Source organism: Clostridium formicaceticum (genome assembly GCF_001854185.1).
Classification (GTDB): domain Bacteria; phylum Bacillota; class Clostridia; order Peptostreptococcales; family Natronincolaceae; genus Andreesenella; species Andreesenella formicacetica.
In genome coordinates, this window is record NZ_CP017603.1 from 3,860,589 (window position 1) to 4,091,274 (window position 230,686).

Annotated in this window: 217 protein-coding genes, 2 pseudogenes, 2 riboswitches and 3 other annotated features (2 of these 224 only partly in view); of the genes and pseudogenes, 37 read left to right on the forward strand and 182 right to left on the reverse strand. The window is 35.0% G+C overall.

Features of this window, described 5'->3' with window-relative positions:
• The 5 genes from BJL90_RS18055 to BJL90_RS18075 form a co-directional block, all read right to left on the reverse strand.
• Nucleotides 1–548: the beginning of a hypothetical protein gene (locus tag BJL90_RS18055; protein ID WP_070971343.1), read on the reverse strand. 1,387 nt of this gene lie to the left of the window's left edge; only the first 548 of its 1,935 coding nucleotides appear in the window; its start codon is at nucleotides 546–548; the stop codon falls past the left edge of the window.
• Nucleotides 549–599: 51 nt separating this feature from the next.
• Nucleotides 600–794, reverse strand: coding sequence for a response regulator (locus BJL90_RS18060; protein ID WP_070971347.1), 195 nt, complete (start codon nucleotides 792–794; stop codon nucleotides 600–602).
• Nucleotides 795–1,012: 218 nt separating this feature from the next.
• Nucleotides 1,013–1,303, reverse strand: coding sequence for a hypothetical protein (locus BJL90_RS18065; protein ID WP_070973392.1), 291 nt, complete (start codon nucleotides 1,301–1,303; stop codon nucleotides 1,013–1,015).
• 335 nt (nucleotides 1,304–1,638) lie between these two features.
• A complete protein-coding gene (locus BJL90_RS18070) occupies nucleotides 1,639–2,376 on the reverse strand; it encodes an MBL fold metallo-hydrolase (protein WP_070971350.1) in 738 nt (245 codons plus the stop codon).
• 57 nt (nucleotides 2,377–2,433) lie between these two features.
• Nucleotides 2,434–3,708, reverse strand: coding sequence for a tetratricopeptide repeat protein (locus BJL90_RS18075; protein ID WP_070971352.1), 1,275 nt, complete (start codon nucleotides 3,706–3,708; stop codon nucleotides 2,434–2,436).
• A 257-nt stretch (nucleotides 3,709–3,965) separates the two neighbouring features.
• Here BJL90_RS18075 and BJL90_RS18080 point away from each other — a divergent pair, with 257 nt between their 5' ends.
• From BJL90_RS18080 to BJL90_RS18095, 4 genes are all read left to right on the forward strand, one after another.
• Nucleotides 3,966–4,832, forward strand: coding sequence for a ComEC/Rec2 family competence protein (locus BJL90_RS18080; protein WP_070971354.1), 867 nt, complete (start codon nucleotides 3,966–3,968; stop codon nucleotides 4,830–4,832).
• Nucleotides 4,833–5,155: 323 nt separating this feature from the next.
• Nucleotides 5,156–6,166, forward strand: a complete 1,011-nt coding sequence (locus BJL90_RS18085) for a hypothetical protein (RefSeq protein WP_070971359.1) — start codon at nucleotides 5,156–5,158, stop codon at nucleotides 6,164–6,166.
• Nucleotides 6,167–6,218: 52 nt separating this feature from the next.
• Nucleotides 6,219–7,433: an alanyl-tRNA editing protein gene (locus BJL90_RS18090; RefSeq protein WP_070971362.1), complete on the forward strand. Its 1,215-nt coding sequence runs from the start codon at nucleotides 6,219–6,221 to the stop codon at nucleotides 7,431–7,433.
• Between the two features lie 21 nt (nucleotides 7,434–7,454).
• A complete protein-coding gene (locus tag BJL90_RS18095; RefSeq protein ID WP_070971365.1) occupies nucleotides 7,455–7,934 on the forward strand; it encodes a phosphatidylglycerophosphatase A family protein in 480 nt (159 codons plus the stop codon).
• 127 nt (nucleotides 7,935–8,061) lie between these two features.
• On the opposite strand, the gene BJL90_RS18100 is transcribed toward BJL90_RS18095, so the two are convergent.
• Nucleotides 8,062–9,648: a DEAD/DEAH box helicase gene (locus tag BJL90_RS18100; protein WP_070971368.1), complete on the reverse strand. Its 1,587-nt coding sequence runs from the start codon at nucleotides 9,646–9,648 to the stop codon at nucleotides 8,062–8,064.
• A gap of 246 nt (nucleotides 9,649–9,894) precedes the next feature.
• On the opposite strand from BJL90_RS18100, the gene BJL90_RS18105 reads away from it, so the two are divergent.
• Nucleotides 9,895–10,275: a hypothetical protein gene (locus tag BJL90_RS18105; protein ID WP_070971372.1), complete on the forward strand. Its 381-nt coding sequence runs from the start codon at nucleotides 9,895–9,897 to the stop codon at nucleotides 10,273–10,275.
• Nucleotides 10,276–10,369: 94 nt separating this feature from the next.
• On the opposite strand, the gene BJL90_RS18110 is transcribed toward BJL90_RS18105, so the two are convergent.
• Nucleotides 10,370–10,729 (reverse strand): spore coat protein, encoded by a 360-nt coding sequence (locus BJL90_RS18110; protein WP_070971375.1) that lies wholly within the window; start codon nucleotides 10,727–10,729, stop codon nucleotides 10,370–10,372.
• Entirely contained in the window at nucleotides 10,729–10,977 is a 249-nt protein-coding gene (locus BJL90_RS18115; RefSeq protein WP_070971377.1) for a hypothetical protein, read from the reverse strand. Before BJL90_RS18115 ends, BJL90_RS18110 begins: the two co-directional genes overlap by 1 nt.
• A 146-nt stretch (nucleotides 10,978–11,123) precedes the next feature.
• Between BJL90_RS18115 and BJL90_RS18120 the strand changes: the two genes are divergently transcribed.
• Entirely contained in the window at nucleotides 11,124–11,327 is a 204-nt protein-coding gene (locus tag BJL90_RS18120) for a heavy-metal-associated domain-containing protein (RefSeq protein ID WP_070971380.1), read from the forward strand.
• A 95-nt stretch (nucleotides 11,328–11,422) separates the two neighbouring features.
• Here the strand turns inward: BJL90_RS18120 and BJL90_RS18125 are convergent, their stop codons facing one another.
• The gene (locus tag BJL90_RS18125; RefSeq protein WP_070971382.1) at nucleotides 11,423–12,505 is read right to left on the reverse strand and encodes a PRK06851 family protein; all 1,083 of its coding nucleotides are present in this window, start codon (nucleotides 12,503–12,505) and stop codon (nucleotides 11,423–11,425) included.
• Nucleotides 12,506–12,914: 409 nt separating this feature from the next.
• Here BJL90_RS18125 and BJL90_RS18130 point away from each other — a divergent pair, with 409 nt between their 5' ends.
• Nucleotides 12,915–14,261 (forward strand): sodium-dependent transporter, encoded by a 1,347-nt coding sequence (locus BJL90_RS18130; RefSeq protein ID WP_070971384.1) that lies wholly within the window; start codon nucleotides 12,915–12,917, stop codon nucleotides 14,259–14,261.
• A gap of 71 nt (nucleotides 14,262–14,332) precedes the next feature.
• Here the strand turns inward: BJL90_RS18130 and BJL90_RS18135 are convergent, their stop codons facing one another.
• From BJL90_RS18135 to BJL90_RS18235, 22 genes are all read right to left on the reverse strand, one after another.
• Entirely contained in the window at nucleotides 14,333–15,673 is a 1,341-nt protein-coding gene (locus tag BJL90_RS18135) for an ABC transporter permease (RefSeq protein WP_070971387.1), read from the reverse strand.
• Entirely contained in the window at nucleotides 15,666–17,717 is a 2,052-nt protein-coding gene (locus BJL90_RS18140; protein WP_070971390.1) for a COG1361 S-layer family protein, read from the reverse strand. The genes BJL90_RS18135 and BJL90_RS18140 overlap by 8 nt, the downstream gene beginning before the upstream one ends.
• On the reverse strand, nucleotides 17,707–18,414 hold the full coding sequence (locus BJL90_RS18145) for an ABC transporter ATP-binding protein (RefSeq protein WP_070971393.1): 708 nt from the start codon (nucleotides 18,412–18,414) through the stop codon (nucleotides 17,707–17,709). Before BJL90_RS18145 ends, BJL90_RS18140 begins: the two co-directional genes overlap by 11 nt.
• 146 nt (nucleotides 18,415–18,560) lie before the next feature.
• Nucleotides 18,561–19,088: a nitroreductase family protein gene (locus tag BJL90_RS18150; protein WP_070971396.1), complete on the reverse strand. Its 528-nt coding sequence runs from the start codon at nucleotides 19,086–19,088 to the stop codon at nucleotides 18,561–18,563.
• Between the two features lie 140 nt (nucleotides 19,089–19,228).
• A complete protein-coding gene (locus tag BJL90_RS18155; protein ID WP_070971399.1) occupies nucleotides 19,229–20,212 on the reverse strand; it encodes a permease in 984 nt (327 codons plus the stop codon).
• Between the two features lie 18 nt (nucleotides 20,213–20,230).
• Nucleotides 20,231–20,545, reverse strand: a complete 315-nt coding sequence (locus BJL90_RS18160) for an ArsR/SmtB family transcription factor (protein WP_070971402.1) — start codon at nucleotides 20,543–20,545, stop codon at nucleotides 20,231–20,233.
• Between the two features lie 247 nt (nucleotides 20,546–20,792).
• The gene (locus tag BJL90_RS18165; RefSeq protein ID WP_070971404.1) at nucleotides 20,793–21,485 is read right to left on the reverse strand and encodes a cytochrome c biogenesis CcdA family protein; all 693 of its coding nucleotides are present in this window, start codon (nucleotides 21,483–21,485) and stop codon (nucleotides 20,793–20,795) included.
• Nucleotides 21,482–22,021 (reverse strand): thioredoxin family protein, encoded by a 540-nt coding sequence (locus BJL90_RS18170; protein ID WP_070971408.1) that lies wholly within the window; start codon nucleotides 22,019–22,021, stop codon nucleotides 21,482–21,484. The genes BJL90_RS18165 and BJL90_RS18170 overlap by 4 nt, the downstream gene beginning before the upstream one ends.
• Before the next feature lie 226 nt (nucleotides 22,022–22,247).
• A complete protein-coding gene (locus BJL90_RS23100) occupies nucleotides 22,248–22,376 on the reverse strand; it encodes a hypothetical protein (protein ID WP_257786390.1) in 129 nt (42 codons plus the stop codon).
• Nucleotides 22,377–22,499: 123 nt separating this feature from the next.
• A complete protein-coding gene (locus tag BJL90_RS18175; protein ID WP_070971410.1) occupies nucleotides 22,500–22,844 on the reverse strand; it encodes an ArsR/SmtB family transcription factor in 345 nt (114 codons plus the stop codon).
• Between the two features lie 107 nt (nucleotides 22,845–22,951).
• Nucleotides 22,952–24,151, reverse strand: coding sequence for a tungsten cofactor oxidoreductase radical SAM maturase (locus tag BJL90_RS18180; protein WP_070971413.1), 1,200 nt, complete (start codon nucleotides 24,149–24,151; stop codon nucleotides 22,952–22,954).
• Nucleotides 24,152–24,684: 533 nt separating this feature from the next.
• On the reverse strand, nucleotides 24,685–25,308 hold the full coding sequence (locus BJL90_RS23200; RefSeq protein ID WP_335617807.1) for an aminotransferase class V-fold PLP-dependent enzyme: 624 nt from the start codon (nucleotides 25,306–25,308) through the stop codon (nucleotides 24,685–24,687).
• Between the two features lie 317 nt (nucleotides 25,309–25,625).
• The gene (locus tag BJL90_RS18190; RefSeq protein ID WP_070971416.1) at nucleotides 25,626–27,257 is read right to left on the reverse strand and encodes a methyl-accepting chemotaxis protein; all 1,632 of its coding nucleotides are present in this window, start codon (nucleotides 27,255–27,257) and stop codon (nucleotides 25,626–25,628) included.
• 208 nt (nucleotides 27,258–27,465) lie between these two features.
• Nucleotides 27,466–28,014, reverse strand: coding sequence for an ANTAR domain-containing response regulator (locus BJL90_RS18195; protein WP_236904950.1), 549 nt, complete (start codon nucleotides 28,012–28,014; stop codon nucleotides 27,466–27,468).
• A 103-nt stretch (nucleotides 28,015–28,117) separates the two neighbouring features.
• Nucleotides 28,118–29,452 (reverse strand): type I glutamate--ammonia ligase, encoded by a 1,335-nt coding sequence (gene glnA, locus BJL90_RS18200; protein WP_070971422.1) that lies wholly within the window; start codon nucleotides 29,450–29,452, stop codon nucleotides 28,118–28,120.
• Between the two features lie 213 nt (nucleotides 29,453–29,665).
• The gene (gene gatB / locus BJL90_RS18205; RefSeq protein WP_070971424.1) at nucleotides 29,666–31,099 is read right to left on the reverse strand and encodes an Asp-tRNA(Asn)/Glu-tRNA(Gln) amidotransferase subunit GatB; all 1,434 of its coding nucleotides are present in this window, start codon (nucleotides 31,097–31,099) and stop codon (nucleotides 29,666–29,668) included.
• Nucleotides 31,100–31,101: 2 nt separating this feature from the next.
• Nucleotides 31,102–32,574, reverse strand: a complete 1,473-nt coding sequence (gene gatA / locus BJL90_RS18210) for an Asp-tRNA(Asn)/Glu-tRNA(Gln) amidotransferase subunit GatA (RefSeq protein ID WP_070971427.1) — start codon at nucleotides 32,572–32,574, stop codon at nucleotides 31,102–31,104.
• Between the two features lie 10 nt (nucleotides 32,575–32,584).
• On the reverse strand, nucleotides 32,585–32,869 hold the full coding sequence (gatC, locus tag BJL90_RS18215; RefSeq protein ID WP_070971430.1) for an Asp-tRNA(Asn)/Glu-tRNA(Gln) amidotransferase subunit GatC: 285 nt from the start codon (nucleotides 32,867–32,869) through the stop codon (nucleotides 32,585–32,587).
• 10 nt (nucleotides 32,870–32,879) lie between these two features.
• Nucleotides 32,880–34,169 carry an aspartate--tRNA(Asn) ligase gene (gene aspS / locus BJL90_RS18220; protein ID WP_070971433.1) on the reverse strand — a complete coding sequence of 430 codons (1,290 nt, stop codon included), beginning with the start codon at nucleotides 34,167–34,169 and terminating at the stop codon, nucleotides 32,880–32,882.
• Nucleotides 34,170–34,290: 121 nt separating this feature from the next.
• Nucleotides 34,291–34,548: a binding site (T-box leader), on the reverse strand.
• Between the two features lie 82 nt (nucleotides 34,549–34,630).
• Complete coding sequence (ilvN, locus tag BJL90_RS18225; RefSeq protein ID WP_081562090.1) at nucleotides 34,631–34,927, reverse strand: acetolactate synthase small subunit; 297 nt, start codon at nucleotides 34,925–34,927, stop codon at nucleotides 34,631–34,633.
• Nucleotides 34,920–36,605 carry a biosynthetic-type acetolactate synthase large subunit gene (gene ilvB / locus BJL90_RS18230; RefSeq protein WP_070971436.1) on the reverse strand — a complete coding sequence of 562 codons (1,686 nt, stop codon included), beginning with the start codon at nucleotides 36,603–36,605 and terminating at the stop codon, nucleotides 34,920–34,922. The genes ilvN and ilvB overlap by 8 nt, the downstream gene beginning before the upstream one ends.
• Before the next feature lie 63 nt (nucleotides 36,606–36,668).
• Nucleotides 36,669–36,918: a binding site (T-box leader), on the reverse strand.
• 347 nt (nucleotides 36,919–37,265) lie between these two features.
• Complete coding sequence (locus tag BJL90_RS18235; protein ID WP_070971440.1) at nucleotides 37,266–38,510, reverse strand: RNA-guided endonuclease InsQ/TnpB family protein; 1,245 nt, start codon at nucleotides 38,508–38,510, stop codon at nucleotides 37,266–37,268.
• A 172-nt stretch (nucleotides 38,511–38,682) separates the two neighbouring features.
• Between BJL90_RS18235 and tnpA (BJL90_RS21610) the strand changes: the two genes are divergently transcribed.
• Nucleotides 38,683–38,904 carry an IS200/IS605 family transposase gene (gene tnpA, locus BJL90_RS21610; protein WP_081562272.1) on the forward strand — a complete coding sequence of 74 codons (222 nt, stop codon included), beginning with the start codon at nucleotides 38,683–38,685 and terminating at the stop codon, nucleotides 38,902–38,904.
• An 84-nt stretch (nucleotides 38,905–38,988) separates the two neighbouring features.
• Here tnpA (BJL90_RS21610) and BJL90_RS18240 read toward each other — a convergent pair whose 3' ends face one another.
• On the reverse strand, nucleotides 38,989–39,309 hold the full coding sequence (locus BJL90_RS18240) for a hypothetical protein (protein ID WP_070971442.1): 321 nt from the start codon (nucleotides 39,307–39,309) through the stop codon (nucleotides 38,989–38,991).
• 461 nt (nucleotides 39,310–39,770) lie between these two features.
• Nucleotides 39,771–40,011: a binding site (T-box leader), on the forward strand.
• Between the two features lie 145 nt (nucleotides 40,012–40,156).
• Between BJL90_RS18240 and BJL90_RS18245 the strand changes: the two genes are divergently transcribed.
• Nucleotides 40,157–41,572: a sodium:solute symporter family protein gene (locus tag BJL90_RS18245; RefSeq protein ID WP_070971444.1), complete on the forward strand. Its 1,416-nt coding sequence runs from the start codon at nucleotides 40,157–40,159 to the stop codon at nucleotides 41,570–41,572.
• 43 nt (nucleotides 41,573–41,615) lie between these two features.
• Here the strand turns inward: BJL90_RS18245 and BJL90_RS18250 are convergent, their stop codons facing one another.
• The 11 genes and pseudogenes from BJL90_RS18250 to uxuA all read right to left on the reverse strand — a co-directional run bounded on the left by BJL90_RS18250 (nucleotide 41,616) and on the right by uxuA (nucleotide 51,838).
• Nucleotides 41,616–42,566: a hypothetical protein gene (locus tag BJL90_RS18250; RefSeq protein WP_070971446.1), complete on the reverse strand. Its 951-nt coding sequence runs from the start codon at nucleotides 42,564–42,566 to the stop codon at nucleotides 41,616–41,618.
• A gap of 437 nt (nucleotides 42,567–43,003) precedes the next feature.
• Nucleotides 43,004–43,387, reverse strand: a complete 384-nt coding sequence (locus BJL90_RS18255) for an oligopeptide/dipeptide ABC transporter ATP-binding protein (protein ID WP_070971450.1) — start codon at nucleotides 43,385–43,387, stop codon at nucleotides 43,004–43,006.
• Nucleotides 43,344–43,652: an oligopeptide/dipeptide ABC transporter ATP-binding protein gene (locus tag BJL90_RS18260; RefSeq protein WP_070971452.1), complete on the reverse strand. Its 309-nt coding sequence runs from the start codon at nucleotides 43,650–43,652 to the stop codon at nucleotides 43,344–43,346. The genes BJL90_RS18255 and BJL90_RS18260 overlap by 44 nt, the downstream gene beginning before the upstream one ends.
• 26 nt (nucleotides 43,653–43,678) lie before the next feature.
• Nucleotides 43,679–44,149, reverse strand: coding sequence for an ATP-binding cassette domain-containing protein (locus BJL90_RS18265; RefSeq protein ID WP_081562091.1), 471 nt, complete (start codon nucleotides 44,147–44,149; stop codon nucleotides 43,679–43,681).
• Between the two features lie 419 nt (nucleotides 44,150–44,568).
• Entirely contained in the window at nucleotides 44,569–45,489 is a 921-nt protein-coding gene (locus tag BJL90_RS18270) for a DUF4846 domain-containing protein (protein WP_335617808.1), read from the reverse strand.
• A 100-nt stretch (nucleotides 45,490–45,589) separates the two neighbouring features.
• A pseudogene (locus tag BJL90_RS18275) lies at nucleotides 45,590–46,708 on the reverse strand (nickel-dependent putative hexonate epimerase); the annotation flags it as partial.
• A gap of 15 nt (nucleotides 46,709–46,723) precedes the next feature.
• Nucleotides 46,724–46,900: a hypothetical protein gene (locus BJL90_RS22860; protein WP_236904952.1), complete on the reverse strand. Its 177-nt coding sequence runs from the start codon at nucleotides 46,898–46,900 to the stop codon at nucleotides 46,724–46,726.
• A 134-nt stretch (nucleotides 46,901–47,034) separates the two neighbouring features.
• Nucleotides 47,035–48,054 carry a zinc-binding alcohol dehydrogenase family protein gene (locus tag BJL90_RS18280; protein WP_070971459.1) on the reverse strand — a complete coding sequence of 340 codons (1,020 nt, stop codon included), beginning with the start codon at nucleotides 48,052–48,054 and terminating at the stop codon, nucleotides 47,035–47,037.
• 107 nt (nucleotides 48,055–48,161) lie between these two features.
• Nucleotides 48,162–49,589: a GntP family permease gene (locus tag BJL90_RS18285; protein WP_070971462.1), complete on the reverse strand. Its 1,428-nt coding sequence runs from the start codon at nucleotides 49,587–49,589 to the stop codon at nucleotides 48,162–48,164.
• A gap of 85 nt (nucleotides 49,590–49,674) precedes the next feature.
• Nucleotides 49,675–50,526, reverse strand: coding sequence for an SDR family oxidoreductase (locus BJL90_RS18290; RefSeq protein ID WP_070971466.1), 852 nt, complete (start codon nucleotides 50,524–50,526; stop codon nucleotides 49,675–49,677).
• A gap of 265 nt (nucleotides 50,527–50,791) precedes the next feature.
• A complete protein-coding gene (gene uxuA, locus BJL90_RS18295) occupies nucleotides 50,792–51,838 on the reverse strand; it encodes a mannonate dehydratase (protein ID WP_070971469.1) in 1,047 nt (348 codons plus the stop codon).
• 543 nt (nucleotides 51,839–52,381) lie between these two features.
• Between uxuA and BJL90_RS18300 the strand changes: the two genes are divergently transcribed.
• Nucleotides 52,382–53,086 carry a GntR family transcriptional regulator gene (locus tag BJL90_RS18300; RefSeq protein WP_070971472.1) on the forward strand — a complete coding sequence of 235 codons (705 nt, stop codon included), beginning with the start codon at nucleotides 52,382–52,384 and terminating at the stop codon, nucleotides 53,084–53,086.
• 131 nt (nucleotides 53,087–53,217) lie between these two features.
• On the opposite strand, the gene BJL90_RS18305 is transcribed toward BJL90_RS18300, so the two are convergent.
• Nucleotides 53,218–54,726 (reverse strand): DUF1846 domain-containing protein, encoded by a 1,509-nt coding sequence (locus BJL90_RS18305; protein ID WP_070971476.1) that lies wholly within the window; start codon nucleotides 54,724–54,726, stop codon nucleotides 53,218–53,220.
• Between the two features lie 396 nt (nucleotides 54,727–55,122).
• On the opposite strand from BJL90_RS18305, the gene BJL90_RS18310 reads away from it, so the two are divergent.
• On the forward strand, nucleotides 55,123–55,692 hold the full coding sequence (locus tag BJL90_RS18310) for a YdcF family protein (RefSeq protein WP_070971480.1): 570 nt from the start codon (nucleotides 55,123–55,125) through the stop codon (nucleotides 55,690–55,692).
• Nucleotides 55,693–55,831: 139 nt separating this feature from the next.
• Here BJL90_RS18310 and cydC read toward each other — a convergent pair whose 3' ends face one another.
• The 28 genes from cydC to BJL90_RS22180 all read right to left on the reverse strand — a co-directional run bounded on the left by cydC (nucleotide 55,832) and on the right by BJL90_RS22180 (nucleotide 93,422).
• The gene (gene cydC / locus BJL90_RS18315; RefSeq protein ID WP_156778848.1) at nucleotides 55,832–57,616 is read right to left on the reverse strand and encodes a thiol reductant ABC exporter subunit CydC; all 1,785 of its coding nucleotides are present in this window, start codon (nucleotides 57,614–57,616) and stop codon (nucleotides 55,832–55,834) included.
• Nucleotides 57,609–59,357 carry an ABC transporter ATP-binding protein gene (locus BJL90_RS18320; protein ID WP_070971483.1) on the reverse strand — a complete coding sequence of 583 codons (1,749 nt, stop codon included), beginning with the start codon at nucleotides 59,355–59,357 and terminating at the stop codon, nucleotides 57,609–57,611. The genes cydC and BJL90_RS18320 overlap by 8 nt, the downstream gene beginning before the upstream one ends.
• Before the next feature lie 93 nt (nucleotides 59,358–59,450).
• Entirely contained in the window at nucleotides 59,451–60,398 is a 948-nt protein-coding gene (locus BJL90_RS18325; protein ID WP_070971485.1) for an oligopeptide/dipeptide ABC transporter ATP-binding protein, read from the reverse strand.
• Complete coding sequence (locus tag BJL90_RS18330; RefSeq protein WP_070971487.1) at nucleotides 60,391–61,335, reverse strand: ABC transporter ATP-binding protein; 945 nt, start codon at nucleotides 61,333–61,335, stop codon at nucleotides 60,391–60,393. Before BJL90_RS18330 ends, BJL90_RS18325 begins: the two co-directional genes overlap by 8 nt.
• 57 nt (nucleotides 61,336–61,392) lie before the next feature.
• Complete coding sequence (locus tag BJL90_RS18335; protein ID WP_081562273.1) at nucleotides 61,393–62,292, reverse strand: ABC transporter permease; 900 nt, start codon at nucleotides 62,290–62,292, stop codon at nucleotides 61,393–61,395.
• Nucleotides 62,279–63,229, reverse strand: coding sequence for an ABC transporter permease (locus BJL90_RS18340; protein ID WP_070971490.1), 951 nt, complete (start codon nucleotides 63,227–63,229; stop codon nucleotides 62,279–62,281). The genes BJL90_RS18335 and BJL90_RS18340 overlap by 14 nt, the downstream gene beginning before the upstream one ends.
• Nucleotides 63,230–63,453: 224 nt before the next feature.
• The gene (locus BJL90_RS18345) at nucleotides 63,454–65,040 is read right to left on the reverse strand and encodes an ABC transporter substrate-binding protein (RefSeq protein WP_081562094.1); all 1,587 of its coding nucleotides are present in this window, start codon (nucleotides 65,038–65,040) and stop codon (nucleotides 63,454–63,456) included.
• 352 nt (nucleotides 65,041–65,392) lie between these two features.
• Entirely contained in the window at nucleotides 65,393–66,307 is a 915-nt protein-coding gene (locus BJL90_RS18350) for a DMT family transporter (RefSeq protein ID WP_070971497.1), read from the reverse strand.
• A gap of 241 nt (nucleotides 66,308–66,548) precedes the next feature.
• Nucleotides 66,549–67,310, reverse strand: coding sequence for a 2-dehydro-3-deoxy-D-gluconate 5-dehydrogenase KduD (gene kduD, locus BJL90_RS18355; protein ID WP_070971499.1), 762 nt, complete (start codon nucleotides 67,308–67,310; stop codon nucleotides 66,549–66,551).
• 50 nt (nucleotides 67,311–67,360) lie between these two features.
• Nucleotides 67,361–68,665, reverse strand: coding sequence for a TRAP transporter large permease (locus tag BJL90_RS18360; protein WP_070971501.1), 1,305 nt, complete (start codon nucleotides 68,663–68,665; stop codon nucleotides 67,361–67,363).
• 20 nt (nucleotides 68,666–68,685) lie between these two features.
• Nucleotides 68,686–69,186: a TRAP transporter small permease gene (locus BJL90_RS18365; RefSeq protein WP_070971505.1), complete on the reverse strand. Its 501-nt coding sequence runs from the start codon at nucleotides 69,184–69,186 to the stop codon at nucleotides 68,686–68,688.
• A 39-nt stretch (nucleotides 69,187–69,225) separates the two neighbouring features.
• Nucleotides 69,226–70,242 (reverse strand): TRAP transporter substrate-binding protein, encoded by a 1,017-nt coding sequence (locus tag BJL90_RS18370; RefSeq protein WP_070971508.1) that lies wholly within the window; start codon nucleotides 70,240–70,242, stop codon nucleotides 69,226–69,228.
• 43 nt (nucleotides 70,243–70,285) lie between these two features.
• Nucleotides 70,286–71,128, reverse strand: coding sequence for a 5-dehydro-4-deoxy-D-glucuronate isomerase (gene kduI / locus BJL90_RS18375; RefSeq protein WP_070971511.1), 843 nt, complete (start codon nucleotides 71,126–71,128; stop codon nucleotides 70,286–70,288).
• Between the two features lie 59 nt (nucleotides 71,129–71,187).
• Nucleotides 71,188–71,874 carry a GntR family transcriptional regulator gene (locus tag BJL90_RS18380; RefSeq protein WP_070971514.1) on the reverse strand — a complete coding sequence of 229 codons (687 nt, stop codon included), beginning with the start codon at nucleotides 71,872–71,874 and terminating at the stop codon, nucleotides 71,188–71,190.
• Nucleotides 71,875–72,105: 231 nt separating this feature from the next.
• Nucleotides 72,106–74,859 carry a calcium-translocating P-type ATPase, PMCA-type gene (locus BJL90_RS18385; protein WP_070971517.1) on the reverse strand — a complete coding sequence of 918 codons (2,754 nt, stop codon included), beginning with the start codon at nucleotides 74,857–74,859 and terminating at the stop codon, nucleotides 72,106–72,108.
• Nucleotides 74,860–75,068: 209 nt separating this feature from the next.
• A complete protein-coding gene (locus BJL90_RS18390) occupies nucleotides 75,069–75,650 on the reverse strand; it encodes a TerD family protein (protein ID WP_070971520.1) in 582 nt (193 codons plus the stop codon).
• Nucleotides 75,651–75,688: 38 nt separating this feature from the next.
• Entirely contained in the window at nucleotides 75,689–76,294 is a 606-nt protein-coding gene (locus BJL90_RS18395; RefSeq protein ID WP_070971523.1) for a TerD family protein, read from the reverse strand.
• A gap of 114 nt (nucleotides 76,295–76,408) precedes the next feature.
• Complete coding sequence (locus tag BJL90_RS18400) at nucleotides 76,409–76,990, reverse strand: TerD family protein (RefSeq protein WP_070971526.1); 582 nt, start codon at nucleotides 76,988–76,990, stop codon at nucleotides 76,409–76,411.
• Nucleotides 76,991–77,007: 17 nt separating this feature from the next.
• The gene (locus tag BJL90_RS18405) at nucleotides 77,008–78,081 is read right to left on the reverse strand and encodes a toxic anion resistance protein (protein WP_070971529.1); all 1,074 of its coding nucleotides are present in this window, start codon (nucleotides 78,079–78,081) and stop codon (nucleotides 77,008–77,010) included.
• Between the two features lie 27 nt (nucleotides 78,082–78,108).
• Nucleotides 78,109–79,734, reverse strand: a complete 1,626-nt coding sequence (locus tag BJL90_RS18410) for a YceG family protein (RefSeq protein WP_070971531.1) — start codon at nucleotides 79,732–79,734, stop codon at nucleotides 78,109–78,111.
• Nucleotides 79,735–80,130: 396 nt separating this feature from the next.
• Nucleotides 80,131–81,579, reverse strand: coding sequence for an alanine/glycine:cation symporter family protein (locus tag BJL90_RS18415; protein WP_070971534.1), 1,449 nt, complete (start codon nucleotides 81,577–81,579; stop codon nucleotides 80,131–80,133).
• Nucleotides 81,580–82,005: 426 nt separating this feature from the next.
• On the reverse strand, nucleotides 82,006–82,986 hold the full coding sequence (locus BJL90_RS18420) for a sigma-54 interaction domain-containing protein (RefSeq protein WP_070971537.1): 981 nt from the start codon (nucleotides 82,984–82,986) through the stop codon (nucleotides 82,006–82,008).
• Between the two features lie 403 nt (nucleotides 82,987–83,389).
• Nucleotides 83,390–84,817 (reverse strand): S-layer homology domain-containing protein, encoded by a 1,428-nt coding sequence (locus BJL90_RS18425; protein WP_070971541.1) that lies wholly within the window; start codon nucleotides 84,815–84,817, stop codon nucleotides 83,390–83,392.
• Between the two features lie 5 nt (nucleotides 84,818–84,822).
• Nucleotides 84,823–85,461, reverse strand: coding sequence for an ECF transporter S component (locus BJL90_RS18430; protein ID WP_081562095.1), 639 nt, complete (start codon nucleotides 85,459–85,461; stop codon nucleotides 84,823–84,825).
• A gap of 32 nt (nucleotides 85,462–85,493) precedes the next feature.
• The gene (locus tag BJL90_RS18435) at nucleotides 85,494–87,155 is read right to left on the reverse strand and encodes an ABC transporter ATP-binding protein (RefSeq protein WP_070971548.1); all 1,662 of its coding nucleotides are present in this window, start codon (nucleotides 87,153–87,155) and stop codon (nucleotides 85,494–85,496) included.
• A complete protein-coding gene (locus tag BJL90_RS18440) occupies nucleotides 87,128–88,048 on the reverse strand; it encodes an energy-coupling factor transporter transmembrane component T family protein (RefSeq protein ID WP_070971551.1) in 921 nt (306 codons plus the stop codon). The genes BJL90_RS18435 and BJL90_RS18440 overlap by 28 nt, the downstream gene beginning before the upstream one ends.
• A 13-nt stretch (nucleotides 88,049–88,061) precedes the next feature.
• On the reverse strand, nucleotides 88,062–89,012 hold the full coding sequence (locus tag BJL90_RS18445) for a DUF4430 domain-containing protein (protein WP_070971554.1): 951 nt from the start codon (nucleotides 89,010–89,012) through the stop codon (nucleotides 88,062–88,064).
• A gap of 15 nt (nucleotides 89,013–89,027) precedes the next feature.
• A complete protein-coding gene (locus BJL90_RS22180; protein WP_169824241.1) occupies nucleotides 89,028–93,422 on the reverse strand; it encodes an S-layer homology domain-containing protein in 4,395 nt (1,464 codons plus the stop codon).
• A 252-nt stretch (nucleotides 93,423–93,674) separates the two neighbouring features.
• Nucleotides 93,675–93,863: riboswitch (cobalamin riboswitch) on the reverse strand.
• Between the two features lie 222 nt (nucleotides 93,864–94,085).
• Between BJL90_RS22180 and BJL90_RS18450 the strand changes: the two genes are divergently transcribed.
• Nucleotides 94,086–96,668 (forward strand): RyR domain-containing protein, encoded by a 2,583-nt coding sequence (locus tag BJL90_RS18450; RefSeq protein WP_070971557.1) that lies wholly within the window; start codon nucleotides 94,086–94,088, stop codon nucleotides 96,666–96,668.
• Nucleotides 96,669–96,828: 160 nt separating this feature from the next.
• Here the strand turns inward: BJL90_RS18450 and BJL90_RS18455 are convergent, their stop codons facing one another.
• The 21 genes from BJL90_RS18455 to BJL90_RS18555 all read right to left on the reverse strand — a co-directional run bounded on the left by BJL90_RS18455 (nucleotide 96,829) and on the right by BJL90_RS18555 (nucleotide 122,632).
• Nucleotides 96,829–97,356 carry a DUF2284 domain-containing protein gene (locus BJL90_RS18455; RefSeq protein WP_070971560.1) on the reverse strand — a complete coding sequence of 176 codons (528 nt, stop codon included), beginning with the start codon at nucleotides 97,354–97,356 and terminating at the stop codon, nucleotides 96,829–96,831.
• A 92-nt stretch (nucleotides 97,357–97,448) separates the two neighbouring features.
• Complete coding sequence (locus BJL90_RS18460; protein ID WP_070971563.1) at nucleotides 97,449–98,549, reverse strand: ABC transporter ATP-binding protein; 1,101 nt, start codon at nucleotides 98,547–98,549, stop codon at nucleotides 97,449–97,451.
• Between the two features lie 71 nt (nucleotides 98,550–98,620).
• On the reverse strand, nucleotides 98,621–99,412 hold the full coding sequence (locus BJL90_RS18465) for a carbohydrate ABC transporter permease (RefSeq protein ID WP_070973403.1): 792 nt from the start codon (nucleotides 99,410–99,412) through the stop codon (nucleotides 98,621–98,623).
• A 19-nt stretch (nucleotides 99,413–99,431) separates the two neighbouring features.
• Nucleotides 99,432–100,160 carry a carbohydrate ABC transporter permease gene (locus tag BJL90_RS18470; RefSeq protein WP_205684248.1) on the reverse strand — a complete coding sequence of 243 codons (729 nt, stop codon included), beginning with the start codon at nucleotides 100,158–100,160 and terminating at the stop codon, nucleotides 99,432–99,434.
• Between the two features lie 186 nt (nucleotides 100,161–100,346).
• Nucleotides 100,347–101,666 carry an ABC transporter substrate-binding protein gene (locus BJL90_RS18475; RefSeq protein WP_070971570.1) on the reverse strand — a complete coding sequence of 440 codons (1,320 nt, stop codon included), beginning with the start codon at nucleotides 101,664–101,666 and terminating at the stop codon, nucleotides 100,347–100,349.
• Nucleotides 101,667–101,668: 2 nt separating this feature from the next.
• Complete coding sequence (locus BJL90_RS18480) at nucleotides 101,669–102,247, reverse strand: glycerol-3-phosphate responsive antiterminator (protein ID WP_169824242.1); 579 nt, start codon at nucleotides 102,245–102,247, stop codon at nucleotides 101,669–101,671.
• A 16-nt stretch (nucleotides 102,248–102,263) separates the two neighbouring features.
• Nucleotides 102,264–103,061 (reverse strand): HAD-IIA family hydrolase, encoded by a 798-nt coding sequence (locus BJL90_RS18485; protein ID WP_070971575.1) that lies wholly within the window; start codon nucleotides 103,059–103,061, stop codon nucleotides 102,264–102,266.
• A gap of 326 nt (nucleotides 103,062–103,387) precedes the next feature.
• Nucleotides 103,388–104,290 carry a radical SAM protein gene (locus BJL90_RS18490; protein WP_070971578.1) on the reverse strand — a complete coding sequence of 301 codons (903 nt, stop codon included), beginning with the start codon at nucleotides 104,288–104,290 and terminating at the stop codon, nucleotides 103,388–103,390.
• Nucleotides 104,291–104,302: 12 nt separating this feature from the next.
• Nucleotides 104,303–105,577 carry a coproporphyrinogen-III oxidase family protein gene (locus tag BJL90_RS18495; RefSeq protein ID WP_070971582.1) on the reverse strand — a complete coding sequence of 425 codons (1,275 nt, stop codon included), beginning with the start codon at nucleotides 105,575–105,577 and terminating at the stop codon, nucleotides 104,303–104,305.
• A 31-nt stretch (nucleotides 105,578–105,608) separates the two neighbouring features.
• The gene (locus BJL90_RS18500; RefSeq protein ID WP_070971585.1) at nucleotides 105,609–106,052 is read right to left on the reverse strand and encodes a helix-turn-helix transcriptional regulator; all 444 of its coding nucleotides are present in this window, start codon (nucleotides 106,050–106,052) and stop codon (nucleotides 105,609–105,611) included.
• Nucleotides 106,053–106,206: 154 nt separating this feature from the next.
• Nucleotides 106,207–107,340, reverse strand: coding sequence for a trans-sulfuration enzyme family protein (locus tag BJL90_RS18505; protein ID WP_070971588.1), 1,134 nt, complete (start codon nucleotides 107,338–107,340; stop codon nucleotides 106,207–106,209).
• Between the two features lie 3 nt (nucleotides 107,341–107,343).
• Nucleotides 107,344–108,501 (reverse strand): trans-sulfuration enzyme family protein, encoded by a 1,158-nt coding sequence (locus BJL90_RS18510; RefSeq protein ID WP_070971591.1) that lies wholly within the window; start codon nucleotides 108,499–108,501, stop codon nucleotides 107,344–107,346.
• A 132-nt stretch (nucleotides 108,502–108,633) separates the two neighbouring features.
• Nucleotides 108,634–108,734: riboswitch (SAM riboswitch) on the reverse strand.
• A gap of 353 nt (nucleotides 108,735–109,087) precedes the next feature.
• The gene (xylB, locus tag BJL90_RS18515; RefSeq protein ID WP_070971593.1) at nucleotides 109,088–110,560 is read right to left on the reverse strand and encodes a xylulokinase; all 1,473 of its coding nucleotides are present in this window, start codon (nucleotides 110,558–110,560) and stop codon (nucleotides 109,088–109,090) included.
• Nucleotides 110,561–110,587: 27 nt separating this feature from the next.
• Nucleotides 110,588–111,628 carry an NAD(P)-dependent alcohol dehydrogenase gene (locus BJL90_RS18520; protein WP_070971596.1) on the reverse strand — a complete coding sequence of 347 codons (1,041 nt, stop codon included), beginning with the start codon at nucleotides 111,626–111,628 and terminating at the stop codon, nucleotides 110,588–110,590.
• 89 nt (nucleotides 111,629–111,717) lie between these two features.
• Complete coding sequence (locus tag BJL90_RS18525; protein ID WP_070971599.1) at nucleotides 111,718–112,713, reverse strand: sugar ABC transporter substrate-binding protein; 996 nt, start codon at nucleotides 112,711–112,713, stop codon at nucleotides 111,718–111,720.
• Nucleotides 112,714–112,782: 69 nt separating this feature from the next.
• Nucleotides 112,783–113,772, reverse strand: coding sequence for an ABC transporter permease (locus BJL90_RS18530; RefSeq protein ID WP_070971602.1), 990 nt, complete (start codon nucleotides 113,770–113,772; stop codon nucleotides 112,783–112,785).
• Nucleotides 113,773–113,787: 15 nt separating this feature from the next.
• Nucleotides 113,788–115,284 (reverse strand): sugar ABC transporter ATP-binding protein, encoded by a 1,497-nt coding sequence (locus BJL90_RS18535; protein WP_070971605.1) that lies wholly within the window; start codon nucleotides 115,282–115,284, stop codon nucleotides 113,788–113,790.
• A 304-nt stretch (nucleotides 115,285–115,588) separates the two neighbouring features.
• The gene (locus BJL90_RS18540; RefSeq protein WP_070971608.1) at nucleotides 115,589–117,208 is read right to left on the reverse strand and encodes a response regulator transcription factor; all 1,620 of its coding nucleotides are present in this window, start codon (nucleotides 117,206–117,208) and stop codon (nucleotides 115,589–115,591) included.
• A 39-nt stretch (nucleotides 117,209–117,247) separates the two neighbouring features.
• Nucleotides 117,248–119,020: a sensor histidine kinase gene (locus tag BJL90_RS18545; protein ID WP_070971611.1), complete on the reverse strand. Its 1,773-nt coding sequence runs from the start codon at nucleotides 119,018–119,020 to the stop codon at nucleotides 117,248–117,250.
• A gap of 24 nt (nucleotides 119,021–119,044) precedes the next feature.
• Complete coding sequence (locus BJL90_RS18550) at nucleotides 119,045–120,595, reverse strand: extracellular solute-binding protein (protein WP_070971614.1); 1,551 nt, start codon at nucleotides 120,593–120,595, stop codon at nucleotides 119,045–119,047.
• A 306-nt stretch (nucleotides 120,596–120,901) separates the two neighbouring features.
• Nucleotides 120,902–122,632 (reverse strand): methyl-accepting chemotaxis protein, encoded by a 1,731-nt coding sequence (locus BJL90_RS18555; protein WP_070971618.1) that lies wholly within the window; start codon nucleotides 122,630–122,632, stop codon nucleotides 120,902–120,904.
• A gap of 259 nt (nucleotides 122,633–122,891) precedes the next feature.
• Here BJL90_RS18555 and BJL90_RS18560 point away from each other — a divergent pair, with 259 nt between their 5' ends.
• A complete protein-coding gene (locus tag BJL90_RS18560; protein ID WP_070971621.1) occupies nucleotides 122,892–123,476 on the forward strand; it encodes a pentapeptide repeat-containing protein in 585 nt (194 codons plus the stop codon).
• 66 nt (nucleotides 123,477–123,542) lie between these two features.
• On the opposite strand, the gene BJL90_RS18565 is transcribed toward BJL90_RS18560, so the two are convergent.
• Nucleotides 123,543–124,442, reverse strand: coding sequence for a LysR family transcriptional regulator (locus tag BJL90_RS18565; RefSeq protein WP_070971624.1), 900 nt, complete (start codon nucleotides 124,440–124,442; stop codon nucleotides 123,543–123,545).
• A gap of 111 nt (nucleotides 124,443–124,553) precedes the next feature.
• Between BJL90_RS18565 and BJL90_RS18570 the strand changes: the two genes are divergently transcribed.
• The gene (locus tag BJL90_RS18570) at nucleotides 124,554–125,591 is read left to right on the forward strand and encodes a YeiH family protein (protein WP_070971628.1); all 1,038 of its coding nucleotides are present in this window, start codon (nucleotides 124,554–124,556) and stop codon (nucleotides 125,589–125,591) included.
• 125 nt (nucleotides 125,592–125,716) lie between these two features.
• On the opposite strand, the gene BJL90_RS18575 is transcribed toward BJL90_RS18570, so the two are convergent.
• The 6 genes from BJL90_RS18575 to BJL90_RS18600 form a co-directional block, all read right to left on the reverse strand.
• Nucleotides 125,717–127,168, reverse strand: coding sequence for a phospholipase D family protein (locus tag BJL90_RS18575; protein ID WP_070971631.1), 1,452 nt, complete (start codon nucleotides 127,166–127,168; stop codon nucleotides 125,717–125,719).
• Between the two features lie 111 nt (nucleotides 127,169–127,279).
• On the reverse strand, nucleotides 127,280–129,094 hold the full coding sequence (locus tag BJL90_RS18580) for a MutS-related protein (protein WP_070971634.1): 1,815 nt from the start codon (nucleotides 129,092–129,094) through the stop codon (nucleotides 127,280–127,282).
• Between the two features lie 88 nt (nucleotides 129,095–129,182).
• The gene (locus BJL90_RS23320) at nucleotides 129,183–129,407 is read right to left on the reverse strand and encodes an AMMECR1 domain-containing protein (RefSeq protein ID WP_070971637.1); all 225 of its coding nucleotides are present in this window, start codon (nucleotides 129,405–129,407) and stop codon (nucleotides 129,183–129,185) included.
• On the reverse strand, nucleotides 129,380–129,841 hold the full coding sequence (locus tag BJL90_RS18590; RefSeq protein WP_070971640.1) for a class III extradiol dioxygenase subunit B-like domain-containing protein: 462 nt from the start codon (nucleotides 129,839–129,841) through the stop codon (nucleotides 129,380–129,382). Before BJL90_RS18590 ends, BJL90_RS23320 begins: the two co-directional genes overlap by 28 nt.
• A 300-nt stretch (nucleotides 129,842–130,141) precedes the next feature.
• Nucleotides 130,142–130,672: a cyanase gene (cynS, locus tag BJL90_RS18595; RefSeq protein ID WP_081562098.1), complete on the reverse strand. Its 531-nt coding sequence runs from the start codon at nucleotides 130,670–130,672 to the stop codon at nucleotides 130,142–130,144.
• Between the two features lie 58 nt (nucleotides 130,673–130,730).
• The gene (locus BJL90_RS18600) at nucleotides 130,731–131,129 is read right to left on the reverse strand and encodes a pyridoxamine 5'-phosphate oxidase family protein (RefSeq protein ID WP_070971643.1); all 399 of its coding nucleotides are present in this window, start codon (nucleotides 131,127–131,129) and stop codon (nucleotides 130,731–130,733) included.
• Between the two features lie 126 nt (nucleotides 131,130–131,255).
• Between BJL90_RS18600 and BJL90_RS18605 the strand changes: the two genes are divergently transcribed.
• Nucleotides 131,256–131,606, forward strand: coding sequence for a winged helix-turn-helix transcriptional regulator (locus BJL90_RS18605; RefSeq protein ID WP_070971645.1), 351 nt, complete (start codon nucleotides 131,256–131,258; stop codon nucleotides 131,604–131,606).
• A gap of 31 nt (nucleotides 131,607–131,637) precedes the next feature.
• On the opposite strand, the gene BJL90_RS18610 is transcribed toward BJL90_RS18605, so the two are convergent.
• Complete coding sequence (locus BJL90_RS18610; RefSeq protein WP_070971648.1) at nucleotides 131,638–131,961, reverse strand: AzlD domain-containing protein; 324 nt, start codon at nucleotides 131,959–131,961, stop codon at nucleotides 131,638–131,640.
• The gene (locus tag BJL90_RS18615) at nucleotides 131,951–132,676 is read right to left on the reverse strand and encodes an AzlC family ABC transporter permease (protein WP_070971652.1); all 726 of its coding nucleotides are present in this window, start codon (nucleotides 132,674–132,676) and stop codon (nucleotides 131,951–131,953) included. The genes BJL90_RS18610 and BJL90_RS18615 overlap by 11 nt, the downstream gene beginning before the upstream one ends.
• A 114-nt stretch (nucleotides 132,677–132,790) precedes the next feature.
• On the opposite strand from BJL90_RS18615, the gene pdxR reads away from it, so the two are divergent.
• Nucleotides 132,791–134,299, forward strand: a complete 1,509-nt coding sequence (gene pdxR / locus BJL90_RS18620) for a MocR-like pyridoxine biosynthesis transcription factor PdxR (RefSeq protein WP_070971655.1) — start codon at nucleotides 132,791–132,793, stop codon at nucleotides 134,297–134,299.
• 67 nt (nucleotides 134,300–134,366) lie between these two features.
• Here pdxR and BJL90_RS18625 read toward each other — a convergent pair whose 3' ends face one another.
• Nucleotides 134,367–135,251, reverse strand: a complete 885-nt coding sequence (locus tag BJL90_RS18625) for a LysR family transcriptional regulator (RefSeq protein ID WP_070971658.1) — start codon at nucleotides 135,249–135,251, stop codon at nucleotides 134,367–134,369.
• A gap of 121 nt (nucleotides 135,252–135,372) precedes the next feature.
• Here BJL90_RS18625 and BJL90_RS18630 point away from each other — a divergent pair, with 121 nt between their 5' ends.
• Entirely contained in the window at nucleotides 135,373–136,563 is a 1,191-nt protein-coding gene (locus BJL90_RS18630) for a coenzyme F420-0:L-glutamate ligase (protein ID WP_070971661.1), read from the forward strand.
• Nucleotides 136,564–136,712: 149 nt separating this feature from the next.
• Here the strand turns inward: BJL90_RS18630 and BJL90_RS18635 are convergent, their stop codons facing one another.
• From BJL90_RS18635 to BJL90_RS18645, 3 genes are all read right to left on the reverse strand, one after another.
• On the reverse strand, nucleotides 136,713–137,546 hold the full coding sequence (locus tag BJL90_RS18635; RefSeq protein WP_070971664.1) for a deoxyribonuclease IV: 834 nt from the start codon (nucleotides 137,544–137,546) through the stop codon (nucleotides 136,713–136,715).
• A 62-nt stretch (nucleotides 137,547–137,608) separates the two neighbouring features.
• The gene (locus BJL90_RS18640; protein ID WP_070971667.1) at nucleotides 137,609–137,944 is read right to left on the reverse strand and encodes a GyrI-like domain-containing protein; all 336 of its coding nucleotides are present in this window, start codon (nucleotides 137,942–137,944) and stop codon (nucleotides 137,609–137,611) included.
• Between the two features lie 327 nt (nucleotides 137,945–138,271).
• Entirely contained in the window at nucleotides 138,272–138,721 is a 450-nt protein-coding gene (locus tag BJL90_RS18645) for an Lrp/AsnC family transcriptional regulator (protein ID WP_070971670.1), read from the reverse strand.
• A 132-nt stretch (nucleotides 138,722–138,853) separates the two neighbouring features.
• Here BJL90_RS18645 and BJL90_RS18650 point away from each other — a divergent pair, with 132 nt between their 5' ends.
• Entirely contained in the window at nucleotides 138,854–139,270 is a 417-nt protein-coding gene (locus BJL90_RS18650; protein WP_070971678.1) for a carboxymuconolactone decarboxylase family protein, read from the forward strand.
• A 33-nt stretch (nucleotides 139,271–139,303) separates the two neighbouring features.
• Here the strand turns inward: BJL90_RS18650 and BJL90_RS21630 are convergent, their stop codons facing one another.
• The 4 genes from BJL90_RS21630 to BJL90_RS18665 all read right to left on the reverse strand — a co-directional run bounded on the left by BJL90_RS21630 (nucleotide 139,304) and on the right by BJL90_RS18665 (nucleotide 141,164).
• Nucleotides 139,304–139,501 (reverse strand): hypothetical protein, encoded by a 198-nt coding sequence (locus BJL90_RS21630; RefSeq protein ID WP_081562099.1) that lies wholly within the window; start codon nucleotides 139,499–139,501, stop codon nucleotides 139,304–139,306.
• 340 nt (nucleotides 139,502–139,841) lie between these two features.
• Nucleotides 139,842–140,474: a class I SAM-dependent methyltransferase gene (locus tag BJL90_RS18655; RefSeq protein ID WP_236904953.1), complete on the reverse strand. Its 633-nt coding sequence runs from the start codon at nucleotides 140,472–140,474 to the stop codon at nucleotides 139,842–139,844.
• A complete protein-coding gene (locus tag BJL90_RS18660) occupies nucleotides 140,458–140,811 on the reverse strand; it encodes a flavodoxin family protein (RefSeq protein ID WP_070971681.1) in 354 nt (117 codons plus the stop codon). The genes BJL90_RS18655 and BJL90_RS18660 overlap by 17 nt, the downstream gene beginning before the upstream one ends.
• Nucleotides 140,812–140,825: 14 nt before the next feature.
• Nucleotides 140,826–141,164, reverse strand: coding sequence for a hypothetical protein (locus tag BJL90_RS18665; RefSeq protein WP_070971683.1), 339 nt, complete (start codon nucleotides 141,162–141,164; stop codon nucleotides 140,826–140,828).
• Nucleotides 141,165–141,448: 284 nt separating this feature from the next.
• Between BJL90_RS18665 and BJL90_RS18670 the strand changes: the two genes are divergently transcribed.
• Nucleotides 141,449–141,820, forward strand: coding sequence for a GNAT family N-acetyltransferase (locus tag BJL90_RS18670; protein WP_070971685.1), 372 nt, complete (start codon nucleotides 141,449–141,451; stop codon nucleotides 141,818–141,820).
• Between the two features lie 77 nt (nucleotides 141,821–141,897).
• On the forward strand, nucleotides 141,898–143,109 hold the full coding sequence (locus BJL90_RS18675; protein WP_070967132.1) for an IS256 family transposase: 1,212 nt from the start codon (nucleotides 141,898–141,900) through the stop codon (nucleotides 143,107–143,109).
• 672 nt (nucleotides 143,110–143,781) lie between these two features.
• Here BJL90_RS18675 and BJL90_RS18680 read toward each other — a convergent pair.
• The 8 genes from BJL90_RS18680 to BJL90_RS18720 form a co-directional block, all read right to left on the reverse strand.
• Nucleotides 143,782–144,351 carry a hypothetical protein gene (locus tag BJL90_RS18680; protein ID WP_070971687.1) on the reverse strand — a complete coding sequence of 190 codons (570 nt, stop codon included), beginning with the start codon at nucleotides 144,349–144,351 and terminating at the stop codon, nucleotides 143,782–143,784.
• 142 nt (nucleotides 144,352–144,493) lie between these two features.
• On the reverse strand, nucleotides 144,494–144,697 hold the full coding sequence (locus BJL90_RS18685; RefSeq protein ID WP_070971690.1) for a GyrI-like domain-containing protein: 204 nt from the start codon (nucleotides 144,695–144,697) through the stop codon (nucleotides 144,494–144,496).
• Between the two features lie 682 nt (nucleotides 144,698–145,379).
• Nucleotides 145,380–146,282 (reverse strand): DUF4367 domain-containing protein, encoded by a 903-nt coding sequence (locus BJL90_RS18695; RefSeq protein WP_070971695.1) that lies wholly within the window; start codon nucleotides 146,280–146,282, stop codon nucleotides 145,380–145,382.
• 2 nt (nucleotides 146,283–146,284) lie between these two features.
• Nucleotides 146,285–146,821, reverse strand: coding sequence for an RNA polymerase sigma factor (locus BJL90_RS18700; RefSeq protein WP_070971698.1), 537 nt, complete (start codon nucleotides 146,819–146,821; stop codon nucleotides 146,285–146,287).
• 650 nt (nucleotides 146,822–147,471) lie between these two features.
• Nucleotides 147,472–148,110, reverse strand: coding sequence for a class I SAM-dependent methyltransferase (locus BJL90_RS18705; RefSeq protein WP_070971702.1), 639 nt, complete (start codon nucleotides 148,108–148,110; stop codon nucleotides 147,472–147,474).
• Nucleotides 148,111–148,250: 140 nt separating this feature from the next.
• Nucleotides 148,251–148,667 (reverse strand): RrF2 family transcriptional regulator, encoded by a 417-nt coding sequence (locus BJL90_RS18710; protein ID WP_070971712.1) that lies wholly within the window; start codon nucleotides 148,665–148,667, stop codon nucleotides 148,251–148,253.
• A gap of 392 nt (nucleotides 148,668–149,059) precedes the next feature.
• On the reverse strand, nucleotides 149,060–149,242 hold the full coding sequence (locus BJL90_RS18715) for a resolvase (RefSeq protein WP_070971715.1): 183 nt from the start codon (nucleotides 149,240–149,242) through the stop codon (nucleotides 149,060–149,062).
• 68 nt (nucleotides 149,243–149,310) lie between these two features.
• Nucleotides 149,311–149,595 carry a hypothetical protein gene (locus BJL90_RS18720; RefSeq protein WP_070971718.1) on the reverse strand — a complete coding sequence of 95 codons (285 nt, stop codon included), beginning with the start codon at nucleotides 149,593–149,595 and terminating at the stop codon, nucleotides 149,311–149,313.
• 155 nt (nucleotides 149,596–149,750) lie between these two features.
• Between BJL90_RS18720 and BJL90_RS22865 the strand changes: the two genes are divergently transcribed.
• Both BJL90_RS22865 and BJL90_RS18730 read left to right on the forward strand, forming a co-directional pair.
• Nucleotides 149,751–150,194 (forward strand): transposase family protein, encoded by a 444-nt coding sequence (locus BJL90_RS22865; protein ID WP_070971194.1) that lies wholly within the window; start codon nucleotides 149,751–149,753, stop codon nucleotides 150,192–150,194.
• Nucleotides 150,187–151,482: an ISL3 family transposase gene (locus BJL90_RS18730; RefSeq protein ID WP_236904954.1), complete on the forward strand. Its 1,296-nt coding sequence runs from the start codon at nucleotides 150,187–150,189 to the stop codon at nucleotides 151,480–151,482. The genes BJL90_RS22865 and BJL90_RS18730 overlap by 8 nt, the downstream gene beginning before the upstream one ends.
• 295 nt (nucleotides 151,483–151,777) lie before the next feature.
• On the opposite strand, the gene BJL90_RS18735 is transcribed toward BJL90_RS18730, so the two are convergent.
• Nucleotides 151,778–152,965 (reverse strand): IS256 family transposase, encoded by a 1,188-nt coding sequence (locus tag BJL90_RS18735; protein WP_081562100.1) that lies wholly within the window; start codon nucleotides 152,963–152,965, stop codon nucleotides 151,778–151,780.
• Between the two features lie 73 nt (nucleotides 152,966–153,038).
• On the opposite strand from BJL90_RS18735, the gene tnpA (BJL90_RS18740) reads away from it, so the two are divergent.
• The 3 genes from tnpA (BJL90_RS18740) to tnpC all read left to right on the forward strand — a co-directional run bounded on the left by tnpA (BJL90_RS18740) (nucleotide 153,039) and on the right by tnpC (nucleotide 155,419).
• The gene (gene tnpA, locus BJL90_RS18740) at nucleotides 153,039–153,377 is read left to right on the forward strand and encodes an IS66 family insertion sequence element accessory protein TnpA (protein WP_081561990.1); all 339 of its coding nucleotides are present in this window, start codon (nucleotides 153,039–153,041) and stop codon (nucleotides 153,375–153,377) included.
• Entirely contained in the window at nucleotides 153,371–153,721 is a 351-nt protein-coding gene (gene tnpB, locus BJL90_RS18745) for an IS66 family insertion sequence element accessory protein TnpB (protein WP_070963578.1), read from the forward strand. The genes tnpA (BJL90_RS18740) and tnpB overlap by 7 nt, the downstream gene beginning before the upstream one ends.
• A gap of 72 nt (nucleotides 153,722–153,793) precedes the next feature.
• Nucleotides 153,794–155,419, forward strand: coding sequence for an IS66 family transposase (gene tnpC, locus BJL90_RS18750; RefSeq protein ID WP_081562101.1), 1,626 nt, complete (start codon nucleotides 153,794–153,796; stop codon nucleotides 155,417–155,419).
• A gap of 336 nt (nucleotides 155,420–155,755) precedes the next feature.
• Here the strand turns inward: tnpC and BJL90_RS23205 are convergent, their stop codons facing one another.
• The 13 genes from BJL90_RS23205 to xerA all read right to left on the reverse strand — a co-directional run bounded on the left by BJL90_RS23205 (nucleotide 155,756) and on the right by xerA (nucleotide 168,142).
• Nucleotides 155,756–155,956, reverse strand: a complete 201-nt coding sequence (locus tag BJL90_RS23205) for a HepT-like ribonuclease domain-containing protein (RefSeq protein WP_472235463.1) — start codon at nucleotides 155,954–155,956, stop codon at nucleotides 155,756–155,758.
• A 120-nt stretch (nucleotides 155,957–156,076) separates the two neighbouring features.
• A complete protein-coding gene (locus BJL90_RS18760) occupies nucleotides 156,077–156,367 on the reverse strand; it encodes a nucleotidyltransferase family protein (protein WP_070971721.1) in 291 nt (96 codons plus the stop codon).
• 207 nt (nucleotides 156,368–156,574) lie between these two features.
• Nucleotides 156,575–157,903: a group II intron reverse transcriptase/maturase gene (gene ltrA / locus BJL90_RS18765; protein WP_070971724.1), complete on the reverse strand. Its 1,329-nt coding sequence runs from the start codon at nucleotides 157,901–157,903 to the stop codon at nucleotides 156,575–156,577.
• A gap of 622 nt (nucleotides 157,904–158,525) precedes the next feature.
• Nucleotides 158,526–159,350 (reverse strand): creatininase family protein, encoded by an 825-nt coding sequence (locus BJL90_RS18770; RefSeq protein ID WP_070971728.1) that lies wholly within the window; start codon nucleotides 159,348–159,350, stop codon nucleotides 158,526–158,528.
• 348 nt (nucleotides 159,351–159,698) lie between these two features.
• Nucleotides 159,699–160,340: a lactate utilization protein gene (locus BJL90_RS18775; protein WP_070971731.1), complete on the reverse strand. Its 642-nt coding sequence runs from the start codon at nucleotides 160,338–160,340 to the stop codon at nucleotides 159,699–159,701.
• A 247-nt stretch (nucleotides 160,341–160,587) separates the two neighbouring features.
• On the reverse strand, nucleotides 160,588–160,821 hold the full coding sequence (locus BJL90_RS22870; RefSeq protein ID WP_236904955.1) for a group II intron maturase-specific domain-containing protein: 234 nt from the start codon (nucleotides 160,819–160,821) through the stop codon (nucleotides 160,588–160,590).
• A gap of 53 nt (nucleotides 160,822–160,874) precedes the next feature.
• Nucleotides 160,875–161,915 carry a group II intron reverse transcriptase/maturase gene (gene ltrA, locus BJL90_RS18780; protein WP_236904956.1) on the reverse strand — a complete coding sequence of 347 codons (1,041 nt, stop codon included), beginning with the start codon at nucleotides 161,913–161,915 and terminating at the stop codon, nucleotides 160,875–160,877.
• A gap of 686 nt (nucleotides 161,916–162,601) precedes the next feature.
• A complete protein-coding gene (locus BJL90_RS18785; protein ID WP_070971735.1) occupies nucleotides 162,602–162,991 on the reverse strand; it encodes a retropepsin-like aspartic protease in 390 nt (129 codons plus the stop codon).
• A 1-nt stretch (nucleotide 162,992) separates the two neighbouring features.
• Nucleotides 162,993–163,235, reverse strand: a complete 243-nt coding sequence (locus BJL90_RS18790; RefSeq protein ID WP_070971738.1) for a hypothetical protein — start codon at nucleotides 163,233–163,235, stop codon at nucleotides 162,993–162,995.
• 335 nt (nucleotides 163,236–163,570) lie between these two features.
• Nucleotides 163,571–164,011, reverse strand: coding sequence for a GNAT family N-acetyltransferase (locus BJL90_RS18795; protein ID WP_070971741.1), 441 nt, complete (start codon nucleotides 164,009–164,011; stop codon nucleotides 163,571–163,573).
• A 239-nt stretch (nucleotides 164,012–164,250) separates the two neighbouring features.
• Complete coding sequence (ltrA, locus tag BJL90_RS18800; RefSeq protein ID WP_070971744.1) at nucleotides 164,251–165,597, reverse strand: group II intron reverse transcriptase/maturase; 1,347 nt, start codon at nucleotides 165,595–165,597, stop codon at nucleotides 164,251–164,253.
• A 749-nt stretch (nucleotides 165,598–166,346) separates the two neighbouring features.
• A complete protein-coding gene (locus BJL90_RS18805; RefSeq protein ID WP_070971747.1) occupies nucleotides 166,347–166,871 on the reverse strand; it encodes a hypothetical protein in 525 nt (174 codons plus the stop codon).
• Between the two features lie 251 nt (nucleotides 166,872–167,122).
• A complete protein-coding gene (xerA, locus tag BJL90_RS18810; protein WP_236904957.1) occupies nucleotides 167,123–168,142 on the reverse strand; it encodes a site-specific tyrosine recombinase/integron integrase in 1,020 nt (339 codons plus the stop codon).
• A 382-nt stretch (nucleotides 168,143–168,524) separates the two neighbouring features.
• Here xerA and BJL90_RS18815 point away from each other — a divergent pair, with 382 nt between their 5' ends.
• Nucleotides 168,525–168,869 carry a hypothetical protein gene (locus BJL90_RS18815; protein WP_070971753.1) on the forward strand — a complete coding sequence of 115 codons (345 nt, stop codon included), beginning with the start codon at nucleotides 168,525–168,527 and terminating at the stop codon, nucleotides 168,867–168,869.
• A gap of 646 nt (nucleotides 168,870–169,515) precedes the next feature.
• Here BJL90_RS18815 and BJL90_RS18820 read toward each other — a convergent pair.
• Both BJL90_RS18820 and BJL90_RS18825 read right to left on the reverse strand, forming a co-directional pair.
• Nucleotides 169,516–170,574 carry a GIY-YIG nuclease family protein gene (locus BJL90_RS18820; RefSeq protein WP_081562102.1) on the reverse strand — a complete coding sequence of 353 codons (1,059 nt, stop codon included), beginning with the start codon at nucleotides 170,572–170,574 and terminating at the stop codon, nucleotides 169,516–169,518.
• 53 nt (nucleotides 170,575–170,627) lie between these two features.
• Nucleotides 170,628–171,413, reverse strand: a complete 786-nt coding sequence (locus BJL90_RS18825; RefSeq protein WP_070971759.1) for a hypothetical protein — start codon at nucleotides 171,411–171,413, stop codon at nucleotides 170,628–170,630.
• 73 nt (nucleotides 171,414–171,486) lie between these two features.
• Between BJL90_RS18825 and BJL90_RS18830 the strand changes: the two genes are divergently transcribed.
• The 4 genes from BJL90_RS18830 to BJL90_RS18845 all read left to right on the forward strand — a co-directional run bounded on the left by BJL90_RS18830 (nucleotide 171,487) and on the right by BJL90_RS18845 (nucleotide 175,827).
• Complete coding sequence (locus BJL90_RS18830; RefSeq protein WP_070971762.1) at nucleotides 171,487–172,689, forward strand: hypothetical protein; 1,203 nt, start codon at nucleotides 171,487–171,489, stop codon at nucleotides 172,687–172,689.
• An 86-nt stretch (nucleotides 172,690–172,775) separates the two neighbouring features.
• Nucleotides 172,776–173,450, forward strand: a complete 675-nt coding sequence (locus tag BJL90_RS18835) for a response regulator transcription factor (RefSeq protein ID WP_070971765.1) — start codon at nucleotides 172,776–172,778, stop codon at nucleotides 173,448–173,450.
• On the forward strand, nucleotides 173,447–174,805 hold the full coding sequence (locus BJL90_RS18840; RefSeq protein ID WP_070971768.1) for a sensor histidine kinase: 1,359 nt from the start codon (nucleotides 173,447–173,449) through the stop codon (nucleotides 174,803–174,805). The genes BJL90_RS18835 and BJL90_RS18840 overlap by 4 nt, the downstream gene beginning before the upstream one ends.
• A gap of 188 nt (nucleotides 174,806–174,993) precedes the next feature.
• Nucleotides 174,994–175,827 (forward strand): carbohydrate-binding domain-containing protein, encoded by an 834-nt coding sequence (locus BJL90_RS18845; RefSeq protein ID WP_169824243.1) that lies wholly within the window; start codon nucleotides 174,994–174,996, stop codon nucleotides 175,825–175,827.
• Between the two features lie 96 nt (nucleotides 175,828–175,923).
• Here BJL90_RS18845 and BJL90_RS18850 read toward each other — a convergent pair whose 3' ends face one another.
• The 16 genes from BJL90_RS18850 to BJL90_RS18920 all read right to left on the reverse strand — a co-directional run bounded on the left by BJL90_RS18850 (nucleotide 175,924) and on the right by BJL90_RS18920 (nucleotide 193,917).
• Nucleotides 175,924–177,231 carry a DUF4179 domain-containing protein gene (locus tag BJL90_RS18850; protein WP_070971775.1) on the reverse strand — a complete coding sequence of 436 codons (1,308 nt, stop codon included), beginning with the start codon at nucleotides 177,229–177,231 and terminating at the stop codon, nucleotides 175,924–175,926.
• The gene (locus tag BJL90_RS18855; protein WP_472234845.1) at nucleotides 177,218–177,796 is read right to left on the reverse strand and encodes an RNA polymerase sigma factor; all 579 of its coding nucleotides are present in this window, start codon (nucleotides 177,794–177,796) and stop codon (nucleotides 177,218–177,220) included. The genes BJL90_RS18850 and BJL90_RS18855 overlap by 14 nt, the downstream gene beginning before the upstream one ends.
• A 318-nt stretch (nucleotides 177,797–178,114) precedes the next feature.
• Nucleotides 178,115–180,364: a M56 family metallopeptidase gene (locus tag BJL90_RS18860; RefSeq protein WP_070971781.1), complete on the reverse strand. Its 2,250-nt coding sequence runs from the start codon at nucleotides 180,362–180,364 to the stop codon at nucleotides 178,115–178,117.
• 42 nt (nucleotides 180,365–180,406) lie between these two features.
• Nucleotides 180,407–180,805 carry a BlaI/MecI/CopY family transcriptional regulator gene (locus BJL90_RS18865; protein WP_081562104.1) on the reverse strand — a complete coding sequence of 133 codons (399 nt, stop codon included), beginning with the start codon at nucleotides 180,803–180,805 and terminating at the stop codon, nucleotides 180,407–180,409.
• Nucleotides 180,806–181,331: 526 nt separating this feature from the next.
• The gene (locus BJL90_RS18870; protein ID WP_070971785.1) at nucleotides 181,332–182,492 is read right to left on the reverse strand and encodes a metallophosphoesterase; all 1,161 of its coding nucleotides are present in this window, start codon (nucleotides 182,490–182,492) and stop codon (nucleotides 181,332–181,334) included.
• Between the two features lie 443 nt (nucleotides 182,493–182,935).
• A complete protein-coding gene (locus BJL90_RS22875) occupies nucleotides 182,936–183,148 on the reverse strand; it encodes a hypothetical protein (RefSeq protein ID WP_156778855.1) in 213 nt (70 codons plus the stop codon).
• Between the two features lie 760 nt (nucleotides 183,149–183,908).
• Nucleotides 183,909–185,135: an NAD(P)/FAD-dependent oxidoreductase gene (locus BJL90_RS18875; protein ID WP_070971788.1), complete on the reverse strand. Its 1,227-nt coding sequence runs from the start codon at nucleotides 185,133–185,135 to the stop codon at nucleotides 183,909–183,911.
• Nucleotide 185,136: 1 nt separating this feature from the next.
• Entirely contained in the window at nucleotides 185,137–185,583 is a 447-nt protein-coding gene (locus tag BJL90_RS18880; protein WP_070971790.1) for a 4Fe-4S dicluster domain-containing protein, read from the reverse strand.
• Nucleotides 185,584–185,649: 66 nt separating this feature from the next.
• Nucleotides 185,650–187,527: an anaerobic carbon-monoxide dehydrogenase catalytic subunit gene (gene cooS / locus BJL90_RS18885; RefSeq protein WP_472235465.1), complete on the reverse strand. Its 1,878-nt coding sequence runs from the start codon at nucleotides 187,525–187,527 to the stop codon at nucleotides 185,650–185,652.
• A gap of 151 nt (nucleotides 187,528–187,678) precedes the next feature.
• Nucleotides 187,679–188,092 carry an RrF2 family transcriptional regulator gene (locus BJL90_RS18890; RefSeq protein ID WP_070971796.1) on the reverse strand — a complete coding sequence of 138 codons (414 nt, stop codon included), beginning with the start codon at nucleotides 188,090–188,092 and terminating at the stop codon, nucleotides 187,679–187,681.
• Between the two features lie 266 nt (nucleotides 188,093–188,358).
• Entirely contained in the window at nucleotides 188,359–189,090 is a 732-nt protein-coding gene (gene tatC / locus BJL90_RS18895) for a twin-arginine translocase subunit TatC (protein ID WP_169824244.1), read from the reverse strand.
• 36 nt (nucleotides 189,091–189,126) lie between these two features.
• Nucleotides 189,127–189,324, reverse strand: coding sequence for a twin-arginine translocase TatA/TatE family subunit (locus tag BJL90_RS18900; protein ID WP_070971801.1), 198 nt, complete (start codon nucleotides 189,322–189,324; stop codon nucleotides 189,127–189,129).
• A gap of 3 nt (nucleotides 189,325–189,327) precedes the next feature.
• A complete protein-coding gene (gene tatC, locus BJL90_RS18905) occupies nucleotides 189,328–190,059 on the reverse strand; it encodes a twin-arginine translocase subunit TatC (RefSeq protein WP_070971804.1) in 732 nt (243 codons plus the stop codon).
• 323 nt (nucleotides 190,060–190,382) lie between these two features.
• Entirely contained in the window at nucleotides 190,383–190,955 is a 573-nt protein-coding gene (locus tag BJL90_RS18910; protein ID WP_070971807.1) for a class I SAM-dependent methyltransferase, read from the reverse strand.
• 24 nt (nucleotides 190,956–190,979) lie between these two features.
• On the reverse strand, nucleotides 190,980–193,259 hold the full coding sequence (locus BJL90_RS18915) for a spermine/spermidine synthase domain-containing protein (RefSeq protein ID WP_070971810.1): 2,280 nt from the start codon (nucleotides 193,257–193,259) through the stop codon (nucleotides 190,980–190,982).
• A 214-nt stretch (nucleotides 193,260–193,473) separates the two neighbouring features.
• On the reverse strand, nucleotides 193,474–193,917 hold the full coding sequence (locus BJL90_RS18920; protein ID WP_070971813.1) for a hypothetical protein: 444 nt from the start codon (nucleotides 193,915–193,917) through the stop codon (nucleotides 193,474–193,476).
• Nucleotides 193,918–194,148: 231 nt separating this feature from the next.
• On the opposite strand from BJL90_RS18920, the gene BJL90_RS21640 reads away from it, so the two are divergent.
• The gene (locus tag BJL90_RS21640; RefSeq protein ID WP_081562105.1) at nucleotides 194,149–194,322 is read left to right on the forward strand and encodes a YgaP family membrane protein; all 174 of its coding nucleotides are present in this window, start codon (nucleotides 194,149–194,151) and stop codon (nucleotides 194,320–194,322) included.
• A gap of 94 nt (nucleotides 194,323–194,416) precedes the next feature.
• Here the strand turns inward: BJL90_RS21640 and BJL90_RS18925 are convergent, their stop codons facing one another.
• Together BJL90_RS18925 and lgt are read right to left on the reverse strand one after the other, a co-directional pair.
• Nucleotides 194,417–194,695, reverse strand: coding sequence for a CC/Se motif family (seleno)protein (locus BJL90_RS18925; RefSeq protein WP_070971816.1), 279 nt, complete (start codon nucleotides 194,693–194,695; stop codon nucleotides 194,417–194,419).
• Between the two features lie 20 nt (nucleotides 194,696–194,715).
• Complete coding sequence (gene lgt, locus BJL90_RS18930) at nucleotides 194,716–195,558, reverse strand: prolipoprotein diacylglyceryl transferase (protein WP_070971819.1); 843 nt, start codon at nucleotides 195,556–195,558, stop codon at nucleotides 194,716–194,718.
• A gap of 481 nt (nucleotides 195,559–196,039) precedes the next feature.
• Between lgt and BJL90_RS18935 the strand changes: the two genes are divergently transcribed.
• Both BJL90_RS18935 and BJL90_RS18940 read left to right on the forward strand, forming a co-directional pair.
• Nucleotides 196,040–196,777 (forward strand): cytochrome c biogenesis CcdA family protein, encoded by a 738-nt coding sequence (locus tag BJL90_RS18935; RefSeq protein ID WP_205684249.1) that lies wholly within the window; start codon nucleotides 196,040–196,042, stop codon nucleotides 196,775–196,777.
• A gap of 50 nt (nucleotides 196,778–196,827) precedes the next feature.
• Nucleotides 196,828–197,391, forward strand: coding sequence for a hypothetical protein (locus tag BJL90_RS18940; protein ID WP_070971824.1), 564 nt, complete (start codon nucleotides 196,828–196,830; stop codon nucleotides 197,389–197,391).
• 198 nt (nucleotides 197,392–197,589) lie between these two features.
• On the opposite strand, the gene BJL90_RS22200 is transcribed toward BJL90_RS18940, so the two are convergent.
• The 9 genes and pseudogenes from BJL90_RS22200 to BJL90_RS18980 all read right to left on the reverse strand — a co-directional run bounded on the left by BJL90_RS22200 (nucleotide 197,590) and on the right by BJL90_RS18980 (nucleotide 208,552).
• Nucleotides 197,590–197,748 (reverse strand): hypothetical protein, encoded by a 159-nt coding sequence (locus tag BJL90_RS22200; protein ID WP_156778857.1) that lies wholly within the window; start codon nucleotides 197,746–197,748, stop codon nucleotides 197,590–197,592.
• Between the two features lie 75 nt (nucleotides 197,749–197,823).
• Nucleotides 197,824–199,299 (reverse strand): sensor histidine kinase, encoded by a 1,476-nt coding sequence (locus BJL90_RS18945; RefSeq protein ID WP_070971827.1) that lies wholly within the window; start codon nucleotides 199,297–199,299, stop codon nucleotides 197,824–197,826.
• A 92-nt stretch (nucleotides 199,300–199,391) separates the two neighbouring features.
• A complete protein-coding gene (locus tag BJL90_RS18950) occupies nucleotides 199,392–200,081 on the reverse strand; it encodes a response regulator transcription factor (protein ID WP_070971830.1) in 690 nt (229 codons plus the stop codon).
• A 278-nt stretch (nucleotides 200,082–200,359) separates the two neighbouring features.
• On the reverse strand, nucleotides 200,360–200,983 hold the full coding sequence (locus BJL90_RS22470) for a hypothetical protein (protein ID WP_070971833.1): 624 nt from the start codon (nucleotides 200,981–200,983) through the stop codon (nucleotides 200,360–200,362).
• A gap of 134 nt (nucleotides 200,984–201,117) precedes the next feature.
• Nucleotides 201,118–201,930 carry a formate dehydrogenase accessory protein FdhE gene (locus BJL90_RS18960; protein ID WP_236905096.1) on the reverse strand — a complete coding sequence of 271 codons (813 nt, stop codon included), beginning with the start codon at nucleotides 201,928–201,930 and terminating at the stop codon, nucleotides 201,118–201,120.
• Nucleotides 201,931–201,970: 40 nt separating this feature from the next.
• A complete protein-coding gene (locus BJL90_RS18965) occupies nucleotides 201,971–202,807 on the reverse strand; it encodes a 4Fe-4S dicluster domain-containing protein (RefSeq protein ID WP_070971839.1) in 837 nt (278 codons plus the stop codon).
• A 2-nt stretch (nucleotides 202,808–202,809) separates the two neighbouring features.
• A pseudogene (gene fdnG, locus BJL90_RS18970) lies at nucleotides 202,810–205,203 on the reverse strand (formate dehydrogenase-N subunit alpha); the annotation flags it as partial.
• Between the two features lie 12 nt (nucleotides 205,204–205,215).
• Nucleotides 205,216–205,818, reverse strand: coding sequence for a hypothetical protein (locus tag BJL90_RS23325; protein ID WP_472234850.1), 603 nt, complete (start codon nucleotides 205,816–205,818; stop codon nucleotides 205,216–205,218).
• Nucleotides 205,819–206,182: 364 nt separating this feature from the next.
• Nucleotides 206,183–208,552, reverse strand: coding sequence for an S-layer homology domain-containing protein (locus BJL90_RS18980; protein ID WP_070971848.1), 2,370 nt, complete (start codon nucleotides 208,550–208,552; stop codon nucleotides 206,183–206,185).
• Nucleotides 208,553–208,921: 369 nt separating this feature from the next.
• Between BJL90_RS18980 and BJL90_RS18985 the strand changes: the two genes are divergently transcribed.
• Nucleotides 208,922–210,061 carry a glycoside hydrolase family 18 protein gene (locus BJL90_RS18985; protein ID WP_070971851.1) on the forward strand — a complete coding sequence of 380 codons (1,140 nt, stop codon included), beginning with the start codon at nucleotides 208,922–208,924 and terminating at the stop codon, nucleotides 210,059–210,061.
• Nucleotides 210,062–210,201: 140 nt separating this feature from the next.
• On the opposite strand, the gene BJL90_RS18990 is transcribed toward BJL90_RS18985, so the two are convergent.
• From BJL90_RS18990 to BJL90_RS19055, 20 genes are all read right to left on the reverse strand, one after another.
• Nucleotides 210,202–212,679, reverse strand: coding sequence for a heavy metal translocating P-type ATPase (locus BJL90_RS18990; RefSeq protein WP_070971854.1), 2,478 nt, complete (start codon nucleotides 212,677–212,679; stop codon nucleotides 210,202–210,204).
• A 15-nt stretch (nucleotides 212,680–212,694) separates the two neighbouring features.
• Nucleotides 212,695–212,862, reverse strand: coding sequence for a hypothetical protein (locus tag BJL90_RS22475; RefSeq protein WP_169824245.1), 168 nt, complete (start codon nucleotides 212,860–212,862; stop codon nucleotides 212,695–212,697).
• 361 nt (nucleotides 212,863–213,223) lie between these two features.
• A complete protein-coding gene (locus BJL90_RS22205) occupies nucleotides 213,224–213,364 on the reverse strand; it encodes a hypothetical protein (RefSeq protein WP_156778858.1) in 141 nt (46 codons plus the stop codon).
• An 18-nt stretch (nucleotides 213,365–213,382) separates the two neighbouring features.
• Nucleotides 213,383–214,084 carry a TIGR01906 family membrane protein gene (locus BJL90_RS18995; protein WP_070971857.1) on the reverse strand — a complete coding sequence of 234 codons (702 nt, stop codon included), beginning with the start codon at nucleotides 214,082–214,084 and terminating at the stop codon, nucleotides 213,383–213,385.
• A gap of 132 nt (nucleotides 214,085–214,216) precedes the next feature.
• Nucleotides 214,217–214,771, reverse strand: a complete 555-nt coding sequence (locus BJL90_RS19000) for a hypothetical protein (protein ID WP_070971861.1) — start codon at nucleotides 214,769–214,771, stop codon at nucleotides 214,217–214,219.
• 164 nt (nucleotides 214,772–214,935) lie between these two features.
• Nucleotides 214,936–215,172 (reverse strand): DUF2933 domain-containing protein, encoded by a 237-nt coding sequence (locus BJL90_RS19005; RefSeq protein WP_070971864.1) that lies wholly within the window; start codon nucleotides 215,170–215,172, stop codon nucleotides 214,936–214,938.
• Between the two features lie 20 nt (nucleotides 215,173–215,192).
• Nucleotides 215,193–215,327, reverse strand: coding sequence for an LDCC motif putative metal-binding protein (locus tag BJL90_RS22970; RefSeq protein ID WP_250637586.1), 135 nt, complete (start codon nucleotides 215,325–215,327; stop codon nucleotides 215,193–215,195).
• 54 nt (nucleotides 215,328–215,381) lie between these two features.
• A complete protein-coding gene (locus BJL90_RS19010) occupies nucleotides 215,382–215,996 on the reverse strand; it encodes a class I SAM-dependent methyltransferase (RefSeq protein WP_070971867.1) in 615 nt (204 codons plus the stop codon).
• Between the two features lie 14 nt (nucleotides 215,997–216,010).
• Nucleotides 216,011–216,184 (reverse strand): Spo0E family sporulation regulatory protein-aspartic acid phosphatase, encoded by a 174-nt coding sequence (locus BJL90_RS21650; protein ID WP_081562108.1) that lies wholly within the window; start codon nucleotides 216,182–216,184, stop codon nucleotides 216,011–216,013.
• A gap of 446 nt (nucleotides 216,185–216,630) precedes the next feature.
• Nucleotides 216,631–217,701, reverse strand: a complete 1,071-nt coding sequence (locus BJL90_RS19015; RefSeq protein ID WP_070971870.1) for a hypothetical protein — start codon at nucleotides 217,699–217,701, stop codon at nucleotides 216,631–216,633.
• A 260-nt stretch (nucleotides 217,702–217,961) separates the two neighbouring features.
• On the reverse strand, nucleotides 217,962–218,600 hold the full coding sequence (locus BJL90_RS19020) for a response regulator (protein ID WP_169824246.1): 639 nt from the start codon (nucleotides 218,598–218,600) through the stop codon (nucleotides 217,962–217,964).
• Nucleotides 218,601–219,169: 569 nt separating this feature from the next.
• Nucleotides 219,170–219,409 carry a DUF2933 domain-containing protein gene (locus tag BJL90_RS19025; protein ID WP_070971873.1) on the reverse strand — a complete coding sequence of 80 codons (240 nt, stop codon included), beginning with the start codon at nucleotides 219,407–219,409 and terminating at the stop codon, nucleotides 219,170–219,172.
• Between the two features lie 20 nt (nucleotides 219,410–219,429).
• On the reverse strand, nucleotides 219,430–219,561 hold the full coding sequence (locus BJL90_RS22975; protein ID WP_250637587.1) for an LDCC motif putative metal-binding protein: 132 nt from the start codon (nucleotides 219,559–219,561) through the stop codon (nucleotides 219,430–219,432).
• Nucleotides 219,562–219,580: 19 nt separating this feature from the next.
• On the reverse strand, nucleotides 219,581–219,754 hold the full coding sequence (locus tag BJL90_RS22210) for a Spo0E family sporulation regulatory protein-aspartic acid phosphatase (RefSeq protein ID WP_156778859.1): 174 nt from the start codon (nucleotides 219,752–219,754) through the stop codon (nucleotides 219,581–219,583).
• 469 nt (nucleotides 219,755–220,223) lie between these two features.
• Nucleotides 220,224–220,865 (reverse strand): uracil-DNA glycosylase, encoded by a 642-nt coding sequence (locus tag BJL90_RS19030; RefSeq protein ID WP_070971876.1) that lies wholly within the window; start codon nucleotides 220,863–220,865, stop codon nucleotides 220,224–220,226.
• 282 nt (nucleotides 220,866–221,147) lie between these two features.
• On the reverse strand, nucleotides 221,148–221,624 hold the full coding sequence (locus tag BJL90_RS19035) for a LeuD/DmdB family oxidoreductase small subunit (protein ID WP_070971879.1): 477 nt from the start codon (nucleotides 221,622–221,624) through the stop codon (nucleotides 221,148–221,150).
• 8 nt (nucleotides 221,625–221,632) lie between these two features.
• Complete coding sequence (locus BJL90_RS19040) at nucleotides 221,633–222,946, reverse strand: 2-hydroxycarboxylate transporter family protein (protein ID WP_070971882.1); 1,314 nt, start codon at nucleotides 222,944–222,946, stop codon at nucleotides 221,633–221,635.
• 289 nt (nucleotides 222,947–223,235) lie between these two features.
• Complete coding sequence (locus tag BJL90_RS19045; protein WP_070971885.1) at nucleotides 223,236–223,916, reverse strand: response regulator; 681 nt, start codon at nucleotides 223,914–223,916, stop codon at nucleotides 223,236–223,238.
• Complete coding sequence (gene dcuS, locus BJL90_RS19050) at nucleotides 223,894–225,519, reverse strand: DcuS/MalK family sensor histidine kinase (protein ID WP_070971888.1); 1,626 nt, start codon at nucleotides 225,517–225,519, stop codon at nucleotides 223,894–223,896. Before dcuS ends, BJL90_RS19045 begins: the two co-directional genes overlap by 23 nt.
• A gap of 366 nt (nucleotides 225,520–225,885) precedes the next feature.
• Entirely contained in the window at nucleotides 225,886–227,688 is a 1,803-nt protein-coding gene (locus BJL90_RS19055) for a flavocytochrome c (RefSeq protein ID WP_070971889.1), read from the reverse strand.
• A gap of 366 nt (nucleotides 227,689–228,054) precedes the next feature.
• Between BJL90_RS19055 and BJL90_RS19060 the strand changes: the two genes are divergently transcribed.
• The 3 genes from BJL90_RS19060 to BJL90_RS19070 all read left to right on the forward strand — a co-directional run bounded on the left by BJL90_RS19060 (nucleotide 228,055) and on the right by BJL90_RS19070 (nucleotide 230,384).
• Nucleotides 228,055–228,633, forward strand: coding sequence for a TetR/AcrR family transcriptional regulator (locus tag BJL90_RS19060; RefSeq protein ID WP_070971893.1), 579 nt, complete (start codon nucleotides 228,055–228,057; stop codon nucleotides 228,631–228,633).
• 486 nt (nucleotides 228,634–229,119) lie between these two features.
• On the forward strand, nucleotides 229,120–229,479 hold the full coding sequence (locus tag BJL90_RS19065; RefSeq protein WP_070971897.1) for a hypothetical protein: 360 nt from the start codon (nucleotides 229,120–229,122) through the stop codon (nucleotides 229,477–229,479).
• Nucleotides 229,480–229,481: 2 nt separating this feature from the next.
• The gene (locus BJL90_RS19070; RefSeq protein WP_070971900.1) at nucleotides 229,482–230,384 is read left to right on the forward strand and encodes a radical SAM protein; all 903 of its coding nucleotides are present in this window, start codon (nucleotides 229,482–229,484) and stop codon (nucleotides 230,382–230,384) included.
• Between the two features lie 50 nt (nucleotides 230,385–230,434).
• Here BJL90_RS19070 and BJL90_RS19075 read toward each other — a convergent pair whose 3' ends face one another.
• A protein-coding gene (locus BJL90_RS19075; protein ID WP_169824247.1) for a DUF401 family protein crosses the window boundary here: on the reverse strand, nucleotides 230,435–230,686 show its 3' portion. It continues 945 nt past the right edge of the window; 252 of the gene's 1,197 nt are visible here — the last part of the coding sequence; its start codon lies off the right edge, out of view — the gene reads right to left on this strand; it ends in the stop codon at nucleotides 230,435–230,437.

The following is a 230,686-nucleotide window of genomic DNA, read 5'->3' on the forward strand; positions in this document are numbered from 1 at the left end:
AGCAATAAAAACAATGAAAGAACAATAACCCATACCAATAAAATATTAAGACTACTGTTAAGGGAAATATAACCTTCTCTTGGAAAAGCTCCTCCATACTTATCTACAAGATCCTGTTTGAACTTTATAATATCTTCTTTTTTTCCTATAACCCGATATGTATTAATTTTAGAAATATCGGGAATATCTTCAAAAGGATAAATCTGTATAGAAGATTTACCTAAGAAAATACTATCGAAAGTACCAGGAACAATATCTGAATTTTTACTTAAATATGTTTTTATGCCATCAGTACCATATATGGATATGTTTTCCAAAAGAGCGTTTTCAATTTTACGATCTACTACAAAAACTTGTATATTATGCTTATTTGCTGAACTATAAATATCAGAAATCATTTCACTTTGAGTGGTATTTTTTTGCAAATAATATGTTACATAGGGATATTCTGTTTCAAACCCATTTATGTTCCATACATAGGTTTCTCCAATAAAAACTAATACAATAATAGTTAATAGTATGCTTGTAATATATTTTGCTATTTTCATTTTAATTACCTCTCTGTATATTCCTAAATTATCTCTCAAATACTTTTGTATTCAGGGTTTTTGATTATTCTTCAAAATAGATATCTGGATAGAATAGACAAGCTGGATTGTTTCTTGTTCTAATGTTTTTATTGCTTCTTCCCCAGTGATGGCTTCAAATATTTTTATGTCTATATCCAAGCTTTTAAGCATTCTAACTAAATTACTTCTTTCAACATAATTATCTTCAACTACAAGGATATTCATTGTAATTCTCCTACTCTGCATTTTCATTGATAAACATTGACATATTTTTAACATTTAAAAGTCTTAATAAAATACTAGCATAATTTAATATAGTTTAAATAAAAAATCGACAAAATGTTAAAATAGTCGGTGAAATACTACGCAAAATCAGCGAAAATCACACATAAAAAAAGACGGCATCCTTTAAGATAATACCGTCTAATGTTTTCCTTTATTATTTATTCATACCTTACATAATCAGATAAAGTTTCTGCTTTCGTATGATCGTTTCCTTCATAGCTTAATAAGGCTTTGATATTAATCGTATGGTTATTTTTATCGTACTTGATCTCTATATGATCTGGTCTTCCGTCGTCTTGATGTAATTGAAGAAATTGCTTTAAAATGGTTTCTGCTGCTTCATTATTTACATCCTCATAAATCTGTAGGTATTCTTTTTCTGGTATTTCCAAATAAAGATCATATCCTGCTTCATGTTTCACCCTTCGGTCTGATACACTCTCTAGCACGCTATCCACACCTTCCTCTTTAAAATCATTGCATGTGTTTAGGCAAATTTATCCTTCGGTGTATTGCTAAGACTCCCACTTCTTAAAGTGGGAGATCAAGCACTACATCTTCGAAGTAAATTCGGCTACAATTCAGTGGGCATAAAAATACCCTCTGAATTAAGTCTCATTTTATAGCTTAGATCCTTATACTTGAATTTTAACAGTCGGTTATTCTTGGTTAAAAAAACATAGTCATGAAGCTTAAATATATGTTTCATATATTAAGATTCATAGGAGCCTATCTATATTTTCCCCTATTTTTAAGAAGATATGAAAATAAGAAGAAATGAAAATTATATAAAATAGCACTTTCCTTCTTCCGCTGGCTGTAGAATATGTGGGAATACTTCTTTTGCCTCTTCTACTACATCTGCTACAGCAATTTCCGGTAAAAAGTGGGTTAACACCATTTTCTGTACATCTGCCTTTACAGCAATTTCCGCTGCCTGTCGTCCAGACAAGTGTGGTACATTTTCATTCATATGTTTATGCAAAACATTTGCTTCACATAGCAACAAGTTACTTCCCTTTACAAAATCCACAAATCCATCAAAATACTTCGTATCACCAGAATAAACAAATTTTTTCCTGTCTTTTTCAAATGCCATTGCATAGCATTCCAAGGGATGATCCGTTTTCTTAAAGGTAACTCTAATCGTATTTACATTGACCTCTGTACCTTCATGAATGATATTGCGCACAAAAGCACCTTCATACTGAATTCTTTCATATTCTTCTGAAGGATTCGCTGGTAAGTATATGGGAATAGGTTTTTCTAACCTTCCAAACATTTGCTTTATCTTGATGGCATATCTCATCACCATTAGATCACTCATATGGTCAGGGTGCATATGGCTAATAAATATAGCATCTAATTTGCTTAAATCATTGCAGTGATTTAACAATTTTGAGAATACGCCATTACCACAATCAATAAGAATTTTTGTTTCTTCATCTTGTAGCAAATATCCTGAACAAGCACCGCTTGCCTTTGGATAAGGTCCATAACATCCCAATACAGTTAGTTTCAAAGAAACGCCTCCTAACTTTTGTTATTCTATTTTTAGTATTGACTTTTGTCATAAAACTTAGTACGCATGAGACTTATTATTAGATTTTTTCAGCAGCTTTATAGCATCATGAATAGGTCTATAATAAGGCATAATACTTCTGGCCTTATATAAATGCCATGTAGCCTTTTCTATATTATCGGTTCGAGAATAAATTAAACCTAATTGATATTGTCCATAGCCGTTTTCCGGCATGCTTTCTACTAAAAGCTTTGTATACTTAAAAGCTAACTTCATTTCTTTTAGCTTGAAGAAATAGATTTGACCAATACTTAATAGTAGATAGGCATCTTTAGGACTATAGATTAATGCTTTCCTATAATGATGTATAGCTTCTTTATAGCTTTCTTCTTCGTAGTAGCAATCTCCAATTCCAGTATAAATATCTAGTTTAAAATCATCAATCATCGGATGCTTTCCTATTTTTAAAGCCCTCTGGTAACAATCTATAGCACTTTTATTATTTTCAATCTCATAAAGTATATCTCCCATCAATTTCCAGAAATAAGGATTGTTTGGATGCTTATCTAGTACCTTTCTTAAAAAATCAATGGCATACTCATAACTACCAATATTAATTAAAGCAATGACTAAGTTGCTAATAAGATACTGATTTTCTGGGCTCTTCTTCAGTGCCTCTTTGCAGATATGAAAAGCCTCCTCCTCCATGTTGTTGATAATGTAAAAACTACTCATATTTAAATAGGGTTCAATAGAATTTGGTTGTAGTGCGGCTTGTATCTTCAAGGTTTTTATTGCCTTGCCAATATTCCCAGTATTTTCATACAAATAAGCTAACTCCTCCAATATATAATATCGCTTATACTTCTTGAGAAAAAATGGATTATACTTAAAAAATAGGATTAATCCTTTATAAGCAATGTCAATTCTATCAAATCTCATATGACTCTTAATCTCTTGGTAAAATAACTTCCAAGCTTCGGCATCACTTTCTCTGCTTAATAGATTATATTTATTTAACCACTTTGTCTCCATCTCCTTTAGAGGCAGATTTTCCTTTGGATAAAACACGTGATGATTTATCTGCTTTGTATCTGTAGCAGCTACTAACTCACTGTAGATTTTTTTACCATTTAAATCCTTATGAAAATAAATTTCTAACCAAAATCCTGGGATATTTCTGTACCTATTTCTAAACTTTATACTCTTTATCCCAGGAATATCACGGGATATAACAGTACTTTTTTCTATCTTTACCCTATTTATCTGAAAGTGTTTATAAACAAACTGTATTCTTTCATTTTTATCAGGAAAAAAAATATTTAATATCATCCTAAGCCCTCCTTTAGGAGTAAGTTGCTTTTTCTTATATATAATACTATACCATAAAAAAAATATTAACAGTAAAAATTTAAAATTAAATTGTTTTGCTTCTATAAGAAGTATAATATATAGATATACGTTTTTAAACTTGAATTTTTATATAGTATCAAAAGTATAGGGGCGCGCATCTATATACACTGTAGCTGTTAAAGTCCAAGCTCGCAAAGATGTATCTATCATGATGATGCACAAAAGGGGGATTCTTTATGCTATTTGTGAAGAGAAAATTACAGATATTGCTGCTATTTGTATTTCTGATCTGCCTGCTTACAGCCTGTACTGTCACTGACCAAGATAATGCTTTATCGATACATATAATCGATGTGGGACAAGGAGACAGCATTTTAGTAAAAACCCCTCATGGGAAAATTATGCTCATTGACGGAGGAGAAGCTTCTTTTGGAAGGTCTGTTGCTTCCTATTTAAAGAAAAATAAGGTGAAAAAGATAGATGTATTGGTTGGTACCCACCCCCATGCCGATCATATCGGAGGACTTATTGATGTCGTGCAAAATTTTGAAATAGGCCAATTTTATATGCCTAAAAAAGAACACACCAGTAAAACCTTTGAAGATCTTTTAGAAAAAGCTCAATCTAAAGGCTTAAAGATTACAGCGGCAACCAACGATATTGCCATAGCTTTCGATGAGGATATTACACTACATTTTTTAGGTCCTCTTAAGGATTATGGAGACAATTTAAATCTTTGGAGTGTTGTTATAAAAATGGATTATAAGGAAAAGTCCTTTTTATTTACAGGAGACTTAGAGGAACTAGGGGAAGATGATTTACTAGCTACCTATGATAAAAACTTTTTGAAATCCCAGTTTTTAAAGGTAAGTCATCATGGTAGTAGTACTTCCTCCAGCGAGGGCTTTTTACAGGTGATACAGCCAAAAGTAGCCGTTATCTCCTGTGGTAAAGGTAATAGTTATGATCATCCTCATAAAGAGGTTATAGAGAGACTACGAAGCCTTAATACTTCTATCTATAGAACAGATTTACAAGGAACGGTTGTTATAAAGAGCGATGGTCTTAAAATCTGGTCCTATCAGAAACCCTATGGTTACTAAATCTCTTTATTACCTATACAATGTTTTCTTATAAATATAATATAAAGAGAAAAAAAGAAAAAGGTGGAAATCGGTGCCACCTTTTTTTGTCTATCATAAATTTGTATGATAGGCTTTTTATTTAAATATGTGCGTCGTGGTTACTATCTAATTTCTACAAAAAAATACAAAATCCTTTTTTTTGCAACAAAAAATATTTAAAATCTTAAATTGTGAGAAGATTTAATAACGTATCCCTTACTATATTAAAATTCATAGCCGTATGTCTATGGGAAAATAAATTATTTTTGATAAAGTAACATATAATTTATAGAGGTGATCCTATGAAAAACAAATTAGCAGGTTTTATTATTTTTATCTTTATAACATTACTATCTTTTTGTACTTATCATTTTTTTCAATCTCCCAAAGCCGTGGCTACTTTTCAATCCTATAGCTCCCCTTCTCATAAAATCGATAAGACATTAGTAGAACTTTCTAAAAGCGAAGACCTTGCTACAAAAAAAGAAGCTGAAAAAAATATCGCTCGTATTACTTTAACCGCCATTGATTATGAAAAATGGCAGGAATTTATTGACTATATCGATGTAAAAGTTTATACAGAAAATGTATTGCCCTTACCATCTCAGCAGTTAATTGTGGCGTTAAATTTATCGAAAGACCTAGCAGTCGTTGTAGTTTTTGAAGCTGTTTCTGATGAGTACATTTTTCATAATAAAATAGAAGGTATTGTTCCAGTAGATAAAATAGAGTTTTTGTCTAACCCTTCCCATCCCTATAAAATGATGGTGGTTTATCAGACCTTAGATGAAAGCGTTGGTGCCTTTTTTTTAGAAAAATATTTGGAAGTTTATTTGTATGATAACAATGAATTTATAAACGCTTGGAAAAGATCCTTATACTATGAAGAAACTTATAAGGAGACTTGGATAGATCCTAATGCAAGAGAAGATTTATGGAACAGAGTGGTAGAAGAAACGGTCATTGATTTTATACAGGACGATCCCCTAAAAATTAATACCTTTACCACGATAGAAAAATATACTACTTATTCTTTAGAATATCCTAATATCGAAAAATTTACCTTGATCCATAGCGACAGTTATCAGAACGCTTATTATTGGAAAGATGCCTTTCACACCTTTATTTTGGGCGAGATACCAAAAGAAGTTTTTTTATCGGATGTAGCACTTCTCGAGGATATGGAAGCCAGCAAAGAAGTTCTCTTTGGTATTCGCAATGAAAATTATAAAGTTGTTACTTCTAAGGGTGAAGTTCTTTATCTTCCTAAAAGCAAATTTTACTTAATGTTCCAAAGCTTACTAGAAAAATGATACAATAAACAAAGTATTAAAAAAACTATAATAAACGAGGTGCACTGTACAAATGAAAACAGAAAAACTTTTTTGGCAAAATCCTTATTTAAGAGAGTTTACCGCAAATATTTTATCTACTGAAATCTACGAAAAGGATCCTACAAAATTTATCGTGATCATGGATAGAACGGCTTTTTATCCTGAAGGAGGCGGGCAACCTTGGGATGAAGGCAAAATTGGAAACAGCAATGTCTCATATGTTTATGAGGAAGAAGAAATAATTTATCATGTTGTAGATGAAGCACCTACAGAAAAAGAAAATATCTTCTGTGCTATTCAATGGGAAAGACGTTTTGATTTTATGCAGCAACATTTAGGTCAGCATATACTTTCCCATTCCTTTGAAGAACTGTACAATGCTAGTACAGTAGGCTTTCATCTAGGAAGGGACTTTGTTACCATTGATATTCATCAGCCCTCTCTTACAACGGAAGAAATAAGACTGGTGGAGGAAAAAGCAAATAAGATCATCTATGATAACTTAGAAGTTAAATCAATCTTCCCAACAAAGGATGAAGTATTTAAACTTCCTTTAAGAAAGCAACCTTCTGTAGAAGATAATATTCGTATTATTGAAATTGATGGGCTTGATTATTCTCCTTGTGGCGGCACTCATCCTAAAAATACTGGCTCTGTGGGTATTATAAAAATTCGTAAATGGGAAAAAAATAAAGATAGTCTTCGAATAGAATTCGTGTGTGGTCTAAGAGGACTAAAAGACTTTTATTGGAAAAACAGTCAAATCAATGAATTATCTAATCTGTTGTCAGTAAAAGACATAGAGGCTCAAGATGCTGTTACAAAACTATATCAAGAACACAAAGAATTAAATAAAACTTTAAAAAACCTTAAGAAGACCTTATTGGATTATCGTGTAAAAGAATTATATCTTGATGCTAAGGAAGTAAAAGGTTATTTTCTAGTGGTTAAAGAATTTGAGGGAGAAGATTTTAAGGAGCTTAAAACCATGGCATCTGCTTTAAGCTTATACCCCAAAACCATTGCCTTATTAGGTACAAAAAACGAAAAGGCTCAAGTTGTTTTTTCCTGCTCGAAAGAAGTACCTGCAAATATGAATCAATTATTTAAAGAGGTTATTTCCCTCATTAATGGAAAAGGCGGTGGTAATGCCACCAGTGCTCAAGGAGGAGGAGATGAGATTTATAATTTAGAAAGCTTACTTAAAGCTGCTGAACAAAAAATTATGATAGAATATATAAAGTGATCTATTAAAGGAGAGAATTCTATGAAAAGTATCATTATTAACATGTTGGAGGAGAGAGGTGTTACCATTGAAGATATGGCGGGATTAGTACTAGATCTTCAAAAAGATTATCTGCCTTTGACGACAGAAATAGCTATCGAAAATATTCATAAGGTATTAGGAAAAAGAGAAGTGCAAAATGCTGTTCTTACTGGCATACAACTGGATAAGCTAGCAGAAAACAACTTAATCGAAGAACCTCTTTTATCTATAGTGAAACGTGATGATTCCTTATATGGTATAGACGAAATTATGGCCTTGAGTATTACCAATATCTATGGTTCTATAGGCTTTACTAATTTTGGTTACTTGGATAAGTTAAAACCTGGCATTATTGGAAAAATAAATGCCCATGAACATGGGCAAGTAAACACATTTTTGGATGATTTAGTTTCCGGCATCGTGGCTGCTGCTTGTTCTAGAATAGCCCATTCTATGGAGAACTCTCAAGACGACGAGTAAAATCAAGATGCTGCCTTCACCTGATTCAAATACCCACTTTTACATAGAAGCACTGAAAAAGTATCTTTTTCGGTGACTTTCTTTTACAGTGGGTATTTTTCATACAGATAATGTTATCAACGAACTACTATCGTCTATTTGCAGGCTCCATATTGATTTTTCTACCTTTAATACGGTTCTTATTCATAGCCTTTAAAACTTTATTTGCATATTTTTCAGGTACTTCAACAAAAGTAAATTTATCGAATATGTCGATCACGCCTACCATATTTCCGTCTATTCCTGACTCACCAGTGATAGCACCTAAAATATTTCCAGGGGTAGCGCCATGTTTCTTACCTATGTTCAGGAACATTCTAACCATACCAGGTTCTGCTCCTGTATCTCCAGAGGCAACATCTTCAGCTGCTTCTATAGACTCTTCTTCATTTTTATTAATCATAAGTTTTAACAAAGCTGCCGCTATATCAATGGAACTATAATCCTCTGACAATTTTTCGACAAAATTGGTATACTCCGCAATACCGCCTTTTTCGATAGTAGAAACAATATTTTTGGCAATGGTTTCCCTTTGTTTTTCAGCAATGTCATTTATCGTAGGTATATTTTTTCTTCTAATTTTTGTTTTTGTATAAGTTTCTAAAGCTTTCAAGGTTCTAATCTGTCTTCCAGCAACAAAGGTATAAGCAAGACCTGCCCTTCCAGCTCTTCCTGTTCTACCTATTCTATGAACATAGTACTCAAAATCTTCAGGAATGTCATAATTAATGACCAATTCTACATCATCTACGTCGATACCTCTAGCTGCTACATCTGTAGCCACTAAAAAGTCAATGATGCCATCTCTAAACTTCTTCATCACACGATCTCTTTGACTTTGCTTTAAGTCTCCGTGGAGCCCTTCCACAGAATAACCTCTACTCTGAAGACTTTCCACCAACTCATCTACGCCTTTTTTAGTTCTGCAAAAAATCATGCCCAAGTCACTTTCTTCCATATCTAAAACTCTACATAAAGCATCTAGTTTTTCATGATTTTTTACTTCAAAATAATATTGAGCTATCTTAGGAACAGTTAGTTCCTTGTGTACTACTTTTATTTTTTCAGGGTTTTTTAAATATTTTTTGCCGATATTTTCTATTTCTCTAGGCATCGTAGCAGAAAACATGGCGGTTTGGCGATCCTTTGGTGTTGTATCTAGTATGGTTTCTATATCTTCTAAAAAACCCATATCCAACATTTGATCTGCTTCATCTAAGACAACACCTACAACATTTTCTAATTTTAGTGTCTTTCTTCGAATATGGTCGATTACTCTTCCAGGAGTACCTACAACAATTTGCACCCCTTGTTTTAACGCCTTAATCTGTCTTTCTATTGGTTGACCCCCGTAAATGGCTAAAGACTTAACCTCTGGCAGATATTTAGCAAATTTTCTAAGCTCATCAGCTACCTGCATAGATAATTCTCTTGTAGGGGTTAGTATTAATATCTGAACGGATTTATCCTTTGGGTTTACCTTTTCAATCATAGGTATGCCAAATGCAGCAGTTTTTCCTGTGCCTGTTTGTGCTTGGCCTATGATGTCTTTTTTTCCATATAATTTGGGCAAAGCCTGCGATTGAATAGGGGTAGGGGCTTCAAAACCCATTTCTTCAATTGCTTTTAAAATGTTTTTTTCAATGTTTAAATCTTGAAATGCAATATTCTTCATTTTATCTCTCCTAATTTTAGTTTCCACTGCAATATTATATATCTTTTACCTGTTTATGTAAATAAATAATTATTGCTATTGGGCTTTTTATTATTTTATTATTTTTTTATCAATGACAAAACAATATACATATTTTTTCTAGAGAATAGGATATAGATGGCCTGTAGTAAAATATTTTTTAAAAGCCATACTATTTATTATAGGCAATTACTATAACAGTTTATAACTAATTTGGAGGCGTTTATTATGAGAATTGAAGGTTTTTTTGATAATTTTAAAAAAACTAATGAAGTCATTGATGCATTAAAAGCTGCTGGCTTTAAAACAGCCTTTTTAGATTTAAAAGATGAAAGAATTGGTGAAAGAAACCTTATTACCAATTTACCTGGAACAGAAACCTCCCCCAGTTTATCTAACTTAGTTTTAGAATCAGGAAATCGGGGGGCTGATGTAGAACAATCTCCTTTAGCCGCTGCAAATCCTATGGTCAGCGGTATGGCAGGATTTGAGGAAATAGCTGACTATAGTCATAAAGTTGTTGTAGAAGCAAACGCCAAGGATGTAGATAGAGCAAAAGATATCATCTCAAAAATGGGTGGAGAGTTAAATAGCTCTTCCAATGAATAATAAATAACAACAGTACAAAATGTTCAAAAGGCTGTTAAATAATTTAACAGCCTTTATTATTTCTAATGAAACTATTTCCTTGTATTTCTCTCTGTTATTGAAAAGGCATCTGAGATTGATAACCCGTAAATACATCGACAATATCAGCAATTTCAGCATTGGTCGCAATGTTTGCCTGATATTCGCCAAGATTAAATAATTCATTAAAAAAGGATGTATGTAGCTGTTGTAATTTATCTCTATTCTGTATAACAATACTTCTTAAATCATCGTTTATCACTTCATTTATACCGGTTTGATAGCTAATAAGATTATGTTTCTCCACCAACAATATATCATTTAGCATATCCCTCATATTGATGTTAACATCTTTTACCTGAGGTAATTCATTAGAAACAGTTTTTCCAATTTTCTGTACACCTGTTTTAGAAGTTACTGTTGATTGTGTATCCATTAATTCATTTGCCCTCCTTGGTTTACATTAACTTGATAATTATTTCCCTGTGTTATATTCACTTGATTGATATAGTTTAATATATTCATATAATTTTGTTGATGTACGCGAACACCCTCAAGATATGCTTGTTGACGAGCAGGGTTTGTTTCTTGCTGTGAATATTGATAACATTTCTTTAAAGACAACAACTCCCATGATAAAAAATCCTTTATGTAATTAACTTCTTTTGTTGCTATATTTTTCATAATCTTCCTCCTCACTTTCTTTTATACGAGTACATCTTATATAGTATTTGTAACTATAATGATTTTATTACCTAAGTTTTTTTGCCAAACAGTGAAAATTATATCTAAAAAGCAAATTACATATACTACCGTGAGGAGGTGAGATCATGCAAACAGAAAAATTTCGTTTTAAAAGTTTAAATAACACAAAGCTCCCACCAGAAAATATCGAGACCATACTTAGCGCTCTCAATGGCGTATATACTGTAATGACAGATGTCATGGATAATACAATTACAGTAGATTACGATGACACCCAAACCTCTTCAGCAGAAATTAGAGCAAAACTAGATGAGAATAAGCTAGTATAATAACTTATAGCGTAAACAAATAAAAATCTCTATATCTATCTTCTGTAGATATAGAGATTTTTATAAAAAAACGATGGATACACTTATTGATTTATCTATTTGTCAAAGGTCAAAATTTCTTCTATCAGCTGTTCTCTTAATGCATCTATCTTTTCAAACTGTATATTAGATACATAGTAGTCTTCAATGTAGTCATGATTTTTCTTGGTTCGTTGCAAATTATAGACTACATCATTTATTAGTTGTTGAAATAATTTTTCACTGTATTCCAATTCCTTTTTATACTTGTTTAGTTTTTCCTTCTGTAAAAATTTATTTAAGTTTATATACTTTTGATCTTGATACTTACTATTCGTAGTAAAAGCCATATCAAGTTGGGGGATTAGAATAGACTCCACTTTATCTGGCATTAGGGGCTCATGGTAAACTTCAACGTCATATCCTTTTTGCATTGCAGTTTTCGCTATTTTTTCCAGCATCGTTGATTTTCCTGTGCCTGGAGCACCTTCAATATAGTAGATACCTTTTATATCAGTTAAATATGTTTCTACAAAATCAATATGTCCTTTATGGGTATAAGCGCTGCCAAATAGATGTCTTTCCTGAGGTAAGACTTTTTTAGGTGCTAAATTCTCAAAAAATTCTTCCAATATTTCATTTGTTATCGCATTTACTTCTACAAAATCCATGGCTTGGTTATAAGTCCATTCAATATCATCGTAGATCAACTTAGCTGCCCCTAAAAACTTATACACTCTTTTGTAAATCCTGCCATTTTCATTAATAGCTTCAATAATACTTTCTTTGTTTTTCCGTAAGCTTTCTTCCTGCCAATAGTCCCCTAAGTGAACAATCGTATCAACTGCACCAGGATATTTAGGATCTATTACATGGGGTGCTGTACCATCTAACATAGCTATTTTCAACTTTGGTATCACTAATGCATCTATTGAATCTGGATCAGCGGAACAATGATGAAACTCAATATCATATCCTTGGTTTATCAACGTATCACCTATTTTTTTCATCATGCTGGACTTACCAGTACCGGGACCTCCTTTTAGATAGTATACTTTATTAGCTTTTTTTAAATCAATAACATACTCAAAGTACGAGAAAAAACCTAGTGAAGTATTTCCTCCCGGCAACAAACTTTTAATTTTTCCCTTATTGGTCATGCTTACCCTCCTTTTTAGGATAATCTATCCCACAGTATTATATTATCCAATTTTAAGGGTTTTGTGACTATATAAATTTATACAAATTTCCAATCAATTCATTCTATTGCGTATTGTTCAAAAAGAAACACTTGCATGTTTTTGCTTTATCCTTTATAATAAATACTTGTGAATTAAAGTTGTCTAAAAATTATATTTATTTATCTGCAAAATTATATTCCTATAGGAAAAGTGCAATAATTATGGCAACCTTATATCCTCTATTTTCTTCATTGCATAATTTTTTAAATTATTGTACTATTAAAATATTTTAGTTGTTGCTGTAAAAGTTATGTATTTCGGAGGTGGTATAAAAATTTTATTTATATTTGACAGATTCAGTGATTAGACTACTTTTAGGAGGGATTTTATGGCGAATTTAAATGAAAACAACAGAGATCAATGGAGCTCTAAAATAGGATTTGTTTTGGCAGCCGCTGGTTCTGCTGTAGGACTAGGCAACTTATGGCGCTTTCCTTATACAGCTGGTCAAAATGGTGGTGGTGCCTTTGTGCTAGTATACTTTGCTATTTTAGTTTTAGTTGGATTTACTTTGATGTTGGCGGAACTAATTATTGGTAGGCATACGCAATTAAATCCAATCGGTGCTTATAGAAAAATCCGTAAAAATTGGGGTTGGGTAGGGGGTATAGGTGTATTTGCTTCCTTCTTGATCTTATCTTTTTACAGTGTCATTGGTGGATGGGTAATCAACTATTTAGTTAAAGCTGCTACAGGTGCTTTTACTGTTCCTGGCACAGATATGGCAGACTTATTTGTTTCCTTTATTACAAATCCTGGTCAACCTATTATTTATCATGGTATTTTTGCTTTTCTTACCTTAGCTATTGTTATGGGTGGTATCAGTGGTGGTATCGAAAAATATAGCAAAATTTTAATGCCGGGCTTATTTATTATGATGATTGTTATTACGCTGCGCTCTATTACTTTACCAGGGGCCTCTGAAGGGATTAAGTTCTTTTTAATGCCTGATTTTTCTAAAATTACTGGAGAAGTACTGCTGGCGGCCCTAGGACAGGTATTCTTTTCCTTAAGCTTAGGTATGGGTATTATTATTACCTATGGTAGCTATTTAAGCAAAGAGGAAAATATTCCCCAAAGCGCTATGATTATTCCACTCATTGATACAGGGGTTGCCTTATTAGCAGGTCTGGCAATTCTACCTGCGGTATTTGCCTTAGGCTTTAGTCCTGATCAAGGCCCAGCACTGCTTTTTATCATTTTGCCAGCAGTATTTGCTAATATGCCCTTAGGAACATTTTTTGGTGTGATCTTTTTCTTATTAGTATTATTTGCAGCATTAACATCTTCTATCTCATTACTAGAAACTTCTGTTTCTTATGTCGTAGATGAATTTAATTGGAATCGTAAAAAAACGACTATTTTATTAGGTTTAGCTGTATTCTTATTAGGTATTCCTTCTTCTTTAGCACAGGGAGTTTGGAGTCACATAGAACCTTTTAGAGACTTAGATATTTTAGATTCTATTGATTTTGTTGCAAGTAATGTTATGTTACCCCTTAGCGGATTCCTACTAGCTATCTTTATTGGCTGGGTATGGGGTATTGATGAAGCACTTAAGGAAGCCACAAACAATGGCAAAATTCCCTTTAAGCTTGCTGCCTTCTGGTCCTTCTTAATTAAGTGGGTGGCACCTTTAGCTATTTTAATCGTATTTATTCAAGGTTTAAAATAATTTAAAAAAGACAGTTGGCCTTAAACCAATTGTCTTTTTCTTATTTTCATAGAAGTTATTTATTAAAGAATCTATTCATTTTTTATAGCCTCTAAGGCACTAAGATTCATGGCTCTTCTGGCGGGAGAATATCCTGATACAATACCAATAAAAGTTGCAAAAACAACTGCTGCTATTGCTAATTCAATAGGAATAACAGACATGCCAGTACTTCCTCTCATAGGTCCTAAAAAGCCGCCGCCTATTTTATTTAGGCCAAAAGAGATGCTATAACTAAATAATAGGCCTACCATACCTCCACAAAAACCTATAATCCCCGCTTCGATAAGAAATAGTTTTTTTATATCGGATAAATTAGCTCCTAACACCTTCATTACACCAATCTCTCTTGTTCTTTCATAAATACTCATAATCATAGTATTCGTAATTCCTATAGCTGCTACAAACAAGCTTACTGCACCAATTCCTCCTAAAATCGCTTGCATTTTAGCTGAAGTCTCCTTCATAGACTTTAGCATATCTGTTAGACTAAAGGTTTGGAAACCTTTTGCCTTAATTTCCTCCTGTATTCTTTCTACATCATTTATTTCCTTAGCTTTTACACTTATTTTTTCATATTTATTATTATCTTGTCTCCTATCTCTATAGGATGCATCCTGTCGATTTGTCCGTCGATCTTCTTCGATAATCTTTTCTAAGGTTGTGATATTCATATAAGCATAATAGTCTTTTTCACTAAAACTCTCAGCCAATATACCCACTCCCTTAACATTATGCGCCTTTGGAGGTGTGGCTTTCGTTTCAGATTCTTCTCTGACATTTCTTACTTCCCCATAGTTCATATCTGAAGTTAAAATTAAGTTATTACTAATTAAATCAACATTGTTATTAGCGCCGTATTGATAAGCATTTTTTAAACGCGGATTATAAAACTGCATTGCCACATTTTTTCCAAATACCATAGCTTCTTTATCTGAAGGTAACAGAAGTCTTCCCTTATCTATGTTAAAATCAAAAGCCTCCATAATTTCAGGATCTATACCAATGACAGGTACATAGCCTACCATTCTGCCTACTGCCATTTTGTAATAGGCATTTTTAACAGGCATTACTGCCTCTACTCCTGGTATTTGCTTAAAATAATAGACTGCTTGATCATCTAAGCTCACTTGTTTTTGCTGTTGAGAAGACATGGAATCATCATAGTATCTGTAGTTATGTACCTCAATAATATTTAAATTTCCCATTTGAGACAACTGTTCTTTAAAACTCCTGTCCATTGCAATGCCCAAGGAAAGCATAATAACAATGGAGCTTGTACCTATGATGACACCAAGAATGGTAAGAAAAGTTCTGGTCTTTCTTTTCCATAAACTCTCCAAAGACATTTTTAGTAGATCCAAGCTACTCATACATATCCACTTCCTCTAATCTCTTTTTACGCCTTCTATAAAGAGTTATTCCTACAATGCCACCGACAATGATGATACCAATGATTACAAAAAGCTTTCTTCTACCTGAAGATTCCCTTACATTCTCAGGCTGTTGAAAAGGTTCTGGCATAAACTCCTGCATTTGCTCTGAAATTTCTAGCGTAAATTCCTTCTCAATAGAAAAGTGTTGGTTGATTTCATCATCATAGCTAAAAATAATTTTTCCGATTAAAGTGCCTACACTTGTAGGAATAATGGTGGCGTCATAATAATTATTTTTACCGGCCTCCAGATTTCCAATATATAAGCTCCCTTCCTGCGTGTCAAAATCACCTTCTATGCTAATCATCATATTACGCATTAAACCCCGTCCTGCATTATAAAATTCTAATGACATGCCTATGGGGCTGCCTAAGTAGTTTTCAGTAGGTGTTATGATATCTCCTATCATCAAACTGGTTTCTTGAATAACAGGAATCCCTATCAACTCTTTTATGCTGTGATCCTTACCCTTGGTATCCTCATATTCAATATCTACAAAAATATTATGTGTCTTATACTCCGCATTTATCTTAGGTCGTAGACTTACAGTACGTTCTACCCTACTATTAGCATTGATCTTATCAATATAAAAAGAATTACTGCTTCCTACAGGTGAAAAAATATCTCCATCAGAACTTATACTGACTCGAATATTTCTAACATCATTGCTTTTATGGGTATTATAAAAGGATATGTTTAAAGGAAAAGCTGTTCCAGCTTCTATAAATTCTTTCCCATAATCATAGTAATCAACAATCACTTTAGGTATCCCCGTTTCTTCGTCATCACTATTTACAAAAACGCCTATATATTGACTTACTGATTGCAACTCTTTTTTGCTGCCAGTTTTTACTTCATACTCTACAGTTACTTTAATTGGATAGTTCTTTGATTCTATATCATCTTTTGCAAACAGTGTAAATTCTACAGGGGTCTCTTTTCCAGCTGCTAAACTTCCTATACTTTTGATAGACATAGATTTTGGTAAGATTTCTTCCCCTCCATCAACACTTACCCTTACATTATCTGCATCTTCATCACCAGTGTTTTTTAGGTTAAAGGAAACCGTAAAATTTTCATAAGGTACCACTGGATTTTCTGGGTAAATTAAGTTACTAAAGGCTAAATCAATTTCTTTAGAGGCGTTTGTTTCTAGAGGAAGATACACTTTAATCTCTGTTTCATAGGGAACATCATATTCGTCCTTATAGGTTAAGAAGAGTGTCAGGCTATAGTTCTCCTCCTCCAACTGAGAGTTTGCAGAAATATTATAATAAACTGTTCTTGCTTCTCCACCAGCCAGTGACTGAATATTGATTGTATCAAGGGCTGAATCCAGTATGAGCTCAGTGCTTGAAAATCCTCCTAATCTAGCTTTTATATCTTTAGCTGTTAAGTCTCCACTATTTTGTATACGAAAACCTACAGTTTTTGTACTACCACTCACCAACTTACCACCTTCAATTGTTGTATCCATTAGTTTTAATGATGGTACTTCATAGTCGTTTTCAATTTTTATATAAATGGTTTCAGTTAGACTAAAACTTCCACCATTCGACGAAGTATATTCTATGTTTAGTGTCAATGGATAGGTTTTTGCCTCCGCATTCTTACGAATATTTAAATTAAACACTGCATTCTCTGTATTACGCCCGTAAATAGAAGAGACTTTTTTCTTTGTAAACAAACCGTCAATTTCGAAAGGAACGTTTTGCAAATCATTAGCAGTTAATGAAACAAATATATTCACCGCCTCTCCATTCGTAGTATTTTCTATTGGAATCGATAATCTAGCTTCTGTCCCGGCTTTAAATACAGGAATCTTATAATTTCTTCCAATAATTAGGTTAGGATTATCTCGTATTACATCCCCTTGCATTTGATATGTTCCAGTATTTGCTTCTGCACATAAAGGCATAGCGTATAAAATATTCACTAAGATTGTACTTATAAGAAGCAAACAAAAAAATTTATACTTCATGGCTTGTCCCCCTATTCTCTTCATAATTTACTTCAACTTTTTCAATATTGCCGTCTAAAATATAAAAAGTTCGATCGGCAAATGCTGCAATACTTCTATCATGGGTTACAATAATCAATGTTTGGTGATTTTTTTTAGCTAAGCTTAACATAAGTTGCAATACTTCCTGCGTAGTTTTCGAGTCCAAGTTACCCGTTGGTTCATCAGCGAAAACAATAGGAGGTTTGCTGACAAAAGCCCTTGCTATCCCTACCCGCTGCTGTTGTCCCCCACTCATCTGAGTAGGTTTGTGCTTAATGTATTTTTCCAGTCCGACAGCCTTAAGCATCATGAAAGCGGCCTTTTCTCGCACCTTTTTATTTACTCCCCTAAAGGTTAGTGGTAAGCTAACATTTTCCAATGCATTTAATGTAGGCATTAAATTATAGGACTGAAATATAAAACCTACATTTTTTTGTCTAAACTTTGTTAACTGTTTTTCGCTCATTTTTTCAATAAACTTTCCATGAATTTTAATACTTCCCTTGGTTGGTTTTTCTAGCCCCGCCATCAGGTTTAAGAGGGTAGACTTTCCAGACCCAGAAGTCCCTAACAAACAACAAATTTCTCCAGCTTTGATATCCATGGAGATATCATCTAGCGCTATCACTTTTTCATCTCCTATCCTAAATATTTTTCTAACATTTTTTATCTCCATTGCATAGGTAATATGTATCCCCCCAATCCAAAATTTTATTGATATGGAAAAAAAGGCCAGTACTAACTACTTATTAGACGATTTTTGCCGAAAAAAGTTTCATAAAAATCCCCACGAAATTTAAGTTTCATGGGGATTTTTATAGGTTAATTTTTTTTGTATTTATTTGTAAAAACTTTTTCATACAACAAGTCTTTTTCCTGGTAGAGAGACTTTTCTTCGTCAGGATAACCTATGGCTATAATAGATTCAACCCTCATTTCCTCGGGAATATCCAGCGTCTTTTTAACATAGGATTCTGCTGCAATTTCTGCACTATGTTGTCTTTCTCTTATCTGAATCCAACATGAACCTAAACCCATAGTCTCTGCCATGACTTGAATCAAAATAGATGCAATGGAAGTATCCTCCACCCAAACATCACTTTTCCTCTCATCTCCCAAAACTACAATAGCCAAAGGAGCATCCTTTAAAAAAGAAGCACCATGCTCTTTTGCTTTAGAAAGATCTGCTATCAACTTCTCATCCGTTACCACAATAAACTCCCAAGGTCGAATACTCCTAGAAGATGGAGCTAATAAAGCTGCCTTTATCAACGCATCAATTTTTTCTTGTTCTACTTTTGCTTCCTCAAACTTGCGAATACTTCTTCTTTTCTTTAATAAATCTAACATCTCCTGCCTCCTTTGAAAATTTGTCATTATTTATTATTATAGCATAAATGCTATTTTTACTACCTCAGATAAGCACGAAACAAGGAGAATACATGATCTACTATAATGATATCAAAAGCACATCTTTAACACTTTTAAAACTATAAGACCCAATTAAACAAAAATCCCACCAATACAATTCCAATCCCCGTAATACTCACGAAAATACCAATCAATTTTGGCTTTATTACCTTTTTTAACAGAATAATAGAGGGTAAGGATAAAGCTACAACAGACATCATAAAGGCCAGTGCTGTACCAACCCCTACTCCTTTATTAATCAATGCTTCCGCAATAGGTATAGTACCAACGGCATTAGAATATAAGGGAATTCCAAATAATACCCCTACGAAAACTGCTAAAGGATTGTTGGGTCCTGCATATTTAGCTAACAAATCTTCTGGTGCCCATCCATGGATCAATGCCCCAATGCCAATCCCTATAACAACATATATCCAAATATCCCTTACAATATCCACCACACTATCCTTAGCGTGAATAAGTCGTTGCTTTCTTGTCATTTCCGTTGCTGCTGTCTCACCTATTTTTATGTTAAAAACATATTCTTCCACTAGGTGATATAGGTTAAATTTCTCTATGATTAATCCAGTAATAATTCCAATAGCCATGCCCGCCAAGGTATATAAAATAGCTATTTTAGGACCAAAACTAACAAATAGATATCCTAAAGCAATTTCATTGACAATAGGAGAAGTTACTAAAAAGGTGAAGGTAACGCCTAATGGAATCCCTGCCTCCACAAAACCAATAAAGATAGGTACAGTGGAGCAGGAACAAAAAGGTGAAACCACTCCCAACATAGAAGCAATCACATATGCCCAAATCCCATGAAACTTCGCCAACATTGCCTTCACCTTTTCTGGGGGAAAATAGCTACGGATATAGGTTATGATAAAAATCATGAAGCTAAGTAAAAATATTATTTTTACAGTATCATAGATAAAAAAATGAACTGCATCATAAAAAGTATCTCCTGTCCAGATATCAAAACCAAGAAGCTGTAAAATCCAGTGAATAAATCGTACTACATAGGGTGCAACTAGATGGCCAAATCTTTCAAACATAGTAAAACCTCCTTAACTTTATAATAGATGTGATAAAGATTCTTCAAGTTGTTTTTGTAAAATTAACTTTACCTTTTGTAATATCTCATATATTTCTAAATAATTCACCCTGTAAAACACCATTAATCCTTCTTTTCTACTACTTAAAATCCCTTGATCTTTTAAAATTTTCAGATGCTGTGAAACATTTGATTGCTCTAAATCCAACTTTTCATAGATTTCACAAACACAAAGCTCATTTTTATCCTTTAAAAGTTCTAATATTTCAAGTCTAGTTGGATGTGATAAGGACTTTAATAAGCTTGCGCAAAGCCGATAGTTCTGATTCGACATCTTTTTCACCTTCTTTTCAATAAATTATTATATTAGTTTTTTGTAATATACTAATATAATATACCTAAAAACATTTTTTGGCAATATATAAATTTAAGTAATTTGCGTTTCAATAAAATAAATTTGTAAAAACAATCCTCTTGACTTCTTCTATAGAACAACATCTTTTAAAACCGCACAAAATGCAGAAGTCCACGAAAACATATTTTGTTATAATATAAAAACAGTTATCTGTAATTCATCTTTTCTAAAAACCTAAGTAAAACATATAAAACCCAATAAGCAGAATAACACCGCCCATCATATATTTTAACACGCTATTAAAAGTACCGTATCTATTGCTTGAAGTAATTTTTGTTACAAAACCAATTGACGTTCCTGCCGCTAAAACTAAAACACTATGACCTATGGAATATAATAATAAAAGTAGTATACCCCAAGAGATATTACCACTCTCCGCTACAATAGCAAGCAAAACTACCAATACAGGTGTTGCACATGGTGATGAAAATATTCCGCCTAATATGCCTGCAATCAAAGCCCCTATATAGCCCTTTTTAGCACTTTTGGTCATTAGATAAGTTGACGGTATGAAGTTGTAGATCTCCCATGTTTGAAGTGCCATCAATACCATTAAAACACCTAAAGCAATATACCACCCGGAACTAGAAGTTCCCACAAGCTGTCCTAACACAGAAGCAATTGTACCTAAAATAGTGAAGGTCACCGCCATACCGAGGGCAAAAACCAATGATAGTTTAAATGCTCTTTTTGTATCATTATTTCCACTTCCCCCTACATAACCGATAATCAGCGGAACACTTGTCAATGCACAAGGAGTAACAGAGGTTACAACACCTGCCAAGAGGGCAATCATAGGCGCAAGCCAAAAGCCCTCAGAAATAAGCTTTGATAAAGCCTCTAGCCATTGATTAATCATTCTACGCCCATCTCCTTTAATACAGCAAGTATCTGTTCCTTCGTCATGCCACCCTCATGTATAGTAAATACATGCTCATCCGTATCTTTCATAGAATACATTTGCATTTGTATTGCTTGTGGGTTTGATGGTACATAAGGTTTGCCTTCCTTGCCCCAAAAAACTTGTGTTGGAATAACGCGAATAGGGTAATCCTCTACTAAAGCCTGGTACTTCCATACATCAACAAACTTTATGATTGCTTTTCCACGAAGTTCTTCATTTAGTTCCTCCAAAACAGGTGCCATTTCTTTACAGGGAATACAAGCATCTGCACCAAAATCGATTATAATGGGTAATCTATAAGATTTAAGTTCTTCAAGATTTAAATCATCGATCACATGTAAGGCAAAATCAGAATCTTCCTCAGATACTATGGAATTTTTACCAGCATTTTTTAAAAACCATATTCCTCCAATGATCATAAGTATAAGTGTAGGTATGAGTATTTTGACAGCTAAACCTTTAGAGGGGGTTGTTTTATAATTTTCATTCATAATCAGTTTCCTCCTTGATAAATCAATAATTATTATTTTATATATTTATTTTATAATATTATCATATTCTACCTAAATTTACCACATGTAAAATAACCCTGACAACAAACAAAATAAGCCCTCCCATAATTTTATGAGAAGGGCTTATTTTTTATATCCTTTATATGATAATTCTATGCGCTTTTAAATTTCTTCCACATGACTTGCCTAAGATGCCTTTTTCTATCTAAAAGAATATATAACCCACTAAGCCAGATATTACAATAATTACAGCTGGACTAACCTTAAAAAATGCTATAGCCACCAATGCTCTTATCCCAATAGAAATATTTTTTACATCTAAGCCAGTTTGCATAAAAAATTGAAGCCCAAACCCAATAATTAGCCGCTCTACAAAATCTAATCAAATATAACCATTGCTGTCTATTTGAATAGTTTTTGCCCAAAGAGTTTTCTCTCTTTGGTGGAAGTACAATTTTTACTTTTTTAAAGATTCACAAGTAAACCCATCCTCTTTATATTTCATTAACTTTTCGATATCCTTCAAAAACTTATTGTTTTGATCCATTTTTTCATTCATAAAATCATAAAGCAGCTTGTTTTCCTCAATAAATTGTGGATTAATTCGATAGTAAATCCACTGAGCTTTCTTCTCAAAAAAAATAATATTTTTAGTTTTCAGCTTATTTAAGTGCCTTGATACATTAGACTGCGTTGTCTCTAGTATTACTTCAATCTCACAGACACATAATTCGCCTTTTCTTAATAAATTTAATATCCTCAGTCTATTTTCGTCCCCCAGTGTTTTGAACAAACTATCCATTTTTTCACCACCTAAAACCTATTTCTCTTGACTTATATAAAAGCTACTGGATTAAGAAATTTTCTTCCATTGTTGCACTTAGAACTATTTTGCCTTCTTAAGCATATTTATGGACAAGCAATGATTTGTCTGGCCCAAAGACACTCAGCACAGGAAGGACTGTTTCCCCAGCAATCCATCTCATTACTCTCTGTATAGTTGCATCCGTCTAAAGATCTGCAGTCAGTACAAGAAGGGAAATGGTTTTCATTTACAGCTCTTCTAAAATTCACATATCCAGAATCCATCCATATTTCTTGAAGCTTTTTTTCATTGACATTACCCAAATAACAGGCATACATATTTTTTTTTCTCCCATAGATATAACAATGATAGGTATGCATCAAAGCATAACAAGGGCTAACATTGCCTAGGTAATTGATGCATAAGGATTTATCCTTTACAAACTTACAGTTTCGTTCTGTTCTTAGCTTCATATTGGACATCTGCGCCTTGATGGTGGTTAATAGGGATTGACTTCCAAACATACGACCAGTATCATCCATGTCGTAAACGATTTCATCCTTCATTGATTCGTGATAAGGTATCAAATTGCTTACAATAATCTGATTCGCTCTAAGATCATAAGCCATGCGGATTAACTTGGGTAGTTGGGCATAATTTTTTTTCATGGCTACAAACTCGATTCCTAGCTCTGGCTTTTTGGTTTTTCTTTCCTGTTTCATAGTCTGCAAATTTTTGATATTTTTAGAAACACTCTGAAAGTCAGCCCCTAGTCGGATTTCATTATACGCTTCTTCTTCAGGACTATCTAGGGAAGTAAAAAGAATATCCAATTCTAGATCAATTAATTGTCGAATATTTTCTTCCTGTAGATAAGAACCATTAGAAATCATTTCTACCTTTAGACCTAATTCCTTCACTGCCTTTATCATATCAAAAATCCTTGGATGCATCATAGGTTCACCAAAACCGCCGAAATGAACAGACGCCAAATCCGGCAACTCTTTGAGATTTTTTAATATATTTTCAAAGGTCTCCCATTCCATATGTAATAAACAATCTTGCCAAGAACTGCGAATACAAGTAATACAATCAAAATTACATTTAGTAGTAACCTCAATATAGATTCTCTTTATATCTGGTAGTAAGGGAATTAGTCGATAGCCACCTTCCGTCTCAACGAATATAGCTTCTTGCTTCCCTTCTAAAGCTACAGGCAACTTCACACTCCCATCCTTAGCAATCTGAATCTTTTTTCCTGCTGCAAAAATCTCCGTTCCTAAGGCTTTAAACTGTTTTTTCATCCTATCTCCCCCATATATGATTATATTTAATTATACTCATATATTATGCTTAAATACAATTTTTGTCAATAATTTCCCTGTTTTTCCCTATTTAGTACTTAAGACATCTATATCTTTCTTCAGAAGCATCCGTGATAATTTCCTTCCCTAGCTTAATAATTTGTCTCACTTTATCATCCCGAATACTTGGGAGGCTATATCAGTAAGGACGGCATTCAACGCTTCAATGTTACTATGAATATCGGATATGACAGCTATTCTCGTCTTTTCACTCCTTTAATCATAAAACAAATTTCTTGCTTGGCTTATTCACCTTCATCTTTTTAATTATTTTACCACTGTTTTAAAGCTTGTGCTTCACTAATATTTTTGTCTTTATAATATTCCTAAAAAAACTTAATTACTTGAGTTGTACAATTATTTAATGTACTTTAATTTTATACTTCATATCCTAGTATTTGCATCATACTTTCCACCTGCTATAGTTTTTCTCTATAATTTTCTTTGTAGATAGCTAAACATCTTTTTATATTTTACTGCCCTTGCAGAAGTTTCGATGCAAATGCCATACAAGTTCCTTCCCCACACTTCTTACAGTTTAATTTTGGTAAATTTTTATAAACATCGATTATCTTTGGTTGCTCACGCATTTCATGCAAAGGGTCTATTTCATCTTTCTTTTCATAAGTGTCATTCACTAAAGTCTTTACTAAATCCATAATTTCATAAGCTTCTGATTCATTAATAATCTTGGCTACTGCTAGCTTTTCTGGAAAAAGTGTGATAATCCTAAATTCCTTCTTAAAAGTTAAGCTTCCAGCATTTTTATTATAGGTAGCATTGTTTAAGATAGCATTTATGTAAGGAAATATTTCCGAAACATCCCTTGAAAATTTAGCTTTAAATTGCATCTTTCCTGCATCTGTTGTACAGGGTTTTATAAAATTCATTTTTACTTCTTCTTTAGGATTATAAAAATTAAAAAAATTAGCAATGGCTTTTCTTGTGTCATATACTAGCCCATCAGCCTCCATTGCCCGTTCATAGGCTCCCCTTCCTGCAGTAGCACCATTGTTTAGCATAAAATCATACACGGCATCTAACACTTGCTTTGGTTTTGGATAAGAAGTAGCCGCATTATCTAAATACACTACCATTTAAATCCCCCTTTTAAAACAAAAGTTTTATTGAGATTATTTCACCTAAATTTTTATGAGATCTAGATAGAACCCATATAACTTGCATATATCTTGTAACTTAATCAATATATAATTATATTTTTATTATTTTATATTATTATAATAGCTCTATATCTACCATAAGTCAATAGGTATAGAAGCAACTCTTGTTTGTATTTAAATAGGATATACCTTCTAAAAAACCTAGCCTTAATGCATTACACATTAAGACTAGGCTTAAGAATGCTTTTTTACATCATACTTATATTGAAGAAACACTTATATTTTTCAACTATTTAAATCCTGAAGTGCTTCAGCAAAGCCTGCATGCTTCTTGATACTTCTGCTAGAAGATTAGCATTATGAGCAATTTCCTCTGACATAGCACTTTGTTCCTCAATGGTTGCTGCAATATCCTGCATTGCTTCTGAAGTAGTCTGAGTTGCTTCATTCACTGCCGCTGTTTTCTTTTCTAATTCAAAACTAGCTTCATTTAACGCTAAGGTGAGCTCTCCATTCTGTTTCATTTGTTCTGTTATCCTTTCTAATGAATCTAGAATTTCTTTAATACTTTCCCCTGTTTCTCCAATAACAAGGCTTCCTTTTTCTACTTCTTGACTGCCTGCTTCCATAGCTGCTACTGCTTCCTTTGTCTTTTCCTGCGTTTCAGTAATGATTTTCATGATTTCCTGAGCTGAGTGGCTAGAATCCTCCGCTAGTTTTCTTACTTCTTCTGCCACTACCGCAAAACCCCTACCATATTCACCAGCTCTAGCAGCTTCGATAGCTGCGTTCAGCGCTAATAAATTGGTTTGTTCTGCAATACTGGTAATCGTATGAATAATATCTCCAATTTTTTGAGACTTTTCCTCTAGGTCCTTTAGAACATAGGTAGATGCTTGAAAAGATGCTTGGATTACTTCCATTTGTTGAATAGAAGATACGATAGCACGATTTCCTTTTTGTCCTTTTAACATACCCTCTTCTCCTGAAATCATTGCTGTTTTCATACTTCCAGCTAATTGTTGCATATTAATGGAAACCCTTTGTATAAATTCCGAAACTTCCTCCATTGCTGCTACCTGTTCCTGAGCCCCTGCACTGATCTCCTCTATGCTGGCAGCTATGCTTTCCGTACCTTTTTGCACCTCATCAGTAGCTATTTCCTGTTCAGAGGCACTTTTAGCCACTTGATATCCCATATCTAGCAACTTACCTACTAACATGTTTAAGCCTCTGCTAAGTTTGTTTGTTTCAGATAATAATTGCCCTAAAGCATCCTTACGTTGGTTTTCTTGGTGAAAGGTCATGTCTCCGTTTACAACTTTCTTCATGCCTTTTTGAACAGCATGAATAATTTTTCTCTGATTTTTCACAAAAGAATAAGCCGTAATAGAAGCAGCAACAACTCCTGTAACCCCTCCTACAAAAAGTGAAGTACTTGACATCCCCCCCGCATAAGTGACCAACATCGTTAAAATCAGAGGGACTATTGTCATTATCATACTCTTTAATATTAAATTGTTTTCAATTTTTATGACACCTACCCTCAAAGTATAAAGACGTTCTCCCTTTATTCGTATAGGACTGGCAGCATCTATCACTATTTCTCCTGTATCACGGTAGTATACCTGTACAACTGATTCATTCGATTCTATACCCCTGCGGGCAACATCATCAAAAAATACCATGCCTTCGCGGAAAGGATTCGTATGTACTAGACTGACACCTTCCATATTTGATATCAGTATATATTCTACGTCCTCTAACTGTTTTTGAAAAGCTTTATACAGTTTTTCACTTCCCCCCTGATCTAATGGCGTTAATGTCAGAATTTCTTCTGCAATAGCAGCCATTTCTTTAGAAATTCTCAATGCTTGTCTTGCAATTCCTGACTGCTGATTTAATGAGCCTTTTCTTATTGCCATCACTGCACCTCCTGTAGAATATATGAACTACTTTATTTGTTGAATGTTTATTACCAAATACTAATTAGTAATTACTCATTATTGTATTATTCTGTATATTACCCTGAATTCCTTTTATCAATCTTATAAAATCATTAAAAAACTACCTAAAAAAACATCCTTGATGCAGTTCAAAACGCATCAAGGATGTTTTTTTATTTTTATTATATTAAGAATATTCAGATATTATTGTTTCTGCCATTTTTTCAATAGGTGTACAGGCATCCATGCTTTTCTTTCTTAATAGTTTATAGGCATCATTTTCAGACATTTTTAACTTTTCCATAAGAATTCCCTTTGCTCTATCGATCTTCTTCCTTCCAGCTAAAGAACTTTCTAATTTCTCTACCTGTTTCTCTAGAAAATTAATTTTTTCAACACTTGTTAGGATAAACTCTATCATTTGGTAGAGCTGAGGTGCATTGACAGGCTTAGATATATAGGCACATACCTTCATTTTTTTAAGCTGTTCATGAAAAAAGTCATCTGGTTTACTTGTAATAAAAAGAACTGTCGAAAGTCCATCACCTTCAATAATTCCAGCCAATTTATGAGGGCTCATGCCCCATATCCCCGTATCTATTAAGACCAGCTTAGGGAAAATACTTCTACAAATTCTTAAAGTACCAGCAGCATCAGAAGCCTCATATACTTTGTACCCCTTCTTCATCAGTGCAGTGTAAATCCATTTTCTGGATGTTTCTCCGCTATCTGCCACTAAAATACTGTACCCCCTCATACTACTCACCCCAAACTGCAAAATATAGTTTTATAGATATTCAATGGAGGAAAAGGGCTACCCCTGAAGGCACCCTTTTCTATTAAAACTTTCTTAGGTATCTGTCTAACTCCCATTGACTGACATATCTTGAATACTCGCTCCATTCTAGCAGTGCTGCATCTGAAAACTTTTCAAAAATATGTGCGCCAAGAGCTTCTTTTAGCACTTCATCTTTAGACAATTCTTGAATTGCTTCATACAAGTTGGTAGGAAGACCTTCTATACCTTTTTCCTTCATCTCTTCATCGCTCATATGATATACATTACTGCAAACAGGTGCTGGTGGCTCTATTTCGTTCTTAATACCATCTAAACCTGCTTTTAAAACAGCTGCTAATGCTAAATATGGGTTAGCAGATGGATCTGGATTTCTTAATTCTATTCTTGTTGAATTTCCTCTTTTTGCTGGTATTCTGATTAAAGGACTTCTATTGCTAGAGGACCAAGCAATTAATACCGGTGCTTCATAGCCTGGAACTAATCTTTTATAAGAGTTAATGGTAGGATTTGTAACAGCTGCAAAAGCTTTTGCATGCTTCACAATTCCTCCTAAATAGTGGTAAGCCGCTTTAGAAAGTTTCAAAGGATCACTTTCATCATAAAAAGCATTTTTACCATCTAAAGTTGCTAATGACATATTAATGTGCATTCCTGATCCATTGATACCAAACTTTGGTTTAGGCATAAATGTGGCATGAAGACCATGTCTTTGAGCAATGATTCTTACCGCCATTTTAAAGGTCATGATATTATCAGCCGTTGCTAAAGCATCTGCATATAAGAAGTCTATCTCATGTTGCCCTTGAGCTACTTCATGGTGAGAAGCCTCTATTTCAAAGCCCATTTGCTTTAAAGTAATTGTCATATCTTTTCTAGCATCTCCACCTAAATCTACAGGTGCTAAGTCAAAATAACCTGCATTATCATGGGTATCTAAGGTTGGCTCTCCTCTTTCATTTGTATGGAATAAGAAAAATTCACACTCTGGACCAACATTCATAATATAACCCATTTCTTCTGCTTCTTTTAATACTCTTTTTAATGTGTTTCTAGGACAACCATCAAAAGGTGTTCCATCTGGTCTGTAAACATCACAAATCATCCTCGCTTCCCTAGATCCATTTGTCCAAGGAAATACCACAAAAGTAGAAAGGTCTGGCCTTAAATACATATCTGATTCTTCGATTCTAACAAAACCATCGATGGAAGAACCATCAAACATAATTTCGTTATCTAGGGCCTTCTCTAATTGTTCGATGGTAATAGAAATGTTTTTCATTACCCCCATAATGTCTGTGAATTGTAAGTGAATGAATTCAAGTTCAAGCTCCTTTGCTTTTTGTAAAATTTCTTCCTTGCTATAATTGGTTTTCATCAATATAACCCCCTTGCTAATATTGTTATTGACTAAATATAAAAAAGCGACCACAACATAAGGAATGATTTCTTTACTTCCTCTGTAGCGGACGCCTTTGCCCATAAGTTATTTAACTTGTTTATATTATATATTATACAGTATACAGTAAAGAATTGCAATACTTTTTTTAAGTTTTTTTATTATTTTTATTGTTTTGTAATTAAAAATATTCTAATCATTCAGTTTACTTGTAATAATTTCCTTTACCAGTTTCGGATTCGCTTTCCCTCCTGTAGTCTTCATGATCTGCCCCATTAAATAACCTACCGCTTGAGATTTGCCATTTTTGTAGTCCTCTACAGCCTGAGGGTGTTGCGCAATGATATCTATTACTACTTTTTCTAATTCCTCCGTACCACTAATTTGCTTTAATCCTTTTTCCTGCACCACTTCATCAGGAGTTTTTTCAGTTCCCCATAACTCTTCAAATACTTCCTTCGCCGCAGTACGACTGATTTTTCCTTCATCAATCATTTTTAGTAATTGCACAATGTATTGTGGTTTTAGAGATATTTCTAGTATTTCCTCCTCATCCTTGAGGAGTCGTAACATATCCACAGTAATCCAATTGGCAGCTTCTACTGGTGTAGCGCCCAGTGCCACAACTTTTTCAAAGTAGTCTGCTAATGCTTTTTTCCCTACCAAAATATCCACCTGCATCTTTTGCACCCCGTATTTTTCAATAAAACGGGCCCTTTTTTCTGCTGGTAATTCTGGAAGATTTTTTTGTATTTCTTCTATTTTATGCTGATCAATGACCACTGGAGGCAAATCTGGTTCTGGAAAATATCTATAATCATGGGATTCCTCTTTACTCCTCATGGCAATCGTCTTGCCCTTAGCAGCATCCCATTTTCTCGTCTCCTGCTGAATTTTATGCCCTTCTCCATAAAGGTATAACTCCTGTTGACGTTTTTCTTCTTTTTTTAAAGCCTTTAAAATTTCTTTAAAAGAGTTAAGGTTTTTAATTTCCACTCTAGTATTTAATGTCTCTGTTCCAGCCTGTCGTAGAGAAATATTGGCATCACATCTTAAAGACCCCTGCTCCATTCTACAGTCTGAGATATTTGCATATTGTAAAATTTCCTTTAGGTTTTTTAAAAAGGCAACTGCTTCCTCTGGAGATCTTAAATCCGGCTCTGTTACAATCTCTATTAAAGGTACGCCTGTTCTATTATAGTCTATCAATGTTGTAGCTTCTTCTTCTAAATGCAACAGCTTACCAGCGTCTTCCTCCATATGAATTCGTGTAATTCGTACTCTTTTCTTTTTTCCCTCTACTTCGATATCCACATAACCCTTCACACAAATAGGTAGGTCAAATTGAGAAATTTGATATGCCTTAGGTAAGTCTGGATAGAAATAATTTTTTCTGTCAAATTTATTAACAGTATTAATTTCGCAGTTTATAGCTCTTCCAGCTCTAATGGCTAATGCAACAGCTTCTTCATTCAGTACCGGTAAAGTGCCTGGAAGCCCAGTGCAAACAGGACAAGTATTTTCATTAGGTGCTGCACCAAATTCAGTGGAACAGGAACAAAATATTTTTGACTTTGTAAGTAATTCAACATGTATTTCTAGCCCTATGATGGTCTCAAAAATCATAGTTACACCTCCTTAAAATCAGCTATTTCTTTATAAATTCCTAGTTCTTGCTCTAATTGATGGGCCACGGTCAATAATTTCTTTTCATCATAGTGATTTCCTATTAACTGTAGTCCTATTGGCAGTTTGGTTTTACTAAAACCACAGGGTATTGTGATGGCTGGTAGGCCAGCAATATTAATATTTACTGTGTAGATATCTGCTAAATACATTTCTAAAGGGTCTTCTGTCTTTTCCCCTGCGCCAAAGGGTAGCACTGGTGAGGTAGGACTTAGAATAACATCATATTTATCAAAGGCTTCTTTAAAAGTAGCTCTAATTTTCTCCTTCATCATCATGGCTTTTTTATAATAGGCATCATAGTAACCTGATGAAAGAACGTAGGTACCTAACATAATTCTTCTTTTGACTTCCTTGCCAAAAGCTTCTGTCCTACTTTTCATCATCAACTCATGAATTCCCTCGAATTCTTCTGCACGATATCCATAACGCACCCCATCATATCTAGCAAGATTAGAACTGGCTTCAGCAGAAGATAAAATATAATAAGCCGACAATCCTGTATCTACAATAGGCAAAGAAAACTCTTCCACTACTGCCCCCATTTTTTCTAGCAGCTTGATAGCTTCTTTTATACTATAAGCAATTTCTTGATCTAATCCCTCTTGGAAAAATTCTTTCGGTAAACCAATTTTAAATCCTGCAATTTTTTTGTCTAAATCTGTTAAATAATCCTCCGTATCCCCCCCTTGATAGCTGGTGGCATCCATTAGGTCTTTTCCTTGCATCACCTGTAATGCTAAAGCACAGTCCTTTACGGTTCTACCAAAGGGCCCTATTTGATCTAACGAGGAAGCAAAAGCAATCAATCCATATCTTGATATCAAACCATAGGTAGGCTTCAATCCCACCACGCCGCAAAAAGCTGCCGGCTGTCTTATAGAACCTCCTGTATCAGAACCGATCGTTAGCGGAGCAAAACCTGCTGCTAACGCTGCGGCAGAACCACCAGAAGAACCACCAGGAACTTTTTGAAGATGCCAAGGATTTCTTGTGGTCTTAAAAGCAGAGTTTTCTGTAGAAGAACCCATTGCAAATTCATCCATGTTGGCTTTTCCTATGATAACAGCATCTGCTTCCTTCAATTTTTTGATAATCGTAGCATCATAGGGAGGGACAAAATCCTGCAGCATTTTAGAAGCACAGGTGGTTTTCATACCCTTAGTGCATATATTATCTTTGATGGCCACCGGAATCCCTCCTAGTGGGCCTAATGACTCTCCCTTTTCCAGTTTTTGGTCTAGCTCTTCCGCCGTCTTAAGGGCCTCTTCTTCACAAAGGGTAATAAAGGCATTCACCCTTCCCTCTTCAGAAGCTATCCTCTCATAATAGGCTTTTACTACTTCTTTTACAGTGAAGGCTTTTTTTCTATAACCCTCTTTGATCTCTTCAATTGTCATCTCTTGAATTTTCATGACTTCACCTCTATTCTATAACCTTAGGAATTTCAATAAAACCTTCCCGCATTTTTTTTACATTTTGGTATAACTCCTTCTTGTTATGAAGGTTTTGTGTTTCATCTTTTCTTATTACTGGTGTTCTTTCATGGAAGTTATTAAGATCTGTTGCACTTAGATCCTCTTTGTTTAAATTATCGAAATGAGATAAAACTCCTTCAAAATCCTTAGCAAAACGTTGTGCCTCTTCCTCTGTAAACTGTAATTTTGCAAGCTTAGCTATATAGTTTACTTCTTCAATCGTCAACTTCATTTTATCCCTCCTAAGGTGTAATCCTTCCCATATCTCTAGGTAACAAAGTAGCCTCTCTAATATTTTGTAGTTCTAAAATCTTCATGGTAAGTCGCTCAAGACCCATAGCAAATCCTCCGTGGGGGGGCATTCCATATTTAAAGCTTTCTACATAGAAGCCAAAATCCTCAGGATTTCCTCCAAATTTAACGATATTTTCCTTCAACATTTCATAGTCATGAATCCGCTGTCCTCCCGTTGTGATCTCTAGCCCTTTATAGATTAAGTCGAAACTTTTTGTCATGCCTTCGTGGACTTCATCGGGCATAGTATACATTGGACGCTTTACAGCAGGATATTTTGTTAAAAATACAAAATCGCTGTTGTACTTTTCTTTTACATACTTAGAAAACAGTATTTCTCCTTCAGCATCTAAATTTCCCACTGGAGATTTTTTATCATAGACCTCCAATAGTATTCTTTGCGCTTCAAATAGTGGAATTCGGGGAATTTCTTGTATTTCAGGCAATTCTAGAGCATACATCTTTAATTCTTTTTCACAGCTACTTTTTAAATGTTGAAACAAATGCTGAATAAATTGTTGTTGTATATTCATCAAATCTTCTTCATCTTGAATAAAGCCGGTTTCCACATCCAAACTGACATATTCATTAAGATGTCTCCAAGTATTATGCAACTCTGCTCTATAGGCGTGACCTATTTCAAATACTGATTCGAAACCTGCACCTACCATCATTTGCTTATAAAATTGAGGACTTTGTGCTAAAAAAGCTCTTGTATCAAAGTAGTTGACAGTGAACAGTTCTGATCCTCCCTCTGTTCCTGAAGCAATGATTTTTGGCGTATGGATTTCTGAAAATCCCTGACCCTTAAAATAATCTCTAAAAGCAGTTACAATTTCCTCTTGAACCTTAAAGATGGCTCTTCTATCAGGTCGTCTAAGACTGATATACCTATGATCTAATTCCATTTCCAAAGAAGTATTCACCTTTTTTTGGTTGATGCTAAAGGGCAAAAGATCGTAATAAACATTACCAATAATGCTTAGATCTTTTATGTGTATTTCTATACCTCCCTCCGCTTTTTCATTCTTAACAGGTACACCCATTACCTCTATTGCCATCTCGGTTTTAAGGTTTTCTAAAGCATCTAAATCCTCCAATAACAACTGTACAACCCCTGTTTTATCTCTCAAAGAAACAAATGCGAATGTTTTGAATTTTTTGATTTTGTAAATCCAACCTTTTAACAAAACAGCTTCTTCTTCACCTTTTATTTCTGTAATAAAGCTTCTTTTCATCTTGATCACTCCATTCAAACATTTTTTTGTTAATGAATGACCGGTCATTAAATACAACTACTTAAAACTCATTACCTTCATGCATGAAAGTTTAAAATAAAAAAACCCTTCGTCTCCTCATAAAAGGGACGAAAGGTTACTTCGCGGTACCACCCTGATTAACTAAATAAATTAGTTCAGCTCAATAAGCACAGAATAGCCTATCTATTCGATGCTTTTCAACGGTTAACGGGTTGAATCCGTCTAAGCCTACTCTCACCAAAGGATTTCAGTTAGAAACTCAAGGATGTTCTTCGATATGTGCGTCGTATTGGTCTCTCACCACCACCAACTCGCTTAAACTACTTCACATACGTACTCTTCCTATCATCGTCTTTATCTGTGTAAAACACATTTCAATATTTATTGTTGTTAATTATAATTTTTTTATACTTCATTGTCAATAGTTTTTTGAATATTTTTTATTTATTTTCCTGAATCAATACATGTATATCATCAAACAAAGCAGCGTTATAATCCTCGCATACACAAACCTCCATCACATCATAAAGCTTCTCCAATTGCTTAATGATTTGCTCCATCCTTTCGTCCTTTTTAACTAGTAAATACATTCTACTTACCTTTCCATTTTCCAATCTTCCACATAAAATTCCTTCTAAGTTAAAAGCCCTTCTGGAGAAAAGTCCTGTAATATGGGACATTACTCCTGGGTGATTGTTTACTGTAAGTTGAATAATAACATTTGATGTTTTATGCAAGTTGTTTTCCTCCCATCATCATTTGATAATTTGCTGCCCCTGGCGGTACAATCGGCATAACATTTTCATTACAAGCTATTGGCACATTGATTACACAAGGTTCAGTAGCGGATAGACAATTTTTTAAAACTTCCATTTCCCCTGAGATTTTAAAATCATATCCCTTTACGCCAAAGTGGGTGGCAATAGAGGCAAAGTCAGGATTTGTAACAAAGCTGGAGGCGATATAATTTGCTTGAAAAAACAACTCCTGTTGCTGTCTTACCATACCTAATGCTCCATTATTTAATATGATTACTGTTATGTTTAAATTCAAGTCTGCCAATGTTGCCAATTCTTGAATATTCATTAAAAAGGAACCATCACCGGTAATACAGACTACTTTTTTATCCGGGTTTGCTAAAGCTGCTCCTATTGCAGTCGGTAATCCAAAGCCCATCGTTCCCAAGCCCCCAGATGTCAGTAATCTACGAGGCTTCTTAAAGGGATACACTTGCGCCACCCACATTTGATGCTGCCCAACATCCGTGGCAATAATGGTGTCCTCATCTACTAAATCACCAATACGCCTTATAACATTGACAGGATGCCCTAAATCATTGGGTGCTGGCATAGAAAAAGGATGCTTTTCTTTTATTTCCTCAATCTTGCAAATCCAATCTTCTCGACAGTCCGAGCGTAGAAGAGGAATCAGTTCCTCCAGGACCTTATAAATATTTGCAGCGATAGAAAAACTTGTTTGCTTATTTTTATCTAGCTCTGCTGGATCTATATCTACATGTAGAATAGCAGCATTTGGACAAAATTCTGCAATCCTTCCTGTAGCTCTATCGTCAAAACGTACTCCAAAGGCTATTAGTAAATCTGTTTCATTTAAAATAAGATTGGTATAGGGCGCTCCATGCATTCCCAGCATACCTAAATGTAAGTTGTCATCCGCAGGAAAACATCCTAAACCCATTAGCGTAGAAGCTACAGGGATATTGTTTTTCTTAGCAACTTGATATAACAATTCATGGGAGTTTGACTGTAGTATGCCTCCTCCAATGTATAATAAAGGTTTCTTAGAGCTATTGATCATCTGTGCCATTTTTTTTATATCTTCTAGGTTCACTTTGTTGACATTCGTATCTCTACTACCCTCAGCCCTCGCAGGCCAATCTTTAACTTCGATTTTTTCCAACTGAACATCCTTAGGAACATCTATCACAACAGGTCCAGGTCTCCCCGTTTCTGCCACCTTAAAGGCTTCTGGAATGATATGAAACAGCTCCTTAGCTGATCGTACAAAGAAGTTGTGTTTTGTAATAGGAATAGCCAAACCGCAGGTGTCTACCTCTTGAAAAGCATCCGTACCTAAAAGAGAAGATGGCACTTGCCCTGTGATAGCCACCATAGGAACAGAATCCAGTTTTGCATCTGCAATGGCTGTAAGTAAGTTGGTTACCCCCGGCCCCGAAGTGGCAAAGCAAACTGCAGCTTTCCCGGTTGTTCTAGCGATACCTTGAGCCATAAACCCTGCTCCTTGTTCATGCCTTGTAAGAATATGCTGTATTTTACTGCTTTTATTGAGGGCATCATATATAGGAAGATTGGTTCCCCCAGGAATGCCACTAATCTTATCTATGCCCTGTTCCTCTAATAATTTAATAATAATTTCAGCGCCACTATACTTCATCATCATTTCTCCTTTTCTTAAAGAATAGATTTTAAAAAAATAAAAAACCCTCATCCTATAATATAATAGGACGAAGGTTGTTCTCCGCGGTACCACCTAATTTTGTACAAAAAGTACACTGCTTAAATATAGTACAGGACATTTCCGATACTACTTCCCCTATAACGGTGGGAATCCGTTGAAGTCTACTCTTTTACAATTTCGGTTCACAGCTCAGAGGCTACCTTCCACATATCCTTCAGGGAAATTTTCCACCATCATTTCCTCTCTATACTTCGGGACTATATGTACTCCTCCTCATCAAAGCCTTTTTATATTATTTTTTTCAATACAATTCAACACAAGATGTTGTAAGACTATTCTAATATTTTTGAAGATTATAGTCAATGCTTTTTTGTATTTTTCTGTACAAATTTTTATTTATTTCACTTTCATTGTGCAATTATTTAAGATTCTAGTCAAAAGCAAATATATATCTATTTCATTTCCAGTCGCTATAAGCAGTACACGCAAAACTTGTTTTAAAAAAACAGGGAGATTACTCCTCTCCTCAACCTATTGAGACAAAAATCTTCCCCCCTAATTGTTTTAATTCCTGTGAACTACCACCGAGACAAGCAACGGTGGCTTCGTGAGAGGTTTGATATTTAAGTTTCCACCTCAACAGGCAACCCTTACTCTCAACGGGGAGGACACACTCCCTTTATCCCTCATAGCTTGCACTATTTCAGGAATACATTTTTCTTCTTTTCTTAATATATTTAACGAGCCATTCACATCACTATTGACTAATCCAAAGCTTGATTTGAATAACCCTCTAACTACTCTGCGCCTCTTATTATAGTGGTTTTTATCTATTGGCTCTAAATCCAAGGCACTACAACCACTTGTATAGCTTTCTTCTTTAAATTTAACTTCAATACCTTGTAGTTCAGCCTTGTATTTTATTAATTCAGTAAGTCTTTGTATAGGTATTTGAACAAAGGACTTATTGTAATTCATATCTTGCTTAATGCCTTTAATTTTACCTATAACTATTTTCTTTACTTTATGTTTTATTGCTTTATCAATAATATTTTTACTTGTTTTATGAAGATAATCATTAACATAGTTATTTCTATATCTTCTTAAAGAATGAATCATTTTGGTATTTTTAAATTTATCTGAGCCTATTTTCTTCATTTCAATACTTTGGTAATAAGCGATTTTCTTGTTTACAAAAGCATTGATTCCTTTGAGTTTTTTACCACAAAATAAGTATGTTTCGTTACCTTCTTTAAATGTTATAGTAGCAAGATTATCAAGCCCTAAATCTATTGCCATGATGTTAATATTATTTACTGGTTCTAATTCTTGCTTGTTGTAGATGATAATTAAGTACCATTGTTTTAAAGAATGATCCCATTTTATTCTAACTTGTTGCAACTCATTCCAATTTATAAGGCTTTGAAGTTTATTAGAAACTTCAAAATTTAAACTCTCTACCTCAAATGTCTTCTGAATTGCTTTAGAAAGAGATAACATGAATGTATTTTCCCTAAACCTTATAGCAAGATTAGTGAATACAATCTCATTCTTTTTATCTTCCATATTTTTAAATTTAGGTGGCTTAGGAAGTCCTTTGTATTTATGTGGATTTTCTTTATAGTCTTTGATACTTGCAAAATACGATTTCCAATTTTGCTCTACCATTTTAAAACAGTGTTGTCTTGTATGGCTATGTAGAAAATCTGAGTGCCAATTTGTCTTGTAGATATTTTCAATATCTACATAGGATTTAAAGCCTTTTTCTCTTAAATCATAATTCACTATATTATATAGTTTAGTTGTATGGAAAGATAATTCTTGTATAATACTTAATTGCTCTACTGTAAAACTTGGTTTAAATTTAAACGATAACTTCATTTTCTCACCTCCTTAACATTGTTATATATGTTTTTGTTTTAACATATTATTGCTACATAGTCAACTATGTGTTAAAAGTGGCAAGAAAAAATATTAATACCACAATAGACGAAGATTTATATACTGAAATTAAAATATTGGCTATCAAATTAAAAACAAATGCTAATGACTTATTCACCTTTTCGTTTCTGCACCTCCAACTATTGCACCAGTTGATATAGTTAGAAAACTTAAAAGGATTTCTGCTAATGAAATATTTAAAGGATTTCCCAAGCTAAAACAATCTAAATTTTGGGGTAGTGGATTATGGAGCAGGGGATATTATATCGGTACTGCTGGAACTGTAAGTGCTGAAATAATTCAAAAGTATATTCAGAATCAGAAGTTCGTGTAGTATAAAATCAAGGTGGCATCGAACCACCTTGATTTTATGCCCTTTCATCCTCCGAGATAGACAACGGAGGTTTTCGGGCATCTTTTATAAATTTACGCTTTCTTTTTCTTTTAAGTACTTCCTAAAGCATATGTAACGCTCATCCATTGCTTTTAACTCTAATAACAGTTGATCTAAAAGCTCTCTAGCACTTTTAATATCACATTCTAAATGAAATATTTCATCACTGTTTGTTGATTGTTGCAAACTATCTTTAAGACTGGCGATTTTTTCTCTAAAGACAGCTACCTTTTTTGATGTGTTCATAAGCCCTTGACAAAGATAATCATCCGCACCATCCATTCCTAAGCTTTCAACTAACTGCATAATTGCTTCCATATGCTTCTCATGTATATTTTCATTCATTAACTTCTACCACCTTTGATGTGGAATTTCTATAAAACCCTTTCAATAAAATGCGCATCATTATTTAGTACTTGGGCCCTATACTTCTACATTATATCATCTTTTTTAACAAATTTATATATTGTTTGAAATTTTTATATTGTTAAAATATTTATACTATTTTCAGGGGTTTTGTTTTATTCATACCTTATCTCCATGATTTAGGTTGTAAATCAAATATTACCTAACTTTACTAACTGTTTAATTTTAGTTATAGTTACAGGCAAATAGTTATAGGCAAACACCTCTGAACTTGCATTTAAGAAAAGTATAATATTAAGAAAATAAAAGAAAATTCTTAATATAACTGGATAATCTTAGCTAAAGTGTCAAATTAGCTTTTTTTAATATTTGTACAAATTTGTAAAAATTTATATACTTATTTTTAAGTAAATTTACTATGAACACTATAACTTTAAACTGATAAAGCGATGAAGGAAAGAAGTAGCTGTAAAATTCATTCAGAGAGCTAGTGGTTGGTGGAAACTAGTTGAAAAATATAGCGAAATACATTCTTGAGCTGTAGGCTGAACAAATCTATTGTTTAAGTAGGCTGATCCGTATTTTCTACGTTACAGAAAATAAAGAGAATTCTATTTATTTATAATATAAGTAGATGGAATTAAGTAGGGTGGTACCGCGTATTACACATTCGTCCCTGTATATCATGGACAGATGTGTTTTTTTATATCCGGATATATTAAATTGCATCAAAAAATGACAGCAAAGGGCAAAGACTGTTGATAAAAGTAATCAGATTATATTATAAAATTTTAACAAAAACAAAAAAACAGGAGGTATGTATCAAATGAATATCCCTTTGATTATTGTGCTATTATACATTTTTGCATTATTTGCATTAAGTATGCATGCCCGTAGACTAGCTGCTAAAGGCAGTGAAGATTTCTTGTTGGCTGGTAGGAAACTAACTACCCCTCTAGTAGCGGTTACAATTACTGGTTTAGCTATAGGTGGAGCCTCCACTATCGGTGTTGCTGAACAAGCTTATAATGTAGGCTTAGCCGCAGGTTGGTATAATGTTGCCTGGGGGGCAGGAGCTATCATTATGGGTTTAGCGGCAGCAGCTAAATACAGAAGTTTAAACGTTACAACTGTACCGGAATTATTTGAAAAATACTATGATACCAAAGGACGTATTATTTGTGTGATTGGACAGATTACCATTCAATTGGTAATTACAGCGCTACAATGTGTATCCGGTGGTGCCATTTTAGCATCTCTTCTACCCCAAATATTTACCTTTCAAAGCGGTATGCTTACCAGCACAATCCTTTTTGTGGGCATTACATTTATTGGAGGTATGATGGGAGCAGGCTTTACCAATCTTCTAAATATTGCTTTAATTTATGTCGGAATTATAGCAGCTACCTTAATCTCCATTTTTTCACAGGGAGGTATTGCTAACGTTGCTGCACAGCTACCTGCTGAAATACCCTACTTTCATTTAACTGATGGTTTGGGATGGGTAGTCATTATAGGATGGTTTGCTGTTATGATTACTCAAGTAATGTCTCTACAAGCTACCGTGCAAATATCCTGCAGTGCTAAGGACGCTAAAACCGCTCGAAACGGCATTGTTCTTGGGGGTCTATTGATGATTCCTATAGGATTTTTATCGGCTTTAATGGGAATCGTAGCAAGAACGATTTTCCCAGACATTAGTGCTACATTAGCTTTACCCCAAGTTATTATGTCTTTAAATCCTTTTATCGCAGGAATTACCTTGGCAGCCTTATGGGCGGCAGGAATTTCTACAGGTTGTAATTTATTATTGGGCTCTGCTACCCTCTTTTCACAGGACATTTATAAAAGATTCATCAATCCTAGTGTAAGTGACAAAAACTTTTATATCGTTACAAAGGTCTGTGTAGCTATATTGGGAATATTCTCCTATATCGCTGCCTTAACAGTCGTTGCAATTGTTAAAACTTTACTGGTTGCATTGAGTTTAACAACTGCCTTTACTATCGTCATTTTATTTACTGTATTTGCTCCGGGACTCTGCAGAAAGAACTCAGCTTTTTACACCACTTTGGTAGGAATTATTGTATTAGTTTTATGGCAGTTTGTACCGGCTATAAGGGTAGTTCCACATGTTATTTACTTAGAATGGATTGTATGTTTAATAACATTTTTAATTATACCTGTATTTGACAAAAATCCTGTAGCTACTATTGCAGCAACAGAAGCATTGGAAAATTAGTAAAAAAAAGAAGAGGAAAACCTCTTCTTTTTTATTTTTTATTCTATTGTAAAATCATTTTCCCTTTTAATAGTTCCTCAATCATCTTATATTCTAACGCTACTGAAAAATTTTGTATTCTTCTTCTTCCCTCTGTAGCTAGAAGCAAGTATACACTACCATTTGGATAAATTTCTATACCATAGATATACTTGGTTGTATCACTTGAGGTTTCCCGGTAAACGCTCACTCCTTCATAATCTATATATCCTGAGTAATAAAATTTTTCCATTCGCTGCATTTTAAGATAATTCAGCTCCTCAATATATCGAAGATTTTTAACTTTCATTCCTTCCAGTGATTTTATTAACTTACGTAAAATTTCCTCCTCATTTACTAGGATGGTTTCTCGCTGTAAGTATAGTGAATACCCTCCCCAATGACTAGCATCTGTTTCATCTATTTTTTGTATGGAAATAGTGTCAGGTATAGCTAAATTCTCAAGAGTAATTGCCTTATAAGGAACATAAAATTGATAAAAATTAATTGTAGTTAATGTAGCTGACAACAAGATAGCTCCTGCTTTTTTTAGTCTTTTAAATCCTTTTACCTCCTCTTGTGCTTCTTCTGCTAAGTCATCTTCCTTTTTTTGTTCTCTCTTTGCCATAGCAGCTAATAGTAAAAAAGCTCCCAACAACACCCAATAGCTCCAATACAAATCATATAAAGCAGAGACAAAAATCACATAGGTAGCATATACACAAGAGAACACAAAAAAACCCTTAAGCCCCAAGACCATCTTTTCTCTAAAGGATATTAGTCTATCTCTACTTTCACGTACCGTCATTATAAGGGGTTTCAATAAAAATCCTATTATGTAAGCAATACTTGCAGCAATCCAAAGGACATAACCAAAGCTTTTAATCATAAACAAGAAAACTGCAAGTCCTCCCGAAGTCCATATTAAGCCGGTCAAGAGCAAGGATAGCTTATCGCTATTTTCTGTTTTTTCCATGCTGATCTCCCTTTCTGCTTTCCTTATTAACTACAATCTAAGATATTCTGATTATCCACATTACTTTATTTATCACTTTAGGAGATGTGAACCAGAGTTAAAAGCGTCTTTTGCATAGTTTATACAATTATTGTACGATAGTACTGTTTACTTGTCAAATAATAGAAATACCCATCAATATAAATAAAGTAAGGGCAGATATCAGTGTATCTCCCCAAACCTTATTTCCATATAATACTTTATAATACTTCTTTTCTCACCATTTTATCTCAACCGCCGCCAAGTGAGGCTTAAAATTTACATCAAGTTCAAAGTTATTTACCTTTTTATCCCTCTTAGATATCTTCATTCATTAAGACTATATCATTTTCAGCCGCAGCCCCTTATCTATATATGACTGAAATTATAGTCTAAATTTAGGTGTTATCTGCTCTGATCTAAAGTTTAGTTTGCGCTACAAGGTGACAAGCTACTTTGTGTCCTTCTGTCAATTGTTTCAACTGTGGTTCTTCCTTGCTGCAAATTTCCTGCCGACAATCACATCTTGAAAAAAACCTACATCCCTTATAAAGACCCAGAGGGTTGGGAGGTTCTCCCTTTAGTTGCTGATTTCGCAGTAAAGTCTTCTCTCCTCCTGCTATAGACACTGCCCGCAGTAGTGCTTTTGTGTAGGGATGAAGAGCCTTTTCTATTAGAACTTTGCTTTCTATTACCTCTACAATTTTTCCTAAATACATGACAGCAATTTCATCACTAATATATTTTACTGCTGCTATATCATGGGAAATAAATAAATAGGATAAACCAGGGGTGAAAAACACAGCCTGAAGGCAATCTATGTGAAAAGGGGGGAGAACCCTCAATAGATACTAATTTTTCTTGTTGCTGATTTAAATTAGGTATAGACCCCAATAAAGCCTTGGTATAGGGATGCACAGGACTTTTAAATATTGTAGAGACTTTACCATATTCTACAACTGAACCTGCATACATCACCGCAATTGTATCTGCTATTTGATATACAACCCCTAGGTTGTGAGATACCAATATAATACTTGTGCCATAGCTTTCCTTCAAATCTTGCATTTCTTTTAAAATTTGTGCTTGTACTGTTACATCCAGTGCTGTGGTGGTTCATCAGCAATTAATATCTTCGGTCTTAATGCCAGGGCCATAGCAATCATCACCCGTTGTCTCATTCCTCCGCTTAATTGGAAGGAATATTGATTCATATTTTTTTCGGGTCTAGGTAAATTTACTTTCACTAACATTTCTTCTGCTAATTTTCTAGCATTTTCCTTGTCTATTTTAAGCCTTGAGGAAAGAGTTTCTATAAACTGGCTACCTATTTTTCTAACTAGGTTTAGAGAAGTCATAGAGTCTTGAAAAATCATTCCTATTTCTCTTCCCCGCACTTTCCTCTTCTCCTCCTTAGATAAATGGAGCAGATTTTTTCCTTCAAAAATGAGTTCGCCTTCCTTTATCTTTCCTGCTGGTGGCGGTAAACCTAAGATACTGCGGGAAAGGGTGGTTTTACCACACCCGCTTTCTCCTACAATACCCAAGACTTCGCCAGCCTTCAGTTGTAGATATGATCTGACTTAAGCCAAAGGTAGAAATGGATACACCTATCATAACAAAGAGCAAGTAAAGAATCCTTTTAAGTATGTAGTCTGTCAAAGCAACAACCACCCTTCAAAAACAAAAGGCTTGTCTCTTTTATTTTTCATAAAAGAAAACAAGCCTTCATAACTTTTTTCATCAGTTTTCAAACTGATGTCTTTGTTTTCATTAACAACACAATTACTTTTATTTATGACATAAATATAGCATATTTGACAAAGTTTTGTCAAGCTATAACTAAAAATATTTCATTAATTTTTAGGGCAACAAGACATTTTATTAACAATAAAAGGCTGAAAAAGCAGTCCAAGGTCTGTTTCTAAACAGAATGATATCACCCTCTCTTTTAACAGATCTACGGTTTTAGTTCTATTCAAATCTATTGAAACCTTTTCAAATCATCTTTACCAAATCTCCACTCTGGCGTAAGTAAATCTTCACCAAAGTTTAAAGAATACCAAGGACTTAAATCTTTATCCTCAGTGTTTTTAAGAATATGTATATCCTGAGCTGGCATATAGCTTTGTGCCAGCATAAATAACTTTTCACCCGTTGATTTATTCTCTACTATATCGACAACAATCACACAATGTCCAGGACTTCCTCCTTGGATAAATACATCGCCAATCTCCATATCTTCTATAGAAACTTTTTTCAATTCCTGCGATAAAGACAATGTGCCAGCATAAGCAAATACCATGTCTAAGTATTTTCTAAAATCTATATAATCATTAGAATAATTTGTCCTTTTTACCCAACTAACATTGTTATGATCTACTGATATTCTGTAGCCCTCCATCCATTTGCTATATTGAGCTGAAAACCCATTGGTAAAATTGAAAGAGATTTTATCATATAATCCCTGTCCATATAAATACTCAGCCTTTAGTCTAATTACCGCATCAGCACACTGCTGTAAATCCCTATCACCAACGTCTATATCTATTACTGCCTCATGTACATCTCTTTTCTTCTCCCTACCATCATAGTAAAGTACTTTTGCTCCATGGGGTTTTACAGGTAGCTTTCTTAAATAACTGCCAAAGGATTCCTCTGCTATTTCAACTCTTTCAAAACCTTCAGGTGGAAGCACTCTTGTAAGAAGTGTCGTTCCATCTGCAACTATTTTACTAGCTTGCTCAACCAGCGTACCTTGGCTGTCTTGAGACAATGGTTCTCTGATTGTAGGTGTACTTATGTTTTCATCCCTTGGACTGTTGCTTTTAGTCGTGCAGGCTGTAAGGGACTGTAAAACCATAAATAAAAACATAAATAATACTATAAAACTTTTCCTCATCATTCTTACACCTCTTTTTTCAGTTCTTTTAAGATGACTATATCATGATTAGAAGGACAAGTTAAGTGTATTTTTATATATAGTATGGCTTCCCCTAGATTTTCTATATTGCAGGATTAAAATTATCTGGAGAGTTCATCTTATCTTTTGCTATCCATAAACCCAGTGCTGGTGTTCTTACAAAATAAATTTCTTCTCCATTTTCAAGGATATTAAATCCGTCTTTCAATGTTTTGGGATCATATAACTTATAAGCTTCTTCAATATTTATATGTTTATATCCTACAAACTCTATTTCTTCTTTCGTGATATAATCAGTATTGGTTGCATAAGTAACAGAAAATCGTCCATCCGTAGAGCCTTGTATCAAATGTGCAGCTACCATCATACTATTCCCAAAGGCATCTTTATTAAATAAATCTAGTACATAGTCTCTTCCTTTATAACCATACTTTCTAATTTGAACATCGACTTCGTCATTTTCTCCAAAATGCTTTACGCCTGGAGCAAGAAGAATTAATTCTCCGCCGTCTGCAATTGCTTTTCTTGTACGGTAAATACCCTTATTTCCAACCCAAGTTGTTTTAAGTTCATGTTCATCAAGATAAGCAACAACCTTTTTTACAGGTTTTTCTAAATAAGTAATGTTTAATTTCTGTGATAGTTTTACGGCTTCTTCAAAAATTCTTCTTGATCTCCCAATGTATAAGCCATTTAAACATACTTCATTACTTTTTTCTGTAGTCACTGTAAGGAAGTAGATAAGAGGAATTTCATTTAAAAAGTTCTCTTGTGCGTAATCAAATACCCTTCTGGCAGGGGTTTTATCTTTTCCCATAGCTTTTTCCATGCCGCATACAGCACTTAGCATATGGGTTTTATTAATCATCTGCCTTCCTCCCACACCTACAAAAATATTTTTACTATAGTTTGCCATACCCACTACTTCATGTGGTACTACCTGCCCTATAGACAAAATCAAATCATATTCTCCACTGACTAATTTTTTGTTCACTTCCACTTCAATGTCTGTAACAAATAACCCTTCAGAAATTTCATTCACAACTTCTTTAGGAATATTACCTAGCGAAACTGTATCTTTACGCCAATCATGATTCATAAAACATTCTTTAGGTATTTCGCTGCCAAACATTTTTAATCGTTCTTCCTCACTTAAGGGCATATGTGTCCCAAGGGCAGGAATGATATCTATGGCAAACTTATCGCTATATTTTTTTTAAATTATTTTTGTAATTTCTCCTGCCATAGAGTAGTAGCGTGTAAAATCAGGAGGAATGATAAGTACCTTTCTTATTATATTTAGATCATAGTTTAAAAAAAATTTATCAATATTTTTTTCAACTTCAGCTAAGCTAATTGATACATCTTCATTGATTAAATAGAACTCCTTCACTTGTTAGTCCCCCTTTTATATGACTCTATTGCTTTTAAAAAGGATTTCACCTTACTTTGAAAAGTGTTATAAAAACCTACAAAGCAAGTGAAACCCTATATGCATCTCGTACTTTACTCTATACACTTCTTCCTTTAATTAAAGTTTAAAACCACTTTGATCACCTTTTCAGGTTCGTCTTTTATTAATTGCAAAGCATCTTGAATTTTTGTAAAATGAAAAGAATGGGTTTTTAAAATTTCAGGACTTAGCTCTCCAGATTCAAATCCTGAGATCACTTCATCGAATTTATTACAATTAAGTCTAGAGCCAACGATCGTAAGTTCTTTTTTAGTGATATCAACTTGAGCAATTTGTGATGGCGCATTTGTAAGACCAATGACGACAATACGGCCTGCAGGTGATGCTAGTTTTACAGCCTTCTCAAAGGTAGAAGCACTACATACAGTGTCCACAATCACAGGCATCCCTTCATTGTTTGTGAACCCATTTACTGCACCTTCAAGATCTTCTTTAGAGACTAAAATCGTTTTATCTGCCCCCATTTTTTTAGCGATTTCCAGCCTTTCTGCTACTATATCTGTAATCATTACTTCTGCACCAGATTTTTTAGCTACCTGTAATGTGCAAAGTCCTATTGGCCCACATCCCATAATCAGAACCTTATCTCCTTTTGATATTTCACCTCTAGCGTTTATTTGCATGCCAATTGTGTAGGGCTCTACAAGTCCTAATAAGGAGTCATCAAAATCTTTAGCAAACTTATGTACATTGTTTTTGTGAACCTTTATAAATTCTTTAAAACCACCATCTCTATGAACACCCATCACTTCTAATGTAGAACATACATTGTGTCTGCCAGTTCTACAAGCATAACATTCACCACAGCTTACTACAGGATCAATAGCAACCTTATCTCCTATTTTCAGTTCAGTAACATTGCTGCCTATCTCTTTTACGATCCCACCAAATTCATGACCTATAATTCTTGGATATGTAGCAAGTGAATTGGTACCATTATAAATACCAATATCAGAACCACATATACCTCCTGAGGTTATCTTTATAATTACTTCATCTTGGTTTTCAATTTTGGGTTTTTCAACCTCACATATTTCAACCTTAAAAGGCTCTATCACTTTTATTGCTCGCATTATTACAATCCCCCTCGTGTAAATTTATTATGTATTATAAGAATCTAGATAGTAGATCTCCATATATTTGTAATCATCATAAAAATCATTTGCTGATAATTTGTTAACTACATCCCAGGTAAAAACCCCTGACCTAAAGATAATATAAATATTGTCAGCAGCATAGCTAATCCGGCAAATAACCCTCCAAATGACCAAAGTTTTAAAGTATCTTGTTCAGAAATCCTATTAAACCTTGATACCGCCCAGAATCCGGAATCATTAGGTAATGATAATCCCACTGCTCCAGCGCAGGTTGCTAAAGCTACTAAAGCAGGTGCAACATTGGTTTTTGCAATCATTTCTACAACAATTGCAGCTGTTGTAAGCATAGCAACAGTTCCAGAGCCTTGTGCTGCTCTGATAATTTGAGAAAGTATAAAAGCAAGTAAAATGATAGAAATATTGAAACTGGACAAAGTTTCAGCTAAATAATAACCAATACCCGTTTCACTTATAATTCTGCCAAAAGCTCCACCTGCACCTGTAATCAATAGTATCAAACCAACTTGATCAGCTGCCTCCATCAAACAATCGCTAATAGGTTTTTCGATATATCTTCTAAGTGATATCATTGCATAAAACACACCAAGTAACAAGGCAATATTTTTATCTCCGATAAATGCTATAAACTTTTGCAAAGTAGTTCCTTGAGCCAACCACATACCGCCAAAACTACCAATAAGAATTAATGCTATTGGTAAAATTAAGACTGAAAAAGCTGCTGCAGAAGAAGGTACATTTACTTTTCCATTGCTAAGGCTTACAGCGGTAGTATCTGTAGCATGAAGCTCTCCTGCTGAAACCATGGCATTTTCTGTACTTTCATCATATTCTTCGCCTTCTACTTCCTCCATTACAAATACTCTGCCTTTTTTCTCATCACGTCTCACTACAAAATACGCCCAAGCAAGTCCAGCTAATGATCCTACCAAACCAACGATGAGGGCATAAATAAAGAAGATTCCAATATCAAGCCCATATATTTCTGCCACTGCTAGAGGTGCTGGCGTAGGAATCACTACTGAAAAGGCAGCACTGGTGGCTACAGCGATTCCTCCAACATAGATTAGTTGAGATATGCCGGTTTTTTTTGATAGTGCACGAATCATCGGTGCAAACATAACATAAACTACATCTCCAAATACAGGTATACCTGTTACAAAACCTGACATCGTAATGGCAAGGGGAGAATTTTTTTCACCAAACTGCCTGATCATAGCATTTGCCATAACTTCTATGCCGCCAGACTCATAAAGAAACTTACCTAACATAACACCGAGACCTGTTACAATACCAATGCCTCCTAGTGTGCCGCCAAACCCTCCAGATATATGTCCACCAATTTTTTCCAAAGGCATTCTAACTAAAAAACCAGTGATTAGTGCTGTGAGTAAAAGTGATAGAAAAGCATTTAACTTAAATTTAATGATGGACACCAAAAGAATGGCTATCGATAATAAAAATATTACTATTAACATAGGACCTGTCACCATAATCGTTACCCCTCTCTATTATCTTAATTATAATAATAAATATCCTTTTTAAAAATGATTTTTCCTTTTTTTTCCAATATATCAACTATACTCCTGAATACGCACTAAATCCTCCATCAATAGGCAATACTACACCATTTATAAATCCTGATGCCTTTTCATTGATAAGAAATTGAATGCTACCTAAAAGCTCTTCTTTCTTACCGAATCTTTCCATAGGCGTATTTGAAATAATTTTTTCAGCTCTTTCAGTAAAACTTCCATCTTCATTGATTAGAAGTTTATGATTTTGTGCTGTAAGAAAAAATCCAGGAGCAATTGCATTCACCCTAATACCTACTTTTGAAAAATGCACTGCCATCCATTGTGTTAAATTAGAAACTGCTGATTTTGCAGCACTATATGCAGGAATTTTCGTTAAAGGTGTAAAAGCATTCATAGATGAAACATTAATCACACAGCATCCTTCTTTCCCCAGCATATCTTTTGTAAAGACTTGAGAAGGTAGTAATGTACCAAGAAAGTTAAGATTAAAAACAAATTCTATCCCTTCTTTATCAAGATCGTAAAAAGTGACTATATCTTCTGTATCTATATCTTTTATATATAAGTATTCACTAGATGTGGTTCCTTTGGGATGATTTCCTCCAGCACCATTGATTAAAATATCTACTTTTCCTAATTTTTCATGAATAATATCTTTGGCCTTTTCCAATGAATTTTTATCAAGAACACTGGCATGAACACTCAGAACCTTTAAACCTCTATTTTTATACGCTTCTTGCATCTTATTCAGTGCCTCTTCATTAATATCTATAACCCCTATTTTAGCACCCTTTACTGCTAACATTTCAACAATTGCAGCACACAGTACCCCTGTGCCTCCTGTGATAACAATCACCTTGTCTGTCATATCTGCTTCTAACGATATCTCCACAACCTTATCCTCCTTACACTTTTACTATCTTTAGTTCTAAAATCTTTAAAGTAATTATAACTTTGAAGTATGCTGCTAAACCATGCTTCTTAGTTTTCTAAAAATATCCCCCCTCCTAGATTCATTTTGCTATCGTTTACCTTGTATAAAAAAATTTTTTATGTCCTTCATTCTGTATTTTTTAACCCATCCCCATAACAGTAATAATTTTAATTTTTAGTTCTTTTTTTGTTTATAGGGATGGATTATTAATACAATTCGTATGTTATTTGGATTTGGTTATAGCCTCAATAAGTCCATGAATATAAACTGCTCCTAGTGCTCTATCATATAAACCGTAACCTGGCTTTCCCGTTTCCTTCCAAATCATTCTACCATGATCAGAGCGGTATGGCCCATCAAAGCCTGCATCTAGCAAGGCTTTTAAAATCCTATACATATCTAATGATCCATATTCAGATGGGTGGGCAGATTCATAAAAACTTCTATGTCCATTCCATTTTACATTTCTCAAATGTGCAAAATGTATTCTTTGCTTTTCTCCTGAAAAGTATTTTATCATGTCTACCAAATCATTTGTTTCCGTACAACCTAATGATCCTGTGCAAAAAGTAATCCCATGGTAACTGCTATCATAAATAGCAAGAAACCTTTTAAAATTTTCTTTACAAGTTATAATTCTTGGAAGTCCGAAGATTGACCAGGGTGGATCATCTGGATGAATGGCCATTTTAACGCCAGAGGCTTCCGCTACCGGTATGATATTTTTTATAAAATACTCAAGATTTTCCCAAAGCTTCTCTTCACCTAATTCTTTATATTCTTTAATAAGGCTTTCCATTTGATTTTTAGTATAGGATGCGTCCCATCCAGGAAGCGCTAAATCTCCTGATAAAGGATCCATTTTATTGACTGTATCTTGATTATAAATAAGTGTTGTTGATCCATCAGCAAGTTGATAAGCTAAGTCAGATCTGGTCCAATCGAAAACAGGCATAAAATTATAACAGACAACTTTTATTCCGGCCTCACCTAAATTTTTTATAGTTTCCTTATAGTTTTCTATATATTTATCTTTTGTAGGCCGCCCAAGTTTTATATCCTCGTGTACTGGAACACTCTCAATAGCAGAAATATGTAGTCCACTTTTCTCAACACTTGATTTTAATTCCAGTATTTTATCTAGTGGCCAAACCTCACCCACAGGTATATCATAAATCGCTGTAACAATTCCCTTCATTCCGGGTATTTGACCAATAAATTCTAATGATATAGAATCTGCCATTCCGTACCATCTAAAAGCCATCTCCATGTTATTCCCCCCTAGTTGTTTTAAATTCTATTGTAGCTTTTTTATACAACAATTATTTTTATACACTCCTCTCTAGCATTGTTTTCCTCCTTGTATTATGCAACGAATTGTTTTAATACCAAAGGGTTAAAATATATCCTTCAGTTTTTGGTATTGTGTACTTGTATACAAGTATTATATTTTAGTTATTTTTCTTTGTCAAGTGCTAATTTAAACTATATTAAAATTTGTTTGAATTTTTTAAAATATCTACTCAGTTTAATTGACAAGTTATTTAACGCCTTCTTTTGATTTGTCAATAAATTTTTGTTATAATTTTGAAATAAATGCTATCTTTTTAGCACTATTTCTCTGATTATGTTTTAATCATGGGGAAAATTTATTTATTACTTAAAACTTGTTTGTTTTAAAGAAAAGTAGTATATTAAACATAGTTAGTGTCAAAAGTGCAGATATACATGTAAACAAGTGTTAAATTTTTATCCTAAAGAAAAAAATTAAAATATTTATATCAAATAAGACTAATAAAAATGGAGAAAGACTATGAAAATATATGAGAAAAAAAAAGATGAAAATCTAAAAGAATATATTTACAGACTATTAAAAGATAATATCATGGAATTAGAATTGAAACCTGGAACCATTCTTTCTGAAAATGAACTTTCAAAAATATTAAATGTTTCACGGACACCTATACGAGAAGTCTTAAGACGTTTGAATAATGAGCATTTAATAGAAATCATGCCGCAAACAGGCACTATGGTCACCTATATTGATAGAGCTCTGATAGATGAAGTGTTATTTATGAGATTTGTTTTAGAAAAAGAAATAATAAAACTTCTTCAGGATACAATAGCCACGGAAGAAGTGAATGGATTGGAAAATCTATTATCATTACAAGAATTTTATATGAACAAATCTATGATTATTGATTTTCATAAATATGATACGAAGTTTCATGAAAAGCTATTTGCAATTAGCAAAAAAACTAGGGTATGGGAATCTATTACAAATTTAAGCACCCATTACGCTAGAGCTAGACTCCTATATGATCATAATCATAATAAAGCGCAAAAAAGTATAATAATACAGCACCGAAAAATTTTAAATGCAATAACAGAAAAAGCCTCCTACCAAGAGATCGAAGAGATTTTAAGAGAGCATATTCTTGCTCCCTGCGAATCATGGCCCACGGAGTTTCAAAAAGCAGGCGTTAATGAATATTTTCTAGAAATGAAAAACACCTAGAAGTAGGGGGCTTTATCCTAAAAACAAAATTAAGATAAAAAAGCAGACCGCTATATTTACAAATCACCCAAAACGTGATTCTATATTTAGCGGTCTATTTCTAACTAGCTTCTTTATCTTATTTACTTATACTAATTATTATAATAAAGACTTTCCGAAGGATACTCTGGATCACAGGTGATATCAATACCAAGCTCTCTAAAAATCTGCTCATCATTTCTGCTTAAGATGGTAGTAGAATGGGCCTGACATCCTTTAAGCATGGATAACTTCTCCATAGCAACTTGAGCTGTTGGATTTGTAGCAGCACATATACTCAAGGCGATTAAAATTTCCTCACAGTCTAAAGCTGGTGTTCTGCTGCCTAATGTTTTTACCTTTAAGCTTATGATAGGTTCTAAAATCACTGGTGAAATAAGGTGAATTTCATCAGAAATATTTGCAAAATATTTTACAGCATTTAAAATTACCGCAGCAGTGGCATCCATTAGATTTGAACTCTTACCAGTCAATATGGTACCATCCTGCAACTCTATCGCTACAGCAGGACATATTTCGTTTTTATTAGACAATTCTTTTAGTTTAGCTGAACGACTTCTTGCCGGCATAACCACTTTTCTATCCTCTTCTTTTAGCTCTAGCTCTTCCATAATCAACTTGACCCTTTCAAAGGTTTCTTTATCTACATAACCTTTTTTGTACTCACATTCTGTTTTAAAATATCTTCTAATAATCTCTTGCTTAGAAGCTTCTTTGATGACCTCATCATCAATAATGCCAAAACCTACTCTATTTACACCCATATCTGTTGGAGATTTATACACAGCCTCTTCCCCCGTAATCTTTTCTATAATTCTTTTAAGTACAGGAAAGGTTTCGATATCACGATTATAGTTTACAGCGATTTTATTATAAGCATCAAAGTGGAAGGAATCAATCATATTTACATCCCTAAGGTCTACCGTTGCAGCTTCATAGGCTATGTTTAAAGGATGTTTTAACGGAACATTCCACACAGGGAAGGTTTCAAATTTTGAGTACCCTGCTACCTTACCTCTTTTATATTCATGATAAAGCTGACTGAAGCAGGTGGCCAACTTACCACTTCCTGGTCCTGGAGCGGTTACAACAACAATTGGCTTTGTTGTTTCAATGTATGGGTTCTTACCATAGCCTTCATCACTTACAATGGTATCTACATCTGTAGGATATCCCTTGGTTGCTCTGTGGGTATATACCTTTATACCTCTGCGTTCAAGCTTATTGATAAAAACAGTTGTAGCTGGTTGTCCATCATACCTTGTAATGACAACACTATTTACATCTAACGCATAGTCTCTTAAATCATCTATCATTCTTAAAACATCCATATCATAGGTGATGCCAAAATCTCCTCTTATTTTGTTTCTTTCAATATCTCCTGCATATACACAAATAACAACCTCAACCTTTTCTTTTAACTTATGCAGTAGTTTGATTTTTGCATTCTCATCGAATCCAGGTAAAACCCTTTTTGCATGAAGGTCAAACAACAATTTTCCACCAAATTCCAGGTAGAGTTTATCATAGTGATTCACTCTTTCTAAAATGTATTTTGATTGTTCTTCTAAGTATTTCTTGTGATCAAATCCTATTTTCATCCTCTATTCCTCGCTTTATGAAGTCATTGTGTAATCCGTTTATTATTTGCTTGTATTGTGCAATATAGGTATACGCCTTTAAATTTGAATTTTAATATTTACGGTCTATGGTTTCACCTTGGCTAAAAAACGTAAACAAGGACTGAGAATATAGCCCTTCGTATATTAAAATCCATAGGCCTATGTCTATATTTCATCTTATCTTGAGTATACTGCACGCATAAACACCAATAATACTCTCCGTTTTACGACTCTATATTATCTCATAGTTTTAGAGGAAAGTAAACAATTAGAAGATGATTTTTGTTAAGAAAAAAATCCTAGAGCCTTTTTTTATGTTATAATGACATTAACTTTCATTAATCTACATCATTCCATATAATTCAGGAGGGCAATATGAAAAAAAAGTTATTAGGACTATTTATATTCGTTGCTGTAGTTTTACTTACCCTTCAAGTGAACATCATCTGGAGTGGCTTCAAACAAGTCCCAAAAAAATCCGATGCAATTGTTGTACTGGGCTGCAGGCTTTGGGGAGATCAACCTAGTCACATGTTAACTTATCGTTTGAATAAGGCTTTAGAACTTTATGAGGAAGGCTATGCCTCCACAATCATCGTCAGCGGTGCTCAAGGTGAGGATGAATGGATTACAGAGGCTGCCGCTATGAAGGCTTATCTCGTAGATAAAGGTATTGATTCAGAAGTAATATTAAAGGAGGAAAACTCCTTCAGCACATTTCAAAACCTTTATTATAGCAAAGAAATCATGGACAAGCAGGCATTAGAAAGTGCCATCATTGTTACAAACGCTTTTCATGTACATCGTGCTTTAATGATCGGTAATCGATTAGGGATGGATGTTAGCAGCAGTTCTGCAAAATCCTACCCAAATCCCGCCTTGATTGTAAGATATTATGTCCGAGAGGTTTTTGCCTATATGAAAGACTTTCTATTTTCTCATTAACGGCTAAGAAACCAAACTCCTTTCAGCAAACTGAAACATCTAGGGATTCGTTGGAGGTCTTTTGCTTTATTAAGACGAAACCATAAAATATGAGAATACCTTATTACTAGGTATTCCCATGAGATATTTTTGTAAGGCACTATTCTAAAACCCCTATATTTTGTGAAGCAATCAAACGACTATAGACTCCGTTTTTCTTTACCAACGCATCATGGCTGCCAATCTCTGCAACCTTACCTTTGTCTAAAACCACAATTTTATCCGCTGCCATGATCGTAGACAGCCGATGGGCAATCACCAGTGTGGTTCTTCCCTTCTGCAGTTCTGAGATAGCTTTTTGTACTGCCCGTTCATTTTCTGCATCTAAGTTGGATACAGCTTCATCCATCAACAGAATCGGAGAATTTTTAATCAACGCCCTTGCAATGGCAATTCGCTGCCGCTGTCCTCCTGATAATTGTACACCCCTTTCCCCTACATTGGTTTCATAACCCTGAGGAAGTTTTACTAAAAAGTCATGGGCTAAGGCTAGTTTCGATGCCGCTTCCACTTCTTCATCGGTAGCCTCTGGCTTTCCTAGGCGAATATTTTCCCGAATACTCATATTAAAAAGATAAACATCTTGAGATACCACCGCCACCATATCTCTGAGTTTTTCCTGAGTTAAGTCTCGAAGGTCATAATCTCCGATTTTAATACTGCCTCCTCTAACATCCCAAAATCGTAACAGTAAATTAGCACAGGTGGTTTTCCCTGCTCCAGAGTGACCTACTAATGCCACGGTTTCTCCAGGTTTTACATCAAAGGATACTTCCTTTAGAACATCTTCTTCAGAAGGATTGTAGGAAAACTTTACTTTATTGTATTGAATATGTGAAACAATAGGCCCTTCAGATGTGGCTTCTGCTTTATCTTCTACAGGGGTAGGTGTATTTAATATGGAAAAAACTCTTTGGGCTGATGCTCCAATAGAACCAAGATTTCTTGCAGTGCCAGAGACATCAACAATAGGAGAAAAAACATACACCGACAGCATGATAATCGTAGGAATCAAGGCGGAATCTATAGTCCCCTCTAGCACCAAAAAGCTCGATACAGCTAAGATACTCACCATCCCTAATGACATGGCAGCATTGATGAGACCCCCTTCTAAGCCTAGTCTTTTTCCTTCTGCAATTTGACTTCTACCAAGATCATAGGTGCCGTTTTCTAGCTTCTTTAAGTAGGATTTTCCTCGGCCAAAGGCTACGATTTCCCGCATCCCCTGTACACCATCCACCACTTCTGCATTGACAGTACCTAACTTTGCTCGTATTTCTTTTCCCTGTTGACTGGCTTTTTTACTAAACCAAAAGGGTATGGTGGCTACCAATAATAAAAAGGGGAAAATCACTAAGGGCAGCAACCAATGAATGTAGGCTAGTATCACTAAGAATGTTAAGGGAGCTATAATGGCTATAATGTATGCTCCTACCGTATGGGCATAAAAGACCTCTAGTACCTCCACATCTGCCATCACTGATGAAGCAATATCTCCTGAGCGTTTCTTCAGCATATAAGCAGGAGCGATTCTTTCTATAGCCCTATACATAATGTTTCTATAATCCACCAAAATACTGTAGGCAACGTCATGAACTAAATACATTTCAGCATAAACCATAGCTGTTCTTCCGATAGCTAAGGCGGCTAGCAGCCAAAAAAGGGATAGGATTTTTTCTGCTGATCCTCCAGTAGCGGCTAGACCTACTAAGTAAGCTGCTAAAGCAGAACTTGTGATACTAAAAACCTGGTTTAAAGTACCGCTGCAGATCCCTAAGGCCATTTTCTTGTTATAGGATTTCATGTAGGGGATTAAGGTTTTTACTTTTTCTAGGTTGATTCTTCCTTGAAATGTAGTGGTATTTATCTCTTCTATTTTATGCATACTGCACACACCTTTCCTCTTGCTGTGCATGAATAAGCTTAGCATAAGTTCCTGTTAATTTCATCAGTTCTAAGTGGGAACCGACTTCAACAACCTTGCCTTCCTTTAATACCAAAATTCGATCAGCATTTTGTATGGTAGATAAACGATGGGCAATGACTAAGGTGGTTCGATTCATCATCAGCTTTTCTAGTCCCCTTTGAATCATCTTCTCATTGGCTGTATCTACGCTGGAGGTGGCTTCGTCTAACAGAAGAATAGGAGCATTCTTTAAAACTGCTCTTGCAATGGCCATACGCTGTCTTTCACCACCAGAAAATCTCACACCCCGTTCTCCTACAATGGTATTATAGCCCTCTGGTAAAGTCATAATGAAATCATGAATATTGGCAGTTCTTGCGGCTTTTTCTATTTCTTCCTTGGTAGCTTCAGGCTTTGCCATTCTTAGATTATCTTCTACAGTACCATGAAAAAGATAGGTTTCCTGGGATACCACCGCCATTAAACTTCTTAAATCCTCTAGGGTGTATTCCTTTATATTGTGACCTCCTATGATAATTTCTCCTTTGATGGGATCAAAAAACCTTAGCAGCAGATTAACAACGGTAGATTTTCCAGAACCAGATTCTCCCACCAAAGCCACCGTTTCACCGGATTTAATCCTAAAGGATACACCCCCAAGGGCTGGTCTCAGTCCTTTATCATAAGCAAACTCCACCTTGTTAAATAGGATTTCTGGTAACGCTTCCTTAGATTTTATACTAATAGGTGTTTTACTTTCTATCACCTCTGGTACTTCATCTAGTAAAGCAAAGATAGTATTGGAGGCAGTAATCCCCATAAATCCCTGATGATAATAACGATTCAATTCATCTATGGGGCGAAAAGCTTCCCTACATAAAAATAGCAAGATAAATAACTGGGATAATAAAAGTTCTCCCTTTGCCACAAAAAGGGCACCCAAACCAATAGCAAAAACAGAGCCACTGGTGGTGGCTAGGCCTACTATGCCCGTTTTTAATAGAGAAATTTTCAAATGATTCATGGTCTGTTGAAAAAGGTCCCGAGAATCTCTTTCTAGCTCCCTACCTCTTCTTTTACTGGCATTAAAGGCCTTTAATGTGGTAATTCCCTGCATACTGTCTAAAAACTGAGCGTTCAGTACAGCAAAGGCCTGCCAATGGCTCCACCCATACTTTGTCATTAACTTATTCCATAGCCTTGGGCCAAAGAGGGCAATTAAAAATGCCGATAAAATAATAAGACCAATGCTTATATTAAGACTAAAAATATAGCCTAAAATCACCCCTGCTCCTATCATGGTTACAAGTACATGAGGCACATAGTAAACTAGATATGCCTCTAAAAATTCAATTCCTGATACTACGGTAGACTGAAGTTTTCCCGTACGGTTTCTTTCTAGATAGCCTGGCCCTAATTTTAGTAAATGACCATAGAGTCTTTGTCTTAGTGTATTTTTCACAATAATGGAAGCTTTTTTTGCATAAGCTTCATTAGCCCAAAGCAACAGTGCTCTTACAGCAATAATGGCAATAATACCTACAATAATGATGACAATATCCATCCATTCTCGTCTAGCATAAATTCCTGCAGTTGCTCTTGCGGTAAGAACAGCCTGTGCAGCGTAGCTGGCTGTGATACTGATGCCTACAATGGCCTTTAGAACCACCCGTTTTCTTATTCCTTTGGTTAATTCAAATAAACGATAGTGCAGCATCATTTTTATCGTTTCCTCCTTTATATCTACTGTGTTTTATCTACAGTTAAAATTCTTACTCGTTAAGTATCTTTTTTATAAACATTTTAAAAAGCATTATCCGAACCAACAAGCTACATGATGGCCTGTTTCTACTTCTTGAAGCTGTGGTTTGGACCCACATACTTGATGAACATTGGGACAAGAAATACAATAACTACAAGCAGCATCATCCTTCCAATCGAGAAAAGCAGGGGAAGTTTTTTCTTTTTTAGAACTTTTTTTCATAGCTTTTAATGGGTTTACTATGTTTTCAACAAGACTTTTCGTATAAGGATGTATAGGATTTTCTAATACTTTTTCAGATCTTCCTATTTCAATGATATTGCCCTTATACATCACGGCAATACGATCACTCATCCAACGAACAACCTCTAAATCATGAGAAACAAATAGATAAGCCATGTTAAACTTTTTTTGAATATCCTTTAGTAAATTAAGAATTTGAGCCTGTACAGAAACATCCAGCATAGAGGTAGGTTCATCCGCAACAATAAATTTAGGTTCTAAGGATAATATTCTTGCTAAAACAGCTCTTTGTGCCTGTCCTCCACTTATCTCCTTTGAATATCTTGTGAGATGTTCTGGTTGTAGTCCCACCACTTCAATTAATTTTTCCACTATAGCTCTTTCCTCTTTACTTCCTTTTTCAGCTAAACCATGAATTCTTAGGGGTTCAACGATGCAATCATAGATTTTCATCCTAGGATTTAGTGCAGCTTCAGGATGTTGAAGAATGAGTTGCATTTTGGAACGTGTTTTTTGCATTTCACTGGTTTTTAAAGAGGTTAAATCTTTTCCTTCAAAAAAGATTTTTCCTGAAGATAAAGGAAGCAATCTTACTATAATTTTTGCTAAGGTAGATTTACCACAGCCGCTTTCTCCTACCAATCCTAGGGTTTCTCCTGCTTGTATCTCAAAAGACACCCCCTTTAATACTTCAATTTGTCTTTTCCTAAAAATTCCTGTAGTGAAGGATTTTTTTAAGTTCTCTGCTTTAATCAATAAATCTACACCTCACTTTGTGTCCTGCAGTTACTTCTTTTATCTCAGGTGAGATTTTATCACAAGTTGCTTGAGCTTTAGAACATCGCTGAAAGAATCTACATCCTTGGGGTAAGTGTACCAGACTAGGACTATAACCAGGAATAGCTTTTAGGCCATTGCTGGGAAGAGAATCAATCAATCCTTTAAAATAGGGATGTATAGGGTCATTAAAAAGTTCTTTACTTGAACCTTCTTCAATAATTTCTCCAGCATACATCACCGCCAACTCATCGCATAGGTGGGCCGCCACCTGTAAATCATGGGTAATCAGCAAGATTGTTGTCTCCTTCATTTCCTTTAGCCGCTCTAAAACCTCCACCACCTGCCCCCTAATCAAGACATCGAGACCTTTTGTAGGTTCATCTGCAATCAGTAAAGAAGGATCTCCTCCAATACCTAAAGCAGTTAAAACTCTTTGCTTCATACCTCCACTCAATTGATGGGGATACTCCTGCATTTTCTGATGTGGATTAGGTAAGTCAAGGGCCTCTAATAGTTCAACTGCCGCCCTCCAGCTGTCTTTTTTAGAAAAGTTTCTATGTAACCGCATCGGGGCAATCACCTGTGTTCCGTTTTTTAGTAAAGGATTTAAAGCTTCTCCAGGATTTTGCGCAATTAAACCAATTTCTTTTCCTCTTAGTTTTCGTACCGCCTCCGTGGGTAAAGAGGAAATATCCTGGTCTTTATAAAACACCTCTCCTGTGACTATGGCATTATGAGGCAATAATCGCAAAATCGAATGAGCCAACACCGACTTTCCACAACCCGTTTCACCAATCAGACCGAAAATACTGCTCCTTTTGATTGCTAAGTTAGCATCAGAAACCGCCTTTACTACCCCATCTTTCCTTTGGAAGGAGACATTTAAACTTTTAATTTCTAATATAGCATTCATAATCATCTTCCTTTTAAGTAATTAATTCAACTTGCTCATCAAAACACTCAAAGTAGTTTAATCTATAGTATCCTCTATTTTTGGCGCAAGATAGTCCCTCAGAAGATCTCCCAAAGTATTGAAGAGAAAAACACAGGTTGCCAATATTAAACCTGGAAAAAGCATCAGCCAGGGTCCGCTATCCATAAAGGTCATAGCTTCATTTAACATCAAGCCAATCTCTGGGTAAGGGGGCTGCACACCAAAACCAAGAAAACTCAAACCAGCGATAATTAACACTGCATGACCAATCATTAAGGTCATTAAAGGGATGACAGGAATCAATACATTGGGAAGGATATGTTTTATTAAAATATAAAAATCACTAGCGCCAATAGCCTTGGTAGATAATATAAAGTCTCTTTGCTTTAGAGATAAAACCTCACTCCGAACAATTCTAGCATAGGAAATCCATCCTAATGAGGTAATTACGATCACCAGGGTCGTCATACTAGATCCCATGATTGCCATAAAGCATAACGCCATTAACATTTGAGGGAAAGCCATTAGAATATTCATCACATGGATAAAAAATTCATCTACAATACCTCCATAGTACCCCAAGACCAAGCCTATACTAAGCCCAATGAGAAAAGATAATGCTTCAATAGCCACGGCTAGTGTTAAAGATATTCTAAGGCCATGAAAAACCCGTTGTAGTAAATCTCGTCCAAAATTATCTGTACCAAAAGGATGTTGTAGACTGGGGGGCTGCATCTGTCTTGAAAAATCAATCTCATTCCACTGGGTAAATAAAAAGGGGGATAATATTGTCACCATTAAAATAGCGCCTAATAATAGAGATAAAATCCATATTTTATTTTCCTTAATATTTATAGATATTTTTACTTTATTTAAGGGTCTAGCCCATACGCCCTTTTCTTCTATAGCTAAATTTGATTTTTTATTTGTAAGCATTTTCATCATACCTCACTCGTGGATCAATAATAGCATAGGACAGATCCACCAATAAATTTATTAAGACAATCATGATACTAAAAATAAAGATAAAACCAGATATAATTGGGAAATCTTTAAGATTAATGGCTTGAACTAAATAGCTACCTACCCCCGGTAAACCAAAAATATTTTCAATAATGACACTTCCTCCTAACAGACTTATGGTATTCATTCCAATTAAAGTGATAATGGGTAATAGCGCATTTTTCAATACATGCCTCAATAAAATGTCTGTTTCTGATAAACCTATGCCCCTAACCGTTGCCACATAGGGACTATCCAGTGCCTCTAGGATACAGCTTCTTGTTAATCTGGCCAATGTGCTAGATCTACCTAACCCCATAACAAAACCTGGAAGAAGCAGACTAACGAAGCCTTGGTAACCATATGCGGGGAAAATTTTAAGTTTCATGGAAAAAACCCAAAGAAAGAATAATGCTAACCAAAAACTGGGTACGGATAAATTAAAGGCAGCAAAGCCTCGGACAAATTGATCGATGATGCCATCCTTATAAATTGCTGAAAGAATTCCCATGAATAGTCCTAAGAAAATATAAACAAAGGTTGCCAGAAAAACTAATTTTGCTGTATAGAGAAAACGATGACCAAACTCCTGTGTTACCGGAATACCAGTTTTAAAAGAATTCCCTAAATCTCCAACTGCTGCATTTTGCAGCCACTGTCCAAATAATTGAGAAAAAGGCTTGTCTAAACCTAAGATTCTTTCATATTCTTCAACCAATGCATCATCAGGTAAGCCTATTGGGTTTTTATCCCTTAAAATCAGCTGAGCCGTATCTCCAGGTGAAAAATAGATGATAGAAAAAGAAATGAGGGCCACAAAAATAGCTGTAGGGACCAGCATAACCAGCCTTTTTAATAACAAATATTTCATAAATCCCCTCCTTTTGAATGAATGATAGAAAATCATCGGTTCCTAAGCCTTTACCTATAGGTATACGCCTTTAAACGTGAATTTTAACATACCCAGCCTACGCTTCCGCCTTAGCTAAAAAACGTGGCCAAGGACTGCAAATGTAGACCTTGCATATTAAAACACTTAGGCGTATAGTCTATAAAACTTGGCACCGGAAAAGTCTTTTTCTTGTTGTTTTTTTGTTATTTAATCGTAACACCACTTAAATCAATGGTTGACACCCTAGGGTGGAAATAAAGGCCACTGACATTTTCTTTAAAAGCAAATACCCTTGCTCTAACAAAAAGAGAGGTTCCTGGATAAAAACTATATTGCAATTTCCAAATTTCTTCCCAAGCTTTATCATAGGCTTGTTTATCTGTAGTAGTTAAAACGGTTTCCACTAATGTTTCAATCTTAGAATCTACTTTAAAACCTGTACCATGGACATCATAACCGTCACTAAGCCCTCTCCACTGCATATAACGTGCTGGTGGTACAGTCCACGCATGAGTATAGGCGATATCAAAGTCCCCTTTCTCTGCTTTTTCATCAAAAATATTTTTATCTATAGAATCAATAACCAAATCAATACCAACTTCCTTTAAGTTGGACTGCATAAACACAGCAACATCTCTTGCCATCTGATCATTTCTAGCTAATAAAGTAATTTGGAGGGGTTTTCCATCCTTTTCTGCAATACCGTTTGCATTAATAGTCTTATAACCAGCAGCTTCTAGGGCTTCTTTTGCCAACTGTGGATTGTAACTGTATTCTTCAACATTTTTGGGTCCATCTATATATTCTGGAAGAACGAAATGTCCTGTAGGTGTAGGAATATTATGTAATAGCTTTGCTGTTAAGGTTTCTCGATCAATAGCATGAACGATGGCTTTTCTAAGATTTAAATCCGTTAAAGGTCCTTTTTTATAGTTGAAAACATAGGTTTCAGTCGTATTAAGACTTTTTTCTGAGGGTTTTAAAATCTTAATGCCTGGAGTATTTTCTAGTTCATTTACCACTGTGTAAGGCATACTAATATGATGTTCTGTTACGCCAATAGCATCTACCTGTCCACTTTTTAAAGCCATCACTCTAGCGTTTTCATTTGGGATGGTTTGCCAAACTAGTTCTTGAAGACTAGGGATTTTTTCTTTGTTCCAGTAATCAGCGTTCACTTCTAAAACTGCTTTTTGATCTTTGCTATAATCCTTTAAGACAAAAGGACCTGTTCCATACCAATCTATAATATTACCTTTATCATCCACTGTATCTTGCAGCGTTCCCCTAATACCAGCTAGTTCCATTAAAAATGGCGTAAAAGTTTTTTCAAAGTTTATCTCTAAGGTAGTATCATCAAGGACATTTATCCCCTTCAAGTACTTAGGATAATTTGCGTTTGCATAAGGTCCCCAATACTCAATAGAAAATTTGGCTACTTCAGCAGTAAAATCTTTGCCATTATGAAACTTCACACCTTCTTGAAGCTTAAGAATATAGGTTTGTCCATCATTCTTAATTTCCCAGCTTGCCACCAACCCTGGAGCTGTATCCATATCTTCTTCAAAAACAGTCATAAAATCAAAAACCAAACTGCTGCCCTCAGAACCACTCTTTAAGTCATTCTGAGCTCCTAAAGTTAAGATTTGCTTAACTTCCTCATTGCTTGCATCTACTTCTTGACGATCTGTCTCAGTTACATTTGTCTGAGTACATCCTGCCAATACCCCTATTGCCATCATAAAGGCCAACAGTACTATCAAACTTTTAAGTTTTTTATCCAATATCATTTTCTTTCAATCCTCTCCTAATTTATTATTAAAACATTTTCATCCTTACATATAGCGCTTCAGATAATTCACACCACCTCCTAGAAAACCATGAAAATAGAAATAAAAAAACCACGGGAGACTTCATCCTTCCTTTCATAGGAAAATGAAACCTTCGTGGTTTTGCGTGCAAAATTATATTTTTGTAATTCCTTTTAAAATACTATTGAAAATCCTAATAAGCCGTTATGCAAGGATAACCTCATGCCATCCTTTGTTATAATAGTAACAAACTTTTGAAAATCTTTCAAGCTTTATTTTTGAAATTGTCAAAAAAGTTAGTTTATAGCAAAGCATGTTATAAATTGCTGAATTATACCGACAACTTTTCTTGTTGTCTCTCCTTCAATTTTCTTTCCAACATCCCAGTTGTAAAATACACCCCAGTAAAGACAAACAAGCCTCCAGCAATTTGCGCTGCTGTGATGCTTTCACCAAGACTCCAACTAATAAGAGCAGTAAAAACAGGCATGAGGTTAATAAATATTCCCGCCTTACTTGCACCAATTTCACGGATAGCCATATTCCAAAAAACAAAAGAACAAACAGAGGCACAAATAGCGATATACAGCACACCTATAATAGCTAATAAGCTTAACTGTGTTAGATTCATTCCTTCACGAATAATAAAAGGTAACATCAAAGCTATAGCAAACAAAGCAGATATAGCTGTAGCTGTAATAGGAGGAATCATATTGCCTACCCTTTTTCCTATAATCGAATAGAGGGTCCAGACAACAACAGCAAACAACATGATCAAGTCTCCTCTGTTATATTGCATTTGGAAAACCTCCATTAGGTTTCCTTCTGTTAAAACCAATAAAACACCTATCAAAGAAATTAGAATCCCTAAGATCTGTAACTTTGATATTCTTTCTCCAAGCATAATCACCGAAAGCACCGCAATCGTCCCAGGAGCTAAAGAATTCACTAGTGCTGCATTGGTGGCAGAGGTGTAGTCCAACGCTGCATAGAGGGATAAGTTATAACAAATGATTCCTAAAATCCCCATCATAACCAAAGGCTTCCATGATTTACCTGCCTTCCTCCACTCGGGTTTTTCTAGAAAGTGAGCTGTAGGAAATAGTAATAAGACTGCTAATACCCAACGAGAAAAGGTAATAGCAAGGGGCGTCATCTCTGCGGTCACATATTTTCCAAATACATAGTTACCTGCCCAAAACAAATTACATACAATCAACAATATCCAAACTCTATACTTACTCATTTTTATCCATCTCCTTCATAAAAATATGTAAATTCTTTGATGTTTATTAAAATAATTCTTTATCTTCCTCTTATTGAATAAATACTATTATACATCTTAATTCTTTTTTCCTCAATACAATGACTTATTTGATTCCATCGGAGAATATTTTATAATAAACTTAAAACCACATTAGATATATTCTCTAATGTGGTTTTAAGTTTATAGATATTTTATTCGTATATTTAATACTTTATTAGCATTATCTTGCTAGCCAGCCGCCATCTACTGCTATGGTATAGCCATTGACATAGTTTGCAGCAGAGGATGCAAGGAATACAACCGGACCTTTAAGATCTTCAGCTACACCCCATCTTCCTGCTGGAACTCTACTTAGAATCTCATTGCTTCTTGATTCATCTGCCCTTAAAGCAGCAGTATTATCGGTTGCCATGTATCCTGGAGCAATAGCATTCACATTGATATTATGCTTAGCCCATTCATTTGCCATGAGTCTTGTAATACCCATTACGCCAGATTTTGAAGCTGTATAAGAAGGTACTCTTATGCCTCCTTGGAAAGAAAGCATAGATGCAACATTTACAATCTTACCACCTGTATTTTGTTCAATAAACTGTTTTGCAACCGCTTGACTTAAAAAGAATACCGTCTTTATATTGATGTTCATAACATCGTCCCAATCTTTTTCCGAGAAATTTATAGCATCTTCACGTCTGATGATCCCTGCATTGTTTACAAGAATATCTATTTTACCAAAATTACTAACAGCAGCTTCAACAACCTTTGCGATAGACGCCATTTCCATAAGATTTACCTGTATTCCGACAAACTTTCTTCCTAGGCCTTCTACAAGAGTTTTTGTTTCATCTACATCAAGATAATCCACACCAACGATATCTGCTCCAGCTTCTGCAAGAGCTAAAGCCATGCCCTGTCCAAGTCCTGTCCTGCACCCAGTTACAATTGCAACTTTATTATTTAATTCAAAGTTATTTAAAATCATATTTAGCCTCCTTAGTTTCATGATATTTTTGAATATTTATTCTTACAATCCTATAGCAAATTAAGCCATGAAGGAATAGCCAGTGTAAGTACTGGTATATATGTTACAACCAATAGTACAACAATCGTTACAATAAAATAAGGTATTAACTGTCTTACAACATCCTCTATCTTTAAGCCTGCAATACGACAACCAGTAAAGAGAATAGGGCCAACTGGAGGGGTAATTGTACCTATGCATAGATTTAAAACCAGCATAATCCCAAAGTGTACCGGATGCATGCCAAACTCTGCTACTATGGGGAGAAATATTGGCGTAAAAATCAGTACTGCAGGTGTTGGATCCATGAATGTACCCACTACTAGAAGCACAACATTCATTATTAAAAGTATAATAACTGGATTGTTGGTTAATCCCAAAAGTATAGTAGCAATAAGCATTGGTATTTTCGTAAATGCCATAACCCATGACATTACAGAAGATACTCCTATCATAAAGATAACAATGGCGGTCATTTTTGCTGTTTCAAGAAATATGTTAGGAAGATCCTTTACCTTTATACTTCTATAAACAAAAGATAAAGCAAGGGAGTAAACAACAGAAATCGCTGATCCTTCTGTTGCTGTAAAAACACCGCCAAGAATCCCGCCGATGACGATAACAATCAACAAAAGACTTGGAATAGCATCGATAAATACTGCAGATGCCTCTTTGAAGGTAGGCCTTTGGGTACTTTGATAACCTAACTTTTTAGCAAAAATCCCAGCCACCGTCATAACACCAAGACCCCAAAGTATCCCCGGAATATACCCTGCCATAAATAATGCTGCAATAGATACCCCGCCTGCAACGGTTGAATAAACAATTAAAGTATTGCTTGGAGGAATCAACATTCCCGATGGTGCTGAAGCAATATTTACCGCTGCACTATAGGACTTGCTGTATCCTTCCTTTTCTTGAAGGGGTCCCATTGTTCCCCCAACTGCTGCTGCAGCTGCCACACCAGAGCCGCTGATTGCTCCAAATAACATATTAGCAACAACATTTGACTGTGCCAGCGCCCCCGGTAGTCTACCGCTTATTACCTTGGCACAGTTTATCAATCTTCTAGCAATGCCACCATTATTCATAATAATTCCTGCAAGGATAAAGAAAGGAATTGCAAGAAGAGAAAATGAGTTTGTTCCTGTAAAAATTCTCTGAGATGCTGTTATCATAGCATTATTAAAGGGCAGTATATACATCATGGCAAGGGTAGACCCAAGGCCTATACTTACACTTATAGGAACACCTATCATAAGAAGAATAGGGACTGCTATCAACATAATCATCGCAGGTTGTGTAGCTAATTCCATTTCATCAACTCCCAATTCAATTAAGTTGTTTTGCTTTTTAGGGCTTCTTTTTTGAAGAAACCCTTAGCAATATCAATAATATTACACAAACTATAGAATGTCGTTAATACCCCACATACAGGCAGCATTCCGTATAAGACACCTATCTTTATCGGCAATACTGAATCCTGCTGTGTCATAGTAAGAAGTACATTCTTATAACCTCCAAGCACCAATATACCTAAAGCAAATGCTATGATAATAAGTTCAATAATGATATCGACAACTAAGCCTGTAGATCCAGTAAATTTTTCCTTTATAAAAACAATAGACATATGCTCTCTCTTTCCAAATACATAGGATGAAGCCAATAAAACAAGCCAAACAAACATGTATTTAGACAACTGCTCTGTAATTACACTTGGATTTTTGAAGAAATATCTTGTGACAACCTGCCATGTTACCAAGGCTGTCATTGCACCAACAAAAGTTATACATATCAACTCGATAATTTTATCTACAAATTTTCTTATCGTTTGCATTTTATTCACTCCAAATCATACTTTATGAAACAAGCAGAATTAATTTTTTATTATTTCAGCCTTTGCTCTTATGTTGTCATAAAGCTCTTTAAATTCAGGGTCCTGTGTAAGTTCTTCGTGAAGTGGCTTAACGTTTTCCTGGAATAACTTAATATCAGGATATACAAATTCTGCACCATTCTCTTCAGCTGTCTTCTTTGCAATTTCTGCATCTACCTCCCATAGATCAAGTTCTAAGACTGTAGCATTCTTGATTTCCTCGTCAAAGATAGCTCTATGTTCTTCTGACATACCATTATAAATATCTTGATTAATGATCAGTAAATCTGGAATCATAAGATGCTGTGTATAAGAATAATACTTTGCTACTTCATAGTGCTTCATATGGGCATAGATAAGCTCATTGTTTTCACCACCATCAATAACGCCAGATTGGGTAGCAGTATAAACTTCACTTTGCGCCATAGGTGTACCTACACCTCCCATGTACCTCATCATCTTAACATTTGTATCACTTTCCATAATTCTTATCTTTAAACCCTTTAAATCATCAGGGGTATTTATTGGCTTATTCGTATATACATTTCTTACACCAGCATGGAATGCAGTAAGAACAGTAAATCCTTTGTCCGCTGTAGACTTGAAAAGCTCTCCTACAATAGCATCATCAGTAAACACTGCATTCTGATGGTCTTTACTATCATAGATATAAGGAAGACCTAGTATTGAAAACTTTTTGTTAAAGTTTTCTACAAGGCTGTTAGCAACGATAGACATTCCTACGGCACCTGTCTGAACCAATTCAACAGTTTCACGCTGAGGCCCAAGAAGCTCATTGGGATAAAGCTCAATCTTATAAGCACCGTTCGTTCTTTCAAAAATCTGTTCCCCAAAATGTTCCATAGCTTTATATTGAGGATGTGTTTCAGGTTGATTGAAGGCTACTTTAATCACTTGCGTATTACTTGCATTTGTAGTCTCCGTCTGCTTTCCAGTGCAGGCACTGAGTGTTACCATTAAAGCTATTAAGATGAATGCAAAAATTCTCTTTTTCATAATATTTCCTCCCTAATATGTTTATTTTAATGAATATTACATACTACCTTAAATCATTGGTCTTCACATGGTCCATGTCATCAAAAGTTCTGTTTTCTCCTGCCATAGCCCATATAAATGCATAATTGCTTGTCCCACAGCCACTGTGTATCGACCAGCTTGGTGATATCACTGCCTGTTCATTTTGCATGATAATATTTCTGGTTTGCTGTGGTTCACCCATGAAGTGAAAAACTACATTATCCTCAGTGAGGTTAAAATACATATATACTTCCATTCTTCTCTCATGTGTATGACATGGCATGGAATTCCACACACAACCTGGCTCTAGAATAGTACAACCCATAGATAATTGACAGGTTTCAAGAACCGCTGGATGGATCAATTGATATAATACACGTTTATTTGATGTTTCGGTACTTCCAAGCTCTACTCTATTGGCTATGTCAAGCGTAATTAGCTTCGTCTCAAATTTTGTATGTGCAGGTGCAGAACACATATAAAACTTAGCTGGATTTGTAGGATCATCGCTTTTGAAATTTATACTAAGACTACCTTTACCTATATATAATCCGTTTAACCTTTCCAGCTTATATTCTTCTCCATCCACCACCACGCTGCCAGTACCACCAATATTGATAATCCCAAGCTCACGTCGTTCAAGAAAGTACTCCACGCCAAGATTTTTTTTACAATCTATATTCTTCTCAATATCAATAACTTGAGATACTGGCATGACACCTATAACAATAACTCTATCTATATGAGAATATGTAGACAAAACATTGTCTGCTTCGAAAAGTTTCTCAATAAGAAATTCTTCCCTTAGTTTTTCTGTATCATATGTTTTTGCATCTTTCTGGTTCGCACTATATCTTATATCCATAATTTCCTCCTACGATAACCTTATATTATTGCAACAGTTGCTACATAACCAAGAGATAGTTAAATAAAATAATGGCTTAGTTCATTATATACTCTGTCTCCTAGTCTATCGATATTTCCATGAAGGTGCCGATCTATAAGCTCTTGCACCTTATCTTTTTTAGCATTTTTGATAATATCAAACAATTCACAGTGTTCCTCATATAGCCTATCAAAACAAGCTAGTGCTACGATATCCAACATTCTAAATCTTGTATAATACACTTGAAACTCCTGGATAATCTGCCAAAGTTTCCTCTTTCCTGCAAAATCAAAACAAATAGCATGAAATTCACTGTCTACACTATAAAACTTAGCTGGATCTATGTTAGGACTTTTAACAATCTCTTCTTGTCTTTTTAGGTTTTCTGATAACTTTGAAATTACTTCATCAGGTATTTTACCAATAATTTCTTTTAGCACTGTGCTTTCAAGAACAGTTCGCATATAAATAATTTCTTTAATAAGCTCCATATCAAGCAATGTGACATAGGTGCCCTTTTGTGGAACAATTTCTATAAATTTTTCACTACTAAGCCTTAAAAAAGCTGTTTTTACTGGCGTTCTAGAAACATTGTATTGCTTGGATATCTCATTTTCGCTGATGAGTTGACCAGGAGCAAGTTTCAAACTTAATATATCTTCCTTTAAGGCACGATAAATCTCATCACTATTCATACTTTTGCTTTTAAAATGTTCGTTTGTCATTTTATCACCTCCTCGTTAGTTTAATAACCGTATTCTATTTCTATGCAATAACCCGCTAGTTGCATTCTTGAGTTCTTGAATGCTTGCATGCAAGTTTATAGTTTTAATATAGCATAAGATTCTTTCTCTGTAAAGTTATTTATGAAATCTTTTTCTTTATTATGAAGAAAGACCCAAACACATTACATTTCTTAGCGTTTGGGTCTTTTGTTAATCAATTTTTCATTACTTTTATCCTACATGTTTTTCTTGATCTGTGTTTACTATCTCTTCTAATAACTCCTGTGCTCCACCTAAGTTTTTGTTAGCATCTCCTGGTTTTACTACATAGTCACGAAGAAGTTTTCTCATTAAGTCTAAAGGAATAATCAACACGGCCATAATGGTAACATACATCCATTCCTGTAGGTTTAATCCTTCTGTTCTTAATACTTCTCCTCCAAAGTAAGTGAATAGAATTTGAACGCCAAAAATCAAGGCTACAACCCTTAGGAAGTCACGATTTTTTGTAATATTTTTGAAAAGATTTATTTCAGTCGTTCTAGCATTAAAAGTATTGAAGGCATTTAAGAAGATAAAGAAAGCAAAGAACCCTGTTAGGAAATAAATATCTTCACTGCCGGCAGGCCCTACTCTAAAAATGTCTTTTATCCTGCTGGATTTTAAAAACCAAATACCCATAGCAGCAATAAAACCACCATTGATCAGAATAGAACTCCACATATCCTTATTGATAATAGATTCACTTCTTCTCTTAGGCGCTTCCTTCATATACTTCTTCAGAGCAGCTTCTCCACCAAAGGCTAGTGCGGCTAATGTATCCATCACCAGATTTACCCAAAGCATCTGCGTCATGGATAATGGTAGATCTACACCAATAAACGGTCCTAAAAAGGCAATTAATATAGCCGCTACATTTACCGTTAACTGATATACAATAAACTTACGAATACTATGGAAAATTGTTCTTCCATATAGCACAGATTTTGTGATAGATAAAAAGTTATCATCTAATACAACGATATCTCCTGCTTCTTTAGCTACTTCTGTTCCACTACCCATAGCAAAGCCTACATCTGCACGTTTTAAAGCCGGTGCATCATTCACGCCATCTCCCGTCATTCCTACAACAAGATCTAGTTCCTGTGCAATTTTTACCAACCTTGACTTATCTGTTGGCAATGCTCTGGCAATTACTCTAATATTAGGAAGTAAGGCTTTTAAGTCTTCATCTGTCAGCTGCTGAATTTCTTGAGAGGTAAATATAAGATCCTCTTTTCTTCTTAAAAGTCCTGCATCCTTCGCGATAGCCATTGCAGTTTCTTTTCTATCTCCTGTAATCATCACTACCTGTATGCCGGCATCCATAGCTTCCTTAATAGCACTGGCAGACTCTAGCCTTAAATCGTCTCGTATACCCATGATACCAACCAGTGTCATTTCCTTAAAGTTAGCATCTTCCTCTAAGGTTTCCTCTGTAGTGGCAATAGCAATAACCCTTATTGCCTTCTGAGCTAATTCATCCATCTTTTCCTCTAAAGCTTTTCCATGCTTTAGTTTTTCTTTGTTCCCGTTTTCATCATAATAGTATGCACATTTGTCTAAAATTTTCTCAGGCGCTCCCTTAATCAAGGTTAAGTTCTTTTCTCCTTTAATTTCTGCAGCAGAATATTTTTTCTCACTGCTGAAGGGAATGGTTTTTACTACTTCTATCTCTGTTTCTTTTCGATCGCTACAAGAAACAAAATGTAGTAAAGCTCTTTCTGTAATATTACCACCAATCACCTGAAGGTCGCACCCTTTTTCAGCTTCTTTAATAAGGGCATTGGTATTTTTTCTTAAAGAAAGATTTAATAAATTACCTAAGCCTTTAGGAATTTCATCAAAGGTACTATATTCACTGTTCTCTCCTCCAATAAAGGTGACTACCTCAAGCTGCCCCTTTGTAATGGTTCCTGTTTTATCAGAAAAAAGAATGTTAAGACTTCCAGCCGTCTCAATACCAATCAGCTTTCTTACAAGAATATTATCCTTCAATAGCTTTCTCATGTTTAAAGATAGTACCATAGCAATCATCATTGGTAATCCCTCTGGCACCGCCACAACAATAATAACAATCGCTAAGATCACAGCTGTTACTAGGTCATTTACAGGGTTTTGCCAGTTAGACAGGTATAAGCTGATATTTCCCATGTCGAATCCATTATCTATTACAATTTTCTTAAACATAAAAGATAAAGCAATAAATACTCCGCCAATATAACCAAATTTACTGATGCCTTCTGCCAAAGCACCTAATTTCACCTTCAATGGGGACTCTCTGTCATCTACTTGCATCTCTTGTGCTAAATTACCATAGAAGGTTTTGTCCCCTACTACTTCTACCTTTAAAATACCCTCTCCAGATACTACTACTGTTCCACGATAGACATCATAAGGATTGCTTAAGTCTGTGTCTCTTTTATCTTCGCGAAAGTTTTTAGGCACAGCTTGTTTATTTATCTCCTTTGCTTCACCAGTTAAAGAAGCTTGATCTACTTTTAAACTTCCCTCTAAAAGCTTTCCATCAGCAGGAATTTTATCGCCGCATTGTAGTAAAACCAAATCTCCTACAACAATATCATCTATAAAAATCTCTTGAATCAACCCTTCCCTAAAAACTTTACATTTGATTTTAGAGGCATCTTCCTGTAGTTTTTGGAAGGATTCTTCATTGGTATATTCGGACCAAGTGGCAACACAAGTGGCTAGCAGTACTGCGATAGCAATCCCTAAAGACTCATACCACTCAGTATGACCCAAAAAGAAAAACAGTAAGTTAATTCCCAAAGCTACAATGAGGATTTTTATAATTGGGTCCTCAAAATTTCCCTTTAACTTATCCCAAAAGCTTTCTGCTTCTACAGGAGTTAATTGATTGCTGCCATGCTTTTCTCTGGATTTTTTAACAGCTTCTGCATCCAATCCATTCATTTGGTATTTCATTTTTTCATCTCCTCATTCGATTAACCAGTCTATATCTTTTATAAATACAAACCAATAAATTAACTTTAATACTCTCATGGATGTGATTAGGAAAGTTCCCCTATATCCCCATGTATAGTAGATTATGGTGTAAAATTCCCTAAACATCAAGAGAGCAACTTGTATGATACAAGCTGCTACTCCATTAGAAATCATTTTATATTTTATGCCTAGCCTACCTGTAGTCCATAGTTTTTGCAAAGAGCAGCCAAACCACCAAAAAATCCACTTCCTACTGCACTAAACTTCCAATCATTACCGCTTTTGTATAACTCACAAAATACCAAAGCAGTCTCAATAGAGAATTCTTCTGCTAAATCATATCGCAGTATTTCTTTACCTGTTTCCTCATCCACTAAACGTACAAAGGCATTGGATACTTGTCCAAAGTTTTGCGCTCTTTGTTCCGCATCATGAATTGTAACTGTAATAGCAATTTTTTCAACATGGCTAGGAATTTTAGAAAAGTCTATAAGAATTTGTTCATCATCTCCGCCGCTACCGCCTGTTAAATCATCACCGGTATGGACAACACATTGGTTTGGTCCTTCTAAATTATTATAAAAGATAAAATCTTTGTCATTTTGTGCCTTATCATTGCTTCCTAATAAAAACGCAGAAGCATCTAAGTCAAAATCATAGCCTCCTGAGTATTTATTAGTATCCCAACCTAAGCCTACCATCACTTTTTTTAATCCTGGGTTTCCCTTTGTTAAGTCAATTTTTTGTCCCTTTGATAAATTAATACTCATATTCTTCCCCTTTCTAAAAATATTCAAGTATCTTTTGATTAAAATCGTTTAACAATTTCCCCTAAAGAAGCATCATTAGTACCTTCACCAACAGCCGCAAATTTCCACTCTGCTCCATCACGGTATATCTCTCCTACCATTAAGGCGGTTTTTCCACTATAGCTATTTGTTAGGTTATAACGGATGAGTTCTTGTTTGTTATCTAAGTTCACTAAGCGTATAAATGCATTATTAATCATGCCAAAATCTTGTTTGCGGCGAATACAGTCATAAATATTTACTACAAAAAATAGCTTATGGATATCTGACGGAACTTTGTTCAGTTCAACAAAAATTTCCTCGTCATCTCCATCACCACCACCAGTTAAATTATCTCCTGCATGCTTCACACTTCCGCACCCACTCTTTAGGTTGCCAAAGTAAATTAGGTTTTTGTTTGACACTAGTCTACCCTGTTCATTTAGCATCAATACAGAGGCATCGCAGTCTATTTCAGGGGCTTTTCCCCCTCCAAACAAGCTGCTTAAAAAACCTCCCCTTGGCTGCTCCACTGGGTCCCAACCTAACCCAACCATAATTCTTGATAATCCTTTGTTCCCCTTTGTTAAGTCGACACGCTGGCCTTTTTGCAAGTTAATTGACAAATTATTTCCTCCTTCCTAGAATAAAATCTGGGAATTCTAGATGATTTGTTTCTTCCTTTTCTATTTTAGTGTAATTGACTTAAAAATGCAAATTTTCGTCATTTTTTTCTCAAATTATCCAACATTTACACCGAAGTTTCTACAAAGAGCAGCAAGGCCCCCATAAAAGCCGCTACCTATAGCATTGAATTTCCACTCTGCTCCATGTCGATAAAGTTCTCCTACTACAATAGCGGTCTCAATACTAAAGTCTTCTGATAGATCATAGCGGATAAGTTCTTCTTCATTTTCTTGTTTAAAAACACGAATAAAGGCATTAGACACCTGTCCAAAGTTTTGCGCTCGATTTTCTGCATCATGAATCGTTACTGTAAAGGCAATTTTTTGGATATCTGATGGCACATTGCTAAGATCTATAAAAACCTGCTCATCATCTCCATCGCCTTCTCCTGTAAGATTATCCCCCTGATGAACAATGGCTCCTGATGCATCTTTTAAGTTGTTGTAAAAGATAAAGTCTGCGTCACTTCTTACCTTCCCAGAATCTCCAAGTAAGAAAGCCGCCGCATCTAAATCAAAATCAAATCCTCCATCATATTTATTGATATCCCATCCAAGTCCCACCACTACCTTTGATAGACCAGGGTTTCCTTTCGTAAGATCTACTTTTTCTCCTTTTTTTAAACTAATTGCCATAATAATCTCTTCCTTCCCTAATGATTTTTACTCTCTAATTGTTTTTGCAATTCCAATAACCTTTGCTTTGAAGACTCTCTATTTTGTCTGTTTTCCTCTTGAATTTGTCTTGTATCATCAATCCCCTTCATGATGGTTTCAAAGGTTTTCTCAAGGGTCTCTATTTTAATGCTAGATCCAGATGTCAATTGAGCAATTTCTGCAGACTGACCAGCGATATTCTGGGCATTTTTTAACAGCATCTCATTTGTTTTTTCATCTAGGGCCCGCATAGCATCCGCCTGTATTTTTTGCCTTTTGATGGCAATCGCCTGAATTAATCCTGATTTAAAAACAGGAATCGTGATGACAAAGGCACTACCAATTTTTCTAAGAAGATTATAGTTTCCTTTTTGAATCAATTTGATCTGCGGAGCAGTTTGCAGGGCAACCATTTTTGCCATCTCTAAATCATGTACCCTTTGTTCCACCATTTCTAAGGCTTGGTGTCCATTTTGCAGGTTAATCGCATCTATTTGTTCTCCAGATGCTGCCTGTTTTTCTAGCTCTGGGATAATGTAATTTTTCATCTTATGAATAACAATTTCCCCAGCCTTTATATATTTTTCTAAATTTTCATAGTACATAATATTTTGTTCGAACATCTCTTCCAACATTACATTCGTTTGGTTAATCTCACTTTCGTATTTTTTAATCTCAACATAAATCTTAGATATTTCCTTATCCATAGTTTGATATTTTTCTAGTAAACGGCTAATATCATTTTTAACTTTATTAAAGATTTTACTGATGAAGCCCTGCTTTCCCTCTGCAAAATCCTTAGGATCAAATTTTCCCATAATTGCATTCAATTGCTGAAGCATTTTTCCACTATCCTCTACAGAAGAGTTACTGATAGAAGATAGAATACGATCACTAAACTTTGAAATTTCTACAGCTGTTTCTTGCCCAAAGGACATAATTGCCTGAGCATTACGAATATCTAGCTCATTAGCTATTTTTTGAACCTCTGGTGATTTCTTTAATTTTAATGCCACTTCATCTGCTTTTTTATCCAAATCCACTTCTTGTACTTCTAATAATTCATTCATCAACTTTTCCCCCTAACCATCCCAGTTTTAAAAAAATCTTGAGAAGATTTTTTTAAAACCATTGGTTTTTTTGTTTTGTTCTTGTCCATGAAAGTCTAAGTCAAAAGTAAAGTTTTCTAGTTTATGAATATCATAATAATAACAGTTTATACCATTTTCAATATTATTATAACCCGTAGGGGTTACAATTACGATATCAAAGCCCGAAAAATGCAAAAATCCTATTACAATTAGGTCCTCCTGCGTAAAAGTACCTTCATCCCCATCGAAGATTACCAGCTTAGGTAATTGGTGAGGATAATCAAACTTTTGCAGCAAATCTAAATATTTTTTTTCCAAAGTGAGGATTGTATACAAGCACTTTGCCTTTAATTGAAGCGTCATAGGAAATGCAAAAAAGTCTTCTTGGTTTACTAGCTCATCAATTTTATCTAAGATCAAATCCTGCACTGCACTGCGCAAATAACCAAAGCGATATTCTGGCAGGCTCTTTACACGCTCCCTGTTGATCTTACCTTCTTTATCAAAAATTCCAGAGCTAAGAGCATAACCTCGTGAAGGGTATATGGGGATTTTATCAATGAAAATCCCCATATCTCCATTGTCCTTCAATTTATTGAAATTTACCAAATACTCATTGATATCTGTAGTTGTCCCACTAATTTTAGCAAAAATATTAGGAATATAAACACTGCCTGCTTCTACCTTGAAGCCTTGTCGAAAACGGGCCTGTTCTTTCCACAATATAAAAAGCTCTTCATAGGTGGTTTGCAGCGGAGTAGAAAACAATTTGTAGTCTTCAAACTGCCAAGGGCGATAAAGCCCTCCCTCCTCAGTGTGCAATATCCTATCAATTTCTATAGAAGCCCTGCGGGCAACGGTTTCTTGTCGATGCCCCTTTGGTAACTGAGGAAAAGGAATCAGTTCCATTTTTTCATCATACTCCAACAATTTAGAGTAGATGTTACTTTCCTGTACCTCATTAAACTTGCTTCCATCCTGAGGATTAAAATAAAGAATATCACAGCCTATTAGAGAAAGTAAAATCAGAAAGTAGACTTCATCCCTTTGAATATCACCATAAAACAATACCTTTGGGTTTATTTTTCCATATTCATATGCCTGTATAAGGGATAAAGCGTATTTTTCTATCCAGTAAAGAATTTTAATGTAGAAGTTTTTGACAATGTTCATATTTTTCTGATTTTTCATAAATATGTCCAGCAGAATTGCTAGCTTATCTTTAATTAACTGTTGTTTTGTATCGCCAATATCAGAAAGTATGCCTTTTTTCAAAGTGCCTTCTACAACTTTTCTTCCATTTTGTAGACCTAGTTTTTCAGTACACATCCAATGAGGCATTATTTTTTCAACCATTTTAGAGTCTATTGACTTGTCAAAGTGATCTTCTACCTTTAAATATAGCTTGTGCTGCTGCAATAATTTCTCGTTAAGCAGTAAAAGTTTTTCCTTATAGTCCTGCCTGTTTTCTACACCGATAATACGATAAAAGTAGATCGGTGTTACCATCAATCTATGGTTTGCTGCAAAACCTCTTCTCTCCCTAGGCAGAGTAAAAATGTCTTCAAAAATGTCTTTGGCCTCTGCACTAATCGTATTTAGTGCAAGATGAGCAAATTCTGCTTGACTCATACTCGGGGCACAAAACGCCCTTTCACCACCTTTTCGGTCTAACAAATATAACAGGGGATCATCCTCTGTCTTAATATCTTAATCCGTTGAAAATATCTACTATACATTTGATATATACATTTATTAGGTTATTTTATTATATTACTTATATACTCATTATACCCATAGTATTTGTATTTTTCAATATTTTTTGGACTTCTCCCTTTGATTGGCATATAAAAAGCCTGCCTTTCGATTATGATAAGCTTCATCATTTCTAGTAAAGAGCATACCTTATTTAAAGCAGAAAATCTCAAGACCCCCATTATGCAATAGGAAATCTTGAGATTTTATGAATTAAAGAAGTGCCAATATTATACGGCTATTTCTTTGTTTCCTGATAATTTAATTGCTTTTTTATGCTTTCACCTTACCATTTATTTTATGCCATAGATCTGCATTTTTAATTCCTAATTTCTTAGGATCAAACACAGGATCAATACCTTTAGCTTTTTGTTCTTCATAATCTTTAAGCGTCGCTAATCCTGGTTTTGTAAGAAGAATAATAGCAATAATATTTAACCATGCCATTGCCCCAACCCCTACATCACCTAAAGCCCAAACAGTACCTGCTGAATTAATTGCACCGATAAAGGTCATCACTAGCAACGTTATCCGGGTAATATTGAATATTAACTTATGATTTTTGAAATTCCTTGTTACATAAGCAACGTTTACTTCAGCATAATAGTAATATGCCATTAAGGTTGTGAAGGCAAAAAAGAATAATGCAACCGCTACAAACGCTCCACCAAGCTTTGGCATCAAATTTCCAACAGCTGCCTGAGTAAAGGCCGGACCTGGGTTTACTCCCGGAAGGTTTTCTGCTAAGAAACCACCTGCTCCGTCAGCTACATTGTAAGATCCAGTGATTAAGATCATGAAGGCAGTTGCTGAACATACAAATAATGTATCCACATAAACTGAGAATGCTTGTACTAAACCTTGTTTTGCAGGATGGCTTACTTCTGCGGCAGCAGCAGCCATAGGGCCTGTTCCTTGACCAGCTTCATTTGAATAAATCCCTCTTCGAACGCCCCACATAATCGCTTGACCTATAATAGCACCAAAGGCAGCTCTTGTACTAAATGCTGATGAGAAAATAAGCGCAAGAATACTAGGAATTTGTGTAATATTCATTACAATAATGATTAATGCAACAACAATATACGCAATCGCCATAAACGGTACAATCAGCTCTGCTACTTTACCAATACGTTTTACCCCGCCAAAAATGATAAGACCTAGTAAACCAGATACGATTAAACCTGTTATCACAGGACTAATACCAAATGCATTGTCCATAGAATTTGCAATACTATTAGCTTGAATTCCCGGTAAGAAGAAGCCCATGGATACCACTGCAGCCACTGCAAAGATCATAGCATACCATTTTTGTCCTAATCCTTTTTCAATAAAGTAAGAAGGACCTCCACGATATTCCCCATCCATTTCTTCCTTCCAAACCTGCGCCAATGCTGCCTCAATATAAGCAGAGCCCGCACCTAAAAAGGCAATTGCCCACATCCAAAACACTGCACCAGGACCCCCAAAGCCTATAGCAGAGGCAACCCCTGCAATATTACCAGTACCAACACGTCCTCCTAAAGCCATAGCAAAACTCTGGAAAGAAGATACTCCTGAATCCGAACTTTGTCCACCAAATAATTGCCCTACCATGTCCTTGAAAAGACGTACTTGCGGGAATTTCATAAGCACTGAGAAATATACACCCGCACCTAGACAAAGCCATACTAACCATTGGGACCAGATAATGTCATTTAACGCATTTAAAATTGCTTCCATGTTTTAATTCTCCTCCCTAGTTATAATTGATGCCTATATGATAGCGTTACTATATAAAGCAATTTTCGTGCCAAATACAATAATGCTAAAATTTTAGGAATTGATAAAAAATTGTCACAAGCATTGAGAAAAATATTTCCCGCGCTGTGAAATATCTTTCTCACTTTTTTATCTTAGGCTAAAAAATAATATGCCAGCATAATAAGTATAGATGTGAGCCATTAAATTTTAATATACTAAGGGCTACATTTGCAGTTCACGGTTTTGGGGCGAAACCGTAGATCGTATATATTAAAATTTAACTTTAGAAGCGCGCATCTATATACACTGGCATATTTATAGACGCCTTTACTAAGCTTAGGATAATCATTTTGAAACCTAACCAACCCCAATCGCGCAAGCTGCTTAGTTAAGTTAATTATTCATCTATTCATGTCTATAAATCTTATATTCATTAATCTTATTAAACAACTGCCTTCTGCTAATTCCTAGTTGTTTTGCTGTATTGGTCATGTTAAAATCATTGAGAGATAATACTTTTTCTATATGCCTTTTTTCAGTAGCTATCCTCACTTCTTTAAGAAGCATAGAATTAGATCCATTCATGTGTATTTCATCAGATATATCCTCCATACGAATGATACCATCCTTCGCCAGCACCACCAATCGTTCTATGATATTCTTTAATTCCCTAATATTTCCAGGATAATTGTAATTCATAAGCGCTTTAAAAGCCACTTCCTCAATGCTGGAAATATCCTTTTTAAGTTCTACCGCATACTTGACAATAAAATAATTGATCAGCTTTCTAAGATCTTCCTTTCTCTCTCTTAACGGAGGAATGGTTATAACGATGGTACTAATTCTATAGTAAAAGTCTTCTCTAAATTTTTTTTCTTCAATACGCTGCTTAATATCTCTATTGGTGGCGCAAATTAATCTAAAATCTATATCCATTAATGCATTAGAACCAATTCTTGTAATCTTTTTGTTATCTAATACTCTCAAAAGGTTTAATTGTACATCCAATGTTATATCACCAATTTCATCTAGAAATAACGTACCTCCATGGGCTGCTTCGATTCTTCCAATTCTTTTTTCATAAGCTCCGGTAAAGGCCCCTTTTTCATGACCATATAACTCTGATTGTAGTAAGCCCTCGGAAAAGGCATGACAATTTATTGCTACAAAAGCGTTGTTTTTTCTTGAACTAAGATGATGGATATAATTTGCAAAAACTTCTTTGCCAACACCAGATTCTCCCAGAAGTAAAATCGTAGCATTACTATCTGCTGCTCGAGTAGCTAAATCTAAAGCTTTATGAAACGCCTTATTTCTAGATTCAAGAAAATAGTTATGGGTTGATAAGCCTCTAACTTGATTTAATATGCTTACATTATTGCTCATCTGTATTTTCCTCCAAAGATCTAGGTATTTTCACATAGATCGTTTTATCGCTGTCCTGCTTACTTTCTAAGATAACTGCTCACTTCAATAAGATTCTAACTATTAAATTTCCTAATTTATTTTCATCTATGCATTTATTCGAAAAATAAAGTTTAAGTTTATTTAGCCAATAATAAAACCGGCCAAGCTACTGCTACGTAACTTTACCGGTAAAATTTTATCCTTCAGTGTATGGCTAAAAGGCCCACTGCTAGGTGAACAAGCTAAGTGACTAATGCCAAATCAAAGATTTAGGTTATCCACTTATATAAGTGGGAGATCAAATACTACACCTCGAAGTAAATTCGGCTACAATTCAGTGGGCGTAAAAACTCCCCCTGAATGAAGTCTCATTTTATATCTATTATTTTAATAAAGCCTCTAAGCTATAAGCACACTGTGCTCTTGTAGCAGGCTTTGTTGCATCAAAGTTAGGATAAAGAAGACCTCTTCTGTTGGCAACCCGGACATATCCAGCATACCAGGCTTCCCCTGCGGCGGGTTTGGCGCTGCTTTCTAAGCCTAAAGCATGTATAAGTACCGTCATTACCTCAGCCCCGGTGATGGTTTCCTCTGGAGCGAAAATTCCAGTACTTCTACCCTTCATTAAACCTTGATCCGCTACGACCTTGATATAAGGATTTGCCCAATGAGAAGCAGGAACATCTCTAAAATCTCTTGTAATAGCAGTGAAGGTTTTATTCTTATTTAAGGTAAGGGCTGTCATAGTAGCAAATTCCTGTCTTTTCACAGAAGTATTAGGTTGGAAGGTTCCATCAGGAAAACCCTTAACAATCCCTTCTGCTGCTAATTTTTTTATAGCTGTAGCTGCAAAATGATTTTGAGGTACATCACTAAAACGAAGATTCTCCCTTCTAAGCTTTTTATAAATACTTTCTCCCCTATTATAATCTCCTAAAGCCATCAAGGCTTGATAGGTAGCTATAGCATTACTTGCTCCGTCAACTGCATGGCTGAAGGAGCCATCGCTTTTTCTATAGGAAAGTAATGCTGTTACTAAGTTACCATTTTTTTTGCTCCATTCTGAACCTGCTGGATCTATTCCCAGCATCATTGAGCCTTGAATAACTTGAGAAAGGGATTCTGAGCTACTTCCCCCCCAGCCTGTAAAATCTCCTGTATCTCCCTGTTGATTTTTTAAGTATTGCATGGCCTTTTTCACAGCAGCATGATTTTTATCTTCTCCAAGGGCGCCAAAGGCAATTAGCACCATGCCGGTCATATCAATGTCTGAAGATTTTACTCTAGTATCGATGCTAAAACCACCATCGGCATTTTGCTGATCAACAAGCCATTTTAATGCCTTATCTCTATTAGGTATGGTTTCCCCTGCTGTATAAAGAGAAATAATCCCCCATATATGGGCATTGACTAAATTACTTCCACCTTTAGAAATGCCGTCACCAAACTTGCCATTACTGAGCTGTGACTTTTTTACCTCCTCTACAAGGTTATAGCCCCCAAAGTTTCTAGGATCTTTTCCTGCGGCTATTGCGCCAATAATGCTCCGTTGATAATCTGTACTTTTATCTGCACTAAATAATTCTCCCTTGCGTATTTGATTTTCTCTCCTGCTAATAAGGGAAGAAACATCCTTGCCTGCAGCAGAAAGTCCCAAAATAGGCCAATCCATCATACCATCATAACTACTAGCACTCACCGTTTTCTGTAGATAGCTGACGGTACTATTGAGATTGCTTGTTGCAGCGGCCTGTAAACAAAATATCATTGTTAAAGCAAAAGATAAAAGAAGTGCGATACTTTTTTTCATCAATGTCAACTCCTCTCCAATTCTTGTATAGGCAAACGACTTACTGTTAACCTTCTTTTGAATCTATGCAGTATCTTAATTAAATCAGTTCCTAAAAAGTACATAAAGAGTACATTGCCTAAAGCATGAATAAAATCAAACCATATACTTGTAAGCTGTATAGCAATGAAGGATCTTAAAGTCAGGGGATATACAAAGGTAAGCCAATGCCAGATATTCAGCAACCATCCAAAGCACAAGCCCCACAAGAAGGACAATATAAGGAGAAATATCTTTGCATGTCTTAATCTCCACCTACTAAGTATCCCCCCGCTGACACCTACCAGTCCCCATGCTGCCATTTGCCAAGGTGTCCATGGGCCATGACCTAAAAAAAAGTTGGAAACAAAAGCTGCCATAGAGCCTACCATAAGCCCAGACCCTGCACCAAATACATAACCACTGACTAATACCAAAAAGGTAGTAGGCTGAAAGCTAGGAATAGCAGCAAAGGGTACTCTGCTAAGACCTGCAAAAGCTGCCAGTGTTGCAGTAAGAGCAATCTCCTTTGTTGAAATATCTTTTTTATCGTACCAAAAATAGGTCATGATTAAAGATGCAGAAACAAGCATAAGACTAACTAGTGACCAATGGGTACCTAGCATTTTCGTCACCTCTTCTCTTAAAATAGATTATCTTACCCTATCACTGGTTGTTCTATTACCTTACTGATGACTTGAATCGATTCATCTATGTTCAAAACTTTGTCGCTGATTCCTTTAAACAAGCGATTTATCTGGGGAGCATAATATAGAGAATTGGCTAACACCTCTCTTTTTTTACCATCTGCTACAATTTCTCCCTCTGCCATAATCATGACCCTATCGCTAATCTCGGCAGCAAATTCTACATCATGGGTAACCATCAAAATACTGGTCCCCTTCTCCTTTATAAGCTGCAATGTCGCTTTTAATTGATCCTTTAACGATACATCTAGCCCTCTAGTGGGTTCATCCAGTAATAAAATATCTGGACTTGTAACCAAAACCGTCCCTAAAGCAACCCGTTGCCTTTCCCCTCCAGAAAGATCCCGGGGATTCATCCTTCTTTTATCCTTCAGGTTTAATAGAATTAAAATCTCCTCCACCTTCTTATCATCTTTCTCACCTCTTACCTTAAGGTTAAAGGCTATTTCTTCCTCCACCGTATCGTGAAACAAATAATCATTAGGGTTCTGGGATAAGTAACCAATATCCAATGCTCTTTTTTCAGGCTTGAGATGGGAGATATCCCTTCCTTTATAGACAATTTTTCCTTTCACAGGCCTTAAAAGGCCGCTAATTGTTTTTAAAAGCGTAGACTTGCCTGCGCCATTTTCTCCTAAGATCACCGTTATATTCTTTTCATAAAGCTGAAGATTGATTTTATTTAAAACAAAATCCTTTTTGTTATAGGTGCTACAAAGATTAGATAACTTCAGTATCTCTACAGCTTCATTGCTACCACCCTCTTCATCATAAAGCTTTATCAAGTCTTTAGATGCCATAGTGTTTAATAACCTTCTGCCCTCTTTAATGGTAAGAGGAATGTCCTCTTTCCTCCACTTTGAAAAAAACTGTGAAACAGGAGGTATATACTGAGGATATTTTTCTGCCGCCCATTCCACCATTTTTCTAGGGGAACCACTCTTTAGAATTTTTCCATTCTCCATGAAAATCACCCTGTCAGCTAAGTGAAAACATCTGTCAATCCTCTGCTCCACCAGCACCACCGTTAATCCCCATTCCATATTTAACCTTTGAACATAATTTAGAAGCTCCTGTGCGGCAAGAGGGTCTAGCTGAGATGTTGGTTCATCCAGCAATAAAACCCTTGGATGCATTGCCAATATAGAAGCCAAAACCACCTTTTGTTTTTGACCTCCTGACAAATGAAAGGTATTTTGATCCTTTAATGAAGATATCCCAAATAAAGCTAGCACTTCTGCAATTCTCCGTCTCATCTCTTGATAAGGCACTTGAATATTTTCCAAACCAAAAGCAATCTCCTGCTTCACTGCTGTCATCACCATTTGTTTCTCTGGATCTTGAAAAATCATACCTACTTCTTTGGCAAGCTGTCTTTTATCCCATTGCACCAAGGAAGATCCAGCATAACAGATCTCCCCGCCTATTTTTCCTCCATAATAGTCCGGTAATAAACCCGCCATTGCTCTAAGCAGTGAGGATTTTCCACACCCGGAAGGTCCAATGAGAAAAACAAACTCTCCTTCCTCTATCTGTAGATTTACTTCCTTTAAAGAAGGTTTTTCTACTTCTGGATAAAAATAGGTTAAATCTTTAATCTCAAATAATCCCATTTTTCCCACCCCCATGCTAGAATTGCTGGAAAAATCAGAAAAAATCCTATCACAAACATCATATACATATGTTCTCTTGAAACCAAGAGCATTCCTATTTTAGGGTAAAAAACAATCTCTGTATATCCGTACATTTTAGACCACACAAGTCCCAATAAAATCATCATGCTACTAAAAAATACCAAAAGATCTCTCGTGCCAAATGCCAATGCATAGTAACAACTGCGAGGACCACAACCATAGGCTCTAGCCTGCATACTTTCTCCTAAATTAAAGCTATCCTCTAAAGAAGAAAGCAACAATACTTTAACCAAAGGCAATCTATTTTTTATTCTGTTTATACGACTGCCGGTATAATACTGCACACCTCTGCACTGTTGTATTTCAGCTGCACCTTGTAGCTGCTGACTCATGTAGGGAATAGTTTTTGTGGTTAAAGCCACCAATAAAGCTGATTTAGGAAACACCTTTGAAAATAGAGACAGTGCCTTATCAGGATCTACAACCCTGTTATAGAAAATAAAAGTTGAAAAAATGATGAAGAGTCTTAATCCCATCACCAGTCCAAACATCAGCGTTTCCAGTGAAATAATAATCCTCCCTAAAACAGGGACAATAGGGCCTCTCCACAACACTGTAGCTCCCATATTACTGATGAAGAGATGTACAATCATCAGCATGATTACCATATAAGCATACACCCTTAGACTTTTTAGCCAAGTCTCAAAATTTTTAGAAGCTATCAGAATAAAAATAACGCCAATCATAAAAAATATAAGAAGAATAGGATGCGTGGTCATAATTGCACCTATAACAATCATCATAATGTAAAACAATAATGTCATTGGATGTAACCTTTGGAAAAATATATCCTTCTTTTCAAAAACATACATAGTTCAGCCTCCATCATTCTTGTACTGGCAAACCGATCACTTCTGAATTGGTAACTAAGACACCAAACTTCTTTGCTATTTTATCTTCATCCTTCACTAAAACATCCATGACATTTCTCATTCCCTCCATATCAAGGGCTGTTAAAAGCCACAGAGGTGTAGCATCCCCCATTCCTGTAGCTGTGGATAAAATGGCTCCTACCTCTTGGCTATAGGAGGTTTGCTGTTCGCCTTTTATATTTAATGAGTAGAAGGCTTCTTCACTAAGCTCTGCAAACCAACCGGTTTTATCCCTATGATCCTGTACCCCCTGCCAAAAACTACTTTTTGAAAGTTCTTCCCATAAAGCAAGTACAATAATCATTTTTTCCCTATTAGCCGCCAATGTTTCTTGATACGCCTGCACCTCTACATCTTCTACTCCTGCTTGTTTTAAGTAGCCTTCCAAGGAATCTGCCAATGCTTCACAGTCCTTTCCCGCCAGAATAAGGGTTCCTGGATTTTTACCTTGATAACCATTAAGAAAAGGTTGTGGAAAAGCACCGATCACTGCAGGGGTAAAGGGAATATCTCCCCATGAATGATAATCCCACCATATGCTGTCTTGATCCGTTGGGAAATACTCTGTTGCACCAACACTCGTCATAATACCATTAATGAAATAAAACCAGTCTGATTTTTCCTTTTCGGCAGTGTTGGTATAGCCAGATATAAGTCCATTGATACCATTGACAAAGCCTCCACCATATTCAGTTTCAATATCAAGATGCTGGTTTAAAAGATCCATGACAGAGGTTTGAACCTCTAATTGAATGATTTCATCAAAAATATCTTCCTCACCAAAATCTCTAGTTACCAATAAATTTATTTCTCCCGGGATGGTGTCAGGAGGGTTGCTGCACCCTCCTATAAGCAACGCCATCGCCAGCAGTACAACAAGTAAAACTGTTTGTAATTTTTTCATAAAACGTCTCCTCATTTACAAAATCGTTGACTGCTCCCTTTCCCTTAAAAACTTATAAATTAAAACAGCACTTTCTGCTCTTGTTACATATTCCTTTGATCTAAAGGTTTCATCTGGGAATCCCCTGAAAATTCCCCTGTCAACAACCTGTGCTACCCTATCTATCGCCCAAGAAGCTATTTGATGGTTATCTTTAAAGATGGTTGTTCCTATCGCTTCTCTTTCACCTAAAATCTTTGACATCATTACTGCTGCTTGTTCTCTTGTGAGTTTATCGTAAGGAGCAAAGGTATTCTCCGTTAAACCACTGATGATTCCAGCCTCTAGGGCAGCCTGTACATGGATCGCATACCAGTCCTCTTCCCTTACATCTTGAAACCTTCCTTGATAGCTTATATTATCATCTAAACCCAGCACCTTCACCAATAGGGTTGTAAACTCAGCCCTGTTCACTGCTCTAGCTGGCTCAAAGCGATGATCTCCAACCCCCTTTATAACACCCTTTTCTACAAGATACTTGATTTCTTTTATTGCCCATGAATAGTTTTCTTCATCTACGTCTTGGAAGGATATAAGAACTGCTTTTTCTTCCTCTTCTTCCTGCAATTCCTCTGTAGCATCTTTTCTTACCAGTACAGAAAACTTACTAAAATCCTCTACCAATCCTGTAATAGTTCCTGTGGAGGCATCCACCACTGTGGCTAGTGCTACCCATTGCTCTTCATCTTCATGATACCGAGCCAAAACAATATCCTCATAGCTTACGTCTTCTGGTATCGCTACGCGAATAGATATATACATCGGCTTATTAAAGATCAATCCTTTAGGTCCAAACGCGTAGATAGAAGACAGGAATTGATGGGTTGATGGTAAAACGATATTTTCTTTCTTTTCCATTTCCTTTACTGTGATTTCTTCTTCTTTACTGATGGCATCCTTGGTAATTTTTAAGATAATCTCATTTTTTTCATCTGTTACAATGCTTTCTTTTCTAGCCTCAACTTTTTGGGTAATAGCTACAATATTCTCCTCTAACAGACTTTGTAGTGCCTTCCTCTGGCTCTCCGTCATAGGCTGATCCTTACCTATAACGATACTGGTAGCCTCTAGTTCTTCAATCGGTATGCTTTTAACGAAGTTCTTATGTTTTGAAGCTTCCTCTAGCTTCTTTATAGCGCCCATTATAGATTCTTCAATTTCTTTGCTAAGTAATATTTCTCCCTGCGTTGTTGCTGCAGCTCCCCCTCCTCCTGGAGAAGTAGAAGTATAATCTTCAGCCCAAAACCAAAGGAGATGATCTCCATCTTTTAATGTATATTCAGTGGCTGGTATGCCGGGTATGATGGAACCTACCTTGTATTTCCATCCCGCAGTACTGGTGCCATCTTCTTTTTCTCCTGCAATCTCCTCAATATAAGCATTGTTGTCTCTTGCACGATAAGAAACGCCTGTGGCTTTTAACGCTTCAAAGGGATTTGCTTTATCTTTGGATAATGTAATCCCTCCAGAATAGTGGTTTTTGTTGTTTTTGCCGACAATCTCCACCCTTACTTTTATCTCATCCGACACAGGATTACCACCAGAGCCTCCGCCTGTATTGGATGAAGTATAGGCGATAAACTTTGTAAAATGTTTTGTCCAAATAACCAGGTCATCATCTACATCAATTTTTGCTATTCCCCCAGCAGGTAAAGCATTGGCTGCCGCTTGGGTATCTTCACTTAAAGTAGTTACTATCTCAACAGGGCTGTTGTTAGCACTTACGAAAGCTGCTGATTTTCCTGCCTGTTCTGGCATCACGATTCTAACCCCTTGGTCAAACTCTAGCCTACCTGCAGGAAACCCTATCTCCACTACAGCATTTACTGTTCCATTACTAATAGAAACTTCTTGATTGCTGACGACCTTAGGCAGTTGAATGCTGCCATCCCAATTGCTTGTTCCGGTAACTTGGAGGTTTTTAGGAAATACTACCTCAATATTCCCAATACTGCTATTGGCATTTACTTGAACAAAGGGCAACGTAATACTATGGTTTTGCAGCTCCGTTATCTTCATAAAGTTGGTAGCCGTTGTATTGTCAAGTAATATATTTACCGGCTCATTAGCGCTTAATTCTATGGTTTCCGCTGCATTTTCACCTATTGTCACTTTTTTAGCTCTGATGACCTTAACAGTATAGGTGTTTATAGCAGTACCATCCTCCGCCACAATCTTGATCTCTATTACATTTTCTTCAGGATATTCCTTCGGTACCTCTATTTTTTCAAAAGCATCACTTACTGTCTTGTTGTTTATCGACATGATCGCATTTGTATTTGCCTTTATAGGATTGATGGTAATTTCACTCACATCACTACCTATATACAGTGTATATTGATAGGTTTTCGAAGAAAAACTTGGACTCAAGAAACCAGTGCTACAGCGTAAATCAAGTAAATCTGCATTATCACTGACCTGCTTTTCCTTTAATCTCCAATACACTGGTTCATTAGCCAATAAATCACCGATGGCAATTAAGGCTTGCTGTGTAGCAGCCTGGTTGGTTCCTCCCTCTGGTAAAAAAGCAAAGGAATGATCTTCTTTTTTATAGCTTATAAGGGCATGTAACGGTGTTTTACCATTTTTCATCCAGCTATCACCCGTAATATTTTCTCCTACTGCAACCAAGCTTGAAATCACCATAGCAGAGCTATTGGCATTTTCACTTCCCATAGAAGTAAAAATGGAAGCAAAACCGCCACTATTTAATTGAGCAGTCTTTAAGTAGCTTATTGCTCTCTGAATCCCAGTATCAACCCCCGTCATTCCTTTATGCTGTCCTAGAACAGATAATGCCATAGCAGTTACATCTGAATCAGCAGTAGTACTTAAGCTAAATCCTCCATTGTTTAACTGTTTGCTCAATAGATGGCCTACAGCTTTATTCTTATCATAAGAGGCTTGTGCAGCATCCAGCGCCAACATAGCGTAAATGTGATTATTTATGCTGCCAAAGGAACCGTCAGTGGCATTTTGTTTATTGCGTAACTCATCCACTAAATTCCTTCCCTGCCAATTTTCAGGGTTTTCTCCTATAGCTAATAATCCCATGATTCTCCCAGCATAATCTGTTGGAGATTTATCGGTAGAAAAATCTGCACTCTGCCACTGGGGTAAAGTCCAAACAGCATCCTTTAGGTTTTCACCAGCTCCCTTTAAAGCCACCAACTCCCACCAAGAAGTTAGCTCTCTCCTATTATTTTTATAGTAGCTCACTATATCTTCAACTAATTTTTCTAATTCTGGCAACGCACCTGGAATGACTTTTTCTCTAAATGTACTTATTGCTTGATTTAGTGCAGCCACCGCTGCATCTACTTCTGCTTGTGTTATGGTTTCACTATTTATTACAGTTGTTGCATGGTTGAGGACTGTTTGTAGTTGGTTTACCGCTGCTTGAGGGTAATTGCCAGGATTTTCTCCTACCACAGCATTGCTTATTAATTTTTCAGCTTCTCCAATAGCATTTGTCAAAGCTGTTTTGTTGACTTGCGGCACACTTGAGCCTTCCCCTACCGTTATAGGAATATCCCCTGTCCTTACCAGAAGTGGATAACTATTAGCCACATCCTTGCTTACGCGTATGCTATAGCTTCCTGTTGTAGTGACATCTATTGCTGGTATCACTGCCTCTCCAGCATCGTCAGTAAAATACACTTTATCCTTAAAAACTACTTTTGCGCCTTCCACCGCCATCAACTTTATTTCTACATCCGGCCAGTTACTATAGTCTTCATAACTAGAGGTTACTTTCACCCTTATCTCCTGTCCCACCTGCGGATTTGCTGGTTCAATAGACACAATCGGAATCAGCGTATCGGGAGGGAACATACCATAATAAAAAACAATCTCTTCTCCACCTTGTATTATGTACTCTCCTGCACCTACTGCAGCTGTTTCATTATTTACTAAAAACATCCATCCATCATAGCCGCCAAGCATGCCGCTTATTTCTCCATTGATAGACTCAATATACAATCCGTAGGTTCCTTCTTTTATTTCATATGCTATTCTTGCGTTACTTAATGCTTGGCTTAAAGCATCAAGAGCAGTTGGTATACTACCTATTGTTTCTACCTCAACTTCTCCACTAAATATATTACCACCTATTCCTTCTACCCTTAAAGAAAGATGTCTCGAAATCCTTTCTAAGTTGTCCTGCGCTGCACCTAGCATATTCACCCCACTGTCTATAATATCTTCTCCATAGACAGTTTCCGCCACAGTTTCTGATGCAGTTGTACTCGTAGGGCTTATATCACTATTAGCTAAAACCTGACCATTAAAAAGCAATAAAAACATCAGTATAAACGAAATAGACCTAAATAATCGTGACTTATTCGATTGAAAAACGTTTTCTTTTCTCATGCCTATCCCCCTTTGTAAATTTTCAAACCCTCCTACACTATATAGGAAGGATTTTAAGGTCTTCTTCTTTAAGTGACTTACCATCTCATCTAAAGTACTGGACTTTTCTAAACAGTTGATATTCCTGCTATCTCTCCCCCCTTCACGCCCCAAAAACAACAAAGTCCCCTTTTTGCCATTTGTAGCACTAAAGGGGTCCTGAAGTAGATTTACATGAAAAATAAACCTCTCCCATATTCGCGTGGGCAAGTTTTCATCAATATAGAACAAGCAGGTTTCCTGACTCAGGATCATTGTCATAGTTGTGTCTTCCCAGATAGCATCCTCCAGTGACGATATTTTACAACTCGACTCTCCCTTACAGTGGCGCGACCGTGCTGGACTTTCACCAGCTTCCCTCTCTACTTTTTTAAAAGCATCACTTATTCTATTTACTTTTTAATTTTATGTCCTTAAATATAGGGTATCACTGTTAACATAATATGTCAAGGAATATCTTCCAGTACATACAGAAATAGCCTTCCTATACTTTCAGTTTACTTTGCCAATAGGTTATTGCACAACTTAAAATAATAAATTAAAAAAATTTCAAAATATATTGACATCGGATACTGTATACATTAATATATATCTTTAATCAATAGCATAAAGGCAGGTGTATCTATGAAAAATAAAAATATAAAAATCGTTGTAACAGGCGATATCTGCATCAATTCCCTTCAATGGATTACCGACCCTCAAAATAACGAAGGATTCAATTGGCAAACCCATTTAAATATGCACAATATGCTAAAGCCTGGAGAGTCTTTGCTTCTTTCTCAGCTTGTAGAATTAGCAACTGGTGCTTCTATTCTTGCCCCTAAAATTGAGGATATGGCATTAAAACTTTCAAGAGAATTTCTTCACTCTACTGCAGAGCTTAACCTTTTCCCTAAATATGATGATAGAAGAAACGAGGAGAAGGTGTATCGTGTAAAACACTTTCTTGGGTTTACAGGGCCCTCCTCAGGTATACCAAAACTTCTTCCTATCATCAATGATGATGAAAATGCTGCTATGGTTATTATAGATGATGAAAATAATGGGTTTAACTTAAATACAGCGTTTTGGCCTTTAGCCATACAAACTCCTGAAAAGTCACCAATTATTCTATACAAAACCAACAATCCTAACGGTTCTAGTAAGCTTTGGAAGCATTTAGAAATGAATCATATAGAAAATACAATTGTCGTAATAAACAGCGATGATTTACGTTCAAAGGGGGTGAATATCAGCAAAAGCCTTTCTTGGGAAAAGACCGCTCAAAACTTCTTATGGCAAATTAATAATAGTCCTAATCTTGCCTTTCTCGCAAACTGCCATCATCTTATTGTGCCCTTTGGTCTTGAAGGTGCCATCTACTATAGAAATGATGGCATTGCGGAATCTCGCTTATACTTCCTTCCTGATGAGGTTGAAGGGGGTTTTGTTAAGGAAAATCAAGGAAAAATGTATGGTCTTACCTCCTGCTTTGTTGCAGGTTTAGCACAAAGTATTGCTTCTGAAAATGCTGATAAGGCATCTTTATCTATATCCATTAACGATGGCATACGTCAAGGTATTGTTGCCGCTCACAAATACTTTATTGAAGGTTTTGGTGAAAATCTGGAGGAATCCCCCTTCCCTCATCCTTCGATTTTTATAGAGGATGAAAATCATTTTATTTATAAAGAACATGTGCAGGATGTAAGAATACCTTGTTCCTCCAGCACCAACTGCTCCTCCTGCTGGTATATTCTTAAGGATAAAAGTTCTGCTAATTTAGCGGAAATTGCTTATGATATTGTTAAAAACGGTGAAGGAAGGGTTGCTAAATTTATCCCTATCGCACAATTTGGAAACTTAAAAACTGTAGACCGCGTTGAAATCGAAAGTTATAGATCCATAAAAAATCTCATGTGGGAATATGTTTCCAGTAAGAATACCGTTCGTCCTCTTTCCATTGCAATATTTGGAACACCAGGCTCTGGAAAATCCTTTGGGGTAACTGAAATAGCTGCCAGCATTGCACCAAAATTAATAAAGAAGTTGGATTTTAATTTATCCCAATTTCGTTCACCATCAGATCTCATAAACGCCTTTCACAGGGTAAGAGATTACTCACTGCAAGGACGAATTCCTCTAGTATTTTTTGATGAATTTGATTCCAGTTTCGAAGGAAAACTTGGATGGTTAAAATACTTTTTAGCACCTATGCAGGATGGCGTTTTTAGAGAAGGAGAAGCTACCCACCCTATAGGAAAAGCAATTCTTGTATTTGCCGGTGGAACCGCCAGCACTTTTAAGGAGTTCTGGGGAAAAAATCTCACTGATGAAAACGAACAAAAACAATTCTTATTAGAGTTCAAAAATGCAAAAGGCCCTGACTTTGTAAGTCGTTTGAGGGGTTATGTCAACATTCTAGGCGTTAATCAAACCACTGATTCCCGCGATCAGTTATTCATCATTAGAAGAGCTATGCTCCTGCGGTCATTTTTGCAGCGCAAAGTACCCCATCTCATCAACGATAAGGGTGAAGCTCAGATTGACAATGGTGTATTACGGGCATTGCTTAAGGTTCCTAGATACAAACATGAATCAAGGTCTATGGAAGCTATCCTTGAGATGAGTATGTTGGCACAAGCAAAAAAATGGGAACAATCTCATTTACCCTCTAGGGAACAATTAAAGCTCCATGTAGATGAAGAACAATTCTTACGCCACATGATGCATGATTCTTTTTATAGTGAAAAAATAGAGAATCTTGCAATAGCAGCCCATGAGAAGTATATCTCTCTTTACGCTGACAATAAAGAGATTGATCCGAATTTTGTTCAACCATGGCAATCTCTGAGTGAGTATCTTAAAGACTGTAGTCGTGATCAGGCAAAGCATATTCCTGATGCCTTGCTGAAGATAAACTATGATATTGTTTCCGTTAAGGATAAACCACCGATAAAAGAATTTACAGATAGCGAGTTAAAAATTTTAGCTGCCCATGAACATACGCGATGGAGTCTACATAGAAAGGAAGCTGGTTGGAAATATGGTCCAGTGAAGGACTATAAGAAAAAAACAGAGCCAGCCCTTGTGTCGTGGGACGTGCTTCCTCATGAAAAGAAAATCAAGCTATACGAAATCGTCAAGATTTGGCCAGAAATTCTTGCTAATGCTAACTTTGCTATAGAACAGTTAACCTTTTCCCGCAATTGTGAAGCCTTAGGTTAATTTATAAAAATAAAATCAGCAACACACTAACACACAAAATCAACGCCCTTCAGCAAGTTAAAGGCATCAAAAAAATTAGGTGGAGACCCCCTCCGCCTAATTCTCCGATGCTTGTCTTTGGTTGAAAGCGTTTTGCTATAAAACTATTTTAAACCTTTTTCTATGAATAAAGTACCCCGCCAATAAAAGTTACAGTATTTACACCATGATTATATTTCAGTCCATGGTGCTTCATCAGAGCCATAACATCTATACCGTGAGCTTCACAGGAAATAATAGCATCCTCCGGTCTTCTGCATTTTTCTCCATCTATATAAGCACACTTCTCACAGAGTCTACATCCCCCTGCCCCCAGCATCATAAAATCATCACCAACACCAATATCCTTCTTAAGCTTTAGCAATCTATCACTAAAATCCTTTCCACCAGCCATCATACCCTTCAGATCAAAACTGCTTTTTAATTCATAAACATCGTATACAATGATAAATTTCGTATACTTTCTGATCCGTTTTTCCCCTTCTTCCAAAGAACCTACTGCCGGAGGACAGGTCCAGTTTTTGTTGTAACTTCCGCACTGATTTTTTTCACATAGTTTTCTCATTTCTTCTTTGATTTGTATTGATTCAACAGGTATTTCCTTGTTCTCTGGAAAAAAACGATCTACCTTTGACTGTATTCCTTCCATCTCCACCACTCCCTAAAGTATATTTAATATTGTCAAAATATCATAATTCTATATTAACACTTTTGGGGAGCATATGAAAATGTTATAGTCCTTTATCCGCTTATTCTCTCTTGGGTGTTTATATCAAAAAAATGAACCTTTTCCATATCAAACTTCAGTTGAATTTTTTCGTTTTCCCCAGCAGAAAAGCTATTTTTCACCTCAATTGCTGCTATGATAGGGGTAGCATTAACGCTGCAGTGAAGATGAAGCTGAGAACCTAAAAATTCTTTCACTTCAATCAATGCCTCTACACTTTCATAGAATTTATCCTGATTGGTGTTTACTGTCAGGTGAATATCTTCTGGTCTAATACCCAAAATAATTTTTTTATCATTATAATTCTTTAGCCCTTCTTGATGAACTGCATAAATAGCTAGTTGTTGCTGTCCAAGTATCAAGCGATTCTTTTCTAATCTTCCCTCTATAAAATTCATAGGGGGGGAACCAATAAACCCTCCGACAAACATATTTGCTGGATAATCATATACTTCACTTGGCTTACCGATCTGCTGTACAACCCCCTCCTTCATAATGACAATTCTATCCGCCATTGTCATAGCCTCCACCTGATCATGGGTAACATAGACAAATGTTGTTTCTAATTTTTTGTGAAGTTTACTGATTTCAGTACGCATTTGTGCCCTTAATTTAGCATCCAAATTAGAAAGAGGTTCGTCCATCAAAAACACCTTCGGTTCCCTAACAATAGCACGCCCCAGTGCCACCCGTTGTCTCTGTCCCCCTGATAATTCTTTAGGTTTTCTATGAAGATAGTTTTCTATATCTAAAATAACAGCAGCTTGTTTAACCCTTCTCTTTATCTCTTCTTTGTTATATTTTTTAAGCTTAAGACCAAAAGCCATATTATCATATACATTCATGTGAGGATATAGGGCATAATTTTGAAACACCATAGCTATATCTCTCTCCTTAGGAGGCTGGTCATTTACTTTTTGATCCCCTATATATAAACTTCCTTCAGAGATACTTTCTAAGCCAGCAATCATTCTCAAAGTTGTGGACTTACCACAACCAGAGGGACCTACCAAAACGATGAACTCTTTTTCAGAAATCTGTAGATTAAAATTATCAACAGCAATTACATCATTGCTGTAACGCTTATAAATATTTTCTAGTTTAATAGCAGACAATGTGACTTCCTCCTATCCATTCTCTAAAAATTCATTACATGCAACTCTTTTAAATATTGTACTGACCTTTATTATTTAATTCCTGACTGCATAAAACTGCTGATAAACTGTCTCTGGAAAACAAAGAAGGCTAAAAGCAGTGGAAAAATTACCAAGAAGGTAGCGGCAGTTACCTCCGCCCATTGTGCACCAGTTTCAAAAGATTGGGCAAAGATAGCTAAACCTACAGTTAATGGCCTGTTTTCAACAGAATTCGTTACAATAAGAGGCCATAAAAAATTATTCCAATGATGGCTGACGGAGACTAAGCCAAAAGCAATATAAGTCGGTTTTGCTAAGGGCACGTAAATGTGCCAAATCCTTTGTACTAGGTTGCATCCATCTAGTTTTGCTGCTTCTTCTAATTCATAAGGTATGCTTTTAAAGGTTTGTCTCAGTAGAAAAATACCAAAGGCTGTTGCAAAGTAAGGAAGCATAATCCCTAGCTTCGTATCCAACAAAGAAAGTCCTGCTAATACTCGATAGTTTGGAAAAATCAATATATCTGTAGGAATCATTAACTGAATCAAAACCAACATAAATACAATATCTTTACCTCTAAATTCTAGTCTAGCAAAGGCATAGGCCGCTAAGGTAGCCGTCACTATCTGTATCCCTAAAATTCCAAATACGATGATAAAGGTATTCACATAGTACTGAAGGAAGGGAGCCGCCCCCCACGCACCGATAAAGTTGTCTAATGTAAAAGCTATGTGAAAGTTCAAAGTAGTAGCTAAGTGCTTTGGTTGAAAGGCAGTGACAACCATCCACAACAGTGGTATCACCCATACCAAAGCTAAAAAATATATAGCAAAATTCATCATTCTACGCAATGTCCTCACCCTAACTGTAATATATTTTTTTATCTAGCCCAAAGAATTGAATAGAAGCAATGATCACCATAATTACTAGCATAATTACTGTTAACGCTGATGCCACCCCTTGGTCCCAAAACTTAAAGGCTGTTTCGTATATATAATAAAGCAAAAGATTGCTGGCATTATTGGGTCCTCCTTGTGTCATAATCACAAGATGATCCACAAGCTTAAAGGAATTTGTTAGGGCAATGATAAAAATAAATAAAGTTGTTGGCATCAATAGGGGGAAGGTAATTTTTCTAAATACTGTTATAGAAGAAGCCCCATCTATCTCAGTTGCTTCATATAGTTCTCTAGAGATATTTTGCAATCCTGCTAGATAAAAAATCATAAAAAAACCCGATTCCTTCCATATCACCATGATAATCATAGCCCACATAACGATATTGGGATTTCCTAACCAATTGACTCTTCCCATGCCTGCCCAAGAAAGAATATGGTTCAATAGTCCATACTCAGGTGTATAAATAAAGAGCCATATATTTGCAATAGCAATCATGGGAATAACAGTGGGATAGAAAAAAAAGGTTCTTAGCCAGCTGCGACCAACCATCGCTTTATTTAGTACTAAAGCCATCAACATACCCATTCCCATGCTAATGGGAATAGTACCAGCAGCAAACCATATGTTATTTTTCAGTACCTTCCAAAACACTTCATCCTCCAACATCCCTCTAAAATTTCCTAATCCCATATAAATCCCCTGGGGGGTTCCTAAGTCCAATCGAAAGAAGCTTAAATGCAGGGTTTTAATAATAGGGTAAAAGGTAAAGAGGGTGATGAAGATAAGAGATGGAAAAAGTAGTACCCAAGCATAAAAGTTCCTTTGAAAGCTATTGTTTTTCCATATTTTTCTCATCTCAATCACCTTTCTAACTATTTATTTAAAGGGAGCCAAAATTCCCTCCGCTTCTTTTTGTGCTCTTTCTAATGCGGCAGCAGCTGTTAAATCTCCTACAATAGCGGCTTGAAGATGGTCATTAATTGCTTTATATACACGTCCATTATTATGGGTAGATAATTCAGCAGAAGCATATTCTAGCTGGTCTCTGGCTACAGCAGCCTGAGGGAAGTTAGCTACGTAATCCTTCATAATAGCTGTCTCATAGGAAGAAGCTCTTGCTGCTACATATCCTGTATCAATACTCCATTGTGCTGCTCTTTCTGGTTCTGTTACCCATTTTATAAACTTCCACGCCGCCTCTTGTTTTTCTTGAGGTACATCTTTGAAGATATAGAAGTTTCCACCTCCAGTAGGACTACCATATTGTTTACCTGCTGGCATATAGGCCACACCAAATTCAAAACCTGCATTATTTTTAACATTGGTTAAATTTCCTGTTGTATGATACATCATAGCACTTTTTTCTTCAATAAAGTTGGAGGGTACTGTAGCCCACTCTATAATATCTTTAGGCATTACACCATGTTTATGGGCTAAATCTATCCACAACTGAAGTGCTTCCACATTTTCTGGTGTATCAAAGAAAACTGCTTTGCCATCATCATTCATTAAGTTTTTGCCATTTTGCAAGGCAAAACCTTGAAATAACCAGTAAGGAAAACCAGAGCTAGGAATTTCAACCCCCCATCTTGCTGCTTCACCATTGTTTCCCTTTACTGTCAACTTCTTAGCATAAGCTATTAATTCCTCCCAATTTTTAGGTGGTGCTTCAGGGTCTAGACCTGCTTCTCTAAAGGCTTCTTTATTGTAATAAAGAACAATGGTACTTCTCTGAAAGGGGATACTCCAGGTTTTTCCTCCAGTTTGAGAGTTTTCTAAAAAGGCAGGATAAAAATCCTCAATATATTCCTTACCACCATCCTGAGCAATTAATTCATCTAAAGGAATGATTGCATCCATATCCAATAAAGTATATAGCTCTGTTGCTGATAGTACCGCTAGTTCTGGAGCATTGTTACCTTGAATGGCTGTTTGAGCCTTCACCATTGTCTCTGCATAGCTTCCTGTGTAGACAGGGGTCACCTTAATATCAGGATTTTCTGTCATAAAATCTTCTGCCATTTTTTCAATAACACTTGTAAGAGCCCCGCCTACAGCAATTGGATAATAAAAGGTAATCTCTATAGGATCTCCTTCCTTGGTGCTGGTTGGATTCCCGCCTTCACTTGATGCACAACCTACTAACAGTACCATTGCTACCAATAGCAAAATTGCTTTTTTCCATGTTTTTTTCATTTTTATTCCCCTTTCTTTTTTAGGACTTTCTTTTCAACAAACCATGTTTCAAATGCACTTAAAGAAACCGCCACTGCACCAGAAATAAATGCTTCTTTTATTTCATCCCTGCTTTTTATTAATCCTCCAGCAACAATCGGTAAATCAGTGGACTTCTTTAATTCTTTTATAATTCTGGGCATAAGTCCAGGCATTGCCTCTATTGCATCTGGTTTACTGCTCTTTACATTTTTAATCCCTGATAATAAAGCATTGCTATCAATAATGAACAAACGCTGTATTGTTAATAAACTGTGTTTTTTAGCGTGCTGTATTACTTGTCCACGGGTACTAATGATTCCTTCAGGTTTTAGTACTTCTGCTACATACTGTAATCCCTTACTGTCTGTTGCTAAACCCTGTATAAAATCAACGTGTAAAAAGACCTTTTTATCTACTGATTGTATTTCTTCAATGCTATTCTTTAGTGTTAAGATATCTCCATGCATTAAAAAAATTGTTTTAATACTAGAGATATTTAATGCTGTTTTAAGAATCTCCTCATTATGAACAGATGCAATCACTTCTTCCTGCTGAAACATCCTAGCCCCTCCTTTACTACCTACTGCTATTAACATAAGGTATATATTTAATGCTTGGAAACGAGTAGGTTGCATCGATTTGTATTGATGGACTTAAAAACTCATTAATGCCGGACTTTAAAAACAAAGTATCCATACCCATTTCCCTACCCATTCTCATATCGGTGAAGGGAGAATCTCCAATAAATAAACACTGGCTTAAAGGACATCTTAATTTATCCTGGATGGCTTTTTGCATCCAATAGGTTGGTTTTCCTATCACAGTAGCCTCCTGTCCTGTGCATTCTTCATAAATCCCCCCTAGAGAGCCGCTGTCAATGATTCTACCTGTCTTAATAGGACAAAAAAGATCGGGATTCATCACAAGTAATTTCGCCCCTCTATCTAAACTCTGTAATCCTGCTACTAACTCCAAGTAAGTTAGTTTTGTGTACATTCCTAAGAGTACATAGGTGTAATTTCGTGTTTTATTAAAATCCTTACTATGTATGATGTCCCACCCCAAATCAGTCAGCTTTGTCACCACTTTAGGATGGATAATTCCCAATACAGATATAGGTTTTTTTTCTTGTTTAAAATAGATATTTGCAGCATCAATAGGCGTGATAATCTCTTTTTCTTCTACATAAACCCCCAAACGATTTAGCTTTTTAGTTAGCATAGCTTGTGTGTATAAGGGCGTGTTTGTAGCAAACAGTATTTGCTTCTTGCCTTCTCTTAAATGCTTTAAATAATCAATAGCACCTTCTAAAACTTTGTTTTGTTTAATCAATGTACCATCAATATCAAAAATATAAGTACTGTAGTCCTTCATTTTGCCTCCTCCAATAAAAAAGCAACCATGTTCCAAAGAGTATACTAAGTAAAATGAATTATTTCTAGTTCATTTGAATGTACAACTCTTCCTACAGGTTACTCCATTTTCTCCAACCTTTAAGAAATAGTTCAATGTTGAATATTTTTTTAATTGTTGTTGCATCTTAAGTTTACTATGGAGATGTTAATTGCATATTAGTAGAAGGTTAACAGCATGTAAATTTTTAAATACTGTGGGAACTAGCTTTTCTCTGCAAAACATAGAAAAACCTACTGTTTATACAGTAGGCATCAACTTTAGCTATACTTTTCAACCCTTCATAATTACACATATCTCAGATAAGTTTTCAACATTTCATAGATAATTTTAATGTTTCCTTTAAACAAAAGAGAGAATTCCACTGCAAACAGGTAACCACATTCACTACATAAACCTTCAATCTCTACACATCTGCCACATGTATATCTTTTGCTGTCCTCTGATACAATACATTGAAAACAAGGTCTATCCCACTGATTCTTTAAATATGCCTCCAGAGAGCTATATAAATTAAAAATTGGCAGCTGGCTTTTTATCATGGTTTTTATCTTAGCCACAACCTCCTTCTTTTCTTCCCTATCCAGACTAAGGTCTTCTGTTCCTTCATAGGGGGTATGGAAATTGAAGGAGATACTATTGATTTTAGGATGCTCTTTTGCTAACGCCGCCACTTCCTCTACCTCTCTGTAGTTTAGCTTATTTATTGCCATATAAATACATATATTACAGTCTTCAGTATCCTCTAACCTTTTCATGATAAGGTCATAAGTATCTCCTCTGATGAGGTCATGGGTTTTCTTTGTTCCGTCAAGACTTAAGAAGATGATATCTGCTTCAGGAATATGAAGGTCCTCTGTACCATTGGTAACGATATTGACGATATAAAAACCAATTTTCTTTGCTTCTTTAATCAAATCTCTAATATCTCTTTCCCCATCCTTCCAAAGCAAAGTTTCCCCGCCGCAAAAAAACAGAATCCTGATCCCTTCTCTATAGAAGGTCTCCATTTCTTTTTTAATATTGGCATAAGCGTACATCTTTTTATTTATATTATTTACAGAACAATGTTTACAGCTTAAATTACAATAATCTGTTAATATAATCGTCCCTAGAATAGGCTTTTTCTGTTTAAAAAGAATAGTTTTTATACCAAAGTAAGTCAAGGATAAAAAATCTCTTATCTTCATTTTGTCCCCCTGTTATATACTTATTTCTTCTATCCACGGCTCCTCCATAGATTTTTTCCATAGGTAGTTTAAATAGTGAATAGAATACTGCTTTTCCACAAAATGATAGGCATATCGCCCCCATTCTGTTAAAATCACTTGATCGCCTTCTTCCTCTGCCATTTTAAGATACTTCAGCAAATCAAATAACAATTTAAATCCCTTCTTCATGTCTTTATGAAATAATTCTCTAAACCTCTCTCCATCTATCATCCCGTCATAGCATCTCCAAAAAATCCAAAAAATCATTTTTTCCTTTTCTGTCATAAGGTTTACAATATTGATAGGCAGTCGTTCTTCCTTTAAAGCTCCTATATAAGCTTCTACGTCAAAAGTATTTAAATAAAAATAATCTCCAAAATGAGAGCTGGCCCCTGCCCCAAAGCCTACAAAACTTTCCCTTGTTACAGAGGTATATCTATTATCAGAAGACTTCCCATAGGTCCATACGGAACTCCTGTGATATCCCCATCTTTTAGAAACCTCATCAATCATCTGGAGAATTTTTCTCTCCTCCAACTCTCCAAATCTACTCAGCTTTTTTTCCTTTAGGACTTTGCTCATTGTTGTCATGGGGAAAAGAATCAAAGGATATACAGAAAGCTGGTCTATACTATAGGCGTAGGTCTTTTCTAGGTCATATTGAATGTCCTCAATCTTTTGTCCAGGTAGATTTGTCATGATGTCAATGTCAACACACTGAAAATTAAAATCCTTTATGAGAGATAAGGCCTGATCTATTTCATGAGAGGTATAGCCTCTTCCTAGAAATTGCAGCATTTCATCATTAAAGGTCTGTACTCCTACACTAATTAAGTTGACCTCCATTTCCTTCAATGTTTTTAGTAACTTTCTCTTCACTTCTGTAGGATGAACTTCTATACCTATATCTCCTTGGAAATGGTAATGAATTTTTATCCATGCAAGGATTTCCTTCAGCTCTTCTGCAAGAAGGGTGGGCGTACCCCCTCCTATATAGATAGAGGTAATTTTCTTGTCTTTAAATTTTTCTTTATATAAAACTAATTCTTTCTTAAGTGCTTCCTTGTATGCTAAAGCTATGTTTTCTTCATAAAGAACCTTATTATACGGGCAATAATGACACATGTTTTTGCAAAAGGGGATATGTATATAAATCCCTATCTCCTTCTCCATAGCATTAAAGTCTATTAACCCATCTTGATATCCTCTAAATAGAAATTTTTCTTTTTTTCCTAATACTGTTCTCCGTAAAAAACTGGTAATCATCATCTTCCCCCTGTTGTGTAGTGCCACAGATTTATAATTCCTCTAATCTTTTCTTTAGGTATTCAATTTCAAAAGAAGAACATATTCTTCTATCCTGCCTATCCAGTATTCTATAGTGCTTACTTATGATATTTTGTTGTATCCTATATTTATCGGTTTTCTCAACATCTCTCCACCATACTTTCCCTCCCAAGGTAGCCTCATAGCTGTTTTCATGGTTTGAGAAGGCTAGAGATAGGATAATATCTTGAGGGTCCCCTCCGAAGGTCATTTGAAGGACCTCACTATGCTTAAAGATAGAACATACAGCTACTGCCCCCGTCCATCCCAAAGTAGATCGTTCTTTTTCTATCTGTACTAGGGTTTTTTTCGATATGCCTATCACCTCAGCCATTTTATCCTGAGTAAAGTTTTTTTCATTTCTAATCAACTTTAACTTTGCATCTACCTTTTTAATGAACTCATCTCTATTCACTTCTTCACCTCCACAGCACATATAGTGTAATTTTACACTATATGTGTAAAATTGTAAATATACTAATGGAAAATGTCTATTCCTTTTCATCATCTTTATACTAAAAAACCCTTAGTCCAGTATCCTAGACTAAGGGAATGATCATTAAAAAAGGCTATAACAAAGCTTTTCCAAAATCTTCTATAAGATCTTCTATATCTTCCAAGCCAAGTGAAACTCTGATTAAAGTGTCTGTAATCCCAAGCCTTTCTCTTTCGGCTCTTGGAATTGCTGCATGGGACATCTGCACTGGATAAGATACAATGGTCTCAACGCCTCCTAAGCTAACCGCCACCGCTGCTATGCTGACTTTTTTCATAAAATTTTTAGCAGTTTGAAGATCTGTTGTTTTAAAGGATAGCACGGCACCTGCCCCATCCGCCTGTGAGAAGTGAAGTTTCTTGCCTGGATGATTTTCTAGTCCAGGGTAAAATACTTCCTCTACCCCTTTTTGCTCTTCAAGCCATTGTGCAAGCTGCAAGGCATTTTGCTGTTGATAATCCATTCTTACCTTCAGTGTTTTTATACCTCTTAGTAATAGCCAAGAATCCTGCGGCCCTAAAATTGCACCAAATCCATTTTGTACAAAATAAACCTTTTCAGCTATATCTTCACTTTTTACAACCACTAATCCCCCCACTACATCACTATGTCCCCCTAGGAATTTAGTAGCACTGTGAATGACGATATCTATCCCTAGTTCAATTGGCCTTTGAAGATAAGGTGACATAAAAGTATTATCTATAATCGTCAACAAACCATGCTCTTTTGCAATTTTCACAGCACCTCTTATATCTGTGATTTTTAACAAAGGATTAGAGGGGCTTTCTAAAAAAATAGCCTTCGTATTTTCTTTAATATTTTTTCTTATATTCTCTAAATCACCAGCATTAACAAAAGTTACCTCCACAGCAAAGCGACTAAAAAACTTACTGGTAATCCGATGGGTTCCCCCATAAACATCTTCGCATACGACAATATGATCTCCTGATGAAAAAATAGAAAGTACAGATGAAGTAGCTGCCATGCCAGAAGAAAAGGCAAAACCTCTAAATCCTCCTTCTAATTTTGCAATGGTTTCTTCCAGGGCTTTACGGGTAGGATTTTCTGATCTAGAATAATTGAATTCCCCTGGATTGTCTATATCGGACTGATGAAAAGTTGATACCTGATAAATTGGAATACTCAAAGCCCCTGTATGTTTATCAATTTCATTTCCATTATGGATAAGTTTTGTTCCTATTTTCATATTTTATTCCTCCCCTTTTATGGCTTGTTCAAGATCATTGATTAAGTCATTGACATCTTCGATCCCTACTGATAATCTTAATAATCCTTCATCAATACCAAGTCCTTTCCGAATTTCCTCAGGAATCGAAGCATGGGTCTGGGTGATGGGATAAGTGATAAGACTTTCTACACCCCCAAGACTTTCTGCAAAGGAAATCACCTTCACATTTTTCAAAATTTTCTCCGCCAACGCAGCCTTCTTTACTACAAAGGAAATCATTGCTCCAAAACCTGTAGCTTGCTTTTGGGACACTGCATATCCTTCATGATCCTGTAGACCGACGTAATAGACCTTCTCTACTTGCTCTTTTCCCCTCAGCCAATTTGCAATTTTTATAGCATTTTCCTGCTGTTTTTCCATTCTAATGCCAAGGGTTTTTATGCCCCTAAGGATGAGCCAACAGTCAAAGGGTGCTAAAACTGCACCAATGGTCTTATGCAAAAGTTCAATTTTTTCCTTCATTTTCTCCTCTTTTACCACCACAAATCCCGCTAGCGTATCATTGTGCCCTCCAAGATATTTTGTTCCGCTATGAAGGACAATATCAGCACCCAGTGCTAAGGGCCGCTGGAAATAGGGGGTTAAGAAGGTATTATCCACAATAAACACGATATTGTTAGTTTTTGCAAATTTGCTGAAGGCTTCAATATCCGTTACCTTCATCATAGGATTAGAAGGCGTTTCAATAAAAATACCTCTTGTATTACTTTTCACACTTTGATAAACATTTTCTATGTTTCTAGTATCTATATAAGAAAATTCCATACCGTTTTTTTTACATATCTCTTCAAATAATCTATAGGTTCCCCCGTATAAATCATCTGAAACAATGATATGATCTCCTGAGGAAAAAAGATGAAATACCGTGGCTATAGCAGCCATACCGGTGGAAAAAGCAAAGCCCGCTGTCCCACCTTCAAGAGCAGCAATGGTGTTTTCAAGTTCCTCCCTAGTAGGGTTTTGAACTCTTGAATAATCATATCCTGTAGATTCATTAACCGCTGGATGTTTAAAGGTAGCACTTTGATAAATAGGGAAACTAATTGCTCCCGTATGGACATCCCCTCCCTTACTGCCATGTACCAATCTTGTTTCAATATTTAAAGATTCTTTTTTCATAAAATCATCTCCTCTCATTTTTAATGACAGATGCCTTATAGCTTAACAATCTACAAAAGGTACAACTTCTTTATCTTTTGGATAACATAAAACCTTCCTGTAAGTAACAGGAAGGTCTTATATGAAGTCTTCCTCTTATCTCTCAGCTTTGCTGCAGGATTTAGCACCACTGCACATACTGTGCCGGTTGCCGGGTTTCATCGGGCCAGTCCCTCCACCACTCTAAATAAGAGTTTATTATTTATCTATGTTTTATAGTTTTATAATTTTCTATCTTTAATCATCTTCATTGAATGGTGTTAAAAAATAATCTCCTCATACATCTGATTTCTTAGAAACTTCAAAGAATACTTTTAAAGAAAAAGGAAATCATGTCTTTATATTTATTTTATAGTAAATCAATATATTTAATCGGTTTTTGTAATGATAATATATTCTAGCGAATATGTCAATAGTTTTAAAAAATATATAAAGCGAAAAAGACTGTTTAGACCCTCTTTTTTATAGGGATCAATAATCTCCGCCCGAAAAAAATAAGAAAGCCGTACAAAATACGACTTTCTTATTTTTTAAATATCCTTTGCCTCTAAATAAGCTGCTTAAATAGCTCCTTTGTTGCAGGATAAATTTTTCTAAACTTTTCATATTTTTTATTATAAAGCTGGCTATTTTCCTTATCCGGATGAATGCTTTCAGTTACTTTAATAAACTTGCAACAAGCATCTTCAACCCTATTAAAAAGTCCAAATCCAACGGAAGCTAATATTGCAGCACCATATGCAGGACCCTCATTGGTATTAAGCTTGTTTACTCTTACATTCAATACATCAGCTATGATCTCACACCAAAGTTTACTCTTTGCACCGCCGCCACTAATACTGATATCAGTGATCTCAATGCCCATTTCCTTCATAATTTCAAAGGTATCTCGTAGGGAAAATGCCACTCCCTCTAACACAGCCCGGGTCATGTGTTTTCTTTCATGGGTCATATTTATACCAATAAAGGTTCCTCTACAATTAGGATCATTATGAGGCGTTCTTTCCCCCATTAAATAGGGGAGATAAAATAAACTATCATCGATCTGTGCTTCCTCTGCTTCTTTTAATAAACCATCAAAATCCTCCGATTTATTAACTTCTTCAACCCACCACTTCAAAGATGCAGCAGCAGCAAGTGTCACTCCCATAAGGTGGTACTTTCCATTTGCATGACAGAAGGAGTGTAAACCATTATTTTCATCTACAAAAAATTCTTCGTTTGATGTAAAAACAACCCCTGAAGTTCCTAGGGATAGTGAACAGGATCCAGCGCCAACCACGCCACCACCAACAGCGGCAACCGCTTGATCCCCACCGCCAATAACAATTTTTACATCTTCATTTAATCCCAGTTCTTTTGCAAGCTCAGGCTTTATATTCCCAATCACTTCATAGGATTCGTATAGGCTTGGTAATTGTTCCTCAGAAATCCCTAAAAGCGCTAGCATTTCCGGTGACCACTTTCTGTTTTTTACATCTAAATATAGGGTACCTGATGCATCTGACATATCTGTGGCAAATACACCTGACATTTTGTAAGCGATATAATCCTTAGGTAGCATAATTTTTTTGGCGGCAGCAAAGTTTTCTGGTTCATTTTCCTTCAACCATAACACTTTTGGGGCAGTAAATCCTGTAATGGCTATATTCCCTGTCCACTCAGATACTTTATCCCGACCAATTTCCTTATTAAGGTATTCACATTCCTTCTCTGTTCTTTGGTCGTTCCAAAGAATTGCTGGTCTTACCACTTGATCATTTTCATCTAAAGTAACCATGCCATGCATTTGACCACTAAAACTAACTGCCTTCACTTCACTTTTATCTAAGCCATCTAAAAGCTCCTTGAATCCGCTTATAGACTGCCTCCACCAATCCTCTGGATTTTGTTGAGACCAAAGAGGTTTAGGAAAAGATAATGGATATTCTTTGCTAATAGATTTAACAATATTTCCATTTTCATCCGTTGCAATGATTTTTACCGATGTCGTTCCAATGTCTATACCTATAAAATACATTTTTCCCCTTCTTTCTGCTCAATGCATTTACTTAATCTTAATCACAGCTTTTACAACATCACTTGCATTACCCACAACAAAATCAAAAGCTTCCTTCGTCTGATCAAAATCAAATTCATGACTTACAATCCCTTTTACATCAATGGCACCACTTGCAATCGCATTAATGGCAACAGGATATAGGTTTCTGTAGCGGAAAACCGTCTTTAACGCTCCTTCTTTACTCATAAGCTTCATAAAGTTAAAGGCTGTTTCATCTTTAGGTGTCATGCCTACTAAAACAATGGTTCCGCCGATTTTCAGCACATCTACTGTATGTTTTACAGTAGCCTCAGCACCTGCAGTCTCAATCACAACATCGGCACCTTTGCCGCCCGTTAACTCCTCTATTTTCTTTAAAACATCAACCTCTCTTGCATTGATGATATCTGTTGCACCGATTTTTTTTGCAACTTCAAGTCTATTTTCTAGTATATCCACAACAATAATTTTAGAAGCACCTTTTGCTTTACAGGAAAGCAAACTCACAAGACCAATACACCCTGTCCCAAAAATCACAACAGTATCTCCTAGCTTTACACCACCTTGAGCAGATGCATGTAGCCCAACCGCCAATGGTTCTACTAAAGCCCCTTCTACATTGGATACATTTTCTGGCAATTTAAAGCACATATCTTCAGGATGGGCAACATAGTTAGTAAATACACCATGATAAGGAGGTGTAGCAAAAAATTCTACCTCTGGACAAAGGTTGTATTTCCCACCTTTGCAAAACTCACATTTTCCGCAGGTCTTACCTGGTTCAAGGGCAACGCGATCACCTACCACAAGATTTTTTACATCCTTACCTACTTCAACAACTTCTCCAGCACATTCATGTCCTAGAATAAAATCACCCTCAACAACAAAGTCACCTATTCTTCCATGTTGATAATAATGAACATCCGATCCACATATGCCAACTGCATCTACCTTGATAAGCACCTCATGATCCTTTACTTCAGGCATTGGAACTTCTCTTGTAATCATATTATTTGTACCTTGCATAAAAACAGCTTTGTTGTTCATTTTCCCAGCCTCCATATTTTTTAGTCTTATATTAAAATTGGTACGCGTACTATTGCTAGCCGCGCACCAAAGGTTTTACTTCATACCTGCTATCTTATAGCTCCTGCCTTTTTGTGCATTTCAATGTACTGCTCAACATTGTCACTATTGATTAAAGGACAGTCGATATCAATATCAATTTGTGTTTCAACACCAGTTAAAAGTTTATTAGCAGTGTCTAGAAGAGCTGCCGCAAGATCATAGGCACTTTGTAAGCTTGTAGAAGTCATTAAGCCTTCTTGGATTAATAAAACAGCTTCAGCAGTTCCATCAACCCCATAAGATAAGATTCCGTCAAATCTTGAATCATCTTTAACAACTTCTAATGCACCAGCAGCCATGTTATCATTCATAGCAATAATTGCATCAATTTTACTGTTTGCTTGTACCCATGTTTCCATATAGTTCATCGCTTCATCTTTGTTCCAGTTAGCAATTTCTTCTCCAACGATTTTCACGTCAGGACGTTTTGCAAAGAACTCTTTTTCCCAGCTTTCACGTCTTGCATCAGCATGGAAGTTTCCTGGAGGTCCTTTTAATACAACTACATTTGCACCTTGAGGAATTTGCTCAAGTGCAACAACAGCATTCACTTTAGCTTGCTCATATGGATCAGCATCTACAGAAGATGCTCCCTGAATACCATCAATTCTAGCATTAGTAGTAATGGTGATAATTCCTGCTGCAACCGCTTTTTCAGCATATGGTCTTTGAGCCTCACCATTGTTTGGTTGAATAATGATTGCATCATACTTGTTTGTAATAGCATTTTCAATTAACGCATTTTGTGTAGAATCAGAAGCTTGACCGTCAAGTACATCTATAACAATATTGTCATATTTGTCAGCTTCTTCTGACACTGCATTTGCAAGCCATGCTGCAAAGGAGTCCGCCTGTGCCCTTGCTATATAAGCAACTCTAAAAGGCTTATCTCCAGCTTCTGCTTCACCACCTGCTGGTTCTTCATTTGTAGCAGGCTTTGCACATCCTACTAAAATAGACATCATTAATGTAACTACTAATAAAACTGCTAACCATTTTTTCATTTTATTTCCCCCCTCAGTTTTTATTTTAATAGAGATTCTCTATTAAAAACTCATTAAAGCTTAAAGAACTTACTTTGATTTTGCTTCTATATTTCCCAGCTTCTTCTTTGTTCTCTTGGTCTTCGCCCAGATATCATAGATTACAGCTAAAGCTATAATAGCGCCGCGAACAATTTGCTGCAAGTAAGAGTTTACACCGGTTAGTACCATGATATTATCTAAGAAACCAACGATGAAAGAACCCGCTAATGTTCCTAGAGAGGTACCAATACCCCCTGTAAAGCTTGTTCCTCCAATAACAGCTGCAGTAAGGGCTTTAAATTCATAACCTACTGCACCATTAGGCATACCACCATTTACACGGGACATGAAGATTACCCCTGCTATACCTACAAAGATACCATTAATAATAAATGCCTTCATTTTTACCCTGTCAACATTTATACCAGAAGCATTTGCTGCTTCTTCATTCCCTCCCACTGCATATACAGATCTACCAAACACAGTGTGTTTTAATATATACCAAGTTACCAGCAAAGTAGCTATCATAAATACAATTGGTGTAGGAATACCAACAATTTTTCCTTGTCCAAAGGTTACGTAATTTCCAATCTGATAAATGTTTTGTCCATTGGTATACATCAATGCTGCTCCCCTGGCCATCGTCATCATAGCGAGGGTTGCTATAAAAGGCGGTGCTTTAAATTTCGTAATCATTAAACCATTGATAATATTACATGCCACACTAGCCAAGATAGCTACCATAAAAGCAAGAAAAAGAGATTCTGTGCTTACATAAGTTGATACGGAAAGTACACCCGCTAACGCCAACACTGAAGCAGAGGACAAATCTAGCATACCAGCTATAATAAGAATCGTTTGACCAAAAGCAAGTATGGTTACTACGGCAATCTGTATTGTAATATTAGATAGGTTGTTTACAGATACAAAGTTCTCGTTAGCAAGCCAACATACAACAAATAGTACAGCCAGCACGAAAAATATGCTATATTTACTTTTAATATCTGTCCATATTTTATTTGCATTACTGGTTTTCATATTCTTCACCTCGATTTAACTTGTTGTTTCAGTAGCAAGTCGCATAATATTTTCTTGTGAGAAGTCATCTCTCTTGAGCTCTCCCATAATTGTACCCTTTGCCATCGTATAGATTCTGTCACACATCCCTATCAACTCTGGAAGCTCTGAAGAGACCATGATAATTCCCTTTTTTTGCTTTGCTAACTCTGTCATTAATTTATAGATTTCATACTTTGCACCAACATCAATTCCCCGTGTTGGTTCATCTAAAATTAAAATATCAGGATCTGTAATCATCCACTTAGCTAAAATAACTTTTTGTTGATTCCCTCCACTCAAGGATTCAATGGAAGTTTCAATGGTAGGGGTTTTTACCCTCATTTTTGTACAGTAGTCTTGAATGGTCTGATTTTCTTCTTTTGCATGAAGCTTTCCGCCATAAATGAACTTCCTCAAGGCAGTCAAAGACACATTTTCCTTCACACTTCTAACAGGGATGATACCAAATCTCCTTCTGTCCTCTGAGAGCATTACCATTTTCTTATCTATGCTGTTTTTAACGTTCTTAATTTTTACGCTTTCACCTTTGATAATAATTTCACCAGATGTATAAGGATCTAAACCAAATAATGCCCGCATCACCTCAGTTCTTCCTGCCCCCATAAGTCCTGCAAAACCAACAATTTCTCCTTCAGAAACATGAAAATTTATGTTGTGAAACTTAACACCATCGGATAAATTCTTAACCTCCAGAATTTTCTCTCCAATTTCTATATCCTCTTTCGGGAAATTATTCTCTAGCTTTCTTCCCACCATTTGTGCAATAACTGTTTCCATGTCGTAATTTTCTTTTGGCCTTGAATCTACAACACAACCATCTCGAAATACAGTGATTTCATCAGCAATTCTAAAAATTTCATCCATCTTGTGAGATATATAAATAATACTTGCACCTCGAGCTCTTAGCTCATTGATTTTCTCAAACAACACCTCAACTTCTTTTTGTGTAATTGCAGATGTAGGTTCATCCATGATGATGATGTCAGAGTTATACGAAATGGCCTTGAGAATCTCTAACATTTGTATATCTGAAACAGTTAAATCCTTTAGTTTCGTCTCAGGAGAATAGTTTAGATTTTCCCTCTTTAAAAGCTCAATGGTACGCCTTCTTATTTCAGCCCAATCCACATTACCATATTTATTGGTGGGCCAGTTGCCAACGAACAAACTTTCCTCTATTGTCATCTCCGGTATATAGTTCAATTCTTGAAAGATCATTGATATACCAAGACTTCTGGCCTGAATGGGATTTTGTGCTTCTACTACCTTTCCGTTAATCAATATCTCTCCTGCATCAGCTTTATAGATTCCGTTGATAATCTTCATCAAGGTTGACTTACCAGCGCCATTTTCTCCACATAATACATGAACCGTGCCTTTTCTTACTGAAAAATTTATCTTGTCTAATGCCTTCACTCCCGGAAACGACTTCTCAATATTAGAAACTTTTAATCTAACATCTTGATCCATTTTTTTCTCCTTTCATGTATTATCGTATTGTATACGTTTTCCTTACTTCTTTAATACTATCATAGACGAAATTTTCTTATAACGAAATGGACAAAATTAGTTTTCATGTGTACAATATTAATGAAAAAAAACAAAATTCAAAAATTCATTATTTTTTGTATTATATTACTGTTTGTGTGTACTTTTTTAATGCAACATTGCTTGTAACTTGCACCTTGATCCCTGTATCTATATTCATTTATATTACTTTGTCTACAAAAAAATACAACGATGTTTTAACATCGTTGTATTTTTTATGCTAAATCTATTTACTTTCGGCATTATTTAATATACTGTCCTTATACTGCATGATAGTCATTCCTGTAATTTTTTTAAAGGTTTTAGAAAAATATTGTTGATCAGAAAAGCCCAAATCATCGTAGATTTCCTTTACCTTGCAGTTTGAATCTATGATTAACTGCTTTGCCTTTTCTATCCTTAGTTTGTTGATATACAAAGAAACATTTTCTCCGGTCTCTTTTTTGAACAGATTACAAACATAGTGTTTTGATAAATTCAGATGTTCTGATAAAGACTTCAATGATATTTTCTTTTGGTAATTATTTTCTATATAATCGATAGCTTCTTTAATGACATGGTTTGAATTATTGTTCCTGTAGCTTTTTACATTATTTATAATCATAACAATAATTTCTTTCATGAGTGTAACCACGCTCTTTATTTTTGTAGCCGCCATCATTCTTTTATGATAGTAGGTATAATCTTTAGCTTTGTCTTCTTCTATAAAATAATGATAATAGCGTTCGAAAACATTGCTGAGCATATTGGAATAAAAAAGTTTTACCTCTACACCTTTTACAGTATTTCCACGAAAGAAAGCTTCTGTCTTCTCTATTACCTCAAAAGCTTCTTTTTGGTTTTCTTCATTGATATACTTGATTAAGGATTGTTCATAGCTCTTTTTTACACTAAAAATGTTAACATCTTGAACAACCCTCTCAAAAGCATTGATCACACAGCTTTCATCAATATAAAAAAGCTGTTCAGCCTTCAATATGATATCTTCATAAACTTGGTAAACTTCTCTAATATCCTCAAAACTCTGGCTTATGATAGCGCTTAATGGAATATCAAAATATTGTGTAACAGAAGTACGAATCAATTCAACGACCTCTTGTATTTGCACTGTGCTCATATCTTTTTTTGATAAAATAAATAAAAATTGATCATTCGTTTCCTTAACAAGATAGGTAATCTTTTTTTGTTCTATCACACTGGAAGCTAAATGAATAATAGCATTGTTCATATGCTGCCAATCTTGATCCTTGCAATCCATTTTTCGTTCGCCATCATCTCTAAAAAAAGTTGTCAAAACAAATCTTGACTCTTGTAAAAGAAAGTTCAAGTGAGAACACCTACTCAGCAGTTTGTCATCTATAGGGATATTTGGATTTAATAGGTCTTCAAATAACTCTACTTTAAGCGCTATAATATTTGTGTCTGCTTCCTTTTTTGCATAGTTATTATCTTCCTCTTCACTTCCCTCTGCATCTAAGCTTTCCTTAATGGCTGACATGGTTTTAATGAGCTCTTCATCCTCAGCCTCAAATTTTAATATATAGTCATCCGCTCCACTTTTTAATGCTTCTCTTACATAGGGAAAATCATTATAACAACTTAATATCAATATTTTTACCCTTTGACTTTTTTCTCTTACTTTTCTCGTAAGCCAAAAGCCATCTTGTTTGGGCATAACAATATCCGTAAGAATCACATCTGGCTTATGAAGTAGATAGGCTTCATAAGCTTGTTCTCCATTGGAGGCTTCTGCTACCACAGAAAAACCTAGGCTTTCCCAATCTATCGTGGATTTAAGTCCTACTCTTACAAGAACTTCATCATCTACAATTAAAACCTTGTACACTATAATACCCCCTTTGGCAATGTAGAAAAGTTTCTTCCTTTATGCCTCAATTTTGCAGAGTACTTCTCCTTTGCATGGTAATTCAACAACAATATTTGTCCCATGATTCTCCTTTGTAAAAATCTTAATACCATAGGACTCTCCAAAAGCCAGTTTTATTCTTTGATTAATATTATTTAATCCTACTGTGCTAAATTTATTAGCATCCTTTTCTGACTTAAGAATATTTTTTAAAATCTCTGGCTTAATCCCGGGACCATTATCGCTTACTTCCACAATCAACATATCTTGCCTATTATATGCCTTTATTTCTATATTCAGTGGTTTTGCATCTTCTTCTTGCAAACCATATATAATAGAATTTTCCACAATAGGCTGGAGAATTAGTTTTGGTATATGGCATGAAAGACACGCTTCTTCTAAATTATAATCAATCGTAAACCGTTCATTAAACCTTAGTCTTTGAATCAAAATGTAATTTTTTACATATTCAATTTCTTCTTCTAAGGAAATCATATCCTTACCAAAATTTATACTAATCATAAGAAGTTTGATTAAGGCCGTCAGTGCACTACTTGCGCTTTTCGCCCCTTGTATCTTAGCCATCCACCGAATGGTATTTAGTGTGTTGTATAAAAAGTGAGGATTAATTTGAGCATGAAGCACTTCAAATTCTAGCTCTTTTTTATGACGTTCCTCTTCAATGAGTTTATTAATTAAAGAGCGCATTTTATTAATCATCGTATTAAAGCTCATACCAAGTTGTCCAATTTCATCTTGTCCTTTTGTATCTATTTGTACACCTAAATCACCATTTTCTGCCTTCTTCATTAGCTTCATCATGTTGATAATAGGCTCTGTAATTTTCAGAGAAAAAAGCAGCATAAAAAATGATGTAATCATTACATAAAGCACACCTATTCTGATTAATTTCCACTGAATTTCATCTATCTCTCTATACAAATACCAATAGGGGATAATCTTAACCAGTTTCCAATCGTTTACATCACAAGTAGAATAGATGGCAATCTTTTTTACACCTTGATCTTTAAAAGAAATATATCCACTTTTCTTTTCAGCCGCTAAAATCTCTTTTGCATACACTTCATTTTCTATGCTTTGACCTATTTTACTTTTATCTGGGTGGCTTACAATTTCTCCATATTTGTTGGCGATAAAAATCTGTTCAATATCCCCGCTTATAAGACTTTTGTAAGAACTTTCAAGAATCATCTCATCAATATCAACAGTAAGCAGTCCCAGTTCTTCTAGTGTGTTAAAATCAATCAACTTTCTTCCCAAAGAAAAATAATATTTATCGAACTCTCCAGCCAAAATCTTTATCTTTTCTCTTCTCGTATTGATCCAAACAATCTCCCCATCAGTTTCAGCTAACTTACTAATAGGCATATAATCTTCCATTTCCGCTACTTTATTTACCCCTACAGAATAAACTCTTCTCCCTGCATATACATAGATGGCATCAATATCTTCTCTTGATGTGAAAAAGCTGCGAAGCAAACTGCGAAATGCTACCACATCCATATTGTTTTTATCATTTAATGCACTAATCATATCTCTATTTGCCAGTAATGCATTTGAAAATTCTCGGATATCGTTTAAAATAAAGTCAATATTTTCTCCAGCTTCATATACAGACTGTATTGCCGACTCACTATATTTTTTACTAATAATATCTTTTACAAGGCTGGAATACACAATAGAAAAAAGGATGATCGGAAAAAGAATCAAAACAATGGTAATGGCTATTAGTTTAAACCTCAAGCTGTTGATAAATTTAACATTGTCCATAGATTTACTCCTTTAGACTCCAATTTATTTATTCCCTAGTGCCTTTATTTCATCATACATTGACCTTGCCGTATCTTCAGCACTTAAGTCTTCTCTAATCATTTCATGAAGATGTTTAATAATAATTTGTTCTACATAATAAAAGTTCCCTATTTTAGGACGATAATAAACATTTTCTTCCTCCCACGCTTGAAGTACGGCAGGAAGCTGTAGCATGGTTCTATACTTCTCATCATTTTTTTCTATAGCATCAAGCACTACCTTTTTTATCATTTCATCTTGATAGACAGATTCCCGCGGAGGAATTCCTCCACCCTCAGGATGCTTCAGTACAAAAAGCTGTGTTTGAGGAGCCGTAGCCCAAACGATAAATAACCAAGCTGCCTGTTTTTCTCTCTCATTGGCATGTTTATTGATACCAATACCTGACCCACCAAATATGTTTGCACTTCTTTTTGGTCCATAGGGTAATATGCCATAGCCTACCTTACCAGCAACCTTCGATGTAGCTGGATTTTCCATTGCTGAAGCATTTTCATCCCAATTGGCCATCATTGCTATTTCTCCATTTTTAAATGCCTCAGCAGTATCATACCAGTCCCATCCCAGACTTTCAGGGGCAGAGGTTTTAATTATTTTTTTGTACATATTCAGTGCCTCTATAAAATTAGGTTCCAAAACTCTGATATGTCTAGGTTCTCTTAATCCTAGCATACGAATATTTTTATCGCTAAAATAATCCCCTCCATAGGATGCTAAGATATTTGAAAAATCACAGAAAATAGAGTTATGTCTTTGAGCCATATGACCACTGCCATACTTTACTTCATCGTCAGGAACATTTTTCTCTATCCAATCTGCAACTTCAACATATCTTTCCCAGGTAAAATCAGGCTGTCCAGGCGTCCAGTCATAACCTTTTTCCTCCATAAAAGCTTCTTTATATTTTTCAAAAATATCTTTCCGGTAATACAATATCATTGTTGTGGTATCAAAGGGTACAGTATAAAGCGCTTCTTCATCAATAAAATAAGAATCCACCATGATTTGTTCCCCAAAAAAGTCTTCTATCCCCCCTGGGATGTGCGGCAAACTTGGATCACGATTATACCGATGAAGGTCCTCTAAATTTGTCTCTGCAAATCGATTTAATGTTTGATAGGGGTCCACATAAAGCAACTGATATTTACCAGTTTTAGAAATAAAATCTATATTGATTTTTTGAATTAACGTGCTAAAATCCATAGGTCTAATGTTTATGTTGATACCAGTAATCTCTGTAAACAACTGACTCTCTTTACTAAGCACATTGGCGTTGATATTGTTTTCCACAAGAAAATTTAAAGTCACCCCTTCAAACTGACGCCAATCAAAATCCTCTGGCGCCTCAATATTAGGGAAAATAGAAGAGGGTTCATAAAAAGGTGCAATCCTTTGTCCTCCATTACTATTATCTGATTCCTCCAAAGAATAATTGCCTTTACTTTCTAAGGTGGAGGAAGAATTTAACGTATAAATTAAGAAAACACTGATTAATGCCATCAATAATATAGTAGTAATTATACTTTTCTTCATCTTCTCGCCTCCAAGTATTCGACATAAAAAACAATCCTACCTAATCAGACTTATAACTGCTTTTTTCTTAACAGCTAGGTTAATAAGTATGTTTTATTAGATTTTTAGTATTATTATATCATATTTTTATTATCCTTTATGTTCATCGCAAATTTTCTTTAAAAAGTATTTTATGTAAAGTATTAAAATAGGTACTAAAGATACTATACCTATTGATAGTATCTTGTTTGAATTGAAAGTAAAAAACGCCGTTAACCTACTACTTACTTACATTTCCTGTAATAGGTCTAACGACGTTTTTTACTTTTATACTGTAAACCCATCAGTTAAGGTACATAATCGATTTGCCATCTGCGATAACTGCTCAGTGGTAATCTCTATTTCAGTCATTGTACTAAGCTGCTCCTCTATTCTACTACTCATGTCTTCAGTGCCTGCTGCAATTTCATTAGAAGTAGCACTCATATGCTTTATACGCTTCTCTATTTCCTTAGTGCTTTGTGCCTGCTTTTCATTTGCCCCTTCAATCTCCTCTATTTCTCTCACGATATTATGGATATTATCAATAATATTCATAATACTTTTTCCTACTTCTGTAGCTTTATTCACACCAATAAATACCTTTTCTTCCACTACTTTAACAGAACTTACAGCAGCTGTAGATTTTAGTTGATTTTCCTCAATAAGTTCAGAAATCTCTTTAGCAGCATTTTTACTTTCATCCGCAAGTTTTCTAATTTCTTCTGCTACCACATTAAATCCTCTTCCTGCTTCACCGGCTCGGGCAGCCTCTATGGCAGCATTTAAAGCTAGCAGATTTGTTTGCTCTGATATAGAAGTGATTATTTCAATAATATCTCCTATTTCCTTTGAAGATTTATCCAATGCCCCTATTATGGAGGATACCTCCTTTGAGGATGAAGCAATTTCTGTTATGGAAGAAACCACTTCAGCTATCTGTTCAGCTCCCATTTCAGCTGCACCCTGAGCTTTTTTGCTATTCATTGTTGTATTGCTACTGGCTCCAGCGGTTGCTTCAGAAAAATTTGCTATCTCCATAAGATTTGCGATGTTTTCTTCTGTCGCTGTTGCACTGGCAGACATACCAGCAGCAATTTCAGCAACGCTATTTGAAATCTCCTCTAAAGATTGGGTGCTTATACTAGTTGCAGTGCTTAATTGCATACTTGAAGAAGCGATTACTTCAGTGGAAGCAGCTACCTCTTTAATAATTGTTTGAAGCTTATCTACAAATAAATCAAAACTACTGCTGAGTTCCCCAATTTCATCTCCACTTTCATAGCATAGTCTTTGGGTCAAATCCCCTCCATTATTGGAAATCTCTTTTAATTTCATTGTAATGTTCTTAACAGGCGCAACAATAGATTTGATAATAATGATAGATAAAACAAGCGTTATGGCTGCACATATGATCATAAGTGAAGTAATCGCTAAGATTGTATGTCTATAAGTAATTTTACTCTCATCATAAGTTGCCTTTGCCTTTATAAGCTGTATATTTATCATTTCATCTAAAGCTGTGATAATATCTCTTCTAGCGTTATCATAGTTTACCATCTCTGTAGGTGCAGTGCCTTGATGCACTATCTCTAATTGATTTTCCTCCACCTCATTGTCTACGCCATTAAGCCTTATAAATTCATCCTTTGCTGCAATAAAGTTAGTAAAACTTTCAGTTACTGCCCTATACTCCCCATTGTCTTTATAAGCTGATATCTTTTCAGTTACAGAAGTGGCTCGAGTCTCAATATCTTCTTGGATAGGCTCTTTAGCACTGTTGTTATCTCTTGCATCCATAAGAGAATTAGACTGAGAGCGTATGTATTCTATATCAGACTTTATGCTCTCAAGTTTTACAATCTCAACTAATCTGTCATTATTCAACTCCATCAACTTGTCATTAACATTTGATACTTGTTTAATAGAAGTAATCCCTAGTATCCCAAGAAAAATAAAAAAGCTTAATGAAAGCAATCCAATCTTAAATACAAGTTTCATGTCTCTTAAAAACTTCATGTAATCTCCTCCTGGTCATCTTCTGTGAGCATAGCCTAACTTTCATCTTTCCATGTCCCATCTTTTTCTTTAATTTTACAGATAGAAGCTTAAATTAACCTTAAAAATTTAACCAATAAGAGATTTTATTTAAGAATGTTTTACAATTTTATAGAAGAAAAATTTTTGCTCTATGTAAAACTTTTTAGTGCTATAATAAATACAGAATAGATTCTATAAAGTATGTTTAAATTACATAGGATTAGAGAGGGTGATATATATGCTAGATAAATTGTATGAAAGTGAAATCGAAGATATCGTTTTTACACAACTACAGGCAGTGGGTCAAAATATAATCAATAAAAAATTTACTAATTGTCAATTTACTCATTGTGATTTTTCTGAGTCGGATTTTTCTTTAACTTTTTTTGAAGATTGCCTATTTAAAGGATGCAATTTAAGTTTATCACAATTTAATGATGCCAAGCTAAGGAATGTTAAATTTGAAAACTGCAAGCTATTAGGTATAAACTTTAGTAAAATTGATTCATTTATTATCGCTATAGGTTTTGCAGATTGTTTCATTCAAAATTGCAACTTTTCTGATCTTAACTTAAGTAAAGTTATGTTCCAGCAATGTAAAGTATTAGAAAGTGATTTTATCAATACGGATTTATCAGAAAGTGATTTTACCTATGCAATATTAACTGGAACAGAGTTTAATCATTCTAATTTGTCAAAGGCGGATTTTTCTTTTGCCAAGGATTATCAAATAAACCCACTGAATAATAAGACAAAAAAAATGATCCTTACATTGCCTGATGCAATATCCTTGCTAAAGCATTTGGATATTATCATAAAGTAGCGTAAGATTATCATTGGCGTCCCCACAGCTAAGGCAGTGGGTTTTTTTACAGTTCAAATGTTGCAATTACCTGTAATTTAAACTTTTATTTTTAAAATAGGAAAAAAACATATCAACTTCAGTTTGTACTAAATTGTTTTTTAAATAAATAAAGTTAAATTCCCTCTCAATCACAAAATCTGATATTTTCACCTCTGCCAATTCTCGATTCTGGATCTCTTTGTAAGCCGCATCTTTATACATAAAACTAAGCCCTATTTGATTTTTCACCATTTCTTTTATGACATTAACATTGCCTATTTCAATAACATTTTTAAAATTCTCAAGCGTATAGTTTTTATCGAAAAGGCTTCTTTCAAATACTTCACGGGAACCAGAGCCCTTTTCCCTGATTATGATTGTTTCGTTTATAATTTCATGTAAAAGTATGGAATCTTTCACAGCTAAAGGGTGACTCTTAGAAGTTATCAATATAAAACTAGCGTTTTTAAGTAATTTTGTTTCATAGTCCGCTTTATTAAACAACCCTTCAACTAATGCAAAGCTTATCTCACCTTTTTGCAGCATGCTAAGGACTCTTTGGGTGTTATCAACGTACATCGTTATATCATATTCTCTAAAATGATTTATTAAATCCCCGAGGATTGGCGCAATGGTAAATTCTCCAATCGTTAAAGTAGCAGCAAATTTTATCGCCTTATTCTTTTTATTGATTTCTTTAAGTTTATTTTTCATAACCTTTTCACTCAACTTTACATTCTTAGCATACTTATAAAAAAGTTCACCATATTTTGTTAACCTTAGCGCTCTGTTGGAATACTCTATGAATCTGTAACCATATTGCTTTTCTAAGGATTTTATATGCTGAGTTACAGCAGGTTGTGTTATACAAAGCTCCTCTGCCGCCTTAGTATAACTTTTGTTTTTACATACAGCTAGGAATGATTCTACCTTTGCATCTAACATTTTATTCACACCTTTATTATTTTATATTATAATAACATAAATATTTATAATTAGATTTTATAAGTGTTTCGTGGTAAAATCAACAAGTAAACTAATTAAGGAGTTGATTTTATGTCCTATTGTAGAAAATATTTAGGTGGAGTATTTTTTACAGCAATACTTGCAGCTATATCTGTTTTTATAAGTGAAATAATACCTTATCATATTATAGGCCAAGGAGTTCTTGCACTGCTTGTTGGTATGTTATTGAATCCTATCATTTCAGAATATAAAATATTTCAAAGCGGCATAAGCTTCACTTCAAAAAAAATATTACGCTTTTCTATTATTCTTATGGGCATTTCTCTTAGCTTTTCACAAGTATTAGAGGTTGGTAAAATATCGTTAATTGTTATGACCTTTACCCTTATCACAGCCTTTACTGGGGGATATATCTTTGGTAAACTCTTAAAAATGGATTGGAAGCTCTCAAGTCTAATTTCTGCAGGCACTGGTATATGTGGTGGTTCTGCTATTGCAGCTATTGCACCAGTTATTGATGCAGAAGATAGTTCCATTGCCTATGCTATTTCGGCAACCTTCCTATTTGATATAATTATGGTGATTCTCTTTCCAATCATGGGAAACTACTTTAACATGACTGATTTGGGCTTTGGCCTTTGGACTGGAACAGCAGTAAATGATACATCTTCAGTCGTTGCAGCTGGCTATGCTTTTTCGGATATTGCAGGGAATTATTCTGTCATTGTTAAACTTACTAGAACCCTGTCTATTGTTCCAGTGGTCCTTATATTCTCCTATATTCATGAGAAACTTTCGAGAGAAAGCACCCAAGATTCTAGCAGATCAGATGAATCAATAAGTACTGCTAGCAAGGTTGATATAAGCAAAGTTTTTCCATGGTTTATCCTGTTATTTCTTCTTATGGTTATCTTTAAAAGTATTGGTCTGTTCTCTGAATCTACAAGTTCTTCTATTTCTAGTTTAAGCAGATTTTTAATGACGATGTCCTTAGGCGCTATAGGTCTTAAAACAAATTTCAAAAAACTAGCTAAATCAGGATTGGCGCCAATGGTACATGGCTTTATTATATCTACTTTGGTTGTTGTTGTTTCCTTTCTAGTGCAGATAATGATAGGACAGATATAGTTTTTTATACTCAATAACATATGTGCATGAAATAAACCCCGCTACAAAACACAAGCCCTCCTAAATCCAATAGATTTTAGAAGGGGCTTGTGCTTTGTAGCTTTCTTTAAAGTATATTTTTTAGGTTAAAAAGTTGATAATCCACTCCACTCTTGAAAACGATAAATTATCGTTTTCAAGAAATTATCTTCTTTGTATTTTGAAAAGTCGACAGTATAGTCTCCTCCTTGATTTTCCCATATTCTATCAAAATATTCTAGTACATCTTCTGTTATCTTGCTATCCTTCGGGGCTACTATTTTTAAGTTTGTTTCTAAATTATAATCCCCGATATTTCTAATAGTAAAGTTTGCGGAACCGCCTATGATGGTGGCTGCATGGTCATTTTCAATCACCATCAACTTTGCATGATATTGCTCTCCATAAGTATCATACCATTTTACTTGTATTTTACTCTCCGACTTTTTTACTAATTCCGTTGCAACTTGCCTATTGGGTATGCCATTCTTTTCTATACCAAAAGCATCCTTATTTGCATCAAGTATTAGCCGAATAGCTACCCCTCGATCAGATGCTTTGATTAGTTCTTTTATAATCCTTCTCTCAGCTAAATAAAACATACCTATCGTAATTCTATCACCAGCTTCAGTGGCTTTTATTCCATCGACAATATGTTCTCTTATCTTTCCTTCAGTAATTACCATGACTTTAATATCCTCTATGGTATTTTCGCTGCTAATATACTCAATATCTTCAAAGTCATTGCCTGAGAATCTTGCTACAGCTTCTTCTGTTTTTATTAAATCATTAATGATTTCCCCCTCTATCTTAAAAGCAATATTGGAGTGATAGGCACTTGCATCGTGGGGATTTGCAGAAGTCACAATTGCTGCCTGATCTGTAATCAATACTTTTCTATGATTCGCCTTAAATTTTAACAGCTTTAAGTAAGATCGCAATGTCACTTTTGGAGAATCTTCACTAAAAGGATTTCTAATCCATCCTTTTCCTTCTGTTCCAAACCACTGTAGAAATGTCTTCCAAAAACCTGAATACAAGGGATTAGAATTCCTCATTTTCGTAGAATCAGTAACCACTACATCTATGGCATTACTCTTCAATTTTTTTAAGTAATTAGATTCATAGGCACCATAAAAGTTATTGATTTCATCTGTTATAAACATTATTTTTAAATTAGGGTGTTTTTCCTTTTGTTGTATTAATGTATCTGTCAGTTTCTCCGATAGCTTAGGAAATTCATTTTTTCTGCTATAATCATCATTAAACAAGAACATATCTATAATAATGAATTCTTCTGCCTCTTCAATTAAATCTATTAGTTCCTGGAAAATTCTATGCTCTCGTATCACTTCCCCATTTTTCTTATAGGATAGATCATATATAAACTCTATGTTGGATACATCACTGAAAGATCCTTCATAAGAAGTGCCCTCTGGCATGGGAATAAAAAAGCTATTGATTAGCAGGATTGCTAATAAGCTTAACAACAACCCTGCCTTCAGCAATTTGATGTTTTGCTTTTGTATAGGCATCTCTAATAATTTTAATTTTTTCATCACATCACCTCCATGATCCTATATTCAGTATAGCTTATTCCATGACTTAGTGTAAGCCTAATTCATACTTTTATTGAGAAGGTAATGTTTTATCATACATATTACCGCAAACTAAGACTCGTCTTCTATTTCTATTCCCGCCATTTTAATAAGATGCAGCGCGTTTCTCGTAGTAGAAACCCCTCTTCTTAGCTTATAGTCAAATCTTATCTCGTTATTTCTATAATACTCTTGAAAATGATAATTTTTCACACTTCCCTTACTTTCTTTTTCAATATCTGCTAGTTCAAGATCATGGGTAGATACTAGACCCACAGCCTCATCTTTGTCCAGCTGCTTTATAAGGAACTTCGCCCCTAGATGACGATCATGAGAATTGGTTCCTTTAAACACCTCATCTATAAGAAAAAATACTTGTCCACTGTTTTGAGCTGCCTCTACGATCTCTTTAATCCTTAACAATTCTCCATAGAAGGAAGAAATTTTCTTCTCAAGGTTATCGCTGATTCTCATGCAGGTATATAAACTCACTATAGAACATTTCATAGAAGAAGCACACACAGGAGCCCCTGCATATGCCAGGACTAGGTTTATGCCTACTGTTCTTAATAAAGTGCTCTTTCCTGACATATTGGAGCCAGTGATTAATAATATTCTGGAGGGCTCTTGGATATTAATATCATTGCATACTTGACCCTTTGCAATCAAAGGATGTCCTACTGCTTTTCCCTGGAAAACTGAAGGACTATCTAAAATCTCTGGAACAGTCCACTGAGGATAGTCATAACTTATATTTGCTAGGCTTGACAGTGCCTCCATTGTTCCTATTGTATCTAGCCATTTTTCCATAAATCTTCCTGATTGTTTTTTCCAAGCCTCTAAACCAATCATGCATTGGTAGTCCCAAAGGGTTAGAATATTTATAGGAAAAAACGCTAGGTTATTTCTATTTAAAATTCTATCTGTAAGCTTTTCCAGACTTTTCAGTTGCTGACCAGCAGTTAATCCCTCCTTATTTGTCAGACTTTGCTGCAATTCCTTTAAATATTCGGCATCAAAACGTCTTTTTTCAATACAATTCAGCATCCTGCCATACACTTTAATCATATTTTTATAGGTGTATACTAAGTCCAATGTCTTACTTCGTTTTTTCATATCAATCAAAAGCAAAAGACCCTGCAGTGTTACTGCTAGTATAGCTACGGGTTTGGGCCCTATGTTTATTAAATATGCCATTACAAGGAGACTTATGGTAATAATGGGTAATATTCTTATCCCTGCTATTACCCATGCATTGGAGAAGCTTTCATTAGCGTTGGTTGTCCATTGGATGAATCTATCCTTGTTCATAAACCTATTATCAATTAATAAGCCTTCTGCTTGGAGTCTTTGTCTGTACCATCGCTTTTTAGATAGTTCTTCAATAGCCCTCTGTCGTTTATTGATTACATCTTTTTTATTTGCTGGCTCCGATAGCATCTTGGCAAGAGCAGTCTTTCCCATAGTTGTAGTACACCTACTTACCCATTGAAAAAGAGAACCTTCTCCAAATATGTCTAAATCCTCACTAAACCTATGATGACTATTTTTAAATTCAGCTCCATCATCTTTAAAGTCTGTCCATTCTCCATCTAATCTTTTGATGGCGTCACCATTGATCGTCTTTAATAAAGTAATATAATCTTCCCTCCTTTGAAGATTGTTGTAGATCTTTACTAGATAAATAAATACAGCAATAGATATAAAGAATATGATCAAAGCAATCAGATTGTTTCTTGAAGCCATAAAAAATATTCCATTAATAACGCCTATTATCCCTGCCAATAATCTAAGATTACCAAGAGCATTTATGGACTTTGCTAGTTTAGATAATGTTTTAGAATAATAAGCAACTCTTTTTTCATAAATATTCCTAGCCTTTTCCAAATGAAAACTCCTTCCAAGACACAGGAAAATCAGACTGCGTCTCTCTGATCTGTGTCCTTGCTATTATAGATTTCCTAAAATCACTTTATTAAGATACCTTTTGGCAACTTCTTCTGCCCTTTTCATAAAACCTAGGATCATGAATTCCTGCTTCAATAGCATTGCGTATAATTTCTTCTGCAATATTATTTGTTACAGGAAATATCGTTCCAATACATCCTCTTAAATCCCCATTCTTCTTTAGAGATACAAATACACCTCTTGTCGTACTTTTCATTTCGTCTGTTACATAATCAGGAAGTTGTTTAAGCACTTTTCCACAGAAACATTATATCCGTAGGGCCCTTCTTCCTTTAATTTATGGGATAAGTCCCCACTGGCTATAAAAATAGCATCTTCTTTTAGTTCTTTAACTGCTCTATTAATTTCAATGCCTAATTTATATAAATCAATATCACTTAAAGCAGCATAAGTGATGTGTACAAGCTTATATCCTTTATAATACTTATTAATAAAATACAAAGGAACGATAGCTCCATGATCTAAAAAAAGAGAAGTATTATATTGGTTCAAAAGAGCGTTTGTAGCCATTACAACAGATATGCCTTCATTATAGGCTAACGTATAGATTCTACTTGTAAGGGTTTTGTGGATTGGAAGCTCTATAGAAACATTAGGAGCCCCAAAGTTCTTTAAATCCTCATAGATTTCCTCTTCATAACCAAGTGCAATGGCATCTTGAAACATCGTGTCATGTGGGGTTACTAATATAAGTGACTAACACCAAATCAAAGATTTGGATGATCTACTTATGCCAGTAGGAGATGAAGCACTACATACCCAAAGTAAATTCGACTACAATTCAGTGGAGGTAAAAACCCTCACCCGAATTAAGTTTCATTTTATCTTTAGTATGTAAATTAGTTTCTTTACTTATAAGATAAAATCCTCCAAATAATCGTAAATAATCTATAAAGGAAGTAAGTGTTGGAAATAATGTCACCTGTATTTACATACATACTATCCATTTTGTAGTTTTGACGCAAATTACCACTTTTCATAGGGAAGAAACTTTCCATCTAAGGTTATTACAACGCGTTCTCCTTCGGGGTCTTCCGGGTCAGGTCTTTTATCAACATGAATCTCTAAATCTATGGCGCTTGCTATACCGTCTCCAAACATTTCATTTATCACTGCTTTAAATGTAGTACCATATACCTGCATGATTTCATAGAAACGATATATTAAAGGATCCACAGGTACCTTTCGGTCTATGGAACCCCTCATAGGTGGTTCTTGTAATACACCTGCGATGCGAGGATCAACCTTAAGCAAATTGGTTAGACGAAGAGCATCCTCTTTGTTCATTGAAGCCTGACCTAATATAGCAGCTGCCACCCATTCCTTGCTACCGCATAAATGTTTTGCTATCTCCTCAAAGGTCAACCCTTGATTATGCTTTGCCATTAAAAGCAAGCAGGTTACTTGATCTCTATATTTACAAAAGTCAGCAATAGGATATGAAGCTCCATGAGAATAATAGTATTGACTGTAGTTATGTGGATTCTGAGGATACATATTGAACACGCCTCCATAATCAAAAACCGCCTACCTTCTCAGGCTGACGGTTTTGGTTTTAAAAATTAATTTTTTCAAAGTTTCCATTAAAATCAGCGATTTCAGCAACGCCATCTTTTAAGTAGAAATTAGCAAGTGTTAATCCACTTTCCTCATTATAAATTTTTCTTAAATCTGGCATGGTTTCAAAAGCTTTAGCCATTACTTCTTCACTTTCATCAAATATGGCAACACCACTTATTCTAATCCATTGTCCTGTAGCACTTGTAGTTGATATTTCTACATGTGGGTTTGCAACAACCTGCTTATAGGATTGCTTGTGCTTGCCCATCCCAAAGTACAACTTGCCATCATGTTCCATAAAAAAACCAAAGGGCCTAACTTTAGGTCGATCTCCATCTACAGTCGCAAAATAAAATGTAGGATTCTCTTTTAAAAAATTGATGACTTTTTCCATTTACTCTACCCCATTTCTTTTATATTATAACTCTATTTACTTATATATTTTAAAGGTTATAATTAATATATCAAGTAGAATTATTTTTTGTAGTTACTATCTTTTATAATAGTATGGGGTGAAAATATGCAGAGTAATAAAGATATTTTTGAAAATTGTCCTGTTTATGCAATACAAAAAATCATTGGAGGAAAATGGTCCTTCCTTGTACTGTATCACTTAAGTACAGGAACTCTTCGTTTTGGAGAATTAAGCCGTTTGATGCCAATGACGACACAATCAATTCTAACGAGAGAACTTCGTAATTTAGAAAATTACCATCTTATCAATCGTAAAGTATATGCTGAAGTACCTCCAAAGGTAGAATATTCCCTAACGGACATTGGCAAAAAGTTTTTACCCGTTTTAAAAGAATTGGCACAGTTGGGTGAGGATTATAAACAATGTGTTAAAAATATCAAAAGTGAAAAGTCATAGGGTGGATTCAGACAATTGGCGTATAGAATTTTTATAGAATCATATTGTTCGAAAGCATCATTATTGCCATTCCTATAATAATGGTGGCTAGCACATTTTTAGTTTTATAAGCAGTAAATGCGGCGATAATTCCTGCTAAAAGATAGCTATTGTTGAAGGATATATCCAAATAACCCTTAGGCAATAAAATAGCTGGAATTATCAGCGCTGTTAAGAATGCTGTCGGTACATGTTTTAACCACTTCTCCATCCAATCTGGTGTTCCTGTGCTAGTAAAGATCACCTGCGAGCCAATTCGGGTAATGAAGGTTGCCAAAGCCATACCTGTTATAATAGAGATTAGTTTAAAATTCATCTTTTCTTCTCCTTTCGATTAGTCCCCCTACAATACTTGCAACAACAGCGGCTAGAATAATATACCACTTACCAGGTAGATATAAGGCTCCAAAAACTGCTATTACAGCAGAGACTATAGCGACAAGCAAAGCAGTTCGGTTAATCAGCCGAGGTATTAACAAGACCAGAAAGGTTAATGGTATGACAAAATCAAGTCCCCATTCCAACGGGTTTGGTATACTTTGGTAAAGAAAAGCGCCTAAAAAAGTAGAAGAAACCCATATGATGTATAAAAAATAGCTTACCCCCAATTGGTAATATGCATCATAGCCCTTTTTTTCAATTCGGCTGATGGTCAACGCATAGCTTTCATCCGTCATACTGAAGGCTAAAAAACACTGTAGCCTTTGAGGTTGCTTAAAAAGATAAGGTGATAATGATGCCCCCATTAGCAAGTGGCGTAGGTTAATTAAGAGGGTGGTAAAGACAATTACTCCACCATTGATAATACCAGAATTCATCATGGCAATAGTCATAAACTGAGCTGCTCCTGCAAAAACCGTCATGGACATAAATGTTATTTCAAAGACTGAAAAGCCTGCGGCTCTGCCCATGATACCACAGGTCAATCCAAAGGGAATAACCCCTGCAGTAATAGGTAAACAGTCTTTTAATACCTCCTTCCAGATCGCTGTATGCCAATTTCTCAAAATATAAGATGTATTTTTATCCATTAAAAGCTTCATCTCCTTTTATTTTTTATTATAATTTAGAAGGAAATGCCAAATAAATATCCAATTATATTATTATTAAACTAAATTGGATACCAAAGGAGTGAAAAAAAGAAAATGGATATATCCAAATTGATGGTTAATACAAAATTGGATAGTACTTCACCCTATTATTTACAGATTGCTGCCCTTATAAGAACTAAGATTATTGATCATTCCATGACAATAGGTGAAAAACTTCCTGCTGAAAGGGAGCTAGCTTTGTTGTTCAAGGTTAGTAGAACTACAGCGATCAATGCGTATCGTCATCTAGAAAAGGATGGCTATGTAAACATAAAAAATGGTAGTGGTACATATGTCAGTGACAGGTATGCCTTAGAAAATAAAACCAGCAATGAAATTCCTTGGCCTCAATTATTAAAACCTCATATTCAACCCTCCATGGCTTCACTTATGAGTGAACTAATGGTTAGTAGTTTTGTAGAAGATAAAATTTCCCTTGACGCCGGTATGCCAGACCCCAGCTATTATCCTATTGATATATTTTCTAAACTTCACAGGGATTACTTGGGGGAGTTAGCCCCAAGAGATTTTGGTCATATACCTGTTCAAGGATATGAACCCTTGAGACATACGATTGCTCAAATGTTAAATTTAGAAGGTATCAAGTGCCACTCTAATGAGGTAATTATTCTTTCAGGGTCTCAACAGGGTTTATATCTTACTGCAAAAGTACTGGTTGAGCCAGGTGATTATGTCATTGTTCAGACGCCTACTTACCTAGGAGCTATTCAAGTTTTTCAAGCATTAGGGGCAAGAGTATTAAGCCTGCCCCAAAGGGAGGATTTTTCCTTTGAAATATTGGAAGATTACTTAGCCCGCTACAGGCCAAAATTGTTGTACTGTATTCCTACCTTCCGAAATCCCAATGGTGCTGTTATAAATACAGAGGAGAGAAAGAAGCTTATCCAACTTGCGGCACGTTATAGGCTGGCTATTTTAGAAGACGACCCTTATAGCAAGTACTACTATGAAGATCCTCCACCGATGAGTTTAAAATCTTTTGATAACTATGGAGGTGTGGTATATTTAAGTACCTTTTCAAAAACCCTGATGCCTGGGCTAAGGCTGGGATACATGGTTGCCCATCCATCATTGATTAGTAGAATAATTTTGGAGAAACAATATATTGATTTACATAGTAATAATATCTCTCAATGGCTACTTGACTTATTCATTAAGGAAGGGTACCTTGAAAAGCATCTAATAAAGATGCGAGGAGTCTATAAAAACCGCAGAAATGTTATGGCTGATGCCCTTAACCTGGGTCTAAAATCAAAGATTTCCTTCAATATACCTAAAGGAGGGTTCTATATATGGTGTAGAATCATTGATAACATTTCATCAAGAAAACTGTTGCAAGAGACTTTAAAAATGGGAGTATCCTTCGTTCCAGGAGAAGCGTTTTATGCAGTTGCAGGAGAAGACAAGGATTTTCGTCTCTGTTTCTCCCAGCATAATGAAAAAGTAATATTAGAAGGGATAAGCAGATTGGAAAAAGCAATTGAAAAATTTAAAAAAGGTCAACTTTCTATCCCTAAAAGGGAAGTAAGACCAATTATCTAAACGATCCATAGCATCCTTCCTCTTGCTTGACTTTAAGATAGGGAACCTTTCTCATATGTTCCCTTTTTTAATTATTTTCTACTATTTCAACAAACTTTTTTGAGGCTGGGGATAATGATACGCTCTTCAAAAAACAAAAACCAATACTTCTTTTAGGTATTTCTTCTTTTAGAAGCACTTCATATACTAGCTTATTTCTTATATACTTCTGCGAAAACTCTCTAACAACACAGGATATTCCTAGATTTATTTTAGCAAACTCTAACAATAAATCATGAGAGCCTAGCTCGATTTCTGGTGTAATCTTTACCCCCTTTGACACCATATGTTTTTCTACATATTGTCTAGAGTTTGACTTAGGCTCTAGGAGGATCAGGGGTAGTTCCGCTAATTCTTTCATATCTATAGATCTAAAAAATTTACTTTTATACTTTTCACCGCAGACAAAAATATCCTGTACCTCTAGACAGCTTTTAACCTCTAAAGAAGTATCATGAATAGGTAGGTTGCAGATTGCTATATCAATTTCACCAGATTTCAACATATTACAAAGCTCTAAGGTTGTACGATTTATGATTTTTAGCTTGATATTTGAATAGGTGGTATGAAATATTTCAAGATATGGTAATAAGAAGCACCTAGAGATTGTGTCTCCTACACCTATTTTTAATTCTCCTCTCATAATTCCCTTAGCCTCTAGCAGCTTTTTCTCTCCTACATTGATTAGGTTTATAGCTGAGCTTGCATATTCAAACAAGAGATGTCCCTCGTTAGTAAGCGTCACCCCTTTAGGCATTCTTGTAAAAAGTCGAACTTGAAGCTCTCTTTCCAGTTGCATGATTGACTGACTAATAGCTGGTTGCGTCATAAATAGTTCTTTTGCTGCTTTTGAGAAACTTTGACACTTTGCCACCTCACAAAAAACTTTATAAAGCTCTAGTTTTGCTATCATATAACCATTCCTTATATATGTTATTCTGTATATTTATTTTACTTATATCATATAAATGATGTATAGTACAAGTATAGAATACAAATTTTACAAAAAAGCCATTAATTAAGGAGGATTTTCAGTGGAAAGAGTTATAGGTACCGTTACTAGAGGGCTTCGTGCTCCCATAATCAATCAAGGAGATTGTATACCAGAAATCGTTGCAAATACTGTATTAAATGCTTCTAAAATGGAAGGGTTCAATATTGATGATAGGGATATTATCGCCATAACCGAATCCGTAATTGCCCGAGCTCAAGGAAACTATGCAACGATTGATGCTATTGCAAAGGATATAATTTCAAAATTTGATGAAGATACCGTAGGAGTAATTTTTCCTATTTTAAGTCGTAATCGTTTCGCTATTTGTCTTCGTGGTATTGCAAAGGGTGCTAAAAAAATTGTTTTGATGCTTAGCTATCCATCAGATGAAGTTGGTAATCATTTAGTAGATATAGATCTTCTGGATGAAAAGGGTATTAATCCATGGACTGATGTACTTACAGAGGAACAGTTTAGAAATTCCTTCGGATATATTAAGCATACTTTTACTGGCATAGATTATGTAGATTATTATAAATCTTTAGTTCAAGAGTATGGTATTGAATGTGAAATTATTTTTTCAAATAATCCCAAAACTATACTAAATTATACAAAAAGCGTCCTTACCTGTGATATTCACACAAGGACTAGAACCAAAAGAATATTAAAGGCGAGTGGTGCAAATAAGGTTTATGGCCTTGATGATATTTTGTCAACCTCAATAGATGACAGCGGCTACAATGAAGCCTATGGTCTTTTAGGTTCAAATAAAGCCACAGAAGAAAGTGTTAAGCTTTTTCCAAGAGATGTTCAGCCTGTTGTCGATGCCATACAAGCTATGCTTAAAGAAGCTACAGGAAAAACTGTTGAAGTTATGGTTTACGGAGATGGCGCATTTAAAGACCCTATAGGAAAAATATGGGAGTTGGCTGATCCGGTTGTATCTCCTGCCTATACTGCAGGACTTGAGGGTACACCTAATGAGGTGAAAATTAAATACCTTGCAGATAATAACTTTGCCCACTTAAAAGGTGCTGCCCTCAATGAAGCTATCTCTGAGTATATTAGAAACAAAGAATCTGATCTTACAGGTTCTATGGTGGCCCAGGGTACTACGCCTAGAAGACTTACTGATCTTATAGGTTCTCTGTGTGATTTAACTTCTGGCAGTGGGGATAAGGGGACTCCTATCGTTTATATCCAAGGCTATTTTGACAACTACACAAAATAACAACTTTATAGTAAATACAAAAGCTCTTTTCCATAATTACCAATTGGGAAGAGCTTTTATCTTGTATTATCGACTTTGAAATAAATGACCTCTTCTTGCATATTTATTATTATGCTACTGCACATATCCCACAGTGATCTACTTAATACTTATTCCTTGTATAAACCTTTAAGCAATCTAATTTCCTTAGCATAACCTGGAAGTTCGTTCGGTGTTTCAAGAAAGAAAGGTAGATTCCGAAGCTTTGGATGATTGATAATCTTTGTGATTGCCTCTAATCCAATAGAGCCTTCTCCAATTTTTTCATGACGATCTTTACGGCTATTAAAAGGATTTTTGCTATCATTTAAGTGAATGGCATAAAGCTTGTCCAGTCCAATAATTTTATCGAATTGTCCAAGAACGCCATCTAAATCATTTACAATATCATAGCCAGCATCATAGATGTGACAGGTATCCAAACAAACACCCATTTTTTCTGAAAGGATCACTCCATCCAAAATTTGTTTTAATTCTTCAAAACGTCCTCCCACCTCAGTTCCTTTTCCAGCCATTGTCTCAAGAAGAACAATCGTAGTTTGCTCAATATTTAATAAGGTATTAAGCATATTTACAATGTGGTCAATACCCATTTCTACCCCTTGATTAACGTGGTTACCGGGATGAAAATTATAAAAGCTGTTAGGAAGGTACTCCATTCGCTTCAAGTCATCTCCCATTACGTCAAATGCAAATTCTCTTACTCTTTGATCAGCGGAACAGGCATTAAGTGTATACGGTGCGTGGGCCAAAACAGTCGCAAAGTTATTCTCCTTTACAAGGTCAAGTAAAGCAGATACATCCCTTTCATTAATGTCTTTTGCTTTTCCTCCCCTTGGGTTGCGTGTGAAAAATTGAAAAGTATTGGCACCAATGCTAAGCGCTTCTTTTCCCATATGCAAAAATCCTTTGGATACGGATAAATGACAACCTATTTTTAACATTAATAAGTTCTCCTTTTCTGATTTTTATCATTACTATTGGCACCCATAGCTCCATATAGCTTCTATCTGATGAGGAACCATAATATAGCTGTATGCTTAACGTTAATTTCTTTCTTTGTAATCCACAAATGCATATATTTGTACACTTTATAAATTGTTTCCGTTATCAATGTATAGAAATTTTCTGCTTCAAATTTGCATATAATATATCTTCCGCCAGTGAGAGTATATTTTTCTAGTTTATTATCTTTTATTTCTTCGCTTGTTTCTACACCTGCAAAATATTTTAGTTTTTCACTTTCCTCAATATTTAAATTTACTCCGATTTCATTGCCTTCCGGCATGTAATTTTCAATATCTGACTTTGTCGCGTGTACTTTATTCCAGATACCTTCCAATGGGTCAATACTATGATTTGTTTATCTTAACCCCACTAATTTCAGTGGGGTTTTTCATGCTAAGTACACTACACATCAGAGGTTTTTCCACTGAAGGTATTTCTTATTCATTATTAATATTGGTTTTTCGAAACCGCCGTTACTTATGATAAGGTTCACCGTATCACTGTAACTGCAATTGAATAATCATCTTAAAATTTCCAATAATCACCATTACCTCAAATGAACTTGTTACATATGGCCTATAGAATCTTATCTATTTATTTTTCAAGAATATCTTAGCTTGAGTATCTTCAAAGAAGCCGTCTGATGATTTAAATCCTATTCTTATTCTTCTAAAAATTTATTAATACGATTATTTATTGTTACTTCAGAAAAAGCTATAATAGTTTCTGTTATTGCATATGAGGATATAACATTTATAAATTCTTCAATATCATTTAAAGATTTTGATGATAATTTCACTAAAAAGCATCCTTCACCAGCAGTTCTATAACACCATTCACTTAGCTTATATTCCTTTATGAATGTTTTAAACTTTTCATACTGTCCATTTTTCATAGTTACCCTAATTATACAATCAATGGAAAACCCTAGCTTCTTTTTATTTATTTTAATTGTATACCCTTCAATAATCCCATTATCTTCAAGTTTTCTTATTCTTTCAGTAACAGATGGCGGTGAAAGATTTATACGCTTCGATAATTCTCTTATAGATAATCTACTATCCTTTTGTAGTTCTTGTAAAATTAATACATCTATTTCATCAAATTTCAATTATAACCCTTCCTCTCAAATTATTGTTTTAAATAATATATTTATTATCCTATTATATATCATTTGCAATACAATATTAAGGCTATAACCTATATAATTTAATTAATGAAATATATTAAAAGGAGAGATATCATGGCAAGAATACCTTTTTCACAAGAAGGATTTTCACTATTTCAACAGTTATTAGGTCATAATAAACATATACTAGAGAGATGGTCTTCTTTAGACAAATGCTTTTTTAGTAGTCATACATTTACACCTGAATTAAAAGAAGAAATAAGGCGTACTCTTGCATTTAATAACAATTGCCAATACTGTATGGCTAAAGGAAAACCATCTGATCAAATTACTGATTCCAGAATTTTAATTGCTACTGAAATCGCTGATATTGTTTCTAAAAATCAACCTATTGACGATCAATGCTTTAATAGATTAAAAAACGAATTTAGCGATAAAGAGATTTCTGAACTTTTCGCCTTCATCTGTTTTATAACAGCTTCTCAGAAATTCGGAGCACTACTTGATTTACAACCAAGTTGTCCAATTTAAAGCCATCAAACAATTAAACATTGTGTTTTTGTGCTATTGTGTTCTGAAACAGTCACTGCTCTTCCTATACCTGACATTAATTATTTCATTTGTACCAAACAATGTAGCTTCTTCTACGCCTACATTATTATTTTTCTTAAAGGACTGCCCTACTTGGTAATCTACTGCATAGCCTGCAAATGTCGATAAACCAAAACGACTTCTTCGTATTAGCTTCATGACGTTAAACATGTCGCTATCTGTATTTTGTCTATTTCTAGACCCATGATTTACAAAGCTGAATATGCTTCGGGGATTATGGCTCCCCTTATGGTCTATATGGTTCTCTGGTACGCTTTACCTAACTGTTACCAGCTTCAGCACAACACCCGGTATAGGTGGTTGGTTAGACCTTACCCAACAGGGACTTTCACCCTGCAAAAAATCCCCAGCTTTGTTTGGCGCACTAACATTCCTGAGATTTACGAAGTTTACGAACCTTAGATAGTTCTTATCTAAGGTTCATGAATTTGGATACAGCAACAGCAGAACCTTAAACCTTCATGTTAGATGAAGTTATTCCACTCCCGCTTTAAATTTTCCCTATATAATTAAATCCATTAGACTTATTTCCATTCATAGTAGTATATACTACTTTCTCATACCCTAATGTATGAAAATCTTTTGTCAATTCTTCAATTCTTTTTTCATCATAGTGTCTTAATATTGCTCCTTCATCTAATTCAAATACTCCATAACAATTATATTTATCTTTAAATTTATTATATCTATTTATATTCCTTTCATCATCATTAAGCAAAAAGTCATTAATATAAATAACTCCACTTGGTTTTAATACTCTTTTTATTTCCTGCATTATCATTTCCTGTTCTTCATTATTAATTACACAAGTTAGTACTGCTAATAATAAAACAGCATCAAATGAATTGTCTTCAAATCCTAATTTGTTTTGCTTTATAACTTTATATTGCATTGAGGGATTTTCTTCTTTAGCTCTTTCTATCATTTTTTCTGATAAATCAACACCAAACAAGTCTAGATATCCGTTTTTCCTTAAAAGATCTAATGTTCTTCCATATCCACATCCATAATCTAAAATTTTACTATTCTTCTCAACATGATCTTCAAATAAATCTAACTTAAAGGGCGTTGTAAACTCTTTTTCAGATGCTACTTTATTCCAATATTTATCTTGCTGTATCATTTTTGATCATCTCCTTGTTTAATCTTTTATTTTTGGACAATTTCATCCTTAATATATCCAGTTTATTCCATATCTGTGCCCCTGTCAATCTAGCAAGTAAGGACCGTCCCCCACTTGCCCTAAATGAGTATTTGCGTCCATAATCATCTATTACGCAAATCCCAGGAGTTTTTACCCAGCAACCAAAACAGCCCATACATTCACCTATTTTCTTTTGATGAAGTAAAATAGATTCTACTTCATAACCTTTTTCAGCAAGTATTTCTTCAGTAAGTTCATTTACTTTAATCATGCTTCTGTCTTCTTTTAAGACACCATTAAGGATCAATGCTTTCATTTTCAACTCCTCCTTTACATTTTTTTATTTAAATCATTTAAAAACTTTTCATACCAATCAGCCATAAATTTTAAATGATCTATTCCAAAGTAAAGCGTGGATATTTCAAATTTTTCTGCTTTATCTTTGATTTTTATTTCAAGCTTTTTAAGATCTTCTATTTTTTTATTAGTATCTTTAATCAATTGTTCAATAAGCTCTGAAGCCTTTTCCCTTGGTAGGTTTCCATAAAAAAATATTTTAACAAGAATATCTTCATAGGATTTCATAAAATCTATAGGTTCTTGTAACGATTTAATAAATACATCCCTTCCAGTCTCATTAATTTCATATACTTTTTTTGTATTTTCCATTTTCAATAACTTTTGTGAAGCTTATTAATTCATCCTTTTCTAATCGATCTAATGCAGGATAAATGCTCCCAATGTAAGAATTTTAAATTAAGTCTTGTATTTTAATGCATTGTATTGTATAATTATAAAAAAGTTTTTCTCAAAACAATTATTGTAGCTCTTTAAAACGTTTTTATCGGAAAGTAAAAGAAAAATGAAATTTATTAGAAGAAGAAAACCCTTAAAAGCCTTTAGCTGGCCTATATTTATTTATGGGAAACAAAAATAAATTGGAGTAATAATATATGGATTTGATAATTAGAAAAGCGGATATTTCAGATATAAAAGATATATATATAATAACAAGAGAGGCCTTTAATAAATATGCCCTGGACCTCGGTCTTCCCCAGAGGGTCTCTGCCCTTAAAGAGACGGAAGAAACAATCAAGGATGAGCTTACCAATAAAAACATACTGATTGCATGTTTAAACAATGAAGTCATTGGTTCCATACGTTACGAAATAATGCCAGGAAATATTGCATATATTAGTCGTTATGGTGTTAAGCCAAATGCACAAAACAATGGTATAGGCAAAGCTCTTTTTCTAGCAGTGGAGGATACTCTTATAAAAGACAACATTAAAGTCATAACCGAGCCTGTAGAAAATTTTGTGTAAACAGATTAAGTATACTCTTTCTAGACAATAATTGAGGTAATGATAAAATACCAAAATTTTCTAGGAGGAGTATTTTTATGTCGAATATACCAAAGGAAGTATTGAAAAATTACATCAAGGAACAAAATTTTAGTAATCCAAATGAAGTATTAGCAGCCATGAAAGAAATGTTCAGGGATGTATTACAGGAAGCTTTAGAAGCAGAGATGGATGAGCAACTAGGATATGATCGATATGATATGTCCGATAAAGAAACCCCGAATAGACGAAATGGATATTCTAAGAAAACCATAAAATCAGAATTAGGACCTGTTGATCTAAATATACCAAGGGATAGACATGGGGATTATGATCCCAAAATAATACCTAAATATCAAAGGAATGTAACTGGTATAGAAGAAAAAGTAATGGCACTTTATGCTGCAGGCATGACCACTAGAGATATATCAGAGCAAATAAAAAACTTGTATGATGTGGATATTTCAGCTGATATGGTCTCTAACATAACCAACAGAATTTTACCCCTAGTCTCTGAATGGCAAAACAGACCATTAGAAAAGAGATATTCCTTCGTATTCATGGATGCAATACACTACAAAGTAAGAGAAGATAAACAAGTAGTAGTTAAAGCAGCCTACGTGGTGCTGGGTGTAAATATGGATGGAGTAAAAGAAGTCCTTGGTATTTGGATAGGAGCAAATGAGAGTAGCAAGTTCTGGCTCTCAGTCCTTAATGATCTCAAAAATAGAGGAGTACAAGAAGTCTTAATATTCTGTGTAGATGGTTTAAGTGGCTTTAAAGAAGCCATTGGAGCAGTGTATCCTTTTGCCCAAATACAGCGATGTATTATTCACCAGCTTAGGGCGAGTATGCGATATATACCCTACAAAGACAAGAAAGCATTCGTAGCAGATCTAAAGGCTGTTTATACCTCAGTGAATGAAGAAATGGCATTAGAAAATCTACTTCATGCTAAGGAAAAATGGTGCAATAAATACCCGAATGCGATTAAAAGCTGGGAAGATAATTGGGATAATATTTCAACCTTTCTAATGTTTCCAGACTATATAAGGAGGATTATGTACACTACCAATGCCATAGAAAGTCTAAACAGCCAGTTTAGAAAAGTAACTAAAACAAAACTGATATTCCCTACTGATGAAAGTCTTATGAAAATGCTATATCTAGCTACTGAAAGAGTTAGTAAGAAGTGGACTAGGGGCTATGGAGATTGGGATAGGGTACTAAGCCAACTAAATATATTATTCAAAAAAGAGGATGTTGTTTAACTTGGGGACGCTGTCCCCAAACCCCTGAGGTTTAACGCTTTTGTTCCCCCAGGAACGAAGAAAACGGGAAGTCCACTAGACTACCCGTTCCTGTAAAGAATCCTAATAACCCCTCAGGTTGCTCCTCAGCATAGCCCTACCCTGTTATTAGGAAAAACAATGTATATTCTTAGCTTTAAATGGGTAATTTATACAGCAGAACTAATTTGACAAATTACTCATCGACAAAAATCAGCATTTAAATCAAATCTTAAAGTTACTTAAGTTATTGTACTTAGAAAGAGAATACACAAAATTATTTACACTGCCTCATAACCCTCCATACTGCATCAAAGATGGCAGCCCTTATCCACTTTTATTATAGTCTGGGCTTTTATATTCATTCAACAACTTCATACAGAGGGTATATAAGGGCATTATTGTGCAAGGAATTCATTCAGGGTGAATCACCGGATTTATCTTGTGTGCAAAGCATGTAATCAGGGACTTTTGCTAGAATGATTTTCTTACTCTTATACTCTTGGGGACGGTTCTTGCTTGCTCTATTTCAGTACCTATCTTTTAGCGACTTACTCCATATACATTGAAAATACTCAATATTAGAGAAAACCGCAGTCATTTATGATAAGGATCGTTCTCACTCACTCGCATAATCCCCAAAACTAACTTTTTTTAATCGTGAATCAAATTCTTTGTTTCTGAAATAAGACCATAAAGCATGTCTACTCCTTCTCTTGTTTTATCTTTATCCGAAGAAATTAATGTAATAATTTTATCAATTCTTTTCTTATACTCTCTAGGCTTGATATCAAAACTATCTATCATTACTACCGCCGTTTTCTCATTAATACAGTATTCTTGGTTCTTAGCAAACAAGACTTGATTTAAACAAGCAATTGTTCTAAAACAACATCCTGAGACATATGAAACATCATCTTTTTCTACATTGTCTTCAACAAACATTAAAGAAAAAGACGTTTCCTGTATAAAATATTTAATGATCATCTCTTGCAATGATTTTGGGTATGGTACAGTTTTTGATTTTAGTTTAGCAAGTATATTTGTTGGATCAGCTAATATCCTACAAATAGCTATTTCGCCCATATATATTACATTTAAATAGGCATGAGGATGCCCAGTATGATAATGAGCAGAAACAGATCCTCTCAAACAATCATCAATAACTTGTGAAACCCTATTCACATCTCGAAATATTAAGTCAACATGATATCCTTGGATCACAAGCCTCCCCCCTCCATTTATCCATTCGCCCCATTCTCCTAAAGAAGTTATTAATCCATATCTATGATTATCATCAACTTGGGTAGCAATTTTACTAATTTCTCGTACATCAAATCCTGCTGATTCATCATAGTACAGGATTTTACTCTGAATCCACGTTTACATGATAAATACTAAACATCATTTTCCCTAATCTATATCCATTATCTTTAATCCATTGTATAGCTGCCCTATTTACATCAACTACTTGTTTATAATTCTCTTTAAAGGTTACTGAAACTACCTCTAACATTGGTGCTTTTTTAAAGATAACATTTTTTTGTATTTTTATATTTACCCAAAACAATGGTTTGAATCTCTATCTCAGGATCATCTTCTTTAAATCCTTCATCATGAAATATCACCAAATTATATGGTGGATTTTCAAATTTAGGACATTGCGGCTCGATCTCATCACGTAACATATTCCAAAGGGTATTTTTTCGGTATAATGAGCAACTTGTCTTTCTAGCAAAGTCTTAACAACAATATTATGATCCATACAAAAATTTCCATTCTTTAGCTGATTTATAGCTGTATCAATGAGATTGAGCTGGTATTTTAATTCATTGTACTCTTTCAGTTTTTGATTATAAAACATATCAAGGTATTTTCTGATAACTTGTGTATTGTCATATTTATTAAGCATCAACCTAATGGTATCTAAGCTTAATCCCATACTTTAAAATGATTGTATTCTTCCAGCCGTTGTTAGTTGTTCCTCTGAATAATATCTGTATCCGGTTCTATCATCAATATGTTTTTGCTCACCCTCTTTCGAGGTACTTGTTTTCTACACTTGATACCCAGCATTTCTGCTACCCATGGTAGGTCAGCTAATGGACTTCTTAGCAATTATCCATACTGAACTTTCACCAATTGGTATGGTTCAACCTCGCTGGACGCACCTAAAATGCAAAAGAGATAGGATTTTACTCACTATCTCTCTTTTAAACAGCTATATTATTTTTATAATTCTTTTAAAATATTTATCGGATAGATTCTGCAATTTTTATGCTTAGCTCTTTTCCAAAATCATACGTATACATTAAATAGCTTACACCATTTGCTTCCCAAACAATTCCCTCATCTCCTATAATAGCATCTTTACCATTGACCTTTACTTTTTTGATATTGTTAAATGCAGTCTCGCCAGCTAATTCTTCGCATATATAAGTTTGGAATATCGGAATTGTTTCTTCCGTCTTGTGATTGATAAAATATACCCCGCATGCGTCATTAAGAATCTCTCCATTATCATCTTTGTAAAATTCAGCATAATCAAATTCAAAACCTTCTGGTAAATAGGATGGTAACTTTACATCAAAGCAAGTATATCCATTTAATTTTTTAGGATCTTTAATGATCAGATTATCAATTGGATTCTCTTTTGCATTTCTTTCTGCATTTTCCTTTTGAACTGCTTCTGTGATTAAAGTTCCATCAGTGTCTACATCAAAAACTTTTTCTCCATTTGCATTATACATTTCATCTTTGTTTTCTGATGTGATTTTTTCTATTACATGCCCATCTTTATCAAATACTTTTCCTTTTGCTGCTTCTGGTATTTCTTTATCTTCCCATTTGAAATCTTTATTTTCTAATATAGTTATATTGTTTAAAGATAAGCTTCTAACAATCTTATTAACTACTTCTTGTGCAAAAGTAGTTTGTATAATCATTGTTGATACACACAATACGCATACAATAGCTACAGCTACCATACTTGACCTTTTCTTTTTACCAAACACCTTCATGGTTTCATCCTCCTGATTTTTAATAAACGTTAAAGTATTTTCAAATTCTTCCTCAATATTTTGTGGCATTTTGCTTGATTCTTTTTTGAATTTTTCTTTCATTTTCATGTCAAACAAAGCATCCTTACTCTTCATCCTTATTCCTCCTCCCCTAATATTTCTCTCAGTTTTACCCTTGCCCGATTGAGTCTAGATTTAACTGTTCCTTCTGAAATTTTTAAGATTTCTGATATATTCTTAACGGAAAGATCCTCAAAATAGAATAAGGTAATAGTCACTCTTAACTCTTCACTTAATGAATGGATTGCTTTGATTAAATCCATATTTTCATAGTGATCATGATATTTTTCATCTATACCCTCTATGTTTTCCTCTAAGGAAATACTTCTTTTATTTTTTCTCCATGTTTCATTGCACTCATTGATTAAAATTCTTATCAACCAAGTTTTAAAATATGCTTCTTTTTTTAAGGTATACATATTTTCAAATGCTTTGATTAATGTATTTTGAATAGCATCTTTTATATCTTCTTCATTTTTTAAAATTCCTCTAGCTACTCGGTACATATTTAATCTATTTTCATTCATCAATGATAAAAATGCTTCTTTGTCCCCGTTTTTTGCTTTACACACAGATGTCTTTTTTCGATGACCGAAAAATGATATAAGCTCCATGATGTGATCCTCCTATTTTTTACTTAGCTAAGTATTATACTTATTAGATGGATATGAATTCCAGATGGTTCCATATATTTAAAAAATCATTTTGAAACTCTATCCTTACCTATATATAAAAGTACCCTCTCATAGGAGGGTACTTTTAATCTTTTACTTGCTCAATTATATTTTCTTTTTTAGCACTTTAAACATTCCTTCAACTATGCACATTTCAACATTATGAAACAATTATATAATATCCATATATTACCATATATATCTATCAAAAATGAATGTTTTTATTAATGAAAAATACTCGCCTATATAGTATTTAGGAATTAAATACCCTCTAGTATGAGCTGGGCATCTGTAAGCAATTAAACTATTTCGATTTGCAAGTAATTTTTCTCTGAATAAATGAAACCTATTTGTGATAATCATAATTTAATCTTTATTTTTTCTCCAGCAGTACCATTATCTCTACATGTATGGTTTGCAGAAACATATTTTCTCAGAATCCCTATCATTTATGGTACGGTTCACCGTATCGTTGTATCGGCGGTTTTTTATCAAGTTTAAGCAATGGTTCTATTAAAATAACTGAACTATCTTAGGACAATGTACCTGTCCCCTTGTCCCTTTTACCTCCAACTAAAATATATCGTTAATTACGCAAAATTTACTTTTTTACATTTTACAACTATAAAATTTAATGGAGGTTTATTCTCTATCTTCTTATTTGGCTCATCAATTTCTGAAATTTCTATCAGCCCATACTTTCCAAATTCTCGCTTTATTGAATCAGAATCATAAAAAAACATTTTCACACCTTTTATTATCTCGAATCGATCTCTACTCAGTTGTTTACCCTTTCCAAACATTGGAGCTTTTTTTGAAATAGTTGTAAAAATCATATATCCATTTGGTTTTAACTGATTATAACAATCTTTAATAAATTTCTTTCTCCCATGATTATTCAATAAGTGGATAAGTGCATAACAAAATATGCCGTCATAAAGTTTGCTGTCAAAGGGCATATCAGTTACTAAACCATGATAGATACTAATATCATCAAGCCCGTTTTTTCTTGCCAAATCAATCGCCGTTTTTGAAATCTCAATACCTGTTACATTAATCCCGTTCTCAATAAATACCTTTGCATTTCTACCATATCCAATACCTGGTATCAATATGTCCTTAACTTTCTTTTCAAGGAAAAAGTCCTTTGTCAAAATTGCAGAGTCTGAAGGCTCAAATCCCCACATTGTTTGTTTTTCTATAAAGCTTGATTCCCAGAATTCTGTCATGTCATTATCTCCTTAATAATAGATTTTTTCAACTTCATCATTTATATCCATTCTTTTTTTTGATCGTATATATTGTAGATATATTTTATCTACAATCAGAATATAAAAAGCTTTATAATATAGCTGAATATGTGAAGAGATTATTCCTTACATATTCCATTGTTTACCGTATTTTGAACTATTTCATAAATTTTTTTATTCTGCAGATACATCTCCATCACATTTTCTGCTTCTTTCATTACTTTGAAGATTTGACACCTGCTTTCCTCCTCATGTAATTCACAACTAAATAACGCTCCTGTTCCTTCAGTTGCCTTAATTACATCCATAAATGAAATGTCCTCTACCTTTTTACGCAAAACATAGCCACCTTTTACACCTGGAGTTGATTGAATTAAATCAGCCTTTACTAGCTGCGTTAAAATCTTTGAAAGATATGTCGCAGATATATTGAAGTGGTTTGATAATGTTTGTAAACTAAAGTTATCGTCTTTATTATGTTTAATCATATACGCCATGGTATGAAGTGCATAGTTTGTAGCTTTAGTATATTTCAAAATGAAGCCTCCTTCTAAAGATATTACGGACTCTAATTGTCTATAATTATACGAGTAGTATTTATTATTGTCAACCCTTTAAAAAAATTAATGAAATACTTCCAATAAACGACTAAACATATTATTTATGATTACAAGTTAGTTGGGCCATTAGAAGTATCATGATTTATCATTAAATTTCTGTTTTCATCTGCTTAATAACCTACAAGTCTCTTTATATACATAGCAAACTAATCATTTTCAAATCTTTATCCTCCCCTTGGAGACGGTTCTTGCTTGCTCTAAATTAATCGCAACTCTTTTATTTCAAAATAATGCTTATACCCCAATATCAGAAATTCTGGGAATCTAAAGTTATAAATTTTGCTCTAATACAAATTAGAGCATTTGTTCTATTGTAATTCACTATTCCTCTTACGTTTTGCTCTTACTAAAGTGCTTTTAGATATACCCGTTAACTCTTCTACCTGTTTGTATGTATGATGTTCCAACAAATTCATTGCATGTTCCATTTGTATTTTACTAAATTTATATGGTCTTCCCTCTCTATAACCTTTAGGTTGTTTCGCTATCATCTTTCCCTATTGAGTTCTTTCAACTATCATATCTCGTTCAAATTCCGCAAAAGTATTGATACATTATCTCAATTATCTGCCCTTCTTCTACTTGCTCCGAAGTCTTTTAGCAACCTATAAAAATGTGCTCTTTGGATATTTAATATATTTATCGCTTTAATTTCTGATATATTTTTCTCCATATATCTCTCTACTACTTCTAAAAATCCTGCTGGATACTTTTTATTTGATTTTTCCTGACAATTCGTTATTTCAATAATGCTATTTAATAAATATCCCATAGCTGGTACATCTTCAAAATCTTCCGTGCTTAGGCTCCCATCTTTTGTTCTGATTACTACACTTTTTTCCAAAGCTAAATCTATTGCTACTTTTATTTCTTCTATTGAGGTAAAAGCATTTGTTATACTGTAAGCGATTAATAGGTTCTTTCCAACTCTAGTTGAATATAAATTGATTTATGTATAACACTAATATTTAGTTAATAAAACAGATGGAAGTGTTATATATGAATGAATTTGTGAAATCATTGGATCCTGCACTCAACTATTTAACCCATGAAACACATGAACACAATATAATCATTATTGTAGAGTCAAGCCGACATGTGATAGTATGTCCTTATTGTGGCAAGACATCATCTAGGGTTCACTCTGTTTACCAGAGAGAATTTCAGGATTTACCTTTGCAGGATAAACAGGTTACTATCATACTAAACAATAAAAAATACTTTTGCGATAATCAAGACTGCAGCCATAGGACTTTTGCAGAAAGATTTAATTTCATTACACCTAAATCTCGAAAGACTAATAGACTAATCGGAAAAATTCTAAGACTATCTGCTATGGTAAGCTCAGTATCTGCATCACAAATATTAAAATCAGATATGACTATGGTAAGTAAGAGTACAATATGTAATCTGCTTAAAAAAAATGTTTGTCCCTATGGATAAAAGTGGTATCGTTAGAGTTTGTATAGATGATTTTGCATTTAAGAAACGATATTCTTATGGAACTATTATGATTGATCTTGATTCGCACAGAATAATTGATATTCTTGATTCTAGGGACAAAGAACCAGTTATAGAATGGTTGCGGAATTATCCAAATATTGAGATTGTGTCTAGAGATGGGTCACAAGTTTATGCTTCAGCTATAACAGAAGCTCATCCAAGAGCCGTTCAAATCAGCGATCGATTTCATCTTTTAAAAAACTTGTCTGGGGTAGTGGAAAAATATATGTTTCGATTGTTTCCTGCTCGTGTTGAAATACCAGCTACAGCAAGAACAAGAACACCTGAAATGCAAGCTTTACTAGATACAAGAAACCGTGCGCAACGGATACGTTTTGCCAGAACCAAATATGAAGAGGGGTTAACTGTAAATGAAATTGCTCTTTTAATGCATTCCTCACTTACTACAGTAAACAAATATCTAGCGATGAAAGAGGAAGATATCCCAGAAGATATTGATTCTGCTAGGGAACGTCAACACAAAGTAGCAGTATCTACAAGAGAACAGAAAATAGCATATGTTCGCAAGCTTTTTGATGAGGGATGCTCTCTTCAAGAAATTAGCCGAATTACAGGATATGTATTTAACACAATAAAAAGGTATCTATCAGAAGATGGCCCGAGTATTAATGGACATTATGACAATCGACGTCCAGGAAAATTACAGTCCTATGAGTCGGAGATACTAGAATTACGTTCAAAAGGTTTGACATATACAGAGATTACAGAAATTATAAAGAAAAAAGGATATACAGGTACAGTTGACGCATTGCGGGTTTTTATGCAAAAAGAGCGTGAACATCAAAAGAAATGCGAGACTAAAGATTCAGAATCGAAAGAATACATACCAAGAAAATGGATGGTGCAGCTTATATACAAGGCAATCGACCATGTAAAAGGGATTACACAAGAACAATATGAAGAAATAATTAAAAAGTATCCCATTCTAGGCAAAGCATATGAAATGCTTAGAAATTTTCATGAACTAATGTTTTCTAAAAATCTAGATAAGTTAGAACCATGGATGAAGGATGCTGAGAAACTTCAGATAGATGAAATGAATTCTTATCTAGCAGGTTTACGAAAAGATCTAGATGCAGTAAAGAATAGCATTATTTATACTTATAGTAATGGTCTAGCAGAGGGAAGTGTCAATAAGCTAAAAGTGATAAAACGAATTATGTATGGTAGAAATAGCTTTGAACTTTTAAGATGGCAGTGTAAATAATTTTGTGTATTCTCTTTCTAAGTACAATAACTTAAGTAACTTTAAGATTTGATTTAAATGCTGATTTTTGTCGATGAGTAATTTGTCAAATTAGTTCTGCTGTATAAATTACCCATTTAAAGCTAAGAATATACATTGTTTTTCCTAATAACAGGGTAGGGCTATGCTGAGGAGCAACCTGAGGGGTTATTAGGATTCTTTACAGGAACGGGTAGTCTAGTGGACTTCCCGTTTTCTTCGTTCCTGGGGGAACAAAAGCGTTAAACCTCAGGGGTTTGGGGACAGCGTCCCCAAGTTAAACAACATCCTCTTTTTTGAATAATATATTTAGTTGGCTTAGTACCCTATCCCAATCTCCATAGCCCCTAGTCCACTTCTTACTAACTCTTTCAGTAGCTAGATATAGCATTTTCATAAGACTTTCATCAGTAGGGAATATCAGTTTTGTTTTAGTTACTTTTCTAAACTGGCTGTTTAGACTTTCTATGGCATTGGTAGTGTACATAATCCTCCTTATATAGTCTGGAAACATTAGAAAGGTTGAAATATTATCCCAATTATCTTCCCAGCTTTTAATCGCATTCGGGTATTTATTGCACCATTTTTCCTTAGCATGAAGTAGATTTTCTAATGCCATTTCTTCATTCACTGAGGTATAAACAGCCTTTAGATCTGCTACGAATGCTTTCTTGTCTTTGTAGGGTATATATCGCATACTCGCCCTAAGCTGGTGAATAATACATCGCTGTATTTGGGCAAAAGGATACACTGCTCCAATGGCTTCTTTAAAGCCACTTAAACCATCTACACAGAATATTAAGACTTCTTGTACTCCTCTATTTTTGAGATCATTAAGGACTGAGAGCCAGAACTTGCTACTCTCATTTGCTCCTATCCAAATACCAAGGACTTCTTTTACTCCATCCATATTTACACCCAGCACCACGTAGGCTGCTTTAACTACTACTTGTTTATCTTCTCTTACTTTGTAGTGTATTGCATCCATGAATACGAAGGAATATCTCTTTTCTAATGGTCTGTTTTGCCATTCAGAGACTAGGGGTAAAATTCTGTTGGTTATGTTAGAGACCATATCAGCTGAAATATCCACATCATACAAGTTTTTTATTTGCTCTGATATATCTCTAGTGGTCATGCCTGCAGCATAAAGTGCCATTACTTTTTCTTCTATACCAGTTACATTCCTTTGATATTTAGGTATTATTTTGGGATCATAATCCCCATGTCTATCCCTTGGTATATTTAGATCAACAGGTCCTAATTCTGATTTTATGGTTTTCTTAGAATATCCATTTCGTCTATTCGGGGTTTCTTTATCGGACATATCATATCGATCATATCCTAGTTGCTCATCCATCTCTGCTTCTAAAGCTTCCTGTAATACATCCCTGAACATTTCTTTCATGGCTGCTAATACTTCATTTGGATTACTAAAATTTTGTTCCTTGATGGTAAGCGCCAAAGAATTTCTACCTAGATTGTACCAGGAAGCTTTGCTAGAATAACAGATAACAAGCAATAGGGAGGTATCTGTTATGACAAATGAAGCACTGAACATTGACTGGGAAGATATTTTAGATAAATTCTCTTCTCATGAAGGAAGCATCAAGGCCTTTTGTGAAGAGAATAGTATAAGTGCCCATCAGCTTTACTACAGGAGAAAAAAATTACAAAACAATAACACTCCTGTATTTCATGCTGTTAGCTTTAAAGATAAGGAAGCTGATGAGGCTGTAAATCAAAATATTATTCCACCTAATCCTGTCTCAGCATCAACTATAAAAATTGAAATAGGCAAAGCTAAGATATATATACCAAGCAATGATAAGGTATCTCTATCTAATGTTTTTAAGGAAATCATAGCATTATGCTAAATATAGATAAAGTGGATAAAGTATATTTGGCTTGTGGGGTAACGGATCTTAGGAAAAATATAGATGGACTAAGTATGATTGTACAGACCGAGTTTAAGCTGGACCCTTTTGAAAAGGCACTATTTGTCTTTTGCAATAGGCAGATGAATAAACTAAAGATACTTCACTTTGATGATGGCTTTTGGCTATACTATCATCGGCTAGAAAGAAATAAATTCAGATGGCCTATGTCAAAGGAAGAAGCTTTAAAGGTTTCCATTGAAGAACTAAGGTGGCTGCTTAAGGGGTATGAAGTAAGAACCATATCAAAATTCAAGCCCGTTAAAGAAAGAAATCACTTCTGAAAAAAATACCATAAAACCTTTGTATATATTAAAATTACAAGGGTTTTATGGTATAATTGTTTTGTAAATAAAATGAAAACGGGGATAAAAATGACGAAGATAAATTTACAAAACCAACTGGATGAAAAGACGAAAGAACTAATTTTAAAAATGGAAGAAGAGCTTGAAGCAAAGGATAAGGAAATAGAAAACTTGAAAAATGAGTTAGCTTATCTTAAAAATCAAGTACTTAATAAAAACAGAAAAATATTTGGCTCTTCCAGTGAACAGGCTAATACTATACAGGTATCCTTTTTTGATGAAGCTGAAAAAGATAGTAACTTAAAAGCAGCTGAGCCTACTATTGAGGAAATTACTTACAAGAGAACGAAGCCAACCAGCAATACTGGAAAAAAAGATAACTTAGCAAACCTAGAAAAAATAGTAATTGAGCATAAGCTTGATGAAGATCAACAGTCCTGCAGAGATTGTTCCAGTGATTTAGTGGTTATAGGTAAGAAGTCAAAGGAAGTGTTAAAGTATATACCTGCAAAGCTGTATGTAGAAGAACATCTAACCTACAGCTATGCCTGCAGATCATGTGAAGAAAATAATGATAAAGCAAATATAATTACAACAAAGGCTCCAAAGACCTTGCTACATAAGAGTATGGCATCTAACGAGCTTCTTAGTCATGTCATAAATTTAAAATACCAGCATGCACTGCCTTTAAATAGACAAGAATCCTACTTCAAGATGATGGGGGCAAATCTTTCTAGACAAACCCTTGCCAACTGGGTTATTGGTGCAGCCCATGAACTAGATCCAATTTATCAGCTTATGAAGGAAGAGCTCCTTAAGAGAAACTATATCCAGGCTGATGAAACAGTTGTTAAAGTTTTAGATGATAGGGGCAAGGAGTCCAATAAACAAAAGTATATGTGGCTCTATAAATCCCCAGATAAAGACCAGCCTATTGTCATTTACGATTACCAAAAGACAAGGTCTGGTTCTTGTCCTAGGAATTTCTTAAGTGGATTCTCCGGATATATGCAAACCGATGGTTATGCTGGGTATAATAAAGTTGAAAATGTCAAAAGACTTTATTGCCTAGCCCATATAAGAAGAAAGTTCCACGAAATAATAGTAAACCTAGATGAAGAAGCCCTAAAGTCTTCAAGAGCATTAATAGGGTTTAATTATTGTGCTCAGCTTTATAAGATTGAAAAAGACCTAAAAGAACAGCATAGTGGAAAAGAAGATTTCTATGAGAGACGTTATAAAAAACGACTTAAGGCATCTAAGCCAATAATAGAAGCGTTTATAGCTTATGTAGATAGAGAAATAAAAGATGCTGTTCCCAAAAGTGCCCTTGGTAAAGCTTTGGCATATACCAAACCACTACTTCCAAGCTTCAAAGTATTCCTAGAAGACGGATCTTTAGAAATAGATAATAATGCTGCAGAGCGATCTATAAGACCATTTGTGGTGGGTCGTAGCAATTGGCTTTTCTCGGCTTCTACCAAAGGTGCAGAGTCTAGTGCATTAATCTATAGCATCATTGAAACGGCTAGGAATAATAATTTAGTTGTTGAAAAATATTTACTTTACTTAATGAACCACTTCTCAAATGTAGACCCTCAAGACAAGGAAAGCTTATTAAAACTACTACCTTTTTCAAAGGATCTACCTGAAGATTTAAAAGTTCAAGCTAAGTAAAAATATAAAATCCAGTAGAGTTAGTAACATACCTAACTTCTACTGGATTTATTGTATCAGCTATTCAATTGGATTTCTATACGTCAATTTTTTGGCACTTACCCTTGATGTAATTTTTCAATACTTCCTTTGGTATATTCGACATAAAAATACTCCTCCTAGAAAATTTTGGTATTTTATCATTACCTCAATTATTGTCTAGAAAGAGTATACTTAATCTGTTTACACAAAATTTTCTACAGGCTCTTTAAGATCAAAACTACTCCTATTAGAATCATTCCATCAAATCAACTAACATTGGAAAGAACCTACTGACCGCTTACGTAATAACTCCCCTTACGTTTCTTCTATTAAGTTTTTAATTAAAATATGTATTCTAGGTAGTTCTTTTCTAACCACATTCCATACAATATCTAAGTCAACTCCGAAATAGTCATGTATCAATACATCTCTTAGTCCTGCCATCTCTTTCCAAGGAATATCATACTCTTTTAGTCTCAATTCTTTTGAAATTCTTTTTGTTGCTTCCCCTATAATTTCTAATTACAGCATCTTGGATCAGCTTTGATCTAAAAAATTCAGATTCTCCTGGTTCTATATATGATTCAATACTTCTGATAGATTCAATGATATGAATTAAATATATTTTATCATCTTTCATATCTCCACCGCCTCAGTCATTACTTGCTCTTTAATCAAAGGATGTAATGATTTCTTTGTAACTACATCTACTTCTTTATCTAATAACGATTCTAAATCATGTTTTAATCTAATTAAATCAAATAAAGTTCTCCCGTCTTCAAACTCAACTAAAAAATCAATATCACTTTTATCATTTTCTTCTTTCCTAGCAACTGAACCAAATAGGCTTATTTTAACTACACCATTTAATTCTGCAACTTTTAGTATCTCACTTCGCTTTTCATTTAATAAGTCGATTGATTTCATTAGATTCACCTCTAATTTATTATACATTTTTTTACATATTCTCACAACACTTATTGCTATAACAAAATTTGATAGTCTGTCATCGTCACGGTAGACACGCCGATTACCCGACGCACCCCGCCCAGATCCCGGCGTGCGGAACTACCGCACCGGGCTCTTCAGAAATATTCAGTTCCGTAATCCGGCAATTTAATATTGTAATTCTAACTAGTTATTTGGGCTCTCTAAAATCTTTGGTTTTAATATCCCATACCATTTCATCAGTCTAGTGAATTCGCTCCAGTTGAAACTCTTTCTCTGACTTCGTCTATTTAGCCACTTATATAAGATTTCCATAGCGATGGTATAGAATTTCCATAGACTTTTGTAGTTCCCAATCAATCCGTAGTAATTGTAATATCCTCTAAATTTCTGATTCAGCATATCAGTTATTTTCCTCATTCTGTTATCTCTATTTTCCTTGCACCATACTTTGAAATTCAGTAAAGATGATCTTAATTTCTTCTTAGAAGTACTTCTCTTGATGATATCTTTTCCCTTGCGGGACACCCCCCACCGAAACTCAAACCCTAGAAAATCAAAATGAGTATTTTCTTCCTTGCGAAATCTCGAAAATCTGATAATATTGGTCTTTTCCTTAGATAATTCCAATCCAAACTTGCCTAATCTATATCCTAGTGTTTCATAGAACTTTTCTGCATCCTTCTTATATCGAAAGGCGCATACAAAGTCATCAGCATATCTACATAAGTAAGCCTCACCTTTACACCTGGGCTTAACGATTTTCTCAAACCAAAGATCTAAAGCAAAGTGTAAATATATATTCGCTAGAATCGGACTAATGATACCACCTTGAGGTGTTCCAATAGCTGGATGTATCACTAAATGACTGCCGTCGATCACTCCTGCCTTTAGCCATTTTGTAATCAATCTGATAAGAGCACTGTCATGAACTCTTTCTTCAATCATTTTGATCAACCATTCATGATTGATATTGTCGAAGAATCCTTTGATATCAGCTTCTACTATATAGCTATACTTATTAAACTGTAGCTCTTTAGTTAGATCTTTGATCGCTTGTTGAGCTCCTATGTTAGGGCGATACCCATACCTACAATTGAGGAAATCCTCTTCATAGATCGCTTCTAATATCTGGGCAACAGCCCTCTGAACTAGTTTATCTGATATTGTTGGAATACCAAGTGGACGCGTTTTATCATTTCCCTTCGGGATATTAACTCTACGAACCAGTTTTGCCCGATATCTTTTATCCTTCAGACTACTTGTGATTTCTTGAATATTTTCTCTTAGATTTAGCTTGAATTCCTTAGCTGTTATCTTATCGATTCCTGCTGAGGCATTTTTATTTATTTTCCTCCACGCTTCTATCAGAGTCTCTTCGTTTAGTAGCCTGTAGAGATTTTGAAATCGGTGATTTTTATTTTGTTTTGCCTTCTGCCTTATTCCTCGCAGTGAGGTTTGCATTAGTTTGTCCAGCCCGACATGTCCGGCTAATGTTTCCTTTGCGAAGTACATATTTCTGTCAACCCCTTCCCCATGTAGTTGGCTCTCCCAACCTCAAAGTACTATGAGTTGATCCGAATCCTGTAGCGTCATAGACCGTCCTATTTTTCGGTTGGATGGGTCTACCAGCTGGTTGCTGGAACCTACAGGTCCTCCCAAGTTCCTGACATTTCTCTTCATACATGCCACGTTCTCTGATCCCGACAGACCCTTAAGAATCTCACCATTAAACGATTCTCTTGTATTGACTTCCGTGACGTTAAACACGTCGTCATCTGCATTTTGTCTATTTCTAGACCCACAGTTTACGAGGCTGAATATGCTTCAGGGATTACAGTCTCCCCTATGGCCTATATAATTCTCTGTGTACGCTTCACCTTTGCTGTCGCCAGCATCGGCGCAACACTCGATACAGGTGGCTGGTTAGACCTTACCTGACAGGGACTTGCACCCTATAAGAAATACCAAGCTTTGCTTGGCGCACTAACGTTTCGCACTCAAGACGTTTCTCAGCCTTAGATAGCTCTTATCTTAGGCTGAGGAATGTGCTTTGCTTCTTCCAAGTCCTATCCTTAAAAAGGCAAAGCAAACTTGAGTGCATTGTTATATGACGTTGTCCATTGACCCATTGTATTCACTGAATTTTTGTACCTTTAATTAGTTCTGCTGTAATATTAGCAAACTCTAAAATAAACTTTCTTGCATCTTCTATAGATATATTAGATGGGTCGCCACAATAACCCATCGGGGTAACTTCTTTCGCTTCTTCTCCGCCTCGTTGCCATTTTCTCAACAGCTCAAATGTAGTTTTAGAGGATTGTAATTCTCTAGCTTTCATATCATCAACTAATTCGTCAAACTCAACTAACATTAAACTTGTTTCAAAACCTCCAGCATGTATATCAACATATTGCTGAGGCTGTCTATTTCTGTCTTCTTCATCTTTTTGCACTAAAATATATGGTTCATTTCCTTTGAGGCCAACTAGATTAGCAAAAATTTGAGGTATAATATCGTATACATTTATTTTTCCATCTAATTCATAGATCTCTCTAGTAATATCAACTATGGTTTTACTGTGTAAAAAATCACCATGCATGTTTAAAAAATATACTTGTTTGAATCCCCATTGTTCAAGGCATTCTATACAGTCTTTAATAACCGCTTTCATTGTATTAACCTTTACTGTGAATGACCCCACAAATCCCCCAGTCGCAACATTAATTCCCCAATAGTAAGGTGGTGCTATAACAGATTTCATCCCCATATCCTCAAGTAATTTTTTTACGTGTTTTAAAATCGCATACGTAAGATATGTATCAGTACCTAGTGGTAAGTGAGGACCATGTTCCTCAATAACTGCTATAGGAAACAAAACAACTGCTTCCTCCTTAATTAACCTCTCAATTTCAAAATAAGTCATATCAGCCATCGTATCTTCAAAAATAGAATACTTCATATATTAACCTCCAAAATCATTGTCTTATTTAACCTTACCGAGTAGAAATAGGCAATGTCACATAACGCTCTCGGCATTCCCGACGTGTCCGTCCCGCTAGGGCTGGCGCAAGACTTGCTCTTGCCTATTACCTTCCAAATTGCAAGCCTTGTGACATAGGACATGTGGGCGGCCCACATCAAAAACTCGCCCCACCGCCCCTTGCAGGAATGCTCATGTTATGTAAAGTCGCGCGCCTTCGAAGCTCAGAGGCTAACAGGACGTCAGCCCCTTAATTTCTATCCCATATATTTCATAAAATATGAATAATACGTATTATTGATCCATACAAAATATACTTACCTAAAATTAGTATCCTAAATGTTTTCCTACAATAATTACCTTAATTCTCCCTTTGGTAAACTGGCGCTTTATAACAACGAAGTCATTACAAATTCTTTCCACACTTTTACAATCAATGCAATACCCCAAAGTTACACATGGGGTATTTTTATTTAGCCTTTTCGCATCCAGTGGGGCAGCATAGTGTCTTACTCGTTTTTCTGCTTCCTCTAAATTTTTAACTATTTTATTAATACCTGTAACAATAATTACCTGGTCTGGCCCGTAAATCATTGCTGCTACGCGACTTCCATTACCATCAATATTGTAAAGCTCACCTTCCTCTGTTAAAGCGTTTGTACTACACATAAATGTATCCGCGCTGAAGCTTTTCCTGTATATTTCTTTCTTTTCTTCTTTTGTAATACCTTCCTTATGTTTGTCCCAAAAATCATATTTGCCGTTTCGCAAAAAATCAATCACACCTGCCTCAAAGAGAGTCATAGAATCAGCAACTGCAACAGTAGAATTATCAAATACAAATTCTTGTAATTTCTGTATTAATTCTTTTTCATCTGCTACAAAAAAACCCGAGATATTATGCTTTTCAAGGTTGGAAATTGTTCTTTCAACTTGTTTTTGAATATACCATGAAATACTTTTATCCATATAAAAATCTGACCTCCTACTAAATATTACTACATATTATCATACTTGTATGGACCAATCTCCCTAGAGTCAAGCCCTATAAAATTTTGCCGCAGGAAGCGGCGGACTTGCGCGCGATTTTATAGTCACGGTAGACACGCCGGTTACCCGACGCACCCCGCCCAGATCCCGGCGTGCGGAACTACCGCACCGGGCTCTTCAGAAATATTCAGTTCCGTAATCCGGCAATTTAATATTGTAATTCTAACTAGTTATTTGGGCTCTCTAAAATCTTTGGTTTTAATATCCCATACCATTTCATCAGTCTAGTGAATTCGCTCCAGTTGAAACTCTTTCTCTGACTTCGTCTATTTAGCCACTTATATAAGATTTCCATAGCGATGGTATAGAATTTCCATAGACTTTTGTAGTTCCCAATCAATCCGTAGTAATTGTAATATCCTCTAAATTTCTGATTCAGCATATCAGTTATTTTCCTCATTCTGTTATCTCTATTTTCCTTGCACCATACTTTGAAATTCAGTAAAGATGATCTTAATTTCTTCTTAGAAGTACTTCTCTTGATGATATCTTTTCCCTTGCGGGACACCCCCACCGAAACTCAAACCCTAGAAAATCAAAATGAGTATTTTCTTCCTTGCGAAATCTCGAAAATCTGATAATATTGGTCTTTTCCTTAGATAATTCCAATCCAAACTTGCCTAATCTATATCCTAGTGTTTCATAGAACTTTTCTGCATCCTTCTTATATCGAAAGGCGCATACAAAGTCATCAGCATATCTACATAAGTAAGCCTCACCTTTACACCTGGGCTTAACGATTTTCTCAAACCAAAGATCTAAAGCAAAGTGTAAATATATATTCGCTAGAATCGGACTAATGATACCACCTTGAGGTGTTCCAATAGCTGGATGTATCACTAAATGACTGCCGTCGATCACTCCTGCCTTTAGCCATTTTGTAATCAATCTGATAAGAGCACTGTCATGAACTCTTTCTTCAATCATTTTGATCAACCATTCATGATTGATATTGTCGAAGAATCCTTTGATATCAGCTTCTACTATATAGCTATACTTATTAAACTGTAGCTCTTTAGTTAGATCTTTGATCGCTTGTTGAGCTCCTATGTTAGGGCGATACCCATAACTACAATTGAGGAAATCCTCTTCATAGATCGCTTCTAATATCTGGGCAACAGCCCTCTGAACTAGTTTATCTGATATTGTTGGAATACCAAGTGGACGCGTTTTATCATTTCCCTTCGGGATATTAACTCTACGAACCAGTTTTGCCCGATATCTTTTATCCTTCAGACTACTTGTGATTTCTTGAATATTTTCTCTTAGATTTAGCTTGAATTCCTTAGCTGTTATCTTATCGATTCCTGCTGAGGCATTTTTATTTATTTTCCTCCACGCTTCTATCAGAGTCTCTTCGTTTAGTAGCCTGTAGAGATTTTGAAATCGGTGATTTTTATTTTGTTTTGCCTTCTGCCTTATTCCTCGCAGTGAGGTTTGCATTAGTTTGTCCAGCCCGACATGTCCGGCTAATGTTTCCTTTGCGAAGTACATATTTCTGTCAACCCCTTCCCCATGTAGTTGGCTCTCCCAACCTCAAAGTACTATGAGTTGATCCGAATCCTGTAGCGTCATAGACCGTCCTATTTTTCGGTTGGATGGGTCTACCAGCTGGTTGCTGGAACCTACAGGTCCTCCCAAGTTCCTGACATTTCTCTTCATACATGCCACGTTCTCTGATCCCGACAGACCCTTAAGAATCTCACCATTAAACGATTCTCTTGTATTGACTTCCGTGACGTTAAACACGTCGTCATCTGCATTTTGTCTATTTCTAGACCCACAGTTTACGAGGCTGAATATGCTTCAGGGATTACGGTCTCCCCTATGGCCTATATAATTCTCTGTGTACGCTTCACCTTTGCTGTCGCCAGCATCGGCGCAACACTCGATACAGGTGGCTGGTTAGACCTTACCTGACAGGGACTTGCACCCTATAAGAAATACCAAGCTTTGCTTGGCGCACTAACGTCTCGTATTTGCAACGTCCCTGAACCGGACCCTAAAGGAATACTCCCTGACGGAGCTTCGCTCCCAGTGAAGGGATGTGGTGCTCTGACCTTTCTCGTGACACGTGCTACCAGCACCTTTATGCAAATGCTTTGTTAGATGATGTTATTTTTGTTTCATTTCCATTTTTTCATCATTTTGCCATTAATGATTAAAAAATAAAAGAGTTCTCAATTACTACAACTCTTTTGATGTAACAGAAGATCTTTTAAATCAACTATATAACCTCCAGATATTAATATATCTAAACCCAATAGTCCATTTATATCTTCATATTGAAATGATGTAAAGTCTAATTTATAATGCTTCAATCTATAACTTCCTGTATTTACCTCATCAACTTTCTTCGAAAAAGCATGTTCTTTTCCTCCGATGCCATAAGAAACGACTAACTCGTCTTCAGCAGCCACCTTTATGCCAATATCATCCACACATTCCTGAGAAAGCAAAGTCTCCGATGCACCAGTATCAATAACAATATTATTAATTTTCTTCTTTTGTCCCTTATAGACAACTTCAATAGTCGTGAAAAGCAGTCCATTTCTATACTCAATTTTCATATTAATATGCTCTCCTCAAACCTATTCTTGTCCTAATTTTGAGTTTTACTTTATCTTTTGAGGTATGATAAACAAGAATATTATCTTTAGCATTTAACAATTCTCTAGTAGCGTTTTCTTCTTCTACAGGACCAATCAAAGCAATTTCATCAACATACTCAATATCAGCTTCAATATGAGATTTTAAAATTTGAAATTTAACAAATTGATTTGGATATAACTCTTTAACTTCTTGCCACTTCATAATTATCCCTCCATTCCTTGTAGAAACTAGCTTATATATTAATTATATCATAATGTTTAACATTATTAAAAAAGCTACAAAACACTACCCTAGCTTTTTTATTATGGAAAAATAATGTCATCTAACGGTTTGTTTCTCCGACGTCCGCCAACCTTAGATAACTCCTATCTTAGGTTGGCGGATGTGGGCAGGATGACCTCATGCTCTCACTCCAGAGACCTTCTTCATGCTGTGCCCCTTGTGGAGAAGTATTGTTAGCTGTAGTCGGACGCCCCACAGAGCCAGATTGCCCCACGGATGGGGCACCCCCAGACAAATTCTTACTACCTATGCCACTACAGCCATTTGACAAACCCTGTTTTATCCTCGCTATTATATCCGACCTGTTTGTAAAAGTTTAACGTACTCTCTTTCTTGGAACCTGTCATCAACATCATCTTATAACAGTTTTCTTTTATAGCAAGCTTTTTTGCATAATTCAAAATAGCTGTTGCATACCCTTTTCCTCGACATTTTTCATCTGTTATAACATTTTCAATAAGAGCATAGGGCTGTTGGCTATGGGTCAGATTAGGAATGATCACTACAACACAGGAGGAAACTATTCTTTCATTCACACATCCTACAAGAATATGATGATTCCTATCTTCCAGTATCTTTCTCCACAGTTCTTCTATTTCATAATTAACTACAGGCATCGGATTATTATGTAATTGTGTATACAACTCCAGTAATCCGTTCAAATCATCTTTTTGAATTTGTCTTATTTCTAGCATTGTACACCCCCATTGAATAAACTTCGATATGTTATCAATGAAATCTTCAAAGGCTTTTCTTAAAAAGTAATACTCCAGCGCCCTGCTTACTAAATCGGCGCATGAATGCGCCGGCCTTTGCGTCCGATTTCATCGTCACGGTAGACACGCCGGTTACCCGACGTACCCCGCACAGATCCCGGCGTGCGAAACTACCGCACCGGGCTCTTCAGGAATATTCAGTTCCGTAATCCGGCAATTTAATATTGAAATTCTAACTGGTGGTCACTACTCTCTACAATCTTTGGTTTTAATACTCCATACCATTTCATTAGTCTAGTGAATTCACTCCAATTGAAGCTTTTTCTCTGACTTCGTCTGTTTAACCACTTGTATAATGTCTCAATGGCTATGGTATAGAATTTCCATAGACTTTCGTAGTTGCCAATCAATCCATAATAGTTAAAATATCCCCTTAGCTTTTTATTTAGCATCTCGGTTATTTTCCTCAGTCGATTATTTCTATTTTCCTTGCACCATTCTTTAAAATTCTGCAATGATGCTCTTAGTTTCTTCTTTGAAGTGCATCTCTTGATAATGTCTTTTCCCTTTAGAGATACCCCCCATCGAAACTCGAATCCAAGAAAATCAAAATGGGTATTCTCTACCTTCCGAAACCTTGAAAAGCTAATTATGTTGGTCTTTTCCTCAGCTAGTTCTAGCTCAAATTTTCTTAGTCTTTTTCCCAGCGCTTTGTAGAATCTATCTGCATCTTTCTTATATCGAAAGGCGCATACAAAGTCATCAGCGTACCTGCATAGGTAGGCTTCACCTTCACACCTTCTTTTCACACCTTTTTCAAACCAAAGATCTAAGGCGTAGTGTAGATATATGTTGGCTAAAATTGGACTTATGATCCCACCTTGGGGTGTCCCTGTAGCTGGATGTATCACTAAATGATTAGCATCAAGTATTCCTGCTTTTAACCATTTTCTGATTAAACCAACAAGAGCACTATCATCTACTCTCTCTTCAATCATCCTGATTAGCCACTCGTGGTTGATGTTATTGAAGAATCCTTTGATATCAGCTTCTACTATATAACTATACTTGTTGAACTGTAACTCTTTCGTTAGGTCTTTGATTCCCTTATGAGCCCCTATTTTTGGACGATACCCATAGCTACAATCTAGAAAATCTTCTTCATAGATTACTTCTAGTATCTTGGCTACCGCTCTTTGAACTAGTTTGTCTGATAATGCCGGAATACCAAGTGGACGACTTTCATTCTTTCCCTTTGGAATATTAACTCTACGGACCAGTTTTGTCCGATATCTTTTCTCTTTTAGGTTACTGACGATTTCTTTGATGTTTGCTCTTAGATTCAACTTGAATTCTTTGGCTGTAATTTCATCTACTCCAGCCGATGCTTTCTTATTTAATTCCTTCCAAGCTTCCATCAAAGTATCTTCGTTTAGTAGTTGATAGAGATTTTGAAATCGGTGTTTTTCATTTTCTTTTGCCTTCTGCCTTATTCCACGCAGTGAGGTTTGCATTAGTTTGTCCAGCCCGACATGTCCGGCTAATGTTTCCTTTGCGAAGTACATATCCCTGTCAACTCCTTCCCCATGTAGTTGGTTCTCCCAACCTCAGAGTACTATGGGTTGATCCGAACCCTGTAGTATCATCGACCGTCCTATTTTTCGGTTGGATAGGTCTACCAGTTTTTCACTGGAACCTACAGATCCTCCCAAGTTCCTGACATTTCTCTTCATACATGCCACGTTCTAGGACCCCGACAGATCCTTCAGAATCTCACCTGTAACGATTCTATTGTATTGACTTCCGTGACGTTAAACACGTCGTCATCTGCACTTTTCCTATTTCTAGGTATACGATTTACGGGGCTCAATATTCTTCAGGGATTACGGTCTCCCTTATGGCCTATATGATTCTCTGTGTACGCTTCACCTTTGCTGTCACCAGCATCGGCGCAACACTCGATACAGGTGGTTGGTTAGACCTTACCTGACAGGGACTTTCACCTTGTAAGAAATGCCAAGCTTTGCTTGGCGCACTAACGGTCTCGCATTTGCGACGTCCCTGAATCGGACCAATAGGAATACCCCTTGGCGGAGCTTGGCTCCCGGTGAAGGGATGGGGTGCGCTGACTTTTCCCTTAACACGTGCTTCCAGCACCTTTATGCAAATGTATTGTTATAGGTAGTGATGACGCTTTTTACTTCTATAATCCTTCGTATAGAAAAGACGATGCTACTTAAAGATTAATTTAAATTCCTTCATATTATAAAAAATGTAACATTTGAACCACCGAAAATAATGCTCATAACAAGTATCAGTCAATTTTGGGAATTTTATTTACCTCTACAATAGATGTGCTTGTAGTATCACTATGCCATGTGATGTGTTTAATATACAGTTTATATAGTTCATCAGATGTAGCGATAACTGTATGGTTTGTAAGCATGATAGCAAATTTTGTCATGCTATCATTGATTAGCAGGTAAGGAACAAGCTCCATATCTTCTGCCAATTTAAAGACACCTTTGTAAAAATATATTATATATTGTGTGTTGTCTTCACCATTCCATGTAATAGATGTTTGTAAATCACTTCTATCCGTTTTTTCTGCATATGGAATTAAAAATTCTCCAATAAATCTTTCTTTTTTTCTAAATAGATAGTTACTCTTTTCACCATTCATCACCAGCGTCGTCTGACCAACTGCAACACCGTTCTCATAGATATTAGCAGTTATCTGCTGATTTATATTTTTATTAAATGGGATTTTATCAATAATCCATATACTTATCACCAACAGAATGGCAATAACAATAATAGTTTTTAACTTCTGTTTCATCTTACACCCTCCTTCCGTAAAATATAAAGAATCTTTGTCCACATAACAAATCAAGTTTACCACAAATAAATTTATATAATCTATTATCTATCTTCAAAACACTTCTTTTTTATTAAACAAGACCTAAAAAACAGCCCCGATATCATCATTGCCTATAACGATTAGATTTCCGACCCAAAGTTCGTTTTTTATTCCAAAGTAGAAGGATTTGCGAACCATGGTTCGGGAACATCTGCTTATAGTTGTATATTCTATCTCGTTAATAATCTGTCCAACGGACTCTTTATTTTACTTATATTTGCTTCAGTTACATATGTATATATTTCTGTAGTTTTAGAGCTTGAATGTCCTAAAAGTTCTTGAATATATCTAAGGTCAGTTCCTTGCTCTAAAAGATGTGTAGCAAAAGAATGTCTTAAACTATGTACTGAAACATTCTTGTTTATTTTAGCTTTCTTACACGCATTTGCAAATATTTTCTGGACGGAGCGCTCTGTTAGAAAGCTATTATCTTTTCCCCCTGGGAATAACCAATTCTCAGGTCTTTCTATCCTAGCATATTTTCTTAGCATATCTAACGCAACTTCAGAAAGAATAGTATATCTATCTTTTCTACCCTTTCCTTGTCTTATATGTATTAGCATTCTATCACTATCAATATCATCTACCTTTAGTCTTACTACTTCACCGACTCTAAGACCTGCTGAATAAGTTAAGAACAATATTGATTTATGCTTAGTGTTGCTAACAGAGTCCAATATAGATATTACTTCTTTTTGACTTAGAATATTTGGTAGCTTTTTTTCTCTTTTAGGACGAGGTAAGTCATATAATACTTTTCCTTTTTTTAGTACATACTCGTAATAGATTTTTATTGCACTTAATGCCTGATTCACAAAAGTATGCGAGTTTTGCTGTTCATTAAATAAATAATACATGTACTTTTCAACACCCTCTTTCTCCAATACTTTAGTATTATTATTAAATGTAAGAAAGCGTCGTATATGCCCTTTATATGCCTTTTTAGTTTTTGAGCTATACCCTATAAGTGTTAACTGCTTTTCTAGCTGACTTAATGTCGAATTTATATCAAGTAAGTTACTATCATTATTGTTTTTAATAAATGGATTTAATGATTTGTCCCAGCTTACATTGTCATTTACAAAAACTCTTATTAGACTATTTATGCTTTTAACATTATTAGGAACTACCCAGCATTTTTTATGTGGCTGCCACCGCCTTCCTTCAACCTTCTTAATCTTTTTTACCAATTCATCATTATACTCAAATGATACGTGAATTTCTCTATCATTTATTCTTTTAATTTTTATCCCATATACCCTCCTCTTTCCTAAAAGACTTCTTTAAAGATAAATTTAATCTACTCCTATAATTCTACAAAACCTATATAAATCCTTTTGTTTTTTTACAAATAATGTCAATTTTTCCATTGAAATCTAGGCAAGAAAAAAGCAGAGAGTTTAGTTCTCGACTTTTTGTTGTAGCAATATATAGTATATAAATTAGCTGTCGTCTATTAAGCCCTAAACCTATTTTGAAAGATTTATTGAATAAACCTGTCCCTTTCAATAATTAGTATAAATAGGCGTTTCACAAACGCCTAAAATTAAAATAAAAGAAAGGAGGTCTTGTATGAGAATTGCTGGAATATCTAATTTCTATGTTTCTACAATAAACAATCGCTTGGATTTAAGAAATGTTAAGCGTGCTAAACTAGAAGTAAATATACCCGAACCACATCACAAAAATGTTTATACCTATGTAAGTGGGTTTGAAACATACTCTAATAAATCAATGAGTAACTTTCTCACAACATTTAGAAATATTGAGGCAAAGGGATCTGAGTGGCAGTGTGATACAATAGCACTACCTACAGGTGAAACATTTCAACTTAAGCAACTTAAGCAATTTAAGTATGATAATTCGGAAAATTTACGCAAAATTAATGTAGTTAATTTAATTGATATCCAAATATAATAATAAGCGTAACCGCCAAAGAGAATTGACGTATAGCAATAAAATATAATAGTTGATATAAAAAATAATATAATGTATATGCTAAGCAATTTACTAGGATTAATGGTTGGTATAATTTCATAGTTCGGGAAGACAAAATATATTATATCATCTGCCAATAATGCACAGATTCCAATGATTTCTTTCCCATGCTTTCTAATAAATGTAACCCTTGAATACTTAGCTTTATGCTCTAAGTATTTTAATTTAACTACACCAGTATTTTAAAAAAATAATTATTTCTTTCATCAAAGTCTCCCTTTTCTCTATGCTTAAAAACTAACCAAATAGTACTAATTCACACCGTACTCTCTCTCTATTGTTTATAACATCATTAGCATGAACTAACTACTAGCCGAATCTGGAACTAGTTGTGAATTAATTATAATAATGCCAGATTAAATAAAGTCATACTTATCTTCATCATGATTTCTAATTTTGCTCTCCAATAATCTCCAGTTCCCTTTCTATTGTCTGATGCATTAGATAATGTTCACCTTTAACAATCCTAAAGAAAAATTAACTTCAACCTTTTTTTCGAAACTTTCCAACAAACCTCCCTCCACTGAATCATGGGTTTAGATGAAGCACTTCTTGATTAGGAAAATTAAAGCTTTCTAAGCTCATTTGTAAAGGCCTCTACATCATATTCATTATCAAGAAATAAAATTGATTTTGAGGCTGTATCTTGCATTTCAGTATGAAGGATATACTGAAAATCCAAATCACTTTTTTCATTTGTTGCCTCGGATATATTATCTTCTGCCTTTTTTGCTTGTGTCAAAAACTCCTCTATTGCTTCCTTAGTAATTTCTTTATATTTCTTTTTGAATACAATTTTTTCCCTCAAAATATAAAAAAGTTTGTAACCATTTTCTATCTTCTCACCCATCAAAATTTTTTGAAGGTTCAACTTCTCGCTTTTTTTAATACTGACATCATATAGATAGTTTATATGATATAGTAGATCTTTATAAATTGAGGCTGTTTCAAATTGAAATTCTGAAGCAGCCAATTTCATCTTATTTTCGATTTCAGATAAAAACTGTAGCATACATTCTTGCTTTAACAATATTTTTGTTAGACACTGCTTATTTTCCTCAAATGTATCCTTCTCCACAGCTTCAGGCAATATTTTGTAGGTAAACCTATAGGTATTACCATGTTTTGATAGAGGATATATATTTTGAAATAATTTCTCCAAATTCAAAAGAATCTTTTTATTTCTATAGGGCCCAAAACAATCTGTGTTTTCTCTTTCGCTGATGACTTTTACAGGTTTAAGTTTATTGTAGTTTTCTATTTTCAAATACCTATAATTTTGGTCATTTTTGAACTGTGAATTGTATATGGGCTTTAACTTTTTGATAAGGGCACATTCTAGCATCTGCGCCTCTAGATGTGTATCTGTAACAATATAATCTATATCATGGATATGAAACACCATTCTTTCAATCTTATTCGACTTTTCTTGTGTACTGAAATAAGACTTTACCCTTGATTTTAATGTCTTGCTTTTACCAATGTACATAATATTTCCATAGATATCCTTCATTTGGTAGATACCTGGTTTTGCTGGTATAGCCTTGATTTTTTCAGCTAAATGCTTAGGTATTCCTGACAAGCTTATCACCTCCTGTACTTGTTCCAACATCTTTGCTTCCATCCACAGCAACCTTGTTTATTCCTCTACAAAAAAAAGCCACAAAAGTGTGACTTTTAACCTGTAGCTTTCTCCTTAGTATCACGATAAATCTCCAGTACAGACTTATTGATAGCAGCGCCAAAATAAGCAGTGAGCACAATGGCAATGATAATACCGAGTAAACCAAGGCCTGCCATCAAGTAAATTACGATACTCAACAGAGAAAAGACAAATCCAAAATAAAAAGCCATTTTTATACTTAAGTCTATGTTATCCCAGAAAAAAGCCACTCCTTTGCTAAAATTCTCTCTGATGCTTCCCTCATCAAGAACAATAGAATATTTCACGTAGAAAAAAACAGTATTGACTATTGCCAAATACACAAAACCCCTTTTGATAAACATAAGAAGAAAGGGATACATCAAGAAGGTTTGAAACAGAAAAAATTTAAACCAAAACCGATTACCTCCTACAAAAAAATCCTTTACTCCTACATTTTTATGACTGATACTGCTAAGTACACTTAAATAACCACTTTGTATAAAGCTGATCACTAGCAGCAATGTAATTGCTAAGAAAACATTAAATAAGCTTAATTCATTGATTATACCTGTAAAACCACTATGATTATATTGAAGTATTACCGAAGGAAAGTCCTCTAGTATAAAGCGTACACTGGGAGGCGTAGATATAATGCCAATTTTCCATGTAAAAAGCTGCCTTATAGGAACATATGCCACCTGATAAATATACTGATAGGTCAATAATGTAAAAACATCCAGTAGGATAGGGATCAAAATAATCCATAGGGTTTTGTTGATATAATTACGTCCATCACTAAACTTTTCACTTAATTTCATATCCTTCTCCTTCCATACTATAATCGTTTATATTATAATTTAATTATAGCATATTTTAGATTGGAGGCATCCTATGAAAAAATATACCATGCTAATTATTACAATAACAATGATTTTCCTGACATCAATAAGCTATATCTATGATCATCGTTATACTGAGCTACCAACAATCACAGTTCCCAGCATCCATATAAATTCATCAAAGTTTGGTATAATCAAGGAAGTGGTTTGGCTGGATAGCTTTGTAAGTGCTGATGCAGCACTCCTCGTTTTATCGAGTCAAGAAAACCAAGGAGGCAATTATTCTTCTTTATTTTATTTAAATATTGATAGTGGACATTCAATGCTATTATCGGAATTTCCATCTCATAAATATTTAGATAATATCATTTTATTTGACAATACTTTTTCCAGTCAAAGCATCATCACTCCTTATAAAGATGGCATTGTGAAGACAACCCTTCAACGCGATAACATTAACGATGAAGAATTGACAGTTAGTAGTAATATGATTGCAATAGAAGGTTTTGAAAATGCAGATAGCATGGACTATAAAGGTCAGCTTTTCTTCTCAAAGTCCACTGATAAACTCCTTCACATAAAGGATTTTCATACAGGATTTTTTCCCAATATATTTCACACCCCTTCAGCACCTGACTACAAAACCTTTTATAGGGACCCTTACTTTATCGTTAATGCTAATTTACTCGATAGGGTATTGACCTATACCTCTGTCAATAAAAACAGTGTGGATTTATATAGCATGGGTTTTGATGGTGCACCAGTAACCAAATTTAATTTGCCTCTTATCAAGAACATTGTTACTGCTGAAGCCATTGAAGATGGTTATGGATTTATTGGAATGAATACTGTAGATAAGGAAGAAGAATTAAATATCTTTATGGTGAGAAGATCTATCAACCACCCTAAAGATTTGAAGATACTGGATCAAATTCCATTCCATACGGATGTTTTCGGAGGGATTCCTTCTATAGATTCAATTACCTTTAATGAAGATTACACTTTAGTATACACTTACTATGACGAAAATCACCAAGGCAAATTAAAAGTGAACCGTTATAACGAAGAACCTAAAGTGATTATAGAGGATAAAAATCTATTTGGCCCTATTCGAATCGCCAGTAAAAGACTTGATGGTGATGATAAGAGAACTGAATTGATCCTATACTTCACCTCTAGCGATGAGGGAATTAAGGCAAAAATCTGTGATGTGGAGGGGAATTTAGTTAAGGATATTACCGGTATGCTAATGTAACCTAGTACTTTACTCGCCTCCAAGCAAATTTTTTATTAATTTGGAGGTGAAATTAATAAAATTTATTGATTGGAGGTGTATGGGGCATGAGGATACTCGTGGTTGAAGATGAAAGGGATTTAAATAATATTATCGTTAAAAAGCTGACGGCGGAAGGCTATGGCACCGACAGCTGCTTTGACGGTGAAGCAGCACTTGATTATATAGAAGGTACAGAATATGATGCTATAATTTTAGATATCATGCTGCCAAAGATGGATGGCTTGGAGGTTGTTCGCCACTTGAGAGCACAGGGAAACAAAGCTCCGGTTTTATTTCTTACTGCCCGCGACAGCATTTCTGATCGGGTTATAGGACTTGACAGCGGTGCAGATGACTATCTTGTTAAGCCCTTTTCTTTTGATGAACTGATGGCAAGAGTTCGTGTCATGATGCGGAAAAGAACAGGAAGCGTTAGCAACGTTTTTACAGTTGGAGATTTGACTGTGGATTGTAATACACATATCGTTAAGCGAAAAAAAAGCGTCATTACCCTTTCCCCAAAAGAATTTGCTCTTTTAGAGTATCTTATCCGCAACAAAGGTATTGTATTATCAAGGGAGAAAATCGAAAACCATATATGGAACTTTGATTATGAAGGTACTTCAAATGTGGTGGATGTATATATTCGCTATCTACGTAAAAAAATTGATGACGAATGCCCAAACAAGCTGATCCATACCATCAGAGGAAGCGGCTATGTACTGAGGGAAGAGATATGAATAAATTGTCTATTAAGATGCGGATGACTTTATGGTATACGGTATTCATGCTTGCTATTGTTGGACTAGTATTAATCTTTATGCTTTCAATCAGCAGTTCTGTTGTAGAAATAGACTCCAGAAGACAATTGATGAAGATAGTGGATAATAATATGGATGAAGTTGAATATGACAAAGGAAAACTTGAAATAGATAATGATTTTGATTTTCTAAAAAACGGTGTTTATAACCTTGTTTTTACTAAAAATCATGTACTAGTGGATGGTCGAATACCTGCTGACTTTTCAACCGATGCAGCTTTTGAGGATGGAAATATACAAAGGGTTGAGGCAAATGGAGAGCGTTATTATATTTATGATCGATTAGTTACTTTTAAAAAGCATGAGGATGTATGGATTCGGGGAATTATGCCCATCAGTGAAACCGCTGACGTTGTTAATACCATCGTCAAACTTGCTTATATCACGTTGCCATTTTTGGTATTGCTTACGGCAGCTGGCGGCTATTTGATTGCCAAAAGATCCTTTCGTCCCATTGAGAAAATCAACCGTGCAGCCAATGAAATCAGTGACGGAAAGGATTTATCAAAGCGAATTGATCTAGAGAATGAACATGATGAAATTCACCAATTGGCCAAAACCTTTGATCGTATGTTTGATCGACTAGAAGCCTCCTTTGAATCAGAAAAACAATTTACTTCCGATGCATCTCATGAGCTGAGAACACCAACCTCTGTAATTTTAGCCCAGTGTGAATACGCTTTGGAAAATGCCCATACAGAGGAAGAACACCGGGAGGCACTAAAAGTCATACAGCGCCAGGCAAATAAAATGTCTCGTCTTATTTCACAACTTTTAGCTTTTACAAGATTAGAACAGGGTATCGAGAAAACATATTTTGAGGATACTGATTTAAGTGAGCTTGTTCATATGATCTGTGAGGAACAGGTAGATATGCGTAATAAGCATATTACCTTGACATGGGACATTGCCCCTAATATCAACGCTTCAGTTGATCGTTCTTTGATAACGAGATTATTATTAAATCTCATCGCTAATGCCTATCGATACGGTAGGGAAAAGGGATTTGTTCATGTGAAACTACTTCAAAATCAAAAGGAAATCCTTCTTTCGGTTAGGGATAATGGCATTGGAATTAAAGAAGAGCACTTACCGAAAATCTGGCAGCGTTTTTATCAAGTAGACCCCTCTAGAGGGATAAATAAAAACGGCAGCATGGGATTAGGCCTTGCAATGGTAAAACAAATCGTGCAATTCCATGGTGGCGTGGTGAAGGTAAAAAGCGTCATCGGTGAAGGTAGTACTTTTATTTGCAGTTTTCCGAAAAAAACATAAAAAAGCCTTTCTAAATTTAATGTAATTTTAATTTTCAGGAGATATACTTACATCATAACAATAGAAAGGAAGGATATTTCATGATAAAAAAAATAAAATCATTATTATCTTTACCCAAAAGAATTGCTTGCTTTATTCTGATTGCTATGTTGCTTTATTTAGGTGGTTGCCAAAATCAGATCTCAACCGTGGAAAACCAAATGGACTCCAGTACCATATCTTTGAAAAAAACCGCTATAACTACAAACGATCCTTCAGTAAGCATTAAAGAAACAACAGCTACCATCTCCTCCGCAGGAACCTATGTAATCAGTGGGACGCTGGAGGATGGACAAATTATTGTAAATGCTGCAACCGCTGGTACTGTCACCCTTGTCCTGAACAACGCAGATATTACCTTCACTACCGGAGCACCCATTTATATTCAACAGGCAAAAAATGTCGTCATCACCCTTGCTGAAGGCACAACCAATAGGGTTTCCGATGGATCGGCTCATGCTTATTCAGATACAGAAATTGATGCAGTGATTTACTCAAAAGAAGATCTTGTGATAAACGGACAGGGTACCTTAACTGTAAATGCACGCTACAAGGATGGCATCTCCAGCAGAGATACCCTCCTCATAGAAGGTGGCAAGATTAACATAACAGCAGCCAATCACGGTATTAAAGGCAAAGATTATCTGATAGTAAATGACGGGATCATTACAGTTCACGCCCTTCGTGACGGTATGAAGGCAACCAACGATACTCAAATTTCTTTGGGTTATGTTGAAATAAATGGTGGTAACATCAACATCACAGCAAAAGATGATGGGATTTCCGCTGTATCTCGGGTCACAGTGAACAAAGGAACTATTTCTATTGATACTGAAAACAATGGCATAAAATCTGAGGATGTGATTGACCTTCAGGGAGGCACCATCACTATCGTCACCGATGATGACGGTCTAGTCTCCCTGACACAAACCGGTACATCCAATGCCCATGTCACCGTTAATGGAACTGTTCTTTCCTTCTAAGAAAAGATTGGATCTGTAAAAAGTAACACGTATCTAGGTAAAAACCTGAGATAGAAAAATTTACTCTATCTCAGGTTTTTATCTTGCCTATGCTTTCTATTTTATAGGTATATCAATTACCTCATTATAAATCTCCGTATAGGTTATTCTTTCAATAATGAATTGGTACTTCTCTCCTGTTGCAGGAAAATCTAATGTTCTAGTGTGTAGCACCTCACCATTTTCTTGCTTGATTAATTCATCTGTGACAGTTTTACTAAGGGCTATCTTGTTGCCATCCACTAAAAGGTATACTCTCGTAAGAATTGTACCCTCTTCCGTAGTAATTGTGACAAAGCTACTGCCATTTGACTGGTAAATTTTATTGATTTGTACATCTTGGTCTAGAATACTGATGCTTTTATTTTCAATATCCTTAGGAAGGTTTACGGCCTCACTTACATCACGATCTACCGACAAACTTTGTAGATGAAGCTCTAAGGATTGTAAATCCTCTGGTAGGGCATCAAACTCTTGGTGAAATGTAATTCCCTTCAAATCTGTACGCATGCCTGCTCCTTGTGAAGGCACTTCTTCACCATTGACCATCAGTTTTATTGCTATGTGGTTGGGCCTGAGACGATTTCCGCTTATGTGATCCCTTGCCAGTTGAAAAATATTTTGTATGGAACCATTTATCACAGTTCGAGTAGGAGAAGCAATAATCGACTCAAGTCGTACTTGGGTTTCCCCAAATTTAAAGGTTCGTTTTATATTTTTCTTTAAGGTAGACCCCATAGCCTTTTCTCTATCAAGTTTAAAACTTATTTCTCCTTCTTCTACAATACCCCTATCTATCAAACGAAATTTTAAGTTTAATTTTCTTTCATAAAAGCGAGGGGGTTCAAAACTTGTAATCCATTTTGTTTCTTTATTGTCATCGTCGATTTCCCCCTGACCACTTTCCATCATGTAGTTTCTCCATAAGCCCTCCATATGCATCTGAGGTGGGATTTGAACAGCCTCCATCCCCCCACCAGCATCTTTTAAGGAATAAAAAGCTAAAAGCTGATTTTCATCAATCATAATACCATCCAGTGTCATGGTGATCCCGCTCTCAAAGGTATAACTTTTTCCAATAATCTGCCCTTTTCCCAATTCATTTAGTTGTTTTAGGGTACCATTCATAATCTGATCATAGCCAATAAGCCGCTTACCGTAAAAGGCCAGTGTGTTAAAGTTGTAGCCTACTAATAAGGTAATAAGACAAACAGCAGCAATCCTTCCTAACCAATTGTTTCTTCTTTTTGTTGTAAAGGTTTTACCCTCCAATGCATTCTTTAACCTTTCTTCTAATTCTACTGGTACTTCTATTTCATCCAGTTCTGCTTTCTTTTCATACAATAATCTTTCAATTTCTTTCATTTTCCTCACCTCCAAAGCTTTCCTTTAATTTATTCAATCCTATAGAAATTCGAGATTTTACCGTCCCCAATGGGACTTTTAACAAGTCAGCTATGGTTTTATAATCTAGATCTAAAAAGTAACGCAGCCTGATTACCTCCTGATGTTTTTCATTTAGCTGTGACAAATGTTCTTCTAGTAACATTCGGTCTTCCTTTTGTTGAAGGTTTTCTTCGTAAACCTCTTCTTTAATCGTATCTAAGAGGATAACTTTATTTTTAGTTTTTAAAAGCTTTTTACAGCAATTTACTAAAATCCTTTTACTCCAGCTATAGAAGGCTTCTTCTTTCTTTAGTTGATAGATATTTTCATAAATAATGACAATCATATCTTCCATAGCATCTAAGGCATCTTCTTTATTTTTCATCAATGCATAGGCCAATTTATAATAATCTTGTTTTTGAAGCATAATCAACTTAACGAGTGCTTCCTTATCTCCTTTTTTTGCTGTTTTTATCAGTATCTCTATTTCCACTGTATCACCTTCTCTCTTATATAAGAGTATCTTAGCATAGAAAAAGTTCATTTTTTAAAAATTAATTATTCACTATCTTTCTGTAGTTTTGCACAAATAAAACCTTATTCGAACTTTACAGTTGAGGTCTAATATCCATGAATTCGTCCGGCTAAAGCTGAAGGAGTTCATGGGAGAACAAGTATAGTGATGTGAAAAATCAAGATTACATAGATTACTGTTAGTTGTATCGGTTATAGATGTGGGATTTCAAAGATCAACCCAGATTATTCATATCATGTAAACTCTGTTTAACACAAAACAAAGGGACTAAAAACAAGAGGACGGCATTGCTCTGCCGTCTCTTTGCTTCTTTGTTAGATGATGGTTTTATCTCAAATAATCAATAGGATTTACGTGCTTTCCATTAATCCAAATTTCAAAATGAACATGATTTCCTGTTGCACCTCCTGTACTACCTATTTCCGCAATCTTTTGACCTTCTTTTACTTCATCTCCAACAGATGCATTAAGTTTTGATGCATGGGCATACAGCGTTACCAAGCCGCTTCCATGATCAATAACAATTGTTTTGCCATGATCCCTCAATTCTCCTGCCCTAACCACCTTTCCATCTTTAAAAGCAACAATGGTTTTTCCTTCAGGAGCTGAGATATCAATTCCTGTGTGAAATCTTTTATCTTTTGAAATAGGATGTATTGCTTCTCCATAGCGAGAACTAATTCTACTATACTCTGGCACAGGCCATTGTCCTTTAGTATTTAGAATTATTTCTTCACTCTGATTATTGGACTCTTGTATATCTGCAGCCATCTCTTTTAGTACTTTTATAATACCATCATGTATAGAAAGTGCAATTTGCTTCTTAAATTCTTCTGTCAACAGATTCTCTGTACTAGAATGGTTGCCAATATAAGCTGGTTCAATGATAACCGCTGGTATTTTAATACTACTAAATTTCAGTCTATTAGACATTTCTAATATCTCACTGTCCTTATTCTCAATAACATTAACCAGTTCTTTATGTATGATTTGAGCTGCTCTTTCTCCAGTTGTTCTTCTTAAATCCTTACTTATTGAAGTGTAGGATAAAGTCAATACATCACGTTCAGATACTCCACCAAAATTATTATGAATGCTTACAAACAGAGAAGGATTAAGCTGATTTACTAATTCCATTCTATTCTCTAATGATATACTAATATCCTCACGTCGTGTTAATTCAGCATTAATTCCTGATTCTTTAAGCATATTGTACAGTAAAAGTGATATTTCCAGGCTAACATCCTTCTCCTTTATCTCAACCAAATTACCACCAGTGTAAATTGCGCCGGGATCATCTCCGCCATGTCCAGGATCAATAAGCACCAGCATGTCTTTAATAATATCTTTATAGTTAGGTTCTTCTTCCTTTGTATTATCCAACAAATTCTCTTTCTCTAACTCTTTTGCAGCACTATCTTCTACAGTTTGGCTTGTACTTATAAGGTTTATACTTTCAAATCTAGATGGATTCGTAAGAATTACTCCCCCTATGATTATTAAGAAAATAATAGCTGCTATAGATATTCTATAGGATCCTTTTTTGAACATCTTTATCATTTTTATTCTCCTTTCTAGTAAGCTATTTCCTTCACAAAAACTTACTAAATAAAATTTACTATCTTTACTCGTAAATCGCTTAGCTAAGTTAATAAGCGTCATCCCATATGGTATGATTTCTTCCTCTTCAATAGTCTCCATAACATACGCGTCACAAGCAATCTCCCTATCATGCCTAATATGCTTAATGACAATCCATAACAAAGGATTAAACCAGTGAATTAAAGCTACCATCAAAGTAGCCAAATTATAAATTAAATCTTTTCTCTTGTAATGCGCCATCTCATGTAAGATTATATACTGAAGCTCAGAGTAATCTGTCTTGGCATAAATATCTGTTGGCAGATAAATACACGGGTTGATGACGCCTCGAATGCAAGGGGTCTTTAAGCAATCATTTAAATAGATTGGAATCGTTTTTCTTATATTCATTTTTTTCCTGCATTTTTCTGCTAAAAACTCAAGCTCAGGAATTATAGGCTTTTTTAACATTTTGTATTTACGTTCAAATACAAGCAAGGTACTGTAAAAAAATAGTGTTAATAACAACATCCCCAATAACCATATTCTAGAAAACACTTTTATTATCCATTCATTTGGTTCTTTACCTATTGTATTTTCATTCAGCTCTGCAGGGTCATATGCTGAAAAATCATCAAACATGTGATTTTCTTCAATATAAAACTCATGTTTTGTTCCTCCGTTTTTCTTAAAATCCAAAGTTCTATAAACTGGCACAGTCTCTCCTGTAGTAAATGTGTTAGAAGAATTTTTTTCAACATAGGTTTCTAGAATTACTAAACTTTTCTGAGGAAAAAAATTGAAAATGCTAATTGAACTTTCAATATTAATAGGCATTAGTAATCTGATAATTAATACCATCCATATAATATGATGGTATCGCATCGCTATTCGTTGTAAAAAAAGCTTTTTAATCAAAAGATATGCTATCATCAAGATACTTGTAGTCAACGATAAATATAGCACATGTAAAAAAATACCCCCAAGAATATCCATCTCCTATATCCCCTCTTTATTATAGATATATTAGCAACAATTTTATCTCTTTTTTTTATCCTGGTTTTCATGTTTTTTCTTTTCTAATATTTTTTGAATTCTCTCAATTTCTTTCTCAGATAACGATTCTTCCTCTAAAAAATTCGAAACAAGCATGCTCAAGGCACCATCATATACTTTTTCAAGAAAAGATTTATTTTCAATTCTAATGTAGTCTCCCCTAGAAATCAGTGGATAATATTTGTAAATACGGCCTTCCTTTTCAAAATCTATTATCCCTTTTTTAAGCAGTCTATTTATGAGTGTCTTAACGGTTTGCGCTGACCACCCCATTTTAGGAGATAGAGCACTTATTATTTCTTCAGATGTTCTAGGATTATCATTCCATATAAGCTTCATTACTTCCCACTCTGCATCTGATATATTAGGAATATTTTTCACAATTCTTTCCTCCCTTTCTCTTTGTTTACAACTGTAAACCTTAAATTCAGTTTACAGTTGTAAACAATTTTTGTCAAGAAAAAAATGTTTCAGCTTGCTGAAACGAATTCACTGTAGTTTTCTATTTTCAAATACCTATAATTTTGGTCATTTTTGAACTGTGCATTGTATATGAGCTTTAACTTTTTAATAAGAGCACATTCTAGCATCTGCGCCTCTAGATTTGTATCTGTGTATAGACCAATTTATAATAATCTTGTTTTTGAAGCATAATCAATTTAACGAGTGCTTCCTTATCTCCTTTTTTTGCTGTTTTTATCAGCATCTCTGTTTCCACTGTATCCCCCTTTCCTATATAAGAGTATCTTGAAATAGAAAAAGTTCATTTTTAAAAAAATTAATTATTTACTATCTTTTAGTAAGTTTTTTTCCATATAAAAAACGACCTATTCGGCCGTCTTTTTCCTAACAAATCCCTCCATGATCTTAAGATATTTACCAAAGATAAATATCTAAATCCTTCCTGTCATTGAAATTGCACCCTGGTATATACAATTTCCGACCGATGCCCTACCCTCATTGGCGGTCCCCATGTCCCCGCGCCTGAAGTAACGATTATATGAAGATTACCTATTTTCTCATATCCCCAATCCACTTCAAACATTTTTCTAGTGAATAGCCTGAAAGGAAACAATTGCCCACGATGGGTATGTCCTGAAAGCTGAATATCCACACCCTCTTTCTCCGCTTCAGCAAAATCCACAGGCTGATGATCCAGCATAATAATAGGCATCTTTTTATCAACACCTGCTAACAATTCTTTTAGGGGTTTACGGGATTTTCTTTGAAATCGTTCATACGCCTTATCTTCTCTTCCGACCACATAAAATGCATCGGCTATTTTCACATACCCATCCCTTAGCACATGAATGCCTGTCTGCTGGAGGTACTTTTCCGCCATTTCTGCCTGTCCACCAATATATTCATGATTACCCATAGACGCATAGACACCTAGTGGGGGACTAAGCTTTTGAAAGACCTCCATCATGTTTTGCTCTACAAAAGCATCTACCCGATCATCTATAATATCTCCTGGCATAAGTACTAAATCAGCATTCAAGTGGTTTACTTTCTCAACAACCCTTTCTAATTGTCTGCGGTTAACAAGCCTCCCTAAATGTAAATCCGACAGCATGACAATATTTAATTCTTGAAATCCTTCCATTTCTTTATCCAGTTGAACTTCATACTGTACAATCTCAGGATTCCGTCCACTCCACCATCCATAGGATACAATGATGCATACTAAACTTATCACTACAATACCTATGGTAACAATGAATTTAGGTTGACTAATCAAGCCTTCAGGTATAAAGTGCAATCTTCTGTTCAATAACCCCGCAACTTCCACTAAAAACAAGATCATTGTTAGATAAGTCATAATCCCTAACCAATAAGCACCTATAACCTCAAAAAAATCACTTAACCAGTTTGGCAACCATCGCGCTCCCCCTCGGGCGATAAAAAACGAAAAAGCCACAAACCATAGAGATATCCAGTAGCCTATAGCAGAAAATTTTAAACCGCTGGCAACAACAAATTGCCATCCCCTCAGTCCAATATAGTAGGTAAGCCCACCATAGATGAAAAGTATCATGCTCAATATAACCATAAATAGTAAATTCATAAAATTTCCTTTCTGCCTTCTATTCTCTGTTTTTCTATTCTTACTTTAAAATAGCATATAAAACCTAGACATGCAAGAATTCACTTATAGAACAAAATCGAAATAAGCTATCGCAAGAGATAATCGCGCTTTATTGCTTAAAACTTTTAAAGCAACAGATAAATATATATTTTAAAGAATAGTATTTGCATTCTTAAATGCAACATATTATGTTACTATAGTTTTGCAGAAATAAAGCCTTTATAAAATTAACCTTATAGCTGTTATGAAGCAATAGTAAGTATAGCATCTTTTACTGATGTATTTTTCTCTACTTCTTGATCTAATGCGATTTCGGAGAAAACAAGTTTTCCCAAGGAAAATCTTCTCAGACAGATACGAAGCTTTTTAAAACTGAGTTCTGATGTCCAAGGGGTATCCTCTTGATAATCTTGTGCTTGAAGCTAACTACTATTTGAATGTTTTAGCAGTACTATCTTCCCAACACTATAGACTACAGCTGCAAGGTGAATAAATCTGAATGACTTATTGCTAAAGTATGTATCCGCAACTACTCTAACAGTGTGCTTGCATATCCAATCTGCAAACTGCAATAATGCAGCATGGGTATTATCCCAGAAGTTCATAGGAGTTGCTATGCCTTTGGCAGCTGACATCCATTGGGAGGGGTTTAACCTACCAGAAGTGATCCATGAATCATAAATTTATTTGGAAATAACTCTAAAAGCTTGTAAAGCAATTGTTTCATAACACCCATGGTTGGGGGTTATTTTGTACATATATTCCTCAATTATTTTGCAAATTATTACGTCAATTTTTGGTAACTATTTAAAAAGTGCAAAACTAAAGTGTAAAACTATAGTAAATTAGGGGATCAACGTATACATAATATAGCAAGACTTTCAGATGAAGCATTTACTAGAAAAAGAAAAATGCCACTCCAAGATCTATTAACGTTTACGTTAACAAAGTAATGATGAAGTTGTAAAATTTGAAATAAACAAAAGTAGAAAAAGAAGAATGTCAAAAGAAATTCTAAAATATGCAAATAGCTCTCGAAAATAATCCTCAAAAAAGCCAAATGCTTTATGAATATCTAATTGAGGAGGCCACAGAAAATCTAGTACCGATTAAAGCTGGGCGAAGCTTCCCGCGTACACGTGTAAGACGAAGAAATAAATATACCCAAAACTTGAGACATAATTAATTCTTATATTAAAAAAGGCTTACCCGTTCTGTTTATAACAAAACGGGTAATAGGTATGTCACTTTGAATTGATAGCTTCTCTTGTATTACAGATTTTCTTTATATTAGCCTAGAATAATAATCGAAAATTTACAAAGTACTTGAACGAAGATAAATATAAAGATAATAATTTTTTAAGTTGACAGCATTGGTCTGCCATCCCCTGTCACCTATACAGCATACTGATACTCAGCATTTTCTTTTATGCTAAAAAAGTCTGCGTAGCTTATTTCAAAAATATCTTTGTTGATTTGAGATATATCTACTTTGTTTTTTATAAGATAGGTTAATACACCAGCATAGGCTATATCTCCCTGGAGGATGGCTCCATAGATGATCCCATCTTTTAAAATGATCTTTTTATAAATATCTTTGTATTGTTGCATACATACTTCATAACTTTCATCCGGGGCATCTATAAGACCTAAAGAAATCGTTTGAAGTCCAAGGAAGTTCATGGAATTTTTCAGCCCAAAGAAATCATCCAAGTCCGTTTTTTGCTCAACCATATTGTGTGCTGCGACAATTCCCGCTTTTACTGCCAGGGGCCATATAGGATTTTTACCACATACATCACCGGCAGCATAGATATCTTCTATGTTGGTTTCACATCTATGATTAACAACGATCCCTCTATCTAGCTCAATGGTATTTTCTTCAATAAAATTTGTATTTGGTCTTACTCCCGTTGCGACAATAACCATTTCACATTTAATAAGCATACCATTATCTAATCTTACAGCCTTTACATTACCAGCTTCATCTAATACTGCTTCTTTAACGCTTCTTCCAGTAAATATACTTACACCCTCAGATTTAAACAAATCCTCATATCTTGAAGAAGCATATTGATCAAGCTGCAGGGGAAGTATTTTGTCAGCCATCTCCACTAAAGATACGTCAACATTCTGCTCTAACAAGCCTACAACTGCATCTATACCCACAAGGCCTCCACCTAATACAACTACATTTTCAACGTTCTTGGCTTCCTCTTTTATCATCAAAGCATCTTCAATATTTCTTAAACCATAAACCCCTTTTGCTTCTCTAAGATTCTTAACCGGAGGAATAAAAGATGACGATCCTGTTGCTATAAGCAATTTATCATAACTTAAACTCTCTTCATTATCTAATAATACTGTTTTGTCATGAATATTCAGTTTTTTAGCCAAAACACCTTTTTTCCACTTTATGTCATAATTTTCGAAAAAATCTTTTTCAGTAAAATTTAATCCTTCTACATTTCTTTTTTCTCCTATGATATGATGCAGCATACATCTGGAATAAATATGGTTATCTTTTGATACAATGGTTATTTCTCCATCTGCATCTAATTCTCTTAAGGTTTTAGCCGCATTGACCCCTGCAGCACTGGCTCCCAATACTAAATACTTCATGCTACTGACCCCCTTCCAAACTTAAACATCCAGTTGGACAGTTTTCTACGCATCTTGGTATTTCCCTATCCCCGCACATATCGCATTTTTGTACTACTCTTTTTTCTACCTCATCTGCCTTTAAAACACCATAAGGACATGCCATCACACACATGAAGCAGGAGGAACATTTTTCTTCATCATATTTTACAAGTCCTGTAGCTTTATCTTTAACCATTGCACCACTCATACAGGTATAAACACATTCCGGTTCATCACAATGTCTGCATAGAATAGGTGCCGGACATTTATTTTTATCTAACTCAATATGATTTTTGCTTTCATTGGCTAAGTCTTCCATATCCAAATTATAAATACTTTTACCCTTTTTGTTATGCTCAGCCATACAACCAATGACACAATTCAGACAGCTCATACATAAGTCTTTATTTATTTTAATTCTTTTCATAGATACTCACCCCTTTTGGTTTTTAAGGTTACCATACACTTTTAAGGCTTAGGAAAATAGACGAAGCTATTTTCCTGTGGGTGCATCTAATCCTAAGGCTTTTCTTCTTTCTAATACGATTTCTTCCAATTGATCTGCAGCCTTCATGACATCATCTTCAACAATAACCTTTCCTCCTGTTATATCCACAAGTGACTTTGTAAGAACTTCAGTCACTACTTTACTTCCAGTTACAAATGGAGGAATAGCAAGATGCACAGGTAATCCTAAAGCTAAGCCAAAGGCACCGTCAGCTAATGCCTGTTCTTCAAGCCATTGTGGAGCTGATAATACAAGTGGAAGCTGAGGTATATCTATTCCTAAAGCTTCTGCTAGTTCTGTTGCAACGATTTCAAGTCTTCCTATTGCAAGACATGGTCCGAAGTTTAACACAGGAGGTATGCCTAATGAAGTACAAACCTCTTTTAAATTATCTCCTGCCAAATCAGCAGCCTTTGGTGACATAAGTCCTACGTTTTCAAGGCCCCCGCTTGAACATCCAGCAGATAGAACAATAATATCTCTTTTAATTAATTCTTTTGTTAACTCAACTGTAAAAATATCGTGTCCCATGGCTGTTAAGTTTGAACATCCTACTACGCCGGCAACACCTTTGATTTTGCCTGAAGCGATTAAATCTATCAGCGGTTTCCATGTGTCTCCTAAGAATGCCTTAAGAGATTTCTCACTTACACCGGTTATTACATCATCATGCCCATGATCCTTTGGAATATCAATGGTTATTTTATCCCTTCTGTTTTTGAAACTTTCTAAAGCCTTATTTATAATGTGCTCTGATATCTTTTCGTCATTATCCATAGAAAACGGCATATATTCTGCATTTGCTTTTTTAGCTACATCATCAAGACATAGCATAGGTACCATAAATTCGTCTGCTATAGGTTCAATTCCCGGTAATGTACAATTAAACTCTGATACAATAAAATCAATGGCTCCTGTTGTGATAAGTGCTTCACTTGTGAAGTTATTTCCAGCATGCCCTGAAAATACATCTTTATAGTGCTCTCCTCTTAGCTGTAGGTCTTGCCCCACACATGTACATCCTACAAGTTTAAAACCCTTTGCTCCTGCGCTTTCAGCAAGTTTTTTCATATCTTCATTAACCAATCTATCTTGAAGATCTGAAATGACTGAATGCTGATGCCCTGTTATCATAATATTAATATAATTTTCATCAACAACTTTAAATCCTACAGGTGCTTTTCTAATAACCGGTTCTCCTAACATAACATCATTTAATAGATTTGTTAATGTTAGTCCGTAAAGACCTGTAGATATTCCTAAGTTCAGACAATGCATAAGCATATCTACTGGATCACTATTTAAATTGGTTGAAGATTTTACGATAGCATCAAAAACCTCTGATTTCGCTCCACCAGGTAATATTCCTAGCTCTTTCCATTTGTTAAATCTCGGTGTATATGCCATTTTTTCAACTAATTCCATTTTCTCATGTCTGGCTTTATATAGATCATTTAAAACCTTATCTGCTACTTTTACAGCCTTATCATTTATGTCCTCTGAATTGATTTCAAATAATTCAGCTAATTCATTTAATGTATTTATTCCTTTAATTTTTCCTTGTCTTTCTCCAGTAGATTTTAGATTTCTTGCAGTAGTTTCAATAACATGTAGATAACATGCCGCTCCAGATGCCACTGCTCTTAAAAAGTTTCTTGCTACTATGGTATCTGCTGTTGCTCCACAAACTCCCTTTGGGGCTGTTGGAGTAATTCTACAGGGTCCATTTGAACATAGTCTGCAGCATACTCCCTGTTGACCAAATCCACATTTTATTTTTTGATTTTCAACCCTGTTAAAAGATGTTTCAACATCCTTTGTTTGAATAAAACTTTCTAGTCTCCCATCTGCTGATTTACACATTTTCATAATATAACTCCTCCTTTAAAAAATATACTAGTTTTGTATAGTTTCGTCGAAAAGTATACAAATTTTGTACACTTTTCGACATAAAGATAAGCTTTATAACAACAAATTTAATTCCCAACATTACTAATACCCTTTATCTATTCCTTTAATCATTTTCTTTTATATTTTTAAAATTTAAATTTTCCAACTCGTCTATGACTCTGATTCTTACCTTATTTAATGCCTTGTGTATATCACAAGTATTCGTTGTTTTGTGAAGATTGCAGTGGTTTGGGTCATAAAGACATCTCTTGATATAAATTGGTCCATCAATTGCTTCAATTACATCTCTAAATGTAATTTTTTCAGGTTCTCTATTTAGAGAATAGCCCCCATTCACACCTCTGAAGGATTTTGTTAAACCTACCTTAGTCAGCTTTCTAAGGATTTTAAGTGTAAATCTGGTTGGTATATTTTCACTTTCTGATATCTTTAAAGCATCTATTTTTGCATCTCTGCCTAGTTTGGATAAAAATAATATAATTCTAATGGCGTAATCCGCCTCTTGTGTTATCTTCATGTTGTCACTCCATTATTTTAAAACTATACTATTTTTGTATAGTTTTATATTATTATAACATTTTTTATTTGTCAATATCTTTTTAATTGTTTTATTCACTAATTTTTTTATAGGTTTTCCAATTAATCATACTTTTATGTGATAAAATTCTTACTTAAATATAGCTAAAGACTTATTTCTAGAGAATATGACTTATAAAACTCCATAAAAAAAGAATAGTCTTTTAAACATTAAGACTATCCAATAAAAATTATATAAGAAAAAGATTATGCATAATTGATCTTTTCTTTCTTTTCTTGAACTTTTTCCATAAGATATATAATCCAAATACTGGATTCATAAAGAAGAATAACCGGTAAACAAATACCTACTAAAGTTAAAAAGTCCGGTGACGGAACAAGGGTACCCACCACCATGAAAATACTGATATAGCCGTACATCCTGGTAGCTCTGAGCTTAGTGGATCTAATTATTCCAAGTCGGCTCAAAGCCACCATGATCAAAGGTATCTGAAAAAATAGACCCATGGTAAAAGTTAACATCACTAAAAATGAAAAATATTTACTACCAAGGAGCATTGGATTGAGATAAGCTTCTCCAACACCTAAAAAAAACTGTAATACTACTGGGAAGAGCTTCTGTTTACCAAATAACATCCCCAGAAAGAATAGAAATATGGCAGGAGGTATGGAGGAAAAAACAACTTTTCTTTCATGGCGGGTACAACCCGGTATGATAAAAGCCAGCACATGGTAAATCAATACGGGCAAAGCTAGTATAATTCCACCCACCACAGCAATTTGCACTGTCACAAACAAGCCGTCAGCGGGACCGGTAAAATGGAGGATCTTCCCATCCAGAGGAACCATAAGCCATCTAATCATCTTGTCCATATTGAGATAAACCAGCAGAGCACCCATCAGTAAAACCGTAAGGGAGAAGATAAGACGATACCGTAGTTCTCCCAGGTGTTCTGTTATCGACATTTTTTTATCCATACCCATTCCCTTTCCTTACTAGATGATAACTACAATCTACTTAATAGTTTCTTGCTCATTTTTTTCTTTTTCTAACGCATCATTGACATCATTGAACACACTGTCTTTAGCTATTTTAAATTCCCGTAATGATTTTCCCAGGGCATGACCAACATCAGGCAGTTTTCCGGGTCCAAACACAATTAATGCAATAGATAAAATAATCACTAACTCAGCTAAACCTATATTTGGCATAACTTATACCTCCTGTAAATTTGAATGTTTTTTACTTGACTTTTCTATGACGAGAATCATCAGGATACTAAATTCATACAATAAAAACACTGGAATACCGACGGCCAGCATACTAAATGCATCAGAGGGCGTAATAAATGCTGCCAACACCATAATACCAAGAAAAGCAAACTTACGCTTTTCACGCAACATCCGAGAATTAATTATCCCAACTGTTGCTAGAATAGCTAAAATCACCGGTAACTCAAATACAACGCCCATACCCAAAGAAAGCATAATGACAAAAGAGAAATATTGACCTGCTGCTAAAGTAGCCGTCATATAGGCCTCTCCCATCTTCAGAAGAAACTTAAGGGTAATAGGTATGACTACTGTAAAACTAAAGATTACACCTACAGTAAACAGCAGCGTTGCTAAGGGGATGACCCAGTATAATACTTTCTTCTGCCTCCTCCCCAGCAAGGGAACCGCTAACCCAACAGCCTGCCAAAATATTAAAGGGGAAGACAGTGCCAAGGCCGTAAAGAAAGCTACTTGAATTTTAGTCATAAAACCTTCTATAGGCGAGAGGAATACCAGTTGCTTTTCACCTAAGGGTTTTGCCAAAAATCCAATCAGCACATCTGCACGTAAATAAGCTACTATCATTACAACCATTACTATTATCAGCGAAAAAATGATCACCTTGCGAAACCGTTCCAGTGGTTCTATTATCTTTGCATAGTTGATAATCATGTAGTCTCTTACACTCCTTGGCTTAAAAGATTTTCCGATCGTCACTATTTATTATAAAGGAATAAATTTACGAAACTTTGTCGTAGAATTAACGTTTTTGTGACACAATGTTTTCTGTGGCTATATTATTTTCTTATTATTCAGCTAAATATCTACAAAATCAATAAGGGCTATCAGTAGCTACAGCTCTTCATATTGTAAGATTTTTTTATCAAATCTAAAAATAGAAAAATGGATGATATTAAAGGACAAAATATACGCCTCTAATATCATTCACTTGAAAAGTTACTATTTATTCTTTTATAAACATCTATTAATTGGTTTCAGCTTTTAATCTTTCTACAATAATAGATAAAAGCAGGTGGAAAGTTTAATGGTTGAAATCCTAACCTTAATTGAGGAAAAGTACTTTTTAAAGTGTTCAAATATTGGAATGAATATTGGAACATTATAAATTCCCCATCATCTTTAAGCTTTAAAAAAGTATTATCTAATATTTTATTGCTTACTTCCTTTGGTAAAATGGCAAATGGTAATCCAGAAATAAAATAGTCTACACTATCTATTTGATACCTATCTAGATATTTCATTAAATTTTCAGCAGAATCATGAATAATATATATCTTATCTTTTGGGGAATGTAGCTCTTTAATGCTATTATACATTCCTCTATTTAATTCAAAAGAAATAAACAAGGTATTTTTTTTCTTTCTACGACATATTTCTTTAGTGAATATACCTGTTCCTGCTCCGTATTCAACAATACAATTACAGTCCTTAAAATCAATATTTTTTAACATACTATTGCATAAATATTTTGAACTAGGTATAACAGAACCAACAATGTTGGGTTGCTGGACGAAGCTTTTTAAAAATATTTTACCTTCGTATTTCATAGATCCACCCCTCATTTTACAAGATTATATAATTTCCAACTTGCTTTTTCTAAAAAATTCTCCTAAGAATAAAATTATATAGATTATTCCTGCAATCGTTTCAGATACATAGAATCCCCATTTTATAGATGCTATCAGGGCTAGCGTTGCTCCTAGCACTGATGCAGCTCCGTTGATTCCCCAAACCAAAGGGATTTCATCTACTTTCCCCTTTTCTTGAAGCTTTCTAATCCCCGCTGGGAATGGCATTCCCATAAAAAAACCTAATGGACTTATGATCATAGCAATTATTATTAATTTCAAATGCATACCTACATCCATAAATATTGATATTGCAGTTCTCATCGCCATATTTTGACTAAACAAAAAGAATCCAATCAACAACAAAGGTAAATATTTTGTTCCCGTGTACCTTTGCCAAATCTTATGGGAACTTAGTAAGCTTCCCAACCCTCCACTAACTAAAAGCACAAATAAAATATAACTAAAAGCAATCGTAGGATTTCCTAGGAAAAGTACCATTTTCTGAATCAATGGTATTTCCACTAGCATAAAAGCAATTCCAAGTAACGCAAAATACATTGAACTTCTTTTTATTTCCTCCTCCTTTATTGTTCTAAATATTTTTATTAGCATGAAACCACTAAATAATAACAATACTGTTAATGTACTTGAAATACCTTTAAAAAAGTTATAGAAAAAAGGATTTTCATCGGTTACAGGCTTAAGGTTTAAAGTAGCATCATCTACTAAAGCAGCATAATCTATCTTACCTTTTGAAAAATCAAGATATTTACTCAATACAGTAGAAGAATTTATATGAATAGCACCTCGTTCCTGCTGATTCACAATTGATTGGATTTTATCATACTCAATTTCAGTAAAGGGACTTTTCTTGATCATTAATAAAGGCATATGAAGCATAGCATCTGACGAAGAATGCGTATCTTCTAAGGAAGTTCCATTAATGATTACGAAGTAATCCAGAATATTGTTTTTTTCCACACCTCTATTAAGCAATACTTGAATAGCTGTATTTAAACCTCTAAAAACATCTGCTCTAGAGTGCATTACAAAGCTTAGTTTGCCGTCTTCTGTTAATAAATCCATATATTTTTCAAATGCCTCCACAGTAAAGACATACCCCTCTGAAAGCGCTAAAGTTGAGTGTTCAACAGCATTGGCCATAACCATAGATAAATAAATGTTATCATATTTTTCTTCAGTTCTTTCTACAAAGCTTCTTCCGTCTTCCACAAATAGATTAACATCCTGGGTGTTATATAGATCTCCACTAAAATCCTTATGTTTTTCAACTGCTTTAATGGTTAATGGATTAATTTCAACAGCATCGATATTTATGGCTTCTCCTAGTAAAGCAAAGAGAACATCTCTCCCCCCTCCAGAACCAATGATCAAATTTTTCTCCTTTTTTCCGAAGGAAAAAGGAATAAAGCCTATTTCCTCCTTCAAGTACTCTATTTCTTCAAGATTTCCGTTAAACTTCATCATTGGAGCGCTAGCGCCACCATCCGTAATAATAATTCTTTCTCTAGCATCTAAAGTTTCTATGACATCTGTCCTTGCCATAGCATTCCAGCCTATAAAATCAATAGACCTTACTCCTTTTGTGTTTTGCAGATAACTTATTACTGTATTTGGACTGGTGTAATATGCTAAAAAACTAGCTTCTAAACTTTCAATCCATATCCCCTGAAACAATATAATAACAATAAACAGTAGAAGGAGAAGTGGAGCAATTATTTTTTTCTTTTCCCATAAGGAAACTGTAAGCAGCAAACTTCCTATACACCCGAAAAGTACAATTACAAGAAGACTATACATAAATCCCCAACGGTTTAATAGAAACAATATTCCTAAGCTTCCAAGGGCTGAACCAGTTAAATCCGCAAAATAGATGCGATTGCTTATAGAAGACTTTTCTTTAAAGACAGATGAAATAATCGTTCCTCCTATAATGAAAGGAAGCATTGCAAGGATACCATAAATAATTAAGTTGTTTAAAAATGGAAATATATATATGCCTAAAATTATAATTAAATAGGATAAAGGTAATACAAGCGTATATTTAGCTATAAAAACCCTGATTTTTTCTTTTTTATAGGCAACCATCCCTCCTACGCCTAAACCTAATATAGCTATAGAAGTAATTAAAAAAGCAAAATGATACATTAGTATTGTTGAAAATAATCTTGTGAGCAATACTTCAAAAAAAATCAAGCTCATCGTAAGCATAGAAATTCCTATTAATAGTAAAATATTTTTTTCGTAATTGTTTTTCACTTCTATCCCTCCAAAACCTCTTAATGTGTTTTATACTACAGCTAGATGTACGTTTTCCTACTTTTAAAAACAAATTTTTTAATATTTCTAAAGCAATTATTCTGATTTAATACTGTATGTTGCAATATTCGTGCCAACTATATAGAATTAAAAAATGTCACTTTCTTAATCTTTAAAAGTGACATTTTTGCGTAAACCATCTTCCTCTATTCTATTATCTAAAACGAGACATCATGTTTCCCATCATATTGAATTTAGAACCATTGCTCCCCATCATGGAATTGTGCATTTCAATCATTCCATCTCTTCCTATAGATTCCATCATCCTTGACATATTACTATAACCATTTTCATTCATTAAATCCATCATTCTATTATAATCCTCTTCTGATAGATTGTTCATAAATTCATCCATTGCTTTAAAGTTACCTTCTTCCATCCATTGAGCCATGTCTCCAAATCCATTTTCCTTCATAAGCTCAACCATTTCTTCACTATTTCCACAATGATTGTTAGGAGCTGCTGACTCTTCAGTTGCTATCTTCTCTGAATTACTATCAAATCTTTCTCCATTTGATCCTTGCGCAAATACATATCCTCCTATGGATATTGTTACTACAAGTGCTGCAGTTATCATTACTAATGTTTTCTTTTTCATAATCTTACTCCTCCTTTAATTTTTGATTTTTATTAATGATTACTTAATTGATAGTTATATTATAAAAGAAGATTTTGAAGGAATTATGAAGATCGTAATTATTATCGAAATTAATTTATCCTGAAGCTTAAATGATGAATAAAATTTTCATTGTTTCTTGAACTAAAAAAAACATACAAATCATGACATAAAAAATATAATTGTACAAAAGATAATTAAGAGGTGAAAGCTATGAAAATATCCTTCAAACAAAATATAGGAAATACTGATAGATTGATACGTATCATTATAGGAACAATACTTGTACTACTGGTGTTCTATAATATAGTTACTTCAAATATACTGAGAAATCTTTTGGTCATAACAAGTACCCTTCTTCTTATTGAAGGCGTTATTGGATATTGAATTTTCATGGATTTATTAGGTTGGTCAACCTATACAAAAAAATATAAAGAGTAAAAACAAATTTTATTACAATGTTCCTACATTAATGAATACATTATTCAATAAATTCTATTGTCAATTTCTTAAACCAAAACAACTTTGAAAGACCAATTTTTATTTTTTTAACTTTCTTGATCCCCTTATCATAATAAATTGTTATTTTTCCTACTTCAGTTATTTTAAAACTAGTCAAATTTTTTGGGCTTCCCAATTCAATTTTAGGAATCAGGGCAGAACCACCACAGCAGCCTCCCATATTTGATAACATAATCATAACTGGTTCATTCTTTTGTAATATATACCCTTCAGACTCTGGTGCAACTTGAAATTTCATAATATACCTCCTCAAATACATTAAATTCCTTGAATATAATAATAAAGAAATATTGAGATGATTGTCATTATGGCAATCACTACTGCACTTTTCCAGCTTTCTTTTTCTTCACTTCTTAAATTGATTCTGGTATTTTCTCTCCTACTATCCTTTTTCTTAAACCACAAGCTTAATAACACTGCCCCAATCATCATGATGATACTGTATAAATGAGCTATTGTTATTGGCCCAAAAACGATTGGATTTGTTCTAAAGATTTCTACAACAAATCGATTCATTGAAAACCCAATTAAATAGAAAACAAATAATTGGCCGTCATATTTTGTATTTTTTCGTTTATACCATAGGATTCCAAAAATAAAATAATTTAAAACAGCTTCATAGATTTGTGCAGGATGAAGTATTTGTCCTGCAACATTTACACCCCAAAACCATGGTTTTGACATTGCATACCCATATACGTCACAGCCGATTCGCCCAATTGCTTGCCCTAATATAATCCCAGGAGCAATTGCATCTGCTGCCTGTCCGATGGAAATATGATTTTTCTTTGCGTACCAGATGCCAAACAGTACTCCTGCAATTAGTCCCCCTTGTATCGATAATCCCCCCTGTTGGATCATAAAAATTTCAATAGGGTTAGATAAATAATAGGATAAATTAAAGGCTAGTACATAATTTAATCGAGCACCTATGATTCCAGCAACTAATGAATAACAAGCTAAGCTAGACAACAAATCAACATTCATTTTCTTTCTTTTGGCCTCCATCGTTAATACAACGAATCCCGCTAATACTCCAATAGCGATCATAACGCCAAATAGATTAATATGAAATGGTCCAATACTAAATAATGTTTTCAATTTTTATTCTCCTTTCAATTCAGTTATGCAAGTTTTCATAAGCAACTTCTATCAAATGCTACAGGCTACTGTAGTATATACTACACTCACTAAAATTTTGCTTATTAGCATTTTCAGTAGATTTTAATTGTTTTTTAAAACCATTTTCTTCATATAAAAACCTCCAGTCTACAAATAGATACTATTATAGTATATTGCAATTTTTATGCCAATCTGTGTTTGTTTTACACTAATATATTTTTATTCACTTTTCATGTCCCTTTACGCTATGTAGTATATACCCCTATTGGGTATATGTCAAGCTATAAAAATAATTTTATCATCTTCATAATTTCTTCATAATCTTCCTCTATAATATAGAATCAAAGAAATCTTTAATGAAAATTAAATGGTATTATTATCTATTTTGAAAAAGGATGATGTTGTTTATGCTTGATAAGAAAACTAAACTGAAGGGAGCTATATAATGTCTACATCAATATTGTTAATTGCATTTGCAGCAGGTTTAGTATCTTTTCTTTCACCTTGTATAATCCCGATGATCACAGTATATTTTAGTCTTATTACCGGTATGTCCATGGAGGAACTTACAAAAATAAAGAAAAAAACAAGTACACATATTCATATTATGATAAATACCCTATTGTTTATTGCAGCCTTTACCATTGTGTTTACTATTGCTGGTGGTACAGCAGGGCGAGCTGCAAAGTTCCTAAGTAATAACATTCGTATCTTTAATGCAATTGGTGGTACGATGGTTATTATTCTAGCTCTGAAGTTGCTAGGATTTTTTAAAGCCATATCGCTAAAAAGTAATAAATTAGAAAAATTATTTAATACGGATAAAATTAATACACCATTTAGATATCTTACTACTTTTTTCGTAGGGATATTTTTTGCTATTGCTTGCTCCCATTGTATAGGCCCTATTTTATACTCAATGTTAATATTTGCTGGAAGTACAGGCTCAGCATATAATGGCATGCTTGTTATGTTTTCATTTTCGATGGGATTAGCAGTGCCCTATTTATTAGTGGGATTAACACTAAGACGATCAATAGGTATTTTGCAAAGGATATCTAAGTATCAAAAGTATATATCTTATAGTGTCGGTGCTATATTATTATTCTTTGGGATATTAATGATTTTTAATAAATTTACCCTACTAGTAGGATTTTTGTCTAGAATCATTCCAATAAAAATTCCATTTGGAATGTAGAAAAAAAAAATAGTGAAGATAACATTAAGTTGAAATAGGGAGGAAAAACAGTGAGTAAGAAAAAAACTAATATTTTACCAATTTTAGCAGTTATTATTGCAGGTATAGTTATGTTAACTATATTTTTGCCTGCTATTTTTGAAATACCAGGTAGAAATAATAATGATACATCGTTACTATCACAGGAGAAGCAAGCTACTGAAACAAAAGAAAACGCAACAAAAAATGTAGCTAAATATTATACCAGTAGTATAGGAGGTAATATCGAAATAGGAGTAATTTTTAAAAATCCCCTTATGGACAACAATGATGACTTGGTATTTGATGTTGTTTTAAACACGCATTCAGTAGATTTAACAAAGTATAAGGAATTAAGTAATTTTTTAGAACTAAAAACAGAAGATAATATGATAATCAGAGATGGCTTTATCTGGGAAGCAGACAATGAGGATAGTCATCACATGAGTGGCGTCTTAAAAATAAAGAATAGCTATGATGGTAAACCAATATATACGGAGAATACAAATTATCTGAATTTAATTTTTAAAAATATAGGGGATATTACGGAAAGAGAACATATATATAAAGATGACACAGTGAACTCCCCCAGCTAAAGCTGAACATCGGGGAATCAGATGAAGACTCTACTCCACCTGATTCAAAGCCCACTTATAGAATGAGAAATATAAAAAATATAGCGTTTAAGAACTAATCCGTTTCTTAGACGCTATATCTCTTTTTGGGGGGATGTTATGAACAGCTTACTTGTCATATATGGAATTATCCTGTACTTCGTCATACCTGATATTCGACTAATACGATTTATTTTCTTTGCCGGATGTTTGAACTTGTTTTAACCGTTCCAGTAAATAAACAACTGTCCAAATTAGAAAGATTATAGGTATAGCCATTACCACAATAAGCATAAAACTCTCCACAACCCCCCATATATCAATCCGATAATCAAACATTTGTTTACCTCCATGGATAATTTGTTGTATCTTCTTCAGTTTAGTTTACCACAGAGTTTTCACAAAGCTGACTATTTAGTTTAAACTTTTTGTAACATTATTCTTTTTGTAGGAGAGAACAATAGTAAATGTTGTGCCTTCGCTAAGTTTACTCTGTACTTCGATACATCCACCGTGGGTCTCTATAATTTTCTTAGTAATAGCTAAACCTAAACCAGTTCCTCCTGCAACTCGTATCCGCGATTTATCAACTTTATAAAATCTTTCCCAAATCATTGGCAAATCATCAGAAGGAATCCCTTCGCCTGTATCTCTTACTTCAATTTGGACACTGTTTACTTTTGCAGAAATAGTTACATACACTTGACCTCCTTGAAGAGTATGACGCAGGGCATTGTCAATTAGATTTATAAATACCTGCTTTATTCTGTCCTTATTACAAAACACTGGTTGAATTCGTTTATCAATTGTAAACAATAAATCAATGCCTTTTTTTTCAGAAAAAGTATAAAATTCACTTCGTACGGATTCCACAATTTCTTTTAAGTCTACATATTCTTTCTGGAAGTCATCACAGCCCTCTTCCATTTTCTTGAGGTCTAATACTTCTATTACTAAGCGTTTTAACCGTTCCACCTCTTCGGAGATATTATTCAAATATTGCTCTTTTTCATCTTCGTCTACTGCAAGATTATCCTGCAATGCTTCTGTAAATGCCTGTATAATACTTAGGGGCGTCTTCATTTCGTGGGATAGATTGGATACAAATTCCCGTCGTGTACTATCTAGTCTTTCCAGTTGAGCCACCTTTTCTTGAAGTTGAGTGGAAAGATTATTCAAGGAAGTGGCCAATAAACCGACCTCATCGTTGGAACTACTATCAACTCTACGGGAAAAATCACCACTTGCCATAGACAAGGCGATTTTACTCATATTAAGCAAAGGTTTGGATACCTTTTTGGAAAATATTAAACTTAAGATAGTGGCAATAATTATACCGCCAACACCTGTATAGATTGTAATTATTTTAAAAATAGCCCATTCCTCAGCTAACGGCTTTAGGGGAGCATGAATAATCACTGCTCTTATAGTGCTATTAGGATCCTCTAACGGAATAGCTGCTGAGAGAACATCCATTTTCAGATATTCGTTACTGCCTTGATGGATAACGGTTTCTCCATTTAATAGTTTTTCTACATCACTTTTCGTTAACGGCCCATGTATAGAATCATCAGTATCAATGAGCAAATCACGGATATTTTGACCCAAACCATGAGATGATTGTATAATGTTGTTTTTGTCCACAATCATCACATTAACATCCATCATTTTAGAAATAGCATCTATTTTCATTTCCATAACTTCTCTGTCTTCTTCTGTATAAATTAGCTCCAAGATCTTTTTACCAAGGGAAGATAACTGTTTAGCTTGTTGCTGATAATAAATATTCTCCATAAAATTCGTTTGGATTGAACTGGATATCCCAATCACCAGTAGGATTAAAAGGGTTAGAATTATCCAGAGTTTTGTCACAATACTATTAAACTTCATATTGACACCCCTCGCATATTTGAGCCTCTTAAAGCTGTGATGTAATACCAAGCATCTGTAATTACATAATAAACAAAGTTCTCATTTTGGAATCATTTATTTATTTCAAATTTGTAGCCAATTCCCCATACTGTACTAATAAACGAAGTTTCATTAGGCACTTTTAGTTTGTCTCTCAATCGGTTAATATGGGTATCTACACATCTTGAATCCCCATAATAATCAATACCCCATACTTTCTCTAGTAATTGTTCTCGACTGAAGACCTGACCAGGAGAACGAGCCAAAAGGGAAAATAGCTCAAATTCCTTCAATGTTAAAGTAATTTGCTGTTCCATAATAAAAACCTCGCGGGTTAACAAATTTATTTTCAACTCTGGATATTTTAGTATGTTTTCCTCGGTAGATGTTTTTGTTCCCATTCTACGATATACGGCTTTTATTCTGGCTATTAATTCTCTAGGACTAAAGGGTTTGCCCATGTAATCATCCGCCCCCAACTCTAAACCAAGAATCCGATCAACCTCTTCGTTTTTCGCCGTCAACATAATAATGGGCACCATGGAGGTTTTTCTGATTTCCTGGCACACTTGAACACCATCCATTTTAGGCATCATAATATCCAGTATAATAATATCCCAGGGTTCTGCATTAAATTTAGCAAAGGCTTCCGCCCCATCCTTTGCTTCTCCTACTTCATATCCTTCCTTTTTTAAATATAAACCAATGGCCTGACGAATTTTACTTTCATCGTCGGCTACTAAGACCCTTAAATTATTCATTTTCTGCACTCCTTTTTATATAATAAAGCAATTCTAATTAACATCTAACTATGTTATATAGCTATATTATAATACCCATATGGGGTATAGTAAAGCATCAAAGTATAAAATATTTATGCATATTTATGTCCAACTTCCCAAGTTTTCACAGTGGGAATCAAAAACAAGAAAAAGCCGGAAACTCACCGGCTTTTTTGCTGCAAATTTACATATTGTTCATTTTGCCACCCATTTTATTACCTTTACTCATTGGAGAAGCCATTCCATTACCTGACATTCTACCTTGATTCATAGGCATCATCATCATAGATTCTTCCATTTGCATCTTCATTTCCTTCATATGCTCTTCCATTTGCATTTCCATCATAGACTTTTTCATTCCCATCTTCATCATAGGCTTTTCCATTCTCATTCCCATCTTCATCGTAGGCTTTTCCATTTCCATCTCCATCATAGGATCTTCCATTTCCATCTCCATCATAGGATCTTCCATTTCCATCTCCATCATAGGATCTTCCATTTCCATCTCCATCATAGGATCTTCCATTTCCATCTCCATCATAGGATCTTCCATTTCCATCTCCATCATAGGATCTTCCATTTCCATCTCCATCATAGGATCTTCCATTTCCATCCATCTCCATCATAGGATCTTCCATTTCCATCTCCATCATAGGATCTTCCATTTCCATCTCCATCATAGGATCTTCCATTTCCATCTCCATCATAGGATCTTCCACTTTCACCTCTATCATAGGCTCTTCCATTTCCATCTCCGTGTCATCGGGCATCTCTTCAGAGGCAAAAGATGCAATACTGCTACTAGACAGCAAAAGACCTGCGATTAAAAGTGTTGTTACTAATATTCTGCTTCTTTTTGTTTTTTTTCTTAAAATTTCCATGTTATCATCCTTTCTCATAATAAATTTTTCTTTGTTACCAAGGAAATGACTTTGTTACCCTTTACCTTGTCCTAAATTTTATCATCACCTCCCTTAATAATCTCAATTAAAACAAACTGTACCATAACCGCTATTTAGTTAATTAAAGGATTTATAGAGTCTTCTCTATAGTAATCCTTTGATATTGCCAGTAAATCCAGGTACAAGGTGTTCAAGTCCGCCAGCTGCAGATCACTTTCTTGTAATACCTCTCTATCAAACATTTTGATGTAACTACAGCATTCTTTGCAGATAAAAACTTTTTCTCCTTCAATACCCTCTGGTATCAAAAATCCCAGGTTTGAATGATCTAAAGTCTCACAGGTACTACATTTTAGGTAAGGATATACCCACTCTGTATAACAACCAATGCAAACCAGAGTTCGACAATCATTTTCTAAAACTGAAAAAGCTGCTTTCCTACCGCATATAGGGCAAAAACTCTCCTTCCACTCATGGTGGTGGTGCCCTCCAGCCTTATTTGACATAACTCGCAGGTAGGGTCGTACTGCCAGTTCACCAAAATAACTTATACTTTCAGGACTTGAAATACCATTTTTAGAGATAATTTCCTGGTAGTCTCCCTGCAGGGCTGCATGTAAATAAGCACCCATATCAACTTCTTTCGACCACGCCAATAAATCCTTAAGATTATCTGAGTTGTCAGTGAATTTAGATGCAGAATGAAGGATCTCTTTAAAAACTTCACCAAAAACTTTTTCATCAGTATCAATAATTATTTTGTCAAGCAGTACAGACTTCCGTTCAAAATGTTTTTTATTTTTGTCCTGAGAAAGCAATTTTGTTTCAAATTTCTTATTGATAGAAAGTTGTGCCCAAGCCTGACTCTTAGCAATTTCTCTATAAAAGGCCACTAAATTATCAGGTGCCTGAAATTTAACTGTCATATTCAATCATACCACCTCCACTTTGCATAATAGTTTAAAGCTATCTTCTCATTCCTGGTCCCATATTTCCCGGTCCCATCGTTTCCCGTCCCATCATTCCTGGGCCCGGCCCTGTTCCATTCATTACCGGTTTCGGATTTTGAGGAAGATCATATTTATCTGCACCTTCTGGAAGAACATAGATTACGTTGTTAGGTCCAATATTAAGATCCTCACCTCCGTAAACATTAGCTGCAGGATATTTACCCTTAATTTCTGAAACTCGTTTCTTTGCCTTATCCAATATTTCCTTTAGCGGTCCATAAGAAAGGGCGTTTGAGGGACAGGTCTTAACACATAAGGGGGTCAGACCATTTACTACCCGATCATAGCAATAGACACACTGGCGTGGCTTATTTTTCAGCAAGGTATAGTCACGTTTAGGAATGTTATATTCACAAACCTTTATACAGGTACCACAGCCCATACATTTCTTATAATCTCTAATGATTGATCCAACCTGGGTATAGCTAAGGGCAAAATGGGGACATCTTTGTACGCAGATGGCTTCCCCACAATGCATACACTGGTGTTTACGGAAAAACCATACAGGGTCTCCTGACGTCTTAGGCTCATAAAACTTGACAACTGTATAGGTTAATCCCAGTGTATCTTTGTGAGACTGATAACTGCCATTATATTTTTCTACTTGTGCAGGAAGTTGGTTCCAATTCTTGCAGGCAACCTGGCATCCCTTACAGCCTGTACACTTGGTAATATCAATTAGTTTAGCCATTGCTTTTGAAAAATCCTTAGGCTGCTTAACGCTTCCACTCCTCCATGGCACTACCGGTAATACCGGCGCCGTTTCGGTAGTTTGCTGTTCTGAATTACGCATTTTTACACCCTCCTTACGTCACAAAGAAATACTTTATATTCAGGCATCATAGTATTGCCGTCCCCTATATGTGCAGTCAGTCTATTTGCTGAACTTCCTGTGGCTAAGCCCTGATGCCCAAAATGCCAGGGTAATCCAATCTGTTCAACGCTTCGTCCGTTTACGAAGAGAGACTTTAACCGCCCGGTAACCATAGCATATCCTTCAACTTCTCCCCTGGCGGAAACCACTTTCACCTTATCGCCATTCTTTATACCACGAGCATTAGCCAGAGTAGGTGACATTTCCACCACAAGACTTGGTACCAGTTCCACCAGCCAGGGCTGGTTCCTTGTCATAGCACCGCTTTGATAATGTTCAGTAAGGCGGTAAGTTGTTGCCACTACAGGGTATCGGTCAACGCCTCCCTTACTGTTCATATTCGCATCCCATATCTTGACTACAGGATTAAGCTCAATAGAAGAAAGTAAATTTTTGACCGGACTTTCATAAGGCTCATAATGTTCCGGGAAAGGGCCCTCGTTGAGATTGGCAAAAAGTCCTGCCAGGCCCTCCGGTCGCATAATAAATGGATTTGTTCCTCCGATATCTGAAGGGTTTAGTGTGACATTGAAGTCTGGCACATCATTCCCCACCCATTTCCCAGCGATATTGTTCCACCATATAACTTCTCTCTGTCCAGGCCATGGGGTACCATCAGGTTTGGCAGAGCTGCGGTTATAAAGAATTCTCCGATTAGCTGGCCAGGCATAGGCCCAACCAAGGTAAGAACCTAAACCGTTGTCCTTATTATCCCTGCTCTGGGCAAGATTACCTTCCGGTGGGTACATACCAGACATAATCCAGTTTCCGCAGGCGGTACTACCATCCTGAGCCAATTTGGAGAAAAGTTCAACCTGTCTCCCTGTATCCACATAATATCCATTGACTTCCCTGGCAACCTTCCCAGCATCGGGTTCCCCCGAACCAAAATTCCAGTATAAATTTTTTATAGGTTGATCTTTCGCAAGTAATGAATCTTGATACAAGGATTTTAGACGCTTGGTCAACCTATCAACGATCCACAGATCGCTTTTTGCTTGACCCCTTGGTGGTACTGCCTTATACCTCCACTGAATCCACCTTCCACTATTGGTTATGGAACCATCTTTTTCATACGAATTTGCTGCAGGCAGCAGGAATACTTCTGTTTTTATATTGGCAGAGGTAACCCCCGGTGCCTTCCAGAAGGCGGCCGTTTCAGTTTCAAACAAGTCAGCAACCACAAGCCAATCCAGATTTTCCATGGCATGGTGTTCCTTATTGGAGTTAGGACCACCTACCGCAGGGTTCTGCCCAAACACCAGCATTCCTTTAATTACCTTGTCATGCAAAGCCTCAAATAGGCCTATGTGAGAATAGTTCTTATCTGGCCTCCGCTTAGGTAGATAATGATAAGCAAAATCATTATCTGGATTGGCTGCTGATCCCCAAAAGGCTTTAAGAAGGCTGACCATAAACTTTGGCTTATTGACCCAGTACCCACTTGCAGGGGTTTCTTTAGCATTATATGAAGTCAGGTCGGCGTGCTCTGGAACAGCCATTGGACTTGCAAGGTACCCCGGCAATGTGTCAAATAAAAGGGCCATATCTGTTGAACCCTGGACATTGGCCTCTCCCCTCAGAGCATTAATTCCGCCTCCTGCCCTACCTATATTCCCCAGTAAAAGCTGAAGAACTGCATAGACCCTGACGTTTTGGGTTCCTACCGTATGCTGGGTAGTACCCATGGCATAAAGAATTGTCCCAGCCTTATCCTCAGCCCCTGTAGCACCAAATGTCCTAGCCACCTCCTGAAATTTCTCCAAGGGCATTCCAATTACCTTAGAAACTGTATCTGCATCATATCTAGCAAAATGCTTTTTAAGCAACTGAAAAACCGTGCGGGGGTGTTGTAGTGTTTCATCCTTTATCACTGTTCCCGCTTCATCAGTCTGATAAGACCAAATAGACTGATCATAACGGCGATTAGCTTCATCATAACCAGTGAACAAGCCGTCTTTGAAGTCAAAACCTTCGTTTATGAGAAAAGCTGCATTGGTATACTTTACTAGATACTCGTGATGATAAAGATTGTTGTCAAGCACATATTTAATGAATCCGCCAAAAAGGGCGATATCTGTTCCTGGCCGCAACGGTGCATAAATGTCGGCTCTTGAGGAAGTCCGGGTAAATCGAGGGTCAATACTGATAATTTTGGCTCCCCGTTCCTCCCGAGCTTTATCCAACCACTTAAAGGACATGGGATGGTTTTCCGCCGCATTACTACCAATAATGATGGCACAGTCTGTATTTTTGAAATCTATCCAGTGATTGGTCATTGCTCCCCTGCCAAATGATGCCGCCAGACCGGCGACTGATGGAGAGTGTCAGATACGGGCCTGATGTTCTATATATACCAGACCCAGAACACGCATAAGTTTGACCTGAGCATAGCATTCCTCATTGTCCAGGGCAGCACCTCCCAGAGATGCAATAGCCTCTGTTCGGTTTACTGTAATGCCATTTTCCTTTTCGACAAAATTCTTATCCCTTGTTTCTTTAATCCTTTTGGCAATTCGGTCAAGCATCCATTCCCAATCCTTTTCTTCCCAGTTAGTACTTCCAGGAGCACGATACAGAGGCTTCACTACCCTACGAGGGTTTTCACTTAAATCTTTCAATCCCGCTCCTTTGCTGCATAAAGAACCTCGATTTATTGGATGATCACGGTCACCTTCAACGTTGATAACACGACTACCTGATTTATGAATGATTAAACCACAACCTACAGCACAATAGGGGCAAATGCTGGGAACAACATCTACATTTTTAATACGTAGCTCCACCACATCTGTGTATGCGTAAATCGGTTCCAGATTAAAACCCAGAAATGTCAGTGACGCTAATGTCATACCAGATATTTTCAAAAAATCCCGGCGGGAATACTTCATAATATCAACTCCTTCACTTTTATATTTGTTGTATTTCATTCAGATGATGTTTTATAGATATGTGACTCTATCATTGAATTTTAATATCCACGGTCTACGGTTTCGCCCTTGTCTAAAAACCGTAGCCAAGGTCTGCAAATCTAGCCCTTAGTATATTAAAATTCATAATCACATATCTATATAGATATGCACTCCTAAAACTGAATAAAAAAACTAAGTTAAGGTATTTGCAGGAAATGATTACTGATAGAATCATTTCACCTCCAATCAATACCTATATTGTAAATTAATAAATTAACAAAATATTGGCGTAGGATTAACGTTTTTGTGATATTTCACAGAATAATTTTAAATGAGCTTTTTTCATTAGTTGAAAGGGGTCAGATAGTCCGACCCCTTTCGCTTATAATATGCGGCTTAATTTTAACAGCATAACTGCTGCTTCAGCTCTGCTGGCCTTTTTATTCGGATAAAAGAAGACTTGTCCTTCTAAAGGAACACCTTTTGTTATGTTAGCACGCAAAATTTTAACAACACTCTCCTTAGCCCAATCTGCCACAAGTTCTTTGTCTGCAAATATGTCCATGTCTAAGGTCATATCTCCAATTTTTTCGAAATCTATTCCAGCATAGATCATGGCCTTGGCAGTCATAACTGCTATTTGTTCTCGGGTACTAAACTCGTTGGGTCTGAACTCTTCTGGAGTATAGCCTCTGATAATTCCTGCCTGATAGGCTTTGGCAATGTTCTCAAAGTACCACTGGTCTGGTAAAACATCTTTAAAAGTCAGATCTGCCTTTTCCTCAAGTTTCAATATTTTTACCAGTATAGTGGCAAATTCTGCCCTAGTGATATTTGCTTCTGGTCTAAAGGAGTTATCCTCATATCCCCGGATAAATCCCTTCCTGGCCATTTCTAGAATATCATTGTAGGCCCAATGACCCTTAATATCAGTAAATTCTGGAACAAATTTTTCATCCGAAACATTATCTATCTCTTCAGTCGAGTCATCATTGTCTGTCTCTCCGGTTGAATCATCTTTATCCGTTTCTTCAGTTGCATCATCTTTATCTGTCTCTCCAGTTGCATTATCCGTTGATTCAGGCATACTCAACACAGCATATTTACTAAAGTGGTTGGTAGTAAAAGTCAAAGTTTTTCCTTCAATATCATGACTGGCCTGTAGAGGCTGTACATTGGATTCTTTTTCATTAAGATAAAAGGCATCTAAAGTCACATGTGACTCATCCTGCCAGTATTCTTCTGGTGTAGAAAATGTTACAGCAATAGCTTCACTAAATTCGCCAACTTCTTCCTCTACTCCGTTATTAAAGACAATGATCTTAAACTCATAAATTTTATCTGCCAATTTAAAGGAGGTATTGTTCACTAGATCTTCAATATCTTCTTCATTCACTACCTGAGCCTTGAAACTCACCGTTGCGTTTTGAGGTATATCCAGAATACCGGGATTAAAAGTAAACCTAACCTCGTTTAAATAAAGTACTACAGGTTTATTTTCTTCTATTAATCTTACTAACTGTCCTTTGGTGAAGATTACTTCATCAATGCCAGCATCAGCCTCAAGGATAATTTTATCATTGGCCTGATTAATGGCTTGCTGTAAATAATCATCGGAAAAAGTGCCCTCTGGCTCAGGAATATCGCTCTCATCAGAAGACTCATCATCTGAGGAATGGCTGGCAATATCTAATGGAAACTGTTTAACCGCAGTATACCCATATAGGTTTTTGACCCTAATATCAAAACTAAAGTTTCCATCCTGTAAAGGTATCCCAGTTATTTTCCCGAATAAGGCCTCTAATTGCAAACCCGGTGGCAAAGAACCGCTACTTATTTCCCAATTATAAGGACTAACACCATAAGGGGTAACAGCTTCTGCTTCAAGACTTGCAGTATAAGAGACTCCTGTAGTTCCCCCAGGCAGTGATTCAGTAGTGATTCTTAGTGCTGGAATCATCTCAATAGGTTCCAAAGTACAATCTTCTTTCCCTACCACAATTTCCTCGGAGAGATACTCCCCATAGTCTGGATAAAACACTTTTAAATAATAGCTTCCTGGAACAGCTTTAATGGAGTAATTCAATTCCTGACCTTCTGCCATCAAGTTTATAGGTCCAGAAACCATCTCCATATCTATATCAGGCTGTATAAGTGTAATTATCGCATTTATACCTGGTTTCAGTCCTGTTATCACACCGCTAATTTGTTTGATATACAAATCTTCTGTTATATCACTGTCTTCCACCTTGATGGGAATCATTCCTACCGTGACATTATCTATTTCGATACAAATAATGTAATCATCGGGGAGGACATTTTTAAAACTGTATGTTACTTCACCTTCTTCTAGCATTATATCCTGACAGATACCATCTCCTTGCTTTAACTTTAATTCTACTTGTTCACCTTCTGTTATCCCCAAAATTTTCCCACTTACGGTGAAACCTGTTCCCTCATCATTTGTATGATTGTGGGGGTCCTCTTGCTCTATCACAGCTGTTACATCATCATTTGAGTGACCATCATGGTTTTCACCTTGTTCAATCACAGTTATTACATCGTTACTTGAATGATCATCATGGTTTTCATCTTGCTCTACCCTAGCTGTTATGTCATTACTTGAATGGTCATGGCTTTCGTTGGCCCAAGCTGTATCAGCACCACCAAAAAAAACAATATTTAGCAACATTAAAAGCACTAAAGTCACTGAACTGAGCTTTACAATAGAGCTAAATTCGGCTTTTTTCATCGTATTTGCCCCACTTTCCTTGCTTCACTTAATTTAATATTCTATGAACAGTGTAAAACTTTTTTCAATCAATTTCACATATGCTTTCAACACTCCTCTCATAAAATTGATTAACTATAGACCTAGCTAATAATAGCAGAAAACTTTAACAAATTTTTCTCAAAAACTTAACGTTTTTGTTAAAGATTGCTCAAAATATAAAAAGCCTGTAAGTTCATCACACGGCTTTTTCTTATCTCATGTATTTTCTATAAAATTCTTGCTTTAGTCAATAGTATTTTTTTGTGATCTTGGGATTAAATAATCATCAAATATTCCACGCAACATATTATATTATTAAAAACTACAAAGATTTATGGAGGTGATTACATGACAATCTATCGTGTCCAACCTGGTGATACGTTAGCACAAATAGCCCAAAAATTTGGAGTATCTGTGGCGTCCATTGCTAATATAAATGGACTGGATGTTAATGAGCAATTAATTATAGGTATGGAGCTTGTTATACCTACAGATCAAGTCCAGCAAAAACCAACCATAGAAACGCTGGGTTACTATGATCCCGCCGCTGATCCCAACAGAGCCTCCCTCATTGATGAGCTTGGAAATTATCTCACTTATTTAGGGGTTTTTGAATTCCCTATTACCGAAACTGGAGAAATAATTGGTACACTAGACCCAGAAGTATTGGAAGCAGCTGAAAGAAATGAGGTTGCTGTTCTACCTGTCTTAACTAATTTACAAGAAGGGAATTTTGACCCGAATCTAGCGAGAACTGTACTCTCTAATACAACTTTACTTGACAATCTGATAAATAATATCATTTCTTTACTGGAACAATATGATTTAATTGGTATCATCATAGACTTTGAGAATCTATATCCTGAAGACAGATATCTATTTACAAATTTTATACGCTTACTATCGGAAAACTTGCATAGCATTGATAAAATACTTGTATTGAATTTAGCAGCAAAATGGGCAGATTGGCCTGAAAGAGATTGGGTAGGTTTTTTTGATTATAGTTCACTGGGTCCGTTGATAGATATTGCTGCTATTATGACCTATGAATGGGGGTATCGTGAAGGTCCCCCACAACCAACAGCACCAATACCATTTGTAAGAAGAACATTAGATTATGCTATAGCAAACAATATTCCTGCCAACAAAATCCTCATGGGCATGACTCTTTATGGCTATGATTGGGAACTACCCCATGCCCCCCAAATATTAGCAACTACTGTTACACTTCCCCGAGTATGGGATCTGGCGAGAAGATATAATGCGCCCATTATATTCAATGATGAAGTACAGCAGCCCTTTATGACATACAGGAATAATGAAGACATCATTCACGAAGTATGGTTTGAAAATGCACGAAGTCATTACGCAAAGTATCAGCTTATCATGGAATATGGCTTAAGAGGTGTTTTTTATTGGATTATTCATATGCCTTTTCCATCAACCTGGTACATGGTATCTAATCTGTTTAACATAAGAAAACTATAGCAATAAAATGAGACTTCATTCAGAGGGAGTAAAAACTCCCCCTGAATGAAGTCTCATTTTATTATTTATATTTTATATTAGGAGAGAATTTCATGTTTTATAAAAACTATAAAATTTCCTCGAATATCAAATTCGAATGATTATGCTTTATTATAACTAGGATCTATATCGGCTTTCTTTAGTCTTAATGAATTATAAACAACATTTAGTGAACTTACAGCCATGGCAGCGGCTCCAATCATTGGATGTAACAAACCAAACATTGCTACTGGGATAAACACGGCATTATAGAACCACGCCCAGAAATAATTTTCTTTGATTTTTTTAAATATCGCCCTAGATAATTTTATAGCAGATATGATACCACTTAGCTCTCCTCTAACCAGAGTAACATCGGCAGCTTCGATGGCAATATCTGTTCCTGTTCCAATGGCGATTCCTACATTGGCTTGTTTCAATGCAGGCGCATCATTAATACCGTCTCCTACCATTGCTACCGTACCATATTTCTCTTGTAGTCTTACAACTTCTTCTACCTTACCATCAGGTAAAACTTCTGCGATAACATGACTAATTCCTACTTTTCTACCAATAGCAGCAGCAGTTCTTTTATTATCTCCTGTAATCATGGCTGTCTTAATACCCATACTTTCTAATGCTGCTATCGCTTGTGCAGAATCTTCTTTTATAGGATCTGCTACAGCTACAATACCTAATAGTTGATTTCCTTTAGCAAGCATCATGGCAGTTTTTGCTTCTTCTTCTAATCTAATTAACTCTTCTTCATAGGCTTCATAGGAAACTTTATTTTCTTTCATTAATTTTCTATTTCCTACAAGTATTTTTTCTCCATCTATATTTCCCACTACACCCATCCCGACAATTGCATTAAAATCTATTACTTCTCCTAATTTAATCTTTTCATTTTTTGCCTTTTCTACAATTGCATGAGCTAAAGGATGCTCTGACCCATTTTCTATGGTTCCTGCATAATAAAGAAATTCTTTTTCTTCAACACCATCTACCATAACCAGGTCAGTTACTTCCGGTTTGCCCTTTGTAATGGTACCGGTTTTGTCAAACGCAATAGCTTTCACTTCCTTAAAGGTTTGAATTGCTTCACCATTTCGAATTAAAATTCCCTTCTCTGCTCCCATACCACTACCTACCATTAAAGCTGTCGGTGTTCCCAAACCTAACGCACAAGGACAAGAGATAACTAAAACAGCAGTAGATGTAATAAAGGCTAATGTTAGGGGTGTGAGATCAGGGTTTACCCATGGTAAGAAGGTTGCACCCCATTGTATAATCCTTAAATGAAACTCAGGAAATAGATTAAAGGAAATAAATGTACCGATTGTAATGATAATTATTGCTGGAACAAAATATCCTGTGATACGATCAGCAAACTCCTGTATTGGCACTTTAGAACCTTGACATTCCTCCATCATTTTAACAACTTGAGATAAGAAGGTATCTTTTCCTACTTTTGTTACCTCCACCTTTAATAGTCCTTGTTTATTGATGGTTGCGCCAATGACTTCATCACCCTTTTGACGTTTTACGGGCATGGACTCTCCTGTAGCCATAGATTCATCTAGTAATCCATTACCGTCAACAACAACACCATCAGTAGGTATCTTTTCTCCAGGACGTACCACCATGATATCTCCTACCTGTAAATCCTTAACAGGAATTTCTATTTCTTCTCCATCTACAATAATCTTTGCTGTCTTAGCTCCCATTTGAAGTAGCTTTTTAATAGCTTGAGAAGCTCTACCTTTAGCACGGACTTCTAGATATTTTCCAATTAAGTGAAAAGTCATAATGGTTGTAGCCATTTCAATAAAAGCTTGTATTGGAAAGAAAAGTCCCATCAATCCAATCATATAAGGTGGTAAAGAGCCTAGTGTTACTAAAACATCCATATTGGGACTTTTATTTTTAAGTGCTTTCCAGCTTCCAACATGAACATGCCAACCTGTACCAAATACTATTGGAAATCCTAATGCGGCTATTATAGGTAAATATCCTGGAATAGGTCTAACAAACATGTGAATGATCATAAGACCCATGATGGCACTTGACAAACCAATAGATATTTTCATGGTTTTTCCAGTCTTCCTGATTTTGATCTCATCTTCATCTACACCATCGTCTTCATTTTCTTCTAAATTCAACTCATATCCCAGGCCAGAAACTTTTTTCTGTATATCTATTAACCTAACTTTTTTAGAATCATATTCAATGGTTACCTTTTCTACTGCAAAGTTTACATTTGCTGATGTAATCCCTTCCACTTTATTCAAGGTTTTTTCTACTTTGTTGGCGCAAGCTGTACAAGTCATTCCTTTAATTTTTAAGGTAACTTTTTCTGTATTTTTTTCTTCATCTAATATTCCTTTATAACCTGCATTCTCTACCGCCTTTAAAATAGCTTGTACATCAATTTTATTACTATCATACTCTACCTGTCCTTTCTCAGTGGCTATATTTACATTTGCGTTAATAACACCATCTAAAGAGTTCAATTTTTTTTGAAGGTTATTAGCACAACTGCTACAGGACATACCTTCAACTTTAAAGCTCACTTTTTGAAGATTTTTGTTTTGTGTCATCTCTAAAACTCCCTTCTATTTTGATTTTTTATCTTTTTCATTTTCTTCATGACAACTACTTTGGTCTCCACTACCTCTATTATGATGTCCTCCGTGACCATGTCCACCGCCGCAACAACCGCCTTTCCTAAACATGAAAAATATCCATACAACTACTAAGGCTACAATAATCAAATCATTCATGTATATACCCTCCTTAAATCCATTTATTAATATATTCCGTAACTTCTTTTTAAAAAATAAGGACAAAATCTTTTTCTATGAATTTCTAGTTGTTTTTTAAAAAATTTTAGAGTTTTTTAATTTGTTATACCATACCCCTCTTATGTATATTATACCCTATAGGGGTATGTGTATCAACTGTTTTTTTATCTTTTTTAAACTTTTTCCCATTAAATTTTATACTCTATAATCTATGTTATAATATACCTCTACTAAGACTTTTTCTATGTTGTAAAAAAAAAGAACCCGTAACAATACGGATTCTTTTCATTTCCATGATTCCTTTGCCAGTACTAGCAAAGGAATCATCTATATTATGTTCTTATTTCAAAAGATATACAGCAATTAATCCTAATACCAATATAGTTCCTATTAGTAAAATAAGTCCTGATGATTTATTGGTATCTTCTTGATGATGATCCTCCTGGCGTCTATTATTGTGACCGCCTCCACAGCATCCCATAGTATACTCCTCCTTTGCTTAATTATTATATGCCTTTGATATTATTTGTTTTGGTTTGTTTTTCTTGAATAGATACCCTAGAATTCCAGTTATTTTGATACCTGCAATAAATATAGCTATTATCTTGATAGAGGTATCATAGAAAAAGCCTTCTGGAACCATCTGAATTAATACTTCCTTCTGTGGATCTAAAACCCATAAATCATTATTAAAGAATATTAAATGAAAATAAGTGAAATACTTGTTAAAATCTATATATAGCAGTAGCAGGAAAATCCCCAGTAACGTGAGATTCACTACTGCTGTATAGAACAAGGCCTTAGCTAAGTTGGTTTTCCAATGGCCATCCTTTATAATCATCCCCAAAAGCAATATCACTAAAACTCCTAATCCAGCATTTCTTATAAGCCTTCCTTTTACGAATAAATCCTTAACGTCGATCATATGAAGCTTTTCTCTTTCTCCAAAAACCTCTCTTTCCTCTCCATGTATGACTGCAGTAGTATCTAAGGTATCTTTTTCATTTTTTAAATAAGATAACAAATCTTCTACAACATGCCCTAGATTATTTGTATCCATACCTGTAGCTGTTGTTATATCATATTTCTCAAAGGAATTTTTGTAATGATTCCTGTTGAAGGCCATAAATTCGATACTGGATAGTAATAAAATAATAGAAAATAATATACCAAAAATGCTATAAATATATTTATGCTTCATTAGCCTTTATCTCTCCTTTACAACATATTTTCCCACATCCTAACAAATAACCCCTATACCATACTATTGCTATTGATGAAACTTACGTTTTAATTTATATCCATTTTTATATAGTACATAATTTCCTATGTCTTACAAGAATAAATCCTTCTCCCATTTAAATCTTCTGGAAGCTATCCCATCTATATCTCTTATTTCCAGTTCCACGTATTCATAGTCAACATAGCTGATTTTTTTATCTTCATATTCGCTTGGTATCTTTAACTCTCCTAAAACGTGATGTCCTTCTCCTTCTACCAATCTCCATTCAATATTTTCAGAAATTGTTAGTTGGTTTTCAAGGAAAAGAACTGCCCTCTGGCTTAAATCATAGGCATCTAAATCAACAGAATGTGTATTTAAAGCTACACCAAACCTAAAATAATTCTCATCATCCTCTATAGGATTTAAAAAAGTAATTCCTACAGCCACATTCCCTTCACTATTGACTATGAAGAGATCTTCATTAAAATCCTCTAGTTCATCCTCTTCGTATTCATCTATGTCGCCTATTTCAATAAAGTCTTCCTGTGAAACTTCATTTTCAGGTGATTTCTCTGGTTGATTTATAAAGCTATTTGCCAATACTATACCTATAAATAGTATTGCAAGAACTCCAGCAGTAATCATACTTCTATTAATTTTCATTCTGTTTCACTCCTTGTTATATCATAAATACTATCCTGCTTTGATGATTTCAACTTTGATGCCATCTGCAGGGGTTTATACGATATTATAGTTATCTACTTCTAATGGCCAACGATTAAAGTTAAAGAGAGCTTCTAAGCCCTCTTTTTAACTCACTGATTAAATTACCGTTTTTGCTCTTCTACACTATCGTCTCCGTGACAGCTACCTTTTTTCCCCTTCATCATAAATACCATCATACCTATATGCATTATTGGACAGATTAAAAAAATAGCATAAGGAGCCAGTCTTCCTAAAGGTCCTAGTTCCATTCCTAGCCTTGGTAATAATAAAATCGCTACTAATGGAATTAAACAACATAATAGCATTAATATCCCGTGATTTTTTCCTTTATGATTCATTTTTCTTCCTCCATTTAGAATTATTTTTTATTACTATTATTTGACTTTTTGCTTCCTTTTTTATTTAAATCACAACAATCCATCTTTTGTTCTCCAAAATTTCTTTTATTGGCTTCTTCTATTGATTTTAATAATTTTTGAAACCACTTTTTCAATTTAACCCTCCTTTTCCTCCTCGCTTATATAATCACGCAATATTTGTGCCAATTTCAATTGGTTATCTCGATTTTTTTTACAATATCCCTCCATAGATTGGTCACCTTTATCTGATCAAAGCCTGATTTTTCAATATTTCCCTCTGTTCTTCTGTTAATATTTGCTCCGTAAAAATTAACCACCAAAGGATTCATTATATCCATTAAAAACCCCAATACTTTTTCTTCGCTTCTAACATGCTCTATTAGAAGAACCTTTCCTGTTGGTTTTAGCACTCTCCTAATTTCTCTAAAACCCTTTACAGGGTCCGGTACAGAACAGAATACACAGGTGGCTACTACGTAGTCAAAGGTGTTACTAGCAAACGACATATCTTGTGCATCCATTTCTCTTAAGGCTACATTTTTTCCAAGAGTTTCTGCTCTTTTTCTAGCTCTTAACAGCATTTTAGAACTAAAATCAATAGCAGTTACTTCTATAGCATCATGATAATACGCAATATTTTTACCTGTTCCTACACCAATTTCCAGTACCTTACCCTTCATTTCTTGAAATAGAGGCTTCCTCCATTTTCCTAAAGCCATCTTTTCCATGGGCTTTTCTAAATAATCATAAAAACAAGCTACTCTATCATATCTTTTCCGAATTTTTTCTGTGTTAATATCCATTGAATCACCTTTCCTCAATAGCTGCAGTATTCTCTTAAATAGATATTTATTATTCTGTCCAGCTGTTGACTTAATTCCAGGTTGTTTTTACTTAAAATATCTTCTTTTTCTAAATTGTTTTCCAATGCTTTCTTCAGTCTATTGATTTCTTCTATAATATTTTGCTCATTTCTTAATGTATTTATCATATCTATCCCACCTTATCTTCTTTCTAAACAACTTATTGCAAGTATTATGCCAATGTTTTCCTTGCTATTTTCAGCGTCTACTGAGATTTAATCATGGTCTATATATCCTTATTAGCTTAAGATATCCTACACAAACTGTCGCAAATGCTACACTTTATGCTCCTACTAATATTATAAACATACGCTCCTAAATTTTAATATACTAAGGACTACATTTACAGCCCACGGTTTTGGGCGAAACCGTAGACCGTGTATATTAAAATTTAGCTTTAAAAGCGTATGTCTATATAGCGAAGTAATACATATTAATTTTATAAGAATAGATGTTTTGAAGAAGGAAGTAATTTCATGACAAAGCTAATAATAAAATATTTTTGCAAAATTAAACATAGAAAAACCCCTGCAACTAGCTTTACAGGGGCTATTTTCATTATGTTTTGATTAGATTAGAATCTTCCAATAATAACATCAGATTCATCAAGAATGCCAGCATTCACCAATGCACGCTGATATGATGTTGCTTCTCGAGAAATTCGAACTGTTGCACCTGAAATACCGTCAAATGAATTTTGCACTGTTTTTGTTGCACCAGATTCAACATCAACACCAAAGACATTTTGCTCATTTATTGCACCAGCATATCGAGAATTAGACCAATCTACTAAGGATGTAAGCTGTGTTGCATCTTGACCTATAAGTGATGCTTTGATAGCATCGTAATTTCCTTTCCATCCACCTAAGCCAAAGTAGCCATACTCAACAGCCATTTGTTGTGGTTGATCTCCATTAAATTCAACACCTAATGCAGCTAGAAAATCTTTTACAGAAGAATCATTTGAAATTCCCTCTAATACACCTACATCGTTTATTACGTGAGACCAAGGACTAATATCAAAAATAGTTTTATCAGCAAGAGAATTCCACTCAGATGGTTTTAATAAACCACCACCAGAAGTTCTAATTGTCGGAACAAGCATACCACTTCCTATTGTTATTTCTCCAACAGATGTATTGAAATCAAAGTCTTTATCAAATTTCATTTCATACTGATATCTTGTAACAGGATCTACTATAGCAACTGCTGCAACGCCTGTAGAGTCCACCGCAGTTGCATAAAAAGACATCATATCTGCAGTATGAACTGTAAACATAGAATCTCCTGCCTTATAGTCTTCCCCTGGTACCGCTGGTATAGGAGCCACAGAGAAGTCTACATCAACATAGGCATTCCCACTTTGACGACTGATCCAATACCCATCCTTCAATACGAAAAAGCCCATCTTAGCATCTGTTATAATTCCATTTTCATCTAACTCCAGTATTGTTTCAATATATTCATTAGAATCTTCAAATTTGGTACCGTTTGCCTCTCCTTTCCATGAGTAACCAACATAGCGCCCTGCCAGTAAAGCTGTATCTGTTTTAGGAGCTTCTGTATTATTGGCTTCATTGGCTGAACATGCAACAGCTGTAAACACTAACACTAAAGCTAACATTAACATTGAAAGTTTTTTCATAGTTTTTTTCCCCCTTAATTTAAGTAAGTTTTGTTAATAATTATTGCTTACTGAGCTATGACACTCATTATATGACAAATTTTCTACAAATTCAATAAAGCTTAACAATTAAAGGACAAATGACCCTATATAAAAGGATATTTGACAGTTATTATGCTTACTAAATTTCTAAATTACCATTTTCTTTTGGTAAAACATGGATTTCAGAAAACGCTAATTGTAACATCTGAAATTTCTTCAATAGGGTTCTGTAAAGTTTCTTACTTTAGGAACTTTTGTCTCGACCAATAGATGGCGGCTTCAGTTCGATTTGTTACATTAATTTTCTTCATAATTTTGCTGACATTATTTCTCACTGTTTTTTCTGCAATATATAAGGCCTCACCAATTTCTTTATTTGTTTTACCTTGACTAATATAGTCCAGTATTTTTCTTTCTTGAAGGATTAAATCTTCACTTGTATTGCTACTATGTTTGGCAACATCTAATGCTCTTGACACAATTGTCGACTCTAATATTGAATTTCCTAAAGCTACATCTTGAATTGCTTTTATAATTGTTTTACTATCTATATTCTTTAATAAGTAACCATCAGCACCTGCTCTAGTAGTTTCAATCATAATGGAATCATCCGCAAATGCTGTTAAAATAATTACTTTCACCTTAGATTTAATTTTTTTTATTTCACGACAAGCAACCGATCCATCACCATCTGGCATATTTATATCTAATAAAACAATATCTGGTTTTAATTTTTGAACTTGACGATAAGCCTCCATTAGGCTTTCTGCTTCACCACATACCGTCAGGCCAGGTGTTTGGTCAATTAATGATTTCATTCCCAATCTAACAATCGCATGATCATCCACCAGTAGCAATTTAACTTCTCTTTCCTTCATATCTATAATCATTCCTTTCTGGGTGGCATGTCTGGGTAGCATGGGACAGTTCTGGGTTCCGGATTACATATTTATCATGTCTTTTCTATGATCCGTCTACCTATCTCCGTTATTCTTACCAGTTATCTTATTGATATATTCTTTTGTTCGAGATTTCTAATTATTTCATCCCACACTTTTCTATCTATCTGTTGGATCTTTTTCTATGCGTTTGCAATTTTAAAAGTTTTATAAGAGACCTCAAGCCAATGTACTGTATTCCTGTCAAATATAATATATCCTATCAGGGTACATGTGTAACAATTTTTAATAAACTTTTTTCCATTTTTTATTTTCAAACCTTATTTTCTAAAAGCTAGAAAAAAAGAATCCGTGATAATATGGATTCTCTTCATTTCCAGATTATTTTCTTATCTTAAGAAATATACGGCAACTAATCCTAATACCAATATACTTCCTATTAATATAATAAGCCCTGATGGTTTATTTGCATCTTCTTGATGATATTCCTCCTGATGTCTATGATGATTACCTCCTCCACAGCATCCTATAGTGTATTCCTCCTTTCCTTAACTATTATTCGCCTTATTATTTCCTCCATGACAATCATTCTTATTCTCTTTAAACATAAATAACATCATACCTATATGCATTAAAGGGCAAACTAAAAATACAGCATAAGGAGCCAATCTTCCTAATGGTCCTAGTTCAATGCCTAATCGAGGCAGTAATAAGATAGCTACTAATGGGATTAAGCAACATAACAACATGAATATCCCATGATTTTTTCCCTTATGATTATGATTCATTCTATTTCTTCCATTCAAAATTATTTTTTATTATTATCTGGCGTTTTTCTCTCTCGTTTATTTAAATCACAACAATCCATCTTTTGTTCTCCAAAATTTTTTTTATTGGCTTCTTCGATGGATTTCAACAATTTCTGAAACCACTTTTTCAATTTAAACACCTCCTTTTCCTCAATAGTTGCAGTATTCTTTTAAATAGATATTGATTATGCTGTCCAGTTGTTGGCTTAATTCTAGATTGCTTTTACTTAAAATATCTTCTTTTTCTAAATTACTTTCTAATTCTTTCTTCATCCTATTGATTTTTTTCATATTATTTTGCTCATTTATTAATACATTTATCATTTCTATCCCACCTTCTCTCTTTTAAGTAATTTAATGCAAGTATTATGCCAATGTTTCTCTTGCTATATTTTAGTATCTACTGAGGATAAATCATGTTCCATATATCTGTAGTCGTTTAAGATATGCTACATAAACTGTTTCAAATGCTACACTTTACCCTCTCATGAATATATCTCCTATTAATAACGTATGCGTATGTAATCATGATAACAAATACATTTGTATTACCATTTATAGTGAATACTATCCTGTGTCCCCTAATGATACTTCCTCCAACAAGTCTGAGAATAAAAGAGTAGATATAATAATACTAAAAAATAGCCAGGAAACCTGACTATTTTTCTTAATATTTACGAGTATAGTATTGTTTAATATCCTTATGATAAATCATTTTTAGTACAAAAGCTGGCAACTTATCTGCCTTTCGATATAAGAATTCTCATTAATTTCAATAATAATTCTTTTTTGTTTATTCCAATCTATCTCTGATTTCTACTATTCCCTTAACAAATTCTTTCTTTCCTCCCTGAGCAGGATGTCTAACCCTATAATTAGTAATATTTAATTTATTAAGACTTTCCTCAGCTTTTCTGCCGACTGCAACAACATTTTTAATATTAAAGATCTCAATCATTTTCAAAAGAGGTTTCTCACCTAATATAAGTTCCTGCCTTGAAGGTGTTCTATTACTTCTTTCAACCCCTTCTTTATAGGGATGAAACGGAAATGCATTCCAAGCTAGCACCAGTAAATTATTCTTTAAAAGCGTTTCCCATATGATTGTGGCAGTTGCTTCCTTAACTAATCTATCCCCCGCTGAAGCTAATCTGTACCCTGCTGCTTTCCCAAAAAGATCTAACCCTTCTATATTATTCATAAGAAGATGTTCACTGGTAAAAGGTACGCCAGTAGAGCGACAGCCTCTATACCCAGGAGCTTCCCCAACAAAAATCGTCCAGGGCTTGAGCTTATACATCTGATTTAAATAAATTAAGAGATTATTCCTTCTTATTATGTTTTCTTCTACCGCATAAGCATACTGATTACATACATTTGGTGTAACCTCTGTTACTGCTAAATCTTCTACAAAATCCTCTAATTTCTTTATCATTGAATCGATCCTTTATAAAATTTGTTTATACTAATCAACCATAGTATATACTTCATTTCCGTCTCATTCAATGGAGTATATTGGATATTCCTACAGCTGTGTGCTATCCTTTATTTTTCATAACAAAATCCATTTTAACCTAATGCGACAAGAAGCCCCACCTCTAAGCGTAAGTATAGGTGGGGGGAGTATACCACAATAGCCTACAATAATACTTTCCTCAATAAATCTAAATATGAAAGGATAGATACACTGGTACTGAAAAATAGTCAGAAAGCCTGACTATTTTTCCTGATGTTTGTGAATATAATACTGTTTGATTCCACCATAAGAGATCATCTCCAGCACAAAGGGTGAGCGTGGATCTTCATTAATCTCTGTAACAGTTGTTTTGTTTTTTATTAAACCTGTTTCTAGCTGTAACACTAGCTCTTCTCCTTCTTTTACGAAATCAGTACTATTGGAGCAAGTAATTAAAGGTAATCCTAGATTGATAGCATTTCTGTAAAAAATCCTTGCAAAGGAAGGAGCTATGATGGCAGCTACTCCAGCTATTTTCAATGTAATAACAGCATGTTCTCTACTAGAACCACATCTGAAGTTTTTATCGGCTACAATAATATCTCCTCGATTAAATCTATTAAAGAAATCAGGATCTACACCTTCCATAGCATACTTAGCAATTTCTTCTGGCTCTACAAGCTCTAAATATCTCCCTGGATAAATTTGATCCGTGTCAATATTTTTATCTACAATCATCTACCTACTTATATAAAAATCCTCAATAGTGTACTTGCCAATATTAACATAAAGGCGCCACCAATACGGGAAGATATTTGGGCAAAAGGCATAAGCTCCATACGATCAGAGGCTGATAACACAGCTACATCTCCCGTACCTCCCATATTTGCCATACATAGTCCTGCTGTAATAGAAGATTCAATAGGATAAAACCCTACAAATCTACCTACGACACCAGAGCCTACTACCCCACCTATGATCGTTACAGCTACTAACAGCACATACTGAATCGTAAAGGCATCAATCACCTGTTGAAGGTTTGTAAAAGCCACCCCTATACCAATCAATAATACACCTGTCAAGTTCGTCATAACAAATTGAAACCACTGAAAAGCTCCTGTTTCGTATTCTCTAGGCAAGATGTTTAAGGCTTTTACTACCGCAACGGAGATGATCATCCATGCATAAGAATGTACTTGGGGTAAAAACTTTCCAATAATACTTCCTAGTATAAAGAAGGATACTGCCAACAATAATCCTCTTCCCATCATAGGAAAATTAATAGCTACTTTTTCTTCTTTTTCCTTTACTGCTTCCCTTGCTTCAGCTTTTTTATTTTTAAGCTCCATAAGTTCACCATTGCCTGTTAAAGATGGTTTTGCTTTTCCCAATCTATCTAATAAACCTGCTACAACAATAGCAGCAGCATTTCCTAATGCTACCGCCGGCACCATGACAGAAAGCATTTCTCCAGAATCTATTCCTAAACTAGAACCAAATATTTGAGCCAGTGGTACTGCACCTGCTCCCATGCCACCTCCCATAATCGGTACGCCAATATATAAAATAGCTTCTTTTGCTCCATAACCAATCATGGCTCCCACTAATCCTACTAGACCTAGTGCTACAACAACACCACCTAAAATTGCTGGTAAATATCTGACAGAAGCCTTAATTAAAAGTTCTCTATTCATACCTAAAATACTTCCGGTAATCAGTGCTGCAATATAAAAGTCTAAAAATCCTTCTCCTCGCATAAAATTGGACATAATCTCCACAGCACTTTCTGGCAATACATTGTAGGTTACTAATGCCGCTGAACCAAAAATAATTACAATGGAACCGCCACCCAAGTAATCCTTTACAATAGGTAGATGATTTCCTATTTCATTTAAAATAAGTCCTAATACCATCATCAAAGCAAAAGCGCCAATCATCCCCGCAGGCAATACTTCCATATAGGTTGCTGTTAAAACACCGGCTGTTATCAATCCAAAAAGCGGTAAAGAAATACCCATAATCCTATAACCTTGCTTTTCTTGTAATGCTACAGTTGTCATTTCTTTTTCCCCCTATTCTTTTATTTTTTTTGTGACCCTGATTTCCTTAGATGTCTATTCGTAAACGTTTGCCTTTTTAGTTAAAACCTCTTTATAGGCTTCAAATACATCCTCTTTTTTGTAATTTAAAATTTTCTTTCCCTAAATTCATAGACAATCACTCTCCTTCGCATTTTTATAGGTTACCTCCATAGTATAAAAATTTTTTAAAAAAGAAAACATTTAGAAACTTTTCTAAATGTTTTGTAAGTAAAAAAAACAATGACTTTTTTTTAACAATACTTCAAATTTATTCTACCTCTCTCCATTTATATAAATGTCTAGGTCTGCCTATAGCACCATACTCAATTTCTAGTACCAATTCTTCTAATGACACTAGATATTCCAGATATCTTCTTACAGTTACTCTTGAAACCTTCATTTTTTCTGCTACTTCTTCACTGGTAAGATATTCTGCTTCATGAGATTTCATAAATTTTCGTATCCTTTCAAGAGTTTTTTTGTGAATACCCTTTTGAAAGTCTTTTTCTAATACATCAGCACTTTGTTTCATAATTTTGTCAATATCCTCTTGAAAAATAGTATTTTTATGCTTTAGTAGCTGATAGCGTTCAATATAGTTATCTAGGGTGCTTTTCAACCGTTGGTACTCGAAGGGTTTGATCAAATAATCTATGGCCCCTAATTTTAATACTTCATCAATACTTTCTGCTTCCTTTGCAGCAGTTACTAAAATAACATCTATTTTTAGGGATCTTTTTCTAACTTCTTTTAAAAAACTGATCCCATCCAACTTAGGCATGAATACATCCAAAATTACTAGATCTACAGAATGGTTTTTTAAGAAGTTTAAGGCTTCTTGTCCATTTTCTGCCATATACACTACTTTAAACCCCTTAACACGTTCAACATATTTCTTATTTAATTGTGATACCATAGGGTCATCTTCAACAATTAGCACCCTTATCATGGTTTTCCCCCTCCTTTGGCAAAGTAACCGTAAATTCTGTTCCTTCATGGATATTCGTGGTAACCTTTATACTTCCTCCTAAGCTGTCCACTGTATTTTTTACTAAAGATAAGCCTATTCCACTACTTAATTTCTTTGTTGAGAAGCCTCTTTTAAAAATACGTGATAGGTCTTCCTCCGAAATACCTCTCCCGGTATCTTTTACTTTGATGAGAACCTTTTGATGAGACTCTATTATGTCAATTTTAATAGCTTTTTCTTCTTTCTCACTTAGACTAATAGCTTCCATAGCATTTTCAATCAAATTTCCCAAGATTGTTACCAGCATACTACTGGTGATTTTCCCTTTTCTTTTTTCAAGATAACTATCCTCTGTTATCGTCATGGTAATTCCCAATTCTTTAGCTCTACTAATTTTGCCTAATAATAGTCCCGCTATAGTAGCATCTTTTATTTTTCCCATGACTAATGTCATAATTTGTTGCTGTCTTTTATTCGCACGAATAATATAATTTTTTGCTTCTTCAAATTCCTCAATTTCTATTAATCCTAAAATAACATGTAATTTGTTCATAAACTCATGACTGTTGGCCCTTAAAGCCGCAACAATTTGCTTCACTCCTGTAACTTCCTCTGCTAAACGAGTAATCATTGTTTTATCTCTAAAGGTAGCAATAGCTCCTAAAATCTCTTCTCCATTTTTGATGGGAACTCTATTACTTATAATAATAGTATCTTTTACCAACTGCTCTCTATCATATTCAGCAACACCTGTTCTTAATACCTCAGGGAGCCTACTGGTTGGAAGCAGGTTAGTAACCTTTATCCCAATAACATCCTTTTCATCTATATGAAATAGTTTTCTTGCAGAATCATTGATCAAAGTAATTTTTTCATCACTATCAATTGCAACAACACCTTCATGAATAGCCTCTAACATCCCCTTTTTTTCAACATATAACTTTGCAATTTCATCTGGCTCTAATCCTAATAGATTTTTTTTAATGCTGTTTGCCAACAAAATTGCCCCTATTATTCCAAAAAACAATCCTACAAAGGAAGCTAAAATTGTCGTAATAAGCCTTTGTTTTTTTATTTCTGCTACAGTTTGGATCAACGTTCCTACCATGACAAACCCAAGCTGCTGATGATTTTCCTCATCATAGATTGGTGCAAAAGCTCTTATGGAGGTTCCCATTGTTCCCGTTGCCTCAGATATATAGGATTCTCCAGTTTCCACTACCCTCAGCTCATCCCCACCAACGAATTTTTCTCCCAATCGTTCAGGGTTAGGATGCGCATACCTAAAACCCTCCATATCTGCCACCACAATAATCTCTACCTGATTGGTCTCAGCTAATATTTTTTGCACAAAGGGTTGTATTGGATTTTGATAGTAGTCATCACGCTTCATCCCTTCTACGACATTAGGACTATTTCCTATTACCTTAGCGATATTCATAATATTGGTACTAATCTCTTGATGCATATTTAATATCGTCCATCTTGTAGCAAAGTAAATCGTGGTATAAATAGAAATAATAACAATTATTATCGTAAATAAGGTTATTTGGGTTTGCAGTTTCAATTGTTTGTTTTTCATAAAAAATTCCTCTTTTATAAAGAAAATAAGATTTTCTTTAGCCATCTAGAAATTTGCTTGCTTAGTTCATTATTTCTATTAATTATTATTTCCTACAACCTACTAGTATATTTCTATCTTAAATGAGAATAATTCGCTAAATATTCTTAAAATCCTTTCTTATTATCCCTAGTTTTTTATAAATACCTATTAAAAGTCAAAACCAAAGACATATACTTGCTACACCTATAAAACAAAATTAAAGATGTTATAAAGCATAGAAAAAAGCCGCATAAATGCGGCTTTCATACTACGACAGGCTTTCAAACTTGTCTTCTATTCTAAAGCTGTTCTATTTTTTAACTCAAATCAAAAGTAAAAAAATTGCTATTTCTTTGCTGCAGCACTTTCTCCAGCAATCCTTCCAAATACTGCTATATCCGCTAGTGCATTACCACCTAAACGGTTCGTACCATGAATTCCACCTGTAACCTCACCAGCTGCATATAATCCCGGTATTACATTTCCATTTTTGTCTAAAACCTGTGCATTTTCGTTTATTTCAACACCACCCATGGTGTGATGCACTGTAGGAACGCGTCCACCTGCATAGAATGGAGCAGTATCAATCTTATCAGCAAATAATGTTCTCCCAAAAGCATCTGCACCACCTGCTTCTACAGCTTTGTTAAATTCATTTACTGCATTAATAAGGTTAGTAGGGTCTACACCAATCTTTTCTGCAAGTTCCTCTAGAGTATCGCCTTTAAAAGCTCTACCTTGTTCAATAAGTTCATCGATTGATTCGTTGAAGTTATTTTTCGTATCTCCTGTTGGATAAGAATGCTTATCAACAATTACCCACATGTAAGCATCCTGTTGTTCCATCAATGCTTTTGTCATGACATCTCTTCTAGCGCCTTCATCTACGAAACGATTACCATCTTTATTGACAAAAATACGATTTTCAACACCTTGTTCTATATTTCCACTGAGACTTCCTGACACAGGATCCCCCATTGGAAGTAATTGAATATGTTCTAATCCCACGAAGTTCGCATCAACAGCTTCAGCTAGTAGCAAACCATCCCCTGTTGCACCTGGATGATTGGTGGTTTTAATTTCAGTAAGGGCAGGCCAGCTTTCGTTGTACTTATCTCTCAACTCAATGTTAGCCCCAAAACCACCTGATGCAAGGACTACACCATTGTTTGCATTAAGGATTACGTCTCCTTTTAAACCTTTTGCTTTAACCCCTACAACCTTGTCGTTTTCTACTATTAGTTCAACTGCTTCGGTATCTAATAAAACTTCAATGCCATCATTTTCATTAATATAATTTTGATATGTGTCTATAAAACCAGTTCCTAATGGTGTAGAAGGCTTATGGGCTCTTGGCCACAAACCACCTAAAACAGTAAATACTTCATCGTTGAACTTCATACCCATACTTTCAAGCCACTCAACAGCAGGATATGCATTGTCTGTCAGCACTTTTATTAAAGAGGGATTTCCCACTTTGTCGCCACCTTCATAGGTTTGTGTAAAGTGTTTATCAGGAGAATCTTCAATACCTTGTGCAACCTGTCTTGGGGACCCGGCAGCATTAAGTGCGCCTCCTGAAAGAATTGTATTTCCACCAAGTCTTGGCATTTTTTCAATAACAATAACCTCTGCACCATTTTGATGAGCAGATACTGCAGCAGCAAGACCTGCACCACCACCACCGATAACAACTACATCTGTTGTATACTCTACAGCTTCACCTGTAACTTCTGCACTATCTCTTTTCACGTTTAAAGCATCAATATCTCCACCTGCTAATTTGATAGCTTCTGTTACTGCAGCTATGATTGCCTTACTCGTAACCGTCGCACCTGATATAGCATCAACAGCTAAGGTTTGATCTTCTACAATTGCTTTAGGTATTCTTTCTATTGCTGGATCTGTTATCCCAGGACTTTCCTTATGATCTAAAATTTTGACATCCTTAATTGAGCTTTCATCTACAGTAACCTCAACCTCTATATCTCCATTATGACCAGCTGCAGATGCCCTATAGGTCCCAGCTTTAAACATTGCTGACTCTGTTGATTCTGCAGACTTAGACTGACAGCCCACGATAGATACAATTAGAACGATACACACTAGAATAGCAATCATTCGCTTCGATGTGAAAATTTTCTCCATCCTTTCATTCCTCCTACTTTTCTTTTTTTACACTAAGTACTTTTTGACATTGTTCTCCTTACACTACTAGCTGTAAAAACAACCCTTAATAAAGTTTTTCATGTTTCAGCTATCGGGCGCCATAAAATAGCTAAAGAATTCATTCTATTATTACAGTGATTATTTTATAGAATACATTCACTGAATGTATTCATTATATAAAATTGTTAATTGTTCGTCAATATTTTCTTAATAATTTTTTAACAACTCCTTAGCATTTTTCTCCCTACCCTCCTAATAAAGTGCTTTTTGGTCTAATTTACTTTAAGTAATATATTTGTTATAATTTTCTTATTACTTCAATATAAAGATAGGAGAAATCTTATTATGAAAAAAAAACTAACCAGTCGACAGATCCAAGCCCTCAATACACAGGACAAAATATATCGCGTTGCTTTTGATCTGATTGAAAAAAAAGGTTTTCAAAATATTACCGTAGAAGAGATATGCAAAGCAGCTGATGTATCCGTAGGATCCTTCTATAACAGCTTTAAATCAAAAAGTGAAATATTGGATAGAATATTTAAATTAGCAGATGACTACTTTTTAAATGTTGTAGCTGTTAATATCAAGGATGGAAGTGCTCAAGAAAAAATAGTAGAATTTTTTCAGTATTATGCTGATTATAACTTAGAAAAAGGCATTGATTTTGTCAAACAATTATATAATGTTAAAAACAACCTATTTACAATAAAAGGAAGACATATGCAGCGTGTGCTACAGAAGATCATTGAGGAAGGACAAAAAAAAGGAGAGCTTTCTACCGATATGACACCAGAGGAAACTGTAAGGTTTCTATTTATTGCTGTAAGAGGAATTGTTTATGATTGGAGTCTACACGATGGTCAGTATGACCTTCCTGAGTATATTCGTAATTATGTGAAGCGATTAGTTAGCATTTTATAGTCATTCCTGCTTCTATATTAAAATTATATTAAAACACTACATACAAAAAGAAATGGTACTTGCCGTTTCTTTTTTTCTTTTAAAACAAAGCTTAATAAAATGCAAATTAGATACACTTCCCAAAACCTTTCCCTTAAAATAAATATTTTTTAAAAGTTCAATAAAAAAAAGTATAAATTTACCAAATAAATTTCTTCAACCTACATCTGCCTAAAATGACACAGAAATGCTCTAAAGGAGGAATTTAAACAGTCTGAGTGTGCTTTTTTCTTTTTTTCCATGTGTTCATATATCCAAAGTCGTACATACTAAATAGGAGATCTATTACTAAAATGAAATACCCATATTTCTATCTATATATAGACTGTTGTCACAGCGTTTTCTTTTTAAAAGTGTATTCGCTAATTTTGCTAAAACCAATATTGAAAATCCTAGCTTACCGATAAAGATTAGTACTATATATCTTATGCAGAAAGGGGTAATACAATGCCAGGAAAACTAGTTTCTGTCAACGAAATTATGCGTGCCATTGCATGCTTTAAAGGAGCTTATAAATATTTAAGTGATCTTCCTTACCACACGCTATATATCTATGAAACTCTGAGTATAGATGGTTTTGATAAAGCAAATAAGTTAGTTATCAAAATTTTAAAGGAATACAGAACCATTCATTCTACAATGAAATCAATAGAACTCCTAAATATTTCTCCTGAGTTCAATGATAATGCCTCGATCATTATGTATGCTGCCGAACAAAATTTAGATTACTTCTTAGGTGTTCTAACCCAGCTTAAAAAAGGAGAAGAAAAGTTCGTAAGCATGACTACTAAAAAGAAAAGAGGATAAAAATGTTGAAACCAAGTTATTTATCTTTATTGAAAAATCAAGAATTATTAACCAGGGTAAATCTTTTAAAGGAAATGTTGAAGGATTGTGTTTTATGTCCCCATCAATGTAAGGTCAACCGATTATCAGGGGAAAGAGGCTACTGTAGAACCTTAGATAATGTGGTAGTTTCAGGAGCTGAATCTCATTTTGGTGAGGAAAGGGAATTAGTAGGTCGTTACGGTTCTGGAACTATTTTCTTCTCTCACTGCAACTTAAAATGTGTCTTCTGTCAAAACTATGAGATTAGCCATTGCGGTGAAGGTAAAGAAATGACTCCTTCCCAATTAGCGGACTTGATGCTATATTTGCAAAATCGTCAATGCCATAACATTAATCTAGTATCACCAGGACACATCATTCCTCAAATTGTGGAGGCTATTTATATTGCAGCTAAAAAAGGTTTGGCTATTCCCATTGTATACAATACCAATGGCTACGATTTAGTAGATACCTTAAAGCTATTGGAGGGAATTGTTGATATCTATATGCCAGACATCAAATTTGCTGATGATCTCACTGCCGAAGCGTACTTAAAGGTAAAACAATACTATAGCATCGCTAAAAAGGCTGTAAAAGAAATGTATCGTCAAGTGGGAGATTTAAAAGTCAATGAAGAAGCTATTGCTTATCAAGGTTTACTCATCCGTCATTTAGTAATGCCACAGAACCTTGCTGGGACTGAAAAAATTATGCAATTTATTGCTGATGACCTTTCCCCTGATACCTATGTTAATATCATGGCTCAGTATTATCCCGCCTATAAGGCCCATAAGTATGAGACAATAAATAGACGAATCACTAAAGAAGAATTCCAATCTGCTATAAATGCTGCGAAATCTACTGGTTTAACAAATATAAGATAAAAAAACCCTCTGCTATATGAAAATATAGCTAGAGGGTTCTTTCTTTATCGTTAAAAAATATTTACTACATATATAGCAACCATAGAAAGAAAAGTAAGTGGTATCAGATACACATAATTTTTATATAGTTTTCTTAAGCCTACTTCAAAGTATTCTAACGTTAAAACCTGGCATAAATGCAATGGTGAGATATAATAGAACAAAAATGAAGTAGTAAAAATAAACATAGCATATAGAAGTTTTGTATCGTAATCAGGTGCTAGAGGTAGCACAATTGGAAACAATATAGCAATTCCTGGCTG

Coding starts and splice junctions, on each gene's coding strand:
- tatC (WP_169824244.1), bottom strand. CDS start 189,090: ATGGATAAAAAAATGTCGATAACAGAACACCTGGGAGAACTACGGTAT.
- BJL90_RS18520 (WP_070971596.1), bottom strand. CDS start 111,628: ATGAACAACAAAGCTGTTTTTATGCAAGGTACAAATAATATGATTACA.
- BJL90_RS18100 (WP_070971368.1), bottom strand. CDS start 9,648: ATGAAGAATATTGCATTTCAAGATTTAAACATTGAAAAAAACATTTTA.
- BJL90_RS18485 (WP_070971575.1), bottom strand. CDS start 103,061: ATGAAGGACTACAGTACTTATATTTTTGATATTGATGGTACATTGATT.
- BJL90_RS18090 (WP_070971362.1), top strand. CDS start 6,219: ATGAAAACAGAAAAACTTTTTTGGCAAAATCCTTATTTAAGAGAGTTT.
- BJL90_RS19015 (WP_070971870.1), bottom strand. CDS start 217,701: ATGAAAAAACTTTCAATGTTAATGTTAGCTTTAGTGTTAGTGTTTACA.
- BJL90_RS18910 (WP_070971807.1), bottom strand. CDS start 190,955: ATGAAATACGAAGGTAAAATATTTTTAAAAAGCTTCGTCCAGCAACCC.
- BJL90_RS19040 (WP_070971882.1), bottom strand. CDS start 222,946: ATGACAACTGTAGCATTACAAGAAAAGCAAGGTTATAGGATTATGGGT.
- BJL90_RS18425 (WP_070971541.1), bottom strand. CDS start 84,817: ATGAAAAAAAGTATCGCACTTCTTTTATCTTTTGCTTTAACAATGATA.
- BJL90_RS23325 (WP_472234850.1), bottom strand. CDS start 205,818: ATGAAATACAACAAATATAAAAGTGAAGGAGTTGATATTATGAAGTAT.
- ltrA (WP_070971724.1), bottom strand. CDS start 157,903: ATGTACTTCGCAAAGGAAACATTAGCCGGACATGTCGGGCTGGACAAA.
- BJL90_RS18705 (WP_070971702.1), bottom strand. CDS start 148,110: ATGACAGAATTCTGGGAATCAAGCTTTATAGAAAAACAAACAATGTGG.
- BJL90_RS21650 (WP_081562108.1), bottom strand. CDS start 216,184: ATGATAAATACATTAAGAAATGAGCAAAATATTATAGAAGAAATCAAT.
- BJL90_RS18110 (WP_070971375.1), bottom strand. CDS start 10,729: ATGGATACACAATCAACAGTAACTTCTAAAACAGGTGTACAGAAAATT.
- BJL90_RS18980 (WP_070971848.1), bottom strand. CDS start 208,552: ATGAAAAAAGCCGAATTTAGCTCTATTGTAAAGCTCAGTTCAGTGACT.
- BJL90_RS18795 (WP_070971741.1), bottom strand. CDS start 164,011: ATGCTAGAAATAAGACAAATTCAAAAAGATGATTTGAACGGATTACTG.
- BJL90_RS18860 (WP_070971781.1), bottom strand. CDS start 180,364: ATGGATATTCTTGGGGGTATTTTTTTACATGTGCTATATTTATCGTTG.
- BJL90_RS18805 (WP_070971747.1), bottom strand. CDS start 166,871: ATGAAACAGAAGTTAAAAACTATTATTGTTATTGCCATTCTGTTGGTG.
- BJL90_RS18190 (WP_070971416.1), bottom strand. CDS start 27,257: ATGGCAATAAGAAAAGGCTCATTAAATCAGCAGTCAGGAATTGCAAGA.
- BJL90_RS18245 (WP_070971444.1), top strand. CDS start 40,157: ATGAATATCCCTTTGATTATTGTGCTATTATACATTTTTGCATTATTT.
- BJL90_RS18960 (WP_236905096.1), bottom strand. CDS start 201,930: ATGACAGTTAAATTTCAGGCACCTGATAATTTAGTGGCCTTTTATAGA.
- BJL90_RS18850 (WP_070971775.1), bottom strand. CDS start 177,231: ATGAAAGAAATTGAAAGATTATTGTATGAAAAGAAAGCAGAACTGGAT.
- ilvB (WP_070971436.1), bottom strand. CDS start 36,605: ATGAAGTATAGTGGCGCTGAAATTATTATTAAATTATTAGAGGAACAG.
- BJL90_RS18385 (WP_070971517.1), bottom strand. CDS start 74,859: ATGAAATACCAAATGAATGGATTGGATGCAGAAGCTGTTAAAAAATCC.
- BJL90_RS18135 (WP_070971387.1), bottom strand. CDS start 15,673: ATGAGTAGCTTGGATCTACTAAAAATGTCTTTGGAGAGTTTATGGAAA.
- BJL90_RS23200 (WP_335617807.1), bottom strand. CDS start 25,308: ATGGTAGTGTATTTAGATAATGCGGCTACTTCTTATCCAAAACCAAAG.
- BJL90_RS19030 (WP_070971876.1), bottom strand. CDS start 220,865: ATGATAAAGAAATTAGAGGATTTTGTAGAAGATTTAGCAGTAACAGAG.
- BJL90_RS18240 (WP_070971442.1), bottom strand. CDS start 39,309: ATGAATGAAAATATACATGAGAAGCATATGGAAGCAATTATGCAGTTA.
- ltrA (WP_070971744.1), bottom strand. CDS start 165,597: ATGTACTTCGCAAAGGAAACATTAGCCGGACATGTCGGGCTGGACAAA.
- BJL90_RS18150 (WP_070971396.1), bottom strand. CDS start 19,088: ATGTTAGATTTATTAAAGAAAAGAAGAAGTATTCGCAAGTTTGAGGAA.
- BJL90_RS18510 (WP_070971591.1), bottom strand. CDS start 108,501: ATGAAAAAAGAATCTTTAAATATTGAAACAAGATTGGTACATGGCAGT.
- BJL90_RS18880 (WP_070971790.1), bottom strand. CDS start 185,583: ATGAAAAGAATTAAAATAAATAAAGACTTATGTATGAGCTGTCTGAAT.
- cooS (WP_472235465.1), bottom strand. CDS start 187,527: ATGTGTAAATCAGCAGATGGGAGACTAGAAAGTTTTATTCAAACAAAG.
- BJL90_RS18350 (WP_070971497.1), bottom strand. CDS start 66,307: ATGAGTAAGTATAGAGTTTGGATATTGTTGATTGTATGTAATTTGTTT.
- BJL90_RS18440 (WP_070971551.1), bottom strand. CDS start 88,048: ATGTATGTTTTTGAAAAGAAGGATATATTTTTCCAAAGGTTACATCCA.
- BJL90_RS18345 (WP_081562094.1), bottom strand. CDS start 65,040: ATGATATTGGATAAAAAACTTAAAAGTTTGATAGTACTGTTGGCCTTT.
- BJL90_RS18925 (WP_070971816.1), bottom strand. CDS start 194,695: ATGAAATTTCAAGTTGCACCAGAGTCTGAAGGGTATATATTACAAAAG.
- BJL90_RS18590 (WP_070971640.1), bottom strand. CDS start 129,841: ATGTTTCAAGATGCCATTGCACTTGGTTATGAAGAGGAAATCTATGAG.
- BJL90_RS18365 (WP_070971505.1), bottom strand. CDS start 69,186: ATGCAAACGATAAGAAAATTTGTAGATAAAATTATCGAGTTGATATGT.
- aspS (WP_070971433.1), bottom strand. CDS start 34,169: ATGAAAAGAAGCTTTATTACAGAAATAAAAGGTGAAGAAGAAGCTGTT.
- BJL90_RS18815 (WP_070971753.1), top strand. CDS start 168,525: ATGAGAATTGCTGGAATATCTAATTTCTATGTTTCTACAATAAACAAT.
- BJL90_RS18530 (WP_070971602.1), bottom strand. CDS start 113,772: ATGAAAACCAGTAATGCAAATAAAATATGGACAGATATTAAAAGTAAA.
- BJL90_RS18660 (WP_070971681.1), bottom strand. CDS start 140,811: ATGAAAGCATTGATCCTTAATGGTGTCTTAAAAGAAGACAGAAGCATG.
- BJL90_RS18415 (WP_070971534.1), bottom strand. CDS start 81,579: ATGGAAGCAATTTTAAATGCGTTAAATGACATTATCTGGTCCCAATGG.
- BJL90_RS18560 (WP_070971621.1), top strand. CDS start 122,892: ATGCTAGATAAATTGTATGAAAGTGAAATCGAAGATATCGTTTTTACA.
- BJL90_RS18665 (WP_070971683.1), bottom strand. CDS start 141,164: ATGGAAAATACAAAAAAAGTATATGAAATTAATGAGACTGGAAGGGAT.
- BJL90_RS18820 (WP_081562102.1), bottom strand. CDS start 170,574: ATGGAAGCAAAGATGTTGGAACAAGTACAGGAGGTGATAAGCTTGTCA.
- BJL90_RS18535 (WP_070971605.1), bottom strand. CDS start 115,284: ATGGATCAAGATGTTAGATTAAAAGTTTCTAATATTGAGAAGTCGTTT.
- BJL90_RS18270 (WP_335617808.1), bottom strand. CDS start 45,489: ATGATGAGGAAAAGTTTTATAGTATTATTTATGTTTTTATTTATGGTT.
- BJL90_RS18945 (WP_070971827.1), bottom strand. CDS start 199,299: ATGAAGTTTAATAGTATTGTGACAAAACTCTGGATAATTCTAACCCTT.
- BJL90_RS23100 (WP_257786390.1), bottom strand. CDS start 22,376: ATGCAAACTGGCTTAGATGTAAAAAATATTTCTATTGGGATAAGAGCA.
- BJL90_RS18470 (WP_205684248.1), bottom strand. CDS start 100,160: ATGGGATTAGGAAATTTTAGAGGGATGTTGGAGGATGAAGTGTTTTGG.
- BJL90_RS18525 (WP_070971599.1), bottom strand. CDS start 112,713: ATGAAAAAATGGTTAGCAGTTTTATTAGTAGTTACATTAATGATGTCT.
- BJL90_RS18330 (WP_070971487.1), bottom strand. CDS start 61,335: ATGAATGCTATATTAGAAATTAAAAGTTTAAATGTCTCCTTCCAAAGG.
- BJL90_RS18280 (WP_070971459.1), bottom strand. CDS start 48,054: ATGCGAGCAATAAAAGTGATAGAGCCTTTTAAGGTTGAAATATGTGAG.
- BJL90_RS19020 (WP_169824246.1), bottom strand. CDS start 218,600: ATGAAGGAAAGAGAAGTTAAATTGCTACTGGTGGATGATCATGCGATT.
- BJL90_RS22200 (WP_156778857.1), bottom strand. CDS start 197,748: ATGTTTGATTATCGGATTGATATATGGGGGGTTGTGGAGAGTTTTATG.
- BJL90_RS18700 (WP_070971698.1), bottom strand. CDS start 146,821: ATGGAGCTTATATCATTTTTCGGTCATCGAAAAAAGACATCTGTGTGT.
- BJL90_RS21640 (WP_081562105.1), top strand. CDS start 194,149: ATGAAAATATCCTTCAAACAAAATATAGGAAATACTGATAGATTGATA.
- BJL90_RS22470 (WP_070971833.1), bottom strand. CDS start 200,983: ATGGAAATTTTAAGAAAAAAAACAAAAAGAAGCAGAATATTAGTAACA.
- BJL90_RS18670 (WP_070971685.1), top strand. CDS start 141,449: ATGGATTTGATAATTAGAAAAGCGGATATTTCAGATATAAAAGATATA.
- tnpA (WP_081561990.1), top strand. CDS start 153,039: ATGACAAATGAAGCACTGAACATTGACTGGGAAGATATTTTAGATAAA.
- dcuS (WP_070971888.1), bottom strand. CDS start 225,519: ATGAAAAACAAACAATTGAAACTGCAAACCCAAATAACCTTATTTACG.
- BJL90_RS18310 (WP_070971480.1), top strand. CDS start 55,123: ATGAAAAAAAAGTTATTAGGACTATTTATATTCGTTGCTGTAGTTTTA.
- BJL90_RS18300 (WP_070971472.1), top strand. CDS start 52,382: ATGAAAATATATGAGAAAAAAAAAGATGAAAATCTAAAAGAATATATT.
- BJL90_RS18625 (WP_070971658.1), bottom strand. CDS start 135,251: ATGATAGCAAAACTAGAGCTTTATAAAGTTTTTTGTGAGGTGGCAAAG.
- BJL90_RS18390 (WP_070971520.1), bottom strand. CDS start 75,650: ATGAGTATTAATTTATCAAAGGGACAAAAAATTGACTTAACAAAGGGA.
- BJL90_RS18790 (WP_070971738.1), bottom strand. CDS start 163,235: ATGAAGTGGCAAGAAGTTAAAGAGTTATATCCAAATCAATTTGTTAAA.
- BJL90_RS18170 (WP_070971408.1), bottom strand. CDS start 22,021: ATGAATGAAAATTATAAAACAACCCCCTCTAAAGGTTTAGCTGTCAAA.
- BJL90_RS18990 (WP_070971854.1), bottom strand. CDS start 212,679: ATGACACAAAACAAAAATCTTCAAAAAGTGAGCTTTAAAGTTGAAGGT.
- BJL90_RS18360 (WP_070971501.1), bottom strand. CDS start 68,665: ATGGAATTAGCTACACAACCTGCGATGATTATGTTGATAGCAGTCCCT.
- BJL90_RS18340 (WP_070971490.1), bottom strand. CDS start 63,229: ATGAAATATTTGTTATTAAAAAGGCTGGTTATGCTGGTCCCTACAGCT.
- BJL90_RS18650 (WP_070971678.1), top strand. CDS start 138,854: ATGGCAAGAATACCTTTTTCACAAGAAGGATTTTCACTATTTCAACAG.
- pdxR (WP_070971655.1), top strand. CDS start 132,791: ATGGATATATCCAAATTGATGGTTAATACAAAATTGGATAGTACTTCA.
- gatC (WP_070971430.1), bottom strand. CDS start 32,869: ATGAAGTTGACGATTGAAGAAGTAAACTATATAGCTAAGCTTGCAAAA.
- BJL90_RS18870 (WP_070971785.1), bottom strand. CDS start 182,492: ATGAATTTACTATTTATGGTTATATTGAGCATGATACTTTTCATCTAT.
- tnpB (WP_070963578.1), top strand. CDS start 153,371: ATGCTAAATATAGATAAAGTGGATAAAGTATATTTGGCTTGTGGGGTA.
- BJL90_RS18840 (WP_070971768.1), top strand. CDS start 173,447: ATGAATAAATTGTCTATTAAGATGCGGATGACTTTATGGTATACGGTA.
- BJL90_RS19045 (WP_070971885.1), bottom strand. CDS start 223,916: ATGATAAGGGTGCTAATTGTTGAAGATGACCCTATGGTATCACAATTA.
- BJL90_RS18505 (WP_070971588.1), bottom strand. CDS start 107,340: ATGAAAATAGGAACAAAACTTATCCATAATGGAAATGAAATTGATAAA.
- BJL90_RS18575 (WP_070971631.1), bottom strand. CDS start 127,168: ATGAAAAAATTAAAATTATTAGAGATGCCTATACAAAAGCAAAACATC.
- BJL90_RS18080 (WP_070971354.1), top strand. CDS start 3,966: ATGCTATTTGTGAAGAGAAAATTACAGATATTGCTGCTATTTGTATTT.
- BJL90_RS18615 (WP_070971652.1), bottom strand. CDS start 132,676: ATGGATAAAAATACATCTTATATTTTGAGAAATTGGCATACAGCGATC.
- BJL90_RS18405 (WP_070971529.1), bottom strand. CDS start 78,081: ATGAATGAATTATTAGAAGTACAAGAAGTGGATTTGGATAAAAAAGCA.
- BJL90_RS18115 (WP_070971377.1), bottom strand. CDS start 10,977: ATGAAAAATATAGCAACAAAAGAAGTTAATTACATAAAGGATTTTTTA.
- BJL90_RS18635 (WP_070971664.1), bottom strand. CDS start 137,546: ATGTTAAAAATAGGTTGTCATTTATCCGTATCCAAAGGATTTTTGCAT.
- BJL90_RS18695 (WP_070971695.1), bottom strand. CDS start 146,282: ATGAAGAGTAAGGATGCTTTGTTTGACATGAAAATGAAAGAAAAATTC.
- BJL90_RS18835 (WP_070971765.1), top strand. CDS start 172,776: ATGAGGATACTCGTGGTTGAAGATGAAAGGGATTTAAATAATATTATC.
- BJL90_RS18830 (WP_070971762.1), top strand. CDS start 171,487: ATGAAAAAATATACCATGCTAATTATTACAATAACAATGATTTTCCTG.
- BJL90_RS18770 (WP_070971728.1), bottom strand. CDS start 159,350: ATGAAGTATTCTATTTTTGAAGATACGATGGCTGATATGACTTATTTT.
- BJL90_RS18550 (WP_070971614.1), bottom strand. CDS start 120,595: ATGAAGAAAAGTATAATTACTACTATATTATTGATGGCATTAATCAGT.
- BJL90_RS18785 (WP_070971735.1), bottom strand. CDS start 162,991: ATGAAAATTGAGTATAGAAATGGACTGCTTTTCACGACTATTGAAGTT.
- tatC (WP_070971804.1), bottom strand. CDS start 190,059: ATGATTATCAACTATGCAAAGATAATAGAACCACTGGAACGGTTTCGC.
- uxuA (WP_070971469.1), bottom strand. CDS start 51,838: ATGGAGATGGCTTTTAGATGGTACGGAATGGCAGATTCTATATCATTA.
- BJL90_RS18950 (WP_070971830.1), bottom strand. CDS start 200,081: ATGAATAATTTAAGGGTCTTAGTAGCCGACGATGAAAGTAAAATTCGT.
- BJL90_RS18480 (WP_169824242.1), bottom strand. CDS start 102,247: ATGTTTCAGCAGGAAGAAGTGATTGCATCTGTTCATAATGAGGAGATT.
- BJL90_RS18890 (WP_070971796.1), bottom strand. CDS start 188,092: ATGAAGATAACACAAGAGGCGGATTACGCCATTAGAATTATATTATTT.
- BJL90_RS18250 (WP_070971446.1), bottom strand. CDS start 42,566: ATGGAAAAAACAGAAAATAGCGATAAGCTATCCTTGCTCTTGACCGGC.
- BJL90_RS18600 (WP_070971643.1), bottom strand. CDS start 131,129: ATGGAAAAAGTCATCAATTTTTTAAAAGAGAATCCTACATTTTATTTT.
- BJL90_RS18165 (WP_070971404.1), bottom strand. CDS start 21,485: ATGATTAATCAATGGCTAGAGGCTTTATCAAAGCTTATTTCTGAGGGC.
- BJL90_RS18285 (WP_070971462.1), bottom strand. CDS start 49,589: ATGGTGACAGGTCCTATGTTAATAGTAATATTTTTATTATCGATAGCC.
- tnpC (WP_081562101.1), top strand. CDS start 153,794: ATGAAAACGGGGATAAAAATGACGAAGATAAATTTACAAAACCAACTG.
- BJL90_RS18145 (WP_070971393.1), bottom strand. CDS start 18,414: ATGGAGATAAAAAATGTTAGAAAAATATTTAGGATAGGAGATGAAAAA.
- BJL90_RS19035 (WP_070971879.1), bottom strand. CDS start 221,624: ATGATTGTAGATAAAAATATTGACACGGATCAAATTTATCCAGGGAGA.
- BJL90_RS18305 (WP_070971476.1), bottom strand. CDS start 54,726: ATGAAAATAGGATTTGATCACAAGAAATACTTAGAAGAACAATCAAAA.
- BJL90_RS18125 (WP_070971382.1), bottom strand. CDS start 12,505: ATGACCAATAAGGGAAAAATTAAAAGTTTGTTGCCGGGAGGAAATACT.
- BJL90_RS18260 (WP_070971452.1), bottom strand. CDS start 43,652: ATGCAAGATTTGAAGGAAAGCTATGGCACAAGTATTATATTGGTATCT.
- BJL90_RS18475 (WP_070971570.1), bottom strand. CDS start 101,666: ATGAAAAAAACATGGAAAAAAGCAATTTTGCTATTGGTAGCAATGGTA.
- BJL90_RS18430 (WP_081562095.1), bottom strand. CDS start 85,461: ATGCTAGGTACCCATTGGTCACTAGTTAGTCTTATGCTTGTTTCTGCA.
- BJL90_RS18715 (WP_070971715.1), bottom strand. CDS start 149,242: ATGATAGCGAAACAACCTAAAGGTTATAGAGAGGGAAGACCATATAAA.
- kduI (WP_070971511.1), bottom strand. CDS start 71,128: ATGGATATAAGATATAGTGCGAACCAGAAAGATGCAAAAACATATGAT.
- glnA (WP_070971422.1), bottom strand. CDS start 29,452: ATGAAAACCAATTATAGCAAGGAAGAAATTTTACAAAAAGCAAAGGAG.
- BJL90_RS18570 (WP_070971628.1), top strand. CDS start 124,554: ATGTCCTATTGTAGAAAATATTTAGGTGGAGTATTTTTTACAGCAATA.
- BJL90_RS22180 (WP_169824241.1), bottom strand. CDS start 93,422: ATGAGAAAAGAAAACGTTTTTCAATCGAATAAGTCACGATTATTTAGG.
- BJL90_RS18380 (WP_070971514.1), bottom strand. CDS start 71,874: ATGACAAACGAACATTTTAAAAGCAAAAGTATGAATAGTGATGAGATT.
- BJL90_RS18450 (WP_070971557.1), top strand. CDS start 94,086: ATGAAAAATAAAAATATAAAAATCGTTGTAACAGGCGATATCTGCATC.
- BJL90_RS18420 (WP_070971537.1), bottom strand. CDS start 82,986: ATGAGCAATAATGTAAGCATATTAAATCAAGTTAGAGGCTTATCAACC.
- BJL90_RS18730 (WP_236904954.1), top strand. CDS start 150,187: ATGGATAAAAGTGGTATCGTTAGAGTTTGTATAGATGATTTTGCATTT.
- BJL90_RS18900 (WP_070971801.1), bottom strand. CDS start 189,324: ATGCCAAATATAGGTTTAGCTGAGTTAGTGATTATTTTATCTATTGCA.
- BJL90_RS22875 (WP_156778855.1), bottom strand. CDS start 183,148: ATGTCAGCTGCCAAAGGCATAGCAACTCCTATGAACTTCTGGGATAAT.
- BJL90_RS18085 (WP_070971359.1), top strand. CDS start 5,156: ATGAAAAACAAATTAGCAGGTTTTATTATTTTTATCTTTATAACATTA.
- BJL90_RS19065 (WP_070971897.1), top strand. CDS start 229,120: ATGCCAGGAAAACTAGTTTCTGTCAACGAAATTATGCGTGCCATTGCA.
- BJL90_RS18775 (WP_070971731.1), bottom strand. CDS start 160,340: ATGGATAAAAGTATTTCATGGTATATTCAAAAACAAGTTGAAAGAACA.
- BJL90_RS18565 (WP_070971624.1), bottom strand. CDS start 124,442: ATGTTAGATGCAAAGGTAGAATCATTCCTAGCTGTATGTAAAAACAAA.
- BJL90_RS18675 (WP_070967132.1), top strand. CDS start 141,898: ATGTCGAATATACCAAAGGAAGTATTGAAAAATTACATCAAGGAACAA.
- BJL90_RS18410 (WP_070971531.1), bottom strand. CDS start 79,734: ATGAGTCAAGCAGAATTTGCTCATCTTGCACTAAATACGATTAGTGCA.
- BJL90_RS21630 (WP_081562099.1), bottom strand. CDS start 139,501: ATGTTTAACGTCATGAAGCTAATACGAAGAAGTCGTTTTGGTTTATCG.
- BJL90_RS22210 (WP_156778859.1), bottom strand. CDS start 219,754: ATGATAAATGTATTAATAAATGAGCAAAATAATATGAAAAAAATCAAT.
- BJL90_RS18655 (WP_236904953.1), bottom strand. CDS start 140,474: ATGATACAGCAAGATAAATATTGGAATAAAGTAGCATCTGAAAAAGAG.
- gatB (WP_070971424.1), bottom strand. CDS start 31,099: ATGATTTTTGAGACCATCATAGGGCTAGAAATACATGTTGAATTACTT.
- BJL90_RS22205 (WP_156778858.1), bottom strand. CDS start 213,364: ATGGGATGCTGTGGAGGCGGTCACAATAATAGACGCCAGGAGGATCAT.
- BJL90_RS18120 (WP_070971380.1), top strand. CDS start 11,124: ATGCAAACAGAAAAATTTCGTTTTAAAAGTTTAAATAACACAAAGCTC.
- BJL90_RS18825 (WP_070971759.1), bottom strand. CDS start 171,413: ATGAAATTAAGTGAAAAGTTTAGTGATGGACGTAATTATATCAACAAA.
- BJL90_RS19005 (WP_070971864.1), bottom strand. CDS start 215,172: ATGAATCATAAAGGAAAAAATCACGGGATATTAATGCTATTATGTTGT.
- cydC (WP_156778848.1), bottom strand. CDS start 57,616: ATGCATAAAATAGAAGAGATAAATACCACTACATTTCAAGGAAGAATC.
- BJL90_RS18875 (WP_070971788.1), bottom strand. CDS start 185,135: ATGAAGTATTTAGTATTGGGAGCCAGTGCTGCAGGGGTCAATGCGGCT.
- BJL90_RS19000 (WP_070971861.1), bottom strand. CDS start 214,771: ATGAAAATTAATAGAAGTATGATTACTGCTGGAGTTCTTGCAATACTA.
- BJL90_RS18605 (WP_070971645.1), top strand. CDS start 131,256: ATGCAGAGTAATAAAGATATTTTTGAAAATTGTCCTGTTTATGCAATA.
- BJL90_RS18490 (WP_070971578.1), bottom strand. CDS start 104,290: ATGAAGATAAGAGATTTTTTATCCTTGACTTACTTTGGTATAAAAACT.
- BJL90_RS18920 (WP_070971813.1), bottom strand. CDS start 193,917: ATGAAAAAGAAAACATTAGTAATGATAACTGCAGCACTTGTAGTAACA.
- BJL90_RS18160 (WP_070971402.1), bottom strand. CDS start 20,545: ATGTCGAATCAGAACTATCGGCTTTGCGCAAGCTTATTAAAGTCCTTA.
- BJL90_RS18320 (WP_070971483.1), bottom strand. CDS start 59,357: ATGATGCTGCACTATCGTTTATTTGAATTAACCAAAGGAATAAGAAAA.
- BJL90_RS19025 (WP_070971873.1), bottom strand. CDS start 219,409: ATGAATCATAATCATAAGGGAAAAAATCATGGGATATTCATGTTGTTA.
- BJL90_RS18995 (WP_070971857.1), bottom strand. CDS start 214,084: ATGAAGCATAAATATATTTATAGCATTTTTGGTATATTATTTTCTATT.
- BJL90_RS18175 (WP_070971410.1), bottom strand. CDS start 22,844: ATGGATAGTTTGTTCAAAACACTGGGGGACGAAAATAGACTGAGGATA.
- BJL90_RS18130 (WP_070971384.1), top strand. CDS start 12,915: ATGGCGAATTTAAATGAAAACAACAGAGATCAATGGAGCTCTAAAATA.
- BJL90_RS18455 (WP_070971560.1), bottom strand. CDS start 97,356: ATGGAAGGAATACAGTCAAAGGTAGATCGTTTTTTTCCAGAGAACAAG.
- BJL90_RS18370 (WP_070971508.1), bottom strand. CDS start 70,242: ATGAAAAAGAGAATTTTTGCATTCATCTTAATAGCTTTAATGGTAACA.
- BJL90_RS18140 (WP_070971390.1), bottom strand. CDS start 17,717: ATGAAGTATAAATTTTTTTGTTTGCTTCTTATAAGTACAATCTTAGTG.
- BJL90_RS18495 (WP_070971582.1), bottom strand. CDS start 105,577: ATGATTACCAGTTTTTTACGGAGAACAGTATTAGGAAAAAAAGAAAAA.
- gatA (WP_070971427.1), bottom strand. CDS start 32,574: ATGAAAATTCAAGAGATGACAATTGAAGAGATCAAAGAGGGTTATAGA.
- BJL90_RS22475 (WP_169824245.1), bottom strand. CDS start 212,862: ATGAATGATTTGATTATTGTAGCCTTAGTAGTTGTATGGATATTTTTC.
- BJL90_RS18435 (WP_070971548.1), bottom strand. CDS start 87,155: ATGGGATTATTTGAGATTAAAGATTTAACCTATTTTTATCCAGAAGTA.
- BJL90_RS18985 (WP_070971851.1), top strand. CDS start 208,922: ATGACAATCTATCGTGTCCAACCTGGTGATACGTTAGCACAAATAGCC.
- cynS (WP_081562098.1), bottom strand. CDS start 130,672: ATGTATCCTCAGAATCCACATAACTACAGTCAATACTATTATTCTCAT.
- BJL90_RS18465 (WP_070973403.1), bottom strand. CDS start 99,412: ATGATGAATTTTGCTATATATTTTTTAGCTTTGGTATGGGTGATACCA.
- BJL90_RS18555 (WP_070971618.1), bottom strand. CDS start 122,632: ATGAAGTTTTTAAGAGACATGAAACTTGTATTTAAGATTGGATTGCTT.
- BJL90_RS18610 (WP_070971648.1), bottom strand. CDS start 131,961: ATGAATTTTAAACTAATCTCTATTATAACAGGTATGGCTTTGGCAACC.
- BJL90_RS18335 (WP_081562273.1), bottom strand. CDS start 62,292: ATGCTTACAAATAAAAAATCAAATTTAGCTATAGAAGAAAAGGGCGTA.
- BJL90_RS19010 (WP_070971867.1), bottom strand. CDS start 215,996: ATGGATATTAACACAGAAAAAATTCGGAAAAGATATGATAGAGTAGCT.
- ltrA (WP_236904956.1), bottom strand. CDS start 161,915: ATGTACTTCGCAAAGGAAACATTAGCCGGACATGTCGGGCTGGACAAA.
- xylB (WP_070971593.1), bottom strand. CDS start 110,560: ATGTATTTTATAGGTATAGACATTGGAACGACATCGGTAAAAATCATT.
- BJL90_RS19060 (WP_070971893.1), top strand. CDS start 228,055: ATGAAAAAAAAACTAACCAGTCGACAGATCCAAGCCCTCAATACACAG.
- BJL90_RS18855 (WP_472234845.1), bottom strand. CDS start 177,796: ATGAACTTTTTCTATGCTAAGATACTCTTATATAAGAGAGAAGGTGAT.
- BJL90_RS18545 (WP_070971611.1), bottom strand. CDS start 119,020: ATGGACAATGTTAAATTTATCAACAGCTTGAGGTTTAAACTAATAGCC.
- BJL90_RS18760 (WP_070971721.1), bottom strand. CDS start 156,367: ATGAAATCAATCGACTTATTAAATGAAAAGCGAAGTGAGATACTAAAA.
- BJL90_RS19070 (WP_070971900.1), top strand. CDS start 229,482: ATGTTGAAACCAAGTTATTTATCTTTATTGAAAAATCAAGAATTATTA.
- kduD (WP_070971499.1), bottom strand. CDS start 67,310: ATGATTTTAAATAACTTTGAATTAAATAATAAAGTTGCAATTGTAACT.
- BJL90_RS18180 (WP_070971413.1), bottom strand. CDS start 24,151: ATGAAAAAACAGTTTAAAGCCTTAGGAACGGAGATTTTTGCAGCAGGA.
- BJL90_RS18105 (WP_070971372.1), top strand. CDS start 9,895: ATGAGAATTGAAGGTTTTTTTGATAATTTTAAAAAAACTAATGAAGTC.
- BJL90_RS22870 (WP_236904955.1), bottom strand. CDS start 160,821: ATGAGGAAAATAACTGATATGCTGAATCAGAAATTTAGAGGATATTAC.
- BJL90_RS18095 (WP_070971365.1), top strand. CDS start 7,455: ATGAAAAGTATCATTATTAACATGTTGGAGGAGAGAGGTGTTACCATT.
- BJL90_RS18235 (WP_070971440.1), bottom strand. CDS start 38,510: ATGAAGTTATCGTTTAAATTTAAACCAAGTTTTACAGTAGAGCAATTA.
- BJL90_RS18060 (WP_070971347.1), bottom strand. CDS start 794: ATGAATATCCTTGTAGTTGAAGATAATTATGTTGAAAGAAGTAATTTA.
- BJL90_RS18445 (WP_070971554.1), bottom strand. CDS start 89,012: ATGAAAAAATTACAAACAGTTTTACTTGTTGTACTGCTGGCGATGGCG.
- BJL90_RS22865 (WP_070971194.1), top strand. CDS start 149,751: ATGAATGAATTTGTGAAATCATTGGATCCTGCACTCAACTATTTAACC.
- BJL90_RS18400 (WP_070971526.1), bottom strand. CDS start 76,990: ATGGCAATTAGTTTAAAAAAAGGAGAAAAAGTAGATCTTACGAAAGGA.
- BJL90_RS19055 (WP_070971889.1), bottom strand. CDS start 227,688: ATGGAGAAAATTTTCACATCGAAGCGAATGATTGCTATTCTAGTGTGT.
- BJL90_RS18155 (WP_070971399.1), bottom strand. CDS start 20,212: ATGTTTGAAAGATTTGGCCATCTAGTTGCACCCTATGTAGTACGATTT.
- BJL90_RS18965 (WP_070971839.1), bottom strand. CDS start 202,807: ATGCGTAATTCAGAACAGCAAACTACCGAAACGGCGCCGGTATTACCG.
- BJL90_RS18075 (WP_070971352.1), bottom strand. CDS start 3,708: ATGATATTAAATATTTTTTTTCCTGATAAAAATGAAAGAATACAGTTT.